The organism is Marinobacter changyiensis (assembly GCF_009193265.1).
GTDB classification, from domain to species: Bacteria; Pseudomonadota; Gammaproteobacteria; order Pseudomonadales; family Oleiphilaceae; genus Marinobacter; species Marinobacter changyiensis.
This window is the reverse complement of sequence record NZ_VZZZ01000005.1, coordinates 114,533-345,218: the sequence shown is the minus strand read 5'-3', so window position 1 is coordinate 345,218 and position 230,686 is coordinate 114,533. Positions and strand designations below refer to the sequence as shown.

203 protein-coding genes, 1 tRNA gene and 3 pseudogenes (2 of these 207 cut by a window edge) are annotated in these 230,686 nt (G+C 56.3%); 131 read left to right on the top strand and 76 right to left on the bottom strand.

The annotated features are described in order from the left end of the window. The 5 genes from F6Y09_RS15010 to F6Y09_RS14990 form a co-directional block, all read right to left on the bottom strand. Nucleotides 1-994 carry the 5' portion of an ABC1 kinase family protein gene (locus F6Y09_RS15010; RefSeq protein WP_152207741.1) on the bottom strand. 320 nt of this gene lie to the left of the window's left edge, so the window shows 994 of its 1,314 coding nt (coding positions 1-994); the start codon lies at nt 992-994; its stop codon lies beyond the left edge, outside the window. A gap of 31 nt (nt 995-1,025) precedes the next feature. Further along, nucleotides 1,026-1,691, bottom strand: a complete 666-nt coding sequence (locus tag F6Y09_RS15005) for a fumarylacetoacetate hydrolase family protein (protein ID WP_152207740.1) — start codon at nt 1,689-1,691, stop codon at nt 1,026-1,028. Nucleotides 1,692-1,725: 34 nt separating this feature from the next. Continuing rightward, a complete protein-coding gene (locus tag F6Y09_RS15000; RefSeq protein WP_152207739.1) occupies nt 1,726-2,268 on the bottom strand; it encodes an adenine phosphoribosyltransferase in 543 nt (180 codons plus the stop codon). A gap of 28 nt (nt 2,269-2,296) precedes the next feature. After that, nucleotides 2,297-3,595, bottom strand: a complete 1,299-nt coding sequence (locus tag F6Y09_RS14995; RefSeq protein ID WP_152207738.1) for an NCS2 family permease — start codon at nt 3,593-3,595, stop codon at nt 2,297-2,299. Nucleotides 3,596-3,680: 85 nt separating this feature from the next. Further along, nucleotides 3,681-4,298 carry a trimeric intracellular cation channel family protein gene (locus F6Y09_RS14990; protein WP_152207737.1) on the bottom strand — a complete coding sequence of 206 codons (618 nt, stop codon included), beginning with the start codon at nt 4,296-4,298 and terminating at the stop codon, nt 3,681-3,683. A 226-nt stretch (nt 4,299-4,524) separates the two neighbouring features. Between F6Y09_RS14990 and F6Y09_RS14985 the strand changes: the two genes are divergently transcribed. Both F6Y09_RS14985 and F6Y09_RS14980 read left to right on the top strand, forming a co-directional pair. After that, nucleotides 4,525-5,100 (top strand): BLUF domain-containing protein, encoded by a 576-nt coding sequence (locus tag F6Y09_RS14985; protein ID WP_152207736.1) that lies wholly within the window; start codon nt 4,525-4,527, stop codon nt 5,098-5,100. Between the two features lie 162 nt (nt 5,101-5,262). Next, nucleotides 5,263-6,243 carry an NADPH:quinone oxidoreductase family protein gene (locus F6Y09_RS14980; RefSeq protein ID WP_152207735.1) on the top strand — a complete coding sequence of 327 codons (981 nt, stop codon included), beginning with the start codon at nt 5,263-5,265 and terminating at the stop codon, nt 6,241-6,243. Nucleotides 6,244-6,301: 58 nt separating this feature from the next. Here F6Y09_RS14980 and F6Y09_RS14975 read toward each other — a convergent pair whose 3' ends face one another. The 6 genes from F6Y09_RS14975 to F6Y09_RS14950 form a co-directional block, all read right to left on the bottom strand. Beyond that, nucleotides 6,302-8,257: an acetyl/propionyl/methylcrotonyl-CoA carboxylase subunit alpha gene (locus tag F6Y09_RS14975; RefSeq protein WP_152207734.1), complete on the bottom strand. Its 1,956-nt coding sequence runs from the start codon at nt 8,255-8,257 to the stop codon at nt 6,302-6,304. Between the two features lies 1 nt (nt 8,258). Then, complete coding sequence (locus F6Y09_RS14970; RefSeq protein WP_152207733.1) at nt 8,259-9,110, bottom strand: enoyl-CoA hydratase/isomerase family protein; 852 nt, start codon at nt 9,108-9,110, stop codon at nt 8,259-8,261. Between the two features lie 11 nt (nt 9,111-9,121). Next, entirely contained in the window at nt 9,122-10,282 is a 1,161-nt protein-coding gene (locus F6Y09_RS14965) for an acyl-CoA dehydrogenase family protein (protein WP_152207732.1), read from the bottom strand. 496 nt (nt 10,283-10,778) lie between these two features. Beyond that, entirely contained in the window at nt 10,779-12,395 is a 1,617-nt protein-coding gene (locus tag F6Y09_RS14960) for an acyl-CoA carboxylase subunit beta (protein WP_152207731.1), read from the bottom strand. Nucleotides 12,396-12,406: 11 nt separating this feature from the next. After that, nucleotides 12,407-13,273: an SDR family oxidoreductase gene (locus F6Y09_RS14955; RefSeq protein ID WP_152207730.1), complete on the bottom strand. Its 867-nt coding sequence runs from the start codon at nt 13,271-13,273 to the stop codon at nt 12,407-12,409. Continuing rightward, nucleotides 13,270-15,096 carry an acyclic terpene utilization AtuA family protein gene (locus F6Y09_RS14950; RefSeq protein ID WP_152207729.1) on the bottom strand — a complete coding sequence of 609 codons (1,827 nt, stop codon included), beginning with the start codon at nt 15,094-15,096 and terminating at the stop codon, nt 13,270-13,272. Before F6Y09_RS14950 ends, F6Y09_RS14955 begins: the two co-directional genes overlap by 4 nt. A gap of 126 nt (nt 15,097-15,222) precedes the next feature. Between F6Y09_RS14950 and F6Y09_RS14945 the strand changes: the two genes are divergently transcribed. The 5 genes from F6Y09_RS14945 to F6Y09_RS14925 all read left to right on the top strand — a co-directional run bounded on the left by F6Y09_RS14945 (nt 15,223) and on the right by F6Y09_RS14925 (nt 23,275). After that, nucleotides 15,223-15,858 (top strand): TetR/AcrR family transcriptional regulator, encoded by a 636-nt coding sequence (locus F6Y09_RS14945; protein ID WP_152207728.1) that lies wholly within the window; start codon nt 15,223-15,225, stop codon nt 15,856-15,858. 205 nt (nt 15,859-16,063) lie between these two features. Next, nucleotides 16,064-18,676: a S8 family serine peptidase gene (locus tag F6Y09_RS14940; RefSeq protein ID WP_179959430.1), complete on the top strand. Its 2,613-nt coding sequence runs from the start codon at nt 16,064-16,066 to the stop codon at nt 18,674-18,676. Nucleotides 18,677-18,856: 180 nt separating this feature from the next. Further along, on the top strand, nt 18,857-19,375 hold the full coding sequence (locus F6Y09_RS14935; protein WP_152207726.1) for a protease complex subunit PrcB family protein: 519 nt from the start codon (nt 18,857-18,859) through the stop codon (nt 19,373-19,375). Nucleotides 19,376-19,476: 101 nt separating this feature from the next. Next, nucleotides 19,477-21,372 (top strand): DNA topoisomerase IV subunit B, encoded by a 1,896-nt coding sequence (gene parE, locus F6Y09_RS14930; protein WP_152207725.1) that lies wholly within the window; start codon nt 19,477-19,479, stop codon nt 21,370-21,372. 127 nt (nt 21,373-21,499) lie between these two features. Beyond that, entirely contained in the window at nt 21,500-23,275 is a 1,776-nt protein-coding gene (locus F6Y09_RS14925; RefSeq protein WP_152207724.1) for an SLC13 family permease, read from the top strand. A 13-nt stretch (nt 23,276-23,288) separates the two neighbouring features. Here the strand turns inward: F6Y09_RS14925 and F6Y09_RS14920 are convergent, their stop codons facing one another. After that, a complete protein-coding gene (locus tag F6Y09_RS14920; RefSeq protein WP_246180548.1) occupies nt 23,289-24,557 on the bottom strand; it encodes an EAL domain-containing protein in 1,269 nt (422 codons plus the stop codon). Nucleotides 24,558-25,107: 550 nt separating this feature from the next. Here F6Y09_RS14920 and F6Y09_RS14915 point away from each other — a divergent pair. Together F6Y09_RS14915 and F6Y09_RS14910 are read left to right on the top strand one after the other, a co-directional pair. Continuing rightward, nucleotides 25,108-25,653, top strand: coding sequence for a cytochrome b (locus tag F6Y09_RS14915; protein ID WP_152207723.1), 546 nt, complete (start codon nt 25,108-25,110; stop codon nt 25,651-25,653). A gap of 88 nt (nt 25,654-25,741) precedes the next feature. Continuing rightward, nucleotides 25,742-26,323, top strand: a complete 582-nt coding sequence (locus tag F6Y09_RS14910) for a YceI family protein (RefSeq protein ID WP_152207896.1) — start codon at nt 25,742-25,744, stop codon at nt 26,321-26,323. Between the two features lie 87 nt (nt 26,324-26,410). On the opposite strand, the gene F6Y09_RS14905 is transcribed toward F6Y09_RS14910, so the two are convergent. After that, nucleotides 26,411-26,656 (bottom strand): hypothetical protein, encoded by a 246-nt coding sequence (locus F6Y09_RS14905; RefSeq protein WP_152207722.1) that lies wholly within the window; start codon nt 26,654-26,656, stop codon nt 26,411-26,413. Nucleotides 26,657-26,889: 233 nt separating this feature from the next. Between F6Y09_RS14905 and parC the strand changes: the two genes are divergently transcribed. Then, nucleotides 26,890-29,187, top strand: a complete 2,298-nt coding sequence (parC, locus tag F6Y09_RS14900) for a DNA topoisomerase IV subunit A (RefSeq protein ID WP_152207721.1) — start codon at nt 26,890-26,892, stop codon at nt 29,185-29,187. Continuing rightward, nucleotides 29,180-30,388, top strand: a complete 1,209-nt coding sequence (gene serB, locus F6Y09_RS14895; RefSeq protein WP_152207720.1) for a phosphoserine phosphatase SerB — start codon at nt 29,180-29,182, stop codon at nt 30,386-30,388. Before parC ends, serB begins: the two co-directional genes overlap by 8 nt. Here the strand turns inward: serB and F6Y09_RS14890 are convergent. From F6Y09_RS14890 to epmB, 3 genes are all read right to left on the bottom strand, one after another. Beyond that, nucleotides 30,382-32,466 (bottom strand): EAL domain-containing response regulator, encoded by a 2,085-nt coding sequence (locus tag F6Y09_RS14890; RefSeq protein ID WP_152207895.1) that lies wholly within the window; start codon nt 32,464-32,466, stop codon nt 30,382-30,384. The genes serB and F6Y09_RS14890 overlap by 7 nt on opposite strands. A gap of 225 nt (nt 32,467-32,691) precedes the next feature. Beyond that, nucleotides 32,692-34,503 carry a GTPase gene (locus F6Y09_RS14885; RefSeq protein WP_152207719.1) on the bottom strand — a complete coding sequence of 604 codons (1,812 nt, stop codon included), beginning with the start codon at nt 34,501-34,503 and terminating at the stop codon, nt 32,692-32,694. Nucleotides 34,504-34,682: 179 nt separating this feature from the next. Beyond that, the gene (epmB, locus tag F6Y09_RS14880) at nt 34,683-35,735 is read right to left on the bottom strand and encodes an EF-P beta-lysylation protein EpmB (protein ID WP_152207718.1); all 1,053 of its coding nucleotides are present in this window, start codon (nt 35,733-35,735) and stop codon (nt 34,683-34,685) included. Between the two features lie 45 nt (nt 35,736-35,780). Here epmB and efp point away from each other — a divergent pair, with 45 nt between their 5' ends. Continuing rightward, complete coding sequence (gene efp, locus F6Y09_RS14875; RefSeq protein ID WP_152207717.1) at nt 35,781-36,353, top strand: elongation factor P; 573 nt, start codon at nt 35,781-35,783, stop codon at nt 36,351-36,353. 4 nt (nt 36,354-36,357) lie between these two features. Further along, nucleotides 36,358-37,341, top strand: a complete 984-nt coding sequence (gene epmA, locus F6Y09_RS14870; RefSeq protein ID WP_152207716.1) for an EF-P lysine aminoacylase EpmA — start codon at nt 36,358-36,360, stop codon at nt 37,339-37,341. A gap of 72 nt (nt 37,342-37,413) precedes the next feature. Here epmA and asd read toward each other — a convergent pair whose 3' ends face one another. Next, the gene (gene asd, locus F6Y09_RS14865; protein ID WP_152207715.1) at nt 37,414-38,271 is read right to left on the bottom strand and encodes an archaetidylserine decarboxylase; all 858 of its coding nucleotides are present in this window, start codon (nt 38,269-38,271) and stop codon (nt 37,414-37,416) included. Between the two features lie 173 nt (nt 38,272-38,444). Between asd and motA the strand changes: the two genes are divergently transcribed. Both motA and motB read left to right on the top strand, forming a co-directional pair. Beyond that, entirely contained in the window at nt 38,445-39,296 is an 852-nt protein-coding gene (gene motA / locus F6Y09_RS14860; RefSeq protein WP_152207714.1) for a flagellar motor stator protein MotA, read from the top strand. Between the two features lie 26 nt (nt 39,297-39,322). Next, nucleotides 39,323-40,282, top strand: a complete 960-nt coding sequence (gene motB / locus F6Y09_RS14855) for a flagellar motor protein MotB (protein WP_152207713.1) — start codon at nt 39,323-39,325, stop codon at nt 40,280-40,282. A gap of 42 nt (nt 40,283-40,324) precedes the next feature. Here the strand turns inward: motB and rsgA are convergent, their stop codons facing one another. Next, on the bottom strand, nt 40,325-41,383 hold the full coding sequence (gene rsgA / locus F6Y09_RS14850; RefSeq protein ID WP_152207712.1) for a small ribosomal subunit biogenesis GTPase RsgA: 1,059 nt from the start codon (nt 41,381-41,383) through the stop codon (nt 40,325-40,327). Nucleotides 41,384-41,537: 154 nt separating this feature from the next. Between rsgA and orn the strand changes: the two genes are divergently transcribed. After that, complete coding sequence (gene orn, locus F6Y09_RS14845) at nt 41,538-42,080, top strand: oligoribonuclease (protein WP_152207711.1); 543 nt, start codon at nt 41,538-41,540, stop codon at nt 42,078-42,080. 218 nt (nt 42,081-42,298) lie between these two features. On the opposite strand, the gene queG is transcribed toward orn, so the two are convergent. Next, the gene (gene queG / locus F6Y09_RS14840; RefSeq protein ID WP_152207710.1) at nt 42,299-43,351 is read right to left on the bottom strand and encodes a tRNA epoxyqueuosine(34) reductase QueG; all 1,053 of its coding nucleotides are present in this window, start codon (nt 43,349-43,351) and stop codon (nt 42,299-42,301) included. A 119-nt stretch (nt 43,352-43,470) separates the two neighbouring features. Between queG and F6Y09_RS14835 the strand changes: the two genes are divergently transcribed. The 11 genes from F6Y09_RS14835 (at nt 43,471) to F6Y09_RS14785 (ending at nt 56,773) form a co-directional block, all read left to right on the top strand. Continuing rightward, nucleotides 43,471-45,039: an NAD(P)H-hydrate dehydratase gene (locus F6Y09_RS14835; protein WP_152207709.1), complete on the top strand. Its 1,569-nt coding sequence runs from the start codon at nt 43,471-43,473 to the stop codon at nt 45,037-45,039. Further along, the gene (tsaE, locus tag F6Y09_RS14830; protein WP_152207708.1) at nt 45,039-45,539 is read left to right on the top strand and encodes a tRNA (adenosine(37)-N6)-threonylcarbamoyltransferase complex ATPase subunit type 1 TsaE; all 501 of its coding nucleotides are present in this window, start codon (nt 45,039-45,041) and stop codon (nt 45,537-45,539) included. The genes F6Y09_RS14835 and tsaE overlap by 1 nt, the downstream gene beginning before the upstream one ends. Before the next feature lie 27 nt (nt 45,540-45,566). Continuing rightward, nucleotides 45,567-46,925 (top strand): N-acetylmuramoyl-L-alanine amidase, encoded by a 1,359-nt coding sequence (locus F6Y09_RS14825; RefSeq protein ID WP_425481858.1) that lies wholly within the window; start codon nt 45,567-45,569, stop codon nt 46,923-46,925. Nucleotides 46,926-47,114: 189 nt separating this feature from the next. Next, on the top strand, nt 47,115-49,007 hold the full coding sequence (mutL, locus tag F6Y09_RS14820; protein WP_152207707.1) for a DNA mismatch repair endonuclease MutL: 1,893 nt from the start codon (nt 47,115-47,117) through the stop codon (nt 49,005-49,007). A gap of 68 nt (nt 49,008-49,075) precedes the next feature. Beyond that, entirely contained in the window at nt 49,076-50,053 is a 978-nt protein-coding gene (gene miaA, locus F6Y09_RS14815; RefSeq protein WP_152207893.1) for a tRNA (adenosine(37)-N6)-dimethylallyltransferase MiaA, read from the top strand. Nucleotides 50,054-50,192: 139 nt separating this feature from the next. After that, on the top strand, nt 50,193-50,450 hold the full coding sequence (gene hfq, locus F6Y09_RS14810) for an RNA chaperone Hfq (RefSeq protein ID WP_152207706.1): 258 nt from the start codon (nt 50,193-50,195) through the stop codon (nt 50,448-50,450). A gap of 138 nt (nt 50,451-50,588) precedes the next feature. Continuing rightward, nucleotides 50,589-51,881, top strand: coding sequence for a ribosome rescue GTPase HflX (gene hflX, locus F6Y09_RS14805; RefSeq protein ID WP_152207705.1), 1,293 nt, complete (start codon nt 50,589-50,591; stop codon nt 51,879-51,881). A gap of 153 nt (nt 51,882-52,034) precedes the next feature. Beyond that, nucleotides 52,035-53,246, top strand: coding sequence for an FtsH protease activity modulator HflK (hflK, locus tag F6Y09_RS14800; RefSeq protein WP_152207704.1), 1,212 nt, complete (start codon nt 52,035-52,037; stop codon nt 53,244-53,246). Between the two features lie 2 nt (nt 53,247-53,248). Then, nucleotides 53,249-54,124 (top strand): protease modulator HflC, encoded by an 876-nt coding sequence (gene hflC, locus F6Y09_RS14795; RefSeq protein WP_152207703.1) that lies wholly within the window; start codon nt 53,249-53,251, stop codon nt 54,122-54,124. Between the two features lie 124 nt (nt 54,125-54,248). Beyond that, nucleotides 54,249-55,430 (top strand): ATP phosphoribosyltransferase regulatory subunit, encoded by a 1,182-nt coding sequence (locus F6Y09_RS14790; protein ID WP_152207702.1) that lies wholly within the window; start codon nt 54,249-54,251, stop codon nt 55,428-55,430. Nucleotides 55,431-55,477: 47 nt separating this feature from the next. After that, entirely contained in the window at nt 55,478-56,773 is a 1,296-nt protein-coding gene (locus tag F6Y09_RS14785; RefSeq protein WP_152207701.1) for an adenylosuccinate synthase, read from the top strand. Between the two features lie 75 nt (nt 56,774-56,848). Here F6Y09_RS14785 and cmoB read toward each other — a convergent pair whose 3' ends face one another. The 5 genes from cmoB to F6Y09_RS14760 are packed head-to-tail and all read right to left on the bottom strand — an operon-like array spanning nt 56,849 to nt 60,430. Further along, the gene (gene cmoB / locus F6Y09_RS14780) at nt 56,849-57,832 is read right to left on the bottom strand and encodes a tRNA 5-methoxyuridine(34)/uridine 5-oxyacetic acid(34) synthase CmoB (protein ID WP_152207700.1); all 984 of its coding nucleotides are present in this window, start codon (nt 57,830-57,832) and stop codon (nt 56,849-56,851) included. 10 nt (nt 57,833-57,842) lie between these two features. Further along, entirely contained in the window at nt 57,843-58,598 is a 756-nt protein-coding gene (cmoA, locus tag F6Y09_RS14775) for a carboxy-S-adenosyl-L-methionine synthase CmoA (protein ID WP_152207699.1), read from the bottom strand. Between the two features lie 10 nt (nt 58,599-58,608). Then, nucleotides 58,609-58,959, bottom strand: a complete 351-nt coding sequence (locus F6Y09_RS14770) for a PA3694 family proteiin (protein ID WP_152207698.1) — start codon at nt 58,957-58,959, stop codon at nt 58,609-58,611. A gap of 40 nt (nt 58,960-58,999) precedes the next feature. Next, on the bottom strand, nt 59,000-59,998 hold the full coding sequence (locus F6Y09_RS14765) for a serine/threonine protein kinase (RefSeq protein WP_152207697.1): 999 nt from the start codon (nt 59,996-59,998) through the stop codon (nt 59,000-59,002). A gap of 9 nt (nt 59,999-60,007) precedes the next feature. Beyond that, nucleotides 60,008-60,430, bottom strand: a complete 423-nt coding sequence (locus F6Y09_RS14760) for a hypothetical protein (RefSeq protein WP_152207696.1) — start codon at nt 60,428-60,430, stop codon at nt 60,008-60,010. Nucleotides 60,431-60,656: 226 nt separating this feature from the next. Here F6Y09_RS14760 and F6Y09_RS14755 point away from each other — a divergent pair, with 226 nt between their 5' ends. Further along, nucleotides 60,657-61,769 carry an NAD(P)/FAD-dependent oxidoreductase gene (locus F6Y09_RS14755; protein ID WP_152207695.1) on the top strand — a complete coding sequence of 371 codons (1,113 nt, stop codon included), beginning with the start codon at nt 60,657-60,659 and terminating at the stop codon, nt 61,767-61,769. A gap of 13 nt (nt 61,770-61,782) precedes the next feature. Here F6Y09_RS14755 and F6Y09_RS14750 read toward each other — a convergent pair whose 3' ends face one another. Beyond that, nucleotides 61,783-62,523, bottom strand: coding sequence for a ComF family protein (locus F6Y09_RS14750; protein ID WP_152207694.1), 741 nt, complete (start codon nt 62,521-62,523; stop codon nt 61,783-61,785). Nucleotides 62,524-62,582: 59 nt separating this feature from the next. On the opposite strand from F6Y09_RS14750, the gene bioB reads away from it, so the two are divergent. From bioB to F6Y09_RS14720, 6 genes are all read left to right on the top strand, one after another. Then, a complete protein-coding gene (bioB, locus tag F6Y09_RS14745; protein ID WP_152207693.1) occupies nt 62,583-63,641 on the top strand; it encodes a biotin synthase BioB in 1,059 nt (352 codons plus the stop codon). 10 nt (nt 63,642-63,651) lie between these two features. After that, nucleotides 63,652-64,842 carry an 8-amino-7-oxononanoate synthase gene (gene bioF, locus F6Y09_RS14740; protein WP_152207692.1) on the top strand — a complete coding sequence of 397 codons (1,191 nt, stop codon included), beginning with the start codon at nt 63,652-63,654 and terminating at the stop codon, nt 64,840-64,842. A gap of 18 nt (nt 64,843-64,860) precedes the next feature. Next, on the top strand, nt 64,861-65,553 hold the full coding sequence (bioD, locus tag F6Y09_RS14735; RefSeq protein WP_152207691.1) for a dethiobiotin synthase: 693 nt from the start codon (nt 64,861-64,863) through the stop codon (nt 65,551-65,553). A 51-nt stretch (nt 65,554-65,604) separates the two neighbouring features. Continuing rightward, nucleotides 65,605-65,850: a flagellar biosynthesis protein FlgE gene (locus tag F6Y09_RS14730; RefSeq protein ID WP_152207690.1), complete on the top strand. Its 246-nt coding sequence runs from the start codon at nt 65,605-65,607 to the stop codon at nt 65,848-65,850. Between the two features lie 319 nt (nt 65,851-66,169). After that, nucleotides 66,170-67,969 carry an acyl-CoA dehydrogenase C-terminal domain-containing protein gene (locus tag F6Y09_RS14725; RefSeq protein WP_152207689.1) on the top strand — a complete coding sequence of 600 codons (1,800 nt, stop codon included), beginning with the start codon at nt 66,170-66,172 and terminating at the stop codon, nt 67,967-67,969. A 174-nt stretch (nt 67,970-68,143) separates the two neighbouring features. Beyond that, a complete protein-coding gene (locus F6Y09_RS14720) occupies nt 68,144-69,934 on the top strand; it encodes an acyl-CoA dehydrogenase C-terminal domain-containing protein (RefSeq protein ID WP_152207688.1) in 1,791 nt (596 codons plus the stop codon). A 104-nt stretch (nt 69,935-70,038) separates the two neighbouring features. Here the strand turns inward: F6Y09_RS14720 and F6Y09_RS14715 are convergent, their stop codons facing one another. The 4 genes from F6Y09_RS14715 to leuS all read right to left on the bottom strand — a co-directional run bounded on the left by F6Y09_RS14715 (nt 70,039) and on the right by leuS (nt 74,615). After that, the gene (locus F6Y09_RS14715) at nt 70,039-70,302 is read right to left on the bottom strand and encodes a hypothetical protein (RefSeq protein ID WP_152207687.1); all 264 of its coding nucleotides are present in this window, start codon (nt 70,300-70,302) and stop codon (nt 70,039-70,041) included. Between the two features lie 146 nt (nt 70,303-70,448). After that, nucleotides 70,449-71,447: a DNA polymerase III subunit delta gene (holA, locus tag F6Y09_RS14710; RefSeq protein ID WP_152207686.1), complete on the bottom strand. Its 999-nt coding sequence runs from the start codon at nt 71,445-71,447 to the stop codon at nt 70,449-70,451. Further along, complete coding sequence (locus F6Y09_RS14705; RefSeq protein WP_246180547.1) at nt 71,444-72,025, bottom strand: LPS-assembly lipoprotein LptE; 582 nt, start codon at nt 72,023-72,025, stop codon at nt 71,444-71,446. Before F6Y09_RS14705 ends, holA begins: the two co-directional genes overlap by 4 nt. A gap of 1 nt (nt 72,026) precedes the next feature. Then, nucleotides 72,027-74,615, bottom strand: a complete 2,589-nt coding sequence (gene leuS / locus F6Y09_RS14700) for a leucine--tRNA ligase (RefSeq protein WP_152207892.1) — start codon at nt 74,613-74,615, stop codon at nt 72,027-72,029. A gap of 194 nt (nt 74,616-74,809) precedes the next feature. Here leuS and F6Y09_RS14695 point away from each other — a divergent pair, with 194 nt between their 5' ends. After that, a complete protein-coding gene (locus tag F6Y09_RS14695; RefSeq protein WP_152207684.1) occupies nt 74,810-75,388 on the top strand; it encodes a zinc ribbon-containing protein in 579 nt (192 codons plus the stop codon). Between the two features lie 8 nt (nt 75,389-75,396). Here the strand turns inward: F6Y09_RS14695 and lnt are convergent, their stop codons facing one another. The 9 genes from lnt to F6Y09_RS14650 form a co-directional block, all read right to left on the bottom strand. Further along, complete coding sequence (gene lnt, locus F6Y09_RS14690) at nt 75,397-76,923, bottom strand: apolipoprotein N-acyltransferase (RefSeq protein WP_152207683.1); 1,527 nt, start codon at nt 76,921-76,923, stop codon at nt 75,397-75,399. Next, nucleotides 76,913-77,758, bottom strand: coding sequence for a CorC family transporter (locus F6Y09_RS14685; protein ID WP_152207682.1), 846 nt, complete (start codon nt 77,756-77,758; stop codon nt 76,913-76,915). The genes lnt and F6Y09_RS14685 overlap by 11 nt, the downstream gene beginning before the upstream one ends. Continuing rightward, a complete protein-coding gene (gene ybeY, locus F6Y09_RS14680; RefSeq protein ID WP_152207681.1) occupies nt 77,755-78,228 on the bottom strand; it encodes an rRNA maturation RNase YbeY in 474 nt (157 codons plus the stop codon). Before ybeY ends, F6Y09_RS14685 begins: the two co-directional genes overlap by 4 nt. Continuing rightward, nucleotides 78,225-79,208, bottom strand: a complete 984-nt coding sequence (locus tag F6Y09_RS14675; RefSeq protein WP_218944175.1) for a PhoH family protein — start codon at nt 79,206-79,208, stop codon at nt 78,225-78,227. The genes ybeY and F6Y09_RS14675 overlap by 4 nt, the downstream gene beginning before the upstream one ends. Before the next feature lie 393 nt (nt 79,209-79,601). After that, complete coding sequence (miaB, locus tag F6Y09_RS14670) at nt 79,602-80,942, bottom strand: tRNA (N6-isopentenyl adenosine(37)-C2)-methylthiotransferase MiaB (RefSeq protein ID WP_152207679.1); 1,341 nt, start codon at nt 80,940-80,942, stop codon at nt 79,602-79,604. Between the two features lie 173 nt (nt 80,943-81,115). Then, nucleotides 81,116-82,138: a nucleoid-associated protein gene (locus tag F6Y09_RS14665; protein ID WP_152207678.1), complete on the bottom strand. Its 1,023-nt coding sequence runs from the start codon at nt 82,136-82,138 to the stop codon at nt 81,116-81,118. A 3-nt stretch (nt 82,139-82,141) separates the two neighbouring features. Then, nucleotides 82,142-83,803, bottom strand: coding sequence for a sulfate adenylyltransferase subunit CysN (gene cysN / locus F6Y09_RS14660; protein ID WP_152207677.1), 1,662 nt, complete (start codon nt 83,801-83,803; stop codon nt 82,142-82,144). 32 nt (nt 83,804-83,835) lie between these two features. Next, nucleotides 83,836-84,744, bottom strand: a complete 909-nt coding sequence (cysD, locus tag F6Y09_RS14655) for a sulfate adenylyltransferase subunit CysD (protein WP_152207676.1) — start codon at nt 84,742-84,744, stop codon at nt 83,836-83,838. Between the two features lie 195 nt (nt 84,745-84,939). Continuing rightward, nucleotides 84,940-85,341, bottom strand: a complete 402-nt coding sequence (locus F6Y09_RS14650; RefSeq protein ID WP_152207675.1) for a PilZ domain-containing protein — start codon at nt 85,339-85,341, stop codon at nt 84,940-84,942. Nucleotides 85,342-85,608: 267 nt separating this feature from the next. Here F6Y09_RS14650 and rimO point away from each other — a divergent pair, with 267 nt between their 5' ends. After that, the gene (gene rimO, locus F6Y09_RS14645; protein ID WP_152207674.1) at nt 85,609-86,964 is read left to right on the top strand and encodes a 30S ribosomal protein S12 methylthiotransferase RimO; all 1,356 of its coding nucleotides are present in this window, start codon (nt 85,609-85,611) and stop codon (nt 86,962-86,964) included. Nucleotides 86,965-87,170: 206 nt separating this feature from the next. Here the strand turns inward: rimO and gatB are convergent, their stop codons facing one another. The 3 genes from gatB to gatC form a co-directional block, all read right to left on the bottom strand. Then, nucleotides 87,171-88,619 (bottom strand): Asp-tRNA(Asn)/Glu-tRNA(Gln) amidotransferase subunit GatB, encoded by a 1,449-nt coding sequence (gatB, locus tag F6Y09_RS14640; RefSeq protein ID WP_152207673.1) that lies wholly within the window; start codon nt 88,617-88,619, stop codon nt 87,171-87,173. Between the two features lie 63 nt (nt 88,620-88,682). Beyond that, a complete protein-coding gene (gene gatA / locus F6Y09_RS14635; protein ID WP_152207672.1) occupies nt 88,683-90,131 on the bottom strand; it encodes an Asp-tRNA(Asn)/Glu-tRNA(Gln) amidotransferase subunit GatA in 1,449 nt (482 codons plus the stop codon). Nucleotides 90,132-90,180: 49 nt separating this feature from the next. Then, entirely contained in the window at nt 90,181-90,468 is a 288-nt protein-coding gene (gatC, locus tag F6Y09_RS14630; RefSeq protein ID WP_152207671.1) for an Asp-tRNA(Asn)/Glu-tRNA(Gln) amidotransferase subunit GatC, read from the bottom strand. Between the two features lie 252 nt (nt 90,469-90,720). On the opposite strand from gatC, the gene F6Y09_RS14625 reads away from it, so the two are divergent. The 7 genes from F6Y09_RS14625 to F6Y09_RS14595 all read left to right on the top strand — a co-directional run bounded on the left by F6Y09_RS14625 (nt 90,721) and on the right by F6Y09_RS14595 (nt 100,250). Further along, the gene (locus F6Y09_RS14625; RefSeq protein ID WP_152207670.1) at nt 90,721-91,764 is read left to right on the top strand and encodes a rod shape-determining protein; all 1,044 of its coding nucleotides are present in this window, start codon (nt 90,721-90,723) and stop codon (nt 91,762-91,764) included. 129 nt (nt 91,765-91,893) lie between these two features. Next, nucleotides 91,894-92,754 carry a rod shape-determining protein MreC gene (gene mreC / locus F6Y09_RS14620; protein WP_152207891.1) on the top strand — a complete coding sequence of 287 codons (861 nt, stop codon included), beginning with the start codon at nt 91,894-91,896 and terminating at the stop codon, nt 92,752-92,754. Then, nucleotides 92,754-93,230 carry a rod shape-determining protein MreD gene (gene mreD / locus F6Y09_RS14615; RefSeq protein WP_152207669.1) on the top strand — a complete coding sequence of 159 codons (477 nt, stop codon included), beginning with the start codon at nt 92,754-92,756 and terminating at the stop codon, nt 93,228-93,230. Before mreC ends, mreD begins: the two co-directional genes overlap by 1 nt. Before the next feature lie 9 nt (nt 93,231-93,239). Further along, the gene (locus F6Y09_RS14610; protein ID WP_152207668.1) at nt 93,240-93,848 is read left to right on the top strand and encodes a Maf family protein; all 609 of its coding nucleotides are present in this window, start codon (nt 93,240-93,242) and stop codon (nt 93,846-93,848) included. Next, entirely contained in the window at nt 93,845-95,326 is a 1,482-nt protein-coding gene (gene rng / locus F6Y09_RS14605) for a ribonuclease G (protein ID WP_152207667.1), read from the top strand. The genes F6Y09_RS14610 and rng overlap by 4 nt, the downstream gene beginning before the upstream one ends. 14 nt (nt 95,327-95,340) lie before the next feature. Further along, nucleotides 95,341-99,309 (top strand): YhdP family protein, encoded by a 3,969-nt coding sequence (locus tag F6Y09_RS14600; RefSeq protein ID WP_152207666.1) that lies wholly within the window; start codon nt 95,341-95,343, stop codon nt 99,307-99,309. Nucleotides 99,310-99,386: 77 nt separating this feature from the next. After that, complete coding sequence (locus F6Y09_RS14595) at nt 99,387-100,250, top strand: carbon-nitrogen hydrolase family protein (protein WP_152207665.1); 864 nt, start codon at nt 99,387-99,389, stop codon at nt 100,248-100,250. A 32-nt stretch (nt 100,251-100,282) separates the two neighbouring features. On the opposite strand, the gene yjgA is transcribed toward F6Y09_RS14595, so the two are convergent. The 13 genes from yjgA to F6Y09_RS14530 form a co-directional block, all read right to left on the bottom strand. Further along, nucleotides 100,283-100,819: a ribosome biogenesis factor YjgA gene (gene yjgA / locus F6Y09_RS14590; RefSeq protein WP_152207664.1), complete on the bottom strand. Its 537-nt coding sequence runs from the start codon at nt 100,817-100,819 to the stop codon at nt 100,283-100,285. Between the two features lie 37 nt (nt 100,820-100,856). Next, entirely contained in the window at nt 100,857-102,218 is a 1,362-nt protein-coding gene (mgtE, locus tag F6Y09_RS14585) for a magnesium transporter (RefSeq protein WP_152207663.1), read from the bottom strand. A 156-nt stretch (nt 102,219-102,374) separates the two neighbouring features. After that, the gene (locus tag F6Y09_RS14580; protein ID WP_152207662.1) at nt 102,375-102,644 is read right to left on the bottom strand and encodes an HPr family phosphocarrier protein; all 270 of its coding nucleotides are present in this window, start codon (nt 102,642-102,644) and stop codon (nt 102,375-102,377) included. A gap of 8 nt (nt 102,645-102,652) precedes the next feature. After that, the gene (gene rapZ / locus F6Y09_RS14575) at nt 102,653-103,534 is read right to left on the bottom strand and encodes an RNase adapter RapZ (RefSeq protein WP_152207661.1); all 882 of its coding nucleotides are present in this window, start codon (nt 103,532-103,534) and stop codon (nt 102,653-102,655) included. A 67-nt stretch (nt 103,535-103,601) separates the two neighbouring features. Then, complete coding sequence (gene ptsN / locus F6Y09_RS14570; RefSeq protein WP_152207660.1) at nt 103,602-104,069, bottom strand: PTS IIA-like nitrogen regulatory protein PtsN; 468 nt, start codon at nt 104,067-104,069, stop codon at nt 103,602-103,604. 84 nt (nt 104,070-104,153) lie between these two features. Further along, complete coding sequence (gene hpf, locus F6Y09_RS14565; RefSeq protein ID WP_152207659.1) at nt 104,154-104,462, bottom strand: ribosome hibernation promoting factor; 309 nt, start codon at nt 104,460-104,462, stop codon at nt 104,154-104,156. A 118-nt stretch (nt 104,463-104,580) separates the two neighbouring features. Further along, a complete protein-coding gene (locus tag F6Y09_RS14560; protein WP_152207890.1) occupies nt 104,581-106,098 on the bottom strand; it encodes an RNA polymerase factor sigma-54 in 1,518 nt (505 codons plus the stop codon). A gap of 147 nt (nt 106,099-106,245) precedes the next feature. After that, the gene (gene lptB / locus F6Y09_RS14555; protein ID WP_152207658.1) at nt 106,246-106,971 is read right to left on the bottom strand and encodes an LPS export ABC transporter ATP-binding protein; all 726 of its coding nucleotides are present in this window, start codon (nt 106,969-106,971) and stop codon (nt 106,246-106,248) included. Next, nucleotides 106,971-107,588: a lipopolysaccharide transport periplasmic protein LptA gene (gene lptA / locus F6Y09_RS14550; RefSeq protein ID WP_246180546.1), complete on the bottom strand. Its 618-nt coding sequence runs from the start codon at nt 107,586-107,588 to the stop codon at nt 106,971-106,973. The genes lptB and lptA overlap by 1 nt, the downstream gene beginning before the upstream one ends. After that, a complete protein-coding gene (lptC, locus tag F6Y09_RS14545; protein WP_179959428.1) occupies nt 107,566-108,174 on the bottom strand; it encodes an LPS export ABC transporter periplasmic protein LptC in 609 nt (202 codons plus the stop codon). The genes lptA and lptC overlap by 23 nt, the downstream gene beginning before the upstream one ends. Beyond that, nucleotides 108,171-108,749, bottom strand: coding sequence for a KdsC family phosphatase (locus tag F6Y09_RS14540; RefSeq protein ID WP_152207657.1), 579 nt, complete (start codon nt 108,747-108,749; stop codon nt 108,171-108,173). Before F6Y09_RS14540 ends, lptC begins: the two co-directional genes overlap by 4 nt. Further along, on the bottom strand, nt 108,749-109,717 hold the full coding sequence (locus F6Y09_RS14535; RefSeq protein ID WP_152207656.1) for a KpsF/GutQ family sugar-phosphate isomerase: 969 nt from the start codon (nt 109,715-109,717) through the stop codon (nt 108,749-108,751). Before F6Y09_RS14535 ends, F6Y09_RS14540 begins: the two co-directional genes overlap by 1 nt. 69 nt (nt 109,718-109,786) lie before the next feature. Continuing rightward, the gene (locus F6Y09_RS14530) at nt 109,787-110,746 is read right to left on the bottom strand and encodes a calcium/sodium antiporter (RefSeq protein WP_152207655.1); all 960 of its coding nucleotides are present in this window, start codon (nt 110,744-110,746) and stop codon (nt 109,787-109,789) included. Between the two features lie 194 nt (nt 110,747-110,940). Between F6Y09_RS14530 and F6Y09_RS14525 the strand changes: the two genes are divergently transcribed. The 11 genes from F6Y09_RS14525 to F6Y09_RS14475 all read left to right on the top strand — a co-directional run bounded on the left by F6Y09_RS14525 (nt 110,941) and on the right by F6Y09_RS14475 (nt 119,938). Continuing rightward, nucleotides 110,941-111,753 (top strand): ABC transporter ATP-binding protein, encoded by an 813-nt coding sequence (locus tag F6Y09_RS14525; protein WP_152207654.1) that lies wholly within the window; start codon nt 110,941-110,943, stop codon nt 111,751-111,753. Continuing rightward, nucleotides 111,750-112,532 (top strand): lipid asymmetry maintenance ABC transporter permease subunit MlaE, encoded by a 783-nt coding sequence (gene mlaE / locus F6Y09_RS14520; protein ID WP_152207653.1) that lies wholly within the window; start codon nt 111,750-111,752, stop codon nt 112,530-112,532. Before F6Y09_RS14525 ends, mlaE begins: the two co-directional genes overlap by 4 nt. 30 nt (nt 112,533-112,562) lie before the next feature. Beyond that, a complete protein-coding gene (gene mlaD, locus F6Y09_RS14515) occupies nt 112,563-113,012 on the top strand; it encodes an outer membrane lipid asymmetry maintenance protein MlaD (protein ID WP_152207652.1) in 450 nt (149 codons plus the stop codon). A gap of 90 nt (nt 113,013-113,102) precedes the next feature. Then, nucleotides 113,103-113,756, top strand: coding sequence for an MlaC/ttg2D family ABC transporter substrate-binding protein (locus tag F6Y09_RS14510; protein ID WP_152207651.1), 654 nt, complete (start codon nt 113,103-113,105; stop codon nt 113,754-113,756). After that, nucleotides 113,753-114,142 (top strand): STAS domain-containing protein, encoded by a 390-nt coding sequence (locus F6Y09_RS14505; protein WP_152207650.1) that lies wholly within the window; start codon nt 113,753-113,755, stop codon nt 114,140-114,142. Before F6Y09_RS14510 ends, F6Y09_RS14505 begins: the two co-directional genes overlap by 4 nt. Before the next feature lie 89 nt (nt 114,143-114,231). Further along, entirely contained in the window at nt 114,232-114,477 is a 246-nt protein-coding gene (locus tag F6Y09_RS14500; RefSeq protein ID WP_152207649.1) for a BolA family protein, read from the top strand. An 86-nt stretch (nt 114,478-114,563) separates the two neighbouring features. Continuing rightward, entirely contained in the window at nt 114,564-115,826 is a 1,263-nt protein-coding gene (gene murA / locus F6Y09_RS14495; protein ID WP_152207648.1) for a UDP-N-acetylglucosamine 1-carboxyvinyltransferase, read from the top strand. A gap of 42 nt (nt 115,827-115,868) precedes the next feature. After that, a complete protein-coding gene (gene hisG, locus F6Y09_RS14490; protein WP_152207647.1) occupies nt 115,869-116,507 on the top strand; it encodes an ATP phosphoribosyltransferase in 639 nt (212 codons plus the stop codon). A gap of 212 nt (nt 116,508-116,719) precedes the next feature. Then, a complete protein-coding gene (gene hisD / locus F6Y09_RS14485) occupies nt 116,720-118,027 on the top strand; it encodes a histidinol dehydrogenase (protein WP_152207646.1) in 1,308 nt (435 codons plus the stop codon). A 10-nt stretch (nt 118,028-118,037) separates the two neighbouring features. After that, a complete protein-coding gene (hisC, locus tag F6Y09_RS14480) occupies nt 118,038-119,093 on the top strand; it encodes a histidinol-phosphate transaminase (protein ID WP_152207645.1) in 1,056 nt (351 codons plus the stop codon). A 71-nt stretch (nt 119,094-119,164) separates the two neighbouring features. Beyond that, entirely contained in the window at nt 119,165-119,938 is a 774-nt protein-coding gene (locus tag F6Y09_RS14475) for a Nif3-like dinuclear metal center hexameric protein (protein WP_152207644.1), read from the top strand. A gap of 94 nt (nt 119,939-120,032) precedes the next feature. Here the strand turns inward: F6Y09_RS14475 and F6Y09_RS14470 are convergent, their stop codons facing one another. After that, complete coding sequence (locus F6Y09_RS14470; protein ID WP_152207643.1) at nt 120,033-120,470, bottom strand: Z-ring associated ZapG family protein; 438 nt, start codon at nt 120,468-120,470, stop codon at nt 120,033-120,035. Between the two features lie 238 nt (nt 120,471-120,708). Between F6Y09_RS14470 and zapE the strand changes: the two genes are divergently transcribed. The 5 genes from zapE (at nt 120,709) to F6Y09_RS14445 (ending at nt 129,474) form a co-directional block, all read left to right on the top strand. Further along, entirely contained in the window at nt 120,709-121,806 is a 1,098-nt protein-coding gene (zapE, locus tag F6Y09_RS14465) for a cell division protein ZapE (RefSeq protein WP_152207642.1), read from the top strand. A 29-nt stretch (nt 121,807-121,835) separates the two neighbouring features. After that, nucleotides 121,836-123,020 (top strand): thiolase family protein, encoded by a 1,185-nt coding sequence (locus tag F6Y09_RS14460; protein ID WP_152207641.1) that lies wholly within the window; start codon nt 121,836-121,838, stop codon nt 123,018-123,020. 278 nt (nt 123,021-123,298) lie between these two features. Next, the gene (locus F6Y09_RS14455) at nt 123,299-125,152 is read left to right on the top strand and encodes a DUF1302 domain-containing protein (RefSeq protein WP_152207640.1); all 1,854 of its coding nucleotides are present in this window, start codon (nt 123,299-123,301) and stop codon (nt 125,150-125,152) included. 34 nt (nt 125,153-125,186) lie between these two features. Next, on the top strand, nt 125,187-126,554 hold the full coding sequence (locus F6Y09_RS14450; RefSeq protein WP_152207639.1) for a DUF1329 domain-containing protein: 1,368 nt from the start codon (nt 125,187-125,189) through the stop codon (nt 126,552-126,554). Between the two features lie 205 nt (nt 126,555-126,759). Continuing rightward, nucleotides 126,760-129,474, top strand: coding sequence for a LuxR C-terminal-related transcriptional regulator (locus F6Y09_RS14445; protein WP_152207638.1), 2,715 nt, complete (start codon nt 126,760-126,762; stop codon nt 129,472-129,474). 74 nt (nt 129,475-129,548) lie between these two features. Here the strand turns inward: F6Y09_RS14445 and F6Y09_RS14440 are convergent, their stop codons facing one another. The 10 genes from F6Y09_RS14440 to pilB form a co-directional block, all read right to left on the bottom strand. Beyond that, a complete protein-coding gene (locus tag F6Y09_RS14440; RefSeq protein ID WP_152207637.1) occupies nt 129,549-130,469 on the bottom strand; it encodes a glucosaminidase domain-containing protein in 921 nt (306 codons plus the stop codon). Between the two features lie 126 nt (nt 130,470-130,595). Beyond that, nucleotides 130,596-131,153: a YfaZ family outer membrane protein gene (locus tag F6Y09_RS14435; protein ID WP_152207636.1), complete on the bottom strand. Its 558-nt coding sequence runs from the start codon at nt 131,151-131,153 to the stop codon at nt 130,596-130,598. A 179-nt stretch (nt 131,154-131,332) separates the two neighbouring features. Further along, the gene (gene yacG, locus F6Y09_RS14430) at nt 131,333-131,530 is read right to left on the bottom strand and encodes a DNA gyrase inhibitor YacG (RefSeq protein ID WP_152207635.1); all 198 of its coding nucleotides are present in this window, start codon (nt 131,528-131,530) and stop codon (nt 131,333-131,335) included. Nucleotides 131,531-131,537: 7 nt separating this feature from the next. After that, nucleotides 131,538-133,898: a response regulator gene (locus tag F6Y09_RS14425; protein WP_343031135.1), complete on the bottom strand. Its 2,361-nt coding sequence runs from the start codon at nt 133,896-133,898 to the stop codon at nt 131,538-131,540. A gap of 105 nt (nt 133,899-134,003) precedes the next feature. Next, complete coding sequence (gene tsaA / locus F6Y09_RS14420) at nt 134,004-134,735, bottom strand: tRNA (N6-threonylcarbamoyladenosine(37)-N6)-methyltransferase TrmO (protein ID WP_152207634.1); 732 nt, start codon at nt 134,733-134,735, stop codon at nt 134,004-134,006. Nucleotides 134,736-134,749: 14 nt separating this feature from the next. Continuing rightward, on the bottom strand, nt 134,750-135,811 hold the full coding sequence (locus F6Y09_RS14415; RefSeq protein ID WP_246180545.1) for a hypothetical protein: 1,062 nt from the start codon (nt 135,809-135,811) through the stop codon (nt 134,750-134,752). Nucleotide 135,812: 1 nt separating this feature from the next. Next, entirely contained in the window at nt 135,813-136,436 is a 624-nt protein-coding gene (gene coaE, locus F6Y09_RS14410; RefSeq protein ID WP_152207633.1) for a dephospho-CoA kinase, read from the bottom strand. Further along, nucleotides 136,437-137,312 (bottom strand): prepilin peptidase, encoded by an 876-nt coding sequence (locus F6Y09_RS14405; protein WP_152207632.1) that lies wholly within the window; start codon nt 137,310-137,312, stop codon nt 136,437-136,439. It lies immediately after the preceding gene. 66 nt (nt 137,313-137,378) lie between these two features. Then, on the bottom strand, nt 137,379-138,599 hold the full coding sequence (locus F6Y09_RS14400; protein ID WP_152207631.1) for a type II secretion system F family protein: 1,221 nt from the start codon (nt 138,597-138,599) through the stop codon (nt 137,379-137,381). Between the two features lie 14 nt (nt 138,600-138,613). Continuing rightward, nucleotides 138,614-140,326, bottom strand: a complete 1,713-nt coding sequence (gene pilB / locus F6Y09_RS14395) for a type IV-A pilus assembly ATPase PilB (protein WP_152207630.1) — start codon at nt 140,324-140,326, stop codon at nt 138,614-138,616. A gap of 377 nt (nt 140,327-140,703) precedes the next feature. Here pilB and F6Y09_RS14390 point away from each other — a divergent pair, with 377 nt between their 5' ends. Continuing rightward, on the top strand, nt 140,704-141,204 hold the full coding sequence (locus tag F6Y09_RS14390; RefSeq protein ID WP_218944174.1) for a pilin: 501 nt from the start codon (nt 140,704-140,706) through the stop codon (nt 141,202-141,204). A 645-nt stretch (nt 141,205-141,849) separates the two neighbouring features. On the opposite strand, the gene F6Y09_RS14385 is transcribed toward F6Y09_RS14390, so the two are convergent. After that, nucleotides 141,850-142,554 carry an alpha/beta fold hydrolase gene (locus F6Y09_RS14385; RefSeq protein WP_152207629.1) on the bottom strand — a complete coding sequence of 235 codons (705 nt, stop codon included), beginning with the start codon at nt 142,552-142,554 and terminating at the stop codon, nt 141,850-141,852. 353 nt (nt 142,555-142,907) lie between these two features. Between F6Y09_RS14385 and F6Y09_RS20715 the strand changes: the two genes are divergently transcribed. Then, nucleotides 142,908-143,261 (top strand): pilin, encoded by a 354-nt coding sequence (locus tag F6Y09_RS20715; RefSeq protein WP_281348223.1) that lies wholly within the window; start codon nt 142,908-142,910, stop codon nt 143,259-143,261. A 192-nt stretch (nt 143,262-143,453) separates the two neighbouring features. Then, nucleotides 143,454-144,218, top strand: a complete 765-nt coding sequence (gene cysQ, locus F6Y09_RS14375; protein WP_152207628.1) for a 3'(2'),5'-bisphosphate nucleotidase CysQ — start codon at nt 143,454-143,456, stop codon at nt 144,216-144,218. A gap of 93 nt (nt 144,219-144,311) precedes the next feature. Here cysQ and rfaH read toward each other — a convergent pair whose 3' ends face one another. Further along, complete coding sequence (gene rfaH, locus F6Y09_RS14370; protein ID WP_152207627.1) at nt 144,312-144,791, bottom strand: transcription/translation regulatory transformer protein RfaH; 480 nt, start codon at nt 144,789-144,791, stop codon at nt 144,312-144,314. A 300-nt stretch (nt 144,792-145,091) separates the two neighbouring features. Here rfaH and F6Y09_RS14365 point away from each other — a divergent pair, with 300 nt between their 5' ends. The 46 genes and pseudogenes from F6Y09_RS14365 to F6Y09_RS14140 all read left to right on the top strand — a co-directional run bounded on the left by F6Y09_RS14365 (nt 145,092) and on the right by F6Y09_RS14140 (nt 198,911). Further along, complete coding sequence (locus tag F6Y09_RS14365; RefSeq protein WP_152207626.1) at nt 145,092-147,134, top strand: YjbH domain-containing protein; 2,043 nt, start codon at nt 145,092-145,094, stop codon at nt 147,132-147,134. A 199-nt stretch (nt 147,135-147,333) separates the two neighbouring features. Further along, the gene (locus tag F6Y09_RS14360) at nt 147,334-148,314 is read left to right on the top strand and encodes a hypothetical protein (protein ID WP_152207625.1); all 981 of its coding nucleotides are present in this window, start codon (nt 147,334-147,336) and stop codon (nt 148,312-148,314) included. 215 nt (nt 148,315-148,529) lie between these two features. Next, nucleotides 148,530-149,651: a polysaccharide export protein gene (locus F6Y09_RS14355; RefSeq protein WP_152207624.1), complete on the top strand. Its 1,122-nt coding sequence runs from the start codon at nt 148,530-148,532 to the stop codon at nt 149,649-149,651. A gap of 7 nt (nt 149,652-149,658) precedes the next feature. Next, complete coding sequence (locus tag F6Y09_RS14350) at nt 149,659-150,099, top strand: low molecular weight protein-tyrosine-phosphatase (protein ID WP_152207623.1); 441 nt, start codon at nt 149,659-149,661, stop codon at nt 150,097-150,099. Nucleotides 150,100-150,126: 27 nt separating this feature from the next. Then, entirely contained in the window at nt 150,127-152,343 is a 2,217-nt protein-coding gene (locus F6Y09_RS14345) for a polysaccharide biosynthesis tyrosine autokinase (protein WP_152207622.1), read from the top strand. 447 nt (nt 152,344-152,790) lie between these two features. Next, nucleotides 152,791-154,107, top strand: coding sequence for a lipopolysaccharide biosynthesis protein (locus F6Y09_RS14340; RefSeq protein ID WP_152207621.1), 1,317 nt, complete (start codon nt 152,791-152,793; stop codon nt 154,105-154,107). Next, nucleotides 154,094-155,584, top strand: coding sequence for a hypothetical protein (locus F6Y09_RS14335; RefSeq protein WP_152207620.1), 1,491 nt, complete (start codon nt 154,094-154,096; stop codon nt 155,582-155,584). Before F6Y09_RS14340 ends, F6Y09_RS14335 begins: the two co-directional genes overlap by 14 nt. Before the next feature lie 714 nt (nt 155,585-156,298). Beyond that, nucleotides 156,299-156,811, top strand: coding sequence for a glycosyltransferase family protein (locus tag F6Y09_RS14330; protein ID WP_152207619.1), 513 nt, complete (start codon nt 156,299-156,301; stop codon nt 156,809-156,811). Further along, the gene (locus tag F6Y09_RS14325) at nt 156,802-157,794 is read left to right on the top strand and encodes a glycosyltransferase family 4 protein (RefSeq protein WP_152207618.1); all 993 of its coding nucleotides are present in this window, start codon (nt 156,802-156,804) and stop codon (nt 157,792-157,794) included. The genes F6Y09_RS14330 and F6Y09_RS14325 overlap by 10 nt, the downstream gene beginning before the upstream one ends. Beyond that, a complete protein-coding gene (locus tag F6Y09_RS14320; protein WP_152207617.1) occupies nt 157,791-158,918 on the top strand; it encodes a glycosyltransferase in 1,128 nt (375 codons plus the stop codon). Before F6Y09_RS14325 ends, F6Y09_RS14320 begins: the two co-directional genes overlap by 4 nt. A gap of 111 nt (nt 158,919-159,029) precedes the next feature. Then, nucleotides 159,030-159,731 carry an FkbM family methyltransferase gene (locus F6Y09_RS14315; RefSeq protein ID WP_152207616.1) on the top strand — a complete coding sequence of 234 codons (702 nt, stop codon included), beginning with the start codon at nt 159,030-159,032 and terminating at the stop codon, nt 159,729-159,731. Nucleotides 159,732-160,218: 487 nt separating this feature from the next. Continuing rightward, nucleotides 160,219-161,112: a glycosyltransferase family 2 protein gene (locus F6Y09_RS14310; protein WP_152207615.1), complete on the top strand. Its 894-nt coding sequence runs from the start codon at nt 160,219-160,221 to the stop codon at nt 161,110-161,112. Between the two features lie 45 nt (nt 161,113-161,157). Then, nucleotides 161,158-162,192 carry a polysaccharide biosynthesis protein gene (locus F6Y09_RS14305; protein ID WP_152207614.1) on the top strand — a complete coding sequence of 345 codons (1,035 nt, stop codon included), beginning with the start codon at nt 161,158-161,160 and terminating at the stop codon, nt 162,190-162,192. Between the two features lie 3 nt (nt 162,193-162,195). Continuing rightward, on the top strand, nt 162,196-163,314 hold the full coding sequence (wbjC, locus tag F6Y09_RS14300; RefSeq protein ID WP_152207613.1) for a UDP-2-acetamido-2,6-beta-L-arabino-hexul-4-ose reductase: 1,119 nt from the start codon (nt 162,196-162,198) through the stop codon (nt 163,312-163,314). A gap of 4 nt (nt 163,315-163,318) precedes the next feature. Continuing rightward, complete coding sequence (wecB, locus tag F6Y09_RS14295) at nt 163,319-164,449, top strand: non-hydrolyzing UDP-N-acetylglucosamine 2-epimerase (protein ID WP_152207612.1); 1,131 nt, start codon at nt 163,319-163,321, stop codon at nt 164,447-164,449. Between the two features lie 13 nt (nt 164,450-164,462). Further along, a complete protein-coding gene (locus F6Y09_RS14290; RefSeq protein ID WP_152207611.1) occupies nt 164,463-165,653 on the top strand; it encodes a glycosyltransferase family 4 protein in 1,191 nt (396 codons plus the stop codon). A gap of 333 nt (nt 165,654-165,986) precedes the next feature. After that, nucleotides 165,987-166,301 (top strand): annotated as a pseudogene (locus tag F6Y09_RS14285) (glutamine--fructose-6-phosphate transaminase (isomerizing)); the annotation flags it as partial. A 353-nt stretch (nt 166,302-166,654) separates the two neighbouring features. Continuing rightward, a complete protein-coding gene (locus F6Y09_RS14280) occupies nt 166,655-167,620 on the top strand; it encodes a DHH family phosphoesterase (protein WP_152207610.1) in 966 nt (321 codons plus the stop codon). Between the two features lie 54 nt (nt 167,621-167,674). After that, nucleotides 167,675-168,580 (top strand): sulfate adenylyltransferase subunit CysD, encoded by a 906-nt coding sequence (cysD, locus tag F6Y09_RS14275; RefSeq protein WP_246180560.1) that lies wholly within the window; start codon nt 167,675-167,677, stop codon nt 168,578-168,580. Then, the gene (gene cysN, locus F6Y09_RS14270; protein ID WP_152207608.1) at nt 168,580-169,992 is read left to right on the top strand and encodes a sulfate adenylyltransferase subunit CysN; all 1,413 of its coding nucleotides are present in this window, start codon (nt 168,580-168,582) and stop codon (nt 169,990-169,992) included. Before cysD (F6Y09_RS14275) ends, cysN (F6Y09_RS14270) begins: the two co-directional genes overlap by 1 nt. Nucleotides 169,993-170,006: 14 nt before the next feature. Further along, on the top strand, nt 170,007-170,612 hold the full coding sequence (gene cysC, locus F6Y09_RS14265; protein WP_152207607.1) for an adenylyl-sulfate kinase: 606 nt from the start codon (nt 170,007-170,009) through the stop codon (nt 170,610-170,612). 4 nt (nt 170,613-170,616) lie between these two features. After that, nucleotides 170,617-172,383 (top strand): SLC13 family permease, encoded by a 1,767-nt coding sequence (locus F6Y09_RS14260; RefSeq protein WP_152207606.1) that lies wholly within the window; start codon nt 170,617-170,619, stop codon nt 172,381-172,383. Nucleotides 172,384-172,817: 434 nt separating this feature from the next. Next, nucleotides 172,818-173,066 carry a hypothetical protein gene (locus F6Y09_RS14255; RefSeq protein WP_152207605.1) on the top strand — a complete coding sequence of 83 codons (249 nt, stop codon included), beginning with the start codon at nt 172,818-172,820 and terminating at the stop codon, nt 173,064-173,066. A 218-nt stretch (nt 173,067-173,284) separates the two neighbouring features. Next, nucleotides 173,285-173,452 (top strand): annotated as a pseudogene (locus tag F6Y09_RS14250) (hypothetical protein); the annotation flags it as partial. A gap of 142 nt (nt 173,453-173,594) precedes the next feature. Beyond that, entirely contained in the window at nt 173,595-174,656 is a 1,062-nt protein-coding gene (gene wecA / locus F6Y09_RS14245; protein ID WP_152207604.1) for a UDP-N-acetylglucosamine--undecaprenyl-phosphate N-acetylglucosaminephosphotransferase, read from the top strand. Between the two features lie 379 nt (nt 174,657-175,035). Next, nucleotides 175,036-175,800: a Wzz/FepE/Etk N-terminal domain-containing protein gene (locus F6Y09_RS14240; RefSeq protein WP_152207603.1), complete on the top strand. Its 765-nt coding sequence runs from the start codon at nt 175,036-175,038 to the stop codon at nt 175,798-175,800. Between the two features lie 34 nt (nt 175,801-175,834). After that, on the top strand, nt 175,835-176,935 hold the full coding sequence (gene rfbB, locus F6Y09_RS14235) for a dTDP-glucose 4,6-dehydratase (protein WP_179959439.1): 1,101 nt from the start codon (nt 175,835-175,837) through the stop codon (nt 176,933-176,935). Further along, nucleotides 176,932-177,804 (top strand): glucose-1-phosphate thymidylyltransferase RfbA, encoded by an 873-nt coding sequence (rfbA, locus tag F6Y09_RS14230; RefSeq protein WP_152207601.1) that lies wholly within the window; start codon nt 176,932-176,934, stop codon nt 177,802-177,804. Before rfbB ends, rfbA begins: the two co-directional genes overlap by 4 nt. A 10-nt stretch (nt 177,805-177,814) precedes the next feature. Beyond that, nucleotides 177,815-178,897 carry a TDP-N-acetylfucosamine:lipid II N-acetylfucosaminyltransferase family protein gene (locus F6Y09_RS14225; protein ID WP_152207600.1) on the top strand — a complete coding sequence of 361 codons (1,083 nt, stop codon included), beginning with the start codon at nt 177,815-177,817 and terminating at the stop codon, nt 178,895-178,897. Further along, nucleotides 178,869-179,432, top strand: a complete 564-nt coding sequence (locus F6Y09_RS14220; protein WP_152207599.1) for an acyltransferase — start codon at nt 178,869-178,871, stop codon at nt 179,430-179,432. The genes F6Y09_RS14225 and F6Y09_RS14220 overlap by 29 nt, the downstream gene beginning before the upstream one ends. Next, nucleotides 179,429-180,559: a dTDP-4-amino-4,6-dideoxygalactose transaminase gene (rffA, locus tag F6Y09_RS14215; RefSeq protein ID WP_152207598.1), complete on the top strand. Its 1,131-nt coding sequence runs from the start codon at nt 179,429-179,431 to the stop codon at nt 180,557-180,559. Before F6Y09_RS14220 ends, rffA begins: the two co-directional genes overlap by 4 nt. Beyond that, nucleotides 180,556-181,977 carry a lipopolysaccharide biosynthesis protein gene (locus F6Y09_RS14210; RefSeq protein WP_152207597.1) on the top strand — a complete coding sequence of 474 codons (1,422 nt, stop codon included), beginning with the start codon at nt 180,556-180,558 and terminating at the stop codon, nt 181,975-181,977. The genes rffA and F6Y09_RS14210 overlap by 4 nt, the downstream gene beginning before the upstream one ends. 186 nt (nt 181,978-182,163) lie before the next feature. Beyond that, nucleotides 182,164-183,342, top strand: a complete 1,179-nt coding sequence (locus F6Y09_RS14205) for a hypothetical protein (RefSeq protein WP_152207596.1) — start codon at nt 182,164-182,166, stop codon at nt 183,340-183,342. A gap of 35 nt (nt 183,343-183,377) precedes the next feature. Then, nucleotides 183,378-184,529 (top strand): glycosyltransferase, encoded by a 1,152-nt coding sequence (locus tag F6Y09_RS14200; protein ID WP_179959426.1) that lies wholly within the window; start codon nt 183,378-183,380, stop codon nt 184,527-184,529. Nucleotides 184,530-184,537: 8 nt separating this feature from the next. Next, a complete protein-coding gene (locus F6Y09_RS14195; protein ID WP_152207594.1) occupies nt 184,538-185,641 on the top strand; it encodes a glycosyltransferase family 4 protein in 1,104 nt (367 codons plus the stop codon). Nucleotides 185,642-185,727: 86 nt separating this feature from the next. Next, the gene (locus F6Y09_RS14190; protein ID WP_152207593.1) at nt 185,728-186,876 is read left to right on the top strand and encodes a glycosyltransferase family 4 protein; all 1,149 of its coding nucleotides are present in this window, start codon (nt 185,728-185,730) and stop codon (nt 186,874-186,876) included. A gap of 5 nt (nt 186,877-186,881) precedes the next feature. Further along, nucleotides 186,882-187,496 (top strand): sugar transferase, encoded by a 615-nt coding sequence (locus tag F6Y09_RS14185; RefSeq protein ID WP_152207592.1) that lies wholly within the window; start codon nt 186,882-186,884, stop codon nt 187,494-187,496. After that, nucleotides 187,489-188,139 (top strand): acetyltransferase, encoded by a 651-nt coding sequence (locus tag F6Y09_RS14180; RefSeq protein ID WP_152207591.1) that lies wholly within the window; start codon nt 187,489-187,491, stop codon nt 188,137-188,139. Before F6Y09_RS14185 ends, F6Y09_RS14180 begins: the two co-directional genes overlap by 8 nt. 118 nt (nt 188,140-188,257) lie before the next feature. After that, nucleotides 188,258-189,433, top strand: a complete 1,176-nt coding sequence (locus F6Y09_RS14175; protein ID WP_152207590.1) for a DegT/DnrJ/EryC1/StrS family aminotransferase — start codon at nt 188,258-188,260, stop codon at nt 189,431-189,433. A gap of 154 nt (nt 189,434-189,587) precedes the next feature. Next, entirely contained in the window at nt 189,588-191,537 is a 1,950-nt protein-coding gene (locus tag F6Y09_RS14170; RefSeq protein ID WP_152207589.1) for a nucleoside-diphosphate sugar epimerase/dehydratase, read from the top strand. Nucleotides 191,538-191,738: 201 nt separating this feature from the next. Then, nucleotides 191,739-193,211 (top strand): MBL fold metallo-hydrolase RNA specificity domain-containing protein, encoded by a 1,473-nt coding sequence (locus F6Y09_RS14165; protein ID WP_152207588.1) that lies wholly within the window; start codon nt 191,739-191,741, stop codon nt 193,209-193,211. A 138-nt stretch (nt 193,212-193,349) separates the two neighbouring features. Next, a complete protein-coding gene (gene tviB / locus F6Y09_RS14160; RefSeq protein ID WP_152207587.1) occupies nt 193,350-194,612 on the top strand; it encodes a Vi polysaccharide biosynthesis UDP-N-acetylglucosamine C-6 dehydrogenase TviB in 1,263 nt (420 codons plus the stop codon). A 281-nt stretch (nt 194,613-194,893) separates the two neighbouring features. After that, the gene (locus tag F6Y09_RS14155; RefSeq protein ID WP_152207586.1) at nt 194,894-195,262 is read left to right on the top strand and encodes a histone-like nucleoid-structuring protein, MvaT/MvaU family; all 369 of its coding nucleotides are present in this window, start codon (nt 194,894-194,896) and stop codon (nt 195,260-195,262) included. Nucleotides 195,263-195,688: 426 nt separating this feature from the next. After that, nucleotides 195,689-197,095 (top strand): mannose-1-phosphate guanylyltransferase/mannose-6-phosphate isomerase, encoded by a 1,407-nt coding sequence (locus tag F6Y09_RS14150; RefSeq protein WP_152207585.1) that lies wholly within the window; start codon nt 195,689-195,691, stop codon nt 197,093-197,095. Nucleotides 197,096-197,174: 79 nt separating this feature from the next. After that, nucleotides 197,175-198,500, top strand: a complete 1,326-nt coding sequence (locus F6Y09_RS14145; RefSeq protein WP_152207584.1) for a hypothetical protein — start codon at nt 197,175-197,177, stop codon at nt 198,498-198,500. A gap of 33 nt (nt 198,501-198,533) precedes the next feature. Next, complete coding sequence (locus F6Y09_RS14140; protein ID WP_152207583.1) at nt 198,534-198,911, top strand: hypothetical protein; 378 nt, start codon at nt 198,534-198,536, stop codon at nt 198,909-198,911. 182 nt (nt 198,912-199,093) lie between these two features. On the opposite strand, the gene F6Y09_RS20710 is transcribed toward F6Y09_RS14140, so the two are convergent. After that, on the bottom strand, nt 199,094-199,675 hold the full coding sequence (locus tag F6Y09_RS20710) for a cold-shock protein (RefSeq protein WP_152207582.1): 582 nt from the start codon (nt 199,673-199,675) through the stop codon (nt 199,094-199,096). Between the two features lie 219 nt (nt 199,676-199,894). Here F6Y09_RS20710 and F6Y09_RS14130 point away from each other — a divergent pair, with 219 nt between their 5' ends. Next, entirely contained in the window at nt 199,895-200,113 is a 219-nt protein-coding gene (locus tag F6Y09_RS14130; protein ID WP_152207581.1) for a SlyX family protein, read from the top strand. 123 nt (nt 200,114-200,236) lie between these two features. On the opposite strand, the gene dapE is transcribed toward F6Y09_RS14130, so the two are convergent. The 6 genes from dapE to map all read right to left on the bottom strand — a co-directional run bounded on the left by dapE (nt 200,237) and on the right by map (nt 207,503). Beyond that, nucleotides 200,237-201,367, bottom strand: coding sequence for a succinyl-diaminopimelate desuccinylase (gene dapE / locus F6Y09_RS14125; RefSeq protein ID WP_152207580.1), 1,131 nt, complete (start codon nt 201,365-201,367; stop codon nt 200,237-200,239). Nucleotides 201,368-201,443: 76 nt separating this feature from the next. Continuing rightward, nucleotides 201,444-202,472 (bottom strand): 2,3,4,5-tetrahydropyridine-2,6-dicarboxylate N-succinyltransferase, encoded by a 1,029-nt coding sequence (dapD, locus tag F6Y09_RS14120; protein ID WP_152207579.1) that lies wholly within the window; start codon nt 202,470-202,472, stop codon nt 201,444-201,446. 74 nt (nt 202,473-202,546) lie between these two features. Next, nucleotides 202,547-202,885 carry an ArsC family reductase gene (locus F6Y09_RS14115; RefSeq protein ID WP_152207578.1) on the bottom strand — a complete coding sequence of 113 codons (339 nt, stop codon included), beginning with the start codon at nt 202,883-202,885 and terminating at the stop codon, nt 202,547-202,549. Beyond that, entirely contained in the window at nt 202,882-204,090 is a 1,209-nt protein-coding gene (dapC, locus tag F6Y09_RS14110) for a succinyldiaminopimelate transaminase (protein WP_152207577.1), read from the bottom strand. The genes F6Y09_RS14115 and dapC overlap by 4 nt, the downstream gene beginning before the upstream one ends. After that, nucleotides 204,087-206,732, bottom strand: coding sequence for a [protein-PII] uridylyltransferase (locus tag F6Y09_RS14105; RefSeq protein ID WP_152207576.1), 2,646 nt, complete (start codon nt 206,730-206,732; stop codon nt 204,087-204,089). Before F6Y09_RS14105 ends, dapC begins: the two co-directional genes overlap by 4 nt. After that, entirely contained in the window at nt 206,733-207,503 is a 771-nt protein-coding gene (gene map / locus F6Y09_RS14100) for a type I methionyl aminopeptidase (protein ID WP_152207575.1), read from the bottom strand. A gap of 301 nt (nt 207,504-207,804) precedes the next feature. Here map and rpsB point away from each other — a divergent pair, with 301 nt between their 5' ends. From rpsB to F6Y09_RS20585, 17 genes and pseudogenes are all read left to right on the top strand, one after another. Continuing rightward, complete coding sequence (gene rpsB, locus F6Y09_RS14095; RefSeq protein ID WP_152207574.1) at nt 207,805-208,554, top strand: 30S ribosomal protein S2; 750 nt, start codon at nt 207,805-207,807, stop codon at nt 208,552-208,554. Between the two features lie 171 nt (nt 208,555-208,725). Beyond that, complete coding sequence (gene tsf, locus F6Y09_RS14090) at nt 208,726-209,595, top strand: translation elongation factor Ts (RefSeq protein WP_152207573.1); 870 nt, start codon at nt 208,726-208,728, stop codon at nt 209,593-209,595. Between the two features lie 235 nt (nt 209,596-209,830). After that, nucleotides 209,831-210,580, top strand: a complete 750-nt coding sequence (pyrH, locus tag F6Y09_RS14085; RefSeq protein WP_152207572.1) for a UMP kinase — start codon at nt 209,831-209,833, stop codon at nt 210,578-210,580. A 54-nt stretch (nt 210,581-210,634) separates the two neighbouring features. Continuing rightward, nucleotides 210,635-211,192, top strand: coding sequence for a ribosome recycling factor (frr, locus tag F6Y09_RS14080; protein WP_152207571.1), 558 nt, complete (start codon nt 210,635-210,637; stop codon nt 211,190-211,192). A 68-nt stretch (nt 211,193-211,260) separates the two neighbouring features. Next, on the top strand, nt 211,261-212,031 hold the full coding sequence (gene uppS / locus F6Y09_RS14075; RefSeq protein ID WP_152207570.1) for a polyprenyl diphosphate synthase: 771 nt from the start codon (nt 211,261-211,263) through the stop codon (nt 212,029-212,031). 23 nt (nt 212,032-212,054) lie between these two features. Continuing rightward, nucleotides 212,055-212,894, top strand: coding sequence for a phosphatidate cytidylyltransferase (locus F6Y09_RS14070; RefSeq protein ID WP_152207569.1), 840 nt, complete (start codon nt 212,055-212,057; stop codon nt 212,892-212,894). Next, a complete protein-coding gene (ispC, locus tag F6Y09_RS14065; protein ID WP_152207568.1) occupies nt 212,894-214,072 on the top strand; it encodes a 1-deoxy-D-xylulose-5-phosphate reductoisomerase in 1,179 nt (392 codons plus the stop codon). The genes F6Y09_RS14070 and ispC overlap by 1 nt, the downstream gene beginning before the upstream one ends. A 12-nt stretch (nt 214,073-214,084) precedes the next feature. Further along, nucleotides 214,085-215,434, top strand: coding sequence for an RIP metalloprotease RseP (gene rseP / locus F6Y09_RS14060; protein WP_152207567.1), 1,350 nt, complete (start codon nt 214,085-214,087; stop codon nt 215,432-215,434). Between the two features lie 43 nt (nt 215,435-215,477). Next, nucleotides 215,478-217,796 (top strand): outer membrane protein assembly factor BamA, encoded by a 2,319-nt coding sequence (gene bamA, locus F6Y09_RS14055; RefSeq protein WP_152207566.1) that lies wholly within the window; start codon nt 215,478-215,480, stop codon nt 217,794-217,796. Nucleotides 217,797-217,850: 54 nt separating this feature from the next. Beyond that, complete coding sequence (locus F6Y09_RS14050) at nt 217,851-218,348, top strand: OmpH/Skp family outer membrane protein (RefSeq protein ID WP_152207565.1); 498 nt, start codon at nt 217,851-217,853, stop codon at nt 218,346-218,348. Between the two features lie 66 nt (nt 218,349-218,414). Continuing rightward, the gene (lpxD, locus tag F6Y09_RS14045; protein ID WP_152207564.1) at nt 218,415-219,440 is read left to right on the top strand and encodes a UDP-3-O-(3-hydroxymyristoyl)glucosamine N-acyltransferase; all 1,026 of its coding nucleotides are present in this window, start codon (nt 218,415-218,417) and stop codon (nt 219,438-219,440) included. Between the two features lie 11 nt (nt 219,441-219,451). Continuing rightward, the gene (gene fabZ, locus F6Y09_RS14040; RefSeq protein ID WP_152207563.1) at nt 219,452-219,889 is read left to right on the top strand and encodes a 3-hydroxyacyl-ACP dehydratase FabZ; all 438 of its coding nucleotides are present in this window, start codon (nt 219,452-219,454) and stop codon (nt 219,887-219,889) included. Further along, nucleotides 219,889-220,680, top strand: coding sequence for an acyl-ACP--UDP-N-acetylglucosamine O-acyltransferase (lpxA, locus tag F6Y09_RS14035; RefSeq protein WP_152207562.1), 792 nt, complete (start codon nt 219,889-219,891; stop codon nt 220,678-220,680). Before fabZ ends, lpxA begins: the two co-directional genes overlap by 1 nt. Continuing rightward, nucleotides 220,680-221,870 carry a lipid-A-disaccharide synthase gene (gene lpxB / locus F6Y09_RS14030; protein WP_179959425.1) on the top strand — a complete coding sequence of 397 codons (1,191 nt, stop codon included), beginning with the start codon at nt 220,680-220,682 and terminating at the stop codon, nt 221,868-221,870. Before lpxA ends, lpxB begins: the two co-directional genes overlap by 1 nt. Before the next feature lie 29 nt (nt 221,871-221,899). Next, nucleotides 221,900-222,565: a ribonuclease HII gene (rnhB, locus tag F6Y09_RS14025; RefSeq protein WP_246180558.1), complete on the top strand. Its 666-nt coding sequence runs from the start codon at nt 221,900-221,902 to the stop codon at nt 222,563-222,565. 81 nt (nt 222,566-222,646) lie between these two features. Next, nucleotides 222,647-222,723, top strand: a tRNA-Met gene (locus tag F6Y09_RS14020). A gap of 348 nt (nt 222,724-223,071) precedes the next feature. After that, nucleotides 223,072-223,155 (top strand): annotated as a pseudogene (locus tag F6Y09_RS20585) (TlpA disulfide reductase family protein); the annotation flags it as partial. A 30-nt stretch (nt 223,156-223,185) separates the two neighbouring features. Here F6Y09_RS20585 and F6Y09_RS14010 read toward each other — a convergent pair. Beyond that, nucleotides 223,186-224,418 (bottom strand): NAD(P)/FAD-dependent oxidoreductase, encoded by a 1,233-nt coding sequence (locus tag F6Y09_RS14010; RefSeq protein WP_152207561.1) that lies wholly within the window; start codon nt 224,416-224,418, stop codon nt 223,186-223,188. A 97-nt stretch (nt 224,419-224,515) separates the two neighbouring features. On the opposite strand from F6Y09_RS14010, the gene F6Y09_RS14005 reads away from it, so the two are divergent. From F6Y09_RS14005 to F6Y09_RS13985, 5 genes are all read left to right on the top strand, one after another. Then, nucleotides 224,516-225,214, top strand: a complete 699-nt coding sequence (locus tag F6Y09_RS14005; protein ID WP_152207560.1) for an MBL fold metallo-hydrolase — start codon at nt 224,516-224,518, stop codon at nt 225,212-225,214. 96 nt (nt 225,215-225,310) lie between these two features. Next, on the top strand, nt 225,311-227,020 hold the full coding sequence (locus tag F6Y09_RS14000) for a SulP family inorganic anion transporter (protein WP_152207559.1): 1,710 nt from the start codon (nt 225,311-225,313) through the stop codon (nt 227,018-227,020). Nucleotides 227,021-227,192: 172 nt separating this feature from the next. Beyond that, entirely contained in the window at nt 227,193-228,554 is a 1,362-nt protein-coding gene (locus F6Y09_RS13995; protein WP_152207558.1) for a glycine cleavage T C-terminal barrel domain-containing protein, read from the top strand. A gap of 16 nt (nt 228,555-228,570) precedes the next feature. Further along, nucleotides 228,571-228,780, top strand: a complete 210-nt coding sequence (locus tag F6Y09_RS20580) for a hypothetical protein (RefSeq protein WP_246180544.1) — start codon at nt 228,571-228,573, stop codon at nt 228,778-228,780. A gap of 152 nt (nt 228,781-228,932) precedes the next feature. After that, nucleotides 228,933-230,669 carry a formate--tetrahydrofolate ligase gene (locus F6Y09_RS13985; RefSeq protein ID WP_152207557.1) on the top strand — a complete coding sequence of 579 codons (1,737 nt, stop codon included), beginning with the start codon at nt 228,933-228,935 and terminating at the stop codon, nt 230,667-230,669. Here F6Y09_RS13985 and gbdR read toward each other — a convergent pair. Then, a protein-coding gene (gbdR, locus tag F6Y09_RS13980) for a choline metabolism transcriptional regulator GbdR (RefSeq protein WP_152207556.1) crosses the window boundary here: on the bottom strand, nt 230,661-230,686 show its final stretch. It continues 1,114 nt past the right edge of the window; 26 of the gene's 1,140 nt are visible here — the last part of the coding sequence; the start codon falls outside the window, past its right edge; the stop codon is at nt 230,661-230,663. The genes F6Y09_RS13985 and gbdR overlap by 9 nt on opposite strands.

The window sequence follows — 230,686 nt, the reverse complement described above, 5'->3', positions numbered from 1 at the left end:
CAAGCGCCGCGTAGTCTTCTGCCAACGCTGAGGTCAGGGCTTTTCGGTAGGCTTCAACGATCTCCGGTTTGAGTTTTTTCACGCAACCGAAGTCGTACAGGATAATGGTGCCGTCGGGGCGGTAGGCAAAGTTGCCAGCGTGGGGATCGCCGTGGATGCACTGAAACCGGAACAGCTGGTCTGCCATCATGGTGAAAATGCGGTGACCGATCAGGTTGATGGTGTCCTGGCTGTATTTTTCGGGTGTGATGGCACTGATATGGTCGCCTTCGAGCAATTCCATGGTCAGTACCCGCCGCGCGGAGTGGCTGCTGATCACCCGGGGAATACGAATCCACTCGTCATTCTTGTGGAACTCCCGGAACGCGTCCAGGTTGCGGGCTTCGTTTTCGTAATCCAGCTCTTCCTTCAGCCGCACGCGAATCTCGGCAAACAGCTGGTCTACGTGGTCCTTCGGCATTTTCAGCAAGCCGCCCAGCCGCAGGGCCATGCGCAGTTGTTTGAGGTCGGAGTCACAGGAGTCATCAACGCCCGGGTATTGCACTTTAACAATGACATCCTCGCCATCGTGCATTCTTGCCCTGTGGACCTGCCCGATGGACGCGGCTGCGTAAGGCGCTTCCTGCAGGTATTCGAACAACTCCCCAAGGGGCTTGCCCAGTTCTGCTTCCACCTGGCCGACGATGACATCAAAGGGCATTGGCGGCGCTTCTTTCTGAAGCTTCTGCAGCGCGTCTGAAAATTCCCGGGGCAGGAAATCCTGGGTTTGCGAGGCGATCTGCCCGACCTTCATCACGGCACCCTTGAGTTCCCCCAGGGTATCGACGAGCTGGCCCGCCATCCGGGAATAGTGTTCACTGCGGGCGGCTTCGTCCTGTTCCTGGCCGAACATACGCCGTGCCCGCTGGCCTGCGTATTGGCTGGCCACGGAGGCTGTCATGCCTGCAAGTTTGAAGAATCGCCCGCTACGGGATGTGACCGGTTTTTTTGCCATAATGTTTGTACGTTTATGAGTCAGGAAGCTATCACAACACTTCTGTTCCGATAAACAGGACGTCCTCAAGCTGAAACTGCAGTTTCTGTCCGGAAACCAGCGGTCCGACGCCAGCCGGTGTGCCGGTCAGCACAACATCTCCCGGCAGCAGTGTAAAGGTCTGACTGATATGGGCAAGCAGCGGGAGAACAGGGGTCAGCATGTCTGAGGTGTCACCGGTCTGCTGGCGGCTGCCATCAATGTCGAGGCTAAAACCCAGACGGCTGGCCTGCTTCAGGTGTTCGGCGGACACAAAGGGTGACAGCGGGCAAGCACCGTCAAATCCCTTGGCGCGCTCCCAGGGTTCGCCGTTTTTTTTGAGCTGGTTTTGCAGGTCGCGGAGCGTCAGGTCCAGGGCCAGGCCGAAACCCAGGATGGCCCGGCTTGCTTCATCTTCCGTGGCGTTAGTCAGGGGGGTGCCTATCAACACGGCCAGTTCGGTCTCGAAATGCACCGTGCCCTGGCCCTGGGGCAGTGCCAGCGGCCGCGTAAGATGCACGGCAGCGGTTGCCGGCTTGATAAACAATAGGGGCATGGCAGGAATCGGATTGTTCAGTTCTTTGGCATGCTCGGCATAATTGCGGCCCACACAAACGATCTTGCCGAGGGGCAAGTGGATGGCTGTGCCGTCTTTCCAGTGATGTTCGTAAGCCGCCATAAACCATCCTCTCATTGTGTTAACAGGTATCGGGTTAATCGCCCTCGAATGAGCACACAGTATAAACCTTGAGATTTTCCGCGCGCAGTTTTTCTGAACCGCCAAGATCTGGCAGGTCGATCATTGCCGACACTTCGAAGATTTCCGCACCGATCCTGCGGATGAGACGCGAGGCCGCGAGCATAGTACCGCCAGTGGCAATAAGATCGTCAACCAGCACCACCTTGTCACCGGGTTTGAACGCATCCTTGTGAAGCTCTACGGACGCCGTGCCATATTCCAGCTCATAGTCTTCCACCAGAGTATCAAAGGGCAGTTTGCCTTTTTTGCGGATCAGCACCAGGCTGGCGTTGAGCTCGTAAGCCAGCGCCGAGCCGATGATAAAGCCCCGGGCATCGACGGCGGCCACGGCATCAATCTGGTGGCCGTGATAGCGGTGCACAAACGCGTCAATCAGCTTGCGAAACGCCGTGCGGTCCTGCAACACCGTTGTAATATCACGAAACTGCACACCAGGCTTGGGCCAGTCGGGCACGGTCCGGATGGCATTTTTGATGGTCTCTGCAAAATAATCCATAGGTCTTCCAGTCTTTTAACCGGGCGGTCTAGGCGACGTCCAGGAAAATGAATTTGAGAATGAAGATCAAGGCAATCAGCACCACGCTGACATTGAGCTGAGACCAGCGCCCGCTGAGGGCTTTCAAAAGAGCATAGGTTATAAAGCCCAGGGCAATACCGTTTGCGATCGAGAACGTGAGCGGCATCATCAGAGCGGTAACCACGGCGGGAGCGGCATCGGTGACGTCATCCCAGTCAATCAGCTTCAACCCACTGGTCATCAGCACGGCCACATACAGCAGGGCCGGGGCCGTTGCATAGGGCGGGATAATGCTGGCGATCGGGGACAGCAGCAGGCACGCCAGAAACAGTAGCGCAACGACAACGGCGGTCAGACCGGTGCGACCGCCTGCGGAAATTCCCGCCGTGGATTCGATATAGCTGGTGGTCGTAGAAGTACCCAATGCAGCGCCTGACATGGTGGCCACCGAATCCGACATCAGGGCCCGGCCAAGGCGGGGCAGTTTGCCGTCTTTATCCAGCAGTCCGCCACGCTGGGCGGCGCCGATCAGGGTGCCGGAAGTGTCAAACAGATCCACGAACAGGAAGGCAAAGATCACGCTGATCATACCGATATTAAAAGCCCCGGCGATATCAAGCTGCATAAAAGTCGGGGCAAGGCTCGGAGGTGCCGAGAAAAATCCTTTGTATTCAATCAGGCCCAATGCCAGTGCGGCGAGGGTAACGGCAATAATGCCGATCATTACCGCTCCGGTAACACGTTTGAACGACAGCCCACAGATCAGCAGGAAACCGCCAAAGAACAGCAGGGCCTGGGGCGTTTTGACGTCTCCCAGCCCCACCAGCGTGGCCGGATGGTCGACCACGATACCGGCATTCTTGAAAGCAATCAGTGCCAGAAAGAAACCGATCCCTGCGGAAATACCGAACCGGAGCGACAGCGGAATGCTGTTGATTATCCATTCCCGTACCTTGAACAGGCTTAGCAAAAAGAACAGTAAACCGGAGAGGAAAACCGCGCCGAGCGCGACCTGCCAGCTATACCCCATGCTGCCCACGACAGTAAATGAGAAAAACGCGTTCAGGCCCATGCCCGGGGCAAGCGCAATCGGATAGTTAGCCCAAAGTCCCATGATCAACGTACCGATGACCGCCGCCAGACAGGTGGCAACGAAGACCGCGCCGAAATCCATGCCGGTCGCCGACAGAATGCTGGGGTTGACCACCACGATGTAAGCCATGGTGAGGAAGGTCGTAAACCCGGCCACCACTTCCTTGCGTACCGTGGTCTCGTGGGCTTCCAGTTTAAAAAGTCGTTCAAGCATGACGGGGTCTGCCTTGTGAAAAAACCGCAATGGTACTGGCTGCTGTCAGTCAGGCCAAGTTATCAAACGTTGTTCAGGGACACTTTCACGAATGGTGTGGATCCCGTTGCAGGCGGATGTCGAACCGCACCGCCAACAGGCGAATCACCACAATGAATAACAAACCGATGCCAAGGGCGAGGGTTTCACTATCCAGCAACCACTGACACAGGAAATACAACCAGCACCCGGCAAACGAAATGGAGGCGTAAACCTGGTCCTTACGGAAGATGAAGGGTACTTCGTTACAGAGGGTATCCCGCAGAGCGCCACCAAAGGTGCCGGTCATAACGCCGAGCAGGGACGCAATAAACCAGGAGTGGCCCAGATCCAGCGCAAGTTGTGCTCCCAGGATACTGAATACACCCAGTCCGATGGCATCCGGCAGCACAATACGGGATTCGCGAATTCGGCCCATAGGATGCCAGTAGCTGAAGATGATGGCCAGCACCAGGATAAAAATGGGTTGCTCCTGATGTCGGATCCAGTACAGCGGATGGTTGTCCATCATCAGATCACGCAGGGTGCCGCCGCCCAGAGCCGTCACGAAACCGATGGTGAACACCCCCACCGGGTCCATATTCTGCCGCCGCGCTGCGATCATGCCGGAGATGGCAAAGGCAATGACGCCGATCATTTCAAGGCTATAGATGATGTCGAACACGGTTTCTCTGTTACTCAGTGGGATGAGCCGGGGTCAGCCGGGAGCAGCGTCGCAGGATAGCCGAATTGACAGGCTGATTCATCCACTGCGGTGGGGCGGGTTGTTGTTTTTCGGTAACCGGAAAGCAAACTGTTGTGTAGCGCCAGATATGTATTGATCCACTCTTATCAATAGTCTGTATTAATGGTTACAAAAATCAACTGTCCAACGTTACGGAGATTATCTCATGTCATTGATTCGTCTTGCTTACGCCAGTACAGCGACCTTCAAAGCTATGCCGCTTGAGCAGGGTATCGAGCCAAACGTTTCCCGAATTCTGCTCTCGTCACGCCGGAACAACCCGAAAAAGGGTCTGGTTGGTGGCCTCTATTATGGCGACGGCCACTTCTTCCAGTATCTGGAAGGCGATGAGTCAGCTGTTCACGAGCTTTATGACCGGATCAAGCGGGATGACCGGCACAAAGACGTCAAGACCCTTATTGAGGAGCCCTTAAAGACCCGTACGTTTTCTAACTGGTCAATGAAGTATGTGCCAGTAGCCGGGGACGTGGGCCGCTTTCTCAGGGATAACAAGCTGTCAAAATTTGACCCTTACCAGTTCGACAGCATCCTTTGCGAGCAAATGATTGAACTCGTGCGCGCTTCGAGCCACGACGACAAACTGGTCAACTACGGCACCAGAGAGTCACGGGCCCATCGCACCAACCCGGATATCGTGTCCAAGGGCATTCGCAATGGCCTGATTGCGGCGGCTGTGGTGTTAGTTGCCGCTGTGATGGTCGGAGGCATCGTCCTGTTCTAGGGTCGGTTTTTCAGGAGTTCAGCCTTGGGGTGAGCTATTCGCCGGACTTATCATAAACCATTACAGCTGTTTATTTGATTCATGGCGTGTCCGGAGTTAGGTTAAGTGTCAGCGGTCGTTACCGGTCCGGTGTAGCGCAACCTCAACCTTTGGAGTGACACCATGCGAGCAATTCTTTGCAAGGAATATGGCCCGGCGGATACGCTGGTTATCGAAGACACCAAAAGCCCCGAGGCCAAGGGTAGCGGCGTCAAGGTCCGGGTGCGTGCTGCTGGCCTGAACTTCCCCGACACCCTCATTATTGAGGGTAAATACCAGATCAAACCGACTATGCCGTTTTCCCCCGGGGGCGAAATGTCCGGGGAAGTGCTGGCCATAGGCGAGAAGGTGACTCGTTTCAAGGCCGGCGACCGGGTGATGGGACTGACCGGCTATGGCGCTTTCGCAGAAGAAGTGGTGGTGGCAGAAGCCAACCTTTTGCCGGTGCCCGAAGGCATGAGTGATGAAGAAGCCGCTGCCTTTACCATGGTTTATGGCACCTCCTACCACGCACTCAAGCAACGGGCGAATATCCAGCCGGGCGAGACCTTGCTGGTGCTGGGCGCCAGTGGTGGTGTCGGTCTGGCCACGGTCGAGCTGGGTAAAGCCATGGGAGCCCACGTCATTGCAGCCGCCAGCAGCGCTGACAAACTGGCGGTGGCAACGCAGGCCGGTGCCGATGAGGTGATCAATTACACGGATGAACCACTTAAAGACACCATCAAGAAACTGACCAATAATCGTGGCGTTGACGTCGTGTATGATCCGGTGGGCGGAGAGTTTACCGAGCAGGCTTTACGAGGTATGGCCTGGAACGGTCGCCATCTGATCGTCGGTTTTGCGGCGGGTGACATCCCGAAAATCCCCGCCAACCTGACCCTGCTCAAAGGTTGTTCCGTCGTGGGTGTCTTCTGGGGCGCGTTTACCCAGAAAGAACCTGAAACCAGCGCCCAGAATATGATGGATCTGTTCAAGCTCTACTCGGCGGGCAAAATCAAGCCCCGGATCAGTGAAGTGTTCGCCTTTGAAGATTACGCCCGTGCCCTGAACGCACTGAGCGAGCGCCGGGCCAAGGGCAAGATTGTGCTGAAAGTGGCGGACTAGTGCCTCGTCTGGCTAATTCGTTAAGCTACCCCGTGACGCTGAAGTGCGCTTCAATTACCTACGCCTTCGCTTCAAGCCCCACCAGTTCCACCAGTAACTGGTGTCGGCGAACCTGATCCCCCCGGGCGGCAAGTACGGTGCCGACCTGTCCATCCCGGTCAGCTTTGACCGGGTGTTCCATTTTCATGGCTTCCAGGATGACCAGCGTGTCGCCCCGCCTGACCTCATCTCCTGCTGTAACCAGCACGTCGACAATGCCACCGTCCATGCTCGCCAGCAGCCGGCCAGAGCTGGTTTTATTCGATGCGGCTGGCGGCTGGTGTGAGAGGTCAGTGATGCAAAGCGAGCGCCCGAGTGCCTGCAAATACAGCTGATTCCCCCGACGCTGATACTGGCAAACCTGCCGGACATCGTTGGCGACGAAGTCCATCTGGGTCTCAGTCAGGCACTGGATCTCAAGCGAACGGGAATCCTCGCCTCGAAGGATTTCGACACGGTGGCCGCGCCGGTTCACACTGACCGAGCAGGTGGTGCCATCAATATCGAACGATAAAGGCACCGCCGAAGAAGTACTGTTGCTCCAGTGCGCGGCAGAATTACCACCCGCACTCAGGATGGCCCCGGCCAGAGCGATCTCCGTCATGGTAGCCTCGGCTGGCGCCAGGCTGGTGTCGGCGGCAAAGGCCTGGTCCAGGAAGGCGGTAGTGGCAGCACCTGCCCCAAAGGTCTGATCGGCAATAATCCGGCTGAGGAAATACCGGTTGGTGGTGACGCCGAAGATGACGGTGTCCTCCAGCGCCCGAAGCAGTCGCCGGCGGGCTTCGTTGCGGTTTTGCCCGTAGGCAATCACTTTGGCCAGCATAGGGTCATAATAGGGCGTTATGGTATCGCCACTGCGAACGCCGGTGTCGATCCGGATGCCGTCGGAGATGGCGGGTACAAACCGATGGAGTGTACCGGTTTGTGGGGTAAACCCGTTGGTTGGGTCTTCCGCGTAGAGCCGCACTTCAATGGCATGACCGGTCAGCTGGATATCGTCCTGGCTCAAAGGCAGAGGTTCGCCCTCCGCCACCGCCAGTTGCCAGGCCACCAGATCCTGTCCGGTGACCAGCTCGGTTACCGGATGTTCCACCTGCAGGCGCGTGTTCATTTCAAGAAAATAGAAATTGCGGTCCTGGTCTACGAGGAATTCAACGGTGCCCGCACCCTCGTATCTACAGGCCAGGGCTGCCTTCACTGCCGCCTCCCCCATGGCCTGTCGCAGCTCCGGGGTCATGAACGGGGAGGGTGCCTCTTCCACCACTTTCTGGTGACGGCGTTGAATAGAGCAATCCCGCTCGCCCAGATAAACCGCGTTGCCGTGTTGGTCGGCGAAGACCTGGATTTCGATATGGCGGGGTTCGATCATCGCCTTTTCAAGAATCAGCTCATCATCGCCAAACGCGTTCCGGGCTTCGGATCGCGCCCGCAGGATTTCGCCCTGCAGGTGTTTTTGGTCATGCACCAGTCGCATGCCACGGCCACCGCCACCGGCGGAGGCTTTGATCATCAACGGATAACCAATATCGCCGGCCGCGGCCCTCAGCTCTTCATCACTGGCGTTGTCGCCTTCAAAGCCGGGAACGCAGGGCACGCCAGCCTGTAGCATGGCAATCTTGGAGCGCCGTTTGCTGCCCATCAGTTCAATGGCGGCCTCCGGCGGCCCGATAAACACCAGGCCGGCTTTTTTGCAGGCAACCGCAAAGTGAGCGTTCTCTGACAGGAAACCGTAGCCCGGGTGGATGGCATCGGCTCCGGTTTTGCGAGCGGCTTCCAGAACCGCCTCCACACTCAGGTAAGACGCTGATGCCGGGGCCGGGCCAATCGCCACCGCTTCATCTGCCAGCTCCACATGCAGTGCGTTGGCATCGGCGGCCGAGTGGACCGCCACCGTGCGATACCCCAGCTGGCGGGCCGTGCGAATGATCCGGACAGCAATCTCACCGCGGTTGGCAATCAGGAGTTTGGTCAGCATGTCAGTGTCCTCTGGCGGGGTCGGCCGCTTCCGGGTGGTCAGTCTCTGCCCAGACAGGTGGCCGTTTCTGCATAAAGGCCAGGGTGCCTTCTGCGCCTTCATCACTGCGGATAGCGTGGGCAAACTGTTTGGCTGCATCATCCAGCAGGCCGCCCATGGGTTCGTGTCCGACTCTGTGAAGCAGTGCTTTGGTAGCTGCGGTGGCATTGGGGGCGCAACGACGGATCTGGTCGAGCGCGGTCTGTAATGCCTCGGTCAGGCTTTCGTCGCTGTTGCAGAACTGGTGCACCAGCCCCAGCTGGCAGGCTTCGGCACCGTCCAAACGTAAGCCCAGCAACGCCAGTCGGCGGGTCTGGGTCAGACCGATGCGCTCCACCACAAAAGGCGCTATCTGGGCAGGTATCACCCCCAGGCTGGTTTCCGGCAAACCAAAACGGGCGGTCGGGCCGGCGAATGCAAGGTCAGACACACAGGCGAGGCCGAAACCGCCCCCCATCACTGCACCTTCCAGAACGGCAATAACCACTTTGGAGGACTGGTTGACCTGCTGAATCATCTCGCCAAAGGCCCTGTTGAGCCGGTAGAACGGATCGGGTTCGCCAGCGTCGGCTGGCTGATTGCGCGCACCCGCCATGTCCTTGATATCGCCACCGGCACAAAAATGCCCGCCGGTGCCCCGCAGTACCACCGCACGAATGCCCGGGTCCTGTTCGATCTCGCTGAACACTGTCGACAGCTCTGCCACCATAGCCAGACTCATGGCGTTGCGGGCCTCGGGCCGGCTCAGGGTGACGTGGAGCACGTGGCTGTGTTGCTCAAGAGCCAGAGTGTCGCTTTGGGGAAAGTCGGTCATCGTGGCCTCGCTCAGTCTTTGCGCTTGCTGGGCAGAGTGCCCATAAGCTTGCAGATGATGCCCAGCATGATTTCATCGGCGCCGCCGCCAATGGACACCAGCCGTACATCCCGGAACGCCCGTGACAGCGGATTTTCCCACATATAACCCATGCCACCCCAGTACTGCAGGCAGCTGTCGGTGACTTCCCGTCCCAGGCGCCCGGCCTTGAGTTTGGCCATGGAGGCCAGCTTGGTGACATCCTTGCCCTGGACGTGGAGTTCGCAGGCCTGATAAGTCAGGGCGCGCAGGGCTTCGACTTCGGTCTGCAGCTCGGCGAGGCGGAAGTGAATCACCTGGTTGTTGATCAAGGGCGTTCCGAAGGTTTTGCGCTTGCGACAGTATTCGATGGTCTTTTCAATGCACACCTCCAATGCCTTGATGACATTGGCAGCGCCCCAGAGTCGCTCTTCCTGGAACTGCACCATCTGCATCATGAAGCCTGTGCCTTCTGCGCCAATGCGGTTGCGCTGGGGCACCCGCACATCATCGAAGAACACCTGGGCGGTTTCGGAGGAGCGCATGCCGAGTTTGTTCAGGTGTTTGGACAAGCTGATGCCCGGGGTATCCATAGGCAGGATAATCAGGGATTTATTGGAGTGGGGCTTACCGTCGGAAGTGTTGGCCAGCAGGCAGATGAAGTCGGCTTTCGGAGAGTTGGTGATCCACATCTTCGAGCCGTTAATAATGTAATCGTCGCCATCTTTCCTGGCGCTGGTGGTCAACCCGGCCACATCGGAACCGGCTCCCACTTCACTGACCCCGATACAGCCGATCATGTCGCCACTGATGGCGGGCGCCAGGAATTCCCGCTTGAGCTGCTCCGAGCCGAAGCGGGCGATAGCCGGTGTACACATATCGGTCTGCACCCCGATCGCCAGCGGCACCCCCCCACACTGGGCAGTGCCGAACTCTTCAGCCGCCACCAGGTTGTAGCTGTAATCCAGCCCCATGCCCCCGTACTCCTCGGGTTTCTGGATACCAAGGATCCCGAGATTGCCAAGCTTCTTGAAAATATCCCGAATCGGAAACTCCCCGGCGTCCTCCCATTCGTCGCAATAGGGGTTAATTTCTTTCTCAACAAAATCGCGAACGGTCTTTCTCAGGGCTTCGTGTTCTTCGGTAAAAATCATTCTTGTTACTCCTGATAAAAGGGATACCTGCTCTTTATAATTATCTGCATAACCTGGCCGCATGAGTCGCCCCTGACACCTGCCGCTTGCCGTTGGTGCAATTGTAGGAGCGACTTCAGTCGCGAAAATCTCTATGCCGCCTTGTTCGCGGGTGCTTATATCGAGCCCCGGTGGCAGCTATGGGGTACGGCTTTAAGAGACACGCCACGCAAGTACATCCCTGTAGGGCTCGGGTGTGGCCATCCATGGCCATACACGGTCTCTTAAAGCCGCACCCCACATCTGCCAATGTCTGAGAGTTCTAATTTGCCTCAATAACGATGCTTGGTTTTGCTTTAACAAGCGCTAACTCGTGGTCCATCGGAGCCGGGGCGGGAGGTCTTTCTAAAACCGTAGAGCGCCATGGATGGCGCGACCGAGCCCTACATGGATGTACTCGCGCGGCGTGTTTTAGAAAGGCCTCCCGGCCCAGCTCACACTCCCCAATATCAGCCCCCTAAAACCGAGCCACCCCAAAAGAATTTGGCCTCAACACACGAATCTCGGACTCCCGGCAAACCGACAACACCAGCGCCAGCACCTGCCGAGTATCCCGGGGGTCAATCAGTCCGTCGTCCCACAACCGGGCGGTACCGAATAAGGCGGTAGAGCCTTCCTCCAGCTTCTTGGCCGTTGCCTGCTCCAGAAAATCCAGCGTCTTGGGGTCCGGCTCCATGCCGCTGCGCCGCTGCTTGTCCTCGGCAACAATCCGCATCACCTTGCCGGCCTGGGCCGGACCCATAACGGCTGTGCGGCTGTTCGGCCAGGCGAAAATGAAGCGGGGGTCGAGGCCGCGGCCGCACATGGCGTAGTTACCGGCGCCGTAGGAGCCACCGATGACGATCGCGATTTTTGGCACCCGGCAATTGGCGACCGCCTGCAGCATCTTGGAGCCGTGCTTGATGATGCCGTTCTGCTCCGAGTGCGTGCCGACCATGAACCCGGTGGTATTGTGGAGAAAAAGTAGCGGCGTTCCCGCCTGGTCGCAGAGTTGTATGAACTGGGCCGCTTTGGTGGCCCCGGCCGTAGTGATGGGGCCGTTGTTGCCGATGATGCCGACGGCGTGACCCTCGATGCGGATGGTGCCGCAGACGGTCTGGCCGTCGTAGCCGGACTTGAAATCCATAAAGCCGGAGCCATCGGCAATGCGGGCCAGTATTTCCCGCACGTCATAGGGCTTTTTCGGGTCTGACGGGACCACCCCCAGCAGTTCTTCCGCATCGTAAACTGGTGGCTGCCATTGCGGCTCCCGCAGTGGCGGTAACTGTTCGTTCCAGGGTAGGGCGTCGAGAATATTGCGGGCATGACGGATGCCGTCGCTGTCGTCCTCTGCCAGATATTCAGCGGTACCTGCGATGTCACTGTGCATCTGGGCGCCACCCAGTTCTTCATCGGTGGCGACTTCGCCGGTGGCGGCCTTGAGCAGGGGTGGGCCGGCCAGGAACATCTTGGCTTTCTCCCGGATCACCACGACATAATCGGACAGACCGGGCTGATAGGCGCCGCCGGCGGTGGCGTTGCCGTGTACTACGGTAATCTGAGGGATGCCCGCCGCTGACATGCGGGCCTGGTTGGCAAAGCCACGGGCACCGAGCACAAAAATATCGGTAGCGTAGTTCAGGTTGGCGCCGCCACTTTCTGACAGCGACACTAACGGTAGTTTGTTTTCCCGGGCAATGGCCTGCAGCCGCAAGGTTTTGTCCAGCCCCGCCGGAGTAATGGTGCCGCCCTTAATGGCGCTGTTGCTGGCCACGACCATGCAGCGAATGCCACTGACATAGCCGATGCCCGCAATGATTCCGCCACCGGCCATGCTGCCGTCTTTGTCGTCATGCATCCGGTAGCCGGCCAGAGAGCAGAGTTCCAGAAACGGCGAACCCCGGTCGAGCAAATGGTTCAGGCGTTCCCTGGGCAGCAGTTTGCCTTTCTGGGTGAACTTTTCCCGGGCGGCTTCGGCCAGGTCGAGCACCTTTTTTTCCACCTCGCGAAAGGTATTGATGTGAGCCTGCATGGCGTCGACATTGGCCAGGAATTCATCTGATCGGGGGTTAAATGTGCTCTCAAGTGGCTGCATGGAAGAGTTCCTTAATCATCGCCGAGAACTTTCGGGGTCCTGCTGCGGTGGAAACCGTTAAAGGGCTGGTTGTTCTTGGCCGCAGGGAGCGGCCACACCCGTCCGCCCTGGGAGGCGCCGCCATCAATTCGCAAGGTGTCCCCGCTGATGAACGCGGCGCCGGGGCTGAGCAGAAAACAGATTGCCGCACTGACCTCGGCTTCGGTGCCCAGACGCTTGACGGGAACCGCGTCCTTGAGGCTGCGAATCCACTGCTTCATGGATTCCGGATAGCTGTCCATACCGCTGGAGGCAATCCAGCCCGGAGCAACCGCGTTGACCCGAACCCCGCAGGCACCCCATTCCACTGCAGCCGTCTGGGTGAAGTTCACCATGCCGGCGCGGGCCGCTCCCGAGTGGCCCATGCCAGGCATCCCGCCCCACATGTCGGCAACAATATTGACGATGGCACCGCCGGTTTTGGAAAGCGCCTGGTTGTAGGCTTCTCTTGCCATCAGGAACCCGCCGGTAAGATTGGTGCGCACCACGGTTTCCCAGCCTTTCTGGTTGATTGAGGCCAGCGGCCCTGGAAACTGGCCCCCGGCGTTGTTGACCAGCCCGTTGAGGCCGCCGTGTTCGGCGATAATGGCCTGGACGGTTGCCTTGACGGCTTCTTCTTCGCGAATATCGCAGGGGTGGGCAGAGGCGATGCCGCCATCTTCCAGAATTTCCGCTTTTACCGTTTCCAGCTTGTCGGCCTTGCGTCCCACCAGGGCGATCCTTGCGCCCAGCGCTGCCAGTTCGTGGGCGGTGCAGCGGCCGATGCCGGAACCGCCGCCGGTGACGATGATAGTCTGGCCTTTGAACAGGTCCGGTCGAAGGATCGATTGATAGCTCATAACTGGGTTCCTGTGCTCAGTATTGCCTGTGCGATGGGCACCGGCATTTCGAGAAGTTGTTGGGCGAAGGCTTTGCCCTGGGGATCAATGCGCAGGCTGGCAACGCCACCTCCCCCGAGGCTGTGTTCCAGCAAAAAGTTGAAGGCGCCAAGGCCGGGCAGTTTCCAGCGGGTTACCCGGCCGGTTTCCGGGTTCAGGGTATGTTTCATCCAATCTGCCACGGCGGCCTCGGTGAGGGCGGCTTCGATAAACGGGAGGTATTCGGGCCTGCGTGCGATGACGCCGATGTTGCTGTCATCGCCCTTGTCGCCACTGCGGGCCCAGGCAAGCTCAATCAGGGGTACCCGGGTGTTGGTCACGGGTAAATCCGCAGCAGCGTGCGGGTCTTTCGCTCCAGGTCTTACAGGCGGCGGTGTGGCCGGGGTTTCGGGCAGTGCAATATTACGTTCTTCGTTCGCACAGCTGATTTTGATTTGCGCCTCGGCTTTCGGAACCAGGCAGGAATACAGCCTGATCTTCGGCCATACCGTGGGTCGACCACCGACGATGCCGGTGATGCCCGGCGCCATCGCGGTGGCGGCCTGGGCAATCTCTCGGGAGAACAATACCAGGGCTTTTTTGTTGGGGTGGGCGACGCTGATCTTGACCACCACCTCCCGGCATTGACCGGCCCGGGCGTGCTCGCCATAGGTCGCTTCGGTGCCCAGTAGCTCAATACTGGTCTCGGAGTAGGGCTCAAGGCCCCGGTCCAGGAACAGTGCAGAAGTCTTGTCCAGGATGGCACCAGCGACCCGGTTGGCCTTCGCTTTGGCGTCCATACCCGCCAAAAGAAAAGTTACCGTACATTTGTAGCCGTCGGGCCAGGTGCCGGAGGCTTTGTAGGTATCGGTGGGCGCCGTACCCCGGGCTCCGGAGACCGCGACCCGGTCAGTGCCGGTCTGATTCAGGGTGACCCGGGTAAAATCACAGGTGACGTCCGGAAGCAGGTAAGCGCCCGGGTCACCGATTTCATAGACCAACTGTTCTGCGACGGTGCCAAAGCTGACCTGACCGCCAGTCTGTGGCGGCTTGGTAATGATGAAGTCGCCATTGGCCCCGACTTCCACGATGGGGAAGCCCATATCCGCGTAGCCGTCGGCGATGTCCTGCCAGTCGGTAAAGTTGCCGCCCGTAGCCTGGGCGCCGCATTCCACCAGGTGACCCGCCAGGCTGCCCTGGGCGAGTTTGTCGTAATCGTCCCAGCGCCAGCCGAATTCGTGGATCAGCGGCGCCAGCACCAGAGCGCTGTCTGCCACCCGGCCGGTAATAACGATGTCGGCACCTTCTGCCAGAGCGGCTACCAGCCCGGGCGCTCCCAGGTAGGCATTCAGGCTTACCATCATGCCGGGCATGGGTGCGCCAGTGCTCATCTCGGTGACCCCAGCGGCGGCCAGAGGTTTCTTCCGGGGCAACAAGTCATCCCCCAGCACCAGGGCAATCTTCAGGTCTAGCCCGGCTTCATCGCACAGCGCCTGAAGCGCATCGCGGCACGCTACCGGATTAACACCGCCGGCATTGCTGAGCACCTTGATGCCTTGCTTCTTGAATTCGCCCAGGAGCGGTCCCATCACGGTCTGAACAAAATCCCGGGCGTAGCCTGCCGACGGGTCTTTCATTCGTTGGCCAGCCATGATCGACATGGTAATTTCTGCCAGGTAATCCGACACCAGGTAGTCGAGCTGGCCTTTGCTGACGAGCTGCTGGGCGGCAGTTTCGGTGTCGCCCCAGAAGGCCGATGAGCAGCCGATGCGAATGGTTTTGCCTGGTGTGCCGGGAGCGGGCATGGGGGTTCCTTGTGCGGTTCCGGGACTGTTGAATCGACAATACCAAGCAAGCGCTTGGTTTGTAAAGCACTCTGGAAAGAGTAATATGAAATCAGCCTGTTAAATTCACCCGACCCGGACACCTGCGTGATTGAACCCGTGACCCAGAACAAGAATGAAAACCCGATCCTGAGAGCCCTGGTAGCTGAAAATCTCGTGTCAGACCCCGCCGGAGCGCGAGGCCGTCTGCTGAAAGAAGCCGCACGCCTGTTCAGGGAGAAAGGCTATGAGCGCACCACGGTGCGAGATCTGGCGGCGGCGGTGGGTATTCAGTCCGGTAGCCTGTTTCATCACTTCCGCACCAAGGAAGAAATTCTCAAGGCGGTGATGGTAGAAACCATCCGGCTCAATACCGCTATCATGCAGCAGGCAATGGAAGCCGCGGATACCGACAGAGACAAATTGCGGGCACTGATCCTTTGTGAGCTGGAGTCCATCACAGGCCAGACCGGCGAAGCCATGGCGGTACTGGTCTATGAATGGCGCAGCCTCTCACCGGCCGCCCAGGCCGGGGTGCTGGTGTTGCGGGATATTTATGAACGGCTGTGGCTCGATGTGCTGGAAGCCCTGGCGGAACAGGGCGTGGTAAAAGCCGAGCCTTTTATAATGCGGCGCATGCTGACCGGCGCGCTGAGCTGGACCGTTACCTGGTACCGACCCGATGGGGGCATGACATTGGCCGACCTTACCGACCAGGTGATCGCCATGCTCAGGCTTGACTAGAGTTTGTTGCAATAGGTGGAAGCTTCAGGCCGGGTATCGAGCCGTCTTTCCATAAGGGGGCTTTTTGCATCTAACGGATTGAGATGAGCGTATTTGCGTAAGCAGTCAGTCGCTGCCATCGATTGGTAAGGTATGCTGGCTACAATCTCGGTAGGCAACTTTGTGGGGCAGTGCTTCGATGGGAATTTCGGCTCAATTTTTGTTTTTGACATCACTGAGTGTGGGTTTGCTGGCCGGTTGTGGTTCGTCGGATGACTCGTCCTCCGAGCCGTTTCCTTCGAACGTGGCTTTAGCCGGAATTATCAATATTGAAGCCAATACCCGTGTCGATCTGGACACCGGTGAGAATCTTGCGTTTGGACAAGAACCCCTGTCCGTCCCTCAGGAACTGCCTGCGAACTTTGTTCTGGCAGGCTATGTCAGTGACGGTGAAGGGCTTTACCCCCCGATTGATGGGCTGCAGGCGTCAAGTTACGTAACGGACCCGATTGACGACTTCAGGCTTCCCTTAAAGGCTGGCGAGACGCTGGTTTTGCAGACCTTTGCGACCCGAGCGGCAGATAGCGACCCTGGCTCGCCGGTAACCTTCGCTATATTTACCCTTGAAGGAGATCTTCTCTCGGAAGCGAGGACCGATCCGGGAGCGGGGGCGACAGAGGTCCGTGTAACCCTGCCCAATGACCGTGCTGACGGCGACTATCGGGTGGTGATTGAAGCCCGGGGAGAAGTTCCCGTGCGCTATGTGATGACCTCGCCGGCAAACATTATGGCGGTGGGCCAGAGTTTCGAGTGGCCAGACCATGACTTCATGCCGGGCGAGGCCATTGTCGCCATGGCGCCCGGGAAGGGGGACGTTAGCGCAGCTCTGTCCGCCACCGGTGCCACCATGAGCCGGGCGCTCGGTGGCAATGTCTGGCTTGCAAAGGCGCCATCAACCGTGATGCAGCAGCAAGCGTCTCGGCAATCCACCGTGCGCTGGGTCGAATCATTGCGTAAATCGCCGGGAGTTTCTTCAGCGATACCTAATTACGTTATGTCCAGTCAGGCTCCGACTGCCGAGCCATTGTTCCCACGGCAGTGGCATTACAGTCTGATCGACACGCCTACAGCCTGGCAGCTCGTGGCTGATGGCGGTGAAGGCGTGACAGTTGCCGTGCTGGATACCGGTTTGTTCAGACAGTCAGCCACGAGCTGGCATTCCGATCTCAATGCCAATGTCTTAACAAGCGATTTGCTTGTAGGCTCGGACTTTGTTGATGGAGATAATGTTCCAGCCGATCCGGGGAACTCTGTCGGTAACAGTGTTTACCACGGCACCCATGTCGCAGGCACGGTGGCCGCAGTGGTCAATAGCTCCGGCGGCACGGGTTTGGCGTTTGGTAGCAGCCTCCTGCCTGTGCGAGTGCTTGGAGAGGGCGGGTCCGGATCCTCGGCCGATTTACTGGATGCGATTCGTTGGGTAGGCGGACTGGATAATGGGGGCGAACCAAAAGCTGATATTGCAAATATGAGCCTGGGCGGTTTGCCATTTATTCAGCCAATGCAGGATGCGATTACCGCTGCGTCTGATAATGGCGTCATTTTTGTCGCTGCGGCCGGTAACTCGAACACGTCGGTGCCCAGCTATCCTGCCGCTTTCGACAAGGTATTTTCAGTCAGTGCTGTGGACGGTGCCGGCGATCGAGCGTCCTACTCCAATTTTGGCGGTTGGATCGATCTGGCGGCCCCCGGCGGGGATGCCACACGGGACGCTAACAGTGATGGCGTGGCAGATCTGGTGCTGAGCGCCAGCGCGGCCTTTATTGATGGGGGGTTAGATCCAGTCTATATCGGGTTGCAGGGCACCTCCATGGCTGCACCGCACTTTTCGGGCGTGCTGGCGCTGATGAAAGGTGTCAAGGCTGATCTGAACTACGAAGTTGTAGCGCCGTGGCTGGCAACCGGCGCACTGACCGACTCAACAAGTGCGAGCCGAACCGACGATCTGGGCTTTGGTGTGCTGGACGCGGGCAAAGCCTTGTTCACCGCGATCAGTGATCCGGCATTGACCATTTTGTCCTCATCACCGTCCCTGGTCAGTCTCAACTCCGAGACTCAACTGTCTGAAACGGTCACACTCACCGTTCTGGGTGACCAGACGCAATTAGTAGACATAACGTCAATAAACTCAGAACAGGTCTGGCTCAGCGTCAGTAGCGAGGCCACTGTTGCTGGTGATGACACCTTTACTTTTGAGGTTGAGTTGATCCCCGAGGAGTTGAAGCCGGGCGTCGCTCAGCAAGGCATGATTACGGTCACCTACGAATCGGATATGACCAGAACCGTGGATATCCCGGTAGCAGGTCAGCGGATAACCGATCAGCAAGCCCGGAACGCCGGTCGTCACTTTGTGCTTCTGGTCGAACCAGAACCCAACGATGAAGGGCTATATGAAGGCGTCGCCATTTCCACTGTCACGGTGGAGGACGGCCAGTATCGTTTTACCTTTTTACATGCAGACGGAACGGAGCCCAGGCCTGTCGATCAGGTACCTGCCGGAAAATATTTACTGGTTGCGGGGTCCGATTTTGACAATGACAATCTGATTTGCCAGGCCGGAGAGGCGTGTGCAGAGTACCCTATTTCCGGGTTAAGGCAGGAAATTCTGATTACTTCTGATGAGACGCTTTCCGGCGTCGAGATAACAACCAGCTACAGTCGACCAACCATTACATCGTCGTCTCCGACTCATTTGCCGAGGCCCGGTTTTGAAGGGTACAGGCTGAGGCTGAAAGATCAGAACCGGACAGTGTTCGACAGCATCCAGAAAGCTCGATGATTGCAGGCCTGAAAAAATTGTCATTGGCAACGAGCCCATCAGCGGTGTAAAACTCACCACCAGCTTCCGGTGGCCTACCATTGCATCCATGGGGCTGCCGCGTTATGGCTTTGAGGGTTGCCGGCTAATGACCGGGTCCTCTGATAAATTGACCCCGGTCCGTCAACTGGAATTCGCCCCATGAAGATGTTGTTGCCCGTCATGTTATCCACCCTCCTGATCCTGGCAGGCTGCGCTGGCAAGAACGGAAATCCAGACCAGAGTGTGGGAACCGGCAAGGATGTCGAGACCAGGCAACAGGCTCCCCTGGCAAGACAAATCACGGCTTCCGATTATTGCGGACTGACCGCGCCCGGCCTGGTCTATCTGGACAGTCTGCAAGCCTTGCAAGCGTTCCGGTCCCTGAACGGGCAAATGCTCAGCCTCGATTCTGCGGCCAGCCTCGACTTTCAGCGTGAGCACCTGCTGGTTGTGGCCATGGGCCGCAAAAACACCGGTGGTTTTGGTCTGACTCTGGCAGACGCGGAGATGGAGGGCTCTACTCTGGCGGTAACTGCCCGTGTGCGAACTCCGGCCCCGGGTTCCATGGTCACCCAGGCCCTGACCACACCCTGCGTAGTGCTGGCGGTGAAAGCTGATGACTGGAACAGGGTGGTGGTGCGCGGAGACGGCCTCACCAACATGACCCGCACCCGGTAGCCTGCGCCCCAACGGCACAAATCAACCGTTGATCTTTCGCTCCGAATCCCTAAGCTATGGGCCTGTTCTTGCGACATTCGCCCGGGAGTCCGTGTACCTCTATGAGTCAAAAACAATATAACGCCGATGCCATTGAAGTCCTGACTGGTCTGGACCCGGTGCGCAAGCGCCCGGGTATGTATACCGATACCAGCCGCCCGAACCATCTGGCTCAGGAAGTGATCGACAACAGCGTGGATGAAGCGCTGGCAGGACACGCCCGGCGTATTGATGTGATTCTGCACAGCGATGGCTCACTGAGCGTTGAGGATGACGGCCGCGGCATGCCGGTTGATATGCATAAAGAAGAGGGTGTATCAGGGGTCGAACTCATCATGACGCGCCTGCACGCGGGCGGTAAGTTTTCCCAGGGCAATTACAGTTTCTCCGGCGGCTTGCACGGGGTGGGTGTATCGGTGGTAAACGCACTTTCAACCGAGCTGGAAGTGACCATCAAGCGTGACGGCCAGCTTCACCGCATGACCTTCGCCAACGGTGACAAGCTGACCGACCTGGAAGTGATCGATACCGTTGGCAAGCGCAACACCGGCACACGAATCCGGTTTCGCCCCGACATCCGCTATTTTGACAGCCCCAAGTTTTCCATTACCCGTCTGCGTCATAACCTGCGTGCCAAAGCGGTTCTGTGTCCCGGCCTGGAGGTCACCTTCTTGCAGGAGCAGACCGGTGAGAAAGATGAATGGTGCTATGAAGAGGGCCTGCGGGATTACCTGAAAACCGCCCTGGCAGATATCGAGGTGGTGCCGCTTGAGCCTTTCACCGGCGAGTTTTCCGGCAACAGTGAACAGGTGCACTGGGCGATCCAGTGGCTGCCGGAGGGTGGCGAAGCGGTGCTCGAAAGTTACGTCAATCTGATACCGACAGCCCAGGGCGGCACTCATGTCAACGGGCTGCGTTCCGGCTTGTTGGAGGCGATGCGGGAATTTTGCGAGTTTCGTAACCTGATGCCCAGAGGCGTCAAATTGTCACCGGAAGACATCTGGGACCGTTGCAGCTATGTGCTGTCCTTCAAAATGCAGGACCCGCAGTTCTCCGGCCAGACCAAAGAACGGTTGTCCTCCCGGGAAGCCGCCGCGTTTGTTTCCGGAGTCGTCAAAGACGCTTTCAGTCTGTGGCTGAATCAGCACACCGACGTGGCAGAAGTGCTGGCAGATTTTTTCATCAACAACGCCCAGCGCCGGTTGCGGGCCAGCAAAAAAGTCGCCCGTAAGAAGATTACCTCCGGCCCGGCCTTACCCGGCAAGCTGGCGGACTGTTCCGGATCCGACACTAACCGCTCCGAGCTATTTCTGGTTGAGGGCGACTCCGCCGGTGGGTCTGCCAAACAGGCCCGGGACCGTGAGTTCCAGGCGGTGATGCCGTTGAGGGGTAAGATTCTCAACACCTGGGAAGTGGATTCCAGTGAGATCCTGGCCTCCCAGGAAGTGCACGATATCGCGGTCGCCATCGGGGTGGACCCTGCCACGGAGACCTTTGAGGGCCTGCGTTACAACAAGATCTGTATCCTCGCTGATGCCGATTCCGACGGCCTGCACATTGCAACCTTGCTTTGCGCTCTCTTTGTTAAGCATTTCCGGCCGCTGGTTAAGGCTGGCCATGTGTTTGTTGCGATGCCACCGCTGTATCGCGTGGATCTTGGCAAGGAAACCTTCTACGCCCTCGATGAGCACGAGAAGCAGGGCATTATGGACCGGCTGGCCGCGGAGAATCGCAAGGGCAAAATCTCCGTTACGCGCTTCAAGGGCCTCGGTGAAATGAATCCGCTGCAGCTTCGGGAAACTACCATGGCACCGGATACCCGTCGCCTCGTCATGCTGACGCTGGAAGACGGCGACGAAACCGATGAGCGTATGGACATGTTGCTGGGCAAGAAGCGGGCGTCGGATCGGCGGATCTGGCTGGAAGAGTATGGCAATATGGCGGATGTGGCGGGCTGACCCGGGTGAGAGAGAGGTTGTACCGTCGCTTTATTATGCGTTTGAAGCCTATCAACAGCACTCTTTATTCTTTCTTCATCTTCCTGAAGTTCGCTAATCTGCACCCCTTTAGCCGCGGGTAACTGGAATGGAATGGCAGGGGTGGTTTTCGCTGGGCCTGGCGGGTGCAGCGCTCCTATTAATGAGTCTCGGACGCTTTGGTCCCCATCTGGTGATGATGGGCGTGCTGATCGTGCTCAGTGCTACCGGTATTCTCGATGCTACTCAAGCCTTGGCCGGTTTCAGCAACAGCGGTCTCATAACGGTGGTGGCGATGTTTGTGGTGGCGGCCGGCATCCACCATTCTGGTGGGGTCGATCTGCTTGTCCAGCATGTACTGCGCTCGCCTCGCACAGTCCGGGGCGCTCAGGCCCGTATTGCTTTCCCGGTAGCCCTGCTGAGTGGTTTTCTGAATAACACCCCTGTGGTTGCCACCATGATTCCTGCCATTCACGCCTGGTCCCGGAAGATTGGCATAGCACCGTCCAAATTGATGATACCGCTGAGTTACTCCGCCATCCTGGGTGGCACGATCACGCTGATCGGCACCAGCACCAACCTGGTGGTGAACGGTCAGTATCGGGATCTGACCGGAGAGGAGGGTTTTTCAATCTTCTCCATTACTGCCGTCGGTTTGCCGGTGGCGATCATTGGCCTGATTGCCATGTTGGTTTTCTTGCCACGTCTGTTGCCGGACCGGAAAGACCAGCAAAAGTTCGGGGCGATGCGGGAGTTTACCCTGGAAGTGGCGGTGGCGCTGGATGGTCCGCTGGTAGGTAAAACCGTCGGTGAAGCGGGCCTGCGGGAGCTCGAGCGACTTTATCTGGTTGAGATTGAACGGGATGGCAGCGTCGTTACGGCGGTGCCCTCGGAAGAGCGCCTTCGGGGTGGGGACCGCCTGGTATTTGCGGGGGACACCCAGGCAATATCCGACCTGTTACGGATCAATGGCATCGTGCCTTCGGTGCACGATGACGAGCCCAGCCTGAGCAAGGACCGGGCCGAGCGTCGGTTGGTGGAGGCAGCGTTGTCTCCGCAGTCGGATGTATTGGGACTGACTATTCGGGACGCCCGGTTCCGGGACCGCTACGGTGCCGTTGTACTGGCGGTAGCCCGGGGCGGAGAGCGGGTCTCCGGTAATCTGGGTAATATCCGGCTAAAGCCCGGCGATGTGTTGCTGCTGGAAGCCCGCCCGGCATTTGTCAGCCGCCAGCGTTATGCCAAGGATTTCCTGCTGATCAATGATCTGGAAACCGAAACCCCGCGCCACGATCGCGCCTACCTGTCCTGGGCCATTCTGCTATTGCTGGTCGGTGCCGCCGCCGCCGGCCTGCTCAGCATGCTCAATGCCGCCCTGATGGGTGCGGCCTTGATGATTATGACCGGGTGCTGCTCGGTGGGTCAGGCCCAGAAAGCGGTCGATGTGCCGGTCATATTGACCATAGCCGCCTCGTTTGCCCTGGGTGCGGCCCTGGAAGTTACCGGCGCAGCCAGCTATGCGGCGGAGTCGATCCTCGCGGTGAGCAGCGGTCATCTGTTGTTTACCCTGTTGCTGGTCTACATCTCGGTTTCAGTGCTGACCGAAATCGTGACCAATAATGCAGCGGCTGTGATGGTGTTGCCGGTGGTGCTTTCTATGACTTCGGTCCTGAAGGTTCCCGCCGAGCCTTTTGTTATTGCCGTGATGATGGCGGCGTCCGCCAGCTTTGCGACCCCGTTGGGCTACCAGACCAATATGATGGTTTTTGGTCCGGGTGGTTACCGGTTTATGGATTTTGTCCGGGTGGGTATACCGATGAACCTGTTTATCGGAGTGGTGACGGTGACGATTATTTCGCAGGTTTACGACATTCCGTTAAATTGAAGCCAGGCGGACATCAGGGGGCCAGTATGTCGCAACACAGCACCTTGAGGCTGCCGTTGTGGCAATACGCCAGTGACAGGGTAACGCACATATGGGCCCCCGCGAGTGAAAGGTAGGGGCGGGTGACCTGTATGCGGTCTGGTTGCGCCAGCGCGCGTTTCAGGTAGTGCTGCCGGTACCAGTCTGCGCTCAGAGTGTTCTCCAGGGGCAGGAATCGGGGGTCCAGGTTGCTTGCGGTGGTCGGCGCGATCAAGGTGTTATCAATCTGGACGCCGTTGGCATCAATAAGATAGCACCGTGACACCGTATGGTGGCCCAGCAGATCCCCGCAGCTGGCCTCCAGCCTGGCTCCGAGGCGTAACCGGTCAACGGCCGACTGAAAGTAGCCACTGAAAAAGTCACTGATTTGCCGGGTGGGATCCAGTTGTACCCGATTCCTGCTCTTGTAATCCGTCAGTAATCTTTCAAGATCACTGATTTCCCGGTGTATGCCGTCAAAGTCAAGTGTTGGCTTGCAGAAATAGAAGCCCTGGACAAAATCCACACCGGCATCAAAGGCGATCATGGCCTGATCGTGGGTTTCGACGCCTTCCAGCAGCACCAGACAACCCGATTGATGAAGCAAAGAGGTAATGCCGTTAAGAATTTGACGCGCCTTTTTGTCATCCGTTGCGCGCGTTAGCAGTGTCCGGTCGAGCTTGACAATGTCCGGTGACAGATTCCAGATGCGTTCAAAATTGGAATGGCCGGCGCCAAAATCATCAATGGCCGTCAGGCATCCCAGGGATCGATAATAGGCGACCGTTTCCCGAAGTTGCTGTGAGTCATCCGTGGGCTGCTCAACAATCTCTACCACAATGCGGTGGGGTGGCATACCGGTACGCTCAAGTAATCGCCCGAAAAACGAGTCGGAATGTCTGCCGTTTGCCACTACCTTGGGCGAGACATTTAGGAACAGCCAGTTCACCTGATCGCTGAAAGATGAATAATTCTGAACGTGAAGGTAGCGGCACAAACGGTCCAGCAGGACGTTTTCTGGCTCACTGTCAGGTAACTGGAACAGGTGCAGCGGCAGGACACTTGCGTTATCGGTATCAAAGGCCCGGATCAGGGCTTCATAGCCGACGACGCGTTTGTGGGCAATGCTGAAAATGGGCTGTAAAGCGGTCCGAAGAAGGAGTCCCTGAAAGTTGGCACTCCAGCCATAATCGTGCTGATTGAGCATCGGGCCGATAAGATCGAGTTCCGGGTCGGCCAGTTGGTACGGCACGTATTTCGACATATCTCATCACTGGAGTCGTGGAAAGGTGTCGTCAGAAAGTCCCTGCCGGGTGCAGACATTCAACCTGTTTAAGGTCCGGACAGTGGGTTGCTGGATGTCTTGCCGCCGAACGAATAGCTAGGAAGAATGCCAAATTTTCAGGTAAGTTACCAGCAGGTAATATGTAAAGGATTGTAAGAGGGGCAGAACAACGCGTTTAACAGACCTGTTAGTGAAAACAAGTCTGTCAGTGCGATTCTGTTTTCAGAGCGGCCGGACGAGCTGCAAAGCGGCCAGACTAATCAGTTGTTGCTGGGAACAACGACGTTTTCGTCGAATTCAACTTCCATTTCACTCTCCTTGGATCTTAAAGGCTTCAGCCTTGAATATGTGTTTAGACTACCTTCTTGCTGGTATTTCTCAATCCGTAAAACCCGTATTCGACAAAAGTCCAGCATCAGTTTTTCTGATCATGGCGGCCAAAACATTTCGATTGGCTTTTGAGGGGCGGATTCTTACACTCGAATTGCTGATGTATTAATGGCGTTCACATAACGGAGCCTTACAACTCATGCAGGTACGCAACTCGCCCACTCGCTTCGGCGTCATCAGCATAGCTTTGCACTGGATAATCGCCATCGCTGTGTTCGGACTTTTCGGGCTGGGTTATTACATGGTCGATCTGACCTATTACGATCAGTGGTATCGCTCCGCGCCCCATATCCACAAGAGTGTTGGCCTGCTGTTGCTCGGGACGGTGATACTCCGTCTGATCTGGCGATTGGCAAATGCCCCGCCGGCGCCCCTCAGCAATCATCAGCGTTGGGAGGTGGTGGCTGCGCAGGGTGTTCACGGTCTGCTTTACCTGTTGTTAATTGTTGCGATGGTCAGTGGTTACCTTATCTCCACGCTGGATGGCTCCTCCATCGACGTTTTCAACTGGTTTTCTGTGCCATCCGTCACCGGCCCGATGCGTTTTCTCGAAGAGATCGCAGGCATGGTTCATTACTGGGCGACCTGGGCACTGGTCGTTTTGGCAGGGCTGCACGGTCTGGCTGCAGTGAAGCACCACGTGATTGATAAAGACAACACGCTGCGCCGGATGCTGGGATTTTAACCGCAGGTAAATGCCGGTCGGGCCTGCTATTTGATTCGTACAACTTTCAAACCCGGTCTGTAAAGGCCAACAAAGGAGATGACCTATGATGAAAAAGCAATTGCTCGCCTCAGCCATATCAGTTGCAATGATTGCGGGTGTGCACGCGTCTGAGCACAGCGGCACCTATGCATTCGACAAAAAAGATGCGCACCAATTTATTACTTTCAAGATTTCACACCTCGGCTACAGCTGGCTCTACGGCCGTTTCAACGATTTTGACGGAGAGTTTTTTTACGATGCTGAAAATCCTGAAAACAGCACAGTCAATGTAACGATTAAGACCGCAAGCGTGGACTCCAATCATGGCGAGCGCGACAAGCATTTACGCAGTGAAGACTTCCTGTTTGTGGATGATTACCCGCAGGCCACCTTTAAAAGCACCAGCGTAAAACTGGATGACGAAGACGAAGCAGAGATTACCGGCGATTTCACTCTCCGGGGAGTTACCAAGGAAATCACTCTGGACGTTGAGATGCTCGGCCACGGTGATGACCCCTGGGGCGGCTATCGTATGGGCTTTGAAGCTGAAACCGAACTGAAACTGGCGGACTTTGGAATTCCGACCAATTTGGGCAAGGCGTCTGAAACCGTCGAGATTATCATGTCAGTCGAAGGTATTCGCCAGTAACGTCACTTTGATACCGGAGCCGGCCGGGCTATTGCACCCGGAACCGGCCAGCCGGGTTATTGAGTTGTTATACGCAGGGGAGGGAAGCTATAACGGTTTGGAATGTTCTACAGTTGCGCGCTGTTGGTCGCAGCGGCAGAGTTTGAGCTGACGATAGAACTGCGCGCTGAAGATAACCAGCCAGATCAGCATGCCTGCCCAAAGATAAAGCCCGGTAAGTTGGAGTGTGCCACTGATCGCGAATTCAACCAGAAACATCAGTGCCAGCGCCAGGGTGGCATTGATCAGGGCCGTTAACATTGCCTGCTGACAAGCCTTGAAGGTCATTCTCATCGTAAACGCTCGAGTGGAAAATGGACGGTAGCTGAACAGTAGTGTTATTACCTGTTACCGAGAATACGGGGTGTGCTTCAGCCCCTCCATTCGTGAATTCCGCTATTTAAACCTGATCCGGGCTGAAGGGTGCAACAGATTGGTGTCCGACGCCCGTGCTCCATATAATGTCCCCCCAGATGTGCTGCCCATGGGTAGCTAACGGAATTCACCACAGTTAACAAGAGGCCTCCATGCCAGAGTTTCAGACTACGGATGAAGGGTTTGAACGGGTTGCGCTGAAGGAATATACCGAGAAGGCGTACCTTGATTACTCCATGTACGTCATCCTCGACCGGGCCCTGCCCAATGTGGGAGACGGTCTGAAACCGGTCCAGCGGCGCATTATCTACGCCATGTCGGAGCTGGGTCTCAAATCGACGTCAAAATACAAGAAATCTGCCCGGACTGTTGGTGACGTGCTGGGTAAGTTTCATCCTCATGGGGATAGTGCCTGCTACGAAGCCATGGTGCTGATGGCGCAGCCGTTTTCCTACCGTTACCCGCTCGTGGACGGCCAAGGCAACTGGGGTTCGCCGGATGATCCCAAATCCTTCGCGGCGATGCGATACACCGAATCCCGGTTGGCTCGGTTCGCGGATGCACTGCTCAGTGAACTCGGGCAGGGCACGGTAGACTGGGTGCCCAACTTTGATGGCACCATGGACGAGCCCTCGACGTTGCCGGCGCGGCTGCCCCATGTGCTGCTGAACGGCACCACGGGTATTGCGGTGGGCATGGCGACGGACATCCCGCCCCATAACGTGCGGGAGGTGACAGCCGCCTGTATTCGCCTGCTGGAAGCGCCGCAGACCACCACTGAGCAACTCTGCGAACACATCAAAGGGCCGGATTTTCCCACTTACGCTGAAATTATCACGCCCCGGAAGGATTTGCTCCAGATGTATGAAACCGGCCGCGGCTCGCTTCGTATGCGCGCCCGCTGGATCAATGAGGGGGGCGATATCGTGGTGACCGATTTGCCTCACCAGGTTTCCGGTAACCGGGTGCTGGAGCAGATTGCTCACCAGATGCAAATCAAGAAGCTGCCAATGGTGGCGGATTTGCGCGATGAGTCTGACCATGAAAACCCGACCCGGCTGGTGATCATTCCACGCTCCAACCGGGTGGACCTCGAGGGGCTGATGACGCACCTTTTTGCGAGCACGGACCTCGAGAAAACCTACCGCGTCAATATCAATGTTATCGGCAACGACGGCCGCCCGGCAGTCAAAAACCTGCGCACTATCCTCACCGAGTGGCTGAGTTATCGCCGTGTGACGGTCACCCGTCGGCTACAGTACCGGCTCGATAAGGTGTTGGCCCGCCTGCATCTGCTTGAAGGCCTGCTGATAGCCTATTTGAACATCGACGAAGTGATTGAGATTATCCGCACCGAAGACAAACCAAAGGCGGAGTTGATGACCCGGTTCGGGTTGTCACCGGACCAGGCAGAAGCCATTCTCGAATTGAAGTTGCGTCACCTGGCAAAACTGGAAGAAATGAAAATCCGGGGTGAGCAGGACGAGTTGGCTGCTGAGCGGGACGAGTTACAGTCGATTCTGGGCTCTGACAAGCGCCTCACCGCATTGATCAGGCAAGAGCTTGAAGACGATGCGGAAACTTACGGAGACGACCGGCGTTCGCCCATCGTCGAGCGTGGAGAGGCGAAGGCATTCAGCGAGCTGGACCTGATCTCCAATGACCCGGTGACCGTGGTGCTCTCGGAAAAAGGCTGGGTGCGCGCTGCCAAAGGTCATGATATTGAGCCCGGGGGGCTCAGCTTCAAGTCCGGTGACAAGTTTGCGATGTCGGCCCGTGGCCGCACCAATCAGCAGGCGATCTTTCTGGATTCCACCGGGCGCGCCTACTCCATGATGGCCCACACGCTGCCGTCGGCCCGGGGGCAGGGTGAGCCGCTGACGGGCCGGATCAACCCCCAGCCGGGAGCCACCTTCGCAGGGCTGCTGATCGGGAATCCGTCTGAAAAAGTCCTGCTGGTCACTGACGGAGGTTATGGTTTTGTGACGTCGCTGGAGGAAATGATCAGCAAGAACCGCAACGGCAAAGCGCTGGTAAACGTGCCGAAAGGCGCGCGGGTTATGCCACCTCTCGTTGTGCCCAAGGGTGAGGAAGTGCTTTATCTGGTTGCCATTTCCAATGAGGGCCGGATGCTGGTGTTCCCGCTCAGTGAGTTACCGGAACTGGCGAAAGGCAAGGGCAACAAGATCATCAGCATTCCGTCTGCCCGGGTTCAGAGCCGTGAAGAGTATGTGGTGGCAGTTGCGATATTTGCCCAGACCGACCAGCTTCAGATTCTGGCGGGCAAGCGCAAGATGAATCTCCAGTTCAATGATCTGGAGCATTATCTGGGTGAGCGTGGTCGGCGTGGCCACAAACTGCCCCGAGGGCTGCAACGTGTAGACGGGGTCGAAGTGGTCAGATCAGCGGCCTCACTGGCGGCGGACGAGGAGCAGGACAACGGTGAGTGAACTGGTACTGATTAATGTGTCAGGCCGGGACCAACCGGGGCTGACGTCGGAGATTACCGGCATCATGGGGCGCTACGACGTCCGGATTCTCGATATCGGCCAGGCGGTGATCCACGACCACCTGACCTGGGGCATTCTGGCGGAAATTCCGGATGAGTCAAAGGCTTCGTCTGTTATCCGTGAGCTGCTGTTCCGGCTCCACGCCCTGGACCTTCAGGTCCGCTTTGCGCCCATCACGGAAAGCGAATACCAGCAGTGGGCGGCGGGCCGAAATCGCGCCTGTTACATCGTGACGCTGCTGTCCCGTGACATCAAAGCCGAGCAGATTGCGCGGGTGTCAGCCATTACTGCGCGCCACGGTCTCAACATCGACAACATCACCCGGCTTTCCGCCCGGCCTTCCCTGAACCCCACGGATAACCGGATTGCCTGCATTGAGTTCTCGGTGCGGGGGACGCCGTCGGACCCCGAGCAGTTGCGGTCCGATTTTCTCCATATTGCCGGCGAAATGAATGTGGATATTGCCTTCCAGGAGGATTCCATTTTCCGCCGCAACCGGCGCCTGGTGGTGTTCGATATGGACTCCACGCTGATTGAGGCGGAAGTGATCGACGAACTGGCCCGGGAAGCGGGAGTAGGAGATCAGGTGGCGGCAATAACCGAACGGGCGATGATGGGTGAGCTGGATTTCAGCCAAAGTTTTGCGGAGCGTCTGGCGTTGTTGAAGGGGCTGGATGAGTCGGTGCTCGAAGGTATCGCGCAACGCCTTAAACTGACGGAAGGTGCGGAGCATTTGCTCAAGAGTCTGAAATCACTGGGTTATCGTACGGCCATCCTGTCCGGAGGGTTTACTTATTTCGCCAGGCACCTGCAGCAGAAGTTGGGTATCGATTACATTTACGCCAATGAGCTGGAAATTGAGAACGGCAAGGTCACCGGTCGGGTATCGGGCCGTATTGTCGATGGCCAGCGCAAGGCAGAATTATTGTTGGAAATTGCGGCCCGGGAAAACGTATCCCGGGAGCAGGTGATTGCCGTGGGCGATGGCGCCAATGACCTGCCAATGCTCAGTCAGGCCGGGTTGGGGGTGGCGTTTCGAGCCAAGCCTGTGGTCAAGGAGTCCGCCCGGCATTCAATTTCAACGCTCGGGCTGGACGCAATTTTGTACCTGATCGGATTTCGGGAAAGTGAGACTCACTGATCCCCGAAGTCGTAGTTCATTTCCGGCGCCGGTGCCTGCAGGTAGTACCCCTGGATGTAGTTGACGCCGGCTTGCCAGAGCGTTGCCAGCACGGCGGCGTTTTCCACCAACGGGATAATGGTAAGCTTCCCGGTGCTTTGGAGTGACTTGACCATTGCCTTGATTTCTTCTTTGGCGCTTTCGGTTTTCTGAATCTCTTCAGTGAACGAACCGTCGATTTTCACGTAATCCACATCAATGTGCTTGAGCGTGTTGAATGGATTCAGGGCGCAGCCAAACTGGCAAATGGACACCTTGCAATGCAGTTCATGAAGTGAGCGTGAGAACTCCTTGGCCTGCTTCATGTAACTGTTGGCATCGCCTTCGCGAAGCTGGAAGATCAGTGCGTCACCGGGCAGCCGGGCAGATTTCAGTGCAACGCTGAGCCATGAGGTGAACGTTTTGTCCTGGATGGTCTCACCGGTCACATTCAGGAACAGCCGGGAGTCATGATCTTTGGAGCGATGGTTGGCGAGTTGTTTGATGGTCTGGAGGATAACCCAGCGATCAATCTTGCAGGCCATGTCAGACGGTCCCGCTGGTGGCAGGAAGTCATAGGGTGAGATTTCCTCGTTGTCCCTGTCCAGCATGCGCACCAGAGCCTCATAATGTTCCTCGCCTTCGCCCCGCAGGTTAATGATGGGCTGGAACAGGAGCCGGAAGCGGTCTTCATCGAGCGCTTTCTGGATGGCTTCTATGGAGTTGCCTTCATCGAGGGATTCAAACTGGCCAGGGTTATAGATCAACACCCCGTTCCCACGCTCGTGGCCCTCGAGCTTCCGGACCTCCGCCGATGCAGTATGGGCGCGGCCCATGAGGTCAGGGGCTTTGGGCGAGTTCTCGGTAATGGCGGCGACCCCGATGCTCACAGTGATCTGCACCGTGCGTTCGCTGATATCAAAGAGGTGGTCTTCGATTTTTTTACAGATCGTTTCGCAGAGGTCTGCCAGGCGCTTCTCATCGCAAGGCTGGGCCAGAATGGCAAAGGCGTCATCGCTCATCCGTGCGAGAATCATCTGGTCGTTAACTTGCGCCTTGAGCATAGTTGCGAGATCACCGAGAACCAGGTCCGCGCCGGCGATGCCAACCTGGCTTTTCATCGTCATGAAGTCATCCAGCGCGATGTAGGCGAGGGCGCCGTTTTCTTGCTTGTCGCCCGCCACGATGATGGCTTTGCCCAGGGCATCCATCAGGTGCTGACGGTTATAAAGGCCGGTAAGCAAATCCTGACTGCTGATTTTGCGCAGCTTTTCTTCCAGCTCCGCATCGTTCTGCTCGGGTTGAATAACGATCTGGGTGCAGGGCTCGCCGTCATAGGTTGCCGATGACGCCGTCATGACGATGTTCATCTGATGGTCGTCGCTGCGTTTGGCAACACTTGCCAGAGTGGCGCCATCTTTTGGAACTTCCGCGAAGGCTTTCATGAATTCTTTATAGGGCCCCTGGCTTTCCGTAGCGAGGGTATCGAGCAGCGGAATGCAGATGAGCTCATCGATGTCATCGTAACCAAGGAAGTCCATGTAGGACTGGTTGGCATAGATATGCATGCCGTCATTTATGTAAGCGATGGCATCTTTGGAGCTTTCGAGCAACAACTGGCAGCGTTGTTCAGCCTCGCGCAAGTGAGACTCCAGCGCGCGGCGCTGGCGTCGCTCATCCAGCGCTGCGAGCTCCCGTTTCGCAGTCAGTACGACAAGGTCGGAATATTCGAAAGGCACGGTATCCTGAGCGCCGGCACGGATAAACGAGACAGTACGGTCGCGGTCGAATTCCTGAGTCATCAGGATAAACGGGATATCCTTGTCCAGTCGCCGGATCAGGGCAAGGGCATCCTCAGGCTTGAACTCCTGTTCCACATCTCGGGCAAGCAAAATATCCCAGTTGCTGGCCTTGATGGTCTCTTCGAGGTCCTCTTCAGAGGTTATCCGGTGGGCGCGGGTTGCCCTGCCCGAGTTTCTGAGGAGGCTGACCAGGGTTTCCGCATCATTCTGGGAGGGGTCGAGTATCAGCAGGTGGACGGTGGCGTTTTTTTTCTGCATTCCTGAAGTATCTCTCGCAATACGCTGTTCGTTATTGTGGCGGTGACAGTTAACTCTGTCATCGGGCATTCACCATGCTCTTCACATTGAATGGATGATGCAGCGGATGTTAGCCAATAACAACCCTTGGCATCACAGCCCGGGACTGTCGTCTGAATCGGAGTCGTAATTGATGGTGAGGAGGCAGACTGAAGTGGGAGCGTCCTTGCTCTCGAAATCCGTTAGCTACAGTGACGGCCAGAGTGAATCGAACTCGTCTTCACAGGCGGTGCCCGAGGCAGCCTCAGCAACAATGTTGTCACGTTCGCCACTGTTTTGAAGCTTGAGTTCAAACTGACTGACGCTGCCGGTCGCGGAGACCCTCCGTGATAGCTGGCCCTGATCCTCTCTGCCATCGTGCAGGAGGACAATGCGGCTTCCGCTCTGGAACGGCAGCCTCGGCGTGATCAGGGTGGCAGCCTGTTTGACGGCGCCGATTTCCGGCAACAAGAGCCCCCTGAGAAACTCGCTGCTATTGCCAACTTTCTGGATCAGCCGAACGCCGCAGGGTGAGGCGCTTGGTGCTAACAGTTCAACACCCACCTGGGTGCCCTGATTGCGGATCTGACGAATCCAGCGCACCACCGCAACACTCCAGGGATGAGAGCGTTGCTCCCGGACACCCAGAATCTCACCTGCTTGCAGTGCCGGAGGTACGTCCGCTTCCCAGCCCACGCAGTAACCGCCTGGACTGGTGTTGATAAGCAGGGTTTGATAGGACCGCGGCCGGTTTTTCTCGGGTACTCCCGTCTCGGCGGGACCGCCGCTACCCCGGAAAGTGATGGGTGTATCTGCTGAGATTCGCACGTCATCTGGTCCGGCATCATGGGCGCCAGCCCACGCATCGTTTCGCTGTCGTGCTCCGCTGAGGAATACGTTGTTATCGTCTTCGGGTGCCGTGTTATTGCCGGACACAAACCGGTTGAACGTCCTCTCTCCCGCAATAAAATAATGCGCCGCGGTTAATCCGACGCAGACCTCAAGCCTGCCTTGACTGGTTATGCGATTGAAATTGCGTTTGGTGAGGATGCCCAGCGCCTGGCTGAGATGAGCAAGCAAGGTGTCACTGACGGCAGCAGGCAGCGGGATTCCTGTTTTGGTGTCTGGTTGTCCTCGGTCTGTCCGGGCGTGCAGGTACTCTGAAATGCGTTGAGCAAGTTCGGTGGTGTCAAAGCCAAAGCAGTCTCCGTTGGACTCCTGTTGCCGCAGGCTTCGGTAGATCGGGGCGGAGTCCCGCTCCATATTGATAACGAACAGCGCAGGGTCCTGGAGGTCCGGTCTGCATACGACCAGGTCGGTCCAGGCTTCGAATAGCTCATAAGCCCGCATCAGCTCGTTTTGCCGCAGCTGGTTGGGCCGGGCGCAACCGAGCAGCAGAATTCTGTTGTAGGCGTCGCTGACCGTGCTGCTTTTGCGATAGAGCAGCGTGTCATCCTCAACAACGATGTTGAGGAGCTTGTTACGGTAAGCAAAGCGGTATATCCGGTGGCACTCTAGCCAGCTTTTCGCCGGGCTGGGACAATAAAGTTGGTGAGCCCGAACGATGGTTGCCCCCAGATCCGACAAGGCCCGGTGGCAGCAGATGCCGATCAGTTTACGGTTTTTCTCTGCCGGGCCGGCATCGAGTAGTTCCAGAAGGCAGGCCTTATAGCCATTCGCCAGGTGCAGTCGCAGAGCCTGGGACAGATTAGCGATTTTCCGTTGTTTTTCGGGCAGGGCAATTGCGAGTCCGAGATAATGGCGGGAAAGTTCGTTACAGACGAAGTGAATTTTCGGGCGAATCAGCTCAAGTAGCTGCAAACGCTGTGGGGGCGCCAGAAACAACTGGTTGAGTTCGATAATGGCATGGTAAAGCTGACGTGAAACCTCACCGATATTTGCCATGGGCAAACGCCCAATCCAGGCTCCGAAACCTCTAGGGGTAGTTTCGCAGAATGAAAGGCTTGCGATTTTCTGTTCCGTTACGGTCAGGTCGGGTTTCAGGGTCTTACCTTCCATTCATGATTTCGCCGTGATTACAGATCTTTAGGAAGCACCTGGATCGAACTCTAAAATTGAACTCTAAAATAGCAAAGTGCGAACAAAAAGTCAGAACTCTACGAATTGACAAGCTTTCACAAAGGTTGTGGTTTTAGCCTCGAGTACATGGATAGTGCATGGATAATGCGTGGGTGGAGTCAGCGCTCGTCATCAATATACAGATCCAATGGTGTTTTTGATGCCTTGCCAGGCAACTCTCTCACGAGTCGAGGTACCAGAAATCCCGGCAGCCGATCCAGCAAACTGCGCATCAGGTTGCGAGCGTCGTTGTCACTGACCTCAAAATGATGAGCGCCTTCCACCGGGTCAAAGGCGTGCAGATAATAAGGCAGTACACCTGCCTCAAACAATGTCTCACTCAGTTGGACAAGTGTGTCCGCATGATCATTGACGCCCCTGAGAATGACGCTCTGGTTGAGCAGCGTCGCCCCGGTGGATTTGAGTCGTGCGATCGCTTCTTCAACGGGTCGGTCAATTTCGTTAGGGTGATTAATGTGAAGCACGATGACTTTTTGCAATCGACTACGTGATAGCCATTCCAGCAGTGCGTTATTGACACGCTGGGGAATAACGACAGGTAAGCGGGTGTGTATGCGTAAACGTTTCAGGTGGGGAATGCTGACGAGTGCATCGGCCCAGCGGGACAGGAGGCGGTCATTGGCCACCAGTGGGTCCCCGCCGCTGAAAATGACTTCATTTACTTCTGGCGAATTGTGCAGTAACTCAATCGCCTGAGCCCGCTCCTCGGGCGACAACCGGTGGTCCTCATAAGGAAAGTGTCGGCGAAAACAGTAACGACAGTTAATGGCGCATTGGCCAGTGATCATCAGCAGCGCACGGCTGCGGTATTTCTGGATCAATCCCGGGCTTGGTGTGGCTGCTTTTTCGGCCAGTGGATCACGAACGAAGCCTGCTACCAACTCACCTTCGGCAGCCAGTGGTAAGACCTGGCGCAGCAAGGGATCCTGCGCGTTACCGTACTCGATGCGGTCAAGATAAGGTTGCGGGACGCGGATCGGGAACAACCGGTGGCCGGTGGATGCACCGGCAAGCCATTTGCCAGGGTCAAGGCCAAGACTTTCAAGGAGTGCCTCGGGAGTGGTGGTAGAGTCACTCAAAAGCTGCTGCCAGCTTTGTTGGCCTATATCGACAGGGTGGGCTTCTACCAGAGCAGGGGTTCGCTGTATCATAGCGGGCTTTCAACTCTCAACAGCGCAATTTCAGGTGATATTTTCATGGCTTCATATTCTACCAATGAATTCCGCAGTGGTCTCAAGGTTTTGCTGGAGGGAGATCCATGCATCATTCTTGAGAACGAGCTCGTAAAACCGGGCAAAGGTCAGGCTTTTAACCGGGTAAAGCTTCGAAACCTGACCACCAACCGTCAGTGGGAGCGTACGTTCAAATCCGGGGATTCCCTGGAAGCCGCTGATGTTATCGACCAGGAAATGGAGTATCTATATACCGACGGCGAGTTCTGGCATTTCATGCTCACTGACGGCTCCTTCGAGCAATACGCCGCAGATGCAAAGGCAGTAAGCGATGTACTCAAGTGGCTGAAAGAGCAGGACGTGTACGTTGTTACTCTTTATAACGGCGCACCTCTATCTGTAACGCCGCCGAATTTCGTTGAGCTCGAAGTCGTGGATACCGACCCCGGGATGAAAGGCGACACCGCTCAGGGTGGCACCAAGCCGGCCACGCTGTCTACCGGCGCTGTCGTTAACGTACCTCTTTTTATCACTATCGGTGAAGTGCTCAAGGTAGACACCCGCAGCGGTGCCTACGTAAACCGCGTCAAAAGCTGAACCGGTGTCCAGCACCCCGGATAACAGCTGGAAGCCAACCGCTTCGCTGGCTGCGCTTGAAAGTCGCGCCCGGCAGTCAAGCTACGTGCGCGACTTTTTCGCCGCCAGAAACGTGCTGGAAGTTGAAACCCCCGCACTGGCGAGCCACGGTGCGAATGACCTCAATATCGACAGTCTGAGGGTGGATCTTGCGCCGTTGCCGCAAGTTGATACCTTGAAAGGCTGGCTCCAGAGTTCTCCCGAATACCACATGAAGCGGTTACTCGCGGCAGGAGCAGGGCCGATTTATCAAATGGCCCGCGCGTTCCGCAACGGCGAGCGTGGTGTCCGACATAACCCCGAATTTTCGTTGCTCGAGTGGTACCGTCCCGGCTTTGATGACCTTGACCTGATGGCAGAGGTGGCGGCGCTGGTGTGTGGCTGGCTTGAATTGCCAATGCCGGAACGTCTGACCTACCGGGAAGCATTCCGCCGGTACTCTGGAGTTGATGCTTTCACGGCAAGCGATTCTGCCCTGGCGCAAAAGTGCGAGCGCTGGGTTGGGACCGAACTGGCGGCGAGGCTGAGTCGGGACGAGTGCCTTGATCTTTTGCTGAGTCATGAAATAGAACCCGCATTGCGCCAACTGCCACCGACCTTCCTGTGCCATTACCCGGCCAGCCAGGCTGCACTGGCGAAAACTTCAGTCAGTGAAGATGTGACCGTTGCCCACCGGTTCGAGCTCTACGTCGAGGGGCTGGAACTTTGCAACGGGTATTGGGAGCTGACCGATGCCACCGAGCAGCGTCGACGGTTCGAGCTGGATAACCAGAGTCGACAAGCTGCGGGTAAGCCCGATATGGGAATTGACGAGCGGCTGTTAGCGGCGATGGAGTCAGGCCTGCCGGCATGCGCCGGAGTAGCATTGGGTCTCGACCGCCTGTTGATGCTGAAGCTGGGCACCCGCGACATAGCGGAGGTGCTCAGCTTTCCTGTTGAGCGGGCTTGAGAGCTCTGCAGAGCTCTGGAGAGTGCTTGGGACTAATTGAGAATGCCTATTGCGGGTGCCTATTGAGAGTGCTTAAGTTTTGGTGGCAACGCCGAAGTACTGTCCCATCCTGACGCCTGCAGCCGCACCCAGCTCTTCATCCCATTTTGCAATGCCTTCAGGCAAAATCATTATCACGGTTGAGCCAAGACGGAAGCGGCCCATTTCCTCGCCTTTTTCAAATGTTATCGGCGCTTCACTGCCATCGTAGCGCACCGTCTTGATGCCGCCGGGCGCCACCACGCCTGCCCAGGTGGTTTCTACACTGCCAACAATCATCGCACCAACCAATACCAGGGCCATGGGGCCGAACTCGGTGTCAAAAATGGCCGCGACCCGCTCGTTACGGGCAAACAGGTTTGGCACGTTCTCAGCGGTAACAGGGTTTACCGAGAAGAGCTTGCCCGGCACATACACCATCTCACGGAGCTTGCCTGCCAGAGGCATATGAATGCGGTGATAGTCTTTCGGGGCCAGGTAGATGGTCGCGAACTGCCCATCGATAAAATCCTTCGCACGCTCGCTGTCGCCTCCGAGCAGCTCGACCAGGCTGAAGTGCTGGCCCTTGGCCTGGAACACGCGGTCGTTGTTGATCTGGCCAAGCTGGCTGACCACTCCGTCCACGGGGCTGACAATGACTGAATCGCCGGGGGCAACCGGTCGGAGGCCGGGTTTGAGGGCTCTGGTAAAGAACGCGTTGAAACTGGGGTAGCGTGTCGGGTCGGATTCGACTGCTTCATTCATGTTTACGCCATAGCGGTCGATAAACCATTTTATGACACGGTCTTTCAGTGCAGGCTGGTGCTCGTTGTCGGCCAGTTTTCCAGCTATGCGTGAAATGGCCAGCTGTGGGGCCAGGTACTGGCTGAAAATGAAAAGCTTGTCCAGCATCGGTACATCCTTTGGGTGAAGTCGAATTGTTGGCAGCGGAGTTTAGCAAATTGCGACGGACGCGGAGAAATCGTTTATCTCTTTCGCTGTCAGAGCGATCGCTTGCTATGATTCCTTGGCGCATCGCCCACAGGGCGATCTCTCTCCACTTATCCGGGGCTCAGAAACTATTCATGGCACTGATTATTGGCGTTATTGTGGTATTTGCCAGTGTGCTTGGCGGTTACGTACTGCACGGTGGTAACTTGGCGGTCTTGTGGCAGCCAACAGAAATTCTCATTATTTTCGGCGCAGCGTTGGGGGCATTTGTCATTGCCAACCCGATGCATATCATCAAGGAAGTGGGTGGCGGCGTACTCAGACTGCTGACCGGATCGCCCCACAACAAAGCATTTTATATGGACCTGCTGAGCCTGATGTACGACATGTTCGACAAGTCCCGAAAGCAGGGTGTGATGTCCATAGAAGAGGACATCGACAACCCGGAGTCCAGCCAGATTTTCTCTCGTTACCCGGCCATCATCAAATCTCACGAGCTGCTTGCCTTTATTACCGACTATATGCGGATCATCAGTGCCGGCAACATGGCGCCCCATGAGCTCGAAGGCCTGATGGACAGCGAAATTGACAGCCGCGAGCACGAGCTTAAAGAGCCGGCCCACGCTGTGAACAAGGTGGCAGATGCACTACCCGGCCTGGGGATCGTGGCGGCGGTGCTGGGTATTGTGATTACCATGAATTTTATGTCGGAGGGACCGGAACGAATCGGACTGAGTGTGGCGGCGGCGTTAGTCGGGACTTTTTTGGGAATATTTATGGGTTACGGGTTTGTGGGACCGATGTCCAACGCCCTCGAGCACCACGCCAAATACGAACTCAAATCCTATGAATGTGCCAAGGCCGCGATTGTAGCCACTGTCTCCGGCCAGGCTCCGCAAATGGCGATCGAGTTCGGACGTAAGGCATTGCCTTCCGAGAAAAGGCCATCGTTTCAGCAGTTGAACGACCATGTTCGTTCGAAGTAATTCTTTAACCGGCCGCAGGTGAAGGTTTGGAAGACCGACCGATAATCATCAAGAGAGTTAAAAAGGTAGCTGCTGGCCACCACGGTGGCTCCTGGAAAGTGGCCTTTGCAGACTTTGCTACGGCAATGATGGCTTTTTTCCTGGTGCTGTGGCTGACCTCGACCGCCTCACCGGAGCAATTGAAAGCAGTGGAAGGCTACTTTCGCGACCCGGTCGGGTTTACCGAGGGCGGGGTGCCCAACCCTGTTGATCTTGGCGGCAGTGCCTCGGTGGTCGAGTCGAGCAGCGCCGACATAGCTGACAACGAGATCCGCATTGAAGATGAAAGGATAGAGCAGCTTGCTGATACTCTTGAGCAACGTCAGATGGAAGACCTGTTCCAGGATTTGCAGGATCAAATCGAGCAAAGTGAAACCTTGCAGGAATTCAAAGATCAGCTGTTGATCGATATCACCGATGAAGGCCTGCGCATTCAGATTGTGGATCGCTCTCAGCGCCCGATGTTTGACAGTGGTCGCGCCCAGCTCAAGTACTACTCCCAGGACATCCTTTTCGAGCTGGCAAAGCCTTTGAGCGCAGTGGCCAACAAGCTCAGTATCACCGGTCATACTGACGCCACACCGTTTGTTGGTCGTCCGGGGTATACCAACTGGGAGCTGTCAGCGGATAGAGCCAATACGGCGCGGCGTGCCCTGGTTGCAGGGGGTGTGGGTGGCGGACAGATTGCCCGGGTGGTTGGGCTGGGTGATTCTGTCTTGTTCGATATCGAGGACCCGAATGCTCCGGTAAACCGACGTATTTCAATCATCGTGCTTAACAAAAAATCGGCGGACAGTATCCAGCAGAATGCGAGCCGCAGTGGCGAGCCGCTTATTGATTTGACGGCGCCGCCGCCAGAAGACGAGGCGGCAGCGCGGGCGCAGCTCGAGAGTGGGGAAGTGATCGAAAATACGCCGGATACTGATCCTGACGAGGTCAACTGGTAACCGCCCGACAGCCCGGTCCGGCGTCCTCGCCAGGTTAACGGATCAGAGCGTAAGGCCCCGGGCCTGCTGCTCAGTCATATCAGCCAGAATGCGCCGAAAACTGTGCATGCGAGCCTGGCTGATGCGGCCATCCTCGGCGGCTGCCACGATGGCGCAGCCAGGCTCGCCGAGGTGACGGCAATTGCGGAATTTACACTCGCCAATCAACGGCCGAATTTCCCGAAACCCGTACTCTATTTCCTGTGGATTCATGTGCCAGAGTCCGAATTCCCGAATCCCCGGCGAGTCGATCAGGTTGCCCCCGCAGGCAAGGTGAAACAATTTGGCGGTGGTCGTTGTATGCGTACCTTTGCCCGTGCTTTCAGACAGAGCACCAACACGAATGGCAATGTCCGGCATCAGAGTCTGGATGATGGAGGATTTGCCAACCCCGGATTGCCCCACGAATACACAGGTTTTCGCCTTCACCAATGCCTCTATTTCTTCGGCGTGGCGTTGGCTGTCATCATCGGCACGGGCGGATGTCCTGACCACCGGGTAACCCAGGGTCTCATAGCGGCTTAGCAATTCGTCAATAGCTGCGGCATTCTCTTCGTTGATCAGATCACTTTTATTCAGCAGCAGGATAACGGGAATACCGGTGCTTTCGGCGGCCACCAGGTAACGGTCGATCAGGTTGTCATGGGGCTCCGGCTCGGGGGCAATGACCAGAATGATATGATCGATATTGGCAGCAACGGGCTTGAGCTGGCCAAAATTGTCGGGCCGTTGGAGCAAGGAGTGGCGTTCGGAGCGGGCCACGATGATGCCGGTCTCCTCCGAGCCCGGGCGCCAGATAACCCGGTCACCGGTGACCAGGGAATCGATGTTGGCGCGCATATGGCAGCGTACGACCCGGCCTTTGCGCTCACCCTCCAGCGCTTCCACGTCCAGCTGCTGGCCATAGTGAGCAATCAGCAGGCCAGCCTGCTCATCGCCCAGCTCGCTGGCATCCAATTGCTGGTCTATCTGGCGCTCTTTGCGCTCCGCCCGGACCGACCGCTCAGCCTGAATTTTCTGGATTCGCCATTGTTGTTGCTTGTTGAGACGGCGTTTACTCATGGCAGGTCATCATTGTGTCAAATCATCCATTGTGGGCCACAGTCTGATGTAACATCATACGGGAATCAAACGACAGGAACCTCTGAATCTGCCGTCGCAAGAGGTTGGCAGCGATGCCTTTCAGGTTCCCGCTAGCTTAAACGTGGAGAGGAATATGGCAGAAACTGATCGATTGGTCTGGATTGACCTGGAAATGACCGGCCTGGATCCGGAGCAGGAGCGGATCATTGAAATGGCCACGCTGATCACCGACTCGGATCTTAATCTGATCGCCGAAGGTCCGGTTATTGCCGTGCACCAGCCCGACAGCCTGCTCGATGCCATGGACGAGTGGTGTACCCGGACCCATGGTCAGACCGGACTGACCCAGCGGGTCCGGGACAGCACCGTGTCCGAAGCGGAAGCAGAGCAGCGGACGCTGACGTTCCTGAGCCAGCATCTGGAGCCCGGGCAGTCACCGCTGTGTGGCAACAGCATCGGTCAGGACCGTCGTTTCCTGGTGAAATACATGCCGGCACTGGAAGGGTTTTTCCATTATCGGAATCTCGATGTGAGTACCATTAAAGAGTTGGCCCGTCGTTGGCGCCCGGATATTTTGCAAGGCGTCCAGAAAAAGGGCACTCATCTCGCCCTGGACGACATCCGGGACTCCATCGATGAACTTCGCCATTACCGGGAACATTTTTTCAGGCTTTAGTGCCTGGTCTCCTCGCTTACCCCTGCAGGGGCGACTTGTAGGAGCGACTTCAGTCGCGAAAAGCCCGACCCTCACCTTTAGCGTCATTCGCCCTGTAGGAGCGACTTCAGTCGCGAATTTTCGAGCGGGCGGGTAATTCTTTCGCGGTTGAAACCGCTCCTACAGGGCGGTTACTGAAAAAGGAGAGTAAACGGCGTCTGTTAACAGGGCGACCGCCCTCACAAACCATGCCGTTTCAGCGCCCACTGCACGTGTTCCCTCACCAGTTCCGAGGGATGGTCGGCGCGGGCTTTCAGGGCTTCAATGACGGGAATTGTTGAGGGTGCATTGCCCAGGCCTACCGCAAGATTTCTCAGCCAGCCCTGATAACCGGTACGGCGTATGGCGGAGCCCTCTGTGCGCTTGAGGAACTCGTCTTCGGTCCATAGAAACAAGGTGGCCAGTTCGGAGTTGTCGAGCTGGTGACGAGGCTGGAAATCATCTTCTTGCGTGGGTTTGCTGAAGCGATTCCAGGGGCACACCAGCTGGCAGTCGTCACAGCCAAACACGCGGTTGCCCATCAGGGCGCGCAAGTCTTCGGGGATGCTGCCCTTGAGTTCAATGGTGAGATAACTGATACAACGCCGGGCATCCAGCACGTGGGGGGAGGGGAACGCGTTGGTGGGACATAGCGTCAGGCACGCCGAACAGCGACCGCAGTGTTCAGCCTCATAGGGCTGGTCCACGGGCAGTGGCGCGCTGGTGAAAATTTCCCCCAGGAAAAAGAACGAGCCTGCCTTGCGATTGAGCAGCATGGTATTTTTGCCGATCCATCCGAGCCCGGCTCGCTGGGCCAATGCACGCTCCATCACCGGGGCGCTGTCCACAAAAGCCCGGTAGTCAAAACCCGAGACTGCTTCATCAATACGCTTCGCCAACGTGGCGAGCCGCTTACGGATCAGTTTGTGGTAGTCCCGGCCCAGGGTGTAACGGGAAATATAGGCCTTCTCGCGATTTGCCAGTGCTTCCTTCGGGCTGTCCGGACCCGGTAGATAATCCATCCGGACCGAAATCACCCGCATGGTGCCCGGCACCAATGACGTCGGGGTATACCGTTTATCGCCGTGATCCTCCATATAGGACATTTCGCCGTGCAGGCCTGCGTCCAGCCATTGCTGCAGACGGTCAGCGTGGGTGCCGGTATCGGGCAGGGTAATGCCGAGCTCATTGAAGCCCAGTTCCGTCGCCCAGCGTCTAATATCAGCGGTAAGATGTATCAGGGTGTCGGTCATAGGAGGGCAGATATGAAATTAACATTGATTAAGTTATGACCTTTTTCACTGTTTTGCTATGCTTTACAGATGTCTGGCCATAACACTTAAACTGAATTCTGTACGGGGCCGAGTATTCTATGTCACTGCCCAAGGCTACCAGCTTAACAGAAACCCTTTACTCTGCAGACGCCGTGCGGGCGATCGACGGCTATATAATTAATAAGTCAGAAGTTTCCGGTTTTGAGCTGATGCAGCGCGCAGCCGGTGCGGCCTTCCGCCGTTTGATGAAGCAGTGGCCCGACGTGCAGCAGGTGGTGGTGTTTTGTGGAGCAGGTAACAACGGTGGCGATGGTTACCTGGTTGCAGCCAATGCGAAACGTCACGGACTGGAGGTGCGATGTGTAGCGGTGTCCGCCCCTGAAAAATTGAAGGGCGATGCGGATAGTGCGTATCAGAAGGCTCTGGCCGATGGTGTTGAAGTAACCCGTTGGGAGCGATATCCGGAAGACGCGAGGGCCGAGCTTTTCAGAGCTGGGCCCGTTATTGTCGATGCCATGCTTGGCACCGGTGTTACCGGTGAACCCCGTCAGCCATTCCGTCAGGCCATTGAAGCCTGTAACCAGTCTGGCTGCGCGATTCTGGCCGTGGATGTGCCGTCGGGCCTGGACGCCACCACGGGTGCTACCCCCGGGGCAGTTATAAAAGCGGATGTCACGGTAACGTTTATCGCCTTGAAGGCAGGGCTGTATATAGCTCAGGGACCCGAGTTCAGTGGTTTGATTCATTTTGAACCACTGGTGGATGCCCTGGATGGCGAAAGCCATGGACAGTCCGGACTGGCGGTGAAGTTTGACTGGGATGGTGTACAGTCAATGCTTCCAAGACGCCCGGTGACGGCACATAAAGGCCGGTTTGGTCATCTGTTGGTGGTCGCGGGTGATCGTGGCTTTGGTGGTGCCGGCCTGCTGGCAGCCGAGGCAGCCGCACGCACCGGGGCTGGCTTGGTGACACTGGCAACCCGCCCGGAGCATGTCAGCTCGGCGCTGGCAAGGTGTCCTTCACTGATGGTGCATGGCGTCACTCACGGTTCCGAGTTGTCGCCCCTGATTGAAGCCGCTGACGCCATTGTGTGCGGGCCGGGCCTGGGGAAAGCCGCCTGGGGTCAGCAGATGTTGCAGTTGGTGCTGGCGTCGGGAAAGCCGCTGGTACTGGATGCCGATGCGTTGAACCTGATGGCGTTGCGGGTTGCGATGAAAGCGGATAACCACGTGCTGACGCCCCATCCGGGCGAGGCTGCACGCTTGCTGGGGCTGACAGTGCCTGAGATTGAAGCCGACAGGGTTGCTGCCGCGCGCCATATCCAGCGCCAGTTTGGCGGTACGGTGTTGCTAAAAGGTGCCGGCACTGTTGTCGACTCCGGGGAAGAACTGCCCGGCGTACTCGGCGGCAGCAATCCGGGTATGGCGACCGGGGGCATGGGGGATGTGCTGTCCGGTGTGCTCGGCGGGTTGTTGGTTCAGGGCCTGGGGTTGCCGGATTCGACTCGACTCGCCGCTGCCCTGCATTTGGCCGCTGCGAATCGCGCTGCTATGAGTAAGGGCTATATGGGGCTGTTGCCTACCGACATTATCGACACCTTGCCAACGATTCTTGGCGAGGCAGAGGGTTCAGTGGTCAGAGCAATCGCTGGCGGGGCGTCTACGTGATGGCATCCAGGCACTCGCAAACCTGCTTTTTAGCCAACGAAGCCCAGACTGAGCGGCTTGGCCATGATCTGGCGCAGGCTATGTTGGCGGTAAAGCAGGGCTTTACCGTATTTTTACAAGGCACGTTGGGGATGGGGAAAACCACTCTTAGTCGCGGGCTGATAAGGGGACTAGGGCACCAGGGGTCAGTTAAAAGCCCCACCTATACCCTGGTCGAGCCCTATGAGCACCTCAGTCCGATAGTCTATCATTTTGATTTGTATCGCCTGGGAGATCCGGAAGAGCTCGAATACGTGGGTATCCGGGATTATTTTCAAGGCGATAACGTGTGTCTGATTGAGTGGGCCGAGCGTGGTCAGGGGATTTTACCGGAGGCCGATCTGGTTATCCGGTTGGAAACACAGGACGAGGGGCGATCGGCGGCCATTCTGGCCCGAACAGATCGCGGTTCGCAGTTGGTTGATACGTTGAACCGACTGAGGATGCCCACAGACGGCTGAAAGGCGGTAGGTTGCAGGATGTTGATGATGAAACGGTTGATGACAGGTAATGGCGGGCAGCTGATTATGATCATGCTGCTCTGGGCCAGTGTGGCGCTTGCTGCACAGGCGGCAACCACGGTGAAAGGTGCCAGAATCTGGCCCGCGCCCGATCATACCCGCGTGGTTTTTGATACCGGGGCAGACGTTGAACACAGCATATTCGCCCTGGAGAATCCGGCCCGCCTCGTTATCGACATCAAGAACGTTAATCAGAGCGTAGACTTCTCCGGGCTGAATCTGGGCGACAGTCCGATCCGTCGCATCCGGAGCGCACCGCGAAATGGCAACGACCTGCGCGTGGTGCTGGACCTCAAAGCCCCGATCAAACCTCGAAGCTTCCAGCTTGAGCCCAACCAGCAGTACGGCCATCGCCTGGTGGTTGATCTGATCGAGGAAAACCGCCGGGCCCTGCCGCGGCCCAGTGAACCCATCCTGCATGACAATCCGAATGGCCGCAGGGACATCATTGTGGTCGTTGATGCCGGTCACGGTGGTGAGGATCCCGGCGCTATCGGCCCCAGTGGTACCCATGAAAAAGACGTCGTTTTACGGATGTCGAAAACCCTTGAGTCGCTGATCAACAGCAAGCCTGGTTACACCGCCAAATTGACCCGAACCGGGGATTACTACATTGACCTGCGCAGCCGGACATTGCTGGCGCGCAAGCACAACGCGGATTTGTTTGTCTCCATTCACGCGGATGCGTTCCGCACCTCCCAACCCAGTGGCGCGTCGGTGTTTGCTTTATCCCAACGAGGGGCCACCAGTGAGACCGCGCGTTGGCTGGCCCGCAGTGAGAACCGGTCGGACCTGATTGGAGGTGTGGGCGGAGTATCCCTGGGGGACAAGAATGATGTGCTGGCCGGTGTACTGCTGGATCTGTCGATGACCGCGAGTATCAACGCCAGCGTCGGTGTGGGCGATTACGTACTGCGCAGGCTCGGTGGTGTGACGAAGCTGCATAAGTCCGGGGTTGAGCAGGCTGCCTTCGCGGTACTGAAATCGCCGGATATTCCTTCGATTCTGGTCGAGGCTGGTTTTATTTCAAATCCCGGCGAAGAGCGGAATCTGAGAAGTTCGGCGTACCAGCAGAAAATCTCCCGGGCAGTTTTTGACGGCATTGATTCCTATTTCAACCACACGCCTCCGCCGGGCACCTTATTGGCCTACCAGAAGCGGCAGAACAACAATCTTGCGGGTGATCAGTACCGAATCCAGCGTGGCGACACTTTGTCGGAAGTGGCGCGCAAAAATCAGGTCAGCCTCAATGAACTCATGCGGCACAATGGTTTGAGTGATGACCGTGTACTTGTTGGCCAGACCATCCAGATACCGGCTTCATGACCGGTAAGCAGGGTTCGGCCTTCTTTTGCATGGCATGAGCCTACCGGTACCGGGGATGAGCGCGCCGGGGCCAGGAATTCCAGCGCAAAGTGTACCGAGGATAAGTGCGCAGGGGATGAGTGGGGCTCGGCGGTTCTGGTATGATGCGGTGCAGTAATCCGGATCGCACCGCAAGAGGCTACTCGTACTATGCCATCGATTAAACTTCTGTCGCCCCGCCTCGCCAACCAGATTGCGGCGGGTGAGGTCGTCGAGCGCCCGGCGTCGGTTGTCAAAGAGCTGGTGGAAAACGCGCTGGACGCGGGTGCCACCAGAGTAGATATCGATATCGAGCAGGGTGGCGCTAAACTGATTCGGGTGCGGGATGATGGCGGCGGTATCGATGAAGCCGATTTGCCCCTGGCGCTGAGCCGTCATGCGACCAGTAAGATTGCAGACCTTGAAGATCTCGAGACAGTTCTGTCACTCGGGTTTCGGGGTGAAGCCCTTGCCAGTATCAGTTCTGTTTCCCGCCTTTCACTGACCTCCCGGACCGTCACTCAGGAGGCTGCCTCAAGGGTAGAGGTCGAGGGGCGTGAAATGGACGCCCGGGTTTCACCGGCGGCTCATCCGGTCGGCACCACCGTGGAAGTGCGGGATCTGTTCTTCAATACACCGGCCCGTCGGAAATTCCTGCGAACCGAGAAAACCGAGCTGAACCACGTCGAGGAGTGTGTTCGCCGTCAGGCTCTTAGCCGGTTCGATACCGGGTTTTCCCTGCGTCACAACCAGAAGGTGCTGCAGAGCCTGCGACCGGCTGAAACCCAGGTAGATCGAGAGCGTCGGGTCGGGTCGCTGTGTGGCCAGCAGTTTATTGACAACACCGTGGTGATCGACGCCGAAGCCACCGGGTTGAAACTCTGGGGTTGGGTAGCACTGCCAACGTTTTCCCGCAGTCAGGCAGATCTGCAGTATTTCTTCGTCAATGGGCGGGTTATCCGTGACCGGTTGGTGGCCCACGCGGTCCGGCAGGCTTATCGGGATGTACTTTACAATAACCGTCATCCTGCCTTTGTGCTGTATCTGGAGGTAGATCCTGCCAACGTCGATGTAAATGTGCACCCCACCAAGCATGAGGTTCGATTCCGTGACGGACGTCTGGTCCACGATTTTATTTTCAGGACTCTGCACCGCACCCTTGCCGAGGTCAAACCGGACGATCATTTCCGCGGAGCAGTAGCCCAGTCCTTCAGCCGTGACGCCTCTGGAATTCAGTCCGACGGGGCGGGCGCAGGAGTGTGGCCTGGAGCGGTACAGGGCTCCGGCGAAGCGGCTTCCTATTCATCAGCTCCGTCGCAGCCCCAGCATTACAGCGGACACAAAGACTGGCAGGCCCGGGATCAGATGGCCTTCTATCAGGCCCTGAATCAGGGCGGTGGTGTCACCGATCATGCCACTGCAACCGCTCCGGCTATAGGCAGCGAAGCATTGCCTACACCCCCGATGGCCGACGGTGGCGAGCCAACCCTCGGTTACGCCATTGCCCAGTTGCACGGTATCTACATTCTGGCCCAGAGCCGTCAGGGTCTCATCATGGTGGACATGCATGCGGCCCACGAGCGCATCACCTACGAGCGCATGAAGCGCGCTCTGAGCCAGCAGGACATCAAGAGTCAGCCCTTGCTGGTTCCGGTATCGCTGGCGGTGAGCCAGAAGGAAGCCGCTCTGGCCGAAACCCACGGTGAGGGGTTGCAGCAACTGGGGTTGATTGTAGAGCGGATAGGCCCCGAGACCCTGGCGGTGAGGCAGGTTCCGGCGCTGCTCAGGGGTGCGGACACCGAACAACTGCTTCGGGACGTGCTGGCTGATCTGATCGAGCACGGCCAGAGTGACCGGATAGAAGCGGTAACCCACGAATTGTTGGGCACTATGGCGTGTCACGGGTCCGTGCGGGCGAACCGGCAGCTGACGATACCGGAAATGAATGCCCTGTTGCGGGACATGGAGGCCACCGAGCGCAGCGGACAGTGCAATCACGGTCGTCCGACCTGGACACTCATGACCATGACCGAGCTGGACAAGCTCTTCCTGCGGGGTCGTTAGTGTCGAATACAGATGAGGTTGCCATCGGCCCGGACGCTGAGGAGAACCGCCCGCCTGCCATTTTCCTCATGGGCCCCACGGCCTCCGGCAAAACCGACCTGGCGATGCAGTTATGTGAGCGGTTGCCGTGCGATATCATCAGCGTGGATTCCGCCATGGTGTATCGTGGTATGGACATCGGCACCGCCAAGCCGAGCCCGGAAGAGCAGTCTCGCACGCCCCATCGCCTGATTGATATTTGCGATCCTGCGGATACCTATTCTGCCGCCGATTTTTGCCGCGATGCTCGCCGTGAAATGGCCGCCATCACCGCCGCTGGACGAATTCCACTGCTGGTCGGTGGAACAATGATGTATTTCAAGTCCTTGCTGAACGGGTTATCCGATATGCCCGCCGCTGATCCGGCGCTTCGGCGTGAGCTTGAGGTGTTCGCAGCTGAGCAAGGGTGGCCGGCGCTGCATCAGGAGCTGACTCGACTCGACCCGGTTGCGGCCAGGCTGATCCATCCGAATAATCACCAGCGGGTGCTTCGGGCTGTTGAGGTCGTCCGTTTGAGTGGTGTGCCCATTTCTGAGCTTTGGCGAGCCGGTAAAACCGTTTCAGGTGATAACAGGGCTATCAAGGATTACCCTTATTTCACGCGGTGGCAGGCAGACGAAAGTGATTCTCTTCCGTATACTGTTGTCCAACTAGCGATGGCTCCAATTGAGCGCAGCCAGCTTCATGAGCGTATCAGGCTGAGATTTTTGCAAATGCTGGCGCAAGGCTTCGTAAGCGAAGTCGAGGAGCTCAAGAGTCGGGGCGACCTTAATCCGGATATGGCTTCCATGCGTTGTGTGGGTTATCGCCAGGTCTGGGCCCACCTTGATGGTGTTTGTGATTCGGATGCCATGGTGGAAAAGGGTATCGCAGCAACTCGGCAACTGGCAAAACGACAGCTGACCTGGCTGCGAAAGTGGCAGGGTTTGCATTGGCTGGAAGCTGATTCCGACCAAAATGTGACAGCTGCCTTGAAAATTACCGGTCTTCGCGCCACATTGAAATAGTCGGTTTTCCTATTGGAATACCGTACCGCTTGGTTTTAGGCTTTGCGTGGATGCAATGGGCCGTCGTGTCGATTGATGCCGGCTGCACCTGAACCGTTAAAAAAATGACGATCTGCTTTTTCATAACAGGAGAACACAAATGTCAAAAGGGCACTCTCTACAAGACCCTTACCTCAATGCATTGCGCAAGGAGCGTATTCCGGTTTCCATTTTTCTCGTAAACGGCATCAAGCTTCAAGGTCAGGTCGAGTCGTTTGACCAGTTTGTTATCCTGTTGAAGAACACCGTGAGCCAGATGGTTTACAAGCATGCCATATCAACGGTGGTGCCTGCCCGTAACGTTCGCATTCCCCAGCAGAACCCTGCTGGAGAAGACGAAGTCGAAGCCGAGGATTGATCTGAGGGGTCGTCAACGGTTGACAGTTATGCTTTTCAGACACCCGCGAATTCTGATATCGGCAAACCCGGTCGTCAGAGCTCGCGGGTATTTGTGTTTTTGGTGAATTCATTTCTTACTCCGGGGAGTCTCGTCTAATTGTTTGAGCGTCCTGATGTGGGTGAACGGGCAGTGCTTGTTCACATTGAGTTTTCGTCCCACGGTGAATCCGAAGACCTGGGCGAATTTGGTGAGCTGGTTACCTCCGCCGGCGTCGAGGCGGTTGCCACGGTTACCGGTAGTCGCAATCAGCCGAGCACTCGTTTTTTCGTCGGCAAGGGTAAGCTGGAGGAGGTACGCCAGGCGGTGGAAGAATCCGGCGCAGATGTGGTGCTGTTTAACCATGCGCTCAGCCCCAGCCAGGAGCGCAACGTAGAGCGCGAACTGAAATGCCGGGTGTTGGACCGAACCGGTGTGATCCTCGACATTTTTGCCCAGCGCGCCCGGACCCATGAGGGTAAATTGCAGGTAGAGCTGGCCCAGCTTGAACATATGTCCACCCGGCTGATTCGGGGCTGGACGCACCTTGAAAGACAGAAAGGCGGCATAGGTCTGCGGGGCCCGGGTGAAACCCAGCTCGAGACCGACCGCAGACTGTTGCGAGCCCGGATCAAGTCCATTCATCAGCGCCTTGAAAAGGTTCGCCGTCAGCGGGACCAGGGCCGTCGGGCCCGCAAGCGCGCGGATATTCCCACGGTTTCCCTGGTTGGCTACACCAACGCGGGCAAATCCACCTTGTTCAATTACATTACAACGTCTTCGGTGTATGCGGCAGACCAGCTATTTGCGACTCTGGATCCAACTTTGCGAAGGCTCGAGTTGCCCGATATCGGCCCGGTGGTCGTTGCCGATACGGTAGGGTTTATACGTCACCTCCCGCACAAGCTGGTGGAAGCGTTCAGGGCAACCCTGGAAGAAACCAGCGAGGCCTCTCTGTTGCTTCATGTGGTGGATTGTTTCGACGATCGCCGTGACGAGAATATGGCTCAGGTCGAGGATGTGTTGCTGGAAATCGGTGCCGAGGAGGTTCCGGTCCTGCAGGTCTTTAACAAAATTGATCTGTTGACTGACTTCAAACCGAGAGTTGAGCGTAATGAAGAAGGCGTGCCGGTACGTGTGTGGGTGTCTGCCGTCACTGGCGCCGGCATTCCGGAGCTCTTTGATGCCATTGTTGAACGTCTGGCGGAAGATGTCATCCATCAGTTTGTCGTTCTGGGTCCCGCAGACGCCAAGCTCAGGGCGCTTTTGCACCAGTCAGGGTCGGTGTTGTCCGAGCAGCAGCACGACACCGGTGATACGGTAGTGGAAGTCAGGATTCAGAGCCGGGACTGGTTTCAGTTGCTCAGCCGGGCCGGGGTAAAGGCAGACTCTATCCGGTTTGACCACGCCTGAAGCCCGCCCGGAACCATGCAGTTGGTGGAACTTTTAGCGTAAATGCTGGCCAAAAGCGCGGTTATAGTTGTTTAGATAGGGCCTGCTCTTGCCGGGGCGGTGATAAATCCCTAGTATTTGCAGCCATTCGATATCTTGAGAACGGAGAGTACTATGGCCTGGAATGAACCGGGTGGTAACCGTAACGACAATGATCCGTGGGGCACGGGCGGTGGTCGTGGCGGCAATGACAAGGGGCCACCTGATCTTGATGAGGCGCTGAAGAAAGGCCTCGATAAACTGAATCAGTTGCTGGGTGGTAAAAAAGGCAACAAGTCCGGTTCAGGTGGCGGTTCGTCCGGCTCAGGCGGTAGCAAGGGTGGCTTTGGGGCTATTCTGGCGGTCGCCGGTATTGTCTTCGTTGGTTATGTGATTTTTCAGTCCTTTTACACCGTGGATGAACAGGAGCGAGCGGTTGTGCTGCGATTCGGTGAATATCATCTGACCGAGAACCCGGGCCTGCGTTTCAAGGTCCCCCTGATCGACGATATCACCAAGGTAAGGGTCACCAACGTTCGTTCCGCCCAGTCTCGCGGCCAGATGCTGACCGAGGACGAGAACCTGGTTTCGGTCGATTTGCAGGTTCAGTATCGCGTCGACAGTGCCCGGGATTACGTTTTGAATGTACGTGATTCCAATGAAGCGTTAGCGTTTGCCACCGACAGTGCGTTGCGGCATGAGGTAGGCAGCTCATCCCTCGATCAGGTGCTGACAGAAGGCCGGGCAGAGCTGGCCGTAAGGGTCGAGCAGCGCCTTCAGCGTTTCCTGGAGGAGTACGGAACAGGCTTGCAGATTGTACGTGTGAACGTTGAAAGTACTCAGCCGCCCGAAGCGGTTCAGGATGCCTTCCGCGAAGTACAGCGGGCCCGTGAAGATGAGCAGCGCGTCAAGGAAGAGGCGGAAACCTATCGCAACAAGGTGGTTCCGGAAGCCCGTGGCCGGGCTCAGCGGTTGACCGAAGAAGCGATGGCGTACAAGGAAGAAGTCACTGAACGTGCACGGGGTGAAACCGCTCGCTTTACCGAATTGCTTTCGGTTTACCAGACTGCTCCTGAGGTAACCCGGGAACGCATGTATATGGCAGCGATGGAAAACGTGCTGTCCAGTACCAGCAAAGTTCTGGTGGATACCAGCAGCAGCAACAATATGATGTACCTGCCTCTGGACAGGCTGATGAATCGTGAAGGTCGCTCCGCGGGCAGCAGTTCCTCCCAGGGGCAGGACAGTTCATCTGGCATGGACCAGGACATTGGCTCGTTGACGGACCAGGTCATTCAGGAAATTCGCACCAGACAGGATAACACCGGCGTTCGGAGGGGGAGATAATTATGGGACCTAAAGCTATTCTGGGTCTTGCAGGGACCCTCGTCGTTGTCCTGCTGGTACTGTCAAGTGTCTACATTATCCCGGAAACCCACCGGGGTGTGTTGCTCCGGTTTGGTGAGCTGGTTGAAACCGATATTCAGGCAGGTATCCACTTCAAGGTACCGGTGATTGATCAGGTTCGCCGCTTTGACGTTCGGGTACTGACAACGGATCTGCCCTCCAGGCAGTATCTGACCATCGAGAAGAAGCCGCTGGATGTGGACTCCTATCTTGCCTGGCAGATTCGCGACGTTGATCAGTATTATCGCTCGACTGGCGGTGATGAGATAAGGGCCAGGTCGCTGTTGTCCTCCCGCGTGGATAACGGCTTGCGGGACGAGTTCGGTGTGCGCACCATGCACGAAGTGGTGTCCGGCCAGCGTGATGAATTGATGAATCTGCTCAAAACCCGGGTAACCGAGGCAACCATCCGGGAATTTGGCGTAGAGGTTGTCGATATCCGGGTCAAGGGGATCGAGCTTCCGGGTTCGGTGAGCGAGAACGTCTTCCGCCGTATGGCGACCGAGCGCGAAAAACTGGCTCAGGAGTTCCGGTCTCGTGGTCGCGAGCTTGCAGAAGGCATTCGTGCCGACGCTGACCGCCAGCGCACGGTTGTTCTGGCGGAAGCCTTTGCCAGAGCCGAAGAAACCCGGGGTGAAGGTGATGGTGTGGCGGCCCAGATATACGCCGATGCCTACACTGCGGATAGAGAGTTCTACAAATTCTATCGTAGCCTTGAAGCTTATCAGAATACCTTCGCAAGCAAAGACGATATCATGGTGATTGACGCCAACAGCGACTTCCTGCGTTATCTGAAAGATCCTATGGGCGGCAACTAGCACGCACTGGTCTGACACAAAACCGGAATAGCTTTGCTGTTCCGGTTTTTTTGTGGGCGCCAAAAGTGTAAAATTCCGCCGGTTTTGGATTGATTTTCCGCTCCCCAAAGGACATCAGAGATACATGACAGACTCTAACCGCTGGTTACTGCCTGACGGGGTGGAAGATATTCTGCCGCCATTGGCTGGACAGATAGAAGCTCTGCGCCGTGATGTAATGGATACCTGTCAGCGCTGGGGCTATCAATTGGTCATTCCTCCGCTGATCGAGTATCTCGATTCGCTGTTTACCGGTACAGGCCATGATCTGGCGCTGCAGACGTTCAAGCTGACAGATCAGCTGACAGGTAGAATGATGGGGGTCAGGGCCGACATGACGCCTCAGGCGGCTCGGATCGATGCCCACACCCTGCGACGGGAAGGCGTGACCCGCCTGTGTTACGCGGGCCATGTTCTCCACACCCGACCCGAGCACATGTTGACCGGCAGGACGCCGATCCAGGCCGGCTGCGAGCTGTTCGGCAGCAAGTCCGAAGCCGCAGACTGTGAGATCATCAGTCTGTTGCTGGATGTGCTGCGGATGGGCGGCCTGCCGTCTGTCCACCTTGATCTGGGCCACGTGGGAATCTACCAGGCGTTGATCCGGGAAGCCGACGTGGATCCGCAAACGGAAGCCGCAATTTTCGACGCCATGCGGCGTAAGTCGGTTCCGGAACTGGACACTCTGCTGGGGGGCTGCGCGGATCAGACAGCAGGAGCCCGATTGAGAGCGCTGGCCCGCATCAGCGGTGGTCGGGAGACCCTGGCGCAGGCAAGGTCGGCCCTGGAAGGGTCAGCTGTGGAAGTGATGGCAGCCCTTGATCAGCTCGAGCGAATAGCTGACATGCTGACAGAGAGCTATCCAGAGGTCGTCCTGGGTTTCGATTTCTGTGAGCTCCGGGGTTACAACTACCATACCGGCATGGTGTTTGCTGTGTATGCCCCCGGACATGGCGAAGCACTCGCGAAAGGTGGTCGTTATGACTCCATCGGGCAGGATTTCGGGCGCGCCCGTCCGGCTACCGGTTTCAGCGTGGACATCCGGGCGCTGGTCGCTCTGGGCCAGCGTCGGCAGTCGATGAACGGTGCGATCTGGGCGCCCCATAGTGAAGACAATAGCCTGGCAGGGGTTATTGCCGGGCTCAGGTTAACCGAGACCGTCATTCAGGCCATGCCAGACGATCCGAAGACCGGCTCCCAGAACCGGGAATGTGACCGGCAACTGGTCAAACAGGGCGACCAGTGGGTCGTTGAACCAATCCGTTAAATGCGTCGTTGTCGTTTTTACGTGCGCGGGAGCATCGAGAGAGAATCATGGGCAAAAATGTTGTAGTACTGGGTACCCAATGGGGTGATGAAGGCAAGGGCAAGATCGTTGACTTGCTGACGGATCAGGTCGCTGCGGTTGTAAGATTCCAGGGTGGCCACAATGCCGGCCACACGCTGGTGATCGAGGGACGCAAGACCGCGCTCCATCTGATTCCTTCCGGTATTTTGCGAAGCAACGTCGCCTGCCTGATTGGTAATGGTGTGGTGGTCTCGCCCGAGGCGTTGCTGAAAGAGGTTCGCGAGCTTGAGGAGCGAGGTGTTGCCGTGCGAGACAGGCTTCGGATCAGTTATGCCTGTCCGTTGATTCTGCCAACGCACATCCGCATTGATGTGGCCCGGGAACGTGCCCGTGGCAACGACAAAATCGGTACTACCGGCCGGGGTATCGGCCCCGCCTATGAGGACAAGGTGTCCCGTCGTGGCTTGCGTATCGGTGACCTGCTCAACGAAGTGACCTTCGAGCAGAAGCTGCGGGATATCATGGAATACCATAACTTCGTACTGACCCAGTACTTCAAGGAAGAGGCCGTCGATATAGACCAGGCGCTCATTGATCTGAAGGCGATGGGCAGCGAGATCCTGCCAATGGCAGCCGACGTCACGGATCTGCTGCATGATTACCGCAAGCGGGGCGAGCACATCCTGTTTGAGGGCGCCCAGGGCTCCCTGCTGGACATCGATCTTGGCACCTATCCATACGTGACATCATCCAACACCACGGCCGGCGGTACTGCTACGGGCACCGGATTCGGGCCTCTGTTTCTGGATTACGTGCTGGGCATTACCAAAGCCTACACCACACGGGTGGGCTCCGGGCCTTTCCCTACCGAGCTGTTTGACGAGTTCGGTCAACATCTGGCGGTCAAGGGTAATGAAGTCGGCACTACTACCGGTCGAGCGCGCCGCTGTGGCTGGTTTGATGCGGTAGCCTTGCGCCATGCGATTCAGATCAACAGCGTGTCCGGTATCTGCCTGACCAAGCTGGATGTGCTGGATGGGCTGGACGTGGTTAAAGTATGCGTGGGTTACAGGACTCCGAACGGGGAATTACACCGTCCGCCCATTGGCTGTGATAACTACAGCAATATTGAGCCGGTCTATGAGGAATTGCCGGGGTGGAAGGACAGCACTGTGGGTCTGACCAGCATGAACCAGTTGCCCGAGAACGCCCTGGCGTACATCCGGTTCCTGGAGCAGCAGATCGAAGCGCCCATCGATATCATTTCAACCGGTCCGGACCGGGTTGAAACCATTATCCTGCGTCATCCTTTCGGCGCTTGAGGGCAGCTCCCGGATAGGGCTTCATCGGCCTGGTCCGGGCTTGCAACCGGCCTGATTGCGCGACTGGCAGCTCTCCTAACGCACTGCAATCACGGTTGCACGCTTGGGGCCCGGGTAACCTTCGATCGTTCTGGTGGGGTCTTCCGGATGCAGGAAATCCGCCAGGGACTGGAACCTCATCCAGTCCGTCGTCCGTTGCTCCCGGGTCGTGGTGTCGGTGACATCCACGATCCGGGCGTTCCGGAAGCCCGCCCGCGCCAGCCACAGGAGCAAGGTGTCGCAGCTCGGTAAGAACCAGACATTCCTCATCATGCCGTAACGATCCTCAGGCATCAGGCTGAAGCCTTTCGGACCGTCCGCTACCAGGGTCTCAAGCACCAGCTCGCCACCCTCCCGAAGCGTTTCCCGAAGTTCCATCAGGTGGTCCAGGGGCGATCGACGGTGATAAAGAACGCCCATTGAGAAGGTCGTGTCGAAAGTCTCAAGCTTGCGGGGCATATCCTCCATGCGAATCGGTAGCAAATCCACCGGCACGTCCCCCAGATACTTTTTTACGCTGAGAAACTGGAACAGAAACAGTAAGCCCGGATCGATGCCGATCACCTGCCTGGCACCTGCGCCTGCCATGCGCCAGCAATGGTAGCCGGAGCCACAACCGACATCGAGAACCTTGCGCCCATTGAGGTCCGACAACCAGGGCGCTATGCGATCCCACTTCCAGTCTGAGCGCCATTCGGTGTCGATGCCAACGCCAAAAAAATCGAACGGCCCCTTACGCCAGGGCATAAGCCCCCGGAGCCCGGATTCCAGTGCGCTGAGAACATCCGTGCCGAGCGGCTGGTCAGAGTAAAGAGTAATGGCCGGCTGGTTGAGGTCAGCCTGTGCGCCAGCAATGGTGGGTAGCGATTCAAGGGCGCCCTGCCAGCGTTTAATATCACCATGGGGCAACTCATCGAATCGCCGGGTCAATTGCGCTCGCAACTGATCTGCCCAGGATTGATGGCGCTGTTGTTCAAGGGTCGTCAGTAGCGTGCGATAGCAGTGTTGCCAGTCAAACATGATGGGTTGCTCAGGATGCCTTGATTGCCAGAATGGAAACGAAATTGAAGCATTGATACCAGACCACGACCTGCGTGAAGCCGGCACTGAGCAGCCGTTCACGGTGGACTGCCAGGGTTTCGGGTATCAATACCTGCTCCAGAGCTGAGCGCTTCTGACTGATTTCCATGTCCGAATAGCCATTGGCCCGTTTGAACTCGTGGTGCAGGTGGGTTTGGGTCTCTTGCTCTGAGACATCGTCAAAACAGATTTTCTCCGACAGTATCAGCACACCGCCCGGGCGGGTTGCTGCCGCTATTCGGGCCAGCAGTGTGCTGCGCTGGGCCGGCGGAATGAACTGCAGCGTAAAGTTCAGCGTGGTGACGGAAGCGTTTTCAAGGGCTGTCTGAGCAATATCTTCGCAGCGCAGGGCTATGGGTAGGGGATGATCGTCCAGCGCAATATAATGTTCGCAGCGCTCCAGCATGGCAGCTGAGTTATCCACGCCGGTCAGTACGCAGTCCCTATGGCGAATGCCGTGCCGCATGGCGAGGGTGGAGGCTCCCAGGGAGCAACCCAGATCATAACAATGGCTAGCGGGCTGGACGTATTGCTCGGTAATCACCTCGATCATCGGAATGATGGTGGTGTAGCCGGGCACGGAGCGTCGGATCATATCCGGAAAGACCCGTGCAACCGAGGCGTCAAAGCGGAACTCGGCAGCCGGGCGGGCATCGGCAAACAGGATGTCAGTCTCGGTAACGGGTTTTTTTGGGGAGGGACTCATGGGGCCGTCCTCAGCGCGCTTCAGTGGCGGGCGAAGGCGCCGCCTGATTGGCGGGTCGACAGCGTACCCCGCGATTCTTGTAATCCACCAGAATGCCCCGGAACTCGTGGTCTGCATCGGAGGCGACCGCCAGGAAACCCTGCTCGCAGGCGGCGTGGAGTTCCGAGGGCTTGGGTGACATCCGGAATTCGTCACCGGGCGTGACATGAATGGCAGTAAACTCACCAATGGGGCCATCTGACTGGTCGCCGGGATGATTGATGCGTCCGCTGACCTGGAGGGCGATGACCGTTACGGCAATGGTTACCGCCGCAGTGACAAACAGGCTACGGATGGTGAAGCGGGCTTCTGGCTGGCTCATGGCAAATCTCTCGTATTCAGTATGGGTTCACTGGTCGGTCTCAAATCTGGCCAGGTATCGCTATGGATGGGGCCTGCAGTGCGGCGAGCTGTTCCCTCAATGCCAGAATCTGATCCGACCAGAAGCGCCCTTGGGTAAACCATGGAAAGAAGCGCGGGAATGCCGGGTCCTCCCAACGTCGCGCCAGCCAGGCGCAATGGGCGATTTGCCGGTAACAGCGCAAGGGTTCGATCAGGTGGCGTTCGCGACGGTCAAAATCCCGGAACATCTCGTAGCCTTCCAGCAACTCCCCGAACTGGGCGCCCTGCTCAAACTCATCGCCGTTGAGCAGTAACCACAGGTCCTGAATAGCCGGCCCGGTGCGACAATCATCCAGGTCGACAAACAATATCTGTTCGTTACGGACCAGAATGTTGCCACCGTGGCAATCACCGTGCAGGCGAAGCGTGTGAACGTCACCGGCATCGTCGATACGCCGTTTGCAGTTTTCGATCAAGTCAGGGATCAGGCTGTCCCAGGCCGGGCGGAGATCATCCGGTACCCAGCCATTATCGGTAAGGTACCGGCTGAAATCGGTGATCCCGGACAGGATCGAAAGGGTGGGGCGGGTCTCGAAGGCCGAACAGTCACCCACGTTGTGGAGCTGCCCCAACCATTGCCCCAGCCGATAGAGCGTAGCCTGCATGCTGGTATCGGGAGCCTGACCGCCGCGCTGATCAAAAACAGCGAACAGGAAACCTTCGTGCTGGCCAAGAGTGTCGCCAGAGGGCATGACAAGTGGCGCAACCACAGGAATGCCGGCATCTCGCAGCTCCAGTGAAAACCGGTGTTCCTCACGAATCTGGGCCTCGCTCCAGCGACCGGGACGGTAAAACTTCGCGATCACCGGCAGACGGTCTTCTATGCCGATCTGGTAGACCCGGTTCTCATAGCTGTTGAGTGCAAACAACCGGCCGTTGATGACAAAGCCGGCGGCCTCGATAGCATCCAGAATAGTGTCCGGTTTCAAATCATCGTACGGGTGTGCGTTGGAGTTCATAAAGTCCTGTTAGCGCAGTGCCTGGGCTTTCTGGCGCATATCGCTGAGGTGGTACCAGTTTTCATCGAGTTCCCAGCGCACCCGGGAAATACCCGGGGTACTGAGCACAACGTCGCCCGCTCGGGCTTGCACATGGGCGAACTCCCGCTCTGCACGTTGCCAGTCACGGTGGTTTTCGTTCACGGATCGCATGCTCGGGAAAATAGCAACAAGAGCGTCTCGGGTCGACATGTCGTAGGAGCGCAGCGAGCTCATCACGGCGGTTTCTCCGTCCACCCGCAGGACCCGGTGCTGATACGGATAACTTGCGACCACGCTATCAGACCGAAGATGCTGATTGAGCGTGATAACCTCGAAGCCGCGCCAGCCTAACCAACCAACAAAAATTGCGGCCACCAGCATCACGATCATAAACTCCTTTCTATCCGACATTATCCTATCCGACATTATCTGCTCCGGGCTCCTTGCGTATCGACCTGTTACGGAGTCACGTGACTCTCTTGTGCACTGGTCTTGTTCTTCGGTTTAACCGCCCGCCAGTATAACGGTTTTTGAAGGGCTTTCGGAGTTTGTATCCAGAGCAATGTGTAAAAGGTAATGTCGGGTAACGACTTCAATTTTTTGCAGCACCGGACGGTCGGTGAGGGGAGAGAGCTGAATGGCAAAACGGGAGCAGCTTGACGCCGATGTTGTGGTGATTGGCGCGGGGGTGGTTGGTCTGGCCGTGGCCCGAACGCTGGCGATGTCCGGGCAGGAAGTCATCGTGCTGGAGGCGGGCGACCGGTTTGGTGAAGGCATTTCATCGCGAAACAGCGAAGTTATTCACGCCGGACTCTATTACCCGGAATCGTCCCTGAAAGCGACCCTGTGTGTTCAGGGTCGTCAGATGTTGTATCAGTACTGTGAGCACTACAAGGTTCGTTGCCGTCAAACGGGTAAATGGATCATTGCCTGTCACCAGGGCCAGCAGTCTGCGCTGGAGAGGGTTCGAAACCAGGCCGAGAAAAATGGCGTAGCGCTTGGCCATGCGGATGGCCAGCGGATTGCCAAAGCGTTACCGGGTGTCCGCGCTACCGCCGCGCTCTATTCGCCCCTGACCGGAATTATTGATAGTCACGGTCTCATGCTGTCGCTGCTGGGCGAGCTGGAATCCCATGGCGGAGCCCTGGTTTGTCGTGCCCCTGTCGAAACAGCCGCAAGCAATGGGACCCGGCATTTGCTCAAAGTGGGGGGCGCCAACCCCTGTGAAATCACTGCCCAACGGGTGGTAAATTCCGCAGGTCTGGCTGCTGTGCCGTTGGCAAGTGCGTGGGAGGGGTATCCCCGAACCCACTGTCCGACTCTACATTTTGCCCGCGGAAATTACTTCAGCTATTCCGGGCGCCACCCGTTCAATACTCTGGTTTATCCGGTACCCGAACCTGGCGGTTTGGGTGTGCACCTGACCCTTGATCTGGCAGGTCAGGCACGTTTCGGACCGGACGTTGAATGGATTGACCACCCGGATTACACCGTGGATCCGGCGCGTCGCAACGCCTTTGCCAGTGCGATCAGAAACTGGTGGCCCGATCTGGACCCGACCCGGTTGCAGGCCGCCTATGCCGGCGTGCGCCCCAAGTTGCTGGGACCGGAGGGCGGGTTCTGCGATTTCGATATCCAGGACCAGAGCGTGCATGGGGTGCCGGGCCTGATTCAGCTCTTCGGTATCGAGTCCCCCGGCCTGACCGCGAGCCTGGCGATTGCAGACTACGTGGCCGCCAGGTTGGAGTGAATCCCGGTGTTGGTTAACCCGGTGTCCGGGCCAGAGCCCAGACTTCCACCTCCTTCGCCCCTGCAGTTTTCAGTGCCTGGGCGAGCACTCGCGCGGTGGCACCGGTCGTCATCACGTCATCGATGATGGCGATCCGTGGCGGGGGTCGGCCCGTTATTACAAACGCTCCCTTCAGATTTGCCAGCCGCTGTTGCCGGTTCAGGCCCGATTGCGCCGTGCCGGCACGTTGCCTCTTTACCAGCGTTACGGACCAGGGCACGCCAATGGACAGGCTCAGGAGTTCGGCAATGTCCTCGGCCTGGTTGAAACCACGCTTGCGCTGTTTTGCCGGATGCATCGGGCTTGGGATAAGAATGTCCGGGCGCTGCGTCGGTGCGCAGGCCAGGTGTGTGCTGACCGCGTTAACGAGAATACGGATCAGGGGGCGCCCCAGCGAGCGCTGGTGATTGTATTTGTAACGGCTGATCAGGCGATTGACCGGAAACTGATAGCGTAGCGGTGTAATCACACGGTCGAACGATGGCGGGTGCTTGAGGCACTCGCCACACAGAACCGGCTGGTCCGGTGCAAACGGCAAGGGCAGGGCACACTGGCGGCAATGCTGGTGGTTGTAAGGCAGAGCGTTCAGGCAGGCAGGACAAAGCCCCTGGCCTTGAAACCCGGCACAGCAAGCGACGCATTGGCCGGGAAGAGTGAGGCTGCTGTTAACCCTCTGAACGATTTGGGTTGACAGCAGTTTCAAGCGCTTTATCATTTGTTCAATCCTTGAACCTGGCCTAATCCGCGAACCGACAAAACTAACAGGATACCCCGATGACTGCCACCGCCCTCCGCCACGACTGGTCCCTCGAAGAAATTCGCAACCTTTTCCTGATGCCGTTCAATGACCTGATCTTCAAGGCCCAGTCCACCCATCGGAATTATTTTGACCCTAATGAAGTCCAGGTCAGTACCTTGCTCTCCATCAAGACCGGTGCCTGCCCGGAAGACTGCAAATACTGCCCTCAGAGCGGTCATTACAATACCGGTCTGGAAAAGGAAAAACTGCTGGAGATTGACAAGGTCATTGCAGAAGCGAAAGCGGCGCGGGCAAAGGGCGCCTCACGGTTTTGCATGGGCGCCGCCTGGCGCAGCCCGTCGAAGAAAGATATGCCCTATGTGGTGGACATGGTTCGCCAGGTCAAAGCTCTGGGCCTGGAAACCTGTATGACCCTCGGCATGCTGGAAGAGCACCAGGCCCGGGAACTGGCCGATGCCGGGCTGGACTATTACAACCACAATCTTGACACCTCCGAGAAATACTACAGTCACATTATTACCACCCGGACCTATCAGGACCGCCTGGATACCCTGGAGAATGTCCGTAAAGCCGGCATGAAAGTTTGCTGTGGCGGCATCATGGGGATGGGTGAAGACCTCGATGACCGGGCCGGCCTGCTGATGCAGTTGGCCAACCTGCCACATCACCCTGAAAGTGTGCCCGTTAACATGCTGGTGAAAGTGGCTGGCACCCCGATGGAAAACGTGGCAGATCTCGACCCCTTTGACTTCATTCGTACCATTGCGGTGGCTCGCATCGTTATGCCTGCCTCCCATGTGCGTCTGTCCGCAGGTCGGGAAGACATGAACGAGCAGATGCAGTCGCTGTGCTTTTTGGCCGGTGCCAACTCGATTTTCTACGGTGAGAAACTGCTGACCACCGCAAATCCGGAAGCAGATAAGGACCGGGAACTGTTTCGTCGCCTGGGGATCCGCCCGGAGCAGCGTGAAACCGAACATACCGAAGATGAGCGTGCAGCAGCGCTTGCCGAGGCTGTGGAGGCCGAGCGCACCCGGCATCTGTTCTACGATGCCGCCCGACAATCCGCCTGAGGTTTCTGGTATGCGTGATTTCATCCGGGAAATTGACGAACGAAAAGCGCTTGGGCTGTACCGGACCAGACGCGTGGTCAGTGGGCCCCAGCAACCCCGAATGACGGCGGACGGGGAAACAGTACTGGCGTTTTGCAGCAATGATTATCTTGGCCTGGCGAATCATCCGGCATTGATTGAGGCCGCGAAATCAGGGCTGGAGACCAACGGTCTGGGCGGCGCCTCCTCCCACCTTATTTGCGGCCATCATCAGGCGCATCACCAACTGGAAGAACGGCTGGCGGCGTTCACGGGCCGGACCGGCGCGCTGTTTTTCTCAACAGGTTACATGGCGAATATGGGTGTGATTTCGGCGATGGCTGGCCGAGGCGATACCATTTTTTCTGATGCGCTCAACCACGCCTCGATTATCGACGGCTGCAAGCTGAGCCGGGCCACTATCCGAACCTATCCTCACGGTGACACCGACACCCTGGCAAACCAACTCGCAGAAACCGGGGGCCACAAGCTGGTGGTGACAGACGGGGTGTTCAGCATGGACGGCGACATAGCGCCTCTGCGGGAACTGGCCCGGCTGTGCAAGCAACATGACGCCCTGCTGGTGGTTGACGACGCCCACGGTTTTGGTTGTGTCGGCCCTCAGGGTCGCGGTTCGGTATTCGCTGAAGGCCTTACCGAGGATGAAGTGCCGTTGGTGATTGGTACCTTCGGCAAGGCCTTTGGTTCCAGCGGCGCCTTTGTTGTGGGGCCAGCGCCACTGATGGACTACCTGGTCCAGAAGGCCCGCACCTATATCTACACTACAGCAATGCCGCCCGCCCTTGCGATGGCCAGTCATGCAAGCATTGATCTGGTCGAACATGAAGACCCACGGCGGCAGCACCTGCAGCGATTGATTGAGCGATTCCGGTCTGCCATGAAGGATCTTGGATACTCGTTATTGCCCTCAAGCACGGCTATCCAACCGGTTATGGTCGGGGACGCAAAGGCGGCACTGAGATTAAGTGCCGATCTGGAAAAGCGCGGTTTGCTGGTCACGGCGATTCGCCCGCCAACCGTTCCCAGGGGCACCTCCCGGTTACGGGTCACCCTGAGTGCCAGTCATACCGAGGCTGATCTGGACCGCCTGATTGAAGCCTTTGCGGCGTGTGCGCCGGTGACCCGATCGGATGTCCAGCCCGCAATCGTTACCCCCCATTGATCCATCAGGACCCACTCCTTGGCTAAAAAAACGTACTTCGTCACCGGTACCGACACAGGGGTCGGTAAAACATTGATCTCGGCGGCGATTCTTCACGCCGCGAATAAAGTTGGCCTTCGAACCCTTGCCATCAAGCCGATTGCCTCCGGCTGCGAGCAAACCCCGGAGGGGCTGCGCAACGAGGATGCCCTGATGTTGCAGCACGCCATGTCCGAATCAGTGGCCTATGATCAGGTTAATCCGGTTGCCATGGCCCCGGCGATCGCTCCCCATGTGGCAGCGGCCCAGGCAAATCGCCAGCTCAGTGCTCAACGCCTGGTGGGGTTTTGCCGGGGGCTGCAGCTTCGGCCGGCAGATCTCCTTATCATTGAGGGGGCAGGCGGATGGCGGGTGCCACTGAATGATCGTGAAACCTACGCTGAGGTACCTCGGGCATTGGAAGTGCCGGTCATACTGGTCGTCGCCCTCAAGCTCGGTTGTATCAATCATGCCCTGTTGACAGCCGAAGCCATTCGAGCCGATGGTCTGAAACTGGCAGGCTGGGTCGCAAACCGTCCGGAATCGGAGGCCATGGCCAATGAGGCCGAGACCCTGGACTATCTTATTCAGCACATGGGCGCTCCCTGCCTTGGGGTGGTGCCCTGGCAAGCCTCACCGGATCCGGCCGCCTTGACGGGCCAGATCAACATCACGTCGTTGATTGAAAATTAAACAGCAGTGTGGCCTAATCACGGTCTACATTAGCTGTTATGTGGTCGGCTTATGATCAGTAATATACTCGGTATTGGTATCCAGGGCAGACAGGATGGTCTTCAGGGCATGGAAAGCGCGGCCCGGAAAATAGCTCGTGGTGGCGTTGACGGACCCCAGGGTTCGGCCACCGGTGCCGGCGACCTGATCGAACCGATCATTGATCTGAAACTGTATCAGCGCAGCGTTGAGGCCTCCGCCCAGATAGTAAAGACGGCGGATGAAACCTTGGGTACGCTGCTCGATATCCGGGCGTAATCTCCGACGCTGTCGTGAACATAGCAGGCTCAACTGCACTCTCCTCAACTGCACTCTCCCCGAGACCTTGTCTACCCTCCCAACACATGCCGATGCCACCCGACAGACTGGCGAATTCTCCCTGTTTTCGATTACGTCTGGTTGCGTAAAGCAACACAAATGTTTGCGCCTCTGCTTGACAATACCTCTGTTACAAACGTATGTTTCAAACACCTGTTTAATTAATGCTGACGCTCCCTGCTGTCATGCCAGAGTAAAACCCAAGACCAGCGCAATGCAGCAATAGCTGCAGGCGAAACCGAAAATCATAGGTGGATGTATGCCCGACTATAAAGCGCCCCTGCGTGACATCAAGTTTGTAATGAGTGAACTGCTGGACAGCGAGCAGCACTACGCCAATCTGGAAGGCGCGGAAGACGCAACTCCCGATATGGTCGATGCCATTATCCAGGAAGGCGCCAAGTTCTGTGAGCAGGTACTGTCGCCACTGAACCAGGTCGGGGACAAGGAAGGCTGCACCTGGAGCGAAGACGGCGTCAGGACACCGACGGGCTTCAAAGAAGCTTATAAGCAATATGTAGAAGGCGGATGGCCATCCATGACAGCGTCACCGGAGAATGGTGGCCAGGGTCTGCCTGAATCTGTCGGCCTGGTGATGAGTGAAATGATGGGTACCGCCAACTGGTCCTGGGGCATGTACCCGGGCCTGAGCCACGGTGCGATTAACACGGTAGAAATGCACGGCACCGAGCAACAGAAAGACACCTACCTGTCCAAGATGATCAGTGGCGAGTGGACCGGCACCATGTGCCTGACCGAGGCCCACTGTGGGTCCGACCTGGGTACTCTGCGTTCCAGGGCTGAGCCGAACGCCGATGGCTCCTACAGCATCACCGGCACCAAGATTTTTATCTCCGCCGGTGAGCATGATATGGCGGATAACATCGTTCATATCGTGTTGGCCCGGCTGCCGGGTGCGCCGGAAGGCACCAAGGGTATCTCCCTGTTTATCGTCCCGAAGTGCCTGCCGAACGAGGACGGCTCAGTGGGCGAACGCAATGCCGTCACCTGTGGCTCCATCGAACACAAGATGGGCATCCACGGTAACGCCACCTGTGTGATGAACTTCGACGGTGCCCAAGGCTGGTTGATCGGGCCGGAGAACCGAGGTCTGAACTGCATGTTTACCTTTATGAACGTGGCTCGCCTGGGTACCGCGATTCAGGGCCTGGGCGCTGCGGAGCTGTCGTTCCAGGGCTCTCTGGCCTACGCCAAAGACCGTCTGGCCATGCGCTCCCTGACCGGCCCGAAGAATCCGGAGGGTCCAGCCGATCCGATCATCGTGCATCCTGACGTTCGACGGATGTTGCTGACTCAGAAGGCTGTTGCCGAGGGTGCTCGTGCAATGATTTATTACACCGCCCAGCAGGGCGATATTGTCCACCAGGGCAAGACTGAAGAAGCCCGCAAAGAGGCCGACGAACTGATGGGTTTTCTGACGCCTATTGCCAAGGCTTTCCTGACGGAAATCGGTTGCGAAGCAACCAACCTGGGCATGCAGGTATTCGGTGGCCATGGTTTCATCGCCGAGTGGGGCATGGAGCAGGTGGTGCGGGATGCCCGCATAGGTACGATTTACGAGGGCACCACCGGTATTCAGGCACTGGATCTGCTGGGTCGCAAGGTTCTGATGACCCAGGGCGAGTCATTGAAACGCTTCACCAAGCTGGTCCACGTGTTCTGCAAAGAAAACGCCGACAACGAACAAATGAAGGAATTCATTGAGCCGTTGCAGTCGATCAACAAGGAGTGGGGTGACCTGACCATGAAACTGGGCATGAACTCCATGAAGAACCGCGACGAAGTGGGCGCCGCCTCAGTCGACTATCTGATGTACTCCGGCTACGCCGTGTTCGCCTACCTTTGGGCACGTATGGCCGGGGTTGCACTGAACAAGATGGCAGATGGCACCACGGAAGAGAGTTTCTATAACGCCAAGGTCCAGACTGCGCGGTTCTACTTCAAGCGCATGTTGCCCCGCACCCGCACCCATGCGGAAAGCATGCTGGTCGGCGCGGACTCGCTGATGGATATGCAGGAAGACGCATTCGCCTTCTGAGGCGACATGCATTGATGATCGCAAGAAAGCCCGGGCTCTCAGGAGACGGGCTTTTTTTATAATGTCACCGGGACAACATGAGTGCGCACTCGCTTTCAGGTAAACTGGTGGTCTGAAAAATAAACCGGATTGGCATTTTCGATGTCGTTCTGAAGATTTCTGGAGAGTTAATCAATGGCTGACTATCAGGCACCCCTGCGCGAGATCCGTTTCACCCTCAACGAGGTTTTTGACGCGCCCGCGCTCTGGGCATCACTGCCCAGATTGGCAGAGCGCATCGACCCGGACACCGCTGATGCCATTCTTGAAGAAGCGGGCAAAATTACCAGCGGAGTACTGGCGCCTCTGAACCGCGAGGCCGATGAACAAGGCTGTAAATGGAATAACGGTGAAGTCACTACCCCTGAAGGTTTCCGTGAAGCCTATCAAACCATCGTAGAAGGTGGTTGGAACGGCCTTGGCGGCAACCCGGAGTTCGGGGGCATGGGCATGCCGAAGACTCTGGTGGCGCAGTTTGAAGAGATGCTCCAGGCTTCCAACATGGCGTTTGGCCTGGCACCCATGCTGACCGCTGGTGCCTGTCTGGCGCTGGATGCCCACGGCAGCCAGGAATTGAAAGAAAAGTACCTTCCCAACATGTATTCCGGTGTGTGGTCCGGCGCCATGGATCTGACCGAGTCCCACGCAGGGACCGATCTCGGCATCATCCGCACCAAAGCCCAACCCAATGATGACGGCTCCTACGACGTAACAGGTACCAAGATCTTTATTACTTGGGGCGAGCACGACATGGCCGAGAACATCATTCACCTGGTGTTGGCCAAACTGCCTGATGCCCCCAAGGGGCCAAAGGGTATCTCCCTGTTCCTGGTGCCCAAATTTCTGGTGAAGGACGACGGCGCCCTGGGCGAGCGCAACACACTCAGCTGCGGCTCCCTTGAAAAGAAAATGGGCATCAAGGCCTCGGCGACCTGTGTGATGAATTTTGACAGCGCCAAAGGCTGGCTGGTGGGTGAGCCCAATAAAGGCTTGGCGGCAATGTTCACCATGATGAACTACGAGCGTCTCGGTGTCGGCATACAGGGCGTTGGCGCCGCAGAAGCGTCGCTTCAGAGTGCTCGGGAATACGCCCTTGACCGGGTCCAGAGCCGTGCGCCCACTGGTGCCCAGCAACCGGACAAGGCTGCGGATCCCATCATCGTGCATCCGGATGTGCGCCGGATGCTGCTGACCATGAAGGGTTACATCGAGGGCGGGCGCGCGTTTTCAACCTATGTTGCACAGTGGCTGGATGTCGCCAAGTATGCCGATGACGACGCCCGTCGCGAGCACGCCGAAGGCATGGTGGCACTGCTGACACCGGTTGCCAAGGCGTTCCTGACCGATCGCGGGCTGGATGCCTGTGTGATGGGGCAGCAGGTGTTCGGTGGTCACGGTTACGTGCGTGAGTGGGGGCAGGAACAACTGGTCCGTGATGTTCGCATCACCCAGATTTACGAGGGTACCAATGGCATCCAGGCCCTTGACCTGATGGGCCGGAAAGTAGTCGGCAGCAAAGGGCGGCTCTATGAATTGTTCGCCGAGGATGTCGGCGCCTTTATTGAAGAGAACAGCACCGATGCCGCACTGCGCCCCTATCTGGAAACGCTGGCAGCGTCGCTGGAGCGGCTGTCGGATGTGACCGAGCACGTGATCAACCAGGCCGAGAACAACCCCGACGCGGTGGGTGCCGCTTCAGTGGATTACCTGGATCTGTTCGGTCTGACCGCATTGGGCTATATGTGGGCGAAAATTGTAAAGGCCGCGTTGCCCAGAGCTGAAGGGGATACGTCGGGCTTCTACACTGGCAAACTCAAGTCCGCTCGATTCTATTACGATCGCCTGTTGCCCAAAACCGTGGCTCTGGCGGAAGGGCTTCGTAGTGGCAGTGATTCGATGATGGCGCTGACTGCTGAGGAGTTCTAGGGCGGTCAGCTGAACTCCATTCGCGGTTGAAGTCGCTCCTACGGGTTGACGACGGGTTCGGCGTTGATTGTAGGAGCGACTTCAGTCGCGATGCTTTTGGTCCGCTATTTCAGGCGGTTCCTCAGGCGCTCGTAGCTTTGTTTGAGTTTGTCCCCCATTTCGTAGGCGTTGTTGCGAGCTTCCTTTGAGGCATCTTCAGCATCGTGGAAGACATCGTCCAGCTTTTGCCGGAAACGGTCCCAATAGACTTCCAGGTCGTCCCATTCGTCCTTGACGTCCTCTTTGGCCAGATGAAGCTGGACTCGAATTTCATCTCGATGCTGACGGATGGTTTCGGATAATTTGTTCAGATCGTCTTTGATGGTCATGCTAAACGCCTCCTTTTTGACGCAACTTGAAAATTCAACCATTCCTGTTTGGCACTAAAGGCAATAACGACTCTGCCTGTGCTTACAATGCGACTGAAGCTCAGAAACTGTCAAGGGGCAGGGCCGGAGGAGAAACTGGCCTGGCGTCAGGCGAGTGCGGTCGCCATCGAGCGAAGATAATGCCAGGGGCCGAGATCCCGGAATCCTTTTGATGCCCGATCGATATCACTGCAGCAAAGGATGGCGTCACGAAGTTGCTCAGGAGATAGCCTCCTGGCGGCGCGTTCCAGCGCCTTCATGCGCTGGGGTTGGCGGATACCCCGGGACTTCAGGAAGCCGGCCGGTGTTTCCCGGCGAGCCATGGCCTGCTGGAGTTCCACCACCAGGTGAATATCCCGGCTCAACACCGCAAGCAAACCGAGGGGGTTGTCGCCCTCCTGTTCAAGTGCTCCGATAATTTTATGGGCGTTGGGAACGTCACCCATCAACAGCTCGGTGACCAATTCAAAGAGGTTAAATCGGGCACTGTTTTGCACCGCTTGTTCGACGACGTCCTCATCGATGGTTTTACTTTTGCTGAACAGGGCGAGCCGGTCCATCTCCTGGCTGGCGGCGAGCAGATTGCCTTCGAGCCGATGCACCAGCATATCCAGTGCTCCCCGTGTCAGGGTAAGGCCCCGGGCTTTAGCCCTCTGTTGCAACCAGCCCGGAAACTTGTCCGGATCGATAGGCCATATGGTGACATGCACACCTTCATTCTGGAACGTTTTGTACCATTTACGACGGAGTTCGGCGGGATCGAGCTTCACGCTTATCAGCAGCAGCACAACATCGCCGGGTGTGGATGCCATAAATTGTTCGATGACATCCCGACCGTCACCCAGCTTGCCCGTCGGGAGGTGAATCTCGATGCGCCGCTTCTCGGCAAACAACGACAGCGCCCCGAATTCTTCCGCGACGGAGCGCCAAGCAAGTTGCCTGTCAGCATGGAACGTGATCCGGTCCTCGAAACCCGCGGCTCGGGCCGCCTTTCTTATGTCATCACAGGCTTCCTGCACCAATAAGGGCTCGTCCCCGGACACCAGATACACCGGTGCCAGCTTTTTGCCGAGCAGCTGGGTTAACTGGGCCGGAGTGGCTTTCATTGCGTGGACTCTTCCGCGCGCTTGCTTTCAGCTTCAGCGGCGTCCCGTAATACATCGATGCGCGATTCGGTGAGCGGAACCAGGCGGAAGATGATCTGCTGGGCCAGGCGTTGATAAAGCGTTTCCTGCAACTCCCGCTCTTCTCTTTGTTTGGCCAGTACATTGGTTTCATCGTACCGGTAGGTTTCACTGCTGCGCACGTCCACCTCAGCCACCAGAGGAATCTGGTCCGAGGTGACGACATCCATCGTGACCGTTTGCCGCAGATCGTATTCGGCCGCGGCGGCCTCAAGGGTAATCGCGCTGGCCCGCCGCTGCTGACTGAAATCATTCAGCCGTAACAGGTAGGCGGCCTCTTCGCTGCTGACCAGCGTGATGTCCCCCAGTTCAAGTTGATCCTTCACGGCGTTGCAGAGGTCTTCCGGGATATTGCTTGCGCAGACCACCGCAAGGGGCTGCAGGGCATCGGAAACCGGTGGCGCACCCCGGAGCTGAAAGCCGCACCCGGTAAGATACAGTGCCATCAACGCAACGGGGATAGCCTTCGGATGAAGCTTTGCGGAGCGGTCAGGCGTCATATCAGTTAGCCACCACATTGACGAGTTTGCCGGGCACCACGATCACCTTGCGAACGGTTTTGCCATCCACAAAGCGGATGACGTTTTCGTCTTCCAGAGCGAGGGCTTCCAACCCGGCTTTGTCAATGTCCGCCGGTACATCGGCTTTGGAGCGCACTTTGCCGTTCACCTGCAACACTACCTGGATGCTGGTTTTCACCATGGCATGCTGGTCCGCCACCGGCCATGTTGCTTCCACCACCGCGGTCTCATGTCCCAGGGCATACCAGAGTGAGTGGCAGATATGAGGCGTGATCGGAGACAGCGTCAGGACGGCAGTTTCCAGAGCCTCCTGGATCACAGCCCTGCCCTGGGGGGCGTCCTCTGGCAGTCGGTTGACCTCGTTCAACAGTTCCATCACCGCAGCAATGGCGGTGTTGAAGGTGATCCGCCGGCTGACATCGTCAGACACTTTGGCGATGGTTTCATGGGTCTTGCGACGGAGATCTTTCTCGGCACTGCTAAGGCTGCCAACATCCAGAGCCGGGCAGGGGCTATTGACGACGACGTGCTCATGGACGATGCGCCAGAGCCGCTTGAGGAAACGGTGGGCGCCCTCTACACCGCTGTCAGACCACTCCAGAGATTGCTCCGGCGGTGAGGCAAACATCATGAACAACCGCACGGTATCGGCACCGTACTGGTCAATGATTGCTTGTGGGTCAATGCCGTTGTTTTTTGATTTCGACATCTTGGTGGTTCCGCCGATTTCCACCGGCTGACCATCGGCTTTGAGGGTGGCCTGAATGACCTGACCCCGATCGTCTTTCTCCAGCGTGACATCGGCCGGGGAGATCCAGGTCTTACCGCCGTTCCCGTCTTCGCGGTAGTAGGTTTCCGCAAGCACCATACCCTGGCACAACAGGCGCTTGAACGGCTCCGAACTGGTCACCAGCCCCACATCCCGCATCAGCTTGTGGAAGAAGCGTGCATAGAGCAAATGCAGGATGGCGTGCTCGATACCCCCGATGTACTGATCTACCGGTAACCAGTAATTGGCTGCCTCCGGGTTCAGCATGCCTTTGTCGTAGTTGGGGCTGCAAAAGCGGGCGTAGTACCAGGAGGACTCCATAAAGGTGTCGAAGGTGTCGGTTTCACGCGTTGCCGGTTGGCCCTCGAAACTGGTTTTCGCCCACTCGGGATCGGCCTTGATGGGGGACTTTACGCCATCCATCTCCACATTCTCCGGCAACAGTACTGGCAACTGGTCCTCGGGCACCGGTCGCTCGGTGCCATCCGCCAGGGTCATCATCGGTATGGGCGCACCCCAATACCGCTGCCGGGATACACCCCAGTCTCGCAGCCGATAATTGACCGTGCGCTTGCCAATGCCTTCTTGCTCAAGAAAGTCCGCAATGGCCTCAAAGGCTTCTTCGCTGCTCAACCCGGTGTACTTGCCCGAAGAAACCAGCGTACCTTTTTCGGTGAAGGCCTCTTCGTAGGTATCAATTTCCCGGGTGTCGGTGGGCGCGATAACCTGCTTGATGGGCAGACGGTACTTGAGCGCGAACTCGTGGTCCCGTTCGTCATGGGCGGGCACCGCCATCAGGGCTCCGGTGCCGTAATCCATCAACACGAAATTGGCTACCCAGACCGGAATCAGCTCCTGGGTCAGCGGGTGGATGACATTCATGCCCGTATCCACGCCTTTCTTTTCCATCGTCGCCATATCGGCTTCGGCGGTTTTACTGGTCCGGCACTGGCTGATAAATTCGGCGACCTCCTGGCTGCGTTCCGCTGCCGCAAGAGCCAGTGGGTGTTCTGCCGCCAGTGCCATATAGCTGACGCCCATCAGGGTGTCGGGCCGGGTGGTATAAACCGTGATGTCATCCTCACGGCCTTTGAACCTGAACGTCAGCTCGGTACCAACAGATTTGCCAATCCAGTTGCGTTGCATGGTTTTGACCTGGTCCGGCCAGTCATCCAACTGATCCAGATCTGCCAGCAGTTCTTCCGCATAGTCGGTAATGCGGATAAACCACTGGGGAATTTTTTTCTTCTCGACCAGGGCACCGGAGCGCCAGCCGCGGCCATCCACTACCTGCTCATTGGCCAGTACGGTCTGGTCAACCGGGTCCCAGTTGACCGTGGCCATCTTCTTGTAGACCAGACCTTTTTCATAAAGCCGGGTAAAGAACCACTGCTCCCAGCGATAGTAATCCGGCTTGCAGGTCGCCAGCTCCCGGTCCCAGTCATAGCCAAAACCCAGCTGCTGGAGCTGGGTTTTCATGTAATCAATGTTGGCATAAGTCCATTTGGCGGGTGCCGTTTTGTTGCTGATGGCGGCGTTTTCTGCAGGCAATCCGAACGCGTCCCAACCCATGGGTTGCATGACGTTCTTGCCTTGCATGCGCTGGTATCGGGAAACCACGTCACCGATGGTATAGTTGCGAACGTGGCCCATGTGCAGCTTGCCGCTGGGGTAGGGGAACATCGACAGACAGTAGTACTTTTCTTTGCCCGGCTCTTCTTTCACGCAGAAGGTTTTGTTGTCGTCCCAGAATTTGCGTGCGTCCTGCTCAATGTCGCGGGGGCTGTATTGCTGATCCATTCCTGCCATTGCTGAGATTGCCTGTAGTTGGAAGCTGTTCGTGAAAACTGACAGTGAAAACGTGACCTGGAACTGTCCTTCACTGAGTGGTCAAGAGGTCAGATATTCTAACGTAACGGGGTCATTACAGGTAGTCTGCAAGGAAACACGACTTGTGCCAGACTAACTGTGAGCCAACACGAAGAGGTGACGCCATGACGGATTCCGAGCGACCCAAGTTTTCAGGTCAGGCACTTAAAGTTTACAACCGTATGCTTGCCAGGGTTGAGGCCCGGCTTGGTGAAATGGAAACCCGAACCCGGGAAACTCTCTGGGAAGAAATCGCCAACGCTGTTGAGTTCGAGAATGAGCTCGAGGAGATGACCCGGGAAGAAGTGGATTTGCTGGCGACTTACCTGCGCCGTGATCTTGAACATCTGATGAAGTTTGTTGATGAAACCGGGGAGGGTGTTGGCGAGTGGTTGCGGCTGGACCTGTCGCTGATTGAACGCCAGTTGTCGGACCTGCTGTTCTCCATTGCAGACAAGAGCCAGCTGGATACGCTGGAGCTGGACCAGAAACTTCACAACCACGATGTCGGGCATTACATCAGTGGTGAAATAGCGACTGCCGGGGTGCTGAGGTGTCTGTCATGCGGCCATATGCGCTGCCTTACCGCGACCAGCCACATTGAACCCTGCGAAGTCTGTAATTCCCACTACTTTGAGAGGGTGACCAGCAGATGGCCCCACAGTGAAGACGAGGAAACGCTGCCCACTGATGAGGAGAGCTGATAACACCGTCAGGACAGCTTGGGTATGACCCGCTCCCTGACAAAGACAATCAGTATGAGTGCCAGGGTAAGTGCCGGCCAGGAGCCTGTTTGCATGTAAGGGGTATGACCCGATGCGGCATAGACCTTGCTGCGCAGGGTGCCTTGGGTAAACTGCTCGATGGTATCGGTGATCTGCCCTTTATGGTCAATCACCGCGGTAATGCCATTGTTGGTGCCCCTCAGCATATAGCGGCCGGTTTCCAGGGCTCGCATGCGGGCAATCTGCATATGTTGATGGGGTCCTGCCGAATGGCCAAACCAGCCATCGTTGCTGACGGTGAGAAGCAAATCGGTGTTGCGGGCGTAGGAGGCAACAAAATCCGGATAGGCGACTTCATAGCAGATAAAGGGCATCACCCTGAGGTCGCCCGCTTTAAGCGGTGCCTGATTCTCCGGTCCCGGGGAAAAGCTCGACATGGGCAGATCAAAGAAGCCGATCACTCCCCGCAGCCACTGCTGTAAAGGCACATATTCCCCGAATGGCACCAGTTTCTGCTTGTGATAGATGCCATCACCGTTACCGATGGCCATGATGCTGTTGCGGAAGGTGAAATCCTCCAGGGAGTTGCTGAATCCGTACCAGGGGATACCGGTAATCAGGGTACTGTCTGGTCCCAACTCGGCCTGGATGTGCTCGATCACTTTGCCGGCCTGATCCTGGGGAATCGGTATGGCGGTTTCGGGCCAGAGAATCAGATCCTGGTCCCAGTCGTTCTGGGTCAGAGTGAGGTAGGTATAGATCTGTTCCTTCAGGAACTCCGGGTCCCATTTGATCTGCTGCGGGATATTGCCCTGCATGGCCGCAACGGTTTTAGGCTCATCCGCCAGTATGGTCCATTGCACGTTGGTCATTAACGGGCCGCTCATCCAGGGCAGTGCAACGGCGAAGGCAATGGCGATTGCGGCGCTGAAGCGTGCGGCGCGGGCGAACCGGTAGCAGAAGATGATGGCGATACCCGAGAGCACAATCCAGAAGGTCACGCCGTGAACACCGATAACGGGCGCAAAGCTGGCAAGTGGGCCATCGACCTGCGCGGTTCCGAGGTAGAGCCAGGGGAAACCGGTTAGCAGCCAGCTTCTGACCCAGTCGCCGATAATCCAGACCGCCGGAAACAGCAGCAGCCGCCGGGACTGGCTGGTTTTCGCAAGTTTACCCCAGGCCCAGAAGGCGGCGCCATGGAGCAATGCCAGGCCGCCGACAAAAACCAGGGTGAGCAAAATGGCAACCGGTATGGAGGTGTTACCGTGCTCACTGATGCTGACGTAGACCCAGGATACCCCGGATCCGAACAGCCCCAATCCGAACGCCCAACCGGCACGAAACAGCAATCGGGGCGTAAGTGACAGGCAGATGCAGGCCGCGATGACGATGGAGAACGGTGCCAACCACCACCAGTTAAACGGTGAAAAGGTGAGGGTTTGCAGGCTCCCGGCCACCAGCAACGCCAGCAGATGGAACCAGGACAGCGATGTCGGGTGGAGCCTATTCGTCACTACGGGTTACCTGGAGCAAACGAATAACCCGGTTGTCAGCATTGGCGATAGTGAACAGCAGACCTGCGATTTCAACGGCTTCGCCCCGCCGGGGCAAGTGTCCGAACTCCTTAAGGATCACGCCTCCGATGGTATCGAATTCTTCTTCATCAAGTTCGGTCTTGAAAAATTCGTTGAAATCCTCGACCGGCGTAATTGCCTTGACGGCAAAACTGCCATCACCGCGGGCCTTGATATGGGTTTCCTCGTCGAAATCGTGCTCGTCCTCGATCTCGCCGACGATTTGCTCCAGGACGTCCTCAATGGTGATCAAACCTGCCGTGCCACCGTATTCGTCGACGACAATCGCCATATGATTACGGGTTTCCTTGAATTCCTTGAGCAACTGGTTCAACCGCTTGCTTTCAGGCACAAAGGAGGGCGGACGAAGAATTTCGCGGATTTTGGTCCACGTGAGGTCGTTTTCGAGGGCCAGCGGCAACAGATCCTTTGCCAATAGCACCCCGATAACGTCATCCTGATTATCGCCGATCACCGGAAAGCGGCTATGGGCCGACTCCATGATGTCTGACAAAAAGCTTTTGGGATCCTGGGAAGCCTTGACGGTAACCATCTGGGAGCGGGGTATCATGATCTCATCGACGCGCATATCGATGACCTGCATGGCCCCCTCGATGATGCTCATGGCGTCGGCATCAATGATGTTCTGTGTTTCTGCGTCCCGAAGAATTTCCAGCACGTCTTCAACGGTTTCAGGCTCGTTGGAAAAAGCCTGTGAAATGCGTTCCAGCCAAGACTTGCTGCCTTGACTGCGACTCGACTGATCGTCGCTCATGAGTCTTGTTCCGTTTCCTCTGATTCGTATGGATTCCCGAAACCCAACCCGTCCAATAGCCGGATTTCCAGGGATTCCATTATCTCGGCGTCTGTGTCGTTCAGGTGGTCAAATCCCTGAAGGTGCAGCATGCCATGAATGATCATGTGTGCCCAGTGGGCCGTTAGGGTCTTGCTCTGGTCGCGGGCCTCGTCGGTCACTACCGGAGCACAGATGATAAGGTCACCGGCTAACGGAACTGTTATACCGGCTGGCGCCTCAAATGGGAAGGAAAGGACATTGGTTGGGCCCGATTTGTGACGATACTGGCTATTAAGCTCGGCGCTTTCCTCGCGACCCACAATGCGTACAGTTACTTCTGACCCGTGATCTTGTTGCCAGGCGGCGCTGGCCCACCGGGTCAGGTCATCGTCGCCGGGCAGGCCGGGGGCTTCCAGAACTCGCTGTATATCGACGGTCAGTGCTGTCATTGCGACTTGCCACTACCCAGGTCAAACGCATCATAAGCTTCGACAATGCGCTGCACCAGGGGATGACGGACCACGTCCTTGGATTCAAAGCGGGTAAACCCGATACCGGCAACATTGTTCAGCACGCCTGCGGCATGTATAAGGCCGGAATTCTGGCCTTTGGGCAGGTCTACCTGGGTAGTGTCGCCGGTAATCACCGCAGTAGAGCCGAAGCCGATGCGGGTCAGGAACATTTTCATTTGCTCCCGGGTGGTGTTCTGGCTCTCATCCAGAATAATGAACGCGTTGTTCAGGGTCCGCCCTCGCATAAAGGCCAGAGGGGCTATTTCGATAATGCTTTTTTCGATCAACCGGGTGACGTGATCAAACCCCAGCATCTCGTAGAGAGCGTCGTAGAGCGGGCGCAGGTAAGGGTCCACTTTCTGGGCCAGGTCACCGGGCAGAAAGCCGAGTTTTTCGCCGGCTTCCACCGCGGGTCGTACCAGCAGGATACGTTTTACCTGCTCATCCTTGAGGGCTTCCACGGCGCACGCTACCGCGAGCCAGGTCTTGCCAGTACCCGCCGGGCCAATTCCGAAGTTGATGTCGTGGCTGCGGATGCTGTGCACATATTTTTGCTGGTTCGCGCCCCGGGGTCTGGCCTGCAATTTTGGCGTCTTGATGACGATCTGGCTGCCATCGTAGGGGATTTCTTCCGGCAGGCGCTCGTAGCCGGCTTCCCGGATAAACAGGTGGACGGTATCCGGGGAAATATCGTCGGCGGCTTCTGTTTCGCGGAACATGTGACGAATGACTTCGGCCGCTGCGGTGGCGTGCTCAGCTTCGCCTTCGACTTTGAAATGGTGACCCCGGCGCCCTATGCGAACGTCCATGCGACGCTCAATGTGCTTCAGGTGTTCATCAAACTGACCACATAGAGTGGTCAGCCGGCGCTGGTCAGCAGGGTACAGGTCAAATACTTTGGCTTCTGTGGTTTTCAAATTTTCCTCATTCGTTGAGATTGGGCGGTGGCATCGTTTCGTGTCTAAATCAACGGTGCCTGGTCGGCAGTCACACAGGTTTTTCCAGACACGCCGCGTAAATACATCCATGTAGGGCTCGGTCGCGCCATCCCTGGCGCTCCACGGTCTGGAAAATCCTGTCTGACCACCACCTGTCTATCAGTTGCGGCTGCTTAAAACTCTTTCGGGCGGTTCTTAGCGTTCAATGGAGTTGGCGACAGAGTTTGCAAGAGGGCAGTGGGTAGCTATTTCCAAAACCGTCTGCAGCCATGGATGGCTGCAGTCGAGCCCTACAGGGACGTATTCACGGGCGTGTTTTGGAACTAGCTACCCACTGCGCTCCTGCTCCGCAACCATCCAGGCCATCTCAAATCAGTATAATAGATCGTTAACCGGCATACCTCTGAGAGAATTGGGCAATGCTTCCCCTATTTCAACATCGATAAAGTGCCCGACCACATCCGGGTTTTCCGAACGGAAGTTTACGATGCGGTTATTCTCGGTTCGGCCAGCAAATTCGCCCGGGTCCTTTTTGGATAGGCCGGTTACCAGAATGCGCTGGGTGGTGCCGACCATGTTGCGGCTGATCTCGAATGTCTGCTGGTTGATTCGTTGCTGCAGGATGCTCAGCCGCTGCTTCTTGATATCCATCGGAGTCTCGTCCGGCAGGTCTGCTGCCGGAGTGCCGGGGCGGGCGCTGTAGATAAAGCTGAACGAGGCATCGAAACCGATGTCGTTGATCAGCTTCATGGTGGCCTCGAAATCCTTCTCGGTTTCGCCCGGGAAGCCAATGATGAAGTCAGACGAGAAACTGATATCCGGCCGGATCGCCCGTAACCGTCTCAGCTTGGATTTATATTCCAGCGCCGTGTGGCCGCGCTTCATCTGAGCCAGTATGCGGTCAGAACCGCTCTGTACCGGCAGATGGAGATGGCTGACCAGCTCGGGCACCTGCTCGTAAGCCTTGATCAGGGATTCGGTAAACTCCACCGGATGGGACGTGGTGTAGCGAATCCGGTCAATGCCATCAATGGTCGCGATCATGGCGATCAGTTCCGCCAGATCCATGGTGTCGCCGTCGTGGGTTTCGCCCTGATAGGCGTTTACATTCTGGCCCAGCAGGTTAACTTCACGCACATTCTGGCCGGCCAGGTGGGCAACTTCGGCAATCACATCGTCAACCGGACGGCTGACTTCTTCGCCGCGGGTGTAGGGCACGACACAGAACGTGCAGTATTTGCTGCAGCCTTCCATGATGGATACGAATGCAGACGGACCATCGGCGCCCGGTGAGGGCAGGTTGTCGAATTTTTCGATTTCCGGAAACGAAATGTCGACCACGCCGACCCCACCCTTGCGAGCCTGGATGATCAGTTCCGGCAAACGGTGCAGGGTTTGGGGGCCGAACACCATATCCACATAGGGCGCGCGATCGATAATTGCCTGGCCTTCCTGGCTGGCGACACAGCCTCCGACGCCTATGATCAGATCCGGATTCTTGGCTTTCAGGCCTTTCCAGCGACCAAGCTGATGGAACACCTTTTCCTGGGCTTTTTCGCGAATTGAGCAGGTGTTAAGCAGCAAAATGTCCGCATCGTCGGCCGAATCAGTCAGCTCGACCGTTTCGCCAACTTGTAGCAGGTCCGCCATGCGAGATGAATCATATTCGTTCATCTGGCAGCCATGGGTTTTAATAAACAGCTTCTTGGCCATGAGTCTCAAATAGTCGTCGATGGATGTCAGCACCCGGAGCGTTGGAGCGGGCGCTTCTTTAATTAGCCGGGTATTATAACGGTCTGATCAATCCGTAACCAGCGGTGAGCGCTTTTCATTGCCGATCCGGCTAGGGGTCAAGGCCAGATGATTCTTGGGATTCCGGGATTTGGTCAGGCGTCGTCCCTGGCTTCCAGATATTTCTGAAGTTGCTCCCGCAGCGCTTTCGGAAGGCGGGTGATGGTGAGGGCGTCTTTCTCTCGATCGTAGTAGATCGCCTGGTTTACCAGGTCCGAGGAAAACGACACGCTCATGCCGCCGCCGGAGCCGGCGATGCGAACCAGTTTCTTGACCTTGCGGTGATCGGGGTGAAGCACCATGCCCTCCGGCAGGTCCCGGGCTTCGGCGGCAAATTGCTTGAAGCGCTCGGGCTGCTCTTCGTCCAGGTAACCGGACAGGGCTTCAACGGCCACCGGCTCGCCCAGGGCGTGTTGCTCTTTGCAGAATTCGTAGGCGCGGTGGCGAACCTTGCCAGCGTCTTCTGGCCCGTCTGACTGACGGGCAAAGGCTTCGACGGCGTCCAGGAAGGTCAGAGTTTCTTTTTCCACATCCACCTGATTGGTGAAGCCGCACAGGCGGATGAACAGGTCACCTGTTTCGCCAGCACCGCGGGCATGTACCAATGTCAGGTAGTTTTCACCGCGAGCATCCGACTGCCAGTCATCCAGTTCGATGCGCAGCGCCAGGTTGAGCCGGGACAGGCTCAGCACGTCGGTGCCATCCAGGGCCTGGCTGCCATCAAAACGCATCGCGCTGTCGCTCTCCACGATCAGCAGGTAGATGGCATCACTGTCTGCCAGGGCTTCGTGCACCAGCATGAGGTGCCCCTGATGCTCGTCCTGGCTGCCATTGAGATGGTCCTGCCACTGGCTGAACAAGCGGTCGGTCAGGGAGGCGAAGGTTTGTTTGTCTTCCAGATAGTCTTTCAGCCACGCACTGAACGGGCTGTCACCGACGTCTTCGGAAAAGCGCCCGTATTTCTTGCCCGGCTTGCTGTTGAACAGGCGCTTCATCTGTTTATGAAGCGCCTCGTAATCACCCCCCGGTTCCTTCAGGGTCTCGCCGGACTTGATCAGTGCAGGCTGACCCGGTTGCATCTGGCTGGCAAATGCGGTTCGAAGGTATCGGATAGACATAGTTTAAATGCGCTTATCTTGGGTGAGCGTCTGGATCAGTTCGCTGACGGCGGCGGCGATCCCGGAGGCCTCGTCTGCCCGGGCCGAAGCGCTGGCAACGTCAGTACCGATGTTTACCGCAATTGCGATCAGGCCGTGAGCGGTCAGCAACTGGGCGGTGCGGCAACGTTCATCGGTGGTGCCCCCATTCTCCTCGGTCAGTAAAACGGAGGTTTTACCCAGGTCAAACAAGGCGCGCTCGACGGCCAGGGCCAGTTCTACCGACTGCTTGCCGCCACAGGCAATGATCAGTGGCTGCTGGGCCAGGCGTCTGGCGCGCTCTTCAGTGCTGACCGGCGCCAGTTGCTCGCCGCTTTCCGCAGACAGGCCGGTGATCATGCCCGCGCCGACCGTAACGTTTGTCAGGCGGTCGACGATAATAAAACCTCCGGTTGCCCGGTTACGGGGGTAGGGGTCAAAGGCTACCGGCTGGCTGAGTGTGAGCTCACACAGCCCGATTTCGTTGAGGGCCAGAGAGGTCACATCATCCTGGCGTTCAAGGGTATTGACGTCGGTGCGATAAGCGACCTTGCGGATAGAGCCCGAGGTAAAGGTGGGCCCCAGCTTAATGTCGTACAAACGGCCGGTTTCAAGGGCTTGGTCAATCATCCACACCACGTTGGCGTTGAACCGGTTGCTGACCAGGGGCTCGTCTTCCGGCTTGACCAGCATGTCGCCCCGGCTGACATCGATTTCATCGTTCAGGGTCAGGGTGACCGCCTGATCGATGTAGGCTTCCTCCAGGTTGCCATCGAAGGTAACAATCTCTTTAACGGTGCTGGTTTTGCGGGAGGGCAACGCCATCACCGTGTCACCCGGATGGATAACTCCGGATGCGATGGTGCCGCAGAACCCGCGGAAGTTCAGGTTCGGGCGGTTAACGTATTGCACCGGCAGGCGGAAATGCTCCAGATTCTTGTCCCGGGAGACTTCCACGGTTTCCATGATTTCCATCATCGGCTGGCCGGTAAACCAGGGGGTATTTTCACTGCGGGTGACCACGTTGTCCCCTTCCAGCGCGGAAATCGGCACGAAGCGCACGTCTTTCAGCCCCAGTTTGGTCGCAAACGCCAGATAATCCTTTTTGATTTCCTCGAAGCGCTGTTCGCTGAAATCCACCAGGTCCATCTTGTTGATGGCCACCACGATATGCCGGATACCGAGCAGGGAGGCAATGAACGAGTGACGCCGGGTCTGGGTCAGAACTCCGTGCCGGGCGTCGATCATCATAATGGCCAACTGTGCGGTGGACGCCCCGGTCGCCATGTTGCGGGTGTACTGCTCATGGCCCGGGGTATCCGCAATGATGAACTTGCGCTTGTCAGTCGAGAAGTAGCGGTAGGCAACGTCAATGGTAATACCTTGCTCGCGCTCGGCCTGCAGGCCGTCAACGAGCAAGGCCAGATCCAGCTTTTCGCCGGTGGTGCCCAGCTTGGCGCTGTCTGCCTTGAGACTGGTCATGTGATCTTCATAGATCATTTTGGTGTCGTGGAGCAGTCGACCGATCAGCGTGCTTTTGCCGTCGTCGACACTGCCGCAGGTCAGCAAACGCAAAAGCTGTTTGTCTTCGTGCTGCTTGAGGTAGGCGCCGATATCTTCGGCAATCAGATCTGACTGGTGAGACATGGTAAAAATCCTGTAAATACGGTGGCCGCGGCCTAGAAATAGCCTTCGCGTTTTTTCTGCTCCATGGAGCCGGCGGAATCGTGGTCGATGACCCGGCCCTGGCGCTCGGAGCTTTTGGCCAGCAGCATTTCCTGAATGATGTCGGTCAGCTTGTCAGCCCGGGATTCGATGGCGCCCGTGAGCGGGTAGCAGCCGAGCGTGCGGAAGCGGACGAATTTCTTCATCGGCGTCTCGCCTTCCTTCAGCGGCATGCGGTCGTCATCCACCATGATCAGGGTGCCATCGCGGTCAACCACCGGGCGCTCTGCGGCGTAATACAGGGGTACGATCTCGATATTCTCGAGATAGATATATTGCCAGATGTCGAGCTCGGTCCAGTTCGACAGCGGGAACACACGTATGCTCTCGCCCTTGTTGATCTTGCCGTTGTAGGTATTCCAGAGTTCGGGCCGCTGGTTTTTCGGATCCCAGCGATGGTATTCATCCCGGAATGAATAGACGCGTTCCTTGGCCCGGGACTTTTCTTCATCCCGTCTGGCGCCTCCGAAGGCGGCATCGAATTTGTACTTGTTCAGCGCCTGCTTCAGGCCCTGGGTCTTCATAATGTCAGTGTGTTTGGCGCTGCCGTGAGTAAAAGGCCCGACGCCCTTATCCACACCTTCCTGATTGATGTGGACAATAAGATCCAGATCGAACTTTTTGGCTTGCGCATCACGGAAGCGGATCATCTCCTGGAACTTCCAGGTGGTATCAATGTGCATCAGGGGGAACGGGAGCTTACCGGGGAAAAACGCTTTCCGGGCCAGGTGGAGCATTACCGAGGAGTCTTTCCCGACGGAATAAAGCATCACGGGGTTATCGAACTCCGCAGCAACTTCCCGAATGATATGGATGCTTTCCGCTTCCAGCTGTTTCAGATGCGTCAGGTTGTAAGTGGTCATCGTATCCTGTTACCGCTTGCCGTGGGCGCGTATGGAGGTGGCAGGAAGTGGTCCGCGTTTACAGGCTCACTGCCATCAGAAATTGGAGGGATACTATACCAGAGACGCCAATGGCATAAGAAGTGTAAAAGATAGAGTTTGGGGCTATAACAATATGCAGAAACATCGCGGCGCGATGTTTCCGGGATTGGCGAGCTAGGGGAAAGTTGAGAGCTGGCGGCTTACGTATTGGTCGACATAATTGTAGCCATTGCCTTCGAAGCCGAAAAACTGAAATCCGACCTGGAATTCGTCCCGGGATACCCGCCGAAAATGAATCAGATGGCAGTCGGCGGATATAACGACATTCTGCGCGGCAACGACGGGCACCGAGAATTTTGCCAGCACATCGATCCACTGCCCCGGCACGAGGGGTTTCTGCCCGGGCACCAATTGCTCCAGAGTCCTGTTATCGCAACAGAGCATCATGCCTGCCCGGGAGAGGTTGGTGGTGCGGCATTGAACGGATTCACCGGAAGGCAGGCGCACCGTGACGTCCAATTGTGTTTCTACCCGTTGCTGACTTCTCAAGTTCTGTTTGCTGACGGCTGGGTTCATGGTGCCTTATATGACCTCGTAGTAATTGCTCTATCTGATTGTTGTTTTGGCAACTTACATCTAACCGCCTGAAATTTTAACTGTTTGTTAAATGATCGGCAAGAAAACTGTCGCCATGGTGGTCGTGTCAGGTTTTGCTCAGCTCTTGTATCCGTTGCATTGTGCTTTTTGCCGAGGGGGTCAGTAGGGTAAACTGCCGCCCGGAACCAAGGGTGTTAAAAATATTACCCATTGGGATGCTACATCGCAAATAGGTCAACTCGCTTTATGTCAGACACGTCAGCCCCGCTTTCAACCGGCAATCGTTCAAACGGCAACAAGGTCGGTTTCATCAGTCTTGGTTGCCCCAAGGCTCTGGTGGATTCCGAGCGTATTCTCACCCAGTTGCGACTTGATGGCTATGAAGTGGTGCCCACTTATAACGATGCGGATGTCGTCGTCGTCAATACCTGTGGCTTTATCGACGCCGCCAAGCAGGAGTCCCTTGACGCTATCGGGGAAGCTCTCAATGAAAACGGGAAGGTGATCGTAACCGGCTGCATGGGTGTCGAAGCGGATCGTATCCGGGAAACTCACCCCGGAGTGCTTGCGGTATCCGGTCCCCATGCCTATGAAGAAGTCGTAGGCTCGGTTCACCAGTTTTTGCCGCCCAAAAAGGTTCATGACCCCTTTCTCGATCTGGTTCCGCCCCAGGGTATCAAGCTGACTCCGAGGCATTACGCCTACCTGAAGATTTCGGAAGGCTGCAACCACCGTTGTACTTTCTGCATCATCCCCTCCATGCGTGGAGACCTGGTCAGCCGGCCGGTTGGCGATGTGATGGATGAGGCCCAGCGCCTGGTGGATGCCGGCGTGAAGGAATTGCTGGTCATCTCCCAGGACACCAGTGCCTATGGCGTGGATGTGAAATACCGTACCGGGTTCTGGCAGGGTCGCCCCTTGAAAACCCGGATGCTGGCGTTGTGTGAAGCGCTCGGCACTCTGGGAGTCTGGGTTCGACTGCACTATGTTTATCCTTATCCCCATGTGGACGACGTGATTCCCCTGATGGCTGAGGGCAAGATCCTGCCCTACCTCGACATCCCGTTCCAGCACGCCAGCCCGCGCATTCTGAAGGCGATGAAACGCCCGGCCCATGACAGCAAGACCCTGGACCGCATTCGCAAATGGCGTGAGATCTGCCCCGAGTTAACCATTCGCTCAACGTTCATTGTCGGTTTCCCGGGCGAAACCGAGGAAGAATTCCAATACCTGCTGGACTGGCTCGACGAAGCCCAGCTGGATCGCGTCGGCGCGTTCAAGTACAGCCCGGTAGAAGGCGCAAAAGCCAACGAGATCGAGGGCGCGGTGCCGGAAGAAGTAAAGGAAGAGCGCCTGGAACGATTTATGACAAAGCAGGCGGAGATCAGTGCTGCCCGCCTGCAGGCCAAGATCGGTCAGACTATTGAGGTGTTGATTGACGAAGTCGATGAAGAGGGCGCGATTGGTCGTTCACAGGCCGATGCACCGGAAATAGATGGCATGGTGTATCTCAATGACGAAACCGGTTTGGTTCCCGGCCAGATCGTTCGGGTTATCGTTGAAAACGCGGATGAGCATGATCTTTGGGCTCGGCTTGCCTGATCTGGGCTATTGAAACTAGTGTTAACGGCCCGGGGTAGGACCTTCCTTCCAGAACACGCCACGAGTACGTCCCTGTAGGCTCGGGCTCCGCCATCCATGGCCCCGCACGGTTCTGGAAGGAAGGTCCTACCCCGAGCCCTACATGGACATATTCACGGGCGTTTTTTGGGAGGAGGACCCCGCCTGAGCAAATGCTGCCAGCAACATTAACCTCCAAGTTTCCTCTGAAGAATCTCATTAAACAGCTTCGGATTGCCCTGGCCCTTGGAGGCCTTCATCAGAGGGCCCATAAACCCGCCCATCAGCTTCTTGCGTTTCTTCTCATCGGCTTCCTGATACTGGGCAATCTGCTCCGGCATCTCCGCCAGAACCTGATCCACCAGTTTTTCCAGCTCACCGGTGTCCGATACCTGCTTCAGGCCCTTGGCTTCAATAACCTCGTCTGCGCTGCCCGCCTCACCGGACCACAGGGCCTCGAAGACTTTCTTGGCGCCCGCCGATGAAATGGTTTGGTCAGCAATGCGAATCACCAGGCCGCCCAGTTGTTCGGTACTGATGGGCGATTCCGCGACCTGCTTGTCCTCGGCATTCAGTCGTGCCGAGAACTCGCCCTGAATCCAGTTGGCGGCCAGTTTGGCATCCTTGCCATGTCGGACGGTATCCTCAAAGAAGGCAGACAGTTTGGCTTCATTGCTGAGCAGGGCGGCATCGTAGTCGTTCAGGCCATACTGTTCCATGAAGCGCTGTTTGCGGGCATCGGGTAATTCCGGCAGGCGGCTGCGGGCGTCTTCGATGAAAGCCTCGTCGATGTCTACCGGCAACAGGTCGGGGCAGGGGAAGTAGCGGTAATCATTGGCTTCCTCCTTGCTGCGCATGGAGCGGGAGACATTGGTGTCACCGTTATAGAGCCGGGTCTCCTGCAAAATGGTACCGCCATCTTCCAGAATATCGATCTGTCGCTCCACCTCCTGGTGAATAGCTTGCTCCATGAAGCGGAAAGAGTTGAGGTTTTTGGTCTCGGTGCGGGTGCCGAGTGCTTCCTGGCCTTTCGGGCGCACGGACACGTTGACGTCAAAGCGCAGGGAACCTTCGGACATGTTGCCGTCGCAAATACCCAGGGACGTCACCAGGCCGTGAAGTTTGCGGGCAAAGGCAACCGCTTCCTCGGAGCTGCGCATATCCGGTTCAGTCACGACTTCAATCAGCGGGGTGCCTGCCCGGTTAAGATCAATGCCGGTCATGCCATGAAAGTCTTCATGCAGTGACTTGCCCGCATCTTCCTCGAGATGGGCATGGTGGATGCGAACCCGTTTCTGGCTGCCGTCGGCCAATTCAATATCCACATGCCCGGGCCCGACAATCGGGCGTTCCAGTTGCGTGGTTTGATAGCCTTTGGGCAGGTCCGGGTAAAAGTAGTTCTTGCGCTCGAACACCGACCGGCGGGCGATTTCAGCGTTCACGGCCAGGCCGAACATTACGGCATAGCGGAACGCCTGTTCATTGGGCACCGGCAAGGTGCCCGGCATCGCCAGGTCAACAGCGCTGGCCTGGGTGTTCGGCTCGGCACCATACGCGGTGCTGCTGCCGGAGAAGATCTTGGTTTTGGTGGCGAGCTGAACATGAATTTCCAACCCGATCACAACGTCCCATTGCATGCTCTGTATCCTCCTGGTGAAGACGGCGTCGCCGGCTCCAGATAAAACGGTATGCGGTGGCGGTTAGCGGGCCGGCGTCATCTGGTGCCAGTCTGTTACCTGCTGGAACTGGTGTGCCGCATTCAGCAACCGGGCTTCCGAGAAATAATCGCCGATCATCTGCAAGCCCACCGGCAACCCGTCCATCATCCCCGCTGGTACCGACATCGCAGGTAGGCCTGCCAGGTTGGTGGAGATCGTGAAGATGTCCTCCAGATACATGGTGACCGGGTCATTGGTTTTCTCACCCTGGACAAACGCGGGCGACGGCGAAGTAGGGCTCATGATGATATCGACCTGTCCGAACGCTTCGATAAAGTCCTGCTGGATCAACCGGCGCACTTTCTGGGCTTTCAGGTAGTAGGCATCATAATACCCGGCAGAGAGCGCGTAGGTGCCCACCAGAATACGGCGCTTGACCTCGCTGCCAAAACCCTCTGCCCGGGTGCGGGTGTACATGTCCAGCAGGTCTTTCGGGTTGTCACAGCGGTAGCCGTAGCGGGCTCCGTCAAACCGCGACAGGTTGGCGGAGCATTCCGCCGGGGCGATCACATAATAGGCCGCAATTGCCAGGTTGGCGTGAGGCAGGGAGATCTCCTGCACGGTGGCCCCAAGCTTTTCATACTCTGCGATGGCGTTGCGCACCGTCTGTTCCATAGCCGCGCTGAGCTGAGCCGTGAAGTACTCCCTGGGCAGGCCGATTCGCAGGCCTTTAAGGGGCTGATCCAGCTCGGCGGTATAGTCGGGAACAGCCCGGTCTATAGAGGTGGAGTCCTTTGGGTCATGCCCTGCCATAACGTTGAGCATCATTGCGCTGTCCTGCGCTGTGCGGGTCATGGTGCCGGCCTGGTCGAGGCTGGAGGCGAACGCTACCATGCCGTAGCGGGAAATCCGGCCGTAAGTTGGCTTCAGCCCGGTAATGCCGCAAAGGGCGGCCGGTTGGCGAATCGAGCCGCCGGTATCAGTGGCGGTAGCCGCCGGTACCAGCCGGGCGGCCACGGCTGCCGCGGAGCCGCCAGACGAGCCGCCCGGTACGCGGCGTTCGCCCCAGGGGTTGGTCGTTGCGCCGAAGTAGCTGGACTCGGTAGAGGAGCCCATGGCGAACTCGTCCATGTTGGTTTTGCCGAGGCACACAGCACCGGCCTCACGAAGTTTGCTGGTCACCGTAGCATCGTAGGGTGGCACAAAGTTCTCGAGCATCTTCGAGCCGCAGGTGGTGCGGACGCCGTTGGTGCAGAACAGGTCCTTGTGGGCAAACGGAATGCCTGTCCAGGGTGTGACGTCGCCCTGCTGACGGCGCTCGTCCGCGGCGCGGGCATCCTTCAGTGCCGCCTCTTCCGTCACGGTAATAAAGGCATTGTAGCGGCTGTCGTCCTGCCGGATTCGGTCCAGGAAATGCTGGGTCAGTTCAACACTGGAAACCTGGCCGGATGCCAGTGCGCTTGAAAGTTCGGCGACGGTCTTGTCATGCATGGGGAAGTTCCTGAATAAGAGTCTGGTCAGCTTTCAAGTGGGCCAGAGGTCATTCGATAACGCGTGGCACCAGATAAAGTCCGTTCTCGGTCGCCGGGGCAATCGCCTGGAAGGCTTCCCGCTGGTTGGACTCGGTTACCACGTCGGGGCGCAGGCGCTGAACGGCGTCGAGGGGGTGAGCCATGGGCTCGGTCTGGCTGGTATCCGCGCTCTTGAGCTGGTCCACCAGGTCAAGAATGTTGCCGAGGTCTTTCTCAAGCGCCGTTACCTGGTCGTCGTCGACCTTGATTCTCGCCAGCAGGGCGACCTTTTCGATGTCGTTCCGGGAAATTGCCACGCCTTGTCTCCCATATGAATGAAATAACTGTAACGGGTCGCCGAATAACCGGCCACCGAAGCCGAAGGGCTGGCACCGGCGGACCATCAGCGAACAAGCCCGGTATGGTAACAGATTCGACCCGATTCGGGAGGGGCAATTACCTGATATGAAAGCAACTCCGGCCTCATCGCGCCTTGCCTGTGGGGGTGCTCACTGATAAAGTTGCCGCAACACTTCAGCGACTGCTTTTCTCAGGTTGAAAAAACACGAATGTTCATTAAAAGAATTCGAGGTCTGTTTTCCAGCGATTTGTCCATTGATCTGGGTACAGCGAATACGCTGATCTATGTCCGCGGCCGAGGCATTGTGCTCAACGAGCCTTCCGTAGTGGCCATCCGCACCCATAATTCCCAAAAGATGGTTGCAGCCGTAGGTGGCGAAGCCAAGCGTATGCTGGGCCGCACTCCTGGCAACATCACTGCAATTCGCCCCCTCAAGGACGGTGTGATTGCGGATTTTGTCGTAACCGAGAAAATGTTGCAGCATTTTATTCACAAGGTGCACGAAAACAGCTTTATTACGCCCAGCCCCCGGGTTCTGGTGTGTGTTCCCAGCAAATCGACACAGGTCGAGCGTAAAGCGATCCGTGAGTCAGCCCTGGGCGCCGGTGCCCGGGAAGTCCTGCTGATCGAAGAGCCTATGGCAGCCGCGATTGGCGCCGGCCTGCCAGTAGAAGAGGCCAGCGGTTCGATGATTGTCGATATCGGTGGTGGCACTACGGAAATTGCGATTATTTCCCTGAACGGTATCGTCTACGCGGAATCGGTCAGGGTTGGCGGCGACAAATTTGATGAAGCCATCGTGACCTATGTCCGCCGCAATTATGGCAGCCTGATTGGCGAATCCACGGCGGAGCGTATCAAGCACGAAATCGCTTGTGCCCACGAAGGCGTCGAGATTCGCGAGATCGACGTTCGTGGTCGCAACCTGGCAGAAGGTGTGCCCAGGGCGTTCACCCTGAACAGCGAAGAAATACTGGATGCCTTGCAGGAATCTCTGGCGCAGATCGTTCAGACTGTCAAAAGTGCCCTGGAGCAGTCGCCCCCCGAGCTGGCATCTGATATTGCCGAACGGGGCATTGTCCTGACCGGCGGTGGTGCCCTGCTGCGCGGCCTTGATAAGCTGTTGAGCGAAGAAACCGGTCTGCCGGTTATCATTGCTGAAGATCCACTGACGTGTGTGGCCCGGGGCGGTGGTAAAGCCCTCGAAGTCATTGATCGCGGTGGTATTGGTATGTTTTCTCCGGAGAGTTGAGCGTGGTGGCACCGGCTGCCAGCTTAGCGATCATCCGGCCCGAGCCGTCGCTGGTGGACTTCCCCAGCGGCGGTTGTCGTTTATGTGCGGGTATCAGCGCGGGGAGGTTTGCTCATTAAATCCATCTTCGTGCAAGGCCCCATTCCCGGCTTTCGCCTCTTCCTTGTTATCGTGCTCTCCGCCACCCTGATCGTGCTGGATACCCGTTTCGACAAACTGGAAACCCTGCGCAGCGCTCTGAGCACCTCACTGGCGCCGGTGGTGTGGTTGGGTAATGCACCGGATCAGTTCTCCGGCTGGGTTGCCAGCCTGTTCACCACCCGGGATGACCTGCAGGCTGAAAATGAATCCCTCAACGCCCGGCTGCTGATTCTGGAGCGACGGGCACTCAAGTATGCGGCCCTGGCAGCTGAGAATAATCGCTTGCGGGAGTTGCTGAATGCCTCTGGCACACTGGATGACCGGGTCATTGTATCCGAGATTGTGGGCGTTTCACCGGACCCGTTTTCCCATGAAGTGATCATTAACAAGGGTGACCGGGATGGCGTCAAAGTTGGCCAGGCGATTCTCGATGCCTACGGGCTGATGGGGCAGGTCCAGAGCACCAGCAATTTCACGTCACGGGTGTTGCTGATATCAGACAGCAGTCATGCGGTTCCGGTCGAAGTTAACCGCAATGGTTTGCGGGCTATTCTGCTGGGCAATGGTGATGCCAACAGCCTGGAGTTGGTTCACGTGCCAGACACCGCAGACATACGCGAGGGCGACATGCTGGTCAGCTCCGGTCTGGGTGGGCGTTTCCCCCGGGGCTATCCGGTGGCAGAAGTCGCCACCATAGAGAAAGTGCCGGGGGAGCAGTTTATCCGGATCGAGGCCACGCCACGGGCCCAGCTTAGCCGGAGCCGGATGGTGCTGGTGGTGTTCCAGGCCGAGCCGGAGCTGGACGACGCGGTGCCGGCCAGCCAGATGAATGCGGGAGAGGAGCCCTGATGCTATCGGTCATCAGTTACCCGGTGTTCGGATTCAGTATTATTCTGAGCCTGGTGTTAAGTGTTTCGCTGTTTCCGGTCGACTATTTCGAGTTAAGGCCTGAATGGCTCGGTCTCATGGTGTTTTACTGGACATTTCGGGCGCCGGCCCAATTTGGCATTCTGCTGGCCTGGTGCCTGGGATTGCTGCTCGATGTGCTGGAAGCAACCCCGTTGGGGGTGAATGCTCTGGCCATGGGGTTGATCGCCTTTCTGGTGCTGACCGTTCACCAGCGCCTGCGCATGTTTCCGATGCCCCAGCAGTGCCTTATGGTGTTCCTGCTGCTGGGGATCAATCAGATGCTGGTGCACTTTATCAAGCAAACTCTGGGTGCCGACAACACCGGTTTCGAGTATCTCTGGCCTGCACTGACCGGTGCTCTGATCTGGCCCGTGCTGTGTGTGCTGCTGGATAACCTCAACCGAAAACTGGGATAGGATGTTCCTGTGCGACCACTCGTTCTTGCCTCTGCATCGCCGCGTCGGGCTGAGCTCCTGCGCCAGATGGGCCTCAGCTTTACTGTATTGCCGGTTGATGTAGATGAGACCCCCCGTCCTGACGAGCCTGCTGTCACTTATGTCGAGCGGCTGGCGCGGGAGAAAGCCAATGTAGGCTTCGCCCGGGCGGAGCACCCGGACTGTCTGGTTATTGGCTCTGATACGTCGGTTGTCCTGGCTGGCGCAATTCTGGGTAAGCCCCGGACTATTGCGGATGCAGCAGCCATGCTTGCGGGCCTTTCCGGCCAGACCCATAAAGTGATGACCGCGGTGGCGCTGGCTGGCGGACACGGATGTTTCGCTCGTCTTGTGGTTACGGATGTACGTTTCAGGGTGCTGTCTGACGTCGAAATTGACGCCTACTGTCAAACCGGCGAACCGATGGATAAGGCCGGAGCCTATGGTATCCAGGGTAAGGGTGGTATTTTTGTTGATGGTTTGTGGGGAAGTTACAGTGCTGTGGTGGGTCTGCCTCTGGATGCGACCGCCGCACTACTGACGGAGGCGGGCGAGCCTGTCTGGATGCACTGGAATCAGTCTGGGGATGAGCCGCTGTGAGTGAAGAGATCCTGATCAATGTAACACCTGTGGAAACCCGTGTAGCACTGGTCGAAAATGGCATGCTGCAGGAGGTCTACATTGAGCGGACCAGTCGCAAGGGCATAGTCGGCAACATTTACAAGGGCAAGGTGGTCCGGGTGCTGCCGGGTATGGAAGCGGCATTTGTGGATATAGGGCTTGAGCGTGCAGCCTTCATCCATGCCTCCGATGTCCTCAGTGGCAGCATGTCAGAAGAAACGGCAGCGGAGGCGTCCCGGTCGGTGCCGGATATTCGCACCTTGCTCCGGGAAGGGCAGTCCCTGGTTGTGCAAGTCACCAAGGACCCGATCGGAACCAAAGGCGCCCGTTTAACCACGCAGTTGTCGATACCCTCCCGTTATCTGGTATTTATGCCAGGGGTAAGCCACATCGGCATTTCCCAGCGCATCGAGGACGAGGCTGAGCGGGGCCGCCTGAAAGCCATTCTGGAAGAGAATTCCGCCGCCCAGGGCGAGCCTCATGGTGGTTACATCATCCGCACGGCGGCAGAGGCTGCGCCAGCGGAAGATCTGATCGCCGACATGAGGTATCTCCACCGTCTCAGCCATTCCATTCTGGAGCGCACCAAGACAGTCTCGACACCGGGCGTCATTTATCAGGATTTACCGTTGTTCATCCGCACCATTCGGGACCTTATCCGGCCTCAAACGGAAAAGGTGCGTATCGATTCACGGGAGAGTCACCAGCGGGTGATGGAGTTTGTGGCCGAGTTTGTCTCCGAGTTTTCCGACAAGGTCGAGTACTATCCCGGTGAGCGTCCGATTTTCGATTTATACAGCGTCGAGGACGAGATCCAGAAAGCCCTCAGCCGAAAGGTCCAGCTCAAGTCGGGTGGTTACGTGATTATTGACCAGACTGAAGCTATGACCACCATCGATATCAACACCGGCGCGTTCGTTGGCCATCGCAACCTTGAAGAAACCATCTTCAAGACCAATCTTGAAGCTGCGCGGGCCATCAGTCGCCAGCTCCGGTTACGGAATCTGGGTGGTATCATCATCATTGATTTTATCGATATGGAGGATGCTGAGCACCAGCGTCAGGTCCATCGGATGCTGGAGAAGATGCTGGAGCGGGATCATGCCAAGACCAAGATAACCGGGGTATCCGAGCTTGGCCTGGTGGAAATGACCCGCAAACGCACCACGGAAAGCCTTGGCCAGCTGCTTTGCGAGCCTTGCCCGATTTGCGACGGCCGAGGGTTCCTCAAAACCGGTGAAACCGTCTGTTTCGAAATTTTCCGGGAAATTCTGCGCGTAAACCGGGCCTATGAGGCCGAAAGCTATCTGGTGATGGCGTCGCAAAGTGTTGTCGACCGGCTGGTGGATGAAGAGTCCGATAATGTGGCGGATCTCGAAACTTTTATCGGCAAAACGATTCGGTTCCAGGTTGAGGCGTTTTACAGCCAGGAACAGTATGATGTGGTTTTACTCTAGGGTTACCTTCTTGCATGTCCAGTTTCCCCGCTGAGTCCCGCTCACGCAGCCCGTTGGTCAATGGGCTCTTTCGTGTTGCGAGTCTGGTCTGGTGGCTGGTGCTTGTTGTGCTGATCTTGCTGGCGCTTTATGCCGGTCTCGGGCGCCAGCTCACCAAAGATATCGATCAGCACCGCACCACCCTTGAGCAACGGCTCACGGAAGAGCTTGGGCAGCGCGTGACCATCTCCGGACTCAGCGTCAACTGGCAGTGGCTTGACCCGGTAGTGACGGCCGATGGCCTGGCGTTGTATTCCCAGGTGGAGGCGGATGGGAAGGCATCGAACACGAACCCGGAGCCTGTGATGCGGCTGCGCCAACTGAGGCTCCGTCTTGATAGCCTGGCTTCCTTGCTGCGATTCCGGGCGGTGTTTCGGGAATTCGAAGCCGACGGTCTGGATCTTACCGTTACCCGTACTGAAGCTGGCGAAGTCTCTGTTGATGGGGTGGGGCAGCTGGCCGCCGTTGGCACCGGAGCAACCGAACCCGAAATCTACACCGGCGGCGCTCAGGTGTGGATCGACCGGCTCGGGATCTGGCTGTCTGATCCCTATATTCGCATTACCCGGATCAACCTTGGCATTAACGTGCCGGGCGAAGATATCCGATATCTGGACATCCCCCAACTGGATCTGATTTACGAGCGTGGGCTTTTCCATGCCAGTGGCCGGGCGATGCGGTCCGGGACAACTATCCAGGTGGCCCGCTTCAACCTTTCGGGCCATCACTTCTTTCGCGGTGGTTTTGACGGTCAGTTGTATCTTGACGTCAATTCCGGCCGGCTATTCGATGGCCTGGTCCAGGGGTTCGGCTGGCAACATCTGACCGTGCTGGGTTTTGACGTCGTAGGGCAAGCCTGGCTCGATTTCGAAGACGGCCAACTGGCCCGGGTGCAGGGCGAAGTCAAGGTACCTTACCTTCAGCTGGAAGCCGACCAGGAGACCCTCGCGCCGATAGAAGATATTCGTGCTGATTTTGGCTGGCGCCCCGCAGGTTCGGGTAACGATGCAGAAGCTGGGGGCAAAACGTTTGGAGAGCTTCACGTCCGGAATCTGGCCTGGCAATGGACGACCACCAATGCGCCACCTTTCGATGTCAGGGTGTCCCTGACCGACGGCAAACTGGAAATCATCGGTCGGGATATTCCTGTGGGCCCGCTACAGCGGCTCAGCGCCGACTTGCAGTTGCTGCCGGGCGTCGCCAGCCGGGCACTGACCAGCTACCAGCCCAAGGGCACGCTGCGAACCATGATGCTGACAGTGCCCTCTGCGGCGGGAGAGGCCTTTCGCCTGGAGGCCGCTCTGTCTCAGATCAGTGTCGTAGCCCACAACGGCGCACCGGGCGTTTCGGGTATCGATGGCCGACTCTACATGACTCAGGGTGGGGGTTGGGTGGATGTTGACAGCGAGGTACCCACCGTGGGTTTTCCGGATCTGTTTCGCGCACCCTGGCAGTTCAACGCGCTGACGGCCAGAGTGGCCTGGCTGTTGGAAGGCGATGTCATCCGGGTTTTTTCTGACAATATACGAATGGATTATCAAGAGGCGGCCGCGTTCTCAGGCGGGTTTGACCTCCGCCTCGATCGCACCGGGGAGGATACGCTGGGCTTGCAGGTCGGGGTCCGGCAGGGTGACGCCGGTATGCTGGCAGACTTTGTTCCGTCAAAGGTTGTCAGTAAAGAGCTATACAACTGGCTGACGGAATCGATTACTGAAGCAACCATCACCGAGGGTGTGTTCTACGGGCATGGCTTGATCGGTAGCGGCGGGCCTGCAGGCTCTTTCACGTCGTCAATGAATTTCCGATTCGCGGATGCCACGGTGAAATACGATCCGGCCTGGCCCGCGGTGACCAACGCCGGTGGTGAGGTGGTGGTCCACAATGGCCGTGCCGATGTCCTGCTGAACCAGGGTGAAACCGGTGGGCTGACGCTGGCTCCCAGCAATGTGATGGTTGCGGAGCAGGACGGCGATGGCGGTGTTCTGATTTCTATCAATACCGCCGCGCAAGTGCCGGGTAAGGCCATCAATCACTGGCTGGACACGACACCCGTGGGGGAGATGGCAGGCGCATCTGGCCGAAGTTTACAGTTCGGGGGGGCTTATGATCTCAGTCTCGCACTGGTGTTGCCCCTTGATTCCGAACAGCCCATCAGTGTTGATGCTTCGGTTACCACCGGCAACGGCGAAGTACGTTACCCGGAGGCGGATTTGCTCTGGACCGGCCTCAGCGGACGGTTGGCTTATAACACGGCCTCGGGCTTCTCCCCGGAAGCGGTTACCGCAAGGTTTTTGGGAGAGCCGGTAGAGGTTCGCCTGAGTGAGACGGGCGAGGGCCTGAAAATTGTCCAGACCGGCAGCATCCCGGCTGCCACGCTGCTGCAGCAAGCGGGAGTGGCCTCGCCCGACAGCCTCGGCATCACCGGCGCCACCGATTATCGTGTCACCCTGGTGGTGGCGAAGGATGCCGCCGCAACCCTGGAGCTGAAGGCAAGCCTGAAGAATATAGCGATTGACTGGCCCGAGCCGTTGGCGAAGTCTGCCGGCACGGAGGTGCCCCTGACCGTTATGGTTGACTGGCGGACAGACAACGGCATAGAGCTTGCCGGCGACTGGCACCAACGTCTTGCCTATCGTCTGAAGTGGCAGGATGGTGTGTTTGACCGCGGGCGTATTGCTCTGGCCGCCCGGTCCACCGAGTTGCCCCGCGATAGCGGCCTTAACATCGCAGGTCCGCTCAGGCAGCTCGATACCGAGCGCTGGCAGGCAGCATTCTCCCGCTTTGCAGGCAACGGCGATAATGCCGGGCCTGGCTCCGGTGACCTCTATACCTGGCTGGACAGCATTGATCTCACAATTGATGAGTTCGTCCTTGCCGGTAACAGCTTCCCGCAAGTGACGCTCAGGGCCAGACCGGAGGCCTATGGCTGGATATTCGACGCGGTGTCCGAGCGCCTGACCGGCCGGGTAATGATTCCATCGGGCCCTGACAGTGAGATTCAGGTCGGTATGGAAAAGCTGCAGCTAACACCGGTAGCCCCTGCTCCTGAAGCAACGGAAGAGACACCGGTTGTGCTCAGCCAGGTTGAGGCTTTCCGGGCGCTGGGGTTGGAGAATTGGCCGGACGTGGCGGTTCGCATCGACTCCTTCGGGGTGGGCGATAGTGACTATGGCGCCTGGTCATTCCGGCTTGAACCGGAACAGGACAAGCTGGAGGTGCCGAATCTCAATGGGCGTCTGAATTCACTGCTGTTTACTGGCTTTATGAGTTGGGGGATTCAGGGCGATAAAGCGACGACCCGACTGAACGGCGAAATGAAGGGTGGCAGCCTGGAAGATCTGTCGGCGCTGGTCGAGGGTGACGTGCCATTTCGTAACCAGCAAAGCCAGATGGCACTGGATGTTACCTGGGCCGGACGACCGGACGAATACGCTCTTGAGAAGCTGGATGGGACCATCAGTATGCGGTTTGACGATGGCGTCATCCTCGAGCGCAACAACACGGCCCAGTTATTCCGGATATTCAATCTCCTCAATTCGGATACCCTGATGCGGCGGCTCAAACTCGATTTTTCGGATTTGTATGAGGCGGGTGTGGCTTTCGATGCGATTTCAGGTCAGGCCAGGCTCGCTCATGGTACGTTGACCTGGGACCCGGAGCTACAAATCGTCGGTCCGTCGGGAGCCTTCAAGCTCTCCGGCACCTCGAATCTGGAAGCTGAGTCTCTCGATATGCGACTGGTGGTGGTGCTTCCGTTGACCCAGAATCTGCCATTGGCCGCGCTGTTGCTGGGAGCGTCCGCGCCCATCGGCGGGGCCCTGTTCGTGCTGGACAAAGTTTTGGGTGATCCGTTGAGTAAACTGACCAGTGCCACCTATAGTGTAGGGGGAAGCTGGAAGGAGCCGGATGTGCGGCTTCGTAGCGTCTTTGATACGGGTAATTAGACATTTCCGATACCCGATAACCAATGTTGGGCAATGCACAGTCAGTGCCCTGATGATTCCTGGGTGGAGTTGTTGCTATGACGGAGAGTAAGTCGGGTAAGGTTGAGCGTAAGCCGGGGAAGGTTGCTGCAATTCAGATGGTCAGTGGTCCCGATATTCAGGACAACCTCAAAGCAACCGGGAAGCTGCTGGCAAGCGCCTCCCGGGGCGGCGCAAAGGTGGCGGTGCTGCCGGAGAACTTTGCCGTTCTCAGTGCCAGCCAAATGCTTGACCAGGGCCGCCGGGAATCCGAAAGCGAAGGTGTGATCCGGGCTTTTATCGCTGAACAGGCCGCCAGGTTGGGTCTCTGGATAGTGGCGGGTTCCATGCCGTTGGCTGCCCGGCCTGATGGCCACATCATCGATGACCGGGTCCGGGCCGCCTGTCTGGTCTTTGATGATACCGGCGCCGAGGTGGCCCGGTATGACAAGATCCATCTGTTTGATGCCGTAGTGGAAGATGCTCAAGGTCAGTACCGGGAGTCAGATACCTTTGAGCCCGGTAGTTCCGTGGTGACGGTTGAGACGCCGGTGGGTGTGTTGGGGCTGGCTATCTGCTATGACCTGAGATTTCCGGAGCTGTTTCGTGCCCTGAGGGCGAAAGGCGCAGAGTGGATAACCTTGCCCAGTGCCTTTACCTATCATACCGGTGAGGCGCACTGGCACGCGTTGTTGCGGGCCCGGGCCATCGAGAATCAGCTCTGGATGGTTGCTCCGGGGCAAGGAGGGCAGCACAGTGCGCGCCGGCGAACCTACGGGCACTCCATGGTCGTGGATCCGTGGGGCAGAATTGTACAAGAGCGGCAAGAGGAAGGTCCGGGCGTGGTGCTAGCCGAACTCGATAGCGAGCTCCTTGAGGAAGTGCGCACCCGCATGCCGGTCTGGACTCACAGACGGCTCTAGTGTCCCGTCTGGCCGCGCTTTAACCGGCAGCCTCAGGGTTGCCGGGTTTCGTGCTCGTCGATACGCTCTCGCAGGAAGCGGAACAGCTTTTTGGAATGTCCGGTATTGTGCTCTTTTTCCGCATCCCGGCGGGCGTTGCGGACCAGGTTTCGCAGGTGCTGGACTTCTGCCACCGGACAGTACGCCATAAACTCGCCTACCGCAGTGTCCCCTTCGGCCACCATGCGATCGCGCCAGCGCTCGGCAAGATGGAGCCGACGGGTGTGTTCATTACTGCCGGCATCACAGGCTTCAACCGCTTTGAGCAAAGCGTCGAGATCGTCCTCGTGGCGGATAATTTTCCCCATATATTGCAGGTGTCGCCGCCGGGCTTCGTTCTGCCTGATATTTTTTGACTCGAGGATAGCGGCCCGCAGGCGGTCACTCATGGGCAGCGCAGCAATCTGGTCGCTGCGAAGGTCCATGATGTGGGTGCCCAGATCCTGCAGGGCATGCATCTCCCGCTTGAGCTGGGATTTACTCTTGCCGGACTCGTCTTCGAGCTCGTCAGTATTGGTTTGATCAATCATTCAGGGGCCTGTTGTATTTGGTCTGACTGGGTCAGCGTCAAGCGTAAAATAGGGTGGCCAGTCCCAGAAAAGCCAAAAAGCCAACAACATCTGTCACGGTGGTGAGGATAACACCTCCGGCCAAAGCGGGATCGATGTTGCGGGATTTGAGGAAAAGTGGCAACACGGTTCCAACGATAGCCGCCGCAATCAGGTTGATAATCAGGGCGGACGCAATGATAGCGCCAATCAGCACATCCTGGAACCATGCGGTGGCGGCTATTGAGACAACCACTGCCCATAACAGCCCATTGAGGGCTCCTGCCATAAACTCCCGGTTCAGCAGCCAGCGGACGTTGGTCGCACTGATCTGGCCGACGGCCATGCCACGGATAACGAGGGTGAGGGTCTGGCTGCCCGCAATGCCGCCCATACTGGCTACAATCGGCATAAGCACAGCCAGCGCCACCACCTTCTCAATGGTGGCCTCGAACAACCCGATCACGCCGGATGCAATGAACGCTGTCATCAAATTGATGCCAAGCCACACCGCGCGTCGACGAGTGGTTTTCATCACCGGCGCAAAGGTGTCTTCGTCCTCGTCCAGACCTGCCATGCTCATCAGGGAGTGATCCGCATCCTCCCGGATAACGTCGACCACGTCATCGATGGTGATGCGACCGAGCAGCTTGCCACCGTCACCTACCACCGGGGATGATATCAGGTCATAGCGTTCGAACAGGGTCGCGACCTGGGTATCTGACATAGCAACCGGAATCGGCTCAATGTTGGTGTCCATGACTTCGCGAACCGTCGCCCCGGGGTTTGAAACGAGCATCTTTGTGATGGGCAGAACGCCGATGTATTCGTCTCTCCGGCTGACCACAATCAGGCTGTCGGTCATCGGTGGCAGGGTTCGGTGACGGCGCAGGTAGCGCAACACCACATCAATGCTGATATCCGGGCGCACCGTAATGGTGTCCGTGTTCATCAGGCCGCCGGCGGTGTCTTCCGGGTAAGCGAGTACTTCCTCTACCCGCTGGCGGTCCTGTTCGTCCATGGTGTCGAGCACTTCCTGAATTACGGTATCAGGGAGTTGCTGCAACAGGTCGGCGAGGTCATCCGACTCGAAATCCTCGATGATGGTGGCGAGTTCCTGGGCATTCAGCTTGCTCAGGAAGTAACCACGAATATCATCGTTCAGATATTGAAGGACTTCGCCTTCGAGATTCTTGTCGACCAGATTCCACAACAGCGCGCGCTGACGTGGCGGAGAGGATTCCAGCAGATGAGCGATATCACTGGGGCTGAGGCCCCCGTTCAGGATACGGGCAACCTGCTTTAAAGCACCGCTGTCGAGGGCTTCGCCAAGAGAACGCAGCCGCTGGCGGGCCTGGCTTTTTTCCAGAATCTCTGCCATGAATCACCCACGGTGTAAACTGGCCAGGTTAGCTCGGGAACAGAGCTTGCCAGCGTTGATCGAAAAGGCCGATGCTTGAAAACCGTTTTATTATAGCGGAGTTATAGCAGAAACGTGAGCCATTGGGGTAGGTGAATTCCGTAGACTGGATGAAACCTACTCGCCCTCACCGAAATAGTCGGCGATCAGCTCTACCAGGGCCGCATTGGCATCTTCCTCGTCAGGACCATCGAGGATCAGTTCTATCTCGGTATCCTTGCTCGCGGCCAGCATCATGACCGATAGAATGCTTTTGGCATCCACCTCGCGGCCATCCTTTCCGAGCAGAATGCGGCTGTCGAACCGGGAGGCAGTACTGACCAGTTTGGCGGCGGCACGGGCATGCAAGCCGAGCTTGTTAACAATCAAAACTTTGTGACGAATCATAACCGGTATCAGGACTCAGAAGGCTTGAGGTGCGGGAGTTCAGAATGGCGAACCTGGACGTTGCTGTAGTTGTCAGAGAAATACTTGCCAAGTTGCTCACACAGGTAAACCGACCGATGCTGACCGCCGGTACATCCGACTGAAATGGTCATGTAGCTGCGGTTGTTGCGGGCAAAATCCGGTAACCAGGTTTCCAGCAGCCGGGTGAGGTCGTCAATCATCCTTCGGGTGGCAGGTTCGCTTTCGAGGAAGCTGGCGACTTCGGGGTCCAGCCCTGTAAAGCCTCGCAGGCTGGTGTCCCAATAGGGGTTTGGCAAACACCGCACATCGAAGACGTAGTCGGAATCTACCGGCACTCCGTGCTTGAACCCGAAGGACTGGAACAGCAGTGCCAGTTCCTGTTCCCGGCGCCCCGCGATGCGCTGCTTGACCATGTCGCGGAGTTCGTACATCGACAGACCGGTGGTATCAATATGCAAATCGGCCAGACGAGCCAGCGATTCGAGCAGAAGTTTTTCATTGACTATGGCTTCTCTGAGCGACGTCCTGTCGTCACTCAGTGGGTGTTTTCTGCGAGTGGCATGAAAACGTTGCAGCAAAGACTGGTCGGTGGCATCCAGAAAGACAATCTCGACAATCAGCCCAGACTGTTGCAGTTGCTCGTAGATGCTTTCGAAATTGGCAATTTCATCCGACAGGTTTCGGGCATCAATGCTGACCGCAATCTTGCTGAGACGGCTGGCTGACGAATTGGTGATGGCCTCCCGGGTCAGCGGAAACAGCAGGCCAATCGGCAGGTTATCGATGCAGTAGTAGCCGAGGTCCTCAAGTACGTGCAGGACAGTACTTTTCCCCGAGCCCGATCGGCCGCTTACGATAATCAGTTTCATGGTAACCGTCCTCAAAACGCCGGTGTCTGGACAACAGAGACAGGCCGGGGGTTACCCCGACGCACAATCAGGTCTTGCCGGTCATCCGTTGATAAAGGCTGCTTGCGTCCGTGCATTGTCGCAGCTGGTCACAGAAGGTTCTGTCGTTGAACTTTTCTGCCAGTTGGCTGAGCAGCTCCAGGTGTTCGCTGGTAGCTTCTTTAGGCACGATGAGCGCGAACAGGAGATCGACGGGCTGATTGTCGATGGCGTCGAATGCGACACCCTCCTCAAGCGTTATAAGAGTCCCTACAACGTGGGAGCAACCTTCAAGCCGACAGTGAGGAATGGCAATACCCTGGCCAATGCCGGTGCTGCCGAGCCGCTCGCGAGACACCAGATTATTGAATATCTGGGTCTCGTTAAGTTCAGGATCGTGTTGCGCGACCTGCTCTGCGATAAATTCCAGGATGCGCTTTTTACTGGTTCCGGGTACCCGGCAGAGGGTCAGATCCGGGCTCAGTATGGTTTCGATGGTCAGTGATGTATCCGTCATGAATCGACAGTATTTCCGTAAAAAAGCTGCGACACGTTTCGGATGCCGCAGCGGGAATCAGCCGTATGGTGGTGGGCCGGTCGCCTAGCGGGCAGCCGCACCATGCATACGATCAACGTTTTTTTCTTTGTGCTTCAGGACCTGTCGGTCCAGCTTGTCCACAAGGGCATCTATTGCTGCGTACATGTCTTCGTTTTCCGCCTTGGCGTGAATCTCGCCTCCGATCACATGCAAGGTGGCTTCCGCCATCTGTCGTACTTTCTCGACCTCAAGCGTGACCTGGCAGTTACTGATGTGGTCAAAGTGTCGCTCGAGTTTCTCAAACTTGCCAGATACATACTCTTTAAGTGCGGGAGTCAGATCAACATGGTGACCTGAAATGTTGAGTTGCATAGGCTTCTCCTATTATCGGAATGCCAGCACGTAGTGTGCCCGGCGGGTTGCCCGGTCCATTGTGGCGACGGGCGATGATTCCGTGTCAGACACCGCAGGCATTGCGGGCTGCAGTTCTTTAAACCAGTCTTTTGCGCTCATTGGATGGCGGAATATGCATCGCTTCCCGGTATTTCGCGACGGTCCGTCGGGCTACGTTGATGCCCGTATCACCCAACATGGCGGCTATTTTGCTATCGCTTAGCGGTTTCTTGGGCGTTTCCGCCGCAATCAGTTTTTTGATCATGGCACGGATTGCGGTCGAGGAACACTCCCCACCTTCGTCGGTACTGACATGGCTCGAGAAAAAATACTTGAGCTCAAAAATACCGCGCGGAGTGTGCATGAACTTCTGGGTGGTTACCCGTGAAATCGTCGACTCGTGCATCTCGACTGCCTGGGCGATATCAGACAATATCAGCGGCTTCATGGCTTCTTCACCCTGATCCAGAAAGCCCTGCTGATGCTCTACAATTCTCGTTGCCACTTTTAACAGCGTTTCATTGCGACTCTGCAGGCTCTTGATAAACCACTTGGCTTCCTGCAGCTGATCGCGCATATACGTGTTATCAGAACTGCTGTCTGCGCGCTTTATGAGTGAAGCATAGCTGGCATTCACACGAATGCGCGGAGCAATTTCAGGATTGAGCTCTACCCGCCAACGATCACTGACCTTGCGAACAATCACGTCAGGTATGACGTAATCTGGTTCAGCCCGGTCAATGGCGTCGCCAGGGCGGGGATTCAGCCCGGTGATCAGTGCAAGTACCGATTTTAGCTGATCTTCCTTGAGCCGGCTGCGGCGCAGGAGCTGGGCGTAGTCCCGGTTGCCTAACAGATTGATGTAATGGGTAATCACCAGCCGGGCCTGGGGTAACCAGGGCGTCTCTGGAGGCATCTGCTGAAGCTGTATGAGCAGGCACTCCTGGAGATTTCGGCAGAACACGCCCGCAGGGTCAAAATGCTGGAGACGATGCAGCACGGCCTCCACCTCGTCGAGTTCGAGTGGGTCGTCTTCGGCTTCATCCACCAGGCCTGAGTGAATATCCTCAATGCTGGAGGTGAGATACCCGCGTTCGTCTACAGAATCCATCAGGGCGTAGGCAATCGCCCGGTCCCGATCGCTGAGGGGCGTCAGGTTGAGCTGCCATTCAAGGTGATCCTGCAGGGTTTCAGTAGGCGAGTTACGGGTTTCAAAATCGTGATCGTTTTCGTCGTCGTTACGGGCGGACGACGCAGGGGCGGACTGGTAGATATCATCCCAGGCGGTGTCGACGGGCAGGTCATCCGGTATGTCACTGGGGATTTCGGTTTCGCTTGCCCAGTCGGGACCATTTTCGACTTCATCCCAGCTGGTATCCGCCGGTTCCGGGTCGGAACGTTCCGTGCTGGTTTCGCTGTGATCGAGACCGTTTTCCTGCTGGGCTTCCGCTTGTTCTTCGTCTTCAGGGGTTTCCAGCATGGGATTGGATTCAAGCGCCTGCTGGATTTCCTGCTGAAGGTCCAGGGTAGACAACTGAAGAAGCCGGATTGCCTGTTGCAGCTGGGGTGTCATGGTCAGACTTTGACCCAGCTTTAACTGCAGAGAGGCTTTCATTACCATGGTTTGAGTTCCGTCACCCGTTGATGTCCGGTGCTGCGACAATGAAAAAAGTGTTACTTGCTGGCAACTTGGCTATACAAGCAATATCTCTGCCGAAGTGTACTTGCTTGATGGGGTGCAAGACAATTCATCTGTTCACACCTAGAGCCTGAATTCGTTGCCCAGATAAACTTCCTTGACTTGCTCGTTGGCGATAATGTCAGAGGCCGGACCTGAGGCAATAATACGGCCGCCGCTGACAATGTAGGCGTTCTCGCAGATATCCAGCGTTTCCCGCACGTTGTGATCCGTGATCAGTACGCCTATGCCTTTGTCGCGCAGGTGCCGGATGATCTGCTTGATGTCACTGACAGAAATCGGGTCTACCCCTGCGAAAGGCTCATCCAGCAAAATGAACGCCGGCTCCACTGCCAGTGCCCGGGCAATTTCCACCCGCCGCCGTTCGCCACCGGACAGGGCCATGCCAAAGCTGTCACGGATATGGGTAATGTGAAACTCCTCAAGCAGCGATTCCAGCTTTGATTCGCGCTGGGCCTTGCTGAGTGCTTTGCGGGTCTCCAGAATTGCCATGATGTTGTCACGCACCGTGAGCTTGCGAAAGACGGAGGCCTCTTGCGGCAGATAACCAATGCCTTTTCTGGCCCGCCCATGCATCGGTAGCGGGGTGATATCGTCAGCATCAATGGATATCCGGCCGTTGTCTGCCGGCACCAGCCCGACAATCATATAGAAACACGTGGTCTTGCCCGCGCCGTTGGGGCCCAGCAGGCCGACAATTTCACCGCTGTGGATTTCCAGGGAAACGTCGATAACGACCTTTTTCTGTTTGTAACTTTTCGCCAGGTTGCTCGCTCGCAATACTGCCATCAGGGCTTATCCCCGGTCGTGGATGAGTCGGATGAAGATGCCGGCCTGGCGGCGCCGCTGCGGGGCTGTATAACCATTTCTACCCGCCCTTGGGGCTCGCCGTCCCGAGTTGTGCCTTCGGCCGTCACAATTCTGGCCGTAATGTCATACTCGATGCGGTCGCCGCGGAAAATGTTACTGGCCTGTTCAATAACCGCTTCTTCCTCGAGGGTGAGCTGACTGTCTTTGGCGGTGTAAGTGATTTCCAGGGCTTGAGCGTCGGTCTCGGCCTGATCGCCCATCGCAGGATGCTTGTAGCGGGCCGGGGTTCCAAACGCTTCGATTCGCTGTACACCTGCCTGATCCCGGTACAAGACCACCCGGTCTGCGGTCAGGCGGGTCTGGTCCTGGGTCACCACCACATCACCGGTGTAGGTTGCTTCGCCTTTGCTGTCATCCAGCCGGGCGCTGTCGGCACTGACCGAAATCGGGCTATCAGAATTCAGGTCAAAGGCCACGGCCGGGGACGTTGTCAGCCACAGCGCCGCAGTGATCGAAGACAGCATTGCCAGCCTGTATAAGTGGCGCTGGCTGAGAAACGGGTTAAGGGTCAAGTCAGTTTGATTGGGGCGTGTCATAGCGTCCTTTAACCTGTGAGTGAAGCTCAAGAACCCGGTCGTTGATCCAGGCCTTCATGCCGGTGGCTCGCGTCACGCCATGAGCCTCCGTAAGCACTACGGGCGTATCGGTATATACGGTACGCTGTTTATTATCCAGAGTCAGGTGCTCTGCTTCGAGGGTAGCGACCTCGCCATTTGCCAGCGGTCTGCGTACCAATACATCACCCTCCAGATCGATAATGTCCTTGTCTTCCTGGAACTCTCCCCGATTCGCAGTCATTCGCCAGGTGGTATCGGAGTCGGGGTCATGGAGGGTGGCGTCGGGCTGTGACATCGTAGCCAGGTTCCGGGCTTCGAACTGCTCGATCCGGGGGCTGTAGATAACGGTTTCAAGCTGGCCATTGATATCAAAAGAGCGATAACGCCCGTCCACCACAAAGCCATCCGGCTCGCTGGGGCCCCTTAGCGCCAGGGCGTCGGAGGGCTCACGGCTTTCCTCGCTCTGCCAGAGCAGGGATCCGAGCACCAGGCCGGTGCCCGCCAGGGCTGCCATTCTGGTGAGACGGTGAGACATCAATAGAGAGAACAGACCGGTGATCGTCATTGGCCACTCGTCACCTTGGCGTCCAGCAGATAGTCGGCGAGCAGGGCGTCGAGGCGGTTCTGGCTGGCCAGAATCAGGTCGCTCAGCTCCCGCACGGCACCGGTGCCTCCGCCGGCGGTGGTGCAATAATCGGCGTGCTGTCGGACAAACCAGTGGCCATTCGGCACGGTAACGCCAAGACCGGCAAACTGGATCGCGGACAGGTCCGGGAGGTCATCGCCCATATACGCTATTTCATCCGCCGTGCGCCCGAGCTGGGTGGCGAGCTCAACAAGCGCGTCCAGTTTGTCCTCCCGTCCCTGCAGCAGATGTTTGATGCCAAGATCGCTGGCCCGTTTTGCGGTTAGCGGTGAGCTGCGCCCGGTGATGATGGCTACGTCCACTCCGGCGGTCATCAGCTGTTTGATGCCGAGACCGTCCAGAATATTAAAGGCCTTGAGCTCGTCCCCTTGCGCACTGAACAGCAACTGGCCATTGCTCATGACGCCGTCCACATCCAGCACCAACAAACGGATGCTGGCCGCTTTACGGGCTATGTTGGCGGGCACGGAATCAGGGGCTATGGAGAGCGACATCAGATAACCCCCGCCCTGAGCAGATCGTGCATGTTGATCGCTCCGGTCAGCTCACCTCGCCGATTGATGACCGGCAGGGCGTTTATTTTCAGCTCTTCCATCATATTCAATGCCTCGGCGGCGAGCTGGTCATCGTGAATAGTCTTGCCGTTTCGCGTCATCACGTCTGCTATCGGTGTGTTGTGAATATCAATGGCATGATCGAGAGTTCGTCGCAAATCGCCGTCTGTGAAAAGCCCCAGCATGTGGCCAGTGGTATCGACAATGGTCGTCATGCCCAGGCCTTTTTGCGAAATCTCCAGCAGGGCGCCACCCAGGGTCGTTTGCGGTGAGACCCTCGGGATACGGTCACCCGTATGCATGATGTCAGACACCCTCAGCAGCAGGCGTCGCCCCAGTGTTCCGCCGGGGTGAGAAAACGCAAAATCTTCAGCGCTGAACCCGCGGGCCTCCAATAGGGCCACCGCCAATGCATCGCCCATCACCAGTGTCGCCGTGGTACTCGAGGTGGGTGCCAGCCCCAGTGGACAGGCTTCCAGCGCCACGCTGACATCGAGATTCGCGACCGCTTCCCGGGCCAGGATGGACTCGCTGTTGCCGGTCATGCTGATCAGCGGAGCCCCCATGCGTTTGATGAGTGGCAATATGGTCAGCACTTCGGCGGTATTACCGGAGTTCGAGATGGCCAGCACCACGTCCTGGTTGGTGATCATACCCAGGTCGCCATGGCTCGCTTCCCCGGGATGCACGAAGAAAGAGGGTGTGCCGGTGCTGGCGAGGGTGGCCGCGATTTTGTTGCCGATGTGCCCGGACTTGCCCATACCGGTGACAACCACACGTCCCTTGCAGGCCATGATGGTTTCACAGGCCCGAACGAAGTCCTCATTGATCCGGGTTCTTAAGGCGTCAATGGCGTCCCGTTCGATGGTGATGGCCTTGAGGGCGAATTCAATGTAGCGCTGGTTCATACCGGTCCTGAGTTAATGCGTCTTGAAATGAACAATGGCAAATACCGGGTGCTCCGTAAATGCCTTATGTCAGACTAAGGAAACCACCAGCCAGGTGGTGTAGCCCGCATAGATGGCCAGCAGTATACCACCCTCGAGTCTGGCCAGTTTTCCCTTTCGTTGCATGCTGTAGGCGAATACGCCCAGCAACACGGTCAGTGCGGCCATGGTGCCGTAATCTCTGAGAATTATCTCGGTTGACAGGTCCATGGGTCCCAACAGGGCTGGCACGGCAAGGACGGCCAGCAGGTTAAACAGGTTTGAACCGACTATGTTACCCAGTGCCATATCCTGATGTCCTTTCAAGGCGGCGGACAGGGAGGCTGCAAGTTCCGGCAGGCTGGTGCCAATCGCGACAATCGTCAGCCCGACAATAAGCTCGTCGATGCCCAACCCGATGGCCAGCTCCGACGCGCCCCAGACCAGCAAACGGGCACTGGCAATCAGAATGATGAGGCCGCTCAGGAAGTGAAAGACAGCCTGGCGGTGGGATAGACGGTGGCCTTGTTCGGGGATTTCAAAGATGTCTTCAGCGCCGGTTTGGTTACGCCAGACCAGGAACCCCAGCGATAGGGCCAGCATCAATAGCAACAGCATGCCATCCACGGGCGAAAGCCGGTAATCCAGAAACAACAGCCAGGCAAACATCGTCGCAGCCAAAAGAATCGGCAACTCACGGTATAACACCGCTTTTTTGAGGGGAATGGGGGCGATCAGGATGGTAAAGCCAAGAACCAGGCCGATATTGGCAATGTTTGAACCAAGGGCATTGCCCACCGCAAGCGCCGGTGACCCGGTCAGAGAGGCCAGGGTGGAGACCAGGATTTCAGGCGCCGAGGTGCCAAAGGCGACCAGAACAAGTCCGGTCACCATCGGCGGCAGTTTCAGCACGTCGGAGCAGCCCACCGCGCCGTTGATAAAACGGTCGGCGCTCCAGGTCAGTAACGCCAGGCCAATTACGATGGCGCCGATATAAAGGCCAAAAGTCATGGTAAGCCTTGATTGTCCGGATGAAATGTCTTTCAGGTGAACTGACCGTTGCAAACAGGATATTTTGTGGAGCGGTCATTGAGCTCGGGTGGAACTTATCATAATGTACCGCTCATTAAGAGCCACAGATCAACCACCAACGCTCCGCCCGCGGCTGGCTCAAAGCGGAGATTCACAGGCAAGCCGGATACGTTATGGCGTCCTCTCCCTATATAAGCTTTGACAATGTTCGTTTTTCCCGTGGCGAACACACCATATTTGAGGGTGTCACGCTTGATATCCCCAGTGGCCTGATCACCGCCATTATGGGCCCCAGCGGCACCGGGAAAACCACTCTGCTCAAGCTGATTGGCGGCCAGTTAAAACCGTCATCCGGCAAGGTCACCGTGGCAGGCCATGACGTCTCGACCCTGAGTCGCAAGGCGCTCTACGAGCTTCGCGAGAAAATGGGCATGCTGTTTCAGAGTGGTGCCCTGTTTACCGATATCAGCGTCTTTGAAAACGTGGCGTTTCCTCTTCGGGTGCACACCCGGCTGCCGGAGGAAATGATTCGCGACATCGTGTTGATGAAGCTTGAGGCTGTCGGCCTTCGGGGTACCCGCAGTATGATGCCTTCCGAATTATCCGGAGGCATGACCCGCCGGGTTGCGCTGGCCCGTAGCATTGTCATGGACCCTGAGTTGATCATGTACGACGAACCGTTCGCCGGTCAGGACCCCATTGCCATGGGCGTACTGGTCAAGATGATCCGTGACCTCAACAGCGCCATGGGGCTGACCAGTGTGCTGGTGTCCCACGATGTGCCGGAAAGTCTAAGCATTTGTCATTTTGCCTGCATTGTTTCTGACGGCAAGATTATTGGCCAGGGCACCCCGGACGAGCTTCGCGAACACCCTTCCGAGCGCGTTCAGCAGTTCCTGACCGGGCAGCCAGACGGGCCCGTGCCGTTTCATTACCCGGCACCGGACAGCGCCAGTGACTGGGGTCTGGGCGAGATGTCCCGATGATGGAGTCCATCGCACGTCTGGGCCGAAATGGCCTCACAGCAATCGGATCGCTGGGCCGCTCCGGCACTTTTTTATGGCGGGTGCTGGTGGGTGTGCCAAACCCGCGGGTCGGCACGCCTTTACTGATACGCCAGTTGTACTCCGTTGGCGTGCTATCTCTGGTGATCGTGGTGGTGTCCGGGCTGTTTATCGGGATGGTGCTTGGCCTCCAGGGCTATACCATTCTCAGTGATTTTGGCTCCGAGCAGGCCATCGGGCAGATGGTGGCATTGACCCTGGTCCGGGAATTGGGCCCGGTGGTAACGGCGCTGTTGTTTGCGGGGCGGGCCGGCTCGGCGTTGACCGCAGAAATCGGTTTGATGAAAGCAACCGAGCAGCTGTCGAGTATGGAAATGATGGGCGTTGATCCGCTGCGAAGGGTGGTGGCGCCGAGATTCTGGGCCGGTTTCATTTCGCTGCCGTTGTTGGCGGTGATCTTCTCGGTGGTGGGCATTTGGGGTGGCATGCTGGTCGGAGTTGAATGGCTTGGCGTATTTGAAGGCGCCTTCTGGTCCAATATGCAGTCATCGGTCAGTTTTACCGAGGACGTGATGAACGGGGTGATCAAAAGTGTGGTGTTTGGCTTCGTCTGCAGCTGGATCGCGGTATTTCAGGGTTATGATTGTGTGCCCACCTCGGCCGGGATCAGTTCCGCGACAACGAAAACAGTAGTGTATTCTTCATTGGCGGTGCTGGGGCTGGATTTCATCCTGACGGCCGTTATGTTTGGTGGGTTCTGAGGCAGTTAAAGCTGTATCCGGGAGAGTGACATGGCGCAAAGAACTACGGAAATTATCGTCGGGTTGTTTATGATTGCAGGGTTTGCGGCCTTGTTAGTGCTGGCCCTGCAAGTGAGCGGCCTGTCACTGAAACCGGCGGGTGATACCTACACCGTCTACGCCGATTTTAACGATGCCGGCAATCTGGCTCCCCGGGGCAAGGTTTCCATGGCGGGCGTGACGATCGGCCGGATCCGTGACATCACCCTGAATCCCGAGACTTTTCAGGCCCGGGTCGCCATCGACATCGACGCGGCGTACAGTTCGATTCCGGCAGACAGTTCCGCAGTAATACGTACATCGGGCCTGCTTGGAGACCAGTATATTGACATTTCCGTAGGTGCGGGCACCGATTCGCTGTCCGCTGGTGATGATTTTTATGAAACCCAGTCGGCAATGAATCTCGAGCGGATGATCACCAACTTTGCAACGGGTCGCTGATTCAGAGGCTCCCTAACCCTGACACAGTTTCCGGCTGGTTAACCGAGACACCGGAAGCACCTGTACTTAACGCTCGGACAGGAGAAATGCATGGCTTTAAAACGGACATTGCTGCCGGTTGTCGCCCTGGTTATCGCCGCCTTGCTGGGGTCGGTGCAGGCCAGTGCCAATGAGGACCTGCGCAGCTACGTTGACAAGAACACCCAGCAACTGGTTGACAGGCTGAACTCCGAGCGTGGCCTCTACTCGAAGGATCAGGAAGCGTTTTACGAAAGCATGGACGAGGAATTGCGGGACTTCGTGGATTTTCGTCGCATAGCCGCCCGTGTCATGGGACGTTATGCCCGCCAGGCAACGCCCGAGCAACGGGATGAATTTGTTGAGAAGTTCAAGCGCAGCCTGTTCGACAGTTATGCCCAGGCCCTGGTCGATGCAGAGGATTTCACTATTGCGGTCAAAGAGGCCACCGTTGATCCTTCCAACGACAGTCGCGCATCGGTGGCTATGGAAGTGGAGTCCGCCGCGGGCAACCGTTACCCGGTCAGCTATTCCATGTACCGCAATGATGAGGGTCAGTGGCTGATGGAAAACGTGATCGTCGAAGGCGTGAATATCGGTTTGGCATTCCGTGATCGTTTTGCTCAGGAAATGGAAGCAAAACGGGGCGATGTTCAGGCGGTCATTGATGACTGGAGCAAGGCGGCCGGGTCGCTGGACCTTGACGACGGCGCAGCAAAGTCATGACAGACCGGGCCGCCCCGTCTATCAGCCAGCAGGGTGGTGGTACGCTGGCGGTTTCCGGATATGTCACCGCGGATAACGTGGTTGGCCTGAGGAACCAGGGTGAGCAGCGGCTGGGCGCCATCAATAGCGCACATGGAGAGGTCGAGATCAACCTGACCGGGGTTGAAAACGCCCACAGCATTCTGCTGTCGCTGCTGCTCTGTTGGCAGCGGGCAGCGATAGCCCGCCACCAGACCCTGATCTACTCCGGCATCAGCGAACGCTTGCTGTCACTGAGCACACTGAGCGGGCTGAACCAGCACCTGCCAGGCTTTGATCGCGCCCCGGCTGTTCGCACGGATGCGCTCCCGGATGTTCCCTCAGAGCAGCGTGTTCAGGAGCACTGAGGAACATTCTTTTGTCCCTTTGTTTAGCCCGCGTCCGTAATTGGTTACAATTCCGCCCCTGATTTATAACAAACCCGAGGATCTATCCTATGGAAGCCCAAGAAGCGGCCGAATTGGTCAAGACAGCGCTGCCTGATTGCGAGATTGAAGTGCGCAGCGAAGGCAACCATTTTCTGGTCATTGCCATCGGGGACCGTTTTGAAGGGTTGTCGCGGGTGAAAAAACACCAGCTGATCTACGGCATCCTCAACGCCCAACTGGCTGAGAATACGATTCATGCGCTGACCATAAAAGCCTTCACGCCTGCAGAGTGGGCGGCCCAGCAGGGTCAGTAGAGCGGCCTGCCAGTCAGCCCTTCGGGTTCTATCTATCGCAATTGCAATTGCGGTGCCCGGCCCTTGAACATTACAGGACTTCAATTTTGGATAAATTACTGATTCGTGGCCGTGCGCCGCTGGATGGAGAAATACGGATTTCCGGCGCCAAGAACTCTGCGCTGCCCATACTCGCATCGACGCTGCTGGCGGATGAACCCGTCACCATCGGGAATCTGCCGCACCTCCACGACATCACCACCATGATTGAGCTCCTCGGAAGCATGGGCGTGGAGATGATGATCGATGAAAAGCTGAGTGTTGAAGTTCACGCCAACACCATCAAGCATTTTCACGCGCCTTATGAGTTGGTCAAGACCATGCGCGCCTCCATCCTGGTGCTGGGCCCCCTGGTCGCTCATTTTGGCGAGGCGGAAGTGTCTTTGCCTGGCGGCTGCGCCATTGGCAGCCGGCCGGTCAACCTTCACATCCACGGTCTTGAAATGATGGGTGCGGAAATCAAGGTTGAAAACGGCTATATCAAGGCCAAGAGCAATGGCCGCCTGAAGGGCGCCCACATCTTCCTGGATATGGTCACGGTGACCGGGACAGAAAACCTGATGATGGCGGCGGCCCTGGCCGATGGCAAAACCATTCTGGAAAACGCCGCGCGGGAGCCAGAAGTGGTGGATCTGGCGGAGTGCCTGATCGCCATGGGAGCCGATATCAAAGGCCATGGCACCGCCACCATCGAGATCAACGGTGTGAAACGGCTGCACGGTTGCCGCTACGACGTGCTGCCGGACCGGGTTGAAACCGGTACCTACCTGGTCGCTGCGGCCGCGACCGGTGGTCGGGTCAAGCTCAAGGATACCCGCGAGGAGCTGCTTGAAGCGGTGTTGATCAAGCTTGACGAAGCCGGAGCCAACATCAGCACCGGTAAAGACTGGATCGAGCTGGACATGAAGGGTAATCGCCCGAAAGCGGTGAGTGTGCGCACGGCGCCTTATCCTGCGTTTCCGACCGATATGCAGGCCCAGTTTGCGGCGATGAATGCCGTGGCAGAGGGCACCGGGACCATCGTGGAAACCGTGTTTGAAAATCGCTTCATGCATCTGCAGGAGCTGATTCGCATGGGCGCCGATATTACCCTGGAAGGTAACGCCGCCATTATCAAGGGCGTCGACCACCTCACCGGGGCGCCGGTCATGGCGACGGATCTGCGTGCCTCGGCGAGCCTGGTTATTGCCGGGCTGGTGGCTGAGGGCGACACCATTGTAGACCGTATCTATCACATTGATCGTGGCTACGAATGTATCGAAGAAAAGCTGCAGTTGCTGGGCGCGACGATACGGCGCATACCAGGCTAGAACGAACCCTGTTGGCCTGAAATTAACTTACCGGAAGGGATCATGACAGAGACCATCACCATCGCGCTGTCGAAAGGGCGAATCCTCACGGAAACCCTGCCGCTATTGAAGGAGGCCGGGATTGAGCTCCTCGACGACGTCGAAAAGTCCCGCAAGCTGGTGTTCCCGACAACCAACCCGAACGTCCGGCTGCTGATTATCCGCGCCACCGACGTGCCGACCTATGTTCAATACGGCGGGGCAGACCTGGGGGTGACCGGCAAAGACGTGCTGATGGAACATGGCGGCGAAGGGCTCTATGAGCCCCTGGACCTGAATATAGCCCGCTGCAAGCTGATGACCGCGGGCAAGGTCGGGCAGCCCGCGCCAGAGGGTCGAATCCGGGTAGCCACCAAGTTCGTAAAACTTGCTCGTCAGTACTACGCCTCTCAGGGTAAACAGGCGGATATCATCAAGCTGTACGGTGCCATGGAGCTGGCTCCGATACTCGGGCTGGCCGATGAAATTGTCGATGTTGTCGATACCGGCAACACCCTGAAGGCCAACGGCCTCGAAGCCCGAGAATTGATCGACCACATCAGCAGCCGCCTGGTGGTTAATCGAGCCAGCATGAAAATGAAACACAGCGCTCTGAAACCCATCATTGAGCAGATGAGCGCAGCCGTAGAACGCCGGCGCTGAGCCAGACCAACCCGGATCGGTTAAAACCGCTCCTACAAGGAGCATGGCGCTTGTTCTGGTCTTTGTAGGAGCGACCTTAGTCGCGAATCGGTGCGAGGCGCGACTATTTTTCGCGGTTAAAACCGCTCCTACAGTGAGAGATTGGCACGTAACTGAAAGCGGATGGCGAGCACTGGACCATCCCTATAACCGGATATTGAAGAGGACAACCGATGACCGATGTCGCAGTGAAGCGCCTGTCAGCTGCACAAGCTGACTTTGATACCTGCCTTTCCCGGCTTTTGGCCTGGGAAGACAGCGTCGATGACCAGGTTAACGAATCGGTTCGTCATATCCTGCGCTCGGTCAAGACTCGTGGCGATGCCGCGGTGCTGGAGTTCACGGCAAAATTTGACCAGCTGCAAGCCAACAGTGTGGCGGACCTTGAGGTATCCCGGGAGCGCATGCAGGCGGCACTGGAATCCATACCCAAGGAGCAGCGGGAAGCACTGGAAGCCGCTGCCGAGCGAATCCGTGATTACCATGAGCGCCAGCTCCAGACCTCCTGGCAGTACCAGGATGCCGATGGCACAGTGCTGGGCCAGAAGGTCAGCCCGCTGGATCGCGCCGGTATCTACGTGCCTGGTGGTAAGGCCGCTTATCCTTCCTCAGTGCTAATGAATGCCATACCCGCCAAAGTGGCCGGCGTGGGCGAAATTATCATGGTGGTGCCGACCCCTGCCGGCGTGGTCAATGACATGGTACTGGCGGCAGCGGCTATCGCCCGGGTCGACCGGATATTCACTCTGGGCGGCGCGCAAGCGGTCGGTGCGCTGGCCTATGGCACTGAGACGGTGCCGGCGGTCGATAAAATCGTAGGGCCGGGCAATATCTTTGTTGCCACCGCCAAACGGGAAGTTTTCGGTACCGTGGGTATCGATATGATCGCCGGACCCTCTGAAATTCTGGTGATCTGCGATGGCAAAACCGATCCGGACTGGATCGCCATGGACCTGTTTTCCCAGGCCGAGCACGATGAGCAGGCGCAATCAATTCTGATCAGCCCGGACAAGGGCTTTCTGGATCAGGTTGAGGCGAGTATTCGCTCCTTGTTGCCAACCATGGAGCGTGCCGACATCATCGCCGCTTCAATCAGCGGCCGGGCGGCTTTGATTGAAGTCGCCGATCTGGCGGAGGCGGCCAGGGTGTCCAATCGTATCGCGCCGGAGCATCTTGAACTGTCAGTGGAGGACCCGGAGGCGCTCATCGAGCTGATTCGTCACGCCGGTGCCATTTTCATGGGCCGCTACACAGCTGAAGCCCTCGGAGACTACTGCGCAGGGCCAAACCACGTCTTGCCGACCTCGGGGACCGCGCGGTTTTCCTCACCGCTGGGGGTGTATGACTTCCAGAAGCGCTCGTCGATTATCGGGTTCTCCGCGGCCGGCGCCGATCGCATGGGCCGGGTGGCCTCGGTGCTGGCCCGGGGGGAAGGGCTGACTGCTCACGCCCGCTCCGCTGAATACCGTATCAAGTCCTGAGGAAAGTCCTATGAGTCGATTCTGGAGCCCTCTGATCGCCCGCCTCGCCCCTTACACGCCGGGTGAGCAGCCGAGAATGGCCAATCTGGTCAAGCTCAACACCAACGAAAATCCCTTTGGTCCTTCGCCCAAAGTCATTGAAGCCATCCGGGGCGAGATCGGCGACAACTTGCGCCTTTACCCGGACCCGGAGAGCGAACAGCTCAGACAAACCATCGCCGACTACTACGGCGTCACCAGGGACCAGATCTTTGTCGGCAATGGCTCGGACGAAGTGCTTGCCCATGTATTCCAGGCCTTGTTCCAGCCCGGCGCGCCGGTTCTGTTTCCCGATATCACCTACAGTTTCTACCCGGTTTACTGTGGTCTGTTCGGAATTGAGGGCAAGACCGTCCCGCTGAACGATAAGTATCAGATCGAACCGAGTGATTACGCTCAACCCAACGGGGGCGTTATTTTCCCCAACCCCAACGCGCCCACGGGTGTGGCCATGGAACTCGCCCTGATCGAGCAGATTGTGCAAGCCAATCCGGACAGCGTTGTCGTCGTTGACGAGGCCTACGTGGACTTCGGCACAGCCAGTGCCATTGCGTTGGTGGACCGTTATCCGAACCTGCTGATCACCCAGACCCTGTCAAAAGCCCGCTCGCTGGCGGGTCTGCGGGTCGGGCTGGCCGTTGGCCACAGGGACCTGATCGAGGCCCTGGAACGGGTCAAGAACAGTTTCAATTCCTACCCGCTGGATAAGCTGGCCCAGGTCGGCGCTCAGGCAGCCTTTGAAGATGAAGACTGGTTCGAACATACCCGTCAGGCGGTGATTTCCGAGCGGGAACGGTTGACCGGCGGCCTGCAGAAACAGGGTTTTGACGTATTACCGTCAAAAGCGAATTTTGTATTTACCCGCCATCCGGCACATGCTGGTGAAACCCTGGCCCTGGCGTTGCGGGAGCGGGGCATTATCGTCCGGCATTTTCAGAAACCCCGAATTTCCGAGTTCCTGCGTATAACCGTCGGCACTCCGCTGCAGAACGACGCCTTGCTTGATGCGCTCGGGGATATTGTCTGATCAATGTTTGGAAAGAGTTTGAACCGGGTATGGACGAGGTTTGGAAGAAGCCTGGATCTGGAGAATCAGCTATGGCGACAAAGGCAACAAAGGCAACAAAGGCAGTAAGCCGTAACGACCTCATGCAAACGATGAACCGGTGGCTTGAGCCCGAGCGGTTTCAGGACTATTGCCCCAACGGTCTGCAGGTGGAGGGAAAATCCCAGGTGAGGCACATCGTGTCCGGTGTCACGGCCTCCCAGGCATTGATCAACGAGGCCATTTACGTAGGCGCCGATATGATCCTGGTCCATCACGGATACTTCTGGAAAGGTGAAGATCCGCGTATCCAGGGCATGAAGCGGGCCAGAATCAAAGCGTTAATGGACTACGATATCAACCTGGTGGCCTATCACTTGCCGCTGGACGACCATCCCGAGTACGGCAACAATCGTCAGCTGGCAAAGATCCTGGACATCCAGGATGCGGTACCGCTCGACGGCCTGGTGTGGGCCGGGACTCTTGCCAAGCCACTTTCGCCCCAGGCGTTTGCGGCGCACCTTCAGCTCTGCCTCGACCGTGCGCCATTGGCGGTCGGAACCGGGCCGGACCTGATCAAGCGCGTCGCGTGGTGTACCGGCGCAGCGCAGGGGTATATCACCAAGGCGCTGGACGCCGGCGTGGATGCGTTCATCAGTGGAGAGATTTCAGAGCCCACAACCCACACCGCACGGGAATGCGGCATCCACTACTTCGCCGCCGGCCACCACGCCACCGAGCGCTACGGTGTGAAAGCCTTGGGTGAGGCACTGGCAAATGAATTTGGAATTACACACCAGTTTGTCGATTGCGACAACCCGGTTTAGCGGTGTAGGAGCGACTTTAGTCGCGAATCTTTCAGGCTCATGAATCGCGGTTAAAACCGCTCCTACAGGGAACGCGAAACCCTGATCCCCAGACTCAGCTACTTTCCTTCTCTTTCTTCGGCAGCCCGAAATCTTCAGCAAGCGTGCCTTTTTCCTTCGGGTCACTCTTGGGCGCGTAATCCCTGGGCGGTTCAAAACCATCGGCTTGATCCGCCTCTATGCGCGCCTTGGTCGTCGTCTTCTCGATTTCTTCCAGCCAGTCTTCGTCGTTGCAGAGCCGGTTGGCGCCGCGGGCCATGTGCTGGTTTACGTCCCGATAAGTATCGTTAAAGCGGCGCAGCAAGTGGGCAGACTCCATAAAGTGTTCATTCACCTGAGCCTGATAGCGGGTGTATTCGCTCTTCAGTTCGTCAATCTGTTGTTCCACGCGACGCTGGCGCAGGTTCGGACTCTGGTTTGAACGACCGATCAGCACGCCGGCAATCAGGCCGATGATCAGTGCCGCGGCGGCAATCAGGATCAGGTTCGTCATAGGTTAATTCGTCCTGTGGTTGGCAAAATGGTATTCCTTCAAACCGCAGTATAGCGTCCGATTTCCCTCAGGCCCATGGTCCGGGTGTGAGCCAATCGTCGTATTGCTCTGGCGGCAATGGATGCTCGGAGTCTTCGAAACGGCTACGCTTGAGGCATAATGGCGAAATTTATCAGATTCCGCCACAATATCGCGCCTGAAAATCCTCTGTCGTTCACTCACAGCGAGAATGCTCTTGATGACACCCTGGGAACGCTACCAGCAAGACCTTGCCCAGCAAGGCTTCCAGAAAGACTCAGCTCAGGAAGATGCTGTGCGCCGTTTACAGTCACTGTACGACAAACTGATTGAGGCCGAAAGCCAGAGCCGGAAGACAATGGTGAAACTCCGTCTGAAGCTGAACAAGGGCAGGGAGCAACCAGTCAAAGGCCTCTATTTCTGGGGTGGGGTTGGTCGAGGAAAAACCTATCTGATGGATACGTTTTTCGAGTCCCTGCCTTTCAAACGCAAGATGCGGGTGCACTTTCACCGCTTCATGCAGCGGGTGCACAAGGAGTTAAAAAACCTTAAAGGCCAGAAGAACCCTTTGGAGCATGTGGCCGCAAGGTTTTCGGAGGAAGCCCGGGTCATCTGCTTCGATGAATTTTTTGTCTCGGATATCGGCGACGCGATGATCCTGGCGACACTGCTGGACGGGCTGTTCAGGCGCGGTGTCACCCTGGTGTGCACGTCCAATATTGTGCCGGACGGCCTCTATAAGGACGGCTTGCAGCGGGCCCGGTTCCTGCCGGCGATCGAGCTTGTCAAGAAACATACCGAAGTGGTCAATGTGGACGGTGGGGTGGATTATCGCTTGCGCAGTCTTGAGCAGGCGGAGCTTTACCACCACCCCCTGGACGATGGCGCCGACACCAGCTTGCGCACCAGTTATCACAATCTGGCAGTAGATGCCGGTAACCATACGCTGGACCTCGACATTAACGGGCGCAAGCTGAGGGCCATCAGCCATGCGGACGATGTGGTGTGGTTCGATTTCAGGGAGCTCTGCGATGGCCCGCGCAGTCAGAACGATTACATCGAGTTGGCGCGAGAGTTCCATGCCATCATCATCAGCAACGTGCCGGTCATGGGCAGTACCAAGGATGATCAGGCGCGCCGGTTTGTGAACATGATTGACGAGTTTTATGATCGCAACGTCAAAGTCATCATTTCAGCGGCCGCACCCATTACTGGCCTGTATACCGGCGGTCGCTTGTCGTTCGAATTCGAGCGCACCGAATCGCGGCTGCTGGAAATGCAATCCAGGGAATATCTGGAAGCAGCTCACAAAGCCTGATAAAAATACCGAAACCGAGGACTAAAAGCATGAGTCAGGAAAACGTTGTTATTGTCAGTGGCGTACGTACTCCCATGGGTGGCTTTCAAGGCAGCCTGAGCACGGTCAGCGCCACCCGTCTGGGCGCCATTTCGATCGCCGAAGCGGTTCGCCGTGCGGGTATCGAGGCGGGCGATGTGCAGGAAGTGATCATGGGCAATGTGTTGCCCGCTGGCCTCAAGCAGGGGCCAGCAAGGCAGGCCATGCGGGAAGCCGGACTTCCGGACAGTACCGGCGCGACCACCATTAACAAGCTGTGCGGCTCAGGGATGAAAGCGGCGATGCTGGCCCACGATCTGATCAAGGCCGGAACCAACGACATCATGGTCGCGGGCGGCATGGAGAGTATGTCGAACGCGCCTTACCTGCTGCTTGATGCCCGCAAGGGCTATCGCATGGGCCCGGGTGATACGGCCCAGGACCACATGTTCCTTGATGGTCTGGAAGACGCCGAAACAGGACGATTGATGGGTGCCTTTGCCCAGGATGTCGCCGACCAGAAAGGTTATACCCGTGAGGATATGGACGCGTACGCAATTGGCTCCCTGAAACGCGCCCAGTCGGCCATCAAAGACGGTCTGCTGAAGGAAGAAATCATTCCCGTGACCGTAACTACCCGCAAGGGCGAGGTAGTGGTAGAAGATGACGAGCAGCCGCTAAACGCAAACCTCGAGAAAATCCCGACGCTGCGCCCGGCCTTCAGCAAGGATGGAACGGTTACCGCTGCCAATGCTTCGTCGATTTCTGACGGTGCGTCGGCACTTGTGTTGATGCGTGAGTCCGAGGCTCTGCGGCGTGGCCTCAAGCCGCTGGCTCGCATCCTTGGCCATACCACTCACTCCCAGCATCCCTCCGAGTTTACCTGTGCGCCCGTGGGTGCCATCAGCAAGCTGTTTGAGAAAACCAACTGGACCAAAGACGACGTTGATCTGTTCGAGATCAATGAAGCCTTTGCCATGGTCGCGATGATGCCCATCCGGGAGCTGGGACTTGATCCGGAGAAGGTTAACATCCGCGGTGGCGCCTGCGCCCAGGGTCACCCGGTAGGTTCCACAGGTTCGCGGCTGCTGGTCACCCTGATGCACGCCCTCAAGCAGAATGGCAAGAAAAACGGTATTGCTGCGCTGTGCATCGGCGGCGGGGAAGCAACGGCTATGGCCATCGAAATGCTCTGAAAACCAACTGGTTGCTTTTCTGATTGTTGTCTATAGTGACTCAGTGCGATAGCTCCGGTGGGGTAGGCCGCCGGGGTGGTCTGAATATCACGGGTCACCAAACCTGAATTACGTTTAAAAAGTCGGATGCTCGCAAAATCATACTTTTGACTGATCAAAGCGTCGGACCGGCTTAGCTATAGTGCCAGCATCACGAGCACTGTGTGCGTGAAGCCTCCAACTTCGTTAAGACCAATAACTAGAGCAGCGACTCAGAACAACAATGGAGTAGCCTTCCAATGACAAGAAAAAATCAACAGTGGCAGCAATGGGCCAAATTGCCTCTTGCTGTGGCTATTGCCGCGGGCATATCCGGTCAGGCATCAGCATTTTCATTTTATATGGGGGATGTGGAAGCATCGCTAAACACCACCATTTCAGCCGGTGCGACCTGGCGGACCCAGGATTCCGACCGTCGTCTTATTGCCCAGGGTAACCTCGGCCCCGAATTTGCGAACACCAATGTTGGCGCATCAACCAACAACTATGACGACGGCAACCTGAATTTTGATAAAGGCGACACCGTTTCCAAAATCGTCAAGGGCACGACCGATCTGTTCCTGAGCTACGATGTGAATTCGGACTACCTGACCCGTGTGGGTACCTTTGTTCGCGGTCGCTACTACTACGATTTCGAGCTGAAAGATGAAATGCGTGCGGTCGATGACGTTGGCCAGCGCCGGTCCCTGAACGACGAAGCCGATGACAATGCCTCCGGCGCTGAATTTCTCGATGCCTACGTTTTCTCTGACTGGTATTTCGGTGACACCCCGGTCAGCCTGCGGTATGGCAAGCAGGTTGTCAGCTGGGGTGAAAGTACCTTTATCCAGGGTGGTATCAACACCATCAACCCGATTGACGTTCCCGCCTTCCGGGCACCAGGGTCGGAGCTGAAAGAAGCGCTGCTGCCGGTCGAGATGCTCTATACCTCCATCGGTCTGACCCAGAACGTTACGGCTGAAGCCTTCGTTCAAACCGATTGGGAACCGATCCGCCCGGACGACTGCGGTACCTTCTTCTCAACCAACGATTTTGCCGCGGACGGCTGTGGTCCGGTACTACTGGCCGGCCAGCTACCGGATTCCCAGGCGTTGGCTCAGGGATTCGTAGCTCCGCGCCTGGCAGACCAGGATGCAGACGAAAAAGACCAGTTCGGTGTGGCGTTGCGTTGGTACGTGCCTGCGCTGAATGATTCCGAGCTTGGCTTCTACTACATCAAGTACAACAGCCGGCTGCCGTATGTCAGCGGCACCGTACGGGATGATCGTGAAGGTGAGCGGTTCCCGTCCTACTTCATTGAATACCCCGAAAATATCAACCTCTACGGTATCAGTATCAACACCACAACTCCGGGTGGCTGGTCACTGGGTGCCGAGTACAGCTATCGTGACAAGCTTCCGATCCAGTGGAACGCGTTTGAACTGATTTACGGCGGTCTTCAGCAGGTTAACCCCGAGACTGGCGAGCCGGCCAGTTTGCTGCAGGTGCAGCGGGAAGCGGAAGCCGGTGGCGCCGATATTCGTGGAACACGGGTTGACGGCTATGACAGCTTTGGCGTATCCCAGGCCCAGATGACGCTGATCAAGTTCTTCGATCAGGTGATGGGCGCCAGCCGCCTGTCCTTCATCGGTGAAGTCGGTGCCACCTACGTTCATGACCTGCCAGGTCAGGACGAAGCGCGCTATGGCCGCTCCGGCACCTTCGGTATTGGCACTTTGCCTGGTGGCGCCTGTGATGGCACCGGCGCAACTGGCGCAGCCCTCAACATTAACGCCAGCAACTGTACTCAGGACGGGTTTGTAACAGACTTCTCCTGGGGCTACCGTGCACGTCTGGTGTGGGATTACCCGAATGCCTTTGCGGGTGTCAACCTGCAGCCACAACTGGCCTGGTCCCATGACGTTGAAGGCTATGCGCCACAACCCGGCGGAGCGTTCAATGAAGGCAACAAGTCGATCGGTGTCTCCCTGGCTGGCGTTTACCAGAACAAATATACCGGTGAGATCGGCTACACGAACTTTTTCGGCGGCAAGCCGTATAACGAACTGACCGACCGTGATTTCATAAGCGCGAGTGTCTCTTACTCGTTCTGATCGGGCCTGAATTCGTTTAACGAGGTAACACTAAATGAAACTGAACAAGAAACTGATTGCCACGGGGGTCCTTGCGGCCTCCCTGTTCGCTGGCAACGCTTTCGCTGCAGTATCAGCTGAAGAAGCTGCGAAGCTAGGCGACACCCTGACGCCGATGGGCGCTGAAAAAGCCGGTAACGGCGGCGCCATCCCTGCCTGGGATGGCGGTATGACGGAGGATCAAATTCCGGCAAGCTATAAAGGTGACGGCATCTACGTCAACCCGTTTGCCGATGAGCAGATCAAGTTTACGATCAACCAGAGTAACGTTGATGAGTATGCGGACAACCTGTCCCCGGGCCAGATCGCGATGATCAGGAAGTACGATAAGTACGTGCTTCCGGTTTATGAAACTCATCGCACCTCTACCTATCCCCAGGAAATCATGGATGAAACGGTAGAAAATGCGACGACGGTCGAACTGATTGCCGGTGGTAACGGTCTGAAAAACTATCAGGAGGCGACACCGTTCCCGATTCCAAAAAACGGCCTGGAAGTGATCTGGAACCACATCACCCGATACAGGGGTGGCTCTGTCACCCGAAATGTTGGTCAGGCAACTCCGACCGCTGACGGCAATTTCAGCATCGTGAAGTTCCAGGACGAACTGACCTGGCGCGCCTCGCTGGAGGATTATTCTCCAACGGAAGATGAGAACGTCCTGTTCTACTTCAAGCAGGCCATCACCGGGCCTGCACGGTTGGCCGGTAACGTATTGCTGGTTCACGAGACCATTGACCAGGTAAAAGAACCACGCCGGGCATGGGTCTACAACGCCGGTCAGCGCCGTGTTCGTCGTGCTCCCCAGGTCGCCTATGACGGACCGGGTACAGCGGCAGACGGCATGCGCACCACAGATAACTTCGACATGTTCAACGGTGCACCTGATCGTTACAACTGGGAGCTGGTTGGCAAAAAGGAAATGTACATTCCGTACAATTCCTACAAGCTGACAGACCGCAGTCTGAGTTACGATGAGATCATCAAGGCTGGTCATATTAACCAGGACCTCACCCGATATGAACTTCACCGGGTGTGGCACGTTCGCGCTACATTGAAAGACGGTGAGCGCCATATCTATGGTCAGCGTGACCTCTACATTGACGAAGATTCCTGGCAGGCCTCGATCATCGATCACTACGATGGTCGCGGTGAGCTCTGGCGCGTTGCCGAAGCCCACAATATGTTTTTCTATGATGTCAAGGTGCCTTGGTACGCCATTGAGACCCTGTACGACCTGTTGTCTGGCCGGTACCTCGCACTGGGTCTGACCAATGAAGAGCAGAACCCGTACCAGTTTGGTGTGGAGTACAATTCAAGAGACTATACCCCTGCGGCCTTGCGCCGGGCAGGTACCCGATAAAGCGGGTACTCGCCAGAAGTGCATTAACGTGATTGAAAAGCCGGCGCCTTGCGCCGGTTTTTTTGTGCCCGGAAACCTGTAGTTAGGCTGGAAAACTGACTTTTTTCACCGATGTTTTGCGCCGGGCATGTGGTTTGGTTTAATCTCCCTCTCGTAGATAGGCGTATACGACTAAAGCAGTAATCAAAACAAAACGGGGCCAAGATTGAAACCATTTGACGAAGGCTGTGCAGCCAACGACGAGTACTTGGCGTTGGCCGGGGGAGCGCAGACCGGAGAATTGATCTGGGATTTATTACAACACCGCATCAAAACGCCACATGGCTCCTCAGATTGGCGTATTGAACGCGTCCAGGTCGCCAAAAAGGTGAATTCCGCACTCCTGCCGGGCAAGATACTGCATCTTGAAGCACCTGCCGGCTACGGCAAATCACAGGCCTTGTGCGATGCCGTGGCTGACCGTCCTTCCGGGTCGGTCAGCTGGATTTCATTGACGTCCCAGGACAACGATCCCTCCAGGCTGCTGGCGTTGCTTATGCTCGCACTGAAGCGTCCGGAGCTCCGGCACCAGTCCCTGGCCAAGCCAGTTTCCGGGTCTTTGACCGATACCATGACAATATTGCTGTCTGGCTTCAGGGCAACGGATTACCCGGGTGAGTCGCTGGTACTGGTACTGGATGCGACGGATGTACTGGTGACCGCGCCGGCATTGGCTCTGCTGGAGCAACTCATGCAGGAGCTGCCCCCGGCGATTACCCTGGTGCTGATTTCCCGTCGTCCTTTACCGATTGAGACCCACGTCTTTGCCCTGGCGGGTCGCTTTCATCGTCTGACCATGGAAACTCTGGCCTTATCCCGGGGGGAGACCCACGCGTTTTTTGATGACTGTGTGGTAGCTGGCCACCTTACGGTGCTGGCAGTAGAACACCTTCATACGCTGACCGAAGGCTGGTTAACACCGCTGGCCTTGTATCGCCAGGAACTGCTCGCATCCGACAACGAACGTCTGCCAATCCAGGAAACCCAGAGCGTGCAGCGCTTCGTTCAGGACTCCCTGTTCAGCCGGTTGACCTCCGGACAGCAACGCTGTCTGTGCCTTATGGCGGAGTTTGAGGTTGTTTCCGACGATCTGTTTTTCCACATTGCCGATGCAGCCTGTGACCGGGGGTTTTGTCCTTCGGCAGCCTCCGACAGCGGTTTGCCGCTCTACCCGGTATCCGGGCGGGGGCGCTGGTTCCGTTTTAATCCGCTGGCACGGGATTGGCTGGTCAATCGTGGTCTGAGCGGTACCAAAGCGCGCGCCGGTGTCGCCAGCCACTGGTTTGAAGCCCGCGCAGATTTCTCGGAAGCGTTACGTTACGCCTTGATCAGCAACGATGTTGAGCACGCCCTGTCGATCGCTTCAGAGGGGTCAGAAGCACTATTGGTAAGCCAGGATACCGCCTCGCTGCTCAAGCTTCGTCGCAACCTTCCTGTCAGCCTTATCCGTCAAAGCCCCCGCTTGCGGGTGGTTTATGGTTGGGTGCATGCGGTTGGCGGCCAGTTTGAAGAGGCCCGCAAGCTGATCGAGGCGTTGTCCCATGCGGATGAAGAACCTCTCCATGGCCGGCTATCCGCGTTGCGGGCGTTTATCTTGCGGGGCGAGGGCAATGTCCACGAGGCGCTCCGGGAGGCCGATCAGGCCATTGATGACCCCGGCCTGACGTTGCACGCGCGGCTGATCGCCTTGCTGGTGCGCTCAAGTGCGCTTTGCGCCGATGGCCGGTTTGGTGAGGCCCGCAGCGCAAACAGAAATGCCTCCAGGCTGGCGCGGGAATCCGGCGATACCGGTTGTGAGATGCTGGCGGTGTACGATCATGCCCGAATCGAATTAGGCAAAGGTTATTTGCGCCGGGCAGAGCTGCTGTTGAGGCACGGTCTGGACGCCGCCATGAGTGACCCCAACCGCCCACCCCGTATCGGCGAGGGCCGGCTGCAGCTCAGCCTGGCCCTGGTGCTCTGGCATCAGGGCCGCAATGACGAAGCCGAGAAGCTGCTGGTGCACTGCGCCCGCTATGCAGAACAGAGCCGCGATCTGGCTTTTCTGATGGCGATGGCCTTGCGCACGCTGATTGCGAAAGCCCGGGGACGCATGGTCGAGGCATTCTCCTGGATCGGGCAGGCGGAGCGCACCATGCAGATATGGCATGTGGATGACGCCGTGTATGTGCCGGTGCTGGAAGCATTGAAAACCACCTGCTGGCTGAGCCAGAACCAGCACGAAAGCGCAGAGCCCGCACTGCTCAAGCTGAAGGAGTTCCGGAGCCAGCAGCGGGTACCGGAGCTGTTCCCGATGTTGCCGGGTCTGCTCGACACTCTCCAGGTTCGGTATGAGCTGGCGAGCGGCAAGCTGTCTGGCGCCCAGCCAGAGCATAACCGCTTGCGGGAATTACTGGGGACGTCATCACAGCCGTTCGGCATACACCTGTACGGGGATCTGCTGGATGCCATTGCCTACCATCAGGCGGGCAAACCAGACAAAGCCTGGGGCCGCCTCAAAGCCGCTATTGCGAAAGCTACGGAGGAGCATTACCTGAGTCCGTTTGTGGAACTCAAACAGGAGCTGGTGGAGCTGATCCGGCCGGCGTTGCAGCGCTTGCCGGATTCGGGATTGGTGACTTCCCTGAAAGCCATATTCGAGCTTAATGACGGGGCACCAGTGCCGACGCGCTCGGCACCTCCGCTGGCAGAGCCGATCAGTGACCGTGAGCAGGGCGTGCTGGAGTTGATCGCTATGGGTCTGTCAAACCAGGATATCGGTGACAGGCTGCATATATCCCTGCACACCGTGAAAACCCATGCCCGACGCATCAATGCGAAACTGGAAGTAAAATCCCGGACCCAGGCGATCGTAAGAGCCAGAGAACTGGGTTTGCTCTGATCAAGAGTCCGTGGGGCGTAGGGGGTTAACACGTCCGTAGCCGCTAGAACCCAAGAGGCAGAAAGCGTAAGGAGTTAACCCTCCTTGCCCGCTTTTGCTAAGGTCCCGCGGCTGGTAAGCAGGTCCGCTTCGGAAGTTGTCGAGAGCTCCATCAGCGTAGATGGGTCCGCGCCATCCCCGACTTTGCCACGGTATTGCTTATCGTAATACGCCAGGTTGTTGTACCGGATCATGCTGCGGATTTCTTCCACATACTCGGCACCACGTTCGGAGTAGCTGATCAGGCCCTGGGCCAGGGCATGGCCGGTCACGTTACTCCCGCCCTGGCGGAGCTGTTCACGGGTAGTGCGCAGCCCATGGTAGGCCGGGTGCCGGTTCAGGTTCTGGATGTAGGATCGGATGGACTGATAGGGCGCCTGGAAACTCGCCACTTCGTGACTGGCACCTTGCACCCGGCTTTCAGGCACCAGGCCGCAGCCTTCGGAAAAACACCACTGACCAAACAGATTGTTTCCGCTGCGGGCAAACCGCGAAGTGCCCCACGCGGATTCGTTGGCCGCCTGGGCAAGAATCAGCGACGGGGGAATGGCATCCAGCCGGCGGGCAAGCATGTCGAACATCTCGGCACTGCCGGGGGCCGCATCCACGCGCAGGCGCTCGGACTGCTGCTCAAGCCAGCGTAGCTCCTCGGCGGTAAGTTCCTCTTTCTGACTCAACGCCATCAGATACTGACGCTGGATAAGAATCCGGGCATTGGCGAGGACGATGCGGGGGTAAAGAAACGAAAAGAAAGCGGCCTTTTTTTCGGTGGTGTCACCGTAGGTCGTAAAATCCGGCAGACTCGCGGTAGCCCACCCCGGCAGCGCTGGCAGAGTGCTCAGCGCAATATCATCCGCATCACTGTCATCCATCGGAGCAGGGCTATAAAGAGCCCCCGCAAGACCAACAAAAATCAATGGTAAAACAAACCCTAACAGCCGGATTCCCGCAGTCATAAAGCCTCTCATTCCTGAACACGTGGCCGCAATTGTAACAGGTTATACGCTGTATTCAGTGATTGGCTCGTTTCCCGGAAGGAGCGGTTTCAACCGCGACCCAAATTTCGCGATAGGGTCAGAGCTTCAGAAAAACAACTTCATGCCAACCATGACGCCTTCATCCAGATTGATGTCACCACTGCGGTCGTCCAGATCGGTGTTCAGGTAGCGATAGCCACCAAACAGCTCAGCGTTGCGGATTATGCGGTAGCTGGCACGCAGCTCGAGGCTGGTCATGTCTTCGGAATCGCCGAACGAGAGAATGCTGGGGGCGTAGTGCAGGGCGCCATGCAGAGACAGGCCAGGTACCATCGGAATGTTCACCGTGCCGAAACCGCCCAGGCCGATCGCGCCGCCATCAAGGCGATCATCGTCCCAGCCCAGCGCACGCAGGCCGAGGCCCGCTGTGGCTGGCAGGTTGCCCAGTGCAGTGCGGCCCTGGGCATGAAAATCGACATTGCCGATATGACGGCTGCCTTCGTGGTAGGTATAACCTGCGCCAAACTGCATGTCGGCGTTGGTATCAAGGAAGTTCACCTGCCCCTTGACCGAATCATTGGTCAGCGAGAGATCAAAATCGCTGGCGAATACCGGTGCGGCGGCGAGCGATAGTACGATAAGCGGTACGCGGGAGTACTTCATTTATTACCCTTATTCTTTGGATGGTTCGCGGTGGTGACCGGTAACTGATAATCGGCAGTAAATAGTCAGTAAACAGTTACCGAACAATATGATAGCGGGCGCGGATAGCCCGCTCAACTTACATCTCGGTAAGTCTGGCCTGAGCGCTTCTTTCTATGGCGTCCATGGCTTCAATGCCCTCAATGACTGGAATGGTCGGTTTCCTCACCACCCTGATCAAGATCATTCGGGTCCGCGTTTTCTGCGGGTACCCGATATTCCTCGTTCGCCCAGGCGCCGAGGTCTATCATTTTGCAGCGTTCTGAACAAAATGGGCGATATTCATTACGTTCCACCCATTCCACGGGTTTCTTACAGGTTGGGCAATCGACAATCATGGGCTGTTCAGGCGTCTCTGGCTGGTGATTTTTGACAGTACTGTTCCAGCACTGCCCGCAGCATGTCCATATTGACCGGCTTGGCCACGAAGGAGTCCATTCCCGCACGTCGACAGCGTTCCTCGTCCTCTTCCATGGCGCTTGCCGTCAACGCGACCACCGGCACCGGGGGCAGGCCTTCAGCCTTTTCATATTCCCGCAGGCGCCGGGTGGCCTCAAAGCCGTCTACTTTGGGCATCATACAATCCATAAAGATCAGATCAAAGCGTTGCCCTTGCCAAAGGCCGGATGCGGCTTCTCCATCGTTGGCGGTGGTCACATCACAGCCAAGCTTTTCCAGGAGTCGACGGGTGAGGGTGCGGTTGACCGGATTATCCTCCACCAGCAGCACCCGCATGCGGCTGCAGGGCAGGGCGTTACCGGGTGGCTGAGCGGTGCTGGACAGCAGGGAGAACCGGGTCAGGAACGAGCGCTCACCATGGGACGCATCCACAAACAGTTGATGCAGAATGGACATCAGGCAGGAATCCCGCAGGGACTTGCTGAGGTACGCATCGGCCCCGGCCTGGCGGAAATGTTCGGCATCACCCCGTTGCGGGTTAGACGACAGAATCAGCGTGCGGGTCTGTTGCCAGTCGGTGTTGTCATGGATCTGCTGGCACAGCAGATCGCTGTCCATATCCGGTACGAAGCCATCGAGTATCACGGCATCGTAGGCCTGGCCGTTGTCCGAGGCCTGGCGCAGCATGGTCAGGGCTTCGGCGGCGGATTTGACGGCGTCAATATCGACCTCGAAGCGGGACAGCATTTCCAGGGTGATTTTCCGGGACAACTCGTAAGAATCCACCACCAGCACCCGTTTGCCGCGGATCATCCGGGTATCCGGGCGAATGCGCGTGGCTTCGTTGGGTGCCGTTGGCAGTGACACTTCAAGCCAGAACGTTGTCCCTTCACCCGGGCGGCTTTCGACATCCAGCCGCCCGTCCATCAACGTTACCAGTTGCCGGCAAATGGTAAGGCCCAGACCGGCCCCCGGTAACTGGCGCTGGAAGCGCTGACCCAGCTGGACATAGGGCTCGTAAATCAGCGGCAAATCGTCGGCGTTGATCCCGACCCCGGTATCTTCCACGGCAAGTCGCAAATGCACCTCTTCACCGTCCCGCCCCATCACCTCGATGCTGACCAGCACATGGCCGGAATCGGTAAACTTGATGGCGTTGGAGGTCAGGTTCAGTAAGATCTGGCGCAGCCTGACCGGGTCACCCCGCAGGGCAAAAGGCAGGTTCTCGTCGACCCGGAGTTCCAGGGCCAGGCCTTTCTCCCGGGCCCGCCCGCCCAGCATGGTGACCACATCATTGAGGGTTTCTCTCAGATCGAACGGAATGCTGTCCAGTACCAGTTTGCCGGCTTCCATACTGGAAATGTCCAGCAGGTCATTGATGATCGCCGCGAGGTTTTCGCCGGCGTGCTGCAGGGTGTGAACGTACTCCTGTTGCTCGGGGTCGAGCCGGGTATCCTCCAGCAAGCTGGCGTAGCCGAGCAGGGCCTGCAGCGGTGTCCGTAGCTCATGGCTGACGTTGGCCAGAAACAGATTCTTGGCCGTGTTGGCCCGGACGGCCTCGTCACGCTCGCCCCGGGACTGCAGGCTCGACTCGCGCAAAGAGCGAGCCTCTTCCAGCAGCTTCAGGCGCACGGTATTGAGAGCCTGCTCTATCTCGCTCAGTTCATCCGGTATGTTCGGCTCTCGGCGATTGAGTTTCAGCGGTTCGATCAGGGCGTCCAGATTGAGCCGGGTGGTGTAGCTCGCGATGGTTTCCAGATGCCGGGACAACATCAGTCGCACGATCACCAGCAGCCCGAAGGCGCCCAGCAAAACCACCAGCGACTGGAACAACAGCGTCAGCAGGGCACGGTCGAGAATGTCCTGGTGAATCCGCTCAACGGAGGACACCAGCGTCAGCTGGCCCAGGGTTTCCGGTGGGCGCCCCGACCCGGTGCGGTCAAAAATCAGTGGATAATCATGTTTGATGACCCGGCCGGCGGGGTAGTTACCTGCGCTGAACTCTTCACCGCTGGCGGTGGTAACGCGGGCGAACTGGATAACCGGGAAAGCGAGCAGGTCCTCAAGGCTGGTGCGCAAGTCGGTGAAGTTCATCAGCCAGATGTGATTGGTCAGATTGTTGGCCAGTATCTCCGCGGCTTTTTCCTGGGTGTATATCAGGTCGTCCTGGCGGCGATCAAACTCCCCAAGCATCTGCAGGCCTGTCGCTATAAAAGAAAGCACCAGGCTGAACAGCAGCACATAGATGAGCAGGCGAGCGGCGAGTGGGCGCACTCCCAGCTTTTTTACAATGGACGGCAGCGGCAAAGCACGTCTTCCCTGTGTGTTGGCAATTCCGGCTTTCGGTAGTTCAGTCGATAGTAGGATCGCCAGTTTAACAGACTGGCCCACCGACTTTCATCGCGGAAGGTCTTATCCGATAGTCAATACTTCCACGTGCCCGGCAGTGAACCGGAAACGCACATTGCAATCATACAGGTGCGCGCCGTAAATACGCTCTTCTTCTCGACCGCGCCGGAAGGAGGGCCGGGGGTCGTAACTCACCACATCCTCGATCAGCGCCCGAAAATCCGGGTAGTCACTGGCATCAAGAGCCGCGAGTTGCTGTTCCGCCTCGGCGCTAAAACTGACCGGCATGCGCTCATGGGGGGGCGATTCTGCCCAGCCTATCCGGGCGTCGGGCAGCGCATCGGCAAATGGCAGGTAGGGCTTGATATCAAGAATCGGGGTGCCGTCGATCAGATCGTGTTCCCGTATGCGCAATATCAGTTGACCGTCCCGCCGGCTCAGCCCCTCATTGCACACCACCGACAGCCCCAGGCTGTTGGGCCGGAACGGCGACCGGCTGGCAAATACCCCGACCTTGCGATTGCCACCAAGTCGTGGCGGCCTCACCACCGGTCGCCATTCTGCCCGGATCGCTTGATGGAACTGAAACGTCAGCCAGAGGTGACTGCAGGATTCCAGCCCCCGGAACGCATCTTCGCGATCAAACGGCGACTGAATGATCAGATCGGCCCAGGCATGACGGGTCAGCCCGGGTTGCCGGGGTACGCCAAACTTGTCCTGAAAGCACGAGCGGGTAATCGCGATCGGTGTGAGGGTCAGTGCCTCGGCGGACGACTTTGCGATATGTCGGCTCATTGAGGGATGACGGCTCATAGATCCAGGTTGCCAGAGAAATAGAGCTCCAGCCGGAAGACCACGGAAGCGCGATCCTTGAAACTGTGCTCCCGGGGAAATTCAATGGTCGGGATGATTTCGGCATACAGCCAGTCTTCATACAATCGGTAGCGGTACGTCAGGTCCGCAAACACGTTGGTGGTGCGCCAGCTCGGGTTGCTCTCACCCAGAATGCCCAGCCGCGGATTCAGTTCCGCCCGGTTATTCAGCTTTTTGTAGAAACTGAACACCTGGGCCAGCTCGAAATTGCGGTCCCTGTGCACCCACGCGGCCTCGGAGGCGCTGAGAAAACGCCATCCATCGAACATCAGCCGGTCAAAACCCAGCCAGCTGCGTTCGCCCCAGCCGTCCACGTGGAAATAGTAAAACCGCTGGTCAACCGTGGCACGCCAGTGCTGGTCGAGTTGCCAGCTGCCTTTGGCACGGGCCCGCCAGAACGCATCCGGCGGAAAGCGCAGGCGGGCCCCGACATCGTTGGACAGGTTAATCGAGTCGCCAAGCTCGGAGAGATACCGGAAGGCGCCGGTGGCCTCGGTGTCCGAGCGTTGATCTTCCGTCAGTTGGCGATCACGGCGGCGTTCACTGAGGGGGATGAGCTCGTCGCTCTCGCTTTCAATCACCAGACGAAGCTTTTCTTCAACCGTAGGAACGTCGAGCCTGAAGCGTGCCTCCGGTTTGAACTGGGCAAGTTCACTATATTCGGACTCCGCAGCGAAGCCGATACGCAGATAACTCTCATTATTCGGCGCAGCCCGAGGGTTGCCCGACAAGGTTCGGTCAGCCCATTCCCCCAGCCACTGCACCCGCTCGGATTGCGGGTCGTGCTGGCTCAGCACCCAGCTTGAGAATTCCGTCCAATAGGAGTCCTCGGGTTCAGCCCAGTACTCATCCGGATGAAAGTCATAAAAAGCCGGTGGCAGGGATTCGACCGTCAGATCGGTGTGAGCATCGGGCATGAGAATGAGCGACTCAGCACAGCTCAGAGCGGGCAGCAGCAGCAACAATGCCGGGATGTAAACTGAGAAGAGTGGGCGCACTTCAGGTCCGGTCGAGTGAGGAATGGCGTGATAAAAACCGGCGGTGCAGCGCTTCAACCTGCTGACGCACCTGATCCAGGGGGAGGCTATTATCAATCACATCGTCCGCTCTCTCAAGGCGAGTTTCCCGGGGCATCTGGGCCGCGATGATACGCTCAACCTGATCCCGGGGGTTGTTATCCCGGGCCATCGCACGCGCCAGTTGCACCGCTTCCGGCACATCCACCACCACAACCCGCTCCACCATCGTATGCTGATCGGTTTCCAGCAACAACGGCGACACCAGCAAGACGTAAGGCAGGGTGTATTCGTGGGGCTTCAACTGGCGCGCCAGCTCCAGCCGGATCACCGGGTGTAGCAGGGCTTCCAGCCATTCTCGTTCGGCCGGGTCCTTGAACACAAGGGTTCGAAGAGCGGCGCGATTCAGGGTGCCGTCGCTGGAGAGTAACTGCTCACCAAAGTGCCCGGCAATACGCGCCAGCGCATCGGTGCCAGGCTCCACCACGTCCCGGGCCACATCGTCTGCATCCACCGCATGAACACCGAGGCTCTTGAACAGACCCGCCACGGTGGACTTGCCACTGCCGATGCCTCCGGTCAGACCGATAATTGCCGGGTCGCTCATTTAAACCCCCAAATACGCATACCAGGCCCCTTGAATCTCCGCCCCGAACCACAGACAAAGCAAACCGGCGGCGGCCAGGTAAGGGCCAAAAGGTATAGGAACTTCCCGGCCCTGGCGTTTGAACACAATCAGACTGATCCCCACCACGGCCCCAACCACTGACGATAACAGAATCACCGCCGGCAAAATCTGCCAGCCCAGCCAGGCGCCAAGGGCCGCCAACAGCTTGAAATCCCCGTGGCCCATGCCGTCCTTGCCGGTCACCAGTTTGAACAGCCAGTACACCGACCACAGCGACAGATAACCCGTCACCGCACCCCAGAACGCACTTTCGAAGTCCGTAAGAATCCCAAAAGAGTTGAGAATCAGCCCGAGCCATAACAGGGGCAGGGTAATGCTGTCCGGCAACAGCTGGGTATCGAAATCAATCATCGTCAGAGCCACCAGCGCCCAGACCAGCAGCAATGAAAAGGCCCCGGCCAGTGTCGGCCCCATCAGGTAGATCGTGAATACCGAGAACAGCGCCGTGACCGCTTCAATAACCGGATAACGGGCTGAAATCGGGCTCTGGCAGGAAGCGCACTTGCCCCGCAGAAACAGGTAGCTGATTACCGGGATATTCTCCCAGGCCCTGATTTCATGGCCGCAGGATGGGCAGGTGGAGTCCGGTTTGGAGAGCGTGACCTTGTCATCCGGCTTGCGCTCAGTGTCCGGAACCTCCAGGTATTCCTCACACTGACAACGCCAGTCCTGCTGCATCATTTTGGGCAGGCGCAGGATGACCACGTTCAGAAAGCTGCCTACACAGAGGGAAAAAATCGCGACCACCGTATAGAGAAACCACGGTGTGTTGATCAGGAAGTCTAGGTTTGCCATGGAGCGAGCCGGAGATAGGGGGTGGAACAAGGCGGGGTGGGCTCCGCCTTTTTTGAAAAGCCAGTGTTAGCCAACAACAGCGCCCATCTGGAAGATCGGCAGGTACATGGCGATGATCAAACCACCCACCAGCACGCCCAGTACCGACATGATCATCGGCTCCATCAGGGCGGTCAGGTTGTCCACCATGTCATCCACAACATTCTCATAATGGTCCGCGACTTTTGACAGCATTTCATCCAGGTTGCCGGATTCTTCGCCGATGGCCGTTAATTGCACCGCCATGACCGGGAAGACGCCAACCTGCTTCATGGCTACCTGAAGCTGGGTGCCGCTGGAGACTTCGTCTTTGATCTTGTGAATGGCGTCGCGATAAACCGCGTTACCAGTGGCGCCTGCGACCGAATCCAGGGCATCCACCAATGGCACACCGGCTGCGAAGGTAGTCGATAGCACGCGTCCGAATTTGGCCACGGCGGACTTGTCAATAATCTCACCCATCACCGGTAGCTTGAGGGTGAGTTTGTCCATGGCATCCGAGAATTTCCGTGAGCGGCGGTTGGCCTCTTTGAACAAAAAAATTGTACCAACTATTCCAAGTAACACCACAAACCACCAGGCCTGCATCCATTCAGACAGTCGGACAACCATTTGCGTGAAGACCGGCAGCTCTGCACCGAAGCCCTGGAAAAGACTCTCGAATTGTGGCACCACTTTTACCAGCAAAATAGCCGTTACAATCAGTGCGACGACTACGACCGCAATCGGGTAGGTCATTGCCTTCTTGACTTTTTTCTTCAGAAGTTCAGTTTTCTCAAGGTAGTGGGCAATACGATCCAGCATGTGCTCCAGAGCACCGGCTTTCTCACCCGAGTCCACCAGGTTGCAGTAGAGATCGTCAAAATGCTTCGGGTGCCGGCGCAGCGCACCGGCAAAACTGGTACCTGCCGCAACATCGTTACGAATGGCGGTGACAAGTTCCTGCAGGCCTTTGTTTTCGAGGCCGTCTGAAACAATATCGAAACTCTGAACCAGCGGCACACCCGCCTTCATCATTGTCGCCAACTGCCGCGTGAACATCGCGATATCGAAGGGGGTAATTTTCTTGCTGCCGCCAAAAAGCGGCTTGGGCTTTTTCCTGACCTTGCCGGGAATGATGCCCTGTTTGCGAAGCTGGGCTTTCACCAGGGCCAGATTGGTGCCTGACACCTCACCCTTGGTTTTGTTGCCTTTGCGGTCTTTCCCTTCCCAGACAAATGCCGAAAGCTTTTCTGTTTTTGCTGCCATGGTTAATCCTTACATCAGCCGGTTACCCGGTTGGCCTCCTCGAGACTGGTGACACCCTGCATGACTTTTTCAAGCGCAGACTGTCGCAGATTCCTGAAGCCTTCCGCCTGGGCCTGTTTTGCAATCTTGATGGAGCTGGCTTCTTCCATAATCATGTTCGCCAGCGCTTCCGTAACCTTGACCACCTCGTAAATACCGACGCGACCTTTATATCCCATATTGCATTTATCACAGCCCTTGGGGCGGTACAACGTGAACCCTGTTTCAATTTGTGCGTCTGTGAAGCCTTCCTCAGTAAGGATGTGCTTTGGAACATCCAGAGGCTCCTTGCAGCCATTGCACAACCGACGGCCCAGCCGCTGGGCAATAATCAGGCTGACGGAGGTGGCAATGTTAAACGCCGGCACGCCCATGTTCATCATACGGGTCAGGGTTTCGGCGGCACTGTTGGTGTGCAGGGTAGACAACACCAGGTGACCGGTTTGTGCAGCCTTGATGGCGATATTGGCGGTTTCCAGGTCCCGGATCTCACCCACCATGATGATGTCGGGATCCTGTCGAAGAAACGCCCTGAGAGCTTCGGCAAACCCAAGCCCGACTCGGTTATTCACGTTGACCTGGTTAACACCTTCAAGGTTGATTTCTGCAGGGTCTTCCGCCGTTGAAATGTTCCGCTCGGGGGTGTTGAGTATGTTCAGGCCGGTGTAGAGCGACACCGTCTTGCCGGACCCCGTTGGCCCGGTCACCAGAATCATACCCTGGGGTTGAGCCAGGGCATCCATATACAGTTCTTTCTGGTGTTCCTCGTACCCCAATGCATCGATGCCCATTTGCGCCTGGCTTGGATCAAGGATCCGCAGCACGATTTTCTCGCCCCACAACGTCGGTAAAGTGTTTACTCGAAAATCGATCGCCTTGGTTTTGGACAATTTCATCTTGATCCGGCCGTCCTGGGGGACCCGCCGTTCTGAAATGTCCAGTTGTGCCATGATCTTCACTCGGGCCGCGATCTTGGGGGCGAGCTTGATAGAAGGGCGTGACATTTCCTTTAGAATGCCGTCAGTCCGGTAACGCACCCGGTAAACTTTTTCATAGGGCTCAAAATGAACATCCGAGGCTCCGCCGCGAATGGCATCCAGCAGCATCTTGTTCACATACTTTACAATGGGCGCGTCATCGACTTCCGAGCTAACAACGGCGCCGTCGTCGTCTTTATCGCCCCCTTCGGTCTCAACCCCTTCAAGATCGGCATCGTCCAAGTCCCCCATCGAGGTGTCCTGGGATTCCAGGAATTTGTCGATGGCCTCCCGGAGCCGAGCATCGTCCACCAGCACAGCATCTGTGCTAAGGCCGGTATTGAACTTGATCTCATCCAGTGCCTGGATGTTGGTCGGGTCAGATACCGCTATAAAAAGCCGGTTGCCTCTCTTATAGAGGGGCAGGGCGTTGTGCTTGCGGATCAGCTTTTCGTCTACCACCTTCTCCGGCAGCATCTCCGGCATGAATGCGCTGAGGTCCAGCACTGAAACACCGAATTCCATAGCCGCGGAAAACGCCAGCCCTTTGCTGTCGGCCAGTTTGTTCTGAACCAGATAGGTAATTAACGGGATCTTGTTGCTGGAGGCCTGGAGGAAGGCATCTTTGGCGGTTGCTTCATCCAGCAAGCCGTCCTCTACAAACCGCCGCGCCAGGCCGGTCAGGGTTACATTGCTTTTATTGGTTGCCATAGACGTTGAAGATCGGTCCGTAAGTGGTTGAAACGGTGTTTCAGAAGATTGCCCAGAGTTTAGATGGCTCTCTGCGGATTTAAAAGCCGAACCTCAGGCCAGGCTCGGGTTTTTGGTTACGGGTTGTCGCTGAATGTTAGCGGGGAGATGACCAAAAGTGTCAGTCGGCGACGGGGAGCGTCACGCCTCTATTGGTAAGGGCGGTCTTCGAGACTATGTTTTAGGATTTATCTATTGTTATTAAACGATATAATTTAAATTTTGTTGGTTGGCATGAGTGATGCTTATAAGTGTTTAGGCTCAAACGGTTCGGGGCGAACGCTCTGCCGATTCCCGGGCCGGGAAATATAAAGACGACACAAACACAGAGGTCACACATGAAAAACATGCAAATCAATCACGCCCAGAAGGGTTTCACGCTGATCGAATTGATGATCGTTGTGGCGATCATTGGTATTTTGGCTGCGATAGCCATTCCTCAGTACCAGGATTACATCGCTCGGTCGCAGGTTAATCGGGTTATGGGCGAGACTGGTTCGCTTAAAACTTCCGTTGAAGATTGTATTCTGAATGGTAGATTAGTTGTTGGTGCTGCTGCCGGTGAGTGTGATCCAGGTGCGACAGGTTCAAATTTGCAGCAGGGTGCCGGTAACACAGCGCCTGGTGCGGTTCTTCCTGCAGGAACTGACGTACCGACAGTGGAGGCTAATTTGATAGCGACGTCTGCTATCACGGCCACGTTTGGTAACAACGCTGCTGCAATTCTGCAAGGTGACGAGCTGATTTGGACTCGTTCTGCCAACGGCAGTTGGGCATGTACTACAACCGTTGATCCTGAGTATGTTCCGAATGGATGTGTAGCCCCAGCAGCCCCGTAACATAATAATTATGGACAGGGTCAATCATCATATCGATCATGGACAGGCATACATAGCCTGACCTGATCCCCAAAGGCCCGGTGGCATCTAAGCCCCGGGCCTTTGCTTTTTGTGGCGCGCCTATTCCAAGTTTATGTTTGGCATGGATCGCCATGGACAGGCACAACATAACCGGCATGATCATGGACAGGCACAACATCGCTTGACCTGATCCCCAAAGGCCTGGAGGTTTCGACCCCCGCAGTTTGATCATGGACAGGCACTGCATAGTCTGCCTTGATTCCCAAAAGATTGATCATGGACAGGCACAATGAAAGGAAAGCATGGACATGCGCGAAGTGTGAATAGACACTAATTGCCTAATTGCCTAATTGCCTAATTGCCTAATTGCCTAATTGCCTAATTGCCTAATTGCCTTTCTCGACAACTACGAGTGCCGATCCTGCGGCCATGCCTTTCGCCCGCTCGTTGGCAGGTTGATCATGGACAGGCACAACATAACCAAGAACGAACCACGACTGACGAGTGGTTATAAACACTGGAAATTGCCACCGCTTAGCCCATGGACAGGCACAATATAGTCTGACCTGAACCCCACAAAGCGGAAGCATGGGCAGGCACTTCTATGCAGGCACTCCTCAGCCTTCAGTTGCCTGGGGTCACCGGAACACTGGAGATAAAGCTTTCGATGACGGGTGCGAACAAATCAGGAGCTCGGTATGGGCCGTCATGGTTCACACCGGGCAGGGTCGCAAGCGTCGCATTTGGCTGACAGTTGACGAGTTGTTCCGCTATCATCGAGAACCACGTATAGGTGTCAGTGCCCTGCACAACCAGTGTCGGAACTTCCAGCTTGGAGAAAGCCTCGCAGCTCAGTGGCTCGGCGGGGTCCATCGCCAGCCAGGGCTTTACCGTGCGCCCGTTTTCCCGCCACATCTTCACTGCCATTTCCGACTCCGCCAAGGCGCCCGCCACCGGCAGTTTGAATACCGCTTCAATGAGTCTCAGCGCAGCCTCCTCCGGTCGATTTTCCTTGGCGGCCGTTACGGCTGGCCCAAAATGGCTACGCAATTCTTTCGTAGCATTGTCGCTGCCGGGCAGACCCGTGAGTAGCGACTCGATGGACGGTTCATAGTGGACAATAGAGCGGAAGAGTTCCGGGCGTCTCAGCGCTGCATGCGCCCCGATCCCACCGCTGTAGGACCAGGTCACCAGGTGAACCGGGCCGGCATCGAGACCTTCAACGAACGCGATGAGATCGCGTACATGAGTTTTCGCGCTCGATTGATCATGGACAGGCGCTATAAGCCTCCCTGGATATCGACATCGTCGCCAAGCCCCACGCGGCATGACGCTGGCAATGAAGCATGCCGGTCAGATTGCCCTTATGCCGTTTCTGACAGTCGTCTCCCGGATCGGCAGCAGCGCCTGGCAAACTGGATAATCGATTAGCCAAAGGAACGCATGGACATGCACCCACCTAGGCGGCCCGCCTTCGATCGTGCCGGTACTGCTGCTGGCTGCTGGCTGCTGGTAGGTGGCCTCAAACCGGATGGTTCGCTCGCGCTTTCCAGGTTTTTTAGCGCGGCTAAAGGCCTCTGGTGTCAGGCGTTCGGGGAACCATGGTATGCTTTAATTTGTCGTCGTGATGAGGGAGAGGCACAACGATGGACAGGCACAACGCAGACCTGCAAAAGATTCAAATGAAGAGTGGTCAGCAAGGCTTTACTCTGATCGAACTGATGATCGTTGTGGCGATTGTTGGTATTTTGGCGGCGATTACTATTCCGGCTTATCAGGATTATGTTGAGGAAAACCACGTTAAGTCCTGTTTGGCAGAAGTGGAAGCGCAAACTAAGGATTGGCTGATTGAATATTCTCAAGATCCTACTATTGCCAACCTAACTGCAGCTAAAGTGGATTCTTGCGAGACGATCAACGCTCCTTCCGTCGCTCCAACTTCTGACGGTGCCGCAGTTACGAGCTGGACAACAGCCACGGCTAAAGATTCCGCAGCTACCACGATCACCTGTGATGGTTCTGGAGCTTGTCAATGATCAACAATGATAAAGGACAGGCACAACATAGCCCAACCTGGCCCTAGTAGGAGCGGTTTCAACCGCGAATGCCGTGCGTGCCCGAAAGGAGAATCGCGACTGAAACCGCTCCTACAACTGCCGGTGTTGCTTTAATATCCGGTCTCCACGCTCTATCCTGTTTCTGCCAGACACCTACAAAAAAGGTCCCCCATGCAATTCGCCTCCCTCCTGCCCGATGTCATCACCCTTGCCGAAGCCGCCAGCAAGAAAGTGCTGGAAATTTACCGCACGGATTTCAACGTCGAGTTCAAAGCGGATAACTCGCCGATCACGGCAGCGGATATGGCGGCCCATCACATGATTGTGGATGGTTTGCGGCAGCTGAGTCATGACATACCGATCCTGTCGGAGGAGTCTGCCAGCGCCCCCTGGGCCGAGCGCAAGCACTGGTACCGGTTCTGGCTGGTGGATCCGATTGATGGCACCAAGGAGTTTACCGGTCGCACCGGGGAATTTACGGTCAATATCGCGTTGATCGAGCACGGGATTCCTGTTCTGGGCGTAGTGACGGCGCCGGCATTGGGGGAGGTTTACTGGGGTGCGAAAGGTGAGGGCGCCTTCAAGCGGGACAAGGCGGGACGGGTGCATCGCCTGAATGTGGTGGTGCCGCCGTCCATCAAGCGCGTAGTAGCGAGCAAGAGCCATCTTAATAAAGAAACCGAAGACTTCATCGAAACGCTGGGCGAGCATCGACTCGTAAAGGCGGGCAGCTCACTCAAATTCTGCAAAATAGCCGAAGGCCAGGCTGACATCTACCCGCGCCTCGGGCCGACTTGCGAATGGGACACCGGCGCAGCCCACGCCATTCTGAGCGCCGCCGGGGGCAAAGTGGAAACACTCGATCGCAAGCCGTTGCGCTATGGCAAAGAAGAGGTTCTGAACCCGCACTTTGTGGCCTCGGGAAAGTGGTACTGATCGTTCCCGAAATGACCATGGACGAAAATGACCATGGACAGGCACAACCTGGCACAAAAAACGCCCTCGCAAGTTCGCTGCTAGCTCCGGCTTTTAACGCTTCAGCGCCGAAACCGGCACCTTCACCCGCTGCGCTCGTTGCATAAAGCTGATCAGCACAATGGCCCGCTCCTCTCCATCGTAAGCCTGAAACACGGCATCCAGCCCGGCAAACGCGCCGTCCTGCAACTGGATGGTTTCGCCGGCCTTGATGCCGCCACTCTCAGCCACGGTATCAAGGCTCTGGCGGATGTGGTCGATCACTTCATTGGCAATCAGCGCCGGTTTATTGGCAAAACTCACCACCCGCAACACGCCCCGGGTCGAGCGAAGCTTGGCCCACAGGGGATCACTCTGCTCGATGTCGATAAACAGGTAACCCGGAAACAGTGGCTCAAGCCGGCTGGTACGCTTGCCGGCCTTGATTTTTTCCACCGCAATCTTGGGATAAAAACACTGGGCGTCCTGATACTGCAGGTTGTCCAGTGCCCGGTCGCCTTGGCCCGGTTTATGTTGGATGGCATACCATGACATGAGGAGCTCCGATAGCCCTAACCGATGGGCCTGCCCGTAAGTCGGTCAAGCCGGTCAGGGATTATAAACCGCGAGCCTATCAGTTATGACCCAAAAGAGAATCAGTGTTTTACCCGATGGTCAGCACCGGACGTAGCTTGTTTAGACCAACATGCGTATAGCAACACGACGCCTTTGACAAACTTTTACGTTTGCACAACATAAAGCCGCGTCTTTCCACGCTTTTTCGGTTGTGTCCCGTGCTTGATCACGTAGACTTGCGCCCCTTCCAAAGTTAAACCTGTGTCACAAAATGAATCTATGACCTCAAAGCACTGGACTCTGGTCGGTGGGGCGGTAGCGTGCCTGACGCCGGTTGCGGTTATCACATCCCTTGGTTTGTTCAGCCTGCAGGCGCAGGCGCAGTCGCCGCAGAGAGACCTGGCCTTTCCCGGCTACAGCGGCTTTCTGAACGTGCCTTCCGCCACGGTGCTTAACCGCGGGCAGGCGGCTGTGCAGTGGTCGGATCAGGCGTATATCAATACCAGGTACCATTATGAGGATGGATATCACCACCTCAACAACGTATCTGGGACATTTGGCATTTTCCCCAATGTGGAACTCGGTGGTCGTCTCACTTGGGACAAAACCCACGCAGGTCGCTTTGTCGAATTTGGTGGCATTCGCGATCTCTCCGCCAATGTAAAAATCCAGGCCCCGTTCATCCCGGAAGAGTGGTTCACCCTGGCCGCAGGTGCTCAGGATCTGGGCGGTGAAACCGGCGATTTCGAAGCGTTCTACCTGGTCGCCGGCCGCCAGTTAGGCCCGGTGGAAGTCGCCCTGGGCTACGGCAAGCCGGAAGCAACACCCCGTTACCTGGATGGTGCTTTCGGTGCCGTCAGTTACCGGCCGCTGCCCTGGCTGAGCATCATGGCGGAACACGACAGCCTGGACGCCCGCCTCGGCATCGGCGCCACCAGTCCCCAGGGCTGGCTGCCCTATGGCCTGCAGGTAAAAGGCAAAGTCCTGGCCTGGGACGAAGGCGACACCGACAACGATCGTCACTTCGCCTCCCTCGGCCTGTCCATGCCCTTCGGCAACGCACCGCGCAAACAGCGCCTGCAACCCGTGCCAGCAGCCCCGGCCGAAGAAAACGCCAACAAGGCTCAGAATGCCCCGCCACAAGCCGGGCAAGTGGCAAGCACAACCGAGACCAGCACCAAATCCACCCGTGAAGCCGGCAAACAAACCGCCCGGCAAATCGGCGAACACCTGGTCAACGCCGGTTACGACCGCGTACGCACCGCAAGCGACGGCGACACCCTGCACATCTGGTGGGAGAACAACCTCTACAACCGGGACGAGCGCGACAGCATTCTCGACGTCGCCCGCACGGCCCACAACGCCGTTGGCAGCCACCAGCAAGCTGAACTCACCCTGCTCAACCAGGGCTTGCCGGTGCTCAGCCAAACCGTCGCCCTCAGCGAACAGCAGCCGTACCGGATAAAGGGCCAGTTTGCGGAAACCACGCTGTTTAACAGCCAGCAACCGGAATGGGATTTCGAAGGCAGCTACGGCCCCAGCTGGAAGCCGCGCCTCACCCTCAGCCCGTCCATCAGCAGCGGTGTCGCCACTGAATACGGCGTGTGGGATGCCTCCGTTGCCCTCAGCTCCGAACTGGCCTTTTCACTCTGGCCCGGCGCCCTGGCGTCCGCCCGCTACGATGCGGAAATCTACCAGACCGACGACTTCGACAAAGGCGGCGTATTCTACAACAGCCGGCAACGAACCGGCCTGGTCGAAGCGGACATCCAGCAAGCGTTCAAGCTGCACCCGCAGCTGCTCACCGCCTTTCACGCCGGCCGTTACGCCCTGGATTATAACGGTGGCTTTAATGAAACCCTGCTGCTCAGCCCGGGTGGCCGCCACGCCGTCGGCATCCTGGCCGGCCGCTTCAGCCACACTAATAACCGCGGCGACGACAGAACCCAGGCCCTGGCCCAGTACAGCTACTACAACCCGGGGCTGGACGCGCAATTTACCGTGTACGGCGGCCAGTTCTTCGCCGAAGACGAAGGCATTCGCCTTGATTCGCGCTTCTGGTTCGGTGATTACGCCCTCACGCTGCAATACAAGAACACCGACGCCGAATTCGTCAGCCTGGGCTGGGTGATCCCACTGACCCCGACCAAAGGCCGCCAGTTCAAATACCTGCAAATCAAAGGCGATGCCGACTTCAACTACGCCGTACAAACCCGCATCAACGAAGACGCCAATACCGTCTCCTTCGGCGGCGCCGGCATAGTGAACTCATCCAACCCCTTGCGGGAGGTCTATCTCAACCGCGGCCGAGCGGCTCAATAAACCGGCAGGTAACGAAAACCAAACAAAAATATGTACTTTATAAGGGTATAAAACTTGTGTTTCGATAGTCGTCACATATAGTGACTAGCGAAAATTTCACAAAAATCAGGGTTTTCCACCGCTGCACGGCACATCGTCGTGCGGCAAATAATCAGAAAAGCGCGTGCAGCAAGAGTCAATCTCAGGAGAAGAGGCAAGTATGACTAATGTAAAGCAAGGAACATTCAAAAAGAAACTGCTCGCCATTGCGGTACTGGCGTCGGCCATGGCCATGACAGCGTGCTCCGGCGGCAGTTCTTCCAGTTCGGACGACGCACCCAGCGAACCAACGGGTGAATCAACGGGTGTGGCCTACGACGGCTACCTGCGCGGCGCTACCGTGTGTGTCGACGAAAACCTGAATAACGCCTGTGATGACCAACGGTCTACCACCACCATCAAAGGTGGCGTCTACCGCCTCACCGGCCTGGATGCCTCCCAGTTGCTTTACCCATTGGCTCTGGAAGCCAAAGCCGACGTCACCCTTGATGAAGACACCGGTGAAGCCGTCAGCGATGGCTTCATCTACGTAGCCCCGGCCGGCGCCAAAACCGTTTCCGCGTTCTCTACCATCATTCAGGGAGAAACCGAGCGCCGCATTGCGGCTGGCGAAACTCCCGCTCAAGCCCAAGCCGCCGCCAAGGCCAAGCTGGCAACAGATCTGGGCATTTCAGCCGATATCGATCTGACCGACTTTGATGCCGTGGCGGTCTCAAAGGCCAATGAGAAGAATTCCGACGTGGCGCTGCAACTGCGGGTACTGAACCAGGTTGCTACCCAACAGCTGATTAGAACTGTGAAAAGCGCGCCTGCAGGTAGCGATCCCTCAGCCACGCTTTACGTTGCAACTCAAAACGTTAATGCCAAAATGGCTGACACCCAGAGTTTGGTGAAAACCAAGCTGGCCGGTAAAAACCACATCGATATTGAAGTTGCAGAGATGGTAAGCATTGCTCGAGACACAGCCCAGGATACGTCGGTTAAGGTTGGCCTCGTCACTGCTGCTGCCGTTATTGCAGCACTTGATCTGCGAGAAGACGTTAAGCAGAAGATCCTGGACACCATCGAAAAAGCACAAGACGCCCCAGCTACCGGTGCAACCGGCGGAACCGGCGCCAGTGGCACTAGCGGGGTAAACTAAGCCGTAAGCCCCGGGGTCAGACCCCGGGGCATTTCCCCCCGTATAACGGGTCTGACCCAGAATCCCCCCTACCGTAAGCCAAGCCAGTAAGCCGCAGCAATGTGTACACCCGATTGATGAAAACGAACAACCTGACCCCCAGAACCTCTTTCCCTGGTATGCTGGCTGCCCGATCATCAGGCGCAGAGCAAGACCCGACAACACAAAGGATCCGGATGAAATACTGCCTCGCTGCCCTTCTGGCATTTACCCTCAGTGGCTGCTCAGCAATACCGGGGTCGCATATTCCGTACGGCTCTTCAGACTGGTATTCCGACGACGGCGAAGAGTTCGATATCGAAGAGCAGGTGGAAATCTACCAGATCACCCCGGCGCTGATTGGCGATCTACTGGCCAGGGGCGAGCCGACGCCGACGTTCAATGCCGATCTCGACGCGCAAATGAAGGCCTACGACTACATCGTCAGCAGCGGCGACGTCCTCAATATCACGGTCTGGGACCATCCCGAACTGACCATTCCCGCCGGGTCCGAGCGCAGCCCCCAGGAAGCCGGCAACTGGGTCCATCACGACGGCGCCATCTTCTACCCCTACGTCGGCGAAGTTCAGGTCGCTGGGCTGCGCGTCACGGAAATCAGGGCAATCCTCCGGGAGCGCCTGAGAGAGTACATTCAGGATCCCCAGGTCGATGTCACCGTGGCCGCATTCCGCTCCAAGCGCATCTATGTAACGGGCGAGGTCAACCAACCCGGTACCCAGCCGATCAGCAACGTCCCCCTGACCCTGCTGGAAGCCGTCAGCCAGTCAGGCGGCCTCACCGAGGCCGCCGACTGGAGCGATGTCACCCTGACCCGTAACGGCCAGACCCAGCGCTACTCGTTGCGGGAACTCTACCAGCACGGCAATACCAGCCAGAACATCCTGCTGCTCTCCAACGATATCGTCCATGTTGCCCGTAACGACGCAGCCAAAGTCTTTGTCCTCGGTGAAGTTGAGGACCCGCAGTCCATCCGCTTTGGTCGGTCCGACCTGACGCTGGCGGAGGCGCTCACCGAAGCCGGCGGTTTTGTTCAGGCCACCGCCGATGCCAGCGGTATCTTTGTCGTACGTAAAGCCCCCCTCGGCAGCGACAAGCTGGCCCAGGTGTTTCAGCTAAACGCCCGTAACGCCACCGCCCTGGTGCTGGCCGACCAATTCAAGCTGCAGCAGCGGGACATCGTCTATGTCACAGCCGCACCGATCGCGCGCTGGAACCGGGTGATAGCACAGATACTGCCAACCGCCCAGGCCGTCTACTTCTTCGGCCGCGCCGAAGGCGAAGTCAACAGGGTTGATTGAAGCGGCCATGTTTAACAACATTCTTGTCATCTGTGTCGGCAACATCTGCCGCAGCCCCATGGCGGAATACCTGCTGCGGGCGCGCCTGGCGGAAAACACCAGCAAACAGGTGCACTCCGCCGGCATCGGCGCCCTGGTGGGCAAACCGGCGGATGACACCGCACTGGAACTGCTGAAAGAGCAGGGCATAGACGCCAGCGCCCACCGGGCCCGGCAGGTAACCACAGATATGCTGGCCAAAGCCGATCTGATACTGGCCATGGAAGCACGCCACCTGAAACGCCTGCACGACATCGCCCCGCAAATCCGCGGCCGCGCCTTCCTGCTGGGCAAATGGCAAAACGGCCAGCCCATACCGGACCCCTACCGGCAACAGCGCCCGGCTTTCGAACACGCCTTCAACCTGATCGACCAGGCCACCACGGCCTGGCTTAAGTATCTCGATTAATAAAAGTACCTGGATAACTAACTGCTAATGACCGACACCAAGCTCCCGCCCCAACAAGATAACGACGAAATCGACCTGCTGGCCCTGTTTGGCACCCTGTGGGATGGCAAATGGCTGATTGCCGCCGTCACCCTGGTGTTCACCGCTGTTGGCGTGTTCTATGCCCTGATCCAGCCCCCCGTCTACCGGGCCAACGCCCTGATCCAGGTGGAAGAAAAACAGGGCGGCCTGCCCGGCATGGAAGACCTGGGCGGCCTGCTGGAATCCACCTCCAAAGCCGTCACCGAAATCGAGCTGATCAAAAGCCGTCGGGTACTGGGTGAAGTGGTCGACAACCTGAACCTGGACATCATCACCACCCCGGATTACTTCCCTGTGGTGGGCGCCACACTCGCCCGCCGTTTCAACGGAGAGCCCCTGTGGGGTGAAGAGAAGGGCGAAGGGTGGGGCGAAGGCTACGCCTGGGGTGGCGAAAAGCTCACCATCACCCGCATGGACGTACCGGGCGGATCCGGTGATTACAGTCTGGAGACCGGCGAGAACGGCCGTTGGAAACTGTTCAACGAAGATGAAGAACAGGTGCTGGAAGGCGAAATCAACACCCCGGCCGAAGCCAACGGCTTTGGCGTCATGGTGATCGAACTGGTCGCCCGCCCCGGCACCCGCTTCAACATCACCAAGCGTAGCCACTACGCCGCCACCATGGATCTCCAGATCGCGGTATCGGCCTCGGAAAAAGGCAAGAGCTCCGGCATCATCGAGCTGGCCTACGAGCACACCAAACCAGCCCTGGCCCAGGCCGTGCTGTCTGAAGTGGGGCAGAACTACGTGCGCCAGAACGTTGACCGGGCCAGCGCCGAGGCGGCCAAATCCCTGGCGTTCCTGCGCGGGTCCCTGCCGGAGGTCAAGCGGGACCTGGACGTTGCCGAGAAAAAGCTCAACCAGTACCAGGTCGAAGAAGAAACCATCGATATCACCGCCGAAGGCTCTGCGGTGCTGGAGCAGATCGTCAACCTGGAAACCCGCATCTCCGAACTGGAATTCCAGCGCGCCGAGATTGAACAGCGCTTCCAGCCCACCCATCCGCGCTACAAAGCCTGGGCGTCTCAGATGGCCGAACTCAAAGTCCGCCGCGCCGAACTGGACCAGCGCCTGGGCCGCCTGCCAGCAACCCAGCAGGAACTGGTGCGCCTGCGCCGGGATGTGGAAGTCGGCAACAAAATCTACCTGCAAATGCTCTCCAACATCCAGCAGCTGGACATTGCCCGGGCCGGCACCGTAGGCAACGTGCGGGTCGTCGACGAAGCCGTCGTCAACATCAACGAACCGGTAAAGCCGAAACGCCCGCTGATTGCAGCCCTGGCCCTGCTGCTGGGCGGCATGGTCGGCACCGGCATCGTGCTGGTGCGCGCCATGATGAACCGCGGCGTGGAAAACCCGGAAGACATCGAGAACATCGGACTTCCTGTCTACGCCAGCATCCCGCTGTCGGTCACACAAAATGAACTGGAACGAAAACGCACGCGGCGGGAACTACGCGATAAAGAGCACATCACCCGCCTGCTCGCCTTCGAAAACCCCGCCGACCTGGCCGTGGAAGCCCTGCGCAGCCTGCGCACCAGCCTGCACTTCGGCATGATGGACGCCAACAACAAGATCCTGATGATCAGCGGCCCCAGCCCCGGGGTGGGAAAAACCTTTGTGTCCAGCAATCTCGCGGGCGTCATGGCGCTGGCCGATCAAAAAGTGCTGCTCATCGACGGCGACATGCGTAGAGGCTTCTGTCACGAGGTTTTTGACGTCACCAAGGATAACGGCCTGTCCGATATCTTGGCCGGCAAAGCCACCCTCGAAAACGCCGTTCACCAGACCGAAGTCCTCAACCTCCACTTCATTGCAAGAGGCACGGTGCCGCCCAACCCGTCGGAGCTGCTGATGAGTAAACGCTTTGGGGAATTCATGGAGCAGGCCTCAAGCCTTTATGACCTGGTGATCATAGACACGCCGCCTCTCCTGGCCGTGACGGATGCAGCCATCGTCGGCAAGCACGCCGGTACCACCATGATGGTGGCCCGGTTTGGCGTGAATCCGGTCAAGGAAATAGAACTGACGATGCGCCGCTTCGAGCAGAATGGTGTGGAAGTAAAAGGGGCCATACTGAATGCGGTGGTGAAGAAGGCGTCTGCCTATGGATATGGTGGTTATGGTTACTACAACTATGAATATAAGTCGGAAAAAGCGTAAAAGCGACAGGTCAGCACAGCACTGTCCTTTGCCAATTGCTGTGATACCTGCCAAAACCAGGGGTGGTGAGGGCTTTAACGTTGGTAACCTTACTGACCTTTCGTACCTAAGTTGCCTGCGGACGCTTGTTTTCAGGGAAAACGTTAGGGCGCCAGTTGGTAAGCGCTGCGGCCGGTCACAGTGGATCGACAGGCTGGCAATAAGCTTGTCTGCGCTGCCTCAGTTTGTAGCATGTTCCCTCTCACGACTAATGACTAAACGCTTTGCAATGGATCATCTGAACGCATTGTATATCGGGCTGATGCTCGTCCGTCTACGGCAATCTGCATGACGTCTCGTTAGGGCGAGATCACCGAATTTGGTTAATCCAGCACGAAGATTCGCCCGGACGGTTTGAATGCTTCAAGGTTTGACTTTCCCCGACCAAGCTATAGAGCCTTTCGTAACATGAGTATTTTTAATCGCAGCCGAATACTTCGTGACGGCGGGTGGGTTGCTCTCGGGCAAGTTCTCAGCGCGGCTGCCGCACTGATATCCATCCGCATCATGACTGAGCTGCTCTCTCCCGAAGAATTTGGACGCCTTACATTGCTGGTTGGCGCTGCCGCCTTGGCGCTTGGCCTTGTCTCTACACCCCGTCTTCAGGCGGTAATCCGGTTCTACCCAGAATGCAGCAAAAATGAGCGCCTCTGGATATTGCGCCGAGCAGCAGGAAGCCTCATTTACAGCCTTGTCATGGTGGCCGCGTTGCTGATTTCGCTCGGTGGTGGCATCATTTCAGTGGTCAGCGACCAACTGTGGCACATAGGGCTGTTGATCGCTGCCATGCTTGTTATTGACTCACTCTACGCGTTTGAACAGGCCTTCCTTAACGCTGCCCGTCGGCAGCGCGCCGCAGCAATCGTGCAAACAGCTAACGCATGGTCCAGGCCATTGATGGCGATCTGTTCAGCGTGGTTATTCGGATACAATGCAGAGGCTGCACTTGCCGGTTACATCGTTGGCTCAGGTTTGATTCTAATCGCCTCAAGATGCCTTGTTCGGTTCGAAGGGTCCTTGCCGGAACCTCGCATCATTACTCCCTCTGAGTCGGAAGCCCAGATTGAACTTTCGACGGCTATTAAGCGCTACGCTTTGCCCCTTGCGCCGTTGGCAGTCTTCGGGTGGCTCAGTGGCATGGGAGATCGCTATATCATTGCCGGGATTCTGTCTTTGTCAGAAGTTGGTTTATACGCGGCGGTATACGGATTGGCGAGTAGGCCCTTCCTGATGTTATCCACCATAATCGAACAAACCTTGAGGCCGATACTGCAGAACGCAATCGCTGATGGCTCAAATAAAGAAATAGATATCGCCAAAAGGCGGATGCTGATAACAAGCAGCATCGGTGCAACAGTCGGTGTAACTGCTTTCGTCTTTCTGAAAGATCCTGTCGGATATGTTTTTCTGGCAGAAGAATACCGATCAGCCATTGACCTGATGCCTTGGATCGCATTAGGTTATGCTCTCCTTTGCATTTCTTCAATCTTTACAAGATTCTGTTATGCATTCGACGCCACTCGATATGTTCTCGCACTCACTGTTTCGGGGTCTCTGATCGGCATCGCTGTCTTGATCCCGGCAGCGATTTTTTACGGACTCCATGGTGCTGTTCTTGCGGTCCCTGTCCGCTTCGGAATCGAATTGGCGCTATCTAAACTCCTATCACGCAAGGCTGAACGTAGATACATAATTGCGCAGAGAAGAACTCATGAATCCGCGTAAATGCATTGGCTCAGCTCATGGACCAAGCTGTCGGCCGATCTCTTTCAGTATCGAACATGCAGCCAAGGCTCTGCTGGTCGCCGGCTCTATATACGCCATCATTGTGCTCCTCGCACTCTTGTTGTCGCGGGTTGGCGTCGAAGATCAATTTTGTCTGGCGTTGGTGCATGCAGCAGGTGCCACGGCTTTGCTTCTTTTCTGGAAGCTGGGTCGGTGGGGGAATGCACGTTACAGCGCTTTCGGTGCAGCTCTGCTGCTTGTCGGCTGCGGGTTCAGAGTTCATGCATTACTGGATGCACTCTTCTATGGCGCCCGGCTCGAGAATATATACAAATATAGCAATGTCCCGCTCCCGGACCCTGTCTTCGATTTGTTACTGAAAGGCGAATTGATCACCGTAGCAGGATTATTGATTATAGCCTGCAGTTGGCGCCTGAAGGTCGGGCGGGGGGTGGAACTTTATTCGTTTCTGTTCAGTGCACGAGCTGTACCACTGAAAATTTCGGTTTTAGTCTATGGTGTTGCTTTTGCCGTTGATGTCCTCAGAAGAGTTACAGGGGTATCTTTCGGGCCGCTCGAACAAGTTGCGTCCTTGTTTTTTGTGACGGGTATTGCATCTACCTACTTCATAGCTGCGCGCCGGCAGTCTGCAATAGGTCAAGTGGTGTTGGCAAGTCTGCTGGCACTCCCCTTGTCAACACTTGCGTTGGATAGCGGAATGAAAGAAGAGATTTTTTTTCCGTTTGTACCCGCGGGCATCCTTTACTGGATTAATTTTCGCCAGCTGAGTGCAAGACTTTTCGTGATCTGTGCTGCGGCGATCGTTCTTGCCATATCTCAGCTCTATGTGCATAACGTTCGCGAACTTTCCTGGAGAAGTACAGGGGACCTAGACATCCCCACAACAGTTCTGGTGGCGAGTTTTGTATACAACCTACAGGATGCTCAGCTCATGGACGCGCTCGATGACATCAGTTCGAGGGTCAACATGACAACAGCTCATGCCATAACGGTAACCCTTGCAGATCAAAATGGATATGAGCCCGGAGCTGTATTCGGCTTGATCCCGGCGAGCGTGGTACCACGCATTCTTTGGCCCGGGAAGCCCACCATGCAACCCGGCGCCATGCACACAGCTAGGATACTTGGCATTCCGGGTCCTCTCTCTGAAATCAGCTCGTCAACGGCTGCCGGATTTGCTACTGAACTTTATCTCGGTGGCTGGTGGATCGGGGTGCTGCTTGGAGCAATCACTTTCGGCTGGCTGCTTGCAACTGCCCAGCAATGGGCGCATCGGTTTGGCAGAGGGTTCGGTCACCAAACACTGTGTTTCGTCGCGCTTTATTGGACGCTTCGATTTGACGAGAAGCACGTCGTTTACGCGTACACATCCATTCTTTTCGTCACCATTTTTATCTGGATGCTTGTCAAGACAGCAACGGTGTTTGGTATCCGGCACACCTTAACGAGTCGTTAGGAAAACGCCACCGCACAATAAGTCTAATCTTCAACCGCACTGAAAAAAAACAGGCTTTCCAGTGCGGCAGGCGGGGAACTGCAGATCCAAAAGGAGCTTCGCCAGTCTTCCACTTTTGCGATCCAGCCAGATTGACGGGATTGTACCTAAAAGAGGTACGAACATGACTGTTAAGCTCAAACTGCTCTTCGTAAGCGAAACTTGGAACGGTTTTTCCGCCCTGTCGCTATGAGCGTCCTTGAAGGTGTTGAGTTGGACGATATAGGTGAAGATCATTACCGACCTAAGGTACGCAGCCTGTTCATACCTAATGTCAATCGGCTGCTGAAACCACTTTACAAATGAGAATTGGCTGCTGAGATTCTCAGGTGATGCCTCGCTCTCAAGACCGACGTTGTAATTGCTTATAAACGAAATTTCATGACGGCAAGCAAATTGCTTGCAGTACGCTCCATAGTCACAAATAAAGTCAATGTGTTTCCCCACGCCTCACATTTATAATCTAGGCATGCTAAAGGTCCTAGGTCAATACGACCTGGTGATCTCTACCAAGCCTGATCACATTGGCATATAACTTACGGATATATACCAATCATTGCGTTTTTGTTCCACAAGGATACGATCCGAAGGTCCATTGCTGGGCGGATCCTACCGAATTGCAAGATGGCAATGTTGTGATCGCCGCCAGCAAGCTGCCGGCCCTAATGTGAGGAATTGTTAGTCGAAGTTGGCCGGCTGCTGCCAGATCGGACGGTGTCGGTTGCGCGGGCCGGACTTGGTTGGGCTGAGCAAAAAAGCAATTTTCCCTCGCGCTGGCAGTTTCCTGGGCCTATCTTCGGCCGTGCCTACGGTGAGTTTGTTCGCCGTGGGAGGATCGTCATCGCCCCGGTGCACACCGATGTAGTGATTGACGGCAAACAACAACCAGGTGATCAGGATACGACGCGCACCTGTGAACTGGCTTCCGCGGGCACTTTCTTCTTGCACCGGCGAACGCCGTTTGTACAGCAAGTGTACGAAGAAGACACGGAGTGCGGTTTCTGGGACGATGCGGCGGAACTGGCGGAGAAGATCCGACACTTCCTGCCGCTTGAGCGCAAGCGCCAGACAATGGCGCCTTCAGCTCGCCGGCGGACGGTACCAGCCTATTCAGTACCTGCACGTGCTCATGAAGTACTTACTCATATCGAGACCCTCGTGAAAGGTGATTCAAGTCAATGGCTATAAGCGTTGTCCATTTCATGCGCGACCCTCGCCCCAACGTCTTCAGCATCGAACGCCTGTATGAAGACGTCCGCAATGCCTTGCCGGTCGACTGCGAGGCGGTCGAGTGGGTGTGCCGAAATCCATCGACCGGTTTCTGGCCGAGGTTGCGAGATGCCTGGTCAGCGCGAAAGGCACAGGGTGATATCAATCACATCACTGGGGATACGCACTACCTGACGTATTTTCTCGATCGCCGGCGCACGGTTCTGACCGTGCATGATCTGGTGACCATCGAACGTTTTAAAGGGCTTAAGCGTCTGGTGCTATGGTTCTTCTGGTTCTGGCTGCCCGTCATGCGTAGCCGCATGGTGATCACGGTCTCGGAGGCCACCCGTCAGGCATTACTGAAGTCTGTGCGCTGCAGCCCGGACAAAGTGGTGGTCATCCACAACCCTGTTTCCGAAGAGTTCCAGCCGGCGGCGAAGACGTTCAACACAGAAATCCCCCGGATTCTCCAAGTCGGCACGAAATTCAATAAGAACGTCTCCCGCGTTGCCGAGGCTCTCGCCGGGATCCGCTGCAAGCTGGTAATCATCGGCTCGCTGAACTCGGAACTGGGGGGGGTTCTAGCGAGACACGAGATCGACTACGAAAATCATGTGGGCCTGAGCCGTGAAGCGCTACTTGACCAGTACGTAAAGGCAGACATGCTGATGTTCGCCTCCACCTATGAGGGCTTCGGCCTGCCGGTCGTTGAAGCCAATGCCGTCGGACGCCCCGTCATTACTAGCAATCTTTCACCTATGACGGAGGTTGCAGACGACGCAGCCTGTCTGATCGATCCATACGATCCAGGCGATATCCGCGCTGGTGTGGCGAGAATCGTCAATGACTCAACTTACCGGGAAAGCCTGATTGCTGCCGGCTACCAGAACGCATTGCGATTTCAATCGACAGCGGTCGCCGAGAGCTACGCTGCGATCTATAGGAAGGTTGCTCAGTGAGAATCACCCACATCGTTCCCCACATTAGCGCTGAAGCATCCGGACCTTCCTATTCGGTCCCACGGCTCTGTCGGGCGGTTGCCGGGCTTGATCATGAAGTCACGCTGTCCTGCCTTGCCGCCGGGCGTGAGATTCCAGGTGTGGCGCTTTCCATTCACCCGTCTTGGCCAGTATTGCAGCGTTTCGCGTTGTCACCCCGTCATACACTGGCACTGTGGCAGGCAGCGAATGAGGTGGATATCGTGCATAACCACAGCCTGTGGTCGATGGTAAACGTCGCAGCTGGCTGGATCGTGCCGGGAAAGCGCGCAAAGCTGGTGACCTCTCCGCGCGGTACCTTGTCGGAGTGGGCACTGTTGCACAGCAAACGGCGCAAGCAGTTGCTGTGGCCGCTGCAGAGGCGCGTTCTGGAACACGCCGACTTGCTGCACGCCACCTGCGAGGAAGAGTATGCGGAAATCAGGAAGCTCGGATTGAAGCCTCCGGTGCTGATTGCGCCGAACGGAATCGATCTGCCTTTTCTCCATGAGCGCCGGTCCAATCCGGACACACGCTCACTACTGTTCCTTTCGCGTGTTCACCCTGTCAAGGGCATCGAGAACCTGCTTGACGCATGGGCCGGTCTCGAGCGGCAGCATGCCGACTGGCAGCTACGCATCGTTGGCCCCGGTGATGCCGATTACATGGAGGAGTTGAGGGCACGGGCGTCACGCAATGGGTCGCGCCGGGTCGAGTTTGCTGGACCGCTGTACGGTGCCGAAAAGGATACTGCTTACCGCAATGCAGATTTCTTCGTGCTGCCGACCCATTCCGAGAACTTCGGCATGGCCGTGGCGGAGGCCTTATCGCACGAATGCCCCGCCATCGTCAGTCACGGCGCGCCTTGGGCCGGGCTCGAAAAGGAAGGTTGCGGCTGGTGGGTTCCCAATAGTGTCGACAGCTTGCGGAGCACACTGGAATCTGCAATGGCCCTTCCGCAGACAGAACTTCACGCTATGGGCGCCAGGGGCCGGGCATGGATGGAGCGGGATTTTTCTTGGGAGGCCATCGCAGCATCGATGGAGGCGGGTTATCGCTGGATGCTGGAAGGCGGCGCGCCACCCGATTGCGTAAAAATCAAATGACGCAACCGCCATGAATCATGTTGAGGCGCGAACAGAGAATACACTCCTTTGGCCCTTGTTAGTTGGGCTGATCGCTGATTACACAGGCATCCGATCATCAAGGAAACCGTCATGAATGCGGCAAACATCGGACGAATCGCTGAAATCGTTCTCGGGCCACTGGGCTTCAGCCGCCGACTTCCGCAAGGCTCCGGTGGCGGGCTGATCCGGGTAAGCTCGAGGGTTGGTGGTTTGAAGTACCTGTTCAAGGCGTCGGATCGCTGGGATCCAGAGCTTTTGGACATCGCGGGGACCCTGGTGTCACGCAACGATAGCGTCTGGGATGTCGGTGCCAACGTCGGCTTGTTTTCAAAAGCCGCCGCATTTCATGCAGGCACACAGGGAATCGTGCTGTCGATTGAAGCCGACTTTGATGTTATCGCATTGCTGCATGCTACGGCACGACGGAGTTCTGAAAGTGAGGCAAAAATGACCGTCCTACCGGTAGAGATTGCAGATCGACAAGGAGTACTGAGCTTCGCAATTGCCCGCAGGGCCCGCGCAGCTAATGCCATCGAGGAGTTTGGTTCGACTCAGACGGGGGGGGGGGTGAGCGAAGTACGAACCCTGCCTTGCATGACACTTGATAGTCTGCTGTCACACTTACCTGCACCGGATGTGTTGAAAATCGATGTTAAAGGCGCCGAAATTCTGGTTCTGAATGGCGCCAAACAGATTCTGGAGCAGGCACGTCCCAAGGTTTACTGCGAGGTGTTAGCCAAGACCAGAGAACAAGTGTGCGAGTTGTTTGAAGGATTTGGCTATGTCGTTTGAGACGGCCAGGGATATAGCCACGGATTTGGTGAACAAGTCACCGATACGACCTCGAATATCGTAGCTATACCGTCGGCGTAGAACGGAGTTTGACTTATTCATCAGCTCACCCGCCTAGCGAACAGCAGGCAACAGCCACTCGTCAGGTGGTGCGGCTCCTGTTGCGGTTGTCATCATCTCTCTCAATCAAAAGTTGATTACCGCCAGTTTACCAACAGTTCTGGCAACGAAAATCTGATTTCTTCTCAGTGTTCACCCTTATCAAGTTGCAGAAAGATACGACGCTGACTTCGATAAGAGAAGGCACTGATACCACGCTTGAAAAGCATTTACCCGCGGGGGTGGACCTTGACGTTTGGGAGGTTCTCTGTCGATGTGCGGGTGTTTGAGCCATTGTCAGGAAAGATATTCGTGGTTTCGAGGCTGCATGATCGGCCAAAACGTTTTTGTTGATCAAATTCATTAGTCAATGAGCAAGGCCGTATAGATGACTTCAAATAACTCCAGTTGGAAGCCGGGAAATGCACGGGTTGCGGTAGTTATGATCTCCTTAAATGAAGCGCATAACATGGAGGCTGTTCTGGAAAACCTGAAGGGGTGGGCCCAAGAGGTTTTCTTGGTGGACAGCTGCAGTACGGACGCTACTGTGGATATCGCTCTACAGCATGGTGTACATGTGGTTCAGCGGCCATTTAAGGGGTTTGGGGACCAGTGGAATTTTGCGCTTCGAGAATTGCCGATTGTCGCTCCTTACACTATGAAGCTGGACCCTGACGAAAGGTTGACTGATGAGCTCAAAGCTTCGTTGCGGGAGCTGACGCAGCGCACCGCAAGTCAGGGAATCGTTGTGAATCGGCGGCTATGGTTTATGGGAAAAATTCTACCGGTGAATCAAGAAATTCTTAGATTATGGAAAACCGGTAGCTGCAAGTTCACCGATGTCGCTGTTAATGAACACCCGCAAGTTGAAGGTGAAATGGTACTTGCCTCGGGGTTTCTAGAACATCATGACAGCCCAGGCTTGGATCATTGGGTGGTTAAGCAAAATAGATATACCACTGCAGAAGCTGTGAGCCAGGCTATGCACAAGCCACTGGCAGTTGATCCGGCATTGTTTGGGAATGCACTCCAAAGAAGAATGTGGCTAAAGCGTTACTTTTGGAAGTTTCCCGGCCGTTATTTGATTTTGTTTCTTTACCATTTTCTGGCTCTTGGTGCTTGGAGAGCCGGCAAGGTGGGTTGGATTTGGTCCCATTTGCGCACCGAGGTATACAGGCAGTGGGAGTACAAGCGGTTTGAGATCGAGCAAACCGGGCGGCTTCCCGCCAGCATTCCGTCCTATCCTGGCGAACCGGATGCCCGGGTTCCTTTCTACGAGTAACGACTCTCTTTAACTCTTGTTGCCTTCACAAATTGGATTTGGTCTATGTTCACTGGGGAAACTCTTCTTCTCACCGGCGGTACCGGCTCCTTCGGAAATGCCGTACTCAAACGCTTCCTGAATACCGACATCGATGAAATACGCATCTTCAGCCGGGATGAGAAAAAACAGGATGACATGCGCAAGCGCTACACCAATCCCAAACTCAAGTTCTACATTGGCGATGTGCGTGATTACCAGAGCATTCTGAATGCCACCCGAGGTGTGGACTTCATCTTCCACGCCGCAGCCCTCAAACAGGTGCCGTCCTGCGAATTCCATCCCATGGAAGCAGTTAAAACCAACGTTCTAGGCACCGAAAATGTCCTCGAAGCAGCAATCCAGAACGAAGTGAAGCGTGTGGTTTGCCTGAGTACCGACAAGGCCGTATATCCCATCAACGCCATGGGCATTTCCAAGGCGATGATGGAGAAGGTGATGGTGGCCAAGTCCCGTAATGTGGACCCGGAGAAGACCGTTATCTGCGGTACTCGCTACGGCAACGTAATGGCGTCTCGTGGGTCGGTTATTCCTCTTTTTGTAGATCAGATTCGTGCCGGTCAGGCCATAACGATTACCGATCCGAACATGACCCGTTTCATGATGACCCTGGCGGATGCGGTGGATCTGGTGCTTTATGCTTTTGAACATGGCGCCAATGGTGATCTGTTTGTGCAGAAAGCACCGGCCGCCACAATCGAAACCCTGGCACGGGCGCTTACCGATTTGATGGATAAGCCAAATCACCCCATTAACGTCATCGGTACCCGCCACGGCGAGAAGCTGTTTGAAGCGCTACTCAGCCGGGAAGAAATGGCTTGCGCGCAGGATCAGGGTGGCTATTACCAGATACCGCCCGATCTGCGGGATCTTAACTACGGCAAGTTTGTGGAGCAGGGGGAAGAGAAAATCTCTCACACCGAGGATTACAACTCCCACAATACTGAGCGTCTGGATGTAGCCGGCATGCAAACCTTGTTGCGGAAGCTGGATTTCATTCGTGCCCTGGAACGGGGTGAATACCTCAACACGGAGGAGTGAAGCATGCGGGTATTGGTAACCGGCGCTAACGGTTTTATCGGCAAGAATCTGCAGATGCATTTGCGTGAGCGGGGCGGTGTCGAGATTGTGCCATTCACCCGCGAGCACACTGTGGCGGATTTAACCGGTCTGCTGGAAGGCGTGGGCTGGGTGTTTCACCTGGCGGGGATCAACCGACCGGAAAACCCTTCGGAGTTTGTGACCGGCAATGCTGGCCTTACCCAGGCCCTGTGTGACGCGGTAAAAGAAACCGGTCGCAAAATTTCCGTGGTTTATACCTCGTCGATTCAGGTAGAGCGGGATAATGACTACGGCACCAGCAAACGTTTAGCGGAAGACGCTCTGCTGGAACTGCATCAATCTGCCGGCTGCTCGGTTTACATCTACCGCCTGCCCAACGTATTCGGTAAATGGGCACAGCCTGATTACAACTCGGCCGTGGCTACCTTCTGCCACAATATTGCCCGGGATTTGCCGGTACAGATTAATGCTCCGGATGCAGTGATTCAGCTGGTTTACATCGATGATGTAGTGGCCAATTTTGTCGGTTTGCTGGATGGCGGGGCGGAGCCCACTCCCTTTGCCGAGGTAGAACCGATTTACCAGATTACCGTAGGTGAACTGGCGGAGCAGTTAGAGCGATTCAAAGCTACCCGGGATAACCTGATCACCGAACCCGTAGGCACCGGCCTGACCCGTGCCTTGTACTCCACCTATGTGAGCTACCTGCCACCGGAGAGCTTCACCTACACCGTTCCCCAGCATGGGGATGAGCGTGGTGTGTTTGTGGAAATGCTGAAAACCCCTGATGCCGGCCAGTTCTCGTTCTTCACTGCCCACCCCGGCGTTACCCGTGGCGGGCACTACCATCATTCCAAGACTGAAAAGTTCCTGGTGATCAAAGGCGAGGCCTGTTTCCGTTTCCGCCACATGCTGACAGGCAAGTATTACGAACTGCGCACCTCCGGCGATAAACCGGAGATTGTGGAAACCGTGCCGGGCTGGACCCACGACATCACCAACGAAGGCGACAGCGAGCTGGTGTGCATGCTCTGGGCCAACGAGATTTTTGACCGCGAACGCCCGGATACGTTTGCCCGCCCAGTAGGAACAGCAGAGTGACTTTATGAAAAAACTGAAACTGATAACGGTGGTGGGGACCCGGCCAGAGATTATTCGCCTCTCCCGCGTAATGGCCAAATTGGATGAGCATTGCGAGCATATTCTGGTGCACACCGGCCAGAACTACGATTTCGAGCTCAATGAAATCTTCTTCCAGGACCTGGGCATTCGCCAGCCGGATTATTTCCTGAATGCCGCCGGTGCCAGTGGCGCGGAAACGATCGGTAACGTGATTATCGCCGTTGACCGGGTGTTGGCCGAGGTGCAGCCGGAAGCCCTGCTGGTACTGGGCGACACCAACAGCTGCATGGCCGTTATCCCCGCCAAGCGCCGCAAGATCCCTACCTTTCACATGGAAGCCGGCAACCGCTGTTTCGATATGCGGGTACCGGAGGAGATCAACCGCCGCATTGTTGACCACACGGCGGATATCAACCTCACCTACAGCGCCATTGCCCGGGATTACCTGCTGCGCGAAGGCTTGCCGCCAGACCGGGTGATCAAAACCGGCAGCCCGATGTTTGAAGTGCTGAATCACTTCCGCGAGGGCATTGATGCTTCCGATGTTCTGGAGCGATTGGGACTAAAGGAAGGGCAGTTCTTTGTGGTCAGCGCCCACCGGGAAGAGAATGTAGATTCCGACAAGAACTTTCAGGCCCTGGTCGACACCCTGAATGCCGTAGCGGAGCAGTACGGCCACCCGGTGATTGTCTCTACCCACCCCAGAACCCAAAAACGGGTGGATGCCATGGGTGTGCAATTTCATGAAAATGTACGCCTGCTGAAACCAATGGGATTCAAGGATTACAACAAGCTGCAGTTAAGCGCCAAGGTGGTGTTGTCTGACAGCGGCACCATTAACGAAGAAGCCTCCATCCTCAACTTCCCGGCTCTGAACATTCGTGAAGCCCACGAGCGCCCTGAAGGCATGGAAGAAGCCGCCGCTATGATGGTGGGCCTGAGCAGGGCACGAGTGCTGCAGGGCCTGGCCATTCTGGAAAGCCAGGGCCGTGGCGATGAACGCACCCTGCGCCTGGTGACTGATTACAGCATGCCGAATGTATCAGACAAGGTGGTTAGGCTTATTCACAGCTACACGGACTACGTGAACCGGGTTGTGTGGAAGAAATACTGATTCAGGAAATATCATGAAGTTTGTGCTGATTGCGGATACCTTCCCCCCGTTGCGGACATCGGGGGCGGTGCAGTTGCGGGATCTCTCAAGGGAATTTTTAAGGCAGGGCCATTCGTTAACGGTGATGCTGCCCACCCCGGATATGCAGGAACCCTGGGCGCTGGAAAACCGGGATGGTGTTCAGGTACTCAGGTTGAAAACGCCCAAAACCAAAGATATTGGGTACGTGCAGCGCACTTTGGGCGAATTCTTAATGCCCTTTGCGATGCTTCGTAACCTCCGAAAAAGCCCCTTGGCAGATACTTCCTGGGACGGTGTGGTGTGGTACGCTCCCAGCATTTTCTTTGGCCCTATTGCGAACGCCTTGAAGAAAGCGAATGACTGCAGAGGCTATCTTATTATTCGGGATATTTTCCCGGAATGGGCAGTAGATATGGGCTTGATGGGCCGGGGCCTTCCTTATCGTTTTTTTCGTGCAGTGGCCAACTATCAGTATTCTGTTGCCGATGTTATCGGGATTCAGACACCGGGAAATGCAGTCTACTTCGATGAGTGGCGCAAGGACGAGAGCCGTAAGCTGGAAGTGCTGCAGAACTGGTTGGCAGATGCACCGGCGGGGCACTGTTCCATTGATGTTGCCAAGACGGTTCTAGCCGGACGAAAGGTGTTTGTCTACGCGGGCAACATGGGGGTTGCGCAGGGTATGGATATTCTGCTCGATCTGGCGGAATCGCTTGGCGATCGTCAAGATATTGGTTTTCTGTTTGTTGGCCGCGGTAGTGATGTCCAAAAATTGGCCGCAGATGCAAAGCGTCGAAATCTCGACAATGTTCTTTTTCACGATGAAATCGACCCGGACGAAATTCCCGGCCTATACGCTCAGTGCGATGTTGGGTTGGTGGCGCTCCACCCGCGCCACAAGACTCACAATATTCCCGGTAAATTTCTGACCTATATGCAGAGTGGGTTGTCCGTCCTGGCAAACATCAATGAAGGCAATGATCTCGTTAACCTGATCCAGGAAGAGCAGGTTGGGGCAGTGGCAACCGATGGCACTGTGGATTCGTTGAAAAGAATGGCGGAATCTCTCATCGAGCAGCGGGAAGTAGATGCGGAGCTACCCTCACGGTGCCGGGCCGTGTACAAGCGGCTTTTTTCGCCAGAGACGGCTGTTAAACAGATCGTTGGTGCACTGGAAAGATAATGGATTGCCTGTAAATTTTTTGCCGCGTAATATATCGAATGATACGAAAAACCACCGTTTTAATCTCTATGAATTTTCGAGTCCAGCCTTAATATCCACTCACTTGTTGATTGTATCGTTCGTACCAGTAACAGCGCACCCTCTCAATACCAGTTCCTTTATTAACCAGGATTTTTCTTTTTTATGTGCGGAATCGTCGCTGCTGTATGCCACTGAGAAGTTACTCCTTTTCTGATCAGTGGCCTTAAAGCCCTGGAGCACAAGGGCTATGACTCTGCCGGCGTTGCTCTATTGAATGGCTCTCTTCACCGGGCTCGTTCCATCGGGCAGGGTGGCCCCCTCGCACTGGTTGACGAAGGCATGCCGGTGGTCGTCGTCGCCCCCAATGACGATTTACTGGAAAAGCTAAAGTCCAACATGGAAGAAGTTCGGGCCGGCGGTGGCAAGCTCTTCGTGTTTGCCGACGGTGACAGCAAGGTCAGGGCGGAGGAGGGCGTGCAGGTACTGAAAATGCCTGAACACTATGGTGCCCTGTCTCCAATTCTTCACGTCGTCGCCCTGGAGTTACTCGCCTACCATGTCGCACTGGTGAAAGGCACGGACGTGGATAAGCCCAGGAATTTAGCGAAGAGTGTCACTGTGGAATAGGTGACGGATAGCCTTTATACGCCCGGGGAAACAATCGCATACCGAAAAATGGGGCCAGATGCGGATACTGATGGCGGCTATTGTCTGCCCAACGATAGCAAGCAGCAGTTGGCCCACTAGGAGGAGCTCCCTAACAACCTGATTCGGGCCATTGTCGACTCCAATATTCTGATCTTGTCCGGGCCGGCCAAGGTAATTGTTGCGCTGTAACGGCCACCCAGAGTGATTGCTGTCCAAATTCTTGGCAGAGCCGGTGCTTATCTTGGGGAAGACAATAAAGTAAGGTATGAAGACCGTTATGAGCGTTCATGATGTTAATTTTACGCCCACGTGGAAATGCTTTGGAGTGAATGATGCACAATTATGACGTGTTCAACGGTGATGCAGATGGCATTTGCGCCCTGATCCAGCTCCGCCTGGCGGAGCCTTGTGAATCTACCCTTATCACCGGCGTAAAACGCGACATAGCCCTGGCCCAACAGGTGCCGGTTGAGTCGCCTGCTCAGGTGAACATTCTCGACATCAGCCTTGATAAAAACCGTGAGGCGGTGGACGAGCTGCTGGCCGCCGGCTGTTCGGTGTTTTATGTGGATCACCACTTCCCCGGGGAAACCCTGCCGGATGCGCCTGGCTTTACGGCTTTGATCGATACCCAGCCTACCACTTGCACCAGCTTGCTGGTAGATCAGCATTTGGGTGGCCGTTTTCATAACTGGGCCATTGCGGCTGCTTTTGGCGATAACCTGAATGCGGTGGGTGAAGAACTGGCGGAGAAGGCCGGTTTGTCGTCTGAGCAAACCCAGGCGCTGAAAACGCTGGGCGTGTGTACCAACTACAATGGTTATGGTTCCACGGTTGAGGATTTGCACTTCCATCCGGCGGATTTGTACCGGGCGTTTGTGAAGTTTGCAGACCCGCTGGATTTGATTGCCTCCGAGCCCGCTGCCTGGCAACGGTTGCGTGATGGCTATGAGGCGGACATGGCTCGGGGACTAGCTGCGCACATGCTTTCGGAATCCGCGACATCACTTGCTGTGAAGTTGCCGGATGAAGGCTGGGCTCGCCGGGTGAGTGGTGTATTGGGTAATGAGCTTGCCAATCGCAACCCGGATAAGGCTTGTGCGATCGTAACCGCGCAAGCCGACAATACCTATCTGGTGAGTATTCGTGCGCCCCTGAATAATCGCAGTGGTGCTGATGAAGTGGCTCGCAGTTTTCCCACCGGTGGTGGGCGTAAGGCGGCAGCCGGGATTAACTCGTTGCCTGCGGAGGAGCTGCAGGCGTTTCTGGATACCATGGCGGCATTCTGGAAGAGCTGATTTTGTGCCATGGAATCCGCGGGAAAACATATAAATGGAATAGTTATGACGTTAATCCCTCCAAAGAAAACTCACCTCAAACAACTCGAGGCGGAATCCATTCACATCATCCGTGAGGTGGCCGCCGAGTTTGATAACCCGGTGATGCTGTATTCCATCGGCAAGGATTCCGCGGTCATGCTGCACCTGGCGATGAAAGCCTTCGCCCCGGGCAAGCCACCGTTCCCGCTGATGCATGTGGACACTACCTGGAAGTTCCGGGAGATGATCAAGTTCCGGGATGAACTGACACAGCGGCTGGGTTTGAAACTGATTGTGCATACCAATCAGGAAGGCGTGGCGCAGGGCGTTGGGCCCTTTACCCACGGCAGTGCCAAGCACACCGATGTGATGAAGACCCAGGCACTCAAACAGGCGCTGGACCATTACGGTTTTGACGCCGCGTTCGGCGGTGCCCGCCGGGATGAGGAGAAATCCCGGGCCAAGGAGCGGGTGTACTCCTTCCGGGACAAATTTCATCGCTGGGACCCGAAAAACCAGCGCCCGGAGCTCTGGCAACTCTATAACGGCAAGGTCAACAAGGGCGAAAGCATCCGGGTTTTCCCTTTGTCTAACTGGACCGAGCTGGACATCTGGCAATACATCTATCTGGAGAACATCGACATTGTGCCGCTGTATTACGCCGCCGAGCGTCCGGTGGTGGAGCGCGATGGCACCCTGATCATGGTGGATGACGACCGGATGCCGCTGGAAACTGGCGAGAAGCCGGAGCTCAAGATGGTGCGATTTCGTACCCTGGGCTGCTACCCGCTGACCGGCGCGGTGGAGTCCGAGGCGGCCACGCTGCCGGAGATTATCCAGGAGATGCTGCTCACCAAAACGTCTGAGCGCCAGGGCCGGGTGATCGATCACGATTCGGCGGCGTCCATGGAGCAGAAGAAAAGGGAAGGGTATTTCTGATGTCACACGCCTCCGAATTGATTGAATCCGATATCCTCGCGTACCTGGACCAGCATGAAAACAAGGACCTGCTGCGCTTTCTCACCTGCGGCAGCGTGGATGATGGCAAGTCCACATTGATTGGTCGCCTGCTGTTTGATTCCAAGCTGATTTTCGAAGACCACCTGGCGGCGTTGCACAAAGACAGCGCGCGCCAGGGCAATGCCGGTGAGTCTTTGGATCTGGCGTTGCTGGTGGATGGCCTGGCTTCCGAGCGGGAGCAGGGCATCACCATTGATGTGGCCTACCGTTATTTTTCCACCGATAAGCGCAAGTTCATCATCGCCGACTGCCCGGGCCATGAGCAGTACACCCGCAATATGGCCACCGGTGCGTCTACCTGTGATCTGGCGGTGGTGATGATTGATGCCCGCAAAGGTGTGCTTACGCAATCCCGCCGGCACAGCTTTATCGTCAGCCTGCTGGGGCTGAAGCACATCGTGGTGGCCATCAACAAAATGGACCTGGTGGATTTCTCCGAGGAGGTGTTCAACAACATCCGTGAGCAATACCAGACGCTGGCGACTCAGCTTGGGCTGGAGGACGTTCATTATGTGCCGATTTCAGCACTGAATGGCGATAACCTGGTGAACCGCAGCGAGCAGACGCCCTGGTACCACGGCGAAACCCTGATGACTATTCTGGAGCAGGTGGAGGTTCTAGAAGACAAGAACCTGACGGATCTGCGTTTCCCGGTGCAGTATGTCAACCGCCCGAACCTGGATTTCCGCGGCTACTGCGGGACTCTCGCCAGCGGTGTGGTGCACAAGGGCGATGAAGTGGCGGTGCTGCCGTCCGGTAAAATCTCCCGCGTAAAGGGTATCCACGATTACGAAGGCGAGATCGAACGAGCCTGGCCGGGGGATGCCATCACGCTGACCCTGGAAGACGAAGTGGACATTTCCCGCGGTGATCTGCTGGTGCATGCGAACAATCGGCCTGCGCTGGGTAACCGTTTTGCGGCCCATATCGTCTGGATGAACGAAAAGGCGCTTAAGCCTGGCCGTGAGTACGGCATCAAGATCGGGACCCGGGTAACCAACTGTTATGTCAATGAGGTTCTTGAAGAAATTGATGTCAACACGCTGGAGCGCAATCTGGACGCCCAGGGTGGCCTTGATCTGAACGCTATTGGCCTCTGTGATATTGAGCTTTCCGAGCCGGTGGTTGTCGAGGATTACCAGGGCCATCCCGGTACTGGCAGCTTCATTTTGATTGACAAGCTGACCAATGTGACCGTGGCGGCCGGCATGGTGGCCCGGGCTCTGGATGGCGCCGGTGCCATGACTGATCGGGAATACACCGAAGCGGAGCGCAATCTGAATCGGTTTATTCGGGAGAATTACCCGGAGTGGGCTTGTAAGCCGGTTTAAAAGGGAGAAGAACTTTGGCTGATAATATTGTCTGGCACGATCACAAAATCACCCGTGCCGAGCGTTCCGTTAACAAAAACCAGAAACCGTGCCTGCTTTGGTTCACCGGCCTGAGTGGCTCTGGCAAGTCGACCATTGCCAACGCACTGGATGTCGCCTTGTACAAACGTGGCTACCACACGTTCCTGCTGGATGGTGACAACGTTCGCCACGGTTTGTGCAAGGATCTGGGTTTTTCGGACGACGACAGGGAAGAGAATATCCGCCGGGTGGGCGAGGTGTGCAAACTCTTTGCCGACGCGGGTTTGATTGTCATGAGCGCCTTCATTTCGCCATTCACCGGCGACCGACGCCTGGTGCGGAAGTTGTTTCCGGCGGGCGAGTTCATTGAAGTGTTCATGGATACGCCGCTGGCTATCTGTGAGGAGCGCGACCCGAAGGGGCTGTATCAGAAGGCCCGGTCCGGCCAGCTTAAGCACTTCACCGGCATCGATTCGCCTTACGAGGTGCCGGCACACCCTGAGATCCGGCTGGATACGTCCCGGCACACGGTGGAGGAGTGTGTTGAGTCGCTGATTGCCTACCTGCTTGAGCGGGAAATGATCGCCCGTAAGGATTGAATCCATGGAGTGGCAAGGCATAGTAACGCTGATCACACTGTTTTCGGTGTTGTCAGCACTTGCGCTTACCCGCGTTGCCGCTGACCTGGTTCTGATGGCGGCTTTGGCATTCCTGTTGATTTCAGGGGTTCTGGGACCAGCAGGGGCTCTGGCGGGGTTCGGCAATCCAGGCGTCATTACCATTGCCACCCTTTACGTGGTGGCGGCGGGATTGAAGGAAACCGGGGCGGTGCAGTGGATTGCCCGCCGGTTGCTGGGGCACCCGAAAACGGAGAGAGCTGCCCAGCTGCGAATGATTGCGCCCACCGGTATTCTCAGCGGTTTCATGAATAACACGGCTGTGGTCGCCATGTTCATCCCCGCCATTCAGGACTGGGCCCAGCGCCTCGGTTTTCCTGCTTCCAAGTTGTTGTTACCTTTGAGCTACGCAGCCATTCTCGGCGGCACCTGCACTCTGATCGGCACCAGCACCAATCTGGTGGTGGATGGCATGCTCCAGAGCCAGCTTGGTATTAACCTGGGTTTGTTCGAGCTGGCCTGGGTTGGCATTCCGTTATTGGTGGCCGGCGGAACGTTTCTTGTGCTTTTTGCTTCACGAATATTGCCTGACCGTGGTGGCGTCGCCGAAGAACTGGACCTGGTGCGGGAATACGGCGTTGAGGTTGAGGTGGTGGCTCCGGGGCCACTGGTAGGCAAAACCATTGCCGAGGCCGGCTTGAGGGCGCTGAGCTATGGCTACCTCACCGAGATTGACCGCGGAGGCCGGCTGATTACTGCCGTAGAGCCTGACCGGACACTGCAGGCCGGTGACCGACTGTATTTTGTAGGCGCACCGGAGTGTGCCAGTGAGCTGCGCCGTATTCAGGGCCTGAAATCGGCCAGCGGCAGTGTGCACAAGCTGGAGGTAGCGAACCATCAGCGGTGCTTGGTGGAGGTGGTTATCGGGCAGGAGTTTCCGGCGCTTAACAAAACGATTCGCGATAGCCGGTTCCGAACCCGCTTTAATGCGGTGATTCTGTCTCTGTCCCGCGAAGGCAAGCGGGTGCCGGGTAAGCTGGGTGATATCACTTTTCGGATGGGGGATACCCTGTTGTTGGAGGCCAGCCAGCAGTTTGTGGAGCAGTACCGGTTTCGAAGGGACTTCCTGCTGGTCAGCGCGCTCAATGATTCTACGCCGCCGGACTTCCATAAGGCCCCAAGGGCGCTGGGAATACTGGCGCTGATGGTGCTGGTGAGTGCAACCGGGCTTTTGCAGATCATGGAAGCCGCATTTCTCGCCGCAGGAGCCATGATTGTTTCCGGCTGTATTACGGCAAGCCGGGCCAGACGGAGTGTGGATTTGCCAGTGCTGGTGGTGATTGCGGCGTCATTTGCGCTGGGTAATGCCATGACTGAAACGGGTGCCGCAATCTGGGTCGCCAATGGTTTGCTGGGTTTCGGGGAATGGACGCCCTGGATGGCGTTAGCGCTCATATATGTGTTGACCGCTGTATTCACCGAGCTGATTACCAATAATGCGGCGGCGGTGCTGATGTTCCCGATAGCGCTGGCGCTTTCCGAACAACTTGGGGTTAATTTTCTTCCGTTTGCGGTTACCGTGATGTTTGCTGCGTCGGCTTCGTTTATCACGCCGTTGGGGTATCAGACGAATTTGATGGTTTATGGCCCGGGGCGGTATCAGTTTGTGGATTATGTGCGGATCGGGCTGCCGTTAAGTCTCTTGGTGGGCTGTGTTGCTGTTGGATTGATACCTCTTGTCTGGAGTTTCTGAACAGCCGGTTTGCTGGGTTCACTTACTTTTGTCAAACTTTTTGAACGCCCCGAGAGGCGTTTTTCATTTTCAGGCGTTCTCCCAAGACGCCCTTACGTCAAACCTTCGTAAACGGCCAATGAACCCCATAACCGCGCGTCCGACGATTAGGGAAAACAACATGACCAATATCTGGATGGTGTGCTGATCGACAGCGGGGCCAGGATGGTCTCAAGGGGCCATACCGCAGAGGCCCGGGTGCTGTTCTACTCGGGCATTAACGAAAGAGCCATTCTCGCCGCATGAACTTCATTATTCGAAATAAAGTCAGCATAGTCTGCACCTGTACTCATGCCCTGTAGCTCCTTTAGGCTATATCGGAGTCCAGCCCATGCCCTTAATGTGAAGAGGTAAACTTGTTGGCCAATGCCGTTCAAGTGGCAGGGACATGCTAAATGCAGCGCATTTATTCTCGTGCAGTTCGGATCTCAGCGAATGGCGTTCTCAGCCTGCTTTTATCTTTTTTAGTGGTAGGCGCCGTTTTCTTTTCTGCTCATGCCCAGGCTTTGCCGCCAAACTTTCAGTTGGAAACCGTGGTTCCCGGCCTGAACCAGCCTGTTTATCTGACCGAACTCCCGGACAGCCGAATGCTAGTGGCTACAAAGTCAGGCCAAATACGCATCTTTGACCCGAATCTGCCGTGAAATTAATGTTCGAGGGAGGCGGGGTCGGGGGTAGTCGTTGACAGATTTTAGAGCTCGAAAGCTGCGCGCACCTCCTCATCGGTGCGTAGGGATCCTGGAAATTTGCCGGTTCGTAGTGCGGTTTGCCACGTATTCCACGAGCGCCCGTACGCAGCTCTCGCCATCCAGAAGAGCAGAATCAAACGCAGGCGCCGAGGAAGGCTATCTGGTTGCCGAAAGATCAATCGACGTACATCCCGATAGGTCAGGTCCATGCGCTGGAAAATCCCGTGGTGATTAATCTGGAGCTGATTGACGTCCAGTCCGGGTCGTATCTTGGTGAAGAGGACATTGTCAGAGTTGAGGACTGGTGGGCACTTATGATGTTTGCCCTCTATCTAATCTGACAAATCCACATCTGAGCCACCTTAATGCCAACAAGTGTCATAAAATGTTAAAAGATGTATTTGCTAGTATTCTTCTAGTTTATCCGTAAGTTAATATCCCCTCTCGTTTTTATGCCTTTCTACTCAGCATTAAGGGGAACACATGGAATCTGCAGGCTTTCTGGCCCTTTTCGCTGGTCTTATTGCATATTTTTCCCTGATGGCGTTAAAGCCCGTGGCTGCGCGGATACGTCTGTTGGATTTGCCTGACCACCGAAAGGTGCACATTGGCGCCGTGCCGCTGATCGGGGGCTTGAGTGTGTTTATCGGGTTGTTTGCGGCCTGGATGATTTCCATGCCGTTGACCGGAGGCTATGGGATCTATTTGCTCGCGTCTCTGTTACTGGTGGTGTTGGGCGCTGTGGATGACGCGCTACATGTGTCCGCCCGGTTTCGCTTGTGGTCACAGGTGGCTCTGGGAGCGCTGTTAACTTATGGCTCTGGTGTGTCCCTTGTAGACTTGGGCAATCTTCTGGGAATGGGCGTGATCGAGCTGGGCTGGTTGGGACCGTTGGTCACCATTGCTGCTGTCATTGGCGCGACCAATGCGTTCAACATGGTTGACGGTATTGATGGCCTGGCAGGCAGTATGAGTCTGGTGACGCTTTTATCGTTATCACTTCTTTTCCTGTTGGCTCCCGGAAACCAGTTGGCGCTGGCGCTGGCGTTTTCGATTGCTATTGCTCTGTTGCCCTATATGGCGGCAAATCTTCGCATTCCACCTTTCAGAAAGCGGATTTTCATGGGGGACGCAGGCTCCATGTTCATCGGGTTTTCCATCGTTTGGTTGCTGGTGAAAGGTACCCAGCCCGAAACCCAGGCACTGCGGCCCGTGACGACCCTGTGGATCATCGCCATCCCGCTGATGGACATGGTGGCTATTATGATGCGCCGTGCCCGCAAGGGGCAGTCGGTGATGAAACCTGACAGGGAACACTTGCACCATATCTTCCAGCGGGCCGGGTTTACCGACCGTCAGGCATTGGTGGTGATCACCCTGGTTTCGCTGATATTTGCCGGCACTGGGCTGGTGGGGGAGTATTTCCAGGTTCCGGAATGGCTGATGTTGACGCTTTTTGTGGTGGCGTTTGCCGCGTATGACTGGGTGTTGAGCCATGCCTGGCGGTTGTTGGTTTTGTTCCGGAAGAGAAAAGCTGTTACGTAATTGCCTTGTTGTTTGTTTTCCTGCGTTTCCTCACAGGTAGTTCTTGCCGCTATGGGGGTGACTGGCTTTCATAGGCCAGGCCCTTCCTCCCTTGTTTGCCAAATCCGATAAAGTAAATTTACGCAAGGTCAGGCGGAACCCGTTCGCGAACGCCGTTTCAGTGGTTTTCACGCCCGTCTGGCAACAGAATGATTCTATGACCCTAACAAGTAGTAACTGAAAAAAACTCGCGGTTCCAGTAGACTTCGCGCAATATTTTCGAAACCTAGCATATCGGGCTGAATACCTTTCGCTGGCCGCCGATGCCTGATCCTCCAAACATGGCCGGTAGGGCGGTAGCGTGCCCGAACAAACAAAATGACCAAGTACGGACTTTTAAATGAATAGCACTCCTGGGCAGCGACCGCAATACGACGGTGAAATCAGTTTGGTTGATCTGGCTGCAACTTTTATAAGACGACGCCGGATTTTTTATATGGTGTTTTTGGTTATTACATTAGGTGGGCTGGCATACGCACTGCTAGCCACAGAGACATACCAGTACACCAGTCTGGTTCAGGTGGCGGAGAAAAACTCCGGGAAATCCATTGAGGAGCCTGCCAAAACTATCGCCACATTGGAAAACCGCTGGCTTCTGGAACAGGAAACCTTATTTCGCGCCGAAAACGACAGGAAGTTACCCTTGAGCGTATCGTTTTCGAATCCCGATAACACCGGATTAATACGTTTTGTTTCTGAAACTTCGAAAAAGAACAAAGAGATTGCTGAGACCGTTCATCAGAATCTAATCGCCAAGATTCAGGAGAGCCAAACAGCGCTGATGGAACGGGAGAGAAAAAGCCTGCAAAACCGCATTGAATCCACTGAACGGACAATTGAAACTCTTCAGGGTGGTCAAGATACGGGAGCGGCAATAGCGGAGGCATACGAGCGTAAAGCAGATCTGGAGAGTGACCTTGAGTCGCTAAAAGATCCCGAGGTATTGGTGGTGAGCCGTCAAAGTGCGGACAAAACCGGTCCTGCCCGTGCGCTGATTGTTGTTCTTGCTGCAGTGCTGGGTGGAATGTTTGGAGTGTTCATGGTCTTTTTCACGCAATTCACAGCGTTGGTGAGATCTGAGCTGACGGAAGAAACGGCAGAGTGATCCTGAATTCGCAATTGAACAGGCGAGCGTTTTGATGAAGCTATTAATAACAGGTGGGGCAGGGTTCATAGGTTCTGCTGTAATCCGCCACATTATCGCGAACACGGATGATGGAGTTGTTAACGTAGACAAGCTCACTTACGCGGGAAACCTGGAGAGTCTGGCCGATGTCAGTAGCTCTCCCCGTTATACCTTTGAGCAAGTGGATGTCTGCGACCGCCCCGAGCTTGACCGTGTATTTATCGAACATCAACCGGACGTGGTAATGCACTTGGCTGCAGAAAGCCATGTAGACCGATCAATAGACGGTCCGGCAGCGTTCATAGAAACCAACATAGTTGGAACCTACACCTTGCTTGAAGCAGCCCGTCATTACTGGAACACGCTAGGTGTGGATAAGAAACATGGCTTTCGCTTCCACCACATCAGTACCGATGAAGTTTATGGTGATCTGGAGCGCCCAGAAGAGCTTTTTACAGAGCAAACTCCCTACGCTCCAAGCTCACCCTACTCGGCAAGCAAAGCCAGTTCAGACCACCTGGTGCGGGCGTGGCTCAGAACCTACGGCTTACCAACGTTAATCACGAACTGCTCCAATAACTACGGCCCGTACCATTTCCCGGAAAAACTCGTACCGTTGGTCATCCTGAACGCACTGGAAGGCAAGCCGTTACCCGTTTACGGTAAAGGCGACCAGGTTCGGGACTGGCTTTACGTTGAAGACCACGCCAGAGCACTCTATAAAGTCGTCACAGAAGGCAAGGTGGGCGAAACCTACAACATCGGCGGCCACAACGAAAAACAGAACATCGAGGTAGTCCGCACCATCTGCAACATTCTCCAGGAACTAGCACCCCCATTAGAAGTCGCAGAGCTGAGTCAAACCGTAGGAGCGACTTCAGTCGTGAAAAACCACTACCAGGATCTGATCACATTCGTCAAAGACCGCCCAGGCCACGACATGCGCTACGCCATAGACGCCACCAAAATCCAGACGGAGCTCGGCTGGTTCCCCGAAGAAACCTTCGAAACCGGTATCCGAAAAACAGTTCTCTGGTACTTGAATAACCTGGTTTGGTGCAAAAGAGTGCAGGACGGCAGTTATCAGAGGGAACGTTTGGGAGTAAATTCATGAAAGGCATCGTCCTGGCTGGCGGCTCCGGCACACGCCTATACCCCATCACTCTAGGCACCTCAAAGCAGTTGTTGCCGGTATACGATAAACCTATGATCTATTACCCGCTCTCTGTCCTCATGCTGGCGGGCATACAGGATATTCTCATTGTTACCACCCCGGAAGATCAAGCCAACTTCAAGAGGGCTTTGGGCAACGGGAAACAGTTTGGCATTAATCTCAGCTACGCCATACAACCCACGCCGGATGGTCTGGCACAAGCCTTTATCATCGGTGAAGAGTTCATAGGTAACGACAGCGTATGCTTGGTGTTGGGCGACAACATCTTCTACGGCCATGGTTTCACTCCTAAGCTGAAACAGGCTGCTAGCCAATTAGAGGGCGCTACGGTGTTTGGATATCAGGTGAAAGATCCCGAGCGATTCGGCGTAGTAGAGTTTGACGAAAATCATCGGGCCATCTCCCTAGAGGAAAAGCCGGCCAAACCCAAATCTCATTTTGCCGTAACGGGCTTGTACTTTTACGACAACAAAGTAATTGAGATCGCCAAGCAGGTAAAACCTAGCAAACGGAGTGAACTAGAAATAACCGATGTAAACCGCGCCTACCTGGAGCAGGGCAATTTGAGAGTAGAGTTACTCGGCAGGGGCTTCGCCTGGTTGGACACCGGTACCCATGAAAGCTTGCTGGAAGCCGCTCAATTTGTGGAAACAATCGAAAAGCGCCAAGGCTATAAAATCGCTTGTCTGGAAGAAATTGCATTTAACCAAGGATGGTTGACTGTAGATCAGATGAAATTGCAGGCTAGTGAGCTTAGTAAGAATCGGTATGGTGAGTATCTTACCTCTCTGATTTCGGAAAAAATATAAAAGAACCAATATGATCCTACACGTCTCAACCGTTGACAAATTTATACCCTCATTTGTTCAGTTTGTTAATGAAGAGTTCAATCAAGAAAATCATCAATTTTGGTTGTTAGATTCGAAGCGTGAATTTTCTGATAGCGGCTATTCAAATGTATACGTTGCAAAAAATACGATTCTAGGAAAACTAATTGCATATGCGCTTCTATTGATAAAGCTGCATACAGCCAAGAAAATAGTGCTTCACGGGCTCTTCAATACGTGGATCATTAATATTCTTTCATTTTGCCCTTGGTTGCTTCCCAAGTGTTATTGGGTGATATGGGGAGGCGACCTGCATCGGTATCAGAAAAAGAAGTCTGGCCTTCGTGAAAACATTAACGAGGGCCTCAGGAAATTTGTGATTCGTAGAATCGGTAACCTAGTTACATATATTAAAGGTGATTTGGATTTAGCCCGAAAGTGGTATGGCGCTGAAGGCGAGTTTCATGAATGTTTGATGTATTTAAGTAACATATTTGACCCCTCACTGGTACAAGCTTCGGAGGAATCAAGTAGAAAACCCGATGGATTGAACATATTGGTTGGTAACTCTGCCGATCCCAGCAATAACCATATTAATGTGTTGGAAAAGTTACGTCCTTATAAAAATGAAAACATCAAAATTTTTGCTCCTTTGTCTTATGGTGATCAAAAATACGCTGCTCAGCTTATGGCTCAAGGTGACGAGTGGTTCGGGAATAAATTTGTTCCTTTGACCCGTTTTATGTCGTTTGATCAGTATCTAAGGTTTTTGAGCAGCCTGAGTTTGGCGATCTTCAACCACGAGCGGCAACAGGCAATGGGGAACATAATTACACTGCTTGGAATGGGAAAAACCGTATTCATGCGCAGTAATATTAGTTCATGGACATTCTTGCGTGGCCTAGGAATTGAGTTGAAAGATGTTTCAAGGTTTTCATTGCAACTGCTAGAAAGCGACTCAGCGGCTAACAATTCAAGGATTGTTCAGTCCTATTTTTCAAGGGAAACGTTAAAGCGCCAACTTTCAGAAATCTTTGAGGAATCAGATGGCCTATCTTTCAAGCAAAGCTCTTGAAGCAATGGGTTTTAAGGCCCTAGGAAAAAATGTAAAAATCAGCGACTGCGCGAAAATTTATAATCCTGAGACGATCGCCATAGGGGATCATTCGAGAATTGATGACTTTTGCGTCGTTTCTGGTCAAGTTTCAATAGGGAAGTATTGCCATATTACTCCGATGTGCCTGGTGGCCGGTGGCAAACCAGGTATTACCCTGTCAGATTTCTGCACCTTGGCTTACGGAGTGAAGGTGTTTGCTCAATCTGACGATTATAGTGGTAGCACGATGGTTAATTCGTTGGTGCCAAAAACATATAAAAATGAGTATTTATCTGCTGTTCTGCTCAAGAGGCAAGTTATTGTCGGGGCCGGATCGGTAATATTTCCCGGTGTAACTCTTGAAGAGGGGTGTTCGATTGGTGCGATGACCTTGGTGAACAAAAGCACGAAACCTTGGGGGATATACGCTGGCAATCCAGCTCGTCGTATCAAAGATCGCAGTAAAAATCTGCTCGAACTGGAAAGGCAATTTCTCAACGAGAATCAAGCATGATTTCATTTAACGTTCCAGCATACACCGGAGCGGAAGACAAATACCTTAAAGAGGCGCTGGTAAGCCAGAAACTCTCCGGTGATGGACCCTTCAGCAAAAAATGCCAAGCCTGGTTTCAAGAAAATTTACCCGCCTATAAAACACTGATCACGCCTTCATGCACAGCTGCGCTGGAATTGGCTGCGTTATTAATAGACATTCAGCCCGGCGACGAAGTGATCATGCCAAGCTACACTTTCGTCAGCACAGCGAATGCTTTTGTCTTGCGTGGCGCAAAAATTATATTCGTGGATATCCGCCCGGATACAATGAATATTGATGAAAACTTGATTGAAGCCGCAATTACCCCCAAAACCCGGGCCATCGTTCCTGTCCATTACGCGGGGGTGGGTTGTCAGATGGATAAGATTATGGCGGTTGCCGAACGTCACGACCTGTATGTCATTGAAGATGCGGCCCAAGGCATGATGAGCAGTTATGAGGGCCGGCACCTGGGCACGATAGGGCACCTCGGGGCCTTCAGCTTTCATGAAACCAAGAACTATACCAGCGGCGGAGAAGGGGGCCTGCTGATTATCAATGATGAGCGATTTTCTGAGCGGGCAGAGGTAATCCGAGAGAAAGGAACCAATCGGAGCCAGTTCTTCCATGGAATGGTAGACAAGTACCAGTGGATAGAGGTTGGAAGCAGTTACCTCGCAAGCGAGATGCAAACAGCGTATTTATGGGGCCAACTGGAGCACGTTAATGCCATCAACAACGCTCGGATAGCAAGTTGGGACTTCTATTTGCACCGTCTGCAGCCATTAGCCGATACGGGGCGGATTAAACTACCATTTATTCCTGAAGGCTGCACTCATAATGCCCATATGTTCTATATCAAAACATCAGGATTGGAAGAGCGTAGTGCATTAATAGATTACCTCAAAGAAAAACAAATATCTGCTGCGTTTCACTACGTGCCGCTACACACCGCCAAGGCTGGCCAACGTTTCGGCTTGTTCCACGGCGAAGATCGGTACACTACATTGGAAAGTGAAAGACTCGTGCGATTGCCAATTTGGTACGGGCTCACTCCCGAAGCGCAAGATGAAGTGGTTAGGGCGGTGAACGAGTTCTACATGTGACCCCAAAACAAATAGCTTATTTCGCAATAGGTCCACTAGGTGGCGCATTGCTGGGCCTGGTATCACTACCTATCATCACCTGGTTTTTTTCCCAAGAGGATGTAGGCCGTTTGGCGATGTTCCAGGTAACACTGAGCTTCAGCACCTTACTTTTTAGCCTTGGGTTAGATCAGGCTTATGTAAGGGAATTTCACGAAACCGATAACCAACCGGCGCTGTTAAAAAGTGTAATGCTGCCGGGTTTGATCTTACTGATTTTAGTTCTCGCTGTGCTCTTGTCGATGGGCAGCGAACTTGCGCAGTGGTTATTCGAGAATTCGGCGTTACACCTCAGTTTTTTGGTTGCGTTGGCACTTGTAGCGACATTCGTTTCACGCTTTTTATCCCTAGTTCTAAGAATGAACGAACGAGGCCTGGCGTTTTCCATGAGCCAGGTGCTTCCAAAGCTTCTGTTATTGGTGATCATTGGGAGTTACGTCATCTTTGGTGCGGAAAAAAGTCTGACCAATCTTGTTGTTGCAAATACTGCAGCGCTCACGTTTGTATGTATGATATTTGTTTGGAACACGCGAAGGGAGTGGATTAAAGGTCTAGCCGAGAGTTTGGACCTGGTCGAACTTAAGAATCTGCTTAGATTTGGTCTGCCCTTAATACTCGGCGGTCTTGCATTCTGGGGGCTGACGGCGATAGATAAGGTTTTTCTTCGAGTACTCTCAAACTACGAAGAATTGGGTGTTTATTCTGTGGCGGTCAGTTTCGCTGCGGCAGCAACTATCTTGCAGAGCGTTTTTTCTACAATATGGGCGCCCATAGTTTACAAGTGGGCAAGTAAAGGAGAAGGGCTGCAAAATATACAGCGCGTTACCCGCTATGTGCTGTTTTGTGTGATTATCATGTTCGCGCTCACCGGCCTGCTTTCATGGATTGTAACGCTTATACTGCCACGAGAATATGCGAGCGTTCAGTGGATTGTCATATCCTGTTTGGGTTATCCGTTGCTATACACACTCTCAGAAACAACCGTAGTCGGAATAGGGATATCGCGACGCAGCGCCTTTGCAATGTTGGCAGCGGTTTTGGCATTTGGTCTGAATCTAATAGGTAATTGGCTGCTCATTCCTAAGTTTGGTGCAGCGGGCGCCGCTGTAAGCACCTGCGGAGCGTTTCTATTGTTTTTTATACTCAGAACTGAATTTTCTTGCTACTTATGGAAGCCCCTCCCGAGAAAACTTCTCTATGCCTATACAATACTTATTGTGACTGGAGCAATTTTAAGTACGTTGTTAGCGGATAGAGCCGGTTGGGTTCTACATGCTTTCTGGGGAACCGTTTTATTGAGTGCTTTATTTGTTTTTTCTGTGGAAGTTAGAGAATTATGGGGTTTTGTTGCTAGCCGGCTTCTCAGAAAGACAGGGTAGCCCAGAAAAGTGAACCTGAATGTCTTTGGTGAAAATTAGCACCAAGGATGGGTGTAGTGTTTAAAACCCTTTCGGTTCTTCGCTGTAGCCTATAAAAAAACATGACCTATTCTAACTATAAATGTACAGGACTAATAAGTGAAATTTTCATATTTATTTATGAGCGTCAACATTTAAAGATTCTATTTGTCAAAGCCAAGTGTTGCAGAACTAGGAATTTCCGTGGGCGTTAAAAACTTAGCTTTTAGCAGGTTAAAATTTCCGTCAATTGGCGTATTTTTAATTTTAATGTTGCCTTTCTCCTATTTTGAAGTGCAGGGCGCTAGGCCTATCGTATTAGGTCCAGTTATATTCATTTATTTAGTTGTGATGTTAAAGAAATATAGAGTGAATGTTACGATGGATATGACACTATATCTATTTTTTATATTCTATGTATTTGCTTTATCTTTTGTTTCACGCTCTAATATTTCTGTCTCTTTAGTTATTTTTTTAGTGTACAGCTTGTGGCCAGTGTTTTTGTCCAAGAGTGAATTAAATGAGGATTTACAATTCCGGCTCATCAAGGCATACATTTTTAGCGCACTTTTTTGCTCTATTGGTGTGATATCCCAGAGATTTATATTCGAGTTCCTTGGGCTTGAGGTTGGTAAAATCGACCGTTATGGAGGTGGAAGAATTGGATTTGGATTTGTATGGCTGGATTATAGCTACTTATCACTTTTCTTAGTTTCTGCGGTTCCATTATTATATGCAATAAAGCTCTCGTCGTTCTGGCGTTATTCAGGCGTGCTGATTCTAGTTATAGGCTCTCTGATCACTACTGCTCGAACGGGCATAGTTGCGATGATAGTAATTTTGTGGGCTTACTCTGTATACGTCTTCTTGAGCCGACTCCTTGTAAATAAAATAAATATTGGTTCTGTGAGTATTGTTAGTGGTTCTGTCGTAATTGCTATTTTTGGCTATTTTTACCTGTTGGAGTTTTCCAGTAGAGATTTTGTTGCAAGCGGATCTGGTCGCTTAGAAGGTTATCTGAAATCTCTTGAGTTCGTTTCACAAAATCCTTATTTTGGTGCTATGTTTGCTCCAGATCTCTATAAGTTAACGACGGGAGTCATACCGCATAACTTGTTTTTGTACATTACTTCGATGGGCGGTGTTTTTGTTCTACTTCTATTTTTGGCTTGGCTTGTCCTATTCGGTATCTCTGCTCTTAATAATTCGCCACCTATAAAAGTTGCTTTGCTTGTTGTTTTTTTTGGACTTCAATTCGTTCCTTCTGTATTTAGCGCATATTTTATTGGGGGTTTAGTTTCAATTTCATTATTTGAGCGCCTCAGGAAAAAATATGCTGAATATTAAGTTTTCGATTTTGTGTTATGCAAGGTGTTCCAACCATGCCTAGGGTTCTTATACTTTCTTCACTGTTTGCACCAAATATTGGTGGCGTAGAAAACTCTATAAATGCGCTGGCTCAAGAATTTATTAAGTTAGGATATGAGGTAAATATAGTTTGTTCAAACAGAAATTATATTGATGGTTCTGAGCTTCCCTTGGTGGATAAGAATGATCGATTAAATATTTATCGATATAAGTACCCAAGTAGGCCTCTTGGATATTTTTATCAGTTTACCGGCTGTTTTAAGGTTTTAAAAGAGAATGATCTAGTTAGCTGTGACATTGTTATGGCACGCAGTGCAGTTCCTGCCATGTCGGCATTTTTCGCAGGCGTAAGCGATATAAAGTACCTGGTGCCATCGATCTATTTTTTCCAGGAACAAATTTTCAAACTGTCTTCTTTACGAAAGTTTTTATCAGTATTTTTTAATTCTATCGTCCAGCTTCTTGCCTTGTTAGTATCCAAAAACCTTGTGTTTAGTACATCTATGATCGAACAAGTAAAAAAAGCTTCTCTCGGAATTAAAGCTGCTTACTTGGTTAGTCCCGGTGTTGACAGTGAAAGATTTAAGCCGATTAGCTTGGCGACTAAACAAAAGTATAGGAACGAGCTGGGAGTTTTGAGTCATCAAAAAATAGTATTAGGTTTAGGGCGGTTCTCTGAGCTTAAGCAGTTCGATCATGCTATAGAATGCATGAGGTATCTCGATGATGACGTTGTTTTATTCTTGGTCGGAGATGGGCCTGAGAGGGCCAGATACGAAGAATTAGTCAAAACGTTAAATTTGTCAGGCAAGGTTAAGATATTTCCATCTACTAAGAAACCTGAGTTATATTATCAAGTTTCAGATGCGTTCGTGATGACATCCAGATATGAATCGTTTGGACAGGTTCTCTTAGAGGCTACAAGCAGCGGTGTTCCCATCGTTGCATATCCGAAATCAAATACTACTAATACATCCGTAGATTTTATCTACAAAGACTATCCATCATTAATTTTTTATTCTGAAGGTAACAATGCTAAATGCCTAGCTAATGCTATCTTAGATGCTATCGGAACATTCAAGCTTAAAGAATCTAGAATAGAATTCCAGAGTTTTTTGGAGCGCTACTCTTGGCATAACTTAGCATTAGACATTATTAGGGTTTAGAGAAGCACATGAAATCAGATATAACAGTATTAAGTTTTATATCCTCACCGTCTGGGGGTGGCGCAGAGCTTCTTGTTCGTGAATTGCATAAAATATACAAATCAAAAGGTTTTTCATCTAGAGTTTTTTATTTTAACGGAATACTTCGTGATCTAGACTCAGATGAGCAGATAATGGGTGTGCGCACCCGAGATCCATTAAATATATTTCGGATTAGGAGAGAGATAAAAAAAGAGCTTCTATTTGTAGATAAAAAGTTGATTGTCCATGCTCATCTTACATGGCCTTTTTTTTATGTAGCGTTGGCATCACTAGGCCTTAAAAACGTTATTTTTATTTACACTGAGCATAATACGACAAATAGAAGACGACGTGTTCCATTTTTAAAATATCTAGAGAGATTTTTCTATTCTCGATATTCTCGCATTATCTGCATAAGTGAGGGTGTTTTTTCATCATTAGCCTCTTGGGTCGGTAATATCCTACAAAAGCGGCTCACTATCGTACCCAATGGGTCGAGGATTTTTAGCTTTAGGTCCCGTCCGGCACTAAAAGGTAGATTGCCAAGACTCGTATCTGTTGGCTCATTAACTTACAAAAAAAATTTTATAACGTTAATTCGTGCCCTTTCCTATGTAACTGACGAATTCGAGCGTTATATTATTGTAGGCGAGGGTCCTGAGAGATTACGACTCGAAAAACTAGTCCGTGAATTTGATCTTGAAGGTAAGGTTAGCTTGGTCGGATGGTCAGATTCCATAGAGACCTATTTACAAGATGCAGACATTCAGCTTATTCCTTCGTTATGGGAAGGATTTGGATTGGTAGCTGTTGAAGGAATGTCTACGGGATTACCAATTGTCGCTTCAAACTTAGACGGATTACGAGAGGTGCTTGATCCTTCCAGCATTTCTGTCGAACTCGTCGATAATTTTGAGGATCCTGAAGCTTGGAATGCGGCTATACGACGACTCATAGTACGAGCTGAGGAAAAGGGGCTCGCAGTATTGGCCAGTAGTGCAAGAAATCAGGCTGAAAAATTTAATATGGATACGATGGCGAGTGGGTATTTAAATGTATATCAAGAATTATTGTATCAGAAGTCGTCCTAATTTTACCGATGCAATGACCTGATAGTTGAGATGGATAACCTCGCAGTGATTTTAGTTTGTGGACTGCAGTTTCGAGTATTTATTCTATGAATTCACAAAACAGTAATGGACCTAGCCGAATTCTGGTTCTTGCCGGTTTGGGTCGGTCACTAATCAACTTCCGTGGCCCATTAATTAAGGCCCTGTGTGAAGCGGGTGTTGACGTGCATGCTGCGGCGCCTGAATTAACCTCTAATCCTGATGTTGTGAAGAAGCTCACTGAGTGGGGTGTTACCTGCCAAAATGTTTCTCTTCAACGCGCGGGAATTAACCCGCTTTATGATTTACGTAGTTTGCTTAGCGTTTATTGCCTGATACGATCAATCAATCCCGATGCAGTTCTTGGCTACACGATTAAACCGGTAATTTACGGTACCCTCGCGGCATGGCTCGCACGTGTACCACACCGCTTTGTATTGATTACTGGTCTCGGGTATGCCTTTACCGGTGAAGCGACTGGCAAACGTAAACTTGTCCAGAAAATAGCCAGAAGCTTGTATTCCTTGGGACTTGCGCGCGCCAAACGTGTTTTTTTTCAAAACCCTGATGACGAAGCCTTGTTCCGGCATTTGGGCCTGATGCCAGAAAACGTACCTTCAACACTAGTGAATGGTTCCGGCATCGACCTTAGTCAGTTCAAAAAAACTCCTCTTCCCAATGAGCCTTTGGTGTTCCTTTTGATTGCCCGTCTATTGGGAGATAAAGGAATCCGGGAGTATGTAGCAGCAGCCAAGCAGGTGCGAGATCAATATCCGGATGTTGCTTTTCGCCTGGTTGGCGATGTCGACGACAATCCCGATTCTGTTGATACTTATGAGATAGCCCAATGGCAACGCGACGGAAATATTGAGTATCTTGGTCGCCTTGAGGATGTGCGCTCTGCGATAGCAAACTGTTCTGTTTACGTTTTGCCTTCTTATCGTGAGGGAACACCGCGTACGGTATTGGAAGCCATGGCCATGGGGCGCGCGATCATCACGACAGATGCGCCAGGTTGCCGGGAGACAGTGGTAAATGGTGATAACGGGTTTCTTGTGCCAGTAAAATCGGTTAAAGAACTGGTGGCGGCAATGAAACGGCTTATTGAAGAACCCGCGTTGGTCACCCGAATGGGGGAACGCTCGCGCCAGATTGCGGAAGAGAAATACGATGTACACAAGGTAAACCGTGTGATGCTAGGAGCCATGGGAGTTTAAAGCTAATGTGGAAACGACTGTTGGATATCGTGGCTGCTACCGTTGGCCTTTTGCTGTTGGCTCCGGTTATCCTGATCGTGGCGTGGCAGGTAAAGCGAAAACTTGGCGCTCCCGTATTCTTCCGACAAACCCGCCCCGGTTTGCATGGCAAGCCCTTTCAAATGACCAAATTCCGCACTATGAAAGATGCTGTAGACGCGCAAGGTAATGCTCTACCAGATTCGGAGCGTTTGACCCCTTTCGGTCAATTTTTGCGCTCAAGCAGTCTGGACGAACTTCCTGAACTTTGGAACGTGTTAAAAGGAGATATGAGCCTGGTTGGTCCTCGTCCGTTGTTGATGGAATACCTGCCGCTCTATTCGAAAAAACAATACCGCCGCCATGAGGTGCGCCCGGGTGTCACAGGTTGGGCCCAGATCAATGGTCGTAATGCGATCAGTTGGGAGGATAAATTCAAGCTGGATGTTTGGTATGTGGATAATCAGTCTATTTGGCTCGATCTGAAGATTCTGTTTTTGACGATAAAGAAGGTGATTGTAAAGGAAGGGATTTCAGGGGAGGGGGAAGTCACGATGTCGAGGTTTACTGGCACTAAAGAAAGGCATGAGGATCATGGTTAAGAGAATTTATGCAATTTTTGGTGCCAGTGGTTTTGGGCGGGAAGTAATGCCCCTGGCGAGGGCTATGGTTGAATCGGAAGCCTTTGAATTGGTTTTTGTGGATGATAATCCGCCCTCTAGCCAGCTAAACGGACATCAAGTAATCAAGTATGATGCTTTTTTGGATCTGGAGTCGCGAGAAAAATTTGTCGCTGTTGCGATTGCTGATGCAGGTTTAAGGCAGAAGATTACAAACCGCTGCGTGGCAGATGGGTTGAAAATCTGGTCACTCAATGCCGTTAACACGGTTGTGTTGGACCAGGTTGAGATAGGGGAGGGTTCCATTTTGTGTCCATTTGTCACCCTTACCTCAAACATCACTATTGGTAAGTCATTTCATGCGAATATTTATAGTTACGTTGCTCACGACTGTACCATTGGGGATTATGTTACGTTTGGTCCGTCGGTAAAGTGTAATGGAAACATAGTTATTGAGAATCATGCGTATATAGGTACAGGCGCTATATTAAAGCAGGGAAAGCCTGGTAAGCCGCTCATTATCGGTGAGGGCGCCGTTGTCGGTATGGGGGCTGTCGTAACAAAGGATGTTCCGGCTGGAGTAGTTGTGGTGGGCAATCCAGCTAAGCCGTTGTCGCGTTCCTAGACTCTCAGTTTTTCGAAGGTCACTGTTCCTGCTCTAAAAGGGTGACCAGTTGGTCTTGAAATCAGGGTTCGAAATGAAACAGAAATATATCCCCGCACACTAGCATCAGGAGCCTTCAGTGCTTAACGGACCTTTCTCCCCCTGGCCTTCTTATACTGAAGAAGAAGGAAACGCAGTACGCGATGTATTGCTTTCCAATAAAGTGAACTACTGGACGGGCCGCGAGTGCCGAGACTTTGAGTGCGAGTTTGCCGGTTTTGCCGGCACTGAGTATGCCATCGCTGTTGCCAATGGCACCGTGGCCCTTGATCTCACTCTACAGGGGCTTGGTATTGGCTCGGGTGATGAGGTCATTGTTGCTTCTCGCACCTTTCTGGCATCGGCATCGTGCATTGTAAATTCAGGAGCCACTCCAATATTTGCCGATGTAAGCCTGGATTCCCAGAATATAACTGCCGAAACGGTCGCTCCGTTGATTTCCAGCCGTACTCGGGCAATTGTCGCAGTGCATCTGGCAGGCTGGCCTTGTGATATGGATGCTCTTAATGAATTGGCGTGTGAGCACGGTATTTCGGTTATTGAAGACTGTGCTCAAGCCCATGGGGCAGCATACAAAGGTAAACCAGTGGGTTCTCTGGGGCATGTGGCTGCCTGGTCTTTCTGTCAGGACAAGATCATGACAACCGGTGGCGAGGGCGGCATGGTTACCACGAATGACCGTGATTTATGGTCAAAAATGTGGGCATTTAAAGACCACGGGAAAAGTTGGGACGCTGTTTATGAAAGGGAGCATGAGCCTGGTTTTCGCTGGTTGCATGAGAGCATTGGTACCAACTGGCGAATGACGGAGATGCAGGCCGCTATTGGTCGCATTCAGTTGCGGCGCATGCCTAAGTGGTCTGAAAGACGACAAAAGAATTGCGAAGCCATCTGGGCAGCAGCGAGAGCTTGCAAGGGGCTGCGGGTGCCGGCTGTACCATCCGATATTGGTCATGCCGGATATAAGTGTTATGTCTTTGTTGAGCCTGGTGAATTAAAAGAAGGCTGGACGCGGGGCAGGATCCTGTCGGATATCATTGAGCGCGGAGTGCCCTGCTTCTCGGGCTCATGCTCGGAGATCTATCTGGAGAAGGCATTCCAGAATTTACATTTGGCACCGCCCAGACGATTGGATAATGCTAAGGAACTGGGTGAAACCTCCTTGATGTTTCTGGTACATCCCACGTTGAGCGACGCTGAGATTGAACTGACGTGCCGCGTACTCACTGAAGTAATGACGAACGCTACGAACTGAGCTTTACACCTTTTCAATTTACACCCCGTAATTGTCTCAATGAGAAACTTAACGAAACCTAATGTGCCTTTTGGGCGCAGCTACATTAGGCTCAGATAAACGTGGCAGTTTTAGGGGTGCTCTCATTACTCAATGCTTAGTGTGAACGGATATCATGTTGCATAAGTTTTTCGGTCTTCCAAGAGTCTACAAACGCCTTATTTCACTAGCGTCGGACAGCTTTTTCCTGCTGTTTGCCCTGTGGGCTGCCTTTACTCTTCGTTTCGAGCAGCAGTTCTGGGTGCCCAATTACGGGCAGCTGCTTGTGTCGGTTCTTACCGTTATATTTACGCTGGTTATTTTCATGCGGCTAGGCCTTTACCGAGCCGTTATCCGCTATCTCAGTGATAAAGCCTTTCTTACGATTATTTACGGTGTGGTCGCCTCCAGTACGATATTGATTGTGCTCGGCTATTTGCTTCAGGTTTTCGTGCCTCGGTCAGTTCCGGTGATCTATGGAGCGCTGGCGTTTATTTTTGTGGCTGGCACTCGCCTGAGTATCCGGATGCTGGTTAACCGGCCCCGACGCCGGGCAAAAGAAGCTGTCGCGATTATTGGTGCGGGTGAAACCGGGCGTCAGCTGGCGCTGGCACTGGATCAGGGTATGGAGTATGACCCGGTGATCTTCCTGACCTTTGACAAGAGCAACCACAAATCCCTGATCAATGGCGTGCCGGTGTTCAGTATTGAGCACATGGAAAAAAACCTGACCAAATTTCGTGTTCGCAGGCTATTGCTGGCGCTGGACCCGGATTCGAGGGTTAACCGCCGGGAGCTGCTGAAGCAGCTTGAACCGTTATCCATTCCTGTACAGACCGTCCCCTCCATGACCGAGCTGATAGCCGGGCAGGCCCGCATCAATGATATTCGGGATCTGGAACTGGAGGACCTCCTGGGGCGGGACCCGGTGCGTCCGGACAACGCCATGGTGGCGGCCAGTCTGTATGGCAAGGTGGTTATGGTGTCTGGCGCCGGAGGCTCTATTGGATCGGAACTCTGCAGGCAGATTATCCGCCATCGTCCGAAGGCTTTGGTGCTGTTTGAGCAATCCGAGTTTTCCCTCTACGCCATCGAGCGGGAGCTGATTTCCGTCAACAGGCTGGAAGATTTGGGGGTTGAGCTGCATCCTCTGCTGGGCAGTGTGACTCACCGTCGCCGCTGCATGGCCGTCATCCGTACCTTTGGCGTTCAGACGATCTACCATGCCGCGGCCTATAAGCATGTACCGCTGGTTGAGCTGAATGTTATCGAAGGCGTTCAGAACAACGTATTTGGTACCTGGCACATGGCAGAGGCGGCTGTTGCGGCCGGTGTCGAGCGCTTTGTGCTGATTTCCACGGATAAGGCAGTGCGACCCACCAATGTAATGGGTGCCAGTAAACGCCTGGCTGAACTGGTGCTGCAAGGTCTTGCCCAGCGCCAGACCCGTACCCGGTTTTCCATGGTGCGTTTTGGCAATGTGTTGGGCTCTTCCGGCTCGGTGGTGCCGCTGTTCCGGGATCAGATCCGTGATGGCGGGCCGGTAACGGTGACCCACCCGGATATCATCCGCTATTTCATGACCATTCCGGAAGCCAGCCAGCTGGTACTGCAGGCCGGCAGTATGGGACAGGGGGGTGACGTGTTTGTATTGAACATGGGGGAGCCGGTGAAAATCGCCGACCTGGCCCGCAAGATGATCCACCTGATGGGGCTGACCGAGAAAACCGAAGAAATTCCCGATGGCGATATCGAAATTACCTTCACGGGCCTGCGGCCGGGGGAGAAGCTGTTCGAAGAGCTGCTGATCGGAGATAACCCCCAGGGCACCGCCCACCCCCGCATAATGATGGCCCGGGAAGCCTCCATGGCCTGGGATGAAGTGGAGAGCCTGCTTGAACGGCTGACCCTGGCCAGCCACAACTTCGATTGCCGCCAGGTAGTGGACCTGTTGCGCAATGCCCCCACCGGTTACGCCCCCACCAGCGACATGGCCGACCTGGTCTGGTGCAATGGCTCAGTGGAAACCCAGCCACTGGTGACCGACGGCACTGGTGAAGGGGTGGTTCGCAGGTTGAATTCCTGAAGAACATCCTCGCGAGTTTGTCGCGTTGCTCGGTGATGGGTGGGATCGCGACTGAAGTCGCTCCTACAACTTCCAAGATCCGTGTTGCTCCTACAATAACCGCCAGCCTCCCTGTAGGAGCGACTTCAGTCGCGAAAAGTAACAAAAACAAATAAGCGTGCGGAGCCCTGGACTTACCCTGTTAAACAAGGATCGTTAAATATGATAACCATCAAACACCACGGTGCCACCTCCGGCGTCACTGGCTCCTGTCATGAATTGCTGGTTGGGGAGTCCGGCGTTCTGATTGATTGCGGCCTGTTCCAGGGCGAGGAAGAACGGAACGGCGCCGGGGCTGATAGCCTGGCTATTGATTTCCCCATAGATCATATTCGCGCTCTGGTTGTAACTCACGTCCACATCGACCACGTCGGACGCATTCCGTATTTGCTGGCGGCGGGCTTTGAGGGGCCGATAATCTGTTCCGAGCCGTCTGCCGTGATGTTGCCGGAGATTCTGGAGGACGCCCTGAAGATTGGCTTCACCAGGGACCGCGCACTGATTGAGCGGGTGTTGGGGCTGATCCGCTCCCGGGTGGTGCCGGTGCCTTATGGTCAGTGGCATTCGGTGTTCGGTGATTCAGCAGATAATGGCAAGTCGTCGCTGTCGGTACGCTTACAAAGAGCCGGGCACATTCTGGGGTCCGCTTATGTGGAATGTGAGGCTCAATCCGGTGGGGCTGTCGAGCGTATCGTATTCAGTGGAGACCTGGGTGCACCCCATGCGCCGCTGCTGCCCGAGCCGGCGCCTCCCGAGAGATGCGACCGCCTGGTGATCGAGAGCACGTACGGCGACAAAGACCACGAGGACCGCGAAACCCGCCGCCTGCGCCTGAAAGCCATCTTGGAACACGCTCTGGCCGATGGCGGCACCGTGCTCATCCCCGCTTTCAGCATTGGCCGGACCCAGGAGCTGCTCTACGAGATCGAGGGCATTATTCACGAATTCGGCCAGCTCCCTGAGGGTGTTGCGGGAGCGACTTCAGTCGCGAAAACTATTCCCGCAAATTCGGGCCCAAACGACGAATCAGCGGCAGCCCCTCTGGACTGGTCCAAACTTGAAATCGTGGTGGATTCGCCGCTGGCGGCGAACTTCACCCGGATATACGATCGGCTGAAACATTTCTGGGATGCCGAAGCGCTGGCGCGTGTTCAGCGTGGGCGGCATCCGTTGTCATTCGATCAGCTGACGGTGATTGATGATCACAAGGACCATCTGAATGCGGTAGAGTACCTGGCGCGCACTCATCGCCCTTGCGTGGTGCTGGCGGGATCGGGGATGTGTGCCGGGGGTCGGGTGGTCAACTATTTGAAGGCCATGCTGGATGAACCCCGCAACGATGTACTTTTTGTTGGCTATCAGGCGGCTGGCACGCCCGGGCGGGATATTCTTGAATATGGACCTCGCGGTGGCTGGGTCATGCTGGATAATGAGCGTTATGATATCGGCGCCCGCATTCATCAGGTCGGCGGCTATTCGGCCCATGCGGGGCAGTCAGACCTGGTTCGCTTTGTAACGGGTATGGCCGAGGCTCCTGGTGAAATTCGCATAGTCCATGGGGACGTGGGCGCCAAGCAGGCCTTGAAAAAGTGCTTTGACGAAACGGTATCCTCCCGTGTGTTGATACCTCAATGAAACGATCATTCAGCGCCGCAGATGAATGAATAGCAATGCATCTGACCATTTAAATGCGTGATAATCCGCACAGATTTATGACAGCCTTTGATCATTGAGTATACAAAGGCTGCTATTCACAGAAAGGGAATCCGTTAAATGAAGAATATTGCCGTAGTTGGCCTGGGGTATGTTGGGCTGCCGCTCGCTGCAGCGTTTGGTGAAAAACGCTCGGTGGTCGGTTTTGATATTAATGTAAAGCGTATAGCAGAACTCAAGCAGGGTTTTGATTTTACCCGTGAGGTATCAACAGCGGAAATGGCTCTGTCCACGGGGTTGTCGTTTACCGACAACCTGGAAGAAATTCGTGAATGCCAGTTTTATATCGTGACGGTACCGACTCCCATTGATGAGTTTAAAACCCCGGATCTGACACCGCTGGTCAAGGCGAGTGAGACTATAGGAAAAGTGCTTAAAGCCGGTGATATCGTTATTTATGAATCCACGGTTTATCCCGGTGCAACCGAAGAAGTCTGTGTGCCCATTCTTGAGAAAATCTCGGGGCTGAAGTTCAACCAGGATTTTTACGCCGGTTACAGCCCGGAGCGTATTAACCCGGGGGACAAGGAGCACCGGGTTACTTCCATTAAAAAAGTGACGTCCGGTTCCACCCCCGCCATCGCTGATGAAATAGATGCTTTATATGCGGGTATTATCACCGCAGGTACCCATAAAGCGAGCTCGATAAAAGTGGCAGAAGCGGCCAAGGTTATTGAAAACACCCAGCGGGATGTGAATATCGCCCTGATGAATGAGTTATCAATGATCTTCGCCCGACTGGGTATCGATACTCACGAAGTTCTTGCCGCTGCGGGCACTAAATGGAACTTCCTGCCTTTCAAACCAGGCCTGGTTGGCGGGCATTGTATCGGTGTCGACCCCTATTACCTGACGCATAAAGCCCAGGCGGTGGGTTACCACCCGGAAATGATTCTGGCCGGCCGGCGTGTGAACGATAATATGGGCGCTTATGCGTCATCAGAACTGATAAAAGCGATGATCAAATCGGGCCAGAAAATTGCGAATGCCCGGGTTCTTATCATGGGGCTTACGTTCAAGGAAAATTGTCCCGATTTGAGAAATACCCGGGTGGTGGATGTTATCCGGGAGCTGAGAGAATTTGGATGTGATGTGGTCGTGACCGATTGCTGGGCGGATAACGCCGAAGCACAACATGAATATGGTTTGACGTTAATCGACAAGCCGGAGAAGGGCGGGTACGAAGCCGTGGTTATTGCGGTACCACACCGTGAATACGCAGAAATGACCCCGGCGGAATTCAGGGATTTCCTGAAGCCTCAGGGCGTGCTTTTTGACTTGAAAGGAATATTGCCGTTGGGAGACGCAGATTTGCGTTTGTAGTTGAGTAATGGTTATTTATTGTGCGCCCGTTGATATGATTTGGTAAAAGTGGGGGCAGCGGTGTTGGCTCGGTAAAAAGGACAGTCGTTAATGCGCCTGTCCTTTTTTATTGTCCGCTATCTTGTTTAGTCTTGTTAATTAAAATTGCGATATAAAAACCATTGTTTTATCATTCCGTTCAGCCAGATACTTGATGAGCCCCCTTTTTTATTTATGCCAACCGGGGCATCTTATTCTCGCTTTCATTTTCTCGATGCTTTAATTGATCAAAGGTAATATCCATGGCGAAGATTAACGATTACTATCAAAAAAAACAGCTTATGGAAAAGCTCACCGAAGAACTGCATCAGCTTGAGCAGGACAATTCTCTGAAGCGAGAACTGGAGTTTGAAGAAAAAGTTCGCAAACTGATGAAAGAGTATGACAAGTCGTCCAAAGACGTATTGCAGGTTCTGGGAGCGATTGACCCATCTATCAGTGGCGCCAAAGCAGACAGCACCGTAGGCACCCGACCAAAGCGCCCCCTGAAAACCTACAAAAACCCGAACACCGGTGAAATTGTCAAAACCCGCGGCGGTAATCACAAAACCCTGAATGAGTGGCGCGAAAAGCACGGCAAGGAAACAGTCCAAAGCTGGCAGCTAGACTAAGCCTCTCTATATATTGTAGGAGCGGTTTCAACCGCGAAGTCTTCGAATGACCAGGTCCTTCCCTTGTAGGAGCGGTTTTAACCGCGAAATCTCTGCAAGGCCGAGACCCTTTTCGCGACTGAAGTCGCTCCTACAATAATTGCCACTTGCTTTGGTGTCCGGTTTCATCAGACCACTACAACTTGCGCTGGTGTCCGCTTTCATCGGACCATTACACTCAGGTCCTTCCCTTGTAGGAGCGGTTTCAACCGCGAAATCTCTGCAAGGCCGATGCCCCTTTCGCGACTGAAGTCGCTTCTACAATGTATCCGAGACCGCCTTCCCAAAATATTTGCCGGCGTGTTATGTTTTGTTTACGGGTGATTAAAGGAATTCTCATTCTCTTTCGGTTAAAATCTTCGAAACGCATAACCAAGGACGATCTTGATGCTCGCAGTTATTTTATCCGGTGGGTCCGGTACCCGTTTGTGGCCGCTGTCCCGTGAAACTTATCCCAAGCAGTTTCTGCCTGTGGTTTCTGATGAGACGTTGCTGGCGGAGACGATCAATCGCGGCCTGGCGTTGAGTGATGATGCCAGGGTGATGGCCATTACCAACGAAGACCATCGTTTCGTGGTAGCCGCTCACCTGCAGGCCCAGGCTTCAGGTCGCACAGCGGGTATCATCCTTGAGCCTGTGGGTCGCAACACCGCGCCTGCTATTGCGCTGGCTGCCCTGGCGGCGGCTGAGGTTAATCCGGAAGAGCTGTTATTGGTGATGCCTTCGGACCACGTACTGCGCAATCTGGACGCTTTTCGTGCGGCGGTAGACGTCGGAGCCAAGGCGGCCAAGGTCGGCAAACTGGTGACTTTTGGCGTCGTTCCCTCCTCTCCCCATACCGGTTACGGTTATATTCGCGGTGGCACCAGCCAAGGTGGTTATTCCGACGTAGCAGCGTTCGTTGAAAAACCGGACGAGGCCACGGCCCAGAGGTATCTCGACGAAGGCGACTACTTCTGGAACAGCGGCATGTTCCTGTTCCGGGCGGACCGGTATCTGCAGGAACTGGAGAGCCACCAGCCACTGATGCTGGCAGCTTGCCGCAAGGCGTTCAGCGAGAAGAAGGCGGACCTGGATTTTGTGCGGGTAGGGCGCGAGGCTTTTGAAGCCTGCCCGGATGACTCCATCGACTACGCGGTTATGGAAAAAACCCGTGACGCTGTAGTGGTGCCTCTCGATGCGGGCTGGAGTGATGTGGGCTCCTGGTCCGCGCTCTGGGAAATACAGCCCCAGGACGAGAATGGCAACGTGTGCCGGGGTGATGTCATCACCGAAGACGTTCATGGCTGTTATATCCACTCTGAGGGCCGCCTGATTGCAGCCCTTGGGGTCAGCGACCATATTATTGTCGAGACCGACGATGTGGTGCTGGTGGCCGACCGGTCGCGGGTGCAGGAAGTTAAGAAGCTGGTGGCCCAGGTGAAGGCCCAGGGTCGTCAGGAACATCGGTTTCACAAGAAGGTTCACCGGCCCTGGGGCACCTACGAAGGCATCGCCTTGAGCGAACGCTTCCAGGTTAAACGTATTGTAGTGAATCCCGGCGGGACCCTGTCTCTGCAGAAGCACCATCATCGCGCCGAGCACTGGGTCGTAGTCAAAGGCACCGCGATGGTGACCCGTGGCGAGAGTGAGACGTTGCTCACCGAGGACCAGTCCACCTACATTCCGCTGGGCGTGACCCACCGGCTGGCGAATCCCGGTGTGATTCCGCTGGAACTGATTGAAGTCCAGACCGGCAGCTATCTGGGCGAGGATGATATTGTCCGGTTCCAGGATACCTATAACCGGGTGTGAGTCCGTTTTAACGGTTTTGAATAAACGATAATGGGGCCGCCAGGAAGGTGGCTCCATAGGAAACTGACAGGGAGATGTTATGGAAGACTGGCAAGGATGCCTCAGCCCCTTATGCCAAACCGCGCTTCAGCAGGCCAAAAAGCATGTGCTGGATCGGGGCGGCCTCGCAATCACCGTAGAAGACTTTTTGCTGGCATTGATAGACAGCGACGTGTCGATCACCTCGTTTCTTCGTCGCCGTGGCGTGGATATTGATGAGCTGACCCGCACGGTGCAGTGTGAGCAGCCCATCGTGACCGCCGTAAACGGCGAAGGCCTGTTGTCTTCCCAGATCCAGTACTGGTTTGCCACCGCAAACGAACTCTCCCATACGCCCTGGATCGACTGGCCGTTGCTGCTGAAAACCCTGGTTAATGATGCCGACCGACTGGCCGGTAAGGCCTATGTGGCCGTGCTGGAGCAAGTGGGTCACTGGCCGTTTGATGAAGTGCTGGAGCCGGGTGAGGAGGAGGTCCCGACCGCGCAGGTTCCCGTGCCTGTGGTGGTCACCGACGCGTCCTGGCTGCAGCTGGCAGAGGATGTGGCAGTTACCCTGGCGGCCCGGCCCCGGGCCATGATTTGGCTCACCGGCCCGACAGGTAGCGGTAAAACCAGCTGGTTGCAATCCCTTACGGGGCTGTTAGATCAGGGCTTCATCATGCTGGATCTGCGGCGGGAGGCGGACATCATGGCCTCTGGCCTGTGCGCTTACCCGGGTGCGAATGGCGCCGCACGGCAACCGGTGTTGATCCTCGACAACATGTCCCCGGCGGATCTCGCCTTGCTCATGGCCGATGGCCAGAGCGTCGCCAGCCAACTGCTCCCGGCCCACGAGGGCGCTATTCTGTTACTCAGTGAGGGCGAGAGCAATAATGGTGTCGACGAGCTGGAATGCCGGACCGGGCGACGCCTGACGACGATTGTCATGCCGCCGGCGAACAGCTTTCAGAACCTGGCGATTCTGTCGGCTCATCAGTCAGTCATTGAACACCAGTGGCAGGTTGAACTCCCGCTAACGGCCCTGAGATTTGCCAGTTCCGCGGCCGGTTGCGTAGGCGTGAACAGGGAGCGGGTACTCACTCCGGGCCAGGTGATCGGGTGGGTGTCCCAGGCCGCAGCACGGGTTGCCCTGGTTGCGGAGCGAGGGCTGGTGCAAAGCCAGCGCCTGGCAGCGGAGATGGAAACCCTGCAACGACAGCTGCTGGTCGCCATGGCCCGTAAGCAACTCACCGGGGAGCTCGAGAAGGCCATCGAGCAGGCCGCCATGGAGCGGGCCGCAACCGAAGTAAGCTGGCATGAACGCCGCGAAGCAGGCACCCTGCGACAGGTGACGGTGGATGATTTAAAATACGAACTCACACGTTGACGCCCTTACACAAAACGCCGGGAGATGCACCGAGTGCAGGATTTGGAAATTTATATTCGTGACCTTAAAGCCAACAGCCTTTCAGAGTGGCTGAAAGCCCATCTTGAAGAATTGTCTCTGGCTGACGAGGTGGTATCTGGCAAGGCGGTTGTGGGGGCAGGGCGATATCATGGGGAACAGGTAAAAATCAGCGTCTATCCGGGCGCCTTTGGTAAGCGTTTTACCTGCCTGATACTGGAAGGCGCGCACTTACCCTGGTCAACCGACCTCGACGCCGCCCGCAGCGCCTGGCGCGCCATGGAAACAGAAATCCGATGCAGCCCGGGTGATTGGAAAGAAGGTGATCCGGTAGAAGAAGACAAATGGTGGCGCCTGGATGAGCGCGGAGAGCAGAGAGTGGTCTGGAACTAGCCGGAAAGATTCGCGACTGAAGCCGTTCCTACATCACCCAACAGGCCCCTGTAGGAACGACTTCAACCGCGAAAAGTCCATGCCAACCCAAAGTCAGAGGCGCCTTGGTAGGAGCGGTTTCAACCGCGAAATTCCCCCAGCCACCCCAAAGTCTGGGATGCTGGAGCAATTCCAACCACAATTCAGTCACTCAAAATGGACACATTATCCGCCTGCAGACCCTTATCGGCCTCCACCACGGTAAACCGGACCAACTGGCCCTGACGCAACACCCGACGCCCACGGCCACGAATCGCGCGGAAATGTACGAATACTTCATCACCACTGTCACGGACAATAAAACCGAAGCCTTTCTTGACGTTGAACCACTTCACGGTGCCTTCTTCATCACCTTCCGGGCTGTCGTCGTCGTAGTCAGCGTCACCTTCGTCATCATAAAACTCGTCGCTCTGAGCCGGTGCGGCCTGAGCCTGGCGCCGAGGAGCGTTGGCGGAAGCTGGCGCGGATACGGACGCTTTGCGTTGGGTAAAGGCATAGGTCAGAAAACCGGCAATAGCGAACAGAACGAAGGTAATAACATAGGCGGCAATGCCCTGGGCGCTGCCAAGAACATAGGTTGTGCTGCCGCCCTGATCACTTGAGCCGGACTGGGAAAGCGCCAGGAAAACTTCGGGGGTGAAATTCACCAACAAAAAACCAAGGATAAAAGGTGCGGGAATTGCGATCAGAATGGCTAAAAGGATCGCTTTAGCTGGATTACGCATTGACGAGGTACTCTCCATAAATCGACAAAAAACAATAAAAACCGTGTATCAGGTAAACTTGGAGAATCAAAAAGCTGCCCTGGCTACACGGTCGATGAAAACCGCCTTATCGTCCGCATAAGCGAAAGAGCCGGCGGCGCAAAAGCGGCATGATACCAGATAACCCCAAACACTGACCAAGGAACCTCTTCCCAATCTGGCAAGAGGTTGAAAAGCGCCATGAATAAAGACCGTATAGAAGCACGGCTGGACGAGCTGGAAACCCGGCTGGCCTTTCAGGACGACACCATCAACGCCCTGAATCACCAAGTAGCCCAGCAGGAGCTGGACATCCGCAAGCTCTGGGAGGCCAAACAACACCTCAACAAGCAACTCTCGGAGATCTCACCCTCCAATATCCGAAGCGAAGAAGAGGAAGGCCCGCCGCCGCATTATTGAAAGAGGAAATAAGTGCTCAATGAAGGAGCGACTTCAGTCGCGAATCGGTGCGAGGCCGCGGGCATTTTTCGCGGTTGAAACCGCTCCTACAATGGGAATTTCAATTTTGACCTGGGGTATTTTTTACGCCAACAACTCCGCCAACATTTGCTCATAGATCGCGGACAGGGTGTCGAGGTCTTCGGCTTTTACGCATTCGTCGATTTTGTGGATGGTGGCGTTGATGGGGCCGAGTTCGACGACCTGGGCGCCGGTGGGGGCTATGAAACGTCCGTCGGAGGTGCCGCCGGAGGTGGAGAGTTCGGTGTCGCGGCCGGTGACGGCTTTGATGGCGGTTTGGGCGGCGTCTACCAAGGCGCCCCGGTCAGTGAGGAAGGGTTCGCCGCTCAGGTGCCACTGGAGGTCGTATTTGACGCCGTGGTTGTCCAGGATGTCCAGCACGCGGGCTTTCAGGGTGTCGGCGGTGTTCTCGGTGCAGTAGCGGAAGTTGAAGTGCACCAGCATTTCCCCGGGGATCACGTTGCTGCCGGTGCCGGCTTCGACCCGGGTGATCTGGAAGGTGGTGGCAGGGAAGAAAGTGTTGCCCTCATCCCAGTGCTCGCTGGTCAGCGCGGTCAGTGCAGGCGCGGCAGTGTGAACGGGGTTTTCCGCCAGGTGGGGGTAGGCCACGTGACCCTGGATGCCCTTCACTGTCAGATAGCCGTGCAGGGAACCCCGGCGGCCATTCTTGATGACATCACCCACATGATGGGTACTGGACGGCTCGCCGATCAGGCACCAGTCCATTTTCTCATTGCGGGCTTCCAGTGCTTCCACCACTTTGACCGTGCCGCTGTGGGCCGGGCCTTCTTCATCGCTGGTAATCAACAGTGCGATAGAGCCCTTGTGGTCCGGGTGCCTGGCCACAAACCGCTCACAGGCGGTGACGAAGGCCGCCAGGCTGCCTTTCATGTCGGCGGCGCCGCGGCCAAACAGGTAACCCTCGCGAATGGCGGCTTCAAACGGCGGGTGCGACCAGTTGTTCTCCGGGCCGGTGGGCACCACGTCGGTGTGCCCCGCAAACGCCAGTACCGGGCCTGCCTTGCCCCTACGTGCCCACAGGTTGTCGACATCGCCAAAACGCATGGACTCGCCGATGAATCCGAGCGGCTCCAGGCGCGACATCATCAAGGCCTGGCAGCCCTCGTCATCCGGCGTTACCGAGCGGCGCTGGATCAGGTCAATGGCGAGGTCGAGGGTGGGGGAGTTGGGCATGGGGTTATCCAGATAGCGGAATGTTTGGTCTGCGCCTTCCCTGGCGCAGCGGGCTTTTCTATTGGGGAGTGCCTGATCAGTTGTTAGCGTGCAACTGCTCGTTCAGCTCGATGGCGGTGCGATTGGTCTTGCACTCCACGGCGCCGGTCTGGGAATTACGGCGGAACAGCAAGTCCGGTTTGCCGGCCAGGTCACGGGCCTTGACGATTTCCACCAGCGCGTTCTTATCATCGAGCAGCGCGACTTTGGTGCCGGCGGTGATGTACAGGCCCGCTTCGACGGTGCTGCGATCCCCAAGCGGGATACCAATGCCGGAGTTGGCGCCGATCAGGCAGTTTTCGCCCACGGAAATGATGATGTTGCCGCCGCCGGAGAGCGTGCCCATGGTGGAGCAGCCGCCACCCAGATCAGAACCCTGGCCAACCATAACGCCCGCCGAGATGCGGCCTTCGATCATGCTGGTGCCCTCGGTGCCGGCGTTGAAGTTGATGAAGCCTTCATGCATGACGGTGGTGCCTTCGCCCACGTAGGCGCCAAGACGGACCCGGGCAGTGTCGGCGATCCGAACGCCCTTGGGCACCACGTAGTCGGTCATCTGGGGGAACTTGTCGACTGATTTCACTTCAAGGAGGCGGCCTTCAAGGCGTGCCTGCAGCTGGCGGCCTGCAAGCTCGTTGAGGTCGATCGCGCCCTCGTTGGTCCAGGCCAGATTCGGCAGCTGGCCAAAGATGCCATCCAGTTTCAAACCGTGGGGTTTCGCCATGCGATGGGAAATCAGATGAAGTTTAAGATAAACCTCGGGTGTGCTGGAGGCGGTATCGTCGGTCTCCAACAGTGTCACCACGACCGGGCGATGGCTGCCTGCCGCCTGCTTGGCGAGCCTGGCCTGATCATGCTGGCCGCATTGCTCGAAGGCGTCAGCCAGCTCGGACAGTTGCGCCGCGGTGGCCTGGATCGCCTGATTGCCGCCTGAGTATTCCAGAACCTTGCGGGCTGCCTCTGCCAGGCTCGCATCGGGCATCAGCACCGGCTGCTGGTAATACACTTCCAGCCATTCGCCCTGATTGTTCTGGGTTCCGATACCGATTCCGAATGCAAAGCTCATAGCTGGGGTTGCTCCTCAATAGTTAGATAGATAATGGTCTGTCTGAAAAATAAAATGGTTTGCGGCGGACCGTGTCAGAAACGCCCGGCCCACTCGTCAGCGTTGAAGCCGACCAGCACGTCATTGCCCAGTTCCACCACCGGCCGTTTGATCATGGACGGGTTAGCAAGCATGGCGTCATGGGCTGACCGGGCGCTGATGTTATCACGAACCTCGTTCGGCAATTTACGCCAGCTGGTGCCGCGGCGGTTGATTAACCCTTCCCAGCCGACCGCCTGCTCCCAACGTTCGAGCAATTCAGGGCTCAGGCCGTCTTTTTTGAAATCGTGGAATTCATAGGCGACGCCAGACTCATCCAGCCACTTGCGGGCTTTTTTCACGGTGTCGCAGTTCCTGATGCCGTAAAGTTTCATGCCTGATTAAACCCTTTTACAAAGGTCACGATGCGGTGTGCCGCCTCGACACACTCCTCCAGCGGTGCCACCAGGGCCATCCGTACCCGGTTCTCACCCGGATTGTAGCCGTCAACGGTACGGGAGAGATAACGGCCCGGGAGCACGTGGACATTCTGCTGCGCCGACAATTCCTTGGCGAAGGTTTCATCATCCAGGCCCGGGGTTTCCGGCCAGAGATAAAAACCTGCGTCCGGAAAGTCCACCTTCATGACCCGCTGCAGGATGGGAACGACGGCTTCGAATTTTGCCCGGTAGGCGACCCGGTTTTCACGCACGTGGTCTTCGTCCTGCCAGGCGGCAATGCTGGCCAGCTGGTGTTGAACCGGCATGGCGGAGCCGTGGTAGGTCCGATAGCGCAGGTAGTCTTTCAGAATGCCGGCATCTCCGGCCACAAAGCCGGAACGCATGCCTGGCAAGTTACTGCGCTTGGAGAGGCTGTGAAAGACGATGCAGCGGGCGTAGTCGTCCCTGCCAAGGGCGGCGCAGGCTTGCAGCAGGCCCTCTGGCGGGTGGCTTTCGTCCGGGTAAAGTTCCGAATAGCACTCGTCTGAGGCCACCACGAAATTGTACCGGTCGGCGAGCTCAATCACCTGGGCCAGCACCTCACGGGGAATAACCGCTCCGCTGGGATTGCCGGGGGAGCAGAGAAACAGAATCTGGCACTCTTGCCATACCGACGCCGGCACTGCGCCAAAATCCGGAATAAAACCGTTGCTGCCATCGCAGGCCAGATAGTGAGGCGTCGCACCGGCGAGCAGAGCGGCACCCTCGTAGATCTGGTAAAACGGATTGGGGCTCACCACGGTCGCGGGCTTGCTGCTGTCTATCACCGATTGGACCAGCGAGAAAATGCCTTCACGGGTGCCGTTCACAGGCACGACATGGGCTTGCGGCGTCAGTGTGCCCGCCGTCAGCTGGAAGCGCCGTGTCGCCCAGTCGGCAATAGCCTGTCGCAGCTCGGGAATGCCGCCGGTGGTGGGATAATTGGACAGTCGGTCGAGATTATCCGCAATCACCTGTTTGACAAATTCCGGTGCCGGATGTTTTGGCTCACCAATGCCTAATGAAATCGCTGACAGGTGTGAGGGCGGCACCACCTCTTTTTTGAGTTTGGCGAGTTTCTCAAACGGATAAGGGTGAAGACGGGACAGATTGGGGTTCATTGGGTGTCGTCCAGCATGGTACACAAATTCTGTTGCAGGGCCTGGCAGATCGCCGGGTCACTGATCGCGTTGCCGTGCTCGTCCGTCACAAAGAAGACGTCTTCCACGCGCTCGCCGAGGGTGGCGATTTTGGCATTGGTCAGTTTGACCCGGTGCTCCAGTAATACCCGTCCAACCCGCGCCAGCAGACCGGGCCGGTCCGGGGTAATGACCTCGATAACGGTACGCTGGTTGAAGGTGTCGTTGGAGAGCGTCACCTCGGTCGGGAAGGCAAAATGCTTGAGCTGCCTGGGCGTGCGCCGATGAATAATGTCCGGATAATCATTCGGGTCATCCAGCTCCTCAATCAGCCGTTTCCGCACGCGTTCTTTGCGCGCCGGGTCGTTGCCCAGAGGCTGGCCCTGTTCATCCAGCACCACATACGCACTGATGGAATAGGGGCCTTCGCTGGAACTGATGCGGGCATCGACGATGTTCAGGTTCAGTTGCTCCAGTACGGCCGTGGTGGCGGCGAACAGTGCTACCCGGTCTTTGACATAGATAATGATCTGGGAATAGCCGTCGGTCGGCCCGCCTTTGGTGTCGCGGATCAGTACCAGGGGGTCCGGATCATCGCCATGGCGGATGATCGCGGCCGTCTGCCAGGCGATATCGACGGTGGAATCCTGCAGGAAGTATTCCTCGTCCAGGGTGTCCCACAGGTGATCAATCTGCTCGTCGGACATGTTCTGGGCGTGCAGGATTTCCCGGGCTTCGGACTGGGTCGCGCGGACCCATTCCTGGCGATCCACGGGGGTCTCGGTGCCCCGACGCAGCGCCAGTTTGGTCTCAATGTAAAGCTGCCTCAGCAGAGAGGCGCGCCAGGTGTTCCAGAGCTTGGGGTTGGTGGCGCTGATGTCGCACACGGTCATCACATAGAGATAATCCAGGTGCACCTGGCTGGGTACGGCGCGGGCAAACCCGTTGATAATGTCCGGGTCTGAAATGTCCTTGCGCTGGGCGGTCATGGACATCAGCAGGTGGTTTTCCACCAGCCAGGCGATCAGCTGGGTATCCCGTGCACTCAGGTGGTGGCGCTTGCAAAATTCTATCGCGTCAACCGCGCCCAGCTCCGAGTGGTCACCCCCGCGGCCCTTGGCGATATCGTGATAAAGACCGGCGATGTACAGCACTTCCAGTTTTGGCAGCCTGTGAACCAGGCGGGAAGCGAGCGGGCAGTCCTTGCGGGCTTCCGGTCTGCCAAGTCGCACCATGTTCCGGATGACCCTCAGGGTGTGGGCATCGACGGTGTAGATGTGGAACAGGTCGTACTGCATCTGACCGATGATGTCGCCGAACTCTGGCAGGTAGCGACCCAGCACGCTGTACTTCTTCATGTGGGACAGGGTCTGGTCCAGCTCATGGGGTGTTTTCAGCAGCTCCATGAACAGGGAGGTGACCGCCAGGTCGGAGCGGAAGGCGTCATCGATCAGGTGCCGGTGTGCCCGCAGTGAACGGATGGTGGTCGCCCGAATACCCTTGATTTCCGGGTGCTGGGCCATCAGCACAAAAATTTCCAGGATGGCGTAGGGCGCGTAGGCGAACACCTGATTATTGACCGCCTCGATGTAGTTGTTGCGGGTCTGGAAGCGCTTGTTCAGGGGCCGGATAACTTCCTGGCCCTCGGTGTCCAGGATGGCCTCGTCGTAATACTGGAGAATCACGTCGGCCAGCTCGGCCAGGGACAGTACGGTGCGGTAATAAGCCTGCATCATCAGCTCAACACCGAGACGTTTGCCTTCATCCCGGTAGCCCAGCATTTCGGCCAGAGCCCGCTGGTGATCGAACAGCAGCCGGTTTTCATTGCGGTCGGCAATCAGCTGCAGCCCGTAGCGAAGCTGCCAGAGAAAGGTCTCGCCCTGAAACAGAATCTGGTATTCCTCTTCCGTCAGGATGCTGAAACGGGTGAGATCGGCGATGCTTTGCAGGCCAAAGTGGCGCTTGGTAATCCAGCCGATGGTCTGGATGTCTCTCAATGCGCCGGGGGACCCTTTGACGTTGGGTTCCAGATTGTATTCGGTGTCGCCGTACTTCTGATGCCGCCGTTTCTGTTCTTCACGCTTGGCAATAAAGTAGTCGCGGTCAGAGCTGACGTCGTCTTCGTAGACATCCTCGCTCAGGGTTGCCCGGAGTTCATCAGGGCCTGCAATGGTGCGTGTTTCCAGCAGGTTGGTGAGAATGGTGACGTCGTCTCGGGCGGCTTGTTTGCTCTCTTCGATGCTGCGCACGCTGTGCCCGATGTCGAGTCTCAAATCCCATAGCAGGGTGACAAAGGCACTCAGGTCTTCCTGCCAGGCTTCGCGCACGCCGTCCCGGGTCAGGATCAGCAGGTCGATGTCGGAATGGGGATGCAGTTCCCCGCGACCGTAACCGCCCACTGCGATCAGCGAGATATCGCCGGATTCTGCAAACGGGTAGCGGCACCAGATCAAACGCAACACCTGATCCACCGTATCCGCCCTGTGACGGACCAGCTCCCGAACGTCCGCTCCGTTCCTGAAAGCCTCTGCATCGGTATTGTAGGCCTCCCGCAGCAGTTCCCTGGCCGCAACCACGGGGGATGGTTCACTGCGAATACGGGATTCCAGGGCGGCTTGAGTCACTTAAAACGCTTCTTCTGTACGTTTTGTCAGTACTTCGTAACCGTCTGCGGTGACCAGAATGGTGTGTTCCCACTGGGCGGATAGTTTGTGGTCCTTGGTCACCACGGTCCAGTCGTCCGGCAGCAGTTTGCAGTCTTTTTTGCCCTGGTTGATCATCGGCTCGATGGTGAAGGTCATGCCTTCTTTGAGCTCCAGCCCGGTGCCGGGGCGACCGTAATGCATGACCTGGGGCTCCTCATGGAACACCCGGCCAATGCCGTGGCCGCAATATTCCCGGACCACGGAATATCGGTTCTTTTCGGCGTGCTGCTGGATGACATGGCCGATATCCCCCAGGCGGGCACCGGGCCTGACCAACTCGATGCCTTTATAGAGGCATTCCTGGGTGATGCGTACCAGGCGCTCCGCAGCGATCTTGGGCTCGCCGACAAAAAACATCTTGCTGGTATCGCCGTGGAACTCATCTTTTATGACGGTCACATCGATATTGAGAATGTCGCCGTTTTTGAGGATTTTCTTGTCACTGGGGATGCCGTGGCAGATCACATGGTTCACGGACGTACAGATCGACTTCGGGAACCCTTTATAGTTTAACGGGGCCGGAATGGCCTCCTGGACATTGACGATGTACTCGTGACAGATCCGGTCGAGCTCTTCGGTGGTCACGCCGGGCTTGACGTGCTCGCCAATCATCTCGAGCACCTCAGAGGCCAGCCGGCCCGCTACGCGCATTTTTTCGATCTCTTCCGGGGTCTTAATCGATACCTGCATGGGAAATCCCGTTAACTTGAATCAGTCGCTCATTTTAGGGGGCGGGCGGCTGAGGTACAAGGACCAACTCGGTCGGGCCTACCGTTAGCCGACCAAGATGTTCAGGCCAAAAAATCTGGCGCTCCCGGCTGCAAATATGGTATAAACGCGCCCGCCGAGCGGTGATCTTCCGGTCACACTCAGGCAAATTCGCACACGCGTCGACACGTTGTTCCAGGGTGCCTGGCTTCCATTGCAGTGGAGAAAGGTTTGGGCAATTGGACGTGTGGAGGACTAACCCGAAGCTAACAAGGTAAATATCATGGCTCAGGTAAATATGCGTGACCTGCTCAAGGCAGGTGCTCACTTCGGTCACCAGACCCGTTACTGGAACCCGAAAATGTCGAAGTTCATCTTCGGCTCCCGCAACAAGATTCACATCATCAACCTTGAACAGACCGTTCCTGCGTTTAACGAAGCGCTGGATTTTGTTCAGAAGCTGGCTAACAGCAAGAACAAGGTTCTCTTCGTCGGCACCAAACGTGCAGCAGCGAAGGTTATCAAGGAAGAAGCAGACCGTGCTGGCCAGCCTTATGTAAACCACCGCTGGTTGGGTGGCATGCTGACCAACTACAAGACCATTCGTCAGTCTATCCGTCGTTACCGTGAGCTGGAAACCCAGAGCCAGGACGGTACCTTCGACAAGCTGACCAAGAAAGAAGCTCTCGAGCGTACCCGTGAAATGGACAAGCTTGAGCGCAGCATTGGCGGTATCAAGGATATGGGCGGCCTGCCTGACGCACTGTTCGTGATCGACGTTGACCACGAGCGGATTGCGATCAAGGAAGCCAACAAGCTGGGCATCCCGGTTATCGGCATTGTCGATACCAACAGTGATCCGGACGGCGTTGATTACGTCATTCCGGGCAATGACGATGCTATCCGTGCGATCCAGATCTACGTGAAAGCCGTTGCCGACACCTGCATTGAAGCATCAACTGCCGGCACCGGCGCGGATGAATTCGTTGAAGTCAGCGAAGACGTTGCGGGTGCAGCGCCTGCAGCCGAATAAGGCCTGCGGCTTTACACTGCATTGAGCGTTGTTTGCTGATTCTGTTTCAGCGCCAGAGAGGGGGCTCAGGGGTATTCTCCGGTCCCCCTTTCTTTAAGCAGACAATCATTAAAGGTTGTACCGGCATCGCGCCGGTGCAGATTCCGGATTTCTGAAATAAGAGGATTGAACATGGCTGCAATTACCGCTGCAATGGTCAAAGAGCTGCGTGAGCGTACCGGTCTTGGCATGATGGAGTGCAAAAAAGCACTGGTCGAGAGCGAGGGCGATGTCGACGCAGCAATCGAGAACATGCGTAAGTCTTCCGGCCTCAAGGCTGCCAAGAAAGCAGGCCGTACCGCTGCGGAAGGCGTTGCCCTGGTGAAAGTGTCTGACGACAACACCCGTGCGTTCATTCTTGAAGTGAACTCCGAAACCGACTTCGTGGCCCGTGACGATAACTTCCTGGATTTCGTGCGCGAAGTGCTGGACACAGCCTTTGCCAATGACGAAACCGACGTTGCCAAGCTGATGGCCGGTGACCTTGAGAGCAAGCGGGAAGCCCTGGTCCAGAAGATTGGCGAAAACGTCACCGTGCGTCGTGTCGTCAAGGTTGAAGGCGCCGTGGTTGATGGCTACGTGCACAGCAACAACAAGATCGCTGCCGTGGTCGCCCTGACCGCCGGGGATTCTGAAGTTGCCCGTGATATCGCCATGCACGTCGCCGCGGTTAACCCGCGCGTTGCCCGTGGCGAAGACATGCCCCAGGACGAAGTCGAGCAGGAAAAGGACATCATCCGTGCCCAGCCCGACATGGCAGGCAAGCCGGCAGAAATTGTCGAGAAGATGATGGCCGGCCGGATTGGCAAGTTCCTGAAGGAAAACAGCCTGGTTGACCAGCCGTTCGTCAAAAACCCGGAGCAGACCGTTGGTGCTCTGGTCAAGAGCAACGGCGGCGAGCTGTCCAGCTTCGTGCGCATTGAAGTGGGCGAAGGTATTGAAAGGGAAACAGTGGATTTTGCGGCCGAGGTTGCAGCAGCAGCTGGCTCCAGCAAGTCCTGATGTTCCTGATTGGCTGGCAGGGCATCACTGCCTGGCAGCCAATATTGTCTGCCACGTGAGTCGGGATCTCCCGGCCCTCGTGGCGGGCTCGTATCTGAGATAGCCTTTTTGCCGTCAACCGGCCGAGAGGGATGTCAGATACCGGCCCGGCCTGTCGGAGAGAGGTTTTCCCCGCCCGGTCTGCCCACTGAGTCATTGTCCGTCAGGACACCATGAACAAAGGGGACGCAGCATCATGGCAAAGCAGTCAGGCACCCAGCCCAGATACAAACGTGTTTTGCTCAAACTCAGCGGTGAAGCGCTGATGGGGGACCACGATTTCGGAATTGACCCCAAAGTACTCGACCGGATGGCGCTTGAAATCGGCGCCTTGATCGGTATTGGCGTGCAGGTCGGCCTGGTGATCGGCGGCGGCAACCTGTTCCGGGGTGCCGCCCTGAATGCCGCTGGCATGGACCGGGTGACAGGGGACCACATGGGCATGCTGGCGACTGTCATGAATGGCCTGGCCATGCGGGATGCCCTGGAGCGGTGCAATATCCGCACCAGCGTCATGTCGGCGATTCCCATGAGTGGTGTGGTTGAGCATTATGACCGGCGCCGGGCCTTGCGTGATCTGAAAGACGGCGATGTGGTTATTTTCTGCGCGGGCACCGGCAATCCGTTTTTTACCACCGATTCTGCGGCCTGCCTTCGCGGCATTGAAATCGAAGCAGACGTGGTACTGAAGGCAACCAAGGTGGACGGTGTATACTCTGCGGATCCGGTGAAAGATCCGTCGGCTCAAAAATACGAGCGCCTGACCTACGATGAAGTGCTGGACAAGAAGCTGGGCGTGATGGATCTGACCGCAATATGCCTGTGTCGTGACCAGAGCATGCCGGTACGCGTATTCAATATGAACAAACCCGGCGTTTTGACCCGAATCGTAGTGGGTGAAAACGAAGGAACCCTGATTGAGGGTGGCGACAACCCCGAGAGCTGAGGCGCAAAGTGGCGCCCGGCAGCAACGCTTAGTGAAAGAATCGAGGATATTGAAGTGATTGACGACATCAAGGCAGACACCGAAAAGAAAATGAAGAAAAGCCTGGAAGCCCTGGCCTCGGCTTTCAACAAAATCCGCACCGGTCGGGCGCATCCGTCCATTCTTGACAGCGTTATGGTCAATTATTACGGCCAGGATACGCCGCTCAAGCAGGTTGCCAGTGTGAATGTTGAAGATAACCGCACTCTGGCCGTGTCCGCCTGGGAGCGGAATCTGATGCCGGCTATTGAAAAAGCCATCATGGCGTCCGACCTGGGTCTGAACCCCTCCAACAACGGCGACATTATTCGTATTTCGATGCCCATGCTGACGGAAGAAACCCGTAAAGACATGGTCAAACAGGCGCGCGCTGATGCCGAACATGGCAAGGTCAGCGTACGCAATGCCCGTCGTGACGCCAACAGTGACGTTAAAGATCTGCTGAAAGAGAAAGAGATCACTGAAGACGACGAGCGCAGCGCAGAGAGCGATATCCAGAAACTGACGGATCGCTACATTGCCGAAATCGACAAAATGCTCAAAGCCAAAGAAGAGGACCTGATGGAGGTATAACCTCTCAGGTTGCTTTCGTTTATACATCAGCCGGTGGTTGCAAGTGTACAGGCTGATCAGGGGATGGCATGACGGAAAGTGTATCCGCCGAGGTGCCGGTTAGCGCAGATAACCGGCCCAGGCACGTAGCGATTATCATGGATGGCAATAACCGTTGGGCCAAGGCCCGCCGTTTGGCAGGTGTTGCCGGTCACAAGGCGGGTGTTAATTCGGTGCGGGCGGTGGTGGAGACCTGTGCCCGCGAGGGTGTCGAGGTGCTGACACTGTTCGCATTTTCCAGTGAAAACTGGCGCCGCCCGAAAGAAGAAGTATCCGCCTTGATGCGGTTGTTTATGTTCGCCCTGGAACGCGAGGTCAAGAAACTCCACCGGAACAACATCCGGCTGCGAATCATTGGCGACCGCTCGGCGTTCAGCCCCACCCTGCAGGACCGCATGGCACAGGCCGAAGAACTGACCCGCCACAACACGCTTATGACGCTGGTTATTGCGGCCAACTACGGTGGTCAATGGGACATTACCCAGGCGACACGCCAGGTTGCGGCCAAGGTTCAGGCGGGCGTGCTGACGCCGTCGGATATTACCGACGCAACCTTGCAGGCCCATCTCTCGATCAGTGACCTCCCGATGCCGGACCTGATGATCCGAACGGCCGGTGAGCAGCGCGTCAGCAATTTCATGTTATGGCATCTGGCGTATACCGAGCTGTATTTTTCCGACATTTACTGGCCGGATTTCCGCGAACCGCAAATGCTTGAGGCATTGCGGGCTTATGCCGGTCGACAGCGACGATTTGGTCAGACCGACGATCAGATCCAGAGCCGACGCGCCCAACAATAACGACAAGAAAGAGCGAAACGCCTGTGCTCAGAATCCGCATCATTACCGCTTTGATTCTTGCCCCGATCGCGATAGGAGGGATTTTCTTCCTGCCGCCCCTCGGGTTTGCTGTGTTCACCGGTGTCGCGGTTGCCATCGGTGCCTGGGAGTGGGCCAACATGGCCGGGCTCACCCATCAGGTTGCCCGGGTGGCCTACGGGGTGTTCGTTGCTCTGGTGCTCTATGCCCTGATTCAGACCCAGGCGCTCCCTGTGTTGTGGCTGGCGTTGGTGTGGTGGCTGGCCTGTTTCTGGCTGGTTTCCCGTTACCCCCGTAACACCGAACTGTGGCAAGCGGTTCCGCTGCGGGCACTGATGGGCTTGCTGGTGCTGGTGCCGGCCTGGGTGGGGCTTAACCACATGCGGACCGGGCCGTTCCTGTTTGGGGAGGTGTCTAATAATCACCTGATGATACTGTATGTCTTCTGTGTGGTCTGGGTGGCCGATATCGGAGCTTATTTCGCCGGTCGAGCTTTCGGCAAGGCCAAACTGGCCCCTCATGTCAGCCCCGGCAAATCCTGGGCAGGCGTATGGGGCGGCCTGGTGGCAGTGGCAGCATTGGCGGTGATCGTAAGCCAGTTAGCCGGAGCGACGATGCAGAACACCGTATTGTTGTTGGTGGCGAGCCTGATAACCGGGGCGGTGTCGGTGTTGGGTGACCTGCTGGAAAGCATGATGAAGCGTTTTCGGGGCATCAAGGACAGCAGCCAGCTGCTGCCCGGCCACGGTGGCATCATGGACCGCATAGACAGCCTCACCGCGGCCATTCCCGTGTTCGCATTGCTGGTCACTCAACTGGGTTGGCTGGCGGCAGGCGAACTGTGATGCGCCACCTGACCCTTCTCGGGGCGACTGGCTCCATAGGTCTCAATACCCTGGACGTGGTGCGGCGTCATCCGGACCGGTTTGCGATTTATGCCCTGACGGCCAACGCCAGCGTCGCGGAGATGACTAAACTGTGCCTGGAGTTCCGGCCCCGGGTCGCTGTGATGGCAGATGAGAAGGCGGCGGGCCAGCTGGAACAGGCGCTGTCCTCGGAGCCCGGTATTGAGGTTCGTGGCGGCAAGGACGCTCTTTGTGAGGTGGCCGAGGTGGCTGCTGCCGATACCGTCATGGCTGCCATTGTGGGTGCGGCCGGGTTGCTCCCGACGTTGGCGGCGGTCAGAGCGGGCAAACGGGTGCTGCTTGCCAATAAAGAAGCCCTGGTTATGTCCGGTCAGCTCTTCATGGATGCGGTGATCGAGTCCGGCGCCGAGTTGCTGCCCATAGACAGCGAGCATAATGCGATATTTCAATGTCTGCCGCCTGCGACTGCCCGCGATGTCCGCGCATCCGGGGTGCGCCGTATACTGCTGACGGCCTCCGGTGGCCCGTTCCGCACGCACAGTGCTGAAGCCATGCGCCATGTTTCGCCCCGGGAGGCTTGCGCTCATCCCAACTGGTCGATGGGTCAGAAAATATCGGTGGACTCGGCCACTCTGATGAACAAAGGCCTTGAGATGATCGAGGCGTGCTGGCTGTTCAACACCCGGCCATCGGCAATAGAGGTGCACGTGCACCCCGAGAGCATCATTCATTCCATGGTAGAGTACCTTGATGGCTCAGTGCTGGCCCAGCTTGGCAGCCCGGACATGCGGACGCCCATCGCCAATGGCCTGGCCTGGCCAGAGCGAATCGAGGCAGGCGTCGCCCCGCTGGATTTGTTCGCCCTTGGCAAGTTTCATTTTGAGCGGCCGGATCTCGCCCGCTTTCCCTGTCTGAGGCTGGCCGCCGAAGCGTTTGAGGCAGGCGGCACGGCACCGGCGGTGCTCAATGCGGCCAATGAAGAGGCCGTTGCAGCCTTTCTTGCCGGTAACCTGTGTTTTGCAGATATCGCCCTTATCATAGAGAGAACTCTGGCTGCCGTTGCTGTGGTGCCAGCGGATGATTTCGACACCATTTTTGCCAAAGACCGGCAGGCCCGACTTATCGCCCTCGAACAGATTGAGCAGGGCGTTGGCTGACATGAGAGCACTATGCAACTGATACAAACGATTCTTGCCCTGATAGTGACCCTTGGCATACTGGTCACCATCCACGAGTTCGGCCACTTCTGGGTCGCCCGGCGCTGTGGCGTGAAAGTGCTGCGCTTTTCCGTCGGCTTCGGCAAGCCGCTGTTTTCCTGGTATGACAGCAAGGGTACCGAATTTGCCGTGGCCGCTATTCCGCTGGGCGGCTACGTTAAAATGCTCGACGAGCGGGAAGGCCCGGTGCCGGAAGACCAGCGCCACGAAGCCTTCACGTCGAAGCCGCCGAGCCGTCGGATCGCCATTGCTGCTGCCGGACCGGCGGCGAATTTTATTTTTGCCATCTTTGCCTATTGGTTGCTCGGCGTGGTCGGTTTTACCACCCTCGCGCCGGTGGTCGGAGAGGTCAGCCAGGACTCCATCGCCGGGCAGATGGGCCTGTCAGAGGGTATGGAGATCTATGCCATCGACGGTCACGAAGTCAATTCCTGGCGTGAAATCAACATGCGCCTGCTGGAGCGGGCCGGTGAACACGGCGAAGTCGCTTTCAGTGTGGGCGAAGACGGATCCCGGCGAGCCCTGACCGGTAACCTCGGCGGCTGGCGCCTGAGTGATGACAATCCCAATCCGGTTGCACTCTTCGGCCTTGAGCCCTGGCGGCCGGCCGTACCCGCGGTACTGGGTGAGATTGTCAGTGGTGGCCGGGCCGAAGCGGCGGGTTTGCAGGCAGGCGATCACGTGACGGCGGTCAATGGCGACCCCGTTGCGGACTGGTTTGAACTGGTGGAATACATTCAGGGTGCTCCGGAGCAAACCCTGACGCTGACGATCTCCCGTCAGGACAACGTCATATCCGTGCCGGTGACGCCCGCTGTACGGGAAGGTGAAGACGGCGAACCTTCCGGTTTTGTGGGCGCCGGTGTCAGTCAGGTCGGCTGGCCCGATGACATGCTGCGCGATATCAGCTTCGGTCCGCTGGCAGCGATCCCCAATGCCGTCTCGGAAACCTGGGCCGACACCCGCCTGACCTTTGTCGCGATCCACAAGATGATCACAGGCCTGTTGTCACCGACGAATCTGAGTGGCCCGATCACCATTGCCCGGGTGGCGGAGGCCAGTGTCAGTTCCGGTTTTGAAGACTTTGTCCGCTTCCTTGCTTACCTGAGTGTGAGCCTTGGCGTGCTCAACCTGCTGCCGATACCGGTTCTTGATGGTGGTCATATTGTTTATTACACAATCGAAGCTATCCGCCGTAAGCCGCTCTCAGAGCAGGCTCAGGCCTTTGGTTTGCGGATTGGCATGGCTCTGATTCTCACTTTAATGGTGTTTGCTCTTTACAACGACCTGATGCGGTTGTGAGAATTGCCACCTTCCTACGCGCGTTTACAGGCGAATTAACTGAATGAGACGTTCTCTGATAGGCATGGTGTTTGGTGTGCTGGCAACGGTTTCGATTATCCAGCCGGCCCACGCCGATGAGTTTGTGGTTACCGATATTGAAGTAGAAGGTCTGCAACGGGTTTCTGCGGGCAGCGTATTTTCGGCTTTTCCGGTTGATATTGGTGAGTCGCTTGATGAGTTGGAACTCGCCGAAGCCATCCGCACCCTTTTCCGTACCGGCCTGTTCACCGACGTTGAAGCCAGCCGGGATGATGGCGTGCTGATACTGAATGTCCGGGAGCGTCCCGCCATCAGTTCCATCGAAATCGAAGGCAACAAAGCCATTGACACCGATATGCTGACCGATGCGCTTAACAGCGCCGGCCTGCAGGAAGGGCAGGTCTTTCGCCGTGCCACCCTGGAGCGCCTCGAGCTTGAGATACTGCGCTCCTACGTAGGGCAGGGCCGCTACAACGCCCGTGTCAAGGCAACCGCGGAAGATCTGCCGAGGAACCGGGTCGCCGTCCGGCTTGATATCAACGAAGGCGATGTCGCCGCCATCGAGCACATTAATATCATTGGCAATGACGATTTCAGTGACGAGCAGTTGCTGGACCTGTTTGAGCTTCAGACCAGTGGCCTCTGGGCTTCCCTGACCAATTCCGACAAGTATGCCCGAGAGCGCCTGAGCGGTGACCTTGAAACCTTGCGCTCTTTTTATCTCGACCGCGGGTACCTTGATTTCAGCGTCGAATCCAGTCAGGTCTCTATCTCTCCGGACAAGCGCAAGGTATTCATCGCGCTGGCTGTCAACGAAGGGCCGCAGTATACGGTTTCCGAAGTCAACCTGCGGGGCGAGCTGATCATCGAGGAAGAAGAATTCCGGAAGCTGATCAAGATTGAAGAAGGCGATATTTTCTCGCGCGGGCAGGTCACCAATACCTCCGAGCTCTTATCCCGTCGTCTTGGTACGGAGGGCTACACCTTCGCCAACGTGAACGCAGTGCCGGAAACCGGTCCCAACAACACCGCCTCGATTACCTTTTTTATTGAGCCCGGCAAGCGCGCCTATGTGCGCCGCATCAATTTCGAGGGCAATGTCTCGACCCGGGATGAGGTGTTGCGTCAGGAAATGACCCAGATGGAAGGGGGTGTCGCCTCTACCGATCGAATCGAGTTTTCCAAGACCCGCCTCGAGCGACTCGGCTATTTCCAGACCGTGGACGTCCAGACCGTTCCCGTGCCAGGCACCGACGATATGGTTGACGTGAACTACTCGGTGGTTGAGCAGCCCACGGGAAGCCTGTCGGCATCGGTCGGCTTCTCCCAGGTATCCGGTGTGATTCTCGGGGCCAATATTTCCGAGAACAACTTCTTTGGCAGCGGCAAGCGGGTATCCATCGGGGCCAACTTCAGTGATTCCATCAAGAGCGCCAACTTTTCTTACACCAACCCTTATTACACGGTTGATGGTGTTAGCCGCGGTTTCAGTCTGTTTGCCCGGGAAACCGACTTTGAAGAGCAGGATATTTCCTCCTTCCTGCTGGATGAGTATGGCGGCCGTCTGACCTTTGGTTACCCCATCGATAACATCACCCGACTGAACTTCGGTGTCGGATACACCCTCTCCAAGATCAAGGCTGGCAGCTTTACCTCGCTGGAAATACTTGATTTTATCGAGAATGAGGGCGACAGCTTCAACAATTACTTCCTGACCGGTTCCTGGCGTCGCAGTACCCTGAACCGGGGCGTGTTGCCAAGCGATGGCTACAGTCTGAGCCTTTCAGCGGATGTCGCCGTACCGGGCAGTGACCTGACCTACTACAAGCTCAATCATCGGGCGGAAATTTATCAGCCGCTGAATGACAACCAGACCTGGGTCCTCCGGGCCCGCGGTGATCTCGGCTTTGGTGGTGGCTACAGTGGTCGCGATGTGATGCCGTTCTATGAACACTTCTTTGCGGGCGGTTATGGGTCTGTTCGGGGGTTCCGGGCCAATTCCCTCGGCCCGCTTGCGACCAATAGCCCGAATGATTTTTCCGACCCGGACCCGTTCGGGGGTAGTATCCTTACTGAGGGCAGTCTGGAGCTGATTTTCCCGACCCCCTTTGCCGGCGACACCCGGTCCATGCGGACAGCGTTCTTCCTGGATGGTGGGCAGGTTTTTGACTCGGACAGGGGTTTTGATCCGGATGTGGGTGAAGTCCGGTTCTCGGTCGGTATCGGCTTCCAGTGGATCACTGCGGTCGGCCCGCTGGCGTTCAGTCTGGCGCAGCCGTTGAACGATAAGAGTGGCGATGACACCCAGATATTCCAGTTCTCGCTGGGCCAGAGTTTCTGATCGCTGACAGACGTGGTGATTAGCCAATAACCCAATAACAAGGAGATCGGAGCGATGAACAAACCGAGAACAGTGGCCGCCATAATGGCTGTGTTGTGCGCGGTACCGGCTTTTGCTGAAACGCGTATTGGCGTTGTAGACCTTCGTCAGGCGCTATTTTCTTCCACCGATGCACAAGTCTTCAGTGATCAGCTACAGAAGGACTTTGCTGACGACGAGGCAACGGTTCGCGCTGCCCAGGATGAAGCTCGCAAGCTCAAGGAGCGGCTCGAGAAAGACGGTGCCATGATGAACGAATCCGAGCGCACAAAATTGGGTTCGCAATTTCAGGAGAAAGTGAAAGAATTCAACTTTCTCAAACAGCGCCTTGACGCGACGGTAGCGGGCAGGAAACAGAGTTTCCTGGAGAAAGCCCGACCGGAAGTGGACGCGGCCGTGAAGGAACTGCTCGATGAGAACGATCTGGACCTTATCCTGCCAAGCGAGGCGGTGGTGTATGCCAAACCGGATATGGATCTGACCTCTGCGTTGCTTGAAAAACTGAATCAATAATTGCGTTGTCCGGTGTCCGGACGCTTTGTTTGATGCCCGGTTAGCCAGTATGAATGGGAGCATTCAATGAAACCGAGTTCCTACCCGCTGGGGGCCATCGCCGAAGCGCTCGGCGCTGAACTGCAGGGTGATGCGTCTACCGAGATCACCGGCCTGGCGACCCTTCAGGCAGCGCAGCCGGGGCAGCTGTCGTTTCTCTCCAATCCGTCCTATGCCCATTTCCTTTCCGGGACCAAAGCGTCGGCTGTCATCCTCTCACCGGCCATGGCGGAGCATTGTCCGACCAATGTCCTGTTACTGGCGAACCCGTATCTCGGCTATGCTCACATAAGTCATTGGTTTGATTCATCGCCGGTCAATGAGCCGGGTATCCATCCGAGTGCGATTGTTGATCCATCGGTGTCGATACCGGAATCTGCTTCGATTGGCCCGCTGGTGATTATCGAGCAGGACGTGGTGGTTGGTGAGCGGGTGGTGATTGGCCCGGGGTCAGTCATCGGCGCTCGCTGCCGTCTCGGCGACGATTGCCATCTGCGGGCGCGGGTTACCCTTGCCCACGATATCGTGATGGGGGCCCGCTGCCATATCCTGAGCGGAGCCGTGATCGGTTCGGACGGTTTTGGGTTTGCCAATGACAAAGGCGTCTGGCACCGGATCGCCCAGATTGGTCGGGTGGTCCTCGGTGATGACGTAGAAGTCGGCGCCAATACCACCATCGATCGGGGCGCCCTGGATGACACCGTGATCGGCAACGGCGTCAAGCTGGACAATCTGATTCAGATCGCCCACAACGTCAGCATTGGTGATCATTCCGCAATGGCCGCCTTTGTCGGTATTGCGGGCAGTACCAAAATAGGCCGGCATTGCGTTTTTGGCGGTGCCTCCGGCGTAGCCGGACATCTGGTCATTGGTGACCAGGTACAGTTAACAGGAATGACGCTGGTAACCGGGCATATTCCCGAACCGGGCGTTTACTCTTCTGGCACCAGTGCTGATACCAACCGGCAATGGCGAAAAAATGCAGTTCGTTTCCGTCAGCTCGATGCCATGGCACGCAGGCTGAGAGAACTGGAAAAGAAAATAGAGGGCTGAGGCCAAACCTGATGATGCATATTGAAGAAATTAAGGAATATCTGCCACACCGCTACCCGTTTCTGTTGGTAGATCGTGTGCTGGAAGTGGAGGAAGGGAAGTCGATCGTCGGCTACAAAAACGTGTCAATTAATGAGCCATTTTTTGACGGTCATTTCCCGGGCAAGCCCATCATGCCAGGCGTCCTGATTGTGGAGGCCATGGCCCAGATATCGGGAATTCTCGGGTTTTTGATGGTTGACAAGAAAGCTTCGGATGGCGCGATACACTTGCTCGCCGGGACCAATAAGGTGCGGTTCAAGCGCCCGGTCGTGCCCGGAGACCAGTTGATCCTCGAGTCGACATTTCTCTCCCGCAGGCACGGTATCTGGAAATTTGACTGCCGTGCCCTGATTGGTGACAAGGTGGCGTGTGTGGCAGAAGTGATGACCGCTGAGAGGGGCGTTTGATGTCGCCACAACATTGGTCGGGAGTTCATCCTCAGGCGATTGTTGAACCGTCTGCGAAGTTGGCAGACAACGTAACCGTAGGCCCCTGGAGCTATATCGGTGCGGATGTGGAGATCGGCGAGGGTACGGAAATCATGTCCCACGTTGTCATCAAGGGCCCGACGGTGATCGGTCGGAACAATCGCATATTCCAGTTTTCAAGTGTCGGTGAGGAATGCCAGGATAAAAAATACGCTGGCGAACCGACTCGACTGGTGATCGGGGACAACAACATCATCCGGGAAAGCTGCACCATTCATCGTGGCACCACCCAGGATCGTGGTGAAACCCGCATTGGCACGGGCAATCTGTTTATGGCCTATGTGCACGTGGCCCACGACTGCGTGATCGGGGACAACACCATCCTCGCCAATTGCGCGACGTTGGCCGGCCACGTTGTCGTGGGGGACTGGGCAATTCTGGGCGGTGGCACCATGGTCCATCAGTTCTGCCATATCGGAACCCACAGCATGAGCGCCGGCGGCAGCATCGTACTGAAAGACATTCCCGCCTACGTTATGGCCAGTGGCCAGTCCGCATCTCCCCACGGGATCAATGTTGAAGGGCTCAAGCGCCGGGGCTTTGGCAAAGAATTTCTGCTGACGCTGCGTCGGGCCTATAAGGTCATCTACCGTCAGGGCCTGACGACCGAGCAAGCCATGGAAGAGCTTGAAAAAGCCTACGGCGACGTTGCTGATATCAAGCCGCTGATCGATTCCCTACGCAGAGCGGATCGGGGCATTGTCAGGTAGTGTCAGAGTCAGAGCCCAGCCCCGAAGTTGTCAGTCGCCGGAAGATAACCTTCGGTATTGTTGCCGGTGAAGCATCCGGTGACATACTGGGCGCCGGTCTGATCCGCTCGCTGAAGCTGCGGTACCCCAATGCCCATTTTGCGGGCATCGGCGGGGAAGAAATGCAGGCCGAGGGTTTCCATTCGCTGGTGCCGATGGAGCGTCTTTCGGTTATGGGTCTGGTGGAGGTGCTGGGCCGCATTCGTGAACTGTTTGATATCCGCCATCGCTTGCTGGATTACTTCCTGACCACTCCGCCAACTGTTGTGATCGGTATCGATTCCCCGGACTTCACTCTCGGGCTGGAACGCCGCTGCCGTGATGCCGGCATTGCGACTGCCCATTACGTCAGCCCGTCGGTCTGGGCATGGCGCCAGAAGCGTATTTTCAAGATTGCCAAATCCGTTGACCTGATGCTTACCCTGTTTCCCTTCGAAGCCCGCTTCTACGAAGAGCACAACGTGCCGGTAGCCTTTGTCGGGCATCCGCTGGCGGATCGTATCCCCCTTGAACCCGATACCGAGGCCGCACGTCGCGCGCTCGAGCTCAACAGTGATGCGCCGGTGCTGGCGATCTTGCCCGGCAGCCGACAGGGTGAAATCGAGCGCTTGGGCACCTTGTTTCTTGAAGCTGCCCGCTGGATCCAGACCCGCCGGCCAGACCTTCAGCTGGTGATTCCCTGTGTGAACCGTGAACGCCAGAAGCAGATCAGGGAACTGGTCGAGGCGCTTGCCGTCGAGTTGCCGGTGACGGTTGTACTGGGCCGCTCGCGAGAAGTCATGGGTGCGGCCGATGTAGTATTGCTGGCTTCCGGCACCGCAACCCTTGAGGCCATGCTGCTTAAAAAGCCGATGGTGGTGGGCTACCGACTGTCAGCAGTCAGCCACGCCATACTTTCCAGAATGGTCAGGATTCCCCATGTGGCGTTGCCGAATCTGCTGGCCCGGGAAGCCCTGGTGCCGGAGCTGCTGCAGGCTGACGCAAGCCCGGAAACATTGGGTGCTGCGGTACTCGAGCGGCTTGAAAACGAGGTTGAGCGCATGCGACTCAAAGTGGCCTTTACCGACTTACACCTCCAGCTACGGCAGAATGCTGACGAGCGGGCTGCCACTGCCATCAGCGAGCTGGTCGAGCGGAGATCAGCGCAGTGACCGGGATCGTGAAGAACACCAGCAAAAAAGTGCTGCCACCTTTCGTCAGCCGCTACCAGGGCTGGAAAGTCGCCGGCGTGGATGAGGTCGGTCGTGGCCCTCTGGTGGGCGCTGTGGTGACGGCGGCTGTCATTCTGGACCCCGAGCGCCCGATCCCGGGGCTGGCAGATTCCAAGAAACTCAGTGAGAAACGCCGCGAAGCGCTGTTTGATCAGATTATCGAACGCGCTGCGGCCTGGAGCCTTGGCCGCTGTGAAGCAGACGAAATCGACCGGTTGAACATTTTCCAGGCCACCATGGTGGCCATGGAACGCGCGGTTTCAGGCCTGGCAATTGCCCCTGAACATGTGTTGGTGGACGGCAACCACTGCCCGCGCTGGGCCTGGGCATCCGAAGCGGTGGTCAAGGGTGACAGCCGGGTTGCGGCCATCAGCGCCGCTTCCATCATCGCTAAAGTCACCCGGGACCGGGAGATGCAGAGACTCGAGGCGGAATATCCCGGCTACGGCTTTGCGCAACACAAGGGTTATCCGACTCCGGTTCACTTGGTGGCGCTCAATGAACTGGGTGCCACCCCCCACCACCGAAAATCCTTCCGGCCGGTGCAGGAGGTGATTGATCGCATGGGAATGAGGGCCGCACCCGTAGCTGAAGAACTGACCTATTCGACCGATCTGTTTGCGGATAGTGATTGACAAGGGCGAGGCGAATCCTTAGTATACGCGCACGTTGATCAAGGGCGTTTCGAAAGAGGCCTTGGTAGACAAACAGTTTGTTGCGGGGTGGAGCAGTCTGGTAGCTCGTCGGGCTCATAACCCGAAGGTCGTAGGTTCGAATCCTGCCCCCGCTACCATATTTAAGAAAGGCAGATCAGTTTACTGGTCTGCCTTTTTTGTTTTTTCAGCAGCGCCCCGCCGGGTCAGAAAACTCTTGGTAATACCAATTCCCAATCGATGCCACCGATGGCATCTTCCTCTGCGCGAAGACGTCCACTGAACTGCTCTGCAATAAATTCCACAATCGTAAGTCCGAGCCCCTGTTCAGGCGATCGGCTGTTTTGTGGCCACCGGTTGCCATGACCGCGATAACCACCATAGGATATGGCGCACTGACGAGAACGTCCTCCTCTTCTTCTACCATCTGTTTTACTCGTTCTCCCCCCGCATATCCATAAGGGCCTCGCCTATGGCGATGCTTGCCGGGCAGCCACGCCTTAACCACGACCCTGTTTTACGACGCGGAAGGCCGTCAGGTCGACGTCCATATGGGCGAGTTGTCCAACGCCTGCCAGGATGGGCAGCGGCCAGCCCTGAAGTCAACTCAGAAGATCCGGGCGAGGCTTGTAGGTCGGTTTTTTCCAATCTTTGCCGTTCAGTATGACGTTCCAGTACAGCCATGGAAACAAGCTGCGTTTCATGTGCCAGTACACGGCGCGGGGTACCCGGGGGTCCAGAGGAAACGACGGCACGATTTCCCCGTCGTACCGGAACTCGGCAAGCATGACTTTGCCGTTCTCTGTGGTTAACGGGCACGCGCCATAGCCATCGTATAGCTCTCCGTCACCGCCATGCCCCAAGTCGTGCAACAGCGCACTGACAACCACGGGAAACTGTCTGCGCACCGCGGCCGCTGTTTTGGCATTCGGTGTGTTGGTGCAGTCACCCAGGCCATAAATGTTGGGGTAATCGGTATGCCGCAGGCTGTGCTTGTCCACGGTGACCCAGCCAGCATCGCCGGACAAGGGACTACGTTTGATGAAATCGGGCGCGGATTGCCCGGGTACGACGTGTAACATGTCGAATGAGCGTTCGGTTTTACCGTCTGCGGTTTCAAAGATAGCGGTTTTGGCAGGCCCGTCCACCGCCACCAGGTTGTGGCCAAAATGAGTGTTAATGCCGTAATCGGCAACGACCTTGTCCAACGCTTTGGCGTAGGCCGGTACACCAAACATCGCGGCACCCTGATTGTAAAAATGAACGTTCGCCGAGATGCCTTTTCGGCGCCAGTGATCGGCACTGAGGTACATCGCTTTTTGCGGTGCACCGGCGCATTTTATCGGCATCGGGGGTTGGGTAAACAGAGCGTTACCACCGGAGAATGCCTGGGTCAGCTGCCAGGTGTATGGCGCCAGATCAAACCGATAGTTCGAGGTTACGCCGTTAGCCCCCAACGTGTCGGACAACCCCGCAATGGAATCCCAGTCCAGCTGCAGGCCTGCAGCGACAACCAGATATTTGTATTCAACCGCTTTTCCGGAGCCGAGTGTGACCTGATTATGGGCGGGCTCAAACGACGTTACCGCGTCTTTGATCCAGGTGGCCTTCTCCGGCATATGGTCTTGCTCCGGGTGACGGGTTTGCTCGGCTGACATTGCGCCACCGCCGACCAGTGTCCAACCGGGTTGATAGTAATGGTCATCACTGGGCTCAATGACCGCCACATCCAGATCCGCGTGCGCCCTGAGCAGTCCTGCGGCTACTGACAGCCCCGCTGCACCTCCACCAACAATAACAACAACATGGTGACCGGGGCTTGTTTGACTGGACATGGTTGACCTCTCCTGGGCTTGACAGACATGGGCGAATCCTATATCACATAACGATCTAAGCTTAGATCATTAAAAATTCAGTGCAAGGAATAATTTTATGCTCTTTCGCCAACTCTTCGATAAAACCTCCAGTACCTACACCTACCTGATCGCGTCCGGTCGCGGTCGGGAGGCCGTCATTATTGACCCTGTCAAAGAGCAGTTGTCAGCTTACCTCGGACTGATAGAGCAGTTGGATCTCAAGTTGGTTCGGGCTATCGACACGCACACCCATGCTGACCACGTAACGGCCCTTGGCGACCTGCGAAATCAAACCAGCTGCATTACGGTAATGGGCGAATTCACCAAAGCAGACTGTGTGTCAGAGCATGTATCGGAGGGCGATAAAATCGAGCTGGATGGCATCCAGTTAGAGGCTATTTATACGCCGGGGCATACCGATGAATCCTTCAGCTTTCTGTGGCGACAGAGCCATCAGCAGGCTGTGTTTACCGGCGATGTGCTGTTGATCCGGGGGAGCGGCCGGACGGATTTCCAGGGTGGGGACCCCCGTAAAAGCTACGACTCCATCGTCAACAAACTGTTCCAGTTAGACGAGGACACCCTGGTTTATCCGGCACATGACTATAAAGGTATGATGTGCTCGTCGATTTTCGAGGAGAAGTACTTCAATCCACGGCTGGCGGGAAAATCCGAGGCCGAGTACGCCGAGATCATGAACAACCTCAACCTGCCGGACCCGAAGATGATGGATGTGGCGGTTCCCGCTAACCTTGCGTGTGGCCAGGCAAATTGAAGGTGTACGGGCGATTGTACCTCAAGGTCGGACAGCGGCAGTCCGGCCTTGACGTAGCACCTTTGCGTCACCGGTCATCGTTACCATGGTTCGCTAATGGCCGCGTTTGACTTTGCGCTGTTAAAACAATTGCGGGCAGAAGGGTCAGCCAGCCGGTCGGAGGATCTGCTTGCGGGCATCATCACGGCCATTCTTCTGGTTCCCCAAGGCATGGCTTACGCGATGCTGGCAGGTTTGCCGCCAGAGATGGGGCTGTATGCTTCGATTGTTCCACCGGCTGTTTATGCCCTGTTTGGCAGCAGCCGGGCACTCGCGGTCGGACCGGTCGCGGTCGCGGCACTGATGGTCGCTAACGCATTGACACAGCACTACAGCGGTGAAGACCAGAGTGCAGTATTTGCCGGCGCGATGATCCTGGCAGCCGAGACCGGCTTGATCCTGGTGTTGTTGGGAGTGCTCAGGCTCGGGGCGCTGGTCAGCTTTATCAGTCATCCGGTGCTGTCGGGCTTTACCACGGGCGCCGCGATTCTGATTATCACCAGTCAGCTGAAGCATCTGAGCGGGATTGGACTTGAGCGAGGCGATGCGCTGACGACAGTGGCTGCTTTCCTGCAGCGCCTGGATGAGAGTCACACGCCGACCCTGTTGTTTGGTATCGGCGCGATTGTATTGCTGATGCTTGCACGCAAACCTCTGACAACTCTGCTTACCTCTGCGGGGCTGTCGCAGCGGGTGGCAACCATCACCGGGCGCACGGTGCCACTGGTCATTGTGATCGGCGCAACCGTCATCGCTGCGTTAACCAAAGCGGATAGCTACGGGTTATCCGTGGTAGGAGACATCCCGGCGGGCCTGCCGGTTCCGAGTCTGGGCTTTTTCAACGCCGAAGGCTGGGCTGCCTTATTGCCGTCGGCTGTCCTGATCGCGCTGGTGGGCTACGTCGAGAGTGTCTCGGTGGCGAAGGTTCTGGCCGCGAGGCGCCGTCAGAAGATTAATGCCAATCAGGAACTCACGGCACTGGGCTTCAGCAATATCGCGGCGGCGATTGCCGGCGCGATGCCGGTGGCGGGTGGCTTTTCCCGGTCTGTCGTCAACTTTGAAGCCGGTGCCAGAACCCAGCTCGCTGCCATTGTCACCGCTTTTCTGGTTGCCATCGTGGCGCTTTTTTTCACCGGTTGGTTCTATTTTCTACCCGACGCGATCCTGGCGGGAATAATTGTCGTTGCGGTCACCCAGTTGATCGATATTGCCGGTGCGCGAGCTATCTGGCGTTATGACCGTGCCGACGGTGCTGCATTGATTACCACAGCCATGGCCGTTCTGATTCTGGGCATTGAGTCCGGCCTGGTCATTGGTATCGTGCTATCGCTGGCGTTGTACCTCTGGCGCACCAGCCAACCTCACATGGCGGTGCTCGGTCAAGTCCCGGGCACCGGGCACTTTCGCAATGTTAACCGGCATATTGTGGATACGCTGCCCAGGGCATTGATTGTCCGGGTGGACGAAAACCTCTATTTCGCCAACGCGGGTGCCGTTGAAGACTATTTGATGCGGCATATCAACGCGAGGCCGGAGATCAACGCCGTCGTATTACTGATGTCGGCGGTGAGCTACATCGATGCCAGCGCCCTGGAAATGCTGGAACATCTGGAACAGGATCTTCGTGCCTCGGGCATTACGATGCATCTGGCCGAGGTGAAAGGCCCGGTGATGGATCGCCTGCGGCGTACCAGCTTTGGCCAGGAACTGGCCGCTGACCGAATCCATCTGTCTGCAAAAAGTGCCTGGGATACCTTGACCAACTGATCTGCCCGCCTCACAACACTGTATAAACAGCCAGCACCTTTATCTGCACCGGGAGCGGCAATAATAGGCGGCCGTGGCGTTTTTGGTCGTCTCGGTGTCGTAATGGTTCAACCCGACCATCGCAAACACGGTCACATTAATGCTATCGACAACCCGGTAGGGGGAGATAGCAATGGCCGTTAAATTCGAACAGGAATTTCCGAATTATCTGCAACAACGGGCGAGTGCCGCCCGGCAACCCGACAGCGTCGACCAGTCTGATCGCCGCGTGCCCATCAACCTGCGTCAGTCCGGCCCGACACCGGTGGAGATGTTGATTTCCACCCGGGTTCGCAAGTCGCCTTACTGGCACCTGGCTTATGAAGCTGGCTGCTGGCGGGCCACGGTTTACAACCGTATGTATCACCCCAGAGGTTATGTCCGTCCGGAGGACGGCGGCGCCATGGTGGAGTATGAGTCCCTGATCAACGACGTCACCATGTGGAACGTGGCGGTTGAGCGCCAGATTCAGGTCAAGGGTCCGGATGCCGAACGCTTCGTGAACTACGTGATCACCCGGGATGCCACCAAGATAAAACCCATGCGTGGCAAGTACGTGATCCTGTGTAACGAGGATGGCGGCATTCTCAACGATCCGGTGCTGTTGCGGATTGCTGAGGACGAGTTCTGGTTCTCACTCTCCGACAGTGATCTGGAATTCTGGCTGCGGGGTGTGAATATCGGTATGGGCTTCAATGTCAGTATTGCAGAGATCGACGTGGCCCCGGTACAGATTCAGGGGCCCAAGTCCGAAGCCCTGATGGTCGACCTGTTCGGCGAGCAAGTGAAGGAAATCCCCTTCTATGGCCTGATGACCGGTCAGGTTGCCGGGCACGATGTCATCGTTTCCCAGACCGGTTTTACCGGTGAAAAAGGCTATGAAATTTACCTGAAGGATGCGACCCGGTACGCCGAGGATCTCTGGTACGCGGTGCTTGCGGCGGGCGAGCGCCATAACCTGCGGGTAATCGCCCCGGCCCATCATCGCCGGATCGCCGCGGGCATTCTCTCCTGGGGTCAGGACATGGATCAGGAAACGCTGCCGTTCCAGTGCAACCTGGCCTATCAGGTACCGCGCAATAAAGAGGCCGATTACATCGGTAAGCAGACCCTGGAGAAAGTGCGTGAGCAGCTTGATGCAGGTCGTCCACCCTTCAGTCACATCATGGTGGGCATCCGTTTCGGCGGGGGCAAAGTGACCGATTACGCCAACGATTTCTGGCTGATCAGCGCACCCGAGGGCGGTGATCCCAAGGGTTATGTCACCTCGCCCTGGTACTCTCCGGAGCTGGAAACCAACATTGCGCTCGCGTTTGTGCCTTTTGACCTGCGCAGTCCTGGCACCCGTCTTACCGTGCACCTGCCAGCGGAGTATGCCGCTGCCGACGGCGCAACGGAGGTGGACGCTGAGGTGGTAGACGTGCCCTTCCGGCCGTCGGTGAATCCTAATGCCCGTGAGCGGGCGCGGGCAAAAGGTATCGATTTCGCCGACTAGCGACGGGCCACGGGTTATGAATCTGTTGAGCGAAACAAAAGTGTTCAGTCCACGGGACGACGAAACGGAGGCCCGCCTGCAGGCGTTGGTGCGTGCAGCTTCTGTGGAAGCGACACCCCGGCAGATACGAACAGCGGGCCACCTGCCGGATCTGTTGCCGATGGGTACCTGTGTGTATGTGCCGTTTCTGCCGAAAGGGCAGTTCTGCCAGACCCTGGACCCTTGACGACCTGGTCCGGGCGCTCGTGCAGTATTGTCTGGACAATCCGGATACCTTGATCAGGGGTATCCACCTGTTTCCATTTGGCGGCCTGCGCCAGTCGGCGCAATGGCTTCAGCAGCACAGCGGATCCCTGGAGGATCAGAGGGGGCGGTTCCATGAGTCTTCGGTACAGTGAGCTAAAATACGCAACGCAGGTTCCGGCCAAGTTGCTGCCGCCAGGATCGCCAGACATCGAGATTGCCCGATCGATTAAGCCCCTGTCCATCCTGCTGCTCGCCCAGCAGCGATTCGGCTTGCCGGCCGAGAGTCTGGTACCCTTTGGTCATTACAAGGCCAAGCTGGATATGGCGTATGTGGACACCTCCGACACTGCACCTTGCGGCAAGCTGGTACTGGTCACCGCCATCACCCCGACCCCGGCAGGCGAGGGTAAGACAACCACCAGCGTCGGGCTTAACGATGGCCTGAACCGTCTCGGTGTGCGCTCGTCGGTGTGTTTGCGGGAACCGTCCCTGGGACCCTGTTTCGGAATGAAGGGCGGTGCCGCCGGCGGTGGTCGGGCCCAGGTGATTCCGATGGAAGACATCAACCTGCATTTTAATGGGGACTTCCACGCCATTACCACGGCCCACAATCTGCTGGCGTCCCTGATTGACAATCATATTCATTGGGGCAATGAAACCGGCCTCGACCCGCGCTATATAAGTTGGCGACGGGTCATGGATTTGACCGACCGATCCCTGCGCAACATGGTGTGTGGCCTGGGCGGCGCTGCCCATGGCGTGCCCCGGGAAACAGGTTTCGACATTACCGTATCCTCCGAGATCATGGCAATTCTGTGCCTGGCGGACGGGCGCTCGGACCTGAAACAACGGCTGGGTAACATCATCGTCGGGAGACGCACTGATATGACGCCGGTCACCGTCCGTGACCTTGGCATGGAAGGCTCGCTGACGGTGTTGCTGAAAGAGGCGCTGCAGCCGAACCTGGTGCAGAGCCTTGAACACAATCCGGTCTTTATCCACGGGGGGCCCTTTGCCAATATTGCCCATGGCTGCAATTCCGTGGCGGCTACCCGTGCCGCCCTGGCCCTGAACGATGTTGTGGTCACTGAAGCCGGGTTCGGTGCCGATCTGGGGGCGGAAAAGTTCATTGACATCAAGTGCCGTCACACCGGCTTGAGACCTGACGCGGCGGTGGTTGTCTGTACCGTCCGCGCGCTCAAGATGCAGGGCGGCGTACCCCGCAGCCAGCTTGCAGTGCCTGACCTGGCGGCGCTGCGTGAGGGCGCCGCCAATCTGGAGCGGCATGTCCGCAACCTGCAGCAGTTCGGCCTGACCCCGGTGGTTTGCATCAACCGGTTCCCGGACGATACCGAAGAGGAACTCGCGCTCGTGCAGTCCATCAGTGAGGGGCTGGGTGTCAGGGCGATACCGGCAGACCACTGGGCAAGTGGGGGCGAGGGCGCCACCGAGCTGGCCCAGGCGGTGCTCGACCAGATCGGAAAGGGCAAGCCGGAGATAAAATTGCTGTATGAGGACAGTCTGCCGTTGGCCGACAAGATCCAGACGATCGCCACCCGGATATACCATGCCGGGAGCGTGGAGTTCACGCCATTGGCCAAACGACAGATCCAGGAGTACGAGAGCCTGGGCTTCGGTCATCTACCGGTCTGTATCGCCAAGACCCAGTACAGTTTCTCTGCGGATCCGTCGCTTCGGGGCGCCCCTTCCGGTCATATGCTACCGGTAAGGGAAGTGAGACTGGCAGCCGGTGCCGGGTTCGTGGTGGCGGTGTGCGGTGACATCATGACCATGCCGGGCCTACCGCGGCGTCCTGCTGCGCTGGATATTGCGCTGGATGAAAATGGCCTGGTGGTGGGATTAACCTGAGGTGGTTTCTTCGCCTA

What these genes read in the sequence shown, in the direction of transcription:
- F6Y09_RS15005 (WP_152207740.1), bottom strand. Translation starts at nt 1,691, where the DNA reads ATGGCGGCTTACGAACATCACTGGAAAGACGGCACAGCCATCCACTTG.
- F6Y09_RS15000 (WP_152207739.1), bottom strand. Translation starts at nt 2,268, where the DNA reads ATGGATTATTTTGCAGAGACCATCAAAAATGCCATCCGGACCGTGCCC.
- F6Y09_RS14995 (WP_152207738.1), bottom strand. Translation starts at nt 3,595, where the DNA reads ATGCTTGAACGACTTTTTAAACTGGAAGCCCACGAGACCACGGTACGC.
- F6Y09_RS14985 (WP_152207736.1), top strand. Translation starts at nt 4,525, where the DNA reads ATGTCATTGATTCGTCTTGCTTACGCCAGTACAGCGACCTTCAAAGCT.
- F6Y09_RS14980 (WP_152207735.1), top strand. Translation starts at nt 5,263, where the DNA reads ATGCGAGCAATTCTTTGCAAGGAATATGGCCCGGCGGATACGCTGGTT.
- F6Y09_RS14975 (WP_152207734.1), bottom strand. Translation starts at nt 8,257, where the DNA reads ATGCTGACCAAACTCCTGATTGCCAACCGCGGTGAGATTGCTGTCCGG.
- F6Y09_RS14970 (WP_152207733.1), bottom strand. Translation starts at nt 9,110, where the DNA reads ATGACCGACTTTCCCCAAAGCGACACTCTGGCTCTTGAGCAACACAGC.
- F6Y09_RS14965 (WP_152207732.1), bottom strand. Translation starts at nt 10,282, where the DNA reads ATGATTTTTACCGAAGAACACGAAGCCCTGAGAAAGACCGTTCGCGAT.
- F6Y09_RS14960 (WP_152207731.1), bottom strand. Translation starts at nt 12,395, where the DNA reads ATGCAGCCACTTGAGAGCACATTTAACCCCCGATCAGATGAATTCCTG.
- F6Y09_RS14955 (WP_152207730.1), bottom strand. Translation starts at nt 13,273, where the DNA reads ATGAGCTATCAATCGATCCTTCGACCGGACCTGTTCAAAGGCCAGACT.
- F6Y09_RS14950 (WP_152207729.1), bottom strand. Translation starts at nt 15,096, where the DNA reads ATGCCCGCTCCCGGCACACCAGGCAAAACCATTCGCATCGGCTGCTCA.
- F6Y09_RS14935 (WP_152207726.1), top strand. Translation starts at nt 18,857, where the DNA reads ATGAAGATGTTGTTGCCCGTCATGTTATCCACCCTCCTGATCCTGGCA.
- parE (WP_152207725.1), top strand. Translation starts at nt 19,477, where the DNA reads ATGAGTCAAAAACAATATAACGCCGATGCCATTGAAGTCCTGACTGGT.
- F6Y09_RS14925 (WP_152207724.1), top strand. Translation starts at nt 21,500, where the DNA reads ATGGAATGGCAGGGGTGGTTTTCGCTGGGCCTGGCGGGTGCAGCGCTC.
- F6Y09_RS14920 (WP_246180548.1), bottom strand. Translation starts at nt 24,557, where the DNA reads ATGTCGAAATACGTGCCGTACCAACTGGCCGACCCGGAACTCGATCTT.
- F6Y09_RS14915 (WP_152207723.1), top strand. Translation starts at nt 25,108, where the DNA reads ATGCAGGTACGCAACTCGCCCACTCGCTTCGGCGTCATCAGCATAGCT.
- F6Y09_RS14910 (WP_152207896.1), top strand. Translation starts at nt 25,742, where the DNA reads ATGAAAAAGCAATTGCTCGCCTCAGCCATATCAGTTGCAATGATTGCG.
- F6Y09_RS14905 (WP_152207722.1), bottom strand. Translation starts at nt 26,656, where the DNA reads ATGAGAATGACCTTCAAGGCTTGTCAGCAGGCAATGTTAACGGCCCTG.
- parC (WP_152207721.1), top strand. Translation starts at nt 26,890, where the DNA reads ATGCCAGAGTTTCAGACTACGGATGAAGGGTTTGAACGGGTTGCGCTG.
- F6Y09_RS14890 (WP_152207895.1), bottom strand. Translation starts at nt 32,466, where the DNA reads ATGCAGAAAAAAAACGCCACCGTCCACCTGCTGATACTCGACCCCTCC.
- F6Y09_RS14885 (WP_152207719.1), bottom strand. Translation starts at nt 34,503, where the DNA reads ATGGAAGGTAAGACCCTGAAACCCGACCTGACCGTAACGGAACAGAAA.
- epmB (WP_152207718.1), bottom strand. Translation starts at nt 35,735, where the DNA reads ATGATACAGCGAACCCCTGCTCTGGTAGAAGCCCACCCTGTCGATATA.
- efp (WP_152207717.1), top strand. Translation starts at nt 35,781, where the DNA reads ATGGCTTCATATTCTACCAATGAATTCCGCAGTGGTCTCAAGGTTTTG.
- asd (WP_152207715.1), bottom strand. Translation starts at nt 38,271, where the DNA reads ATGCTGGACAAGCTTTTCATTTTCAGCCAGTACCTGGCCCCACAGCTG.
- motA (WP_152207714.1), top strand. Translation starts at nt 38,445, where the DNA reads ATGGCACTGATTATTGGCGTTATTGTGGTATTTGCCAGTGTGCTTGGC.
- rsgA (WP_152207712.1), bottom strand. Translation starts at nt 41,383, where the DNA reads ATGAGTAAACGCCGTCTCAACAAGCAACAACAATGGCGAATCCAGAAA.
- orn (WP_152207711.1), top strand. Translation starts at nt 41,538, where the DNA reads ATGGCAGAAACTGATCGATTGGTCTGGATTGACCTGGAAATGACCGGC.
- queG (WP_152207710.1), bottom strand. Translation starts at nt 43,351, where the DNA reads ATGACCGACACCCTGATACATCTTACCGCTGATATTAGACGCTGGGCG.
- F6Y09_RS14835 (WP_152207709.1), top strand. Translation starts at nt 43,471, where the DNA reads ATGTCACTGCCCAAGGCTACCAGCTTAACAGAAACCCTTTACTCTGCA.
- tsaE (WP_152207708.1), top strand. Translation starts at nt 45,039, where the DNA reads ATGGCATCCAGGCACTCGCAAACCTGCTTTTTAGCCAACGAAGCCCAG.
- F6Y09_RS14825 (WP_425481858.1), top strand. Translation starts at nt 45,567, where the DNA reads ATGAAACGGTTGATGACAGGTAATGGCGGGCAGCTGATTATGATCATG.
- mutL (WP_152207707.1), top strand. Translation starts at nt 47,115, where the DNA reads ATGCCATCGATTAAACTTCTGTCGCCCCGCCTCGCCAACCAGATTGCG.
- miaA (WP_152207893.1), top strand. Translation starts at nt 49,076, where the DNA reads ATGGGCCCCACGGCCTCCGGCAAAACCGACCTGGCGATGCAGTTATGT.
- hfq (WP_152207706.1), top strand. Translation starts at nt 50,193, where the DNA reads ATGTCAAAAGGGCACTCTCTACAAGACCCTTACCTCAATGCATTGCGC.
- hflK (WP_152207704.1), top strand. Translation starts at nt 52,035, where the DNA reads ATGGCCTGGAATGAACCGGGTGGTAACCGTAACGACAATGATCCGTGG.
- hflC (WP_152207703.1), top strand. Translation starts at nt 53,249, where the DNA reads ATGGGACCTAAAGCTATTCTGGGTCTTGCAGGGACCCTCGTCGTTGTC.
- F6Y09_RS14790 (WP_152207702.1), top strand. Translation starts at nt 54,249, where the DNA reads ATGACAGACTCTAACCGCTGGTTACTGCCTGACGGGGTGGAAGATATT.
- F6Y09_RS14785 (WP_152207701.1), top strand. Translation starts at nt 55,478, where the DNA reads ATGGGCAAAAATGTTGTAGTACTGGGTACCCAATGGGGTGATGAAGGC.
- cmoB (WP_152207700.1), bottom strand. Translation starts at nt 57,832, where the DNA reads ATGTTTGACTGGCAACACTGCTATCGCACGCTACTGACGACCCTTGAA.
- cmoA (WP_152207699.1), bottom strand. Translation starts at nt 58,598, where the DNA reads ATGAGTCCCTCCCCAAAAAAACCCGTTACCGAGACTGACATCCTGTTT.
- F6Y09_RS14770 (WP_152207698.1), bottom strand. Translation starts at nt 58,959, where the DNA reads ATGAGCCAGCCAGAAGCCCGCTTCACCATCCGTAGCCTGTTTGTCACT.
- F6Y09_RS14765 (WP_152207697.1), bottom strand. Translation starts at nt 59,998, where the DNA reads ATGAACTCCAACGCACACCCGTACGATGATTTGAAACCGGACACTATT.
- F6Y09_RS14760 (WP_152207696.1), bottom strand. Translation starts at nt 60,430, where the DNA reads ATGTCGGATAGAAAGGAGTTTATGATCGTGATGCTGGTGGCCGCAATT.
- F6Y09_RS14755 (WP_152207695.1), top strand. Translation starts at nt 60,657, where the DNA reads ATGGCAAAACGGGAGCAGCTTGACGCCGATGTTGTGGTGATTGGCGCG.
- F6Y09_RS14750 (WP_152207694.1), bottom strand. Translation starts at nt 62,523, where the DNA reads ATGATAAAGCGCTTGAAACTGCTGTCAACCCAAATCGTTCAGAGGGTT.
- bioB (WP_152207693.1), top strand. Translation starts at nt 62,583, where the DNA reads ATGACTGCCACCGCCCTCCGCCACGACTGGTCCCTCGAAGAAATTCGC.
- bioF (WP_152207692.1), top strand. Translation starts at nt 63,652, where the DNA reads ATGCGTGATTTCATCCGGGAAATTGACGAACGAAAAGCGCTTGGGCTG.
- F6Y09_RS14730 (WP_152207690.1), top strand. Translation starts at nt 65,605, where the DNA reads ATGATCAGTAATATACTCGGTATTGGTATCCAGGGCAGACAGGATGGT.
- F6Y09_RS14725 (WP_152207689.1), top strand. Translation starts at nt 66,170, where the DNA reads ATGCCCGACTATAAAGCGCCCCTGCGTGACATCAAGTTTGTAATGAGT.
- F6Y09_RS14720 (WP_152207688.1), top strand. Translation starts at nt 68,144, where the DNA reads ATGGCTGACTATCAGGCACCCCTGCGCGAGATCCGTTTCACCCTCAAC.
- F6Y09_RS14715 (WP_152207687.1), bottom strand. Translation starts at nt 70,302, where the DNA reads ATGACCATCAAAGACGATCTGAACAAATTATCCGAAACCATCCGTCAG.
- holA (WP_152207686.1), bottom strand. Translation starts at nt 71,447, where the DNA reads ATGAAAGCCACTCCGGCCCAGTTAACCCAGCTGCTCGGCAAAAAGCTG.
- F6Y09_RS14705 (WP_246180547.1), bottom strand. Translation starts at nt 72,025, where the DNA reads ATGACGCCTGACCGCTCCGCAAAGCTTCATCCGAAGGCTATCCCCGTT.
- leuS (WP_152207892.1), bottom strand. Translation starts at nt 74,615, where the DNA reads ATGGATCAGCAATACAGCCCCCGCGACATTGAGCAGGACGCACGCAAA.
- F6Y09_RS14695 (WP_152207684.1), top strand. Translation starts at nt 74,810, where the DNA reads ATGACGGATTCCGAGCGACCCAAGTTTTCAGGTCAGGCACTTAAAGTT.
- F6Y09_RS14685 (WP_152207682.1), bottom strand. Translation starts at nt 77,758, where the DNA reads ATGAGCGACGATCAGTCGAGTCGCAGTCAAGGCAGCAAGTCTTGGCTG.
- ybeY (WP_152207681.1), bottom strand. Translation starts at nt 78,228, where the DNA reads ATGACAGCACTGACCGTCGATATACAGCGAGTTCTGGAAGCCCCCGGC.
- miaB (WP_152207679.1), bottom strand. Translation starts at nt 80,942, where the DNA reads ATGGCCAAGAAGCTGTTTATTAAAACCCATGGCTGCCAGATGAACGAA.
- F6Y09_RS14665 (WP_152207678.1), bottom strand. Translation starts at nt 82,138, where the DNA reads ATGTCTATCCGATACCTTCGAACCGCATTTGCCAGCCAGATGCAACCG.
- cysN (WP_152207677.1), bottom strand. Translation starts at nt 83,803, where the DNA reads ATGTCTCACCAGTCAGATCTGATTGCCGAAGATATCGGCGCCTACCTC.
- cysD (WP_152207676.1), bottom strand. Translation starts at nt 84,744, where the DNA reads ATGACCACTTACAACCTGACGCATCTGAAACAGCTGGAAGCGGAAAGC.
- F6Y09_RS14650 (WP_152207675.1), bottom strand. Translation starts at nt 85,341, where the DNA reads ATGAACCCAGCCGTCAGCAAACAGAACTTGAGAAGTCAGCAACGGGTA.
- rimO (WP_152207674.1), top strand. Translation starts at nt 85,609, where the DNA reads ATGTCAGACACGTCAGCCCCGCTTTCAACCGGCAATCGTTCAAACGGC.
- gatB (WP_152207673.1), bottom strand. Translation starts at nt 88,619, where the DNA reads ATGCAATGGGACGTTGTGATCGGGTTGGAAATTCATGTTCAGCTCGCC.
- gatA (WP_152207672.1), bottom strand. Translation starts at nt 90,131, where the DNA reads ATGCATGACAAGACCGTCGCCGAACTTTCAAGCGCACTGGCATCCGGC.
- F6Y09_RS14625 (WP_152207670.1), top strand. Translation starts at nt 90,721, where the DNA reads ATGTTCATTAAAAGAATTCGAGGTCTGTTTTCCAGCGATTTGTCCATT.
- mreD (WP_152207669.1), top strand. Translation starts at nt 92,754, where the DNA reads ATGCTATCGGTCATCAGTTACCCGGTGTTCGGATTCAGTATTATTCTG.
- F6Y09_RS14600 (WP_152207666.1), top strand. Translation starts at nt 95,341, where the DNA reads ATGTCCAGTTTCCCCGCTGAGTCCCGCTCACGCAGCCCGTTGGTCAAT.
- F6Y09_RS14595 (WP_152207665.1), top strand. Translation starts at nt 99,387, where the DNA reads ATGACGGAGAGTAAGTCGGGTAAGGTTGAGCGTAAGCCGGGGAAGGTT.
- yjgA (WP_152207664.1), bottom strand. Translation starts at nt 100,819, where the DNA reads ATGATTGATCAAACCAATACTGACGAGCTCGAAGACGAGTCCGGCAAG.
- mgtE (WP_152207663.1), bottom strand. Translation starts at nt 102,218, where the DNA reads ATGGCAGAGATTCTGGAAAAAAGCCAGGCCCGCCAGCGGCTGCGTTCT.
- F6Y09_RS14580 (WP_152207662.1), bottom strand. Translation starts at nt 102,644, where the DNA reads ATGATTCGTCACAAAGTTTTGATTGTTAACAAGCTCGGCTTGCATGCC.
- rapZ (WP_152207661.1), bottom strand. Translation starts at nt 103,534, where the DNA reads ATGAAACTGATTATCGTAAGCGGCCGATCGGGCTCGGGGAAAAGTACT.
- ptsN (WP_152207660.1), bottom strand. Translation starts at nt 104,069, where the DNA reads ATGACGGATACATCACTGACCATCGAAACCATACTGAGCCCGGATCTG.
- hpf (WP_152207659.1), bottom strand. Translation starts at nt 104,462, where the DNA reads ATGCAACTCAACATTTCAGGTCACCATGTTGATCTGACTCCCGCACTT.
- F6Y09_RS14560 (WP_152207890.1), bottom strand. Translation starts at nt 106,098, where the DNA reads ATGAAAGCCTCTCTGCAGTTAAAGCTGGGTCAAAGTCTGACCATGACA.
- lptB (WP_152207658.1), bottom strand. Translation starts at nt 106,971, where the DNA reads ATGGCAGTATTGCGAGCGAGCAACCTGGCGAAAAGTTACAAACAGAAA.
- lptA (WP_246180546.1), bottom strand. Translation starts at nt 107,588, where the DNA reads ATGACACGCCCCAATCAAACTGACTTGACCCTTAACCCGTTTCTCAGC.
- lptC (WP_179959428.1), bottom strand. Translation starts at nt 108,174, where the DNA reads ATGACGATCACCGGTCTGTTCTCTCTATTGATGTCTCACCGTCTCACC.
- F6Y09_RS14540 (WP_152207657.1), bottom strand. Translation starts at nt 108,749, where the DNA reads ATGTCGCTCTCCATAGCCCCTGATTCCGTGCCCGCCAACATAGCCCGT.
- F6Y09_RS14535 (WP_152207656.1), bottom strand. Translation starts at nt 109,717, where the DNA reads ATGAACCAGCGCTACATTGAATTCGCCCTCAAGGCCATCACCATCGAA.
- F6Y09_RS14530 (WP_152207655.1), bottom strand. Translation starts at nt 110,746, where the DNA reads ATGACTTTTGGCCTTTATATCGGCGCCATCGTAATTGGCCTGGCGTTA.
- F6Y09_RS14525 (WP_152207654.1), top strand. Translation starts at nt 110,941, where the DNA reads ATGGCGTCCTCTCCCTATATAAGCTTTGACAATGTTCGTTTTTCCCGT.
- mlaE (WP_152207653.1), top strand. Translation starts at nt 111,750, where the DNA reads ATGATGGAGTCCATCGCACGTCTGGGCCGAAATGGCCTCACAGCAATC.
- mlaD (WP_152207652.1), top strand. Translation starts at nt 112,563, where the DNA reads ATGGCGCAAAGAACTACGGAAATTATCGTCGGGTTGTTTATGATTGCA.
- F6Y09_RS14510 (WP_152207651.1), top strand. Translation starts at nt 113,103, where the DNA reads ATGGCTTTAAAACGGACATTGCTGCCGGTTGTCGCCCTGGTTATCGCC.
- F6Y09_RS14505 (WP_152207650.1), top strand. Translation starts at nt 113,753, where the DNA reads ATGACAGACCGGGCCGCCCCGTCTATCAGCCAGCAGGGTGGTGGTACG.
- F6Y09_RS14500 (WP_152207649.1), top strand. Translation starts at nt 114,232, where the DNA reads ATGGAAGCCCAAGAAGCGGCCGAATTGGTCAAGACAGCGCTGCCTGAT.
- hisG (WP_152207647.1), top strand. Translation starts at nt 115,869, where the DNA reads ATGACAGAGACCATCACCATCGCGCTGTCGAAAGGGCGAATCCTCACG.
- hisD (WP_152207646.1), top strand. Translation starts at nt 116,720, where the DNA reads ATGACCGATGTCGCAGTGAAGCGCCTGTCAGCTGCACAAGCTGACTTT.
- hisC (WP_152207645.1), top strand. Translation starts at nt 118,038, where the DNA reads ATGAGTCGATTCTGGAGCCCTCTGATCGCCCGCCTCGCCCCTTACACG.
- F6Y09_RS14475 (WP_152207644.1), top strand. Translation starts at nt 119,165, where the DNA reads ATGGCGACAAAGGCAACAAAGGCAACAAAGGCAGTAAGCCGTAACGAC.
- F6Y09_RS14470 (WP_152207643.1), bottom strand. Translation starts at nt 120,470, where the DNA reads ATGACGAACCTGATCCTGATTGCCGCCGCGGCACTGATCATCGGCCTG.
- zapE (WP_152207642.1), top strand. Translation starts at nt 120,709, where the DNA reads ATGACACCCTGGGAACGCTACCAGCAAGACCTTGCCCAGCAAGGCTTC.
- F6Y09_RS14460 (WP_152207641.1), top strand. Translation starts at nt 121,836, where the DNA reads ATGAGTCAGGAAAACGTTGTTATTGTCAGTGGCGTACGTACTCCCATG.
- F6Y09_RS14455 (WP_152207640.1), top strand. Translation starts at nt 123,299, where the DNA reads ATGACAAGAAAAAATCAACAGTGGCAGCAATGGGCCAAATTGCCTCTT.
- F6Y09_RS14450 (WP_152207639.1), top strand. Translation starts at nt 125,187, where the DNA reads ATGAAACTGAACAAGAAACTGATTGCCACGGGGGTCCTTGCGGCCTCC.
- F6Y09_RS14440 (WP_152207637.1), bottom strand. Translation starts at nt 130,469, where the DNA reads ATGACTGCGGGAATCCGGCTGTTAGGGTTTGTTTTACCATTGATTTTT.
- F6Y09_RS14435 (WP_152207636.1), bottom strand. Translation starts at nt 131,153, where the DNA reads ATGAAGTACTCCCGCGTACCGCTTATCGTACTATCGCTCGCCGCCGCA.
- yacG (WP_152207635.1), bottom strand. Translation starts at nt 131,530, where the DNA reads ATGATTGTCGATTGCCCAACCTGTAAGAAACCCGTGGAATGGGTGGAA.
- tsaA (WP_152207634.1), bottom strand. Translation starts at nt 134,735, where the DNA reads ATGAGCCGACATATCGCAAAGTCGTCCGCCGAGGCACTGACCCTCACA.
- coaE (WP_152207633.1), bottom strand. Translation starts at nt 136,436, where the DNA reads ATGAGCGACCCGGCAATTATCGGTCTGACCGGAGGCATCGGCAGTGGC.
- F6Y09_RS14405 (WP_152207632.1), bottom strand. Translation starts at nt 137,312, where the DNA reads ATGGCAAACCTAGACTTCCTGATCAACACACCGTGGTTTCTCTATACG.
- F6Y09_RS14400 (WP_152207631.1), bottom strand. Translation starts at nt 138,599, where the DNA reads ATGGCAGCAAAAACAGAAAAGCTTTCGGCATTTGTCTGGGAAGGGAAA.
- pilB (WP_152207630.1), bottom strand. Translation starts at nt 140,326, where the DNA reads ATGGCAACCAATAAAAGCAATGTAACCCTGACCGGCCTGGCGCGGCGG.
- F6Y09_RS14390 (WP_218944174.1), top strand. Translation starts at nt 140,704, where the DNA reads ATGAAAAACATGCAAATCAATCACGCCCAGAAGGGTTTCACGCTGATC.
- F6Y09_RS14385 (WP_152207629.1), bottom strand. Translation starts at nt 142,554, where the DNA reads ATGCCGCGTGGGGCTTGGCGACGATGTCGATATCCAGGGAGGCTTATA.
- F6Y09_RS20715 (WP_281348223.1), top strand. Translation starts at nt 142,908, where the DNA reads ATGAAGAGTGGTCAGCAAGGCTTTACTCTGATCGAACTGATGATCGTT.
- cysQ (WP_152207628.1), top strand. Translation starts at nt 143,454, where the DNA reads ATGCAATTCGCCTCCCTCCTGCCCGATGTCATCACCCTTGCCGAAGCC.
- rfaH (WP_152207627.1), bottom strand. Translation starts at nt 144,791, where the DNA reads ATGTCATGGTATGCCATCCAACATAAACCGGGCCAAGGCGACCGGGCA.
- F6Y09_RS14365 (WP_152207626.1), top strand. Translation starts at nt 145,092, where the DNA reads ATGACCTCAAAGCACTGGACTCTGGTCGGTGGGGCGGTAGCGTGCCTG.
- F6Y09_RS14360 (WP_152207625.1), top strand. Translation starts at nt 147,334, where the DNA reads ATGACTAATGTAAAGCAAGGAACATTCAAAAAGAAACTGCTCGCCATT.
- F6Y09_RS14355 (WP_152207624.1), top strand. Translation starts at nt 148,530, where the DNA reads ATGAAATACTGCCTCGCTGCCCTTCTGGCATTTACCCTCAGTGGCTGC.
- F6Y09_RS14350 (WP_152207623.1), top strand. Translation starts at nt 149,659, where the DNA reads ATGTTTAACAACATTCTTGTCATCTGTGTCGGCAACATCTGCCGCAGC.
- F6Y09_RS14345 (WP_152207622.1), top strand. Translation starts at nt 150,127, where the DNA reads ATGACCGACACCAAGCTCCCGCCCCAACAAGATAACGACGAAATCGAC.
- F6Y09_RS14340 (WP_152207621.1), top strand. Translation starts at nt 152,791, where the DNA reads ATGAGTATTTTTAATCGCAGCCGAATACTTCGTGACGGCGGGTGGGTT.
- F6Y09_RS14335 (WP_152207620.1), top strand. Translation starts at nt 154,094, where the DNA reads ATGAATCCGCGTAAATGCATTGGCTCAGCTCATGGACCAAGCTGTCGG.
- F6Y09_RS14325 (WP_152207618.1), top strand. Translation starts at nt 156,802, where the DNA reads ATGGCTATAAGCGTTGTCCATTTCATGCGCGACCCTCGCCCCAACGTC.
- F6Y09_RS14315 (WP_152207616.1), top strand. Translation starts at nt 159,030, where the DNA reads ATGAATGCGGCAAACATCGGACGAATCGCTGAAATCGTTCTCGGGCCA.
- F6Y09_RS14310 (WP_152207615.1), top strand. Translation starts at nt 160,219, where the DNA reads ATGACTTCAAATAACTCCAGTTGGAAGCCGGGAAATGCACGGGTTGCG.
- F6Y09_RS14305 (WP_152207614.1), top strand. Translation starts at nt 161,158, where the DNA reads ATGTTCACTGGGGAAACTCTTCTTCTCACCGGCGGTACCGGCTCCTTC.
- wbjC (WP_152207613.1), top strand. Translation starts at nt 162,196, where the DNA reads ATGCGGGTATTGGTAACCGGCGCTAACGGTTTTATCGGCAAGAATCTG.
- wecB (WP_152207612.1), top strand. Translation starts at nt 163,319, where the DNA reads ATGAAAAAACTGAAACTGATAACGGTGGTGGGGACCCGGCCAGAGATT.
- F6Y09_RS14290 (WP_152207611.1), top strand. Translation starts at nt 164,463, where the DNA reads ATGAAGTTTGTGCTGATTGCGGATACCTTCCCCCCGTTGCGGACATCG.
- F6Y09_RS14280 (WP_152207610.1), top strand. Translation starts at nt 166,655, where the DNA reads ATGCACAATTATGACGTGTTCAACGGTGATGCAGATGGCATTTGCGCC.
- cysN (WP_152207608.1), top strand. Translation starts at nt 168,580, where the DNA reads ATGTCACACGCCTCCGAATTGATTGAATCCGATATCCTCGCGTACCTG.
- F6Y09_RS14260 (WP_152207606.1), top strand. Translation starts at nt 170,617, where the DNA reads ATGGAGTGGCAAGGCATAGTAACGCTGATCACACTGTTTTCGGTGTTG.
- F6Y09_RS14255 (WP_152207605.1), top strand. Translation starts at nt 172,818, where the DNA reads ATGCAGCGCATTTATTCTCGTGCAGTTCGGATCTCAGCGAATGGCGTT.
- wecA (WP_152207604.1), top strand. Translation starts at nt 173,595, where the DNA reads ATGGAATCTGCAGGCTTTCTGGCCCTTTTCGCTGGTCTTATTGCATAT.
- F6Y09_RS14240 (WP_152207603.1), top strand. Translation starts at nt 175,036, where the DNA reads ATGAATAGCACTCCTGGGCAGCGACCGCAATACGACGGTGAAATCAGT.
- rfbB (WP_179959439.1), top strand. Translation starts at nt 175,835, where the DNA reads ATGAAGCTATTAATAACAGGTGGGGCAGGGTTCATAGGTTCTGCTGTA.
- rfbA (WP_152207601.1), top strand. Translation starts at nt 176,932, where the DNA reads ATGAAAGGCATCGTCCTGGCTGGCGGCTCCGGCACACGCCTATACCCC.
- F6Y09_RS14225 (WP_152207600.1), top strand. Translation starts at nt 177,815, where the DNA reads ATGATCCTACACGTCTCAACCGTTGACAAATTTATACCCTCATTTGTT.
- F6Y09_RS14220 (WP_152207599.1), top strand. Translation starts at nt 178,869, where the DNA reads ATGGCCTATCTTTCAAGCAAAGCTCTTGAAGCAATGGGTTTTAAGGCC.
- rffA (WP_152207598.1), top strand. Translation starts at nt 179,429, where the DNA reads ATGATTTCATTTAACGTTCCAGCATACACCGGAGCGGAAGACAAATAC.
- F6Y09_RS14200 (WP_179959426.1), top strand. Translation starts at nt 183,378, where the DNA reads ATGCCTAGGGTTCTTATACTTTCTTCACTGTTTGCACCAAATATTGGT.
- F6Y09_RS14195 (WP_152207594.1), top strand. Translation starts at nt 184,538, where the DNA reads ATGAAATCAGATATAACAGTATTAAGTTTTATATCCTCACCGTCTGGG.
- F6Y09_RS14190 (WP_152207593.1), top strand. Translation starts at nt 185,728, where the DNA reads ATGAATTCACAAAACAGTAATGGACCTAGCCGAATTCTGGTTCTTGCC.
- F6Y09_RS14185 (WP_152207592.1), top strand. Translation starts at nt 186,882, where the DNA reads ATGTGGAAACGACTGTTGGATATCGTGGCTGCTACCGTTGGCCTTTTG.
- F6Y09_RS14180 (WP_152207591.1), top strand. Translation starts at nt 187,489, where the DNA reads ATGGTTAAGAGAATTTATGCAATTTTTGGTGCCAGTGGTTTTGGGCGG.
- F6Y09_RS14170 (WP_152207589.1), top strand. Translation starts at nt 189,588, where the DNA reads ATGTTGCATAAGTTTTTCGGTCTTCCAAGAGTCTACAAACGCCTTATT.
- F6Y09_RS14165 (WP_152207588.1), top strand. Translation starts at nt 191,739, where the DNA reads ATGATAACCATCAAACACCACGGTGCCACCTCCGGCGTCACTGGCTCC.
- tviB (WP_152207587.1), top strand. Translation starts at nt 193,350, where the DNA reads ATGAAGAATATTGCCGTAGTTGGCCTGGGGTATGTTGGGCTGCCGCTC.
- F6Y09_RS14155 (WP_152207586.1), top strand. Translation starts at nt 194,894, where the DNA reads ATGGCGAAGATTAACGATTACTATCAAAAAAAACAGCTTATGGAAAAG.
- F6Y09_RS14150 (WP_152207585.1), top strand. Translation starts at nt 195,689, where the DNA reads ATGCTCGCAGTTATTTTATCCGGTGGGTCCGGTACCCGTTTGTGGCCG.
- F6Y09_RS14145 (WP_152207584.1), top strand. Translation starts at nt 197,175, where the DNA reads ATGGAAGACTGGCAAGGATGCCTCAGCCCCTTATGCCAAACCGCGCTT.
- F6Y09_RS20710 (WP_152207582.1), bottom strand. Translation starts at nt 199,675, where the DNA reads ATGCGTAATCCAGCTAAAGCGATCCTTTTAGCCATTCTGATCGCAATT.
- F6Y09_RS14130 (WP_152207581.1), top strand. Translation starts at nt 199,895, where the DNA reads ATGAATAAAGACCGTATAGAAGCACGGCTGGACGAGCTGGAAACCCGG.
- dapE (WP_152207580.1), bottom strand. Translation starts at nt 201,367, where the DNA reads ATGCCCAACTCCCCCACCCTCGACCTCGCCATTGACCTGATCCAGCGC.
- dapD (WP_152207579.1), bottom strand. Translation starts at nt 202,472, where the DNA reads ATGAGCTTTGCATTCGGAATCGGTATCGGAACCCAGAACAATCAGGGC.
- F6Y09_RS14115 (WP_152207578.1), bottom strand. Translation starts at nt 202,885, where the DNA reads ATGAAACTTTACGGCATCAGGAACTGCGACACCGTGAAAAAAGCCCGC.
- dapC (WP_152207577.1), bottom strand. Translation starts at nt 204,090, where the DNA reads ATGAACCCCAATCTGTCCCGTCTTCACCCTTATCCGTTTGAGAAACTC.
- map (WP_152207575.1), bottom strand. Translation starts at nt 207,503, where the DNA reads ATGCAGGTATCGATTAAGACCCCGGAAGAGATCGAAAAAATGCGCGTA.
- rpsB (WP_152207574.1), top strand. Translation starts at nt 207,805, where the DNA reads ATGGCTCAGGTAAATATGCGTGACCTGCTCAAGGCAGGTGCTCACTTC.
- tsf (WP_152207573.1), top strand. Translation starts at nt 208,726, where the DNA reads ATGGCTGCAATTACCGCTGCAATGGTCAAAGAGCTGCGTGAGCGTACC.
- pyrH (WP_152207572.1), top strand. Translation starts at nt 209,831, where the DNA reads ATGGCAAAGCAGTCAGGCACCCAGCCCAGATACAAACGTGTTTTGCTC.
- uppS (WP_152207570.1), top strand. Translation starts at nt 211,261, where the DNA reads ATGACGGAAAGTGTATCCGCCGAGGTGCCGGTTAGCGCAGATAACCGG.
- ispC (WP_152207568.1), top strand. Translation starts at nt 212,894, where the DNA reads ATGCGCCACCTGACCCTTCTCGGGGCGACTGGCTCCATAGGTCTCAAT.
- rseP (WP_152207567.1), top strand. Translation starts at nt 214,085, where the DNA reads ATGCAACTGATACAAACGATTCTTGCCCTGATAGTGACCCTTGGCATA.
- bamA (WP_152207566.1), top strand. Translation starts at nt 215,478, where the DNA reads ATGAGACGTTCTCTGATAGGCATGGTGTTTGGTGTGCTGGCAACGGTT.
- F6Y09_RS14050 (WP_152207565.1), top strand. Translation starts at nt 217,851, where the DNA reads ATGAACAAACCGAGAACAGTGGCCGCCATAATGGCTGTGTTGTGCGCG.
- lpxD (WP_152207564.1), top strand. Translation starts at nt 218,415, where the DNA reads ATGAAACCGAGTTCCTACCCGCTGGGGGCCATCGCCGAAGCGCTCGGC.
- fabZ (WP_152207563.1), top strand. Translation starts at nt 219,452, where the DNA reads ATGATGCATATTGAAGAAATTAAGGAATATCTGCCACACCGCTACCCG.
- lpxA (WP_152207562.1), top strand. Translation starts at nt 219,889, where the DNA reads ATGTCGCCACAACATTGGTCGGGAGTTCATCCTCAGGCGATTGTTGAA.
- F6Y09_RS14010 (WP_152207561.1), bottom strand. Translation starts at nt 224,418, where the DNA reads ATGTCCAGTCAAACAAGCCCCGGTCACCATGTTGTTGTTATTGTTGGT.
- F6Y09_RS14005 (WP_152207560.1), top strand. Translation starts at nt 224,516, where the DNA reads ATGCTCTTTCGCCAACTCTTCGATAAAACCTCCAGTACCTACACCTAC.
- F6Y09_RS14000 (WP_152207559.1), top strand. Translation starts at nt 225,311, where the DNA reads ATGGCCGCGTTTGACTTTGCGCTGTTAAAACAATTGCGGGCAGAAGGG.
- F6Y09_RS13995 (WP_152207558.1), top strand. Translation starts at nt 227,193, where the DNA reads ATGGCCGTTAAATTCGAACAGGAATTTCCGAATTATCTGCAACAACGG.
- F6Y09_RS20580 (WP_246180544.1), top strand. Translation starts at nt 228,571, where the DNA reads ATGAATCTGTTGAGCGAAACAAAAGTGTTCAGTCCACGGGACGACGAA.
- F6Y09_RS13985 (WP_152207557.1), top strand. Translation starts at nt 228,933, where the DNA reads ATGAGTCTTCGGTACAGTGAGCTAAAATACGCAACGCAGGTTCCGGCC.